This is a genomic window from Streptacidiphilus sp. EB103A (assembly GCF_041261405.1).
Lineage (GTDB): Bacteria > Actinomycetota > Actinomycetes > Streptomycetales > Streptomycetaceae > Streptacidiphilus.
In genome coordinates, this window is record NZ_JBGCAQ010000013.1 from 55,746 (window position 1) to 278,703 (window position 222,958).

Genomic DNA, 222,958 nt, shown 5'->3' on the forward strand with positions numbered 1-222,958 from the left:
ACCGCCACCGCCAGGCCCAGCACGATCAGCCAGAACGGCTTGGTCTGCTTGTCCACGGCCCGGTAGGCGTCCTCGCGCCGGAACGCGGCGTCGATGAAGACGAACACCTTGAACACGAGCAGGGCGAGCATCAGCCACCCCAGCACATTGCTGAACCAGTCCACCAGGATGCCGCCAGCCAGTTGCTCGCCCATCACATCTCCTTAGGCCCCGCACAGTCCTGCCGGATTCTGCGGCTCATCGTCCCACGGGGCTGCCCCCGCTGGATTGAACGAAAGGAACGCGCCGGGGGTGCCCGACGCGTCCCTTTCTTCCCTGCTGACCGCGTGTTCAGGCCTTGGGCGCGCTCTTCCGCGGCGTGGTCCGCTTGGCAGCCGGCTTGGCCGGCGCCTCCGGCTCGACCGCGGCGGCGACGTCCACGGCCTTCTCGGCCGCCGTCTCGGCGACCTGGTCGACCTCGGCCGCGAAGGCGTCGGCCTTGGACTCCGCCGTGCCGGCGATGCCGACCAGCTCGTCCGCCGTCTCCTTACGCTGGCGGTCCACGACGACCTTGCCGCGCTCGGCCAGCTCGTCGTACACCTCGCGCGCCTTGACGGCCAGCTCGGCGGCCCGGCCGACCGACTGCAGCGCCAGGTCCTGGGCCTTCTCCTGCAGCGACTTGAAGTCGCTGGGCAGGCTCGACACGGTCTCGCTGACCTTGGCCTGCGCCTCGGTCAACCGCGTCTGGGCCACCTTCAGCCGGGTCGCGGCCTGCTCCTGCACGACCTTGCGGTCGGTGGCGGCAAGGGTCGCCGCCTTCTCGGGCACCTCGCGCAGCTTCTCCACCGCGAGGTCGCCGGCGCCGGCGAGCGCGTACAGCGGCGTGGGGTCCGAAAGGGTCTTGCGCAGATCATCGGTGATGGGCATGGGAGTTCCTCCCCTGGTCGGGATCTTCCTGGGTCCTGCCGGCAGGTGTCCCCGGCTCCGCCTCGGTCTCGCCCTCGTTGGCGTTCTCCTTGAGGAAGGAGTCGTAGACGGCGAGCAGCACCTGCTTCTGCCGCTCGTTGATCAGTGAGTCCGCGAAGATCGCGGCCCGGAGCTCCAGGCCGGCCTCCTCGCGTTCGTCGAGGATCCCCGCCTGCACGTACAGCGTCTCCGCCGAGATCCGCAGCGCCTTCGCGATCTGCTGCAGGATCTCCGCACTCGGCTTCCGCAACCCGCGCTCGATCTGACTGAGATACGGATTGGACACCCCTGCGGCGTCGGCGAGCTGACGCAGTGAGTACTGCGCATGCCGCCGCTGCTCACGGATGTACTCGCCGAGCGAGCCGACGTTCAGTGAGGCCATGCCTCCACCATGCACCCCCGGTGCTAACTATTGCAAGCACATCGCTTGCAACTGTGACCCATGTCGCTGTCAGGCCATGTTGCTGTCAGACCGTGGCGAGTCGGTCCACCAGCAGTTCCACCCTCGACTCGGTGTACTCCGGCGGCAGCCGTCGCGCCCGGGTCAGGGTGGCCAGTCCGTGCAGGGACGCCCAGAACAGCTCGGTGAACAGCCCCGGGTGGACGCCGTCCCCGGCGACCTCGCCGAGGCTTTCCAGCAGCGCGGCGAAGGCGTCCTTCAGTGGTTCCGGGGTGTCCTCGGCCGCGAACGCCAGGCCGCCGTCGAGCTGGAACATGGCGTCGTAGACCGCCGGGTTGCGCTCGGCGAAGTCGAGGTAGGCGCGGGCGAGGGCGGCGACCCGCTCGCGCGGGCCCTGCGCGGTCCCGCGGGTCGCGGCCCGCAGCGCCGCGGCCATCTCGGCGGCGCCCTCCAGGGCGACGGCGCCGATGATCTCGCGCTTGCCGCGGAAGTGGCTGTAGAGGACGGGCTGGCTGTACTCGATGCGCTCGGCGAGCCGGCGGGTGGTGACCGCGTCCCAGCCCTGCTGCTCGGCGAGTTCGCGGGCCGTCGCCACGATGAGGCGCTCGCGGCCCGCCCGTTCGCGCTCCTTGCGTTCCTGTACCGACATGGTGCGATCCTAGCACCGCTAGACAATCAAGCAGTAGCAGTACTAGCGTTGCCTCATCAGCTAGCAGCACTAGATTCCGGGAGGGGTCATCATGCTCGACACACTCGAGGTGCTCACCACCGTGGTCACCGGCGTGATGGTGGGGGTGGAGTTCTCCGTCGCCTTCGTCATGAACCCGATCTTCAACGCGCTTCCCCAGGACAGCGGCCAGCTCGGCCGCGCCCACGGGGGCCGGATGCTCGGCGCCATGATGCCGTTCTGGTACATCGGCTCGCTCGTCCTCGTCGCGGTCTGGGCCGCCGCCGGACGGCACCACCACGGCGCCGGCCTGGTCGTCACCGCCGGCGCGCTGCTGATCCTCAGCGTGATCATGTCGATCCTGCTGCTCGTCCCGATCAACAACCAGAGCAAGACCTGGACCCCCGAGAACCGGCCCGAGGACTGGAAGGAGCAGACGAACCGCTGGGACCGCTACCACTACATCCGTGTCGCCGTCATCACCGCCGCCTTCGCCCTGCTGGCCGCCGCCCTCACCTGACCCCGCCGACCGAGCCCACGCAGGCGGCGCGCACTCCTCCACCCCGAGTCATCTGCGGCGGCGCTTGGTGGTCTCGGTCCTGACCGTCTCGTGCAACTCGTCCGAGGTGAAGCCGAGGTTGCGCAGGATCTGTGCGGCGGGACTCTTCTCGGCGCGGATCAGGCCCAGCAGCATGTGTTCCGTGCCGACCCAGTCGTGGCCGAGGTCGGCCGACGCGCGGCGTGCCTGCGCGATGACGTCCTTGCTCTCCGGCCGGAACGCGATGTGACCCCGCAGCGCCTTCTCCCCGGCCGGCGGCATCGCCTCCTCGATCGCGTCGCGGATGCGTTGCTCCGACCCTGCTTTCGCCACCAGCACCTCGTACGCCAGGCCCCTCGGTTCGCCGAGCAGGCCGAGCAGGATGTGCTCGGTGCCGATGGAGTCGTGCTTGTGCGTTCGGGCGGCCTCCTGCGCCAGCACGATGCTGTGCCGGTTCAGGTCGGTGAAGTGCTCGAACGCGGAGGGCGTGTGGCGTTGCTGGGCGGCCTGTTTGGACACCCCGATCGCGTCCCCGATCTCGCTCCACGACGCGCCGGCCTGCCTCGCTTTGCTGACGTAGTGGTCGACGAGCTGGTCGCCGAGGTCGGACAGGGTCTGGGCGCGCAGCCGCGCCTCGCTGATGCGGGTCAGCTCGTTGGAGTCGGGGAGTTCCTCGTTGAGACGGGTGATCAGGTCGGCGAGGTTGATGTCGAGTGGGCTCATGCGTCAAGTGTAAGTTGACGATTTCCGATCGTCAAGATGAGATTGACGCGGTGGAACCGCGTCGGCACCAGATCGGGTTCGTCGACCTGGGTGGCAGCGTGTGGCTGCGGATTCCGAGGCGGGCGGTGGTCAGCGGGTGGGAGCGGCGGTCGCCGAGGGTTTGCCGTTGCCGTCCTGCGGGACCTGTGCCGTTCGTTGGCGATGCCTGGTGCCTCGTCAGGGATGAAGCCCGAGGCGACGAAGCTGCGCGGCGCGGACGTGGACTATGACGCTGAGGTCCCAGGTGCCGTCCGTGTTGCGCCCACAGGGGGCGATCACCAGGACGTCGTCGGCGCCGAAGGGCATCTCGTCGATGCCTCGCTCGCGCAGCCAAGCCTGGAGTGCTTCCAGGGGCTTCGGGTGTCGTCCGTGGTCGGTGTCGTAGACGACCACAGGCACGAACTCGTCGGTCGGTGCGTCCATGTCCTCAGGATGCCCCAGCGCTCCTGGGCGCGTCTTGTGTCCGTCGCCCCGGGTCTGGCAGCGTTCGTCGCTTCGGCGGTGTGACGAGTGGAGGCGGACTGGTGGGCCAGGCATTGTTCGTGAGGTTCCAGGGGACGTCCGCGAATGCACGCGGCCACTTCCCCGGTGTCTTCGCTCTGGTCAACGGTCTTGGTAGAGCCGGCGAGCTCAGCGAGGAGGAACACCGGTTCTGGCGGTCGGGCAACGACTGGTACGAGGCCAACTTCACCAACCCGTCGACCGTCGACCCCACTGTCTTTGACCGGGACCTGCATCCCGGGGCGGCGTCCTGGTTCAGGACCACAGCTGGGGAGGTCCTTGACCGGGTGAACGGATATCTCGAAATCCTGGCCTCGCATGGAGTGTCATGTGAGCGAGTGGAGTCCTCAGCCCCGGGAAGGATCATCTATGAGGACAGCGAACAGGTCGTCGTAGTCCCCTGGGAGGCCGGCCTCAGCAGCTGAACCCATGGGGTGCCGCGCTGTTCAATCTCTTGTCATGAGCTGAACGCCGAATCAGACTCGGGCGGATGAGCAGCGTGGATGAGGCAGTTCTGACCGAGGACGGAGTCCGGCTCTGGGCGACCCGGGTCGGCGAGGGCAGTCCCGTGGTCTTCTGCCACGGCGGCCCCGGCCTGTGGGACTTCCTGGGCGACATGGCCGAGCTGTTGGCGGACCGGGCCGCCGTGCACCGCTGGGACCAGCGGGGATGTGGGCGGTCGCAGCGGTGCGGGCCGTACTCGGTCGCTCGGTCCGTGGCCGACCTGGACGCCGTCCGGCGCCACTTCGGGCTGGAGCGGATGGTGCTCCTGGGGCACTCGTACGGCAGCCAGTTGGCGTTGCAGTACACGCTGGACCATCCCGAGCGGGTGAGCGGGCTGGTCTACGTCTCCGGCACCGGTATGGACAGCCGCGACACCTGGCGGTCGACCTACCAGCAGAACCTGCGGGCCAACCTCGGGAAGCACCTGGAGCGTTGGGAAACGCTGGGCAGCGGAGAGCGCACCGCGGCGGAAGAGCGGGAGTGGTGTGTGTTGCAGTGGTCCGCGGACTACAGCGACCGGGAACGGGCGCTGGAAGAGGCCGAGGCTGCGGCCACGCCCTGGTTCGGTGTGAACTTCGAGTGCAACGCGACCGTCAACGCCGACGTCAAGCGAGTCTCGGGAACCCCGGAACTGCGGGCGGCCTGCGAGAGGTTGGACGTTCCCGTGCTGATCGTGCACGGGGCCGAGGACATCCGGCCGGACTGGGCGCTCGACTCACTGGAGCAGGCCCTGCCCCGGGTCTCGCGGACGCTGCTCACCGGCGCGGGGCATCTTCCCTGGGTGGAGCAGCCGAACGGCTTCCGCTCCGTGGTCGGCGACTTCCTGGCCGACCTCTGAGGCCGATCAGGACAACGCCTCGATGGGAGCGACCACCACCAGGCCCTTGACGGCGTCGGCGAGTTCCGCGTCGAGCGTGATCAGCGCATCAGCCTGGAGCTGGGTGAGTGCGACGTACTCGGCGTCGAGCGTGTCGGGGCGGCCGAGCTCGTCCGCGATCCTCCAGGCGGTGCTCTGCAGGACCCGGTCTCCGAGCAGTCGAATCCGTAGCGCACGCACGTAGTCGAGTCGGCGATCGGCTTCCTTCCTGGTCATCTCGCCCTGGCGCACTGCTCGGTAAAGAAGTGTCAGCAACTGCGAGCGCAGCAGGGTCGGGGCCAGGAGCTGATGTTCGTCGGGGATCACGGCCCGGTCGTGGGCCAGGCGCAGCGCCACGTCCGGAGTGATCACATACTTCGTCATGGTCGGTCGCCTCCTCTGGACCACGCGACGTCATCGTACGGTTCGTGCGGTTCCAGGGCGCTGAAACCAGAGTGAAACCGCACTGAATGCGCCCTGCCGCAACCTCTGCGTCATGACGAAAACGACAGCGCACCACGCACTCGCCATCGCGGCCAAGGGGCTGCGCAAGACCTACGCGGACAAGACGGTCCTCGACGGCATCGACCTGGCTGTGCCGACCGGCACCGTCTTCTCGCTGCTCGGCCCGAACGGCGCCGGAAAGACCACCGCCGTCAAGATCCTCTCCACTCTCATCGCCGCCGACGCCGGCGACCTGCACGTCGGCGGTCACGACCTCGCCACCGACGCCCAGGCGGTGCGCGCCATGATCGGCGTCACCGGCCAGTTCTCCGCCGTCGACGGCCTGATCACCGGCGAGGAGAACATGCTCCTGATGGCGGACCTGCACCACCTCTCCCGCGCCGAGGGCCGCCGCACCGCCGCCGAGCTGCTGGAGCGGTTCGACCTGGTGGAGGCGGCGAAGAAGCCCGTCTCCAGCTACTCCGGCGGCATGAAGCGCCGCCTGGACATCGCCATGACCCTGGTCGGCGACCCGCGCATCATCTTCCTCGACGAACCGACCACCGGCCTGGACCCGCGCAGCCGCCACACCATGTGGGGGATCATCCGCGAACTCGTCTCCGGCGGCGTCACCGTCTTCCTCACCACCCAGTACCTGGAGGAGGCCGACGAACTCGCCGACCGCATCGCCGTACTCAACCACGGCAGGATCGCCGCCGAAGGCAGCGCCGAGGAGCTGAAGCGCCTCGTCCCCGGCGGACACGTGCGGCTGCGGTTCACCGACCCGACGGCCTACCAGGGCGCCGCCGTCGCCCTGCGCGAAGTCACACGCGACGACGAGGCACTGGCGCTGCAGATCCCCAGCGGCGGCAGCCAGCGCGAGCTGCGTTCCATCCTCGACTGGCTGGACTCGGCCGGCATCGAGGCGGACGAGCTGACCGTGCACACCCCCGACCTCGACGACGTGTTCTTCGCCCTGACCTGCGGCACCAACCGCACCGACCTCACCGACCAGCCCAAGGAGACCCTCCGATGAGCACCTTCTCCCTCGCCGTCCGCGACTCCAGCACCATGCTGCGCCGCAACCTGCTGCACGCCCGGCGCTACCCCTCCATGACCCTGAACCTGCTGCTCACCCCGATCATGCTGCTGCTGCTCTTCGTCTACATCTTCGGCGACGTGATGAGCGCAGGCATCGGCGGCGGGCACGCGCACCGCTCCCAGTACATCGCCTACATCGTCCCCGGCATCCTGATGATGACCATCGGCAGCACGGTGATCGGGGCCGCGATCTCGGTCTCCACCGACATGGCGGAGGGCCTGATCGCCCGCTTCCGCACCATGGCGATCCGCCGCAGCTCGGTGATCATCGGACACGTCGTCGGCAGTGTGCTGCAGGTGCTCGCCAGCCTGGTCCTGGTCGGGGCCGTCGCCGTGGCCATCGGCTTCCGGTCCACCCACGCCACCGCCCTGGACTGGCTGGCCGCCTTCGGGCTGCTCGCCCTGTTCGCCCTGGCACTCACCTGGATCGCGGTCGGGATGGGCATGGCCAGCCCCAATGCCGAGGCGGCCGGCAACAGCGCCATGCCGTTGATCCTGCTCCCGCTCATCTCCAGCGCCTTCATCCCCGTCCACACGATGCCCGGCTGGTTCCAGCCCATCGCCGAGTACCAACCGTTCACCCCGACCATCGAAACCCTGCGCGGCCTGCTGCTCGGCACCCAGATCGGCAACAGCTGGTGGATCGCGATCCTGTGGTCACTCGCTCTGACCGCGCTCGGCTACCGCTGGTCGACCTCGCTGTTCAACCGCGACCCCAAGTAGGGCCCAGGGCGGCGTACTCCGACATCGCGTCGGCGTGCGCCGCCGCCTGCGTCACGCGTTACTCGGTCAGAGACCGCTCGGCGCGGGTACCAGGCCGTCGGCGACCAAGCCGGTGAGGACTGCCTCGCCCAGGGCCTGGACGGCGGACTGGGGGCGGACCATCACGGTGAACTCCTTGATCCGGTCCTCCTCGTCGAAGTGCAGCAGGTCGATGCCGTGGATCTGCTTGCCGTTGACGGTGGCGCGGAAGACCAGGACCGCCGACGCGGCCTCGATGCCGTCAGTGCTGGTCTCCGAGGCTCCGTCGAACCGGCCGACGTAGTGGAAGTCCTCGAAGGTGCGCAGCAGGACCCCGAACAGGCCCAGCACCATCGGCCGGCCCTCGAACGGGGTGAACTTCACCGGGCTGTAGAACCGGACGTCCTCGGTGAACAGGTCTTCCAGGGACGTGAGGTCGCGGCTGTCGACGGCGGCGCGGAAGCGGTCCACGGCGGTCATGGGTTCTCCTTGATGCCTTGCTACTCATGGATCTGACTATTCACTTTCATGACTATCATGGGGGCGGGATGGTGAACAGAGGCAGGAACCGAAGCGAGGGAAGGGCGGCCCGATGGCACTGCGCCACGCCGTGCTGGCGGCGCTGCTCGACGAGGAGTTGAGCGGCTACCAGCTGACCAAGGCGTTCGACCTGGGCGTGGCCAACTTCTGGCACGCGCTGCCGCAGCAGCTCTACGCCGAGCTGGCCAAGCTGGAGCAGGACGGGCTGATCGCGGGCCGTGAGGTGGTCCAGGACACCCGGCCCAACAAGCGCCTCTTCCAGGTCACCCCGGCCGGGCTGGCCGAGCTGGAGCGCTTCGCGGCGACCGCCACCAAACCCTCCTACATCCGCGACGACCTGCTGGTGAAGGTGCAGACCGCCGACCATGTCGACACCGGGGCGCTGATCGCACAGCTCACCGAGCGGGCCGCGTTCGCCAAGGGCAAGATCGCACTCTTCGACGAACTGCTGCGGAAGATGCGCGGCGACCGCAGCGAGGAGGAGTTCCTGCGCCACGGCGAACGGATCGGCCCCTACCTCACCTGCCTGCGCGGCCTGGCCTTCGAGCAGGGCAACCGGGACTGGTGCGAGCGCGCCGTGACCGTCCTGCGGGAGCGGCGCACCGGCTCACTCCGGGCTGTCAGCGTTGCTCAGCAGGTGGACGGCCTTGCGTAGCCGCGCCTGCCTGGTCTCTGGCGTGAGCGCTTGGAGCAGTGGCAGGATCAGCTGGTAGCGCCCGGTCCTGTCGAGCGCCTCGAACGCCTTCCTGGCTTCAGGATGCGCGTCGAGCAGCGCCGCGAGGTCGGACGGGACCGTCGCCGTCTTCTGCGATGCGTAGGCCGCCGCCCATCGCCCGTCCGCCTGCGCCCTACGGACTTCGGCCAGTCCGGGCTCCCGCATCCGCCCGGTGCTCACCAGCACCGCCACCTTGTCCACATTCACCTGCGACCACAGGCTTTTGGGTCGACGTGGCACGTACTTCTGCAGGTAGTACTGCTCGTTGAACGACCGCCGCTGCCCGGAGACCCAGCCGTAGCAGAGCCCGACGTCGACCAACTCGTCGTCGGTGACCGTCGGAATACCGGAACTCTTCTTGGCCACCTTGATCCAGGCACCCTCGTGGCGCAGGTAGTGCTCGGCCAGCCAGCTCTCGAACGCCTCGGCGTCCGGAAAAGCGATGATCTCCACCCCGTCGAGCTCATCCATGCGACCCAGCCTAGTGACCCCGGCCAGTGGATAGCAGCCAACGCCAACGCGGCCGCTCCGTAACCAGCGTGGCCGCGGCCATCAGGCTCACAAGGACCGCCGCCCAGACAGGCCAGGCCAGCCAGGAGGACACCACGGCCGCCACGAGCTGGAGCAGTACCAGCAGCACGGTACCCCAGCCCGGCACCGCGATGATCACCTTCTCCTTGTCCCCCGGCGTGGCGAAGACCGTCGGAAGGCCGATCAGCACCACCACGGACAGGGCGGCAAGCAGCCACGAACGCCCCGACAGCGCCCAGGGCGTGGCCACCCAGGCGACAAGCTCCGTCGCGAAGCGCAGCGCGGAAGCGGCCCGGTCGTCCGGCGGCCCCGAGGGCACATCTCCTGGCATGACGTCGGTCACCCGGGGACGATCTCACGCCGGTAGTCCGAGCCGCCAGGGGGTGTGACGGACCGGCAGCTGACGGACCGGCCCCGAGCACGCTCGTGCAACGGTTTTGGTCCTGGCCGATACGGATCGCACGCGAGCGATCTACCCTGGCGGCTGACAGGGGAGCAGAGGGGTACGTGGGATCGGGGGCGCTGTGGCACAGGACGTGGAGCAGAGAGGCCAGGCGGGGCAGAGGGGCGGTGCGCGGGAGCACTCGCCGTCCGTCGAGTTGAACATGGACATACCGCATCCTTCGCGGATGTACGACTACTACCTCGACGGCAAGGACAATTTCCCCGCCGACCGGGAGGCCGCCGAGCAGGTGCTGGCCATCGTGCCGGAGATGCGGATGGCCGCCAGGATGAACCGGGCCTTCCTGGGCCGGGCGGTCCGCCACGCCGCGGCTTCCGGTGTGGTCCAGTTCCTGGACGTCGGGACGGGGATTCCGACGGCCGGCAACACCCACGAGGTCGCCCAGCAGGTCAACCCGCGGGCCCGGGTCGCCTATGTCGACAACGACCCGATCGTGCTCAGCCACGCCCGCGCCCTGATGGCGGGGCCCGGCCACGGCGAGACCCATGTCGTGCAGGCGGACCTGCGCGAGCCGGGGCGGATCCTGGACGATCGGACGGTGCGGCGGATCATCGACTTCGGCGAACCCGTCGCCCTGGTCCTCGCCGCGATCCTGCACTTCATCCCGGACGAGGACGGCCCGCACGCCATCGTCGAGCAACTGCTGAAGCCGCTCCCGGCGGGCAGCATGCTGATCCTCAGCCATGGCTCCTGGGAGGCGGAGGGCGAGGACTTCACCGACCGCGCCGAGCTGATCAAGGCCCCCTACAGTCGGGCGAGCGCGCAGCTGCACCTGCGGTCCCGCGCCGAGGTCGACCAGTTCTTCACCGGGGTGGACGTGATCGAGCCCGGGGTGGTGCCGGTCTCCAACTGGCGCGCCCGGGCGACCCACGAGGAGTGGCTGGGGGCCCGCGGCTTCTTCGGCGGCGTCGGCGTCAAGCCCTGACCCCGAGCCGTTCCGCGTCCCGCGTGCCGTGCCTGAGGACGACCGCGTCGTCACAACTGCCGTGTTCCATCGGTCAGAGCAGTGACCGACGCGACGTAAGGAATGTGACCGATGGACGCGACCAACGACCAAGAGTTCCTGGCCAGGCGCTTCGAGGAGCACCGCGGCCATCTGCGCGCGGTGGCCTACCGCATGCTCGGCTCGCTCACCGAGGCCGACGACGCCGTCCAGGAGGCCTGGCTGCGGCTCAGCCGCGCCGAGGAACGCGAGGACGCGGAGGAGATCGAGAACCTCGGCGGCTGGCTGACCACCGTCGTCGCCCGGGTGTCGCTGTCCATGCTGCGTTCGCGCCGGACCCGCAGGGAGGAGTCGCTGGACGCCCGGGTCTTTGTCCCCGACCCGATCATCGACCGGATCGAGGGCCGTGGCCCGGGCGACAGCGCCGTCGACCCCGAGCAGCAGGCGCTGCTCGCCGACTCGGTCGGCCTGGCCCTGCTCGTGGTGCTGCAGACGCTGGCCCCGGCCGAACGGCTCGCCTTCGTGCTGCACGACATGTTCGCGGTGCCGTTCGAGGAGATCGCCCCCATTGTCGAGCGCACCCCGGCCGCCGCCCGCCAGCTCGCCAGCCGGGCCCGCCGCCGGGTGCAGGGCACAGCCCCGGTACCCGACCCCGACATCGCCCACCAGCGCAGAGCCGTCGACGCCTTCCTCGCCGCAGCCCGGGGCGGGGACTTCGAGGCGCTGCTCACCGTTCTGGATCCGGACGTGGTGCTGCGTGCCGACGCGGGCCTGCTGCCCGGGGCCACCTCCCGCCTGGTGCGCGGCGCCCAGGCGGTGGCCGAGCAGGTGTTCGCCTTCCGCGAGCTCGCCGAATTCGCCCGGCCGGCCCTGGTCAACGGGTCGTACGGCCTGGTCACCGCGCCCGGCGGGGTACCGGTCTCGGTGTCGGGCTTCACCGTCGTCCACGGCAGGATCGTGGAGATCAACCTGCTCGCCGATCCCGAGCGGCTCAGCCGGCTCGACCTCACTGTCCTCGGGGAGTTCCCGGCAGCACCGGAGGAGACGGCGGAGGAGACGGCGGAGAAGTCGGCCGAGTGACCACCCTCGGAGCCCGGCAGCGGTAAGACTGGGCGCATCAGAACATCGAGATCGGGGAACGGGGAAACGTTGAACGCCAGGGCTGCAGTGGTCGTGTACGGGGCGACAGGGCACACCGGTCGCTTCGTCGTCGCCGAACTGCGGAGGCGTGGCTTTGCCACGGTCGTCTCCGGTCGTGACGCGGCCCGGCTGGAGGCGCTGGCGGCCGAGTGGCCCGATGCGGTCGTACGGCCGGCCACCGTGGACGACGCTGGATCACTGGACCGGGCCCTCGCCGGCGCGGTGGCCGTCGTCAACTGCGCCGGACCTTTCGCGGTGACCGGCGGCCCGGTCGTCGAAGCGGCCCTGCGCGCGGGGATCCCGTACGTCGACGTCGCGGCGGAGATCGAGGCGAATGCCGCGATGTTCGCCGACCACGCCGAGGCGGCCCGGAAGTCGGACACCCCGGTGCTGCCGGCGATGGCCTTCTACGGCGGGCTGGGCGACCTGCTGGCGACCGCGGCGATGGGGGAGTGGACTGCTGCGGACGAGGTGCACGTCGCCTACGGGTTGAGCAACTGGCATCCCACGGCGGGCACCCGGGCGGCCGGTGAGGTGTCGCACCAGCGCCGCGCGGGCCGCCGGGTACGGTTCGCGGACGGCGCGCTGCAGTACCACGACGACAAGGCAGCAGTGCAGGACTGGCTCTTTCCGGAGCCGCTGGGCCGACGGGCGGTGATCGCGGAGTTCACCATGGCCGATGTCGTCACCGTCCCCAGCCACCTGGCCGTACCCGACGTCACCACCTACATGACCGTCGAAGCCGCGAGGGACCTGGCCGCGGCGGACACCCCGGAGCCGGAGCCGGTCGACGCCCTGGGGCGGTCGGACCAGACCTTCGTCGTCGACGTCCTGGTCCGGGCCGGTGGCGTCGAGCGCCGTGCCACGGCCCGTGGCCAGGACATCTACGCGGTCACCGCGCCCCTGGTGGTGGAGGCCGTCCAGCGGGTCCTGGACGGGCGCACCCGGTCGACGGGCCTGGCCTCGGCCGGAGCGATGTTCGACGCGGCGGACTTCCTCCGGGCGCTGAGTCCGTACCTGTCGGTGGAGCTGCCGCGCTGACCACGAGCGGACTGACGCTACGTCACTGGGCCGCAGCCGCAGCGGCGGCGGCCTCCTCGAACGCCGGGGTCCGGTAGGCGGCGGACACCGTCGCACGGTCGAACACCCGCCAGGTCGTGGCCGAGACCAGGACCGCGACCGCGAACCCCGCCCAGTACGGCGCGGTGATCCCGAACCGTGCCGCGACCACCCCGCCGAGCAGCGCGCCCACGCAGTTGCCGCCCGCCGCGATGAACAGGTTGGTGCTGCCGACCCGCCCCTGCATGTGCGGGGGCGTCAGCCGCTGCCGCAGCGAGCTCGCCACGATGGTCCAGAGCGAGCCGTGCACGCCGAAGGCGAACAGGGCGAAGCCGATCAGCCAGGAGCTGCGCGAGGCGGCCAGCGCCAGGTGCAGTCCGGCCTCGATCAGCAGCCCGATCCTGACCGTCCAGGTCGCGCCGACCCGGTCGACGAGGCGGTCGCCGACGACCGACCCGAGGATCCCGCCGACCGCCATGCAGGTGAACAGCGCGCCGTAGCCGACGGAGCCGAGGTGGAGCCGCTCCCGGGCCAGCAGCACCAGGACGGCGAGCGCGGCGGTCAGGGTCACGTTCAGCATCCCGATCAGCACCGCCATGGTGCGCAGCACACGCTGCCGCATCAGCCAGCGGAAGCCCTCGCCGATGTCGGCCCGGACCGACGAACGGGTCCCGCCCTCGGCCGCGGTCTCCCGCGGTTCGGCCCGGTACCTTCCGGCGACCGCCGCGATCAGGATCGCGCTGGCCGCGTAGGTCCCGGCGTTGACGAAGAAGGGGATGCTCGCCGCCAGCAGGAACAGGAAACCGCCCAGCGGTCCGGCGACCATCTGCTGCATCAGCGTCACCCCGCCGAGCAGCCAGCCGTTCGCCCGCTCCAGCCGCTCCCGCGGCACCACCGCGGGGATCATCGCCTGGCTCGCCGAGCGGAACACCACCTCACCGGTGTTGATCACGAACAGCACCGCGTAGAGCAGCGCGATGCTCGGGTGCCCGGTCGCGATCGCCGCCGCCAGCGCGGCCATCGCGGCCACCCGGACCCAGTCCACCACGACCATCAGCCGCCGTCGGTCGACCCGGTCCACCAGCACCCCGCCGGGCAGGGCGAACAGCAGCCACGGCAGCCAGGCGACCCCGGCCGCGGCGGACACGACCACCGGGTCGCTGGTACGGGACGCCACCAGCAGCGGCGCCGCGATCGTGGACAGCCCGCTGCCCAGCGCGGAGGCGGTGCTCGCCGCCCACAGCTTGGCGAAGCGCGGGCCGAGCGGAACGGGTGCGCCTGACGAGGTGGGTGTCGGCGTCCCGGGCGGCCGGTTCGGTGCCTGTTGATCTGTTCCCATGTCCGGCGAACCTACCAACGGGGTCCGACACCGCCCAACGCTTTGAATCCGCGCCACTTGAACATGTTCAAAAACACGTCTACAGTCCTGATCGACGCAGAAACTGAACGCGTTCAAAAACTCGGCACGGTCTCCCACACGAGGTGCACCATGGACCGCACGGTCATCACCTATGTCCTCTACCTGGCGCTCAGCATCGGGCTCACCATCTGGGTGGCCCGCACACTCAGCCACAGCGGCAGAGTTTTCCTCGCCGACGTCTTCCAGGGCAGCGAGAAGCTCGCCGACGCCGTGAACCACCTGCTGGTGGTCGGCTTCTACCTGGTCAACCTGGGATTCGTCGCGCTGTGGCTGCGCGGCGGCGACACCCACGTCCAGGACGTCGCGGGCATCTTCACCGCCCTGTCCTACAAGGTCGGGACGGTGCTGCTGGTCCTCGGCGTGCTGCACCTGCTGAACGTCTACGTCCTCAACCGGATCCGCCGCCGCGGCCTGATCGACAGCGAGCAGCGCCCGCCGGTCCCGCCGCAGGGCTGGACCCCGGCCGCGCCGCTGCCGCAGGGCTGACCCGGTGCCGCCGACGACGGCCGCAGCCCGGGACCGGGGCACCAGCGACGCCCCGGTCCGCCGGCTGACGGTCCTCTACGACCCCGGCTGCCTGCTCTGCCGACACGTCAAGGGCTGGCTGGAGAAGCAGCGCAAGCTCGTTCCGATGGAGTTCGTCCCGGCCGGATCCCGGAAGGCGAGGAGCCGCTTTCCGGCCCTGGACCACGGCCGCACCCTCCGCGAGATCACCGTGATCGGCGACTCCGGGCAGGTGTACGAGGGTTCGGCGGCCTGGGTGGTCTGCCTCTGGGCGCTGCACCGCTACCGGGTCATGTCGCACCGGTTCAGCACCCCGGCCGGGGCGCCGCTCGCCAAGGGCATGGTCCTCGCCGCCGCCAAGTGGCGCGCACGCTCCAGGCTCACGCCCCCGCCGCCGGCTCCGCCCGGGACCCCGCGTCGCCCTTCCGACCGACCGACTGCACAGGGGACAGCCGGTCGGTCGGAAGCGGCGCCGTTCCGGATCGGGGAATGGATCTGGAACGGCCGCCAGTGGGAGGCCACGACGGCCGCCGCCGCGTCCGACTGCGGCGACACCTGCACCCCACCGGACGGCTAGCCTCAGGAGCGTGAACGACGCCGTGCCGACCGAACCCCCCACCCCCGAGCCCGCTCCGGCTCCTGCTCCGTCCCCCACCGCCGTCTCGGCGAAGGGCGAGCAGACCCGGGCTCTGATCCTGGAGACCGCGATGCGGCTCTTCCAGGAGCGGGGATATGACAAGACGACGATGCGGGCCATCGCCGCCGAAGCCGGGGTCTCGGTCGGCAACGCGTACTACTACTACGCCGGCAAGGAATACCTGATTCAGGGCTTCTACGACCGGATGACCCATGAGCACGCCGCCGACGCCCGGGCCCGTCTCGCCGGTACCACGGACTTCGCGGAGCGGCTGCAGATCGCCCTGGAGTCCTGGGTCGACTGCGCCGCCCCGTACCACGAGTTCGCCGCCCAGTTCTTCCGCACCGCGGCCGACCCCAACAGCGCCCTGAGCCCCTTCTCCAACGAGTCGCACCCGGCCCGCACCACCGCCGTCGAGATCTTCCGCGAGGTCCTGGACGGCTCCCAGCTCGGCCCCAAGCTCGACCCGGAACTCGAGGAACTGCTGCCCGACCTGCTCTGGCTCCATCTCATGGTCATCGTCCTCTACTGGGTCTTCGACCGCACCGACGACACCGAACGCACCCGCGCCTTCGTGGCCCGCTGCGCCCCCTTCGTCGCCAAGATCGTCGCCCTCTCCCGCTACCGCGTCTTCCGCCCGCTGGTCCGCGACGCGGTCGACATGATCCAGGACTTCGTCCTCCCCACCATCGGCAAGGCCGCAACCCCCAGCACGTCGCCGGCCACCACGGCCGCGAAGCGCAAACGCCGTACCTGACATGGGCCCGGGGTCACGGGGTGGCAGCGGCGTCGAGGCGGACCCGGCGCTCATGGATACGTCCTCGTGTGCAGCTTGGGTCGCCGGGGCGTCTGCCCTCTCGACGGGCAATGGCATCATGCCAGGTCAGAAGCGGTGGCATGGACGAGGCGAGGGAGACGCTGATGTACGAGTCCGAAGGAGCCTGGCGCGAGGTGGACGCCTACTTCGTCGACACGCTCGTTCCCGAGGACCCGGCGCTGATCGGCGCCCGGGAGTCCGGGCAGCGGACCACGATGCCGCAGGCGGAGGTCGCGCCGAACCAGGGGAAGCTGTTGGCGATGCTGTGTCAGATAGCCGGTGCCACCAGGGTCCTGGAGTTCGGCACCCTCGCCGGCTACAGCACGGTGTGGCTCGCGCGGGCCGTCGGGGTCGAGGGCCGCGTCACCTCGTTGGAGCTGGAGGAGCACAACGCCGCGATCGCGCGGGTCAACCTCGACCGGGCCGGTGTCGCCGACCGTGTCGACGTCCTCGTCGGCCCTGCGGCTGAGACGGCACAGCGGCTCATCGAGGACGGCACGGAGCCGTACGACTTCGTGTTCATCGACGCGGACAAGCCGAGCAACCCCGCGTACCTGAAGGCATCCCTCGCGCTCACCCGCCCGGGAAGCGTGATCGTGATCGACAACGTGGTGCGCAACGGCGGCGTCACCGACCCCGGCAGTCCGGACGACCGGGTCCAGGGCGTGCGTGCGGTCCTGGCGGAGATCGCGCGGGACGCACGGCTGGACGCGACGGCGCTGCAGACCGTGGGCTCCAAGGGCTGGGACGGTTTCACCGTCGTCCGCCGTACCGGCTGACACCCGCCGACGCGCCGGCCGTTGAGGGTTCAGGATTTCCGCGACAGCAGAAATAACGTCGGCGGATGGGTGGCCGAGTATGAAATCCACACGTAACGGTCGGGGAATCGCTGGGCAATGTCCGTGCGTCACTCTCGGCTGAATCGCTCGACGTGCAGTCGTCGGCACCGAGTACGGATGGAGGCGCGATGAGCCTCGTCAGCGGGCGTTTCACGGACCTCCGGTACCGTGCCCACCAGTCGGCCTGGACGCGAGGACGCGTGGCCCACGGCTCGGACCGTGCGCCCGAGGGCGCTCACGCCTGACCGCGTACCGGCCTGCGGTCGGCGCCTCTGCCCGGCTCGCAGTTCCGCGGCGTCGCTCCCGCGTACTCCCTTCCCTGTTCCGCGTCCGTGCGGACGCCGGGGGCTGCGCTCTGCGTATCGCGACGCCGGTGAGGGCTGATCTCGCAGCCGAGCACGGCAATTGCCGTGCTGAATGAGTGGCTCATCAGAAACGTGCGGAATGCATCGGGACAACGCGAACTCGACGCGCTGTCCGGATGCCCGTCGCCCACGCGCCGAATGAATCCGGCACAGTGAAAGGGATCTGCGCAATGACCAGCAACACGAGTAGTGACGACAGTGTGTTCGCGTCTGCCGACAGACGACTCTTCCTCAAGCGGGGACTGCAACTCGGCGGCGCCGCGCTGCTCGGCGGTCCGCTGCTCGCAGCCTGTGGCAGTTCCGGCTCGTCGTCCGCTTCGACTCCCTCGTCGTCGTCCTCCGGTGCCAAGAGTTTCGGCGAGCTGACGCTGCGCCTGTCCTGGATCAAGAACGTCGAGTTCGCCGGCAGCTACATCGCCGACACCAAGGGCTACTACACGGCCGAGGGCTTCTCCAAGGCCACCCTCATCGGCGGCGGTCCGACCGCGACGCCGATGGAGACCGATGTCGTCACCAAGAAGGCGCTGGTCGCGATCAGCTCCCCGGACATCACCGGGGCGGCCGTCGCGAAGGGTGCGCCGCTGAAGATCATCGGTGCTCAGTACCAGAAGAACCCGTTCTGCATCATGTCGATGGCCAAGACCCCGATCACCAAGCCGGAGGACCTGTACGGCAAGAAGATCGGCGTCCAGGCGAGCAACGAGTCGGTGTGGGCGGCGTTCGTGAAGGCGGCCGGGCTCGACGCGTCGAACATCACCAAGGTGCCGGTGCAGTTCGACCCGCTGCCGCTGACCCAGGGCACCGTGGACGGCTGGTTCTCCTTCGTCACCAACGAGCCGAACTCGCTGCGCCTCAAGGGCTTCCAGGTCGCCACGATGCTGCTGGCCGACGCCGGTTACCCGCTGGTCTCCGAGACGTACTGCGTGCGCCAGGACACCATCGACAAGCAGCGCGACCTGCTCAAGGCGTTCCTGCGGGCCGAGATCAAGGGCTGGAAGGCCAGCATCGCCGACCCGACGCTCGGCGCGCAGCTCGCCGCCACGCAGTACGGCAAGGGGCTCGGTCTGACGACCAGTGAGCAGACCCTGGAGTCCAAGGGCCAGAACGCACTGATGGTGAGCGCCGACACCAAGAAGAACGGCCTGTTCACGGTCACGGACACGCTGATCGCGGAGAACATCAAGACCCTCAAGTTCGGCGGTCTCGACCTCACCGCAGCCCAGCTCTTCGACTTCTCGCTGCTGGAAGAGGTCTACAAGGAGGACCCCAGCCTCATCTGAGGCCCCCGCCGGTACCGGTGCGGCCCTCGTTCGTCCCGCCGGTACCGGCATTCCACACCCACCCGCACCCCTACACCCACCCGCACCGCTCGACAGAGGTCGCCAACTGATGAACACCGCAGCCGCAGTGCCAGACCTGCCCGACGGCTCACCCCCTCCGGATGCCGCCGGCACCGGGCTGTCCCTGCGTGGTCTGAGCAAGGAGTTCAAGCTCGGCCGACGCCGGGTGCCCGCGCTGGCCGGGGTCGACCTGGACACCCGGGAAGGACAGTTCCTGACCCTGCTGGGACCGTCCGGCTGCGGCAAGTCGACCGTCCTGCGGATCCTCGCCGGGCTCGACACGCCGACGTCCGGCACTGCCCTGGTCCACGGCGAGCACCCCGAGGCCGCCCGTAAGCGGCACCACCTGGGCATCGCGTTCCAGGACGCCGCATTGCTGCCCTGGCGCTCGGTCACCGCCAACATCCGGCTGCCGCTGGAGATCAGCGGCATCAAGTCCGACCGGGCCGCCGTCGCCGACCTGATCAAGCTGGTCGGGCTGGAGGGCTTCGAGAGGGCCCGCCCCGCCCAGCTGTCCGGCGGCATGCGGCAGCGCGTGGCCATCGCCCGGTCGCTGGTGGTCGACCCGAAGGTGCTGCTGCTGGACGAGCCGTTCGGCGCCCTGGACGACATGACCCGGCAGCGGCTCAACCTCGAACTCCAGCGCATCTGGCAGGCGCGGGCGGTCACCACGCTGCTGGTGACCCACTCCATCAACGAAGCGGTGCTGCTGAGCGACACCGTCGCGGTGATGTCCCCCCGGCCGGGCCGGATCGTGGAGAACGTCACCATCGACCTGCCCCGTCCCCGCACGCCGGAGATGATGCGCTCGCCGGAGTTCCACGCGTACGCCGACCACCTCTCGGAGCTGCTCTTCGGGACGGGGGCGTCATGAGCGCGCAGGCAGCGGTGCCTGGCGCACGTGGCCGGGGGCCGCGGCTGGCCGGGTCCTCGTGGGCCGGGGGAGCGGTGGGCGTCGTCGTGCTGCTCGCCGTGTGGTCGGTACTGTCCACCACCGTGGTCAGCACCGGCGACGGCGTCCCCACCCCCTGGGCCGTGGTGGCCGGGATCTTCGACGACGGCTGGGCCTTCTACGGCCCGAACATCAGCCAGACCGCCGGCGAGGCGCTGACCGGCTATCTGCTCGGCAACGCCCTCGCGCTGGCCCTGGCCGTGCTGGTGCTGGTCGTCCCGCTACTGGAACGGGTGGTCACCCAGATCGCCGTGGCCTCCTACTGCCTGCCGATCGTGGCGGTCGGCCCGATCCTCTCCCTCGTGCTCAACGGGGACCAGCCGATGGCGGCGATGGCCGGGCTCTCGGTCTTCTTCACCACCCTCGTCGGAGCGATGCTCGGCCTGCGCTCCGCCGACCCCGCCTCGCTCGACCTGGTCCGCGCCTACGGCGGCGGACGCTGGCAGCAGCTGATCCGGGTCCGGCTGATCGCGGCGCTCCCCAGCACGCTGGCCGCGCTCAAGATCGCCGCCCCAGCGGCCCTGCTCGGCGCCGTCATCGGGGAGTACCTCGGCCGGGTCGACAACGGCCTCGGCGTCTCCATGACCATCGCCCAGCAGCAGCTCGACGTGGCCCGGACCTGGGGCATCGCCCTGATGTCCGGCGCTGTCGCCGGCGTCGGCTACGGCGTCGTCGGGCTCGTCGCCCGCTTCGCCGCGCCGTGGGCACGCAGCACGACCGTGGAAGGCGGCGGCTCATGAGCACCACGACCCTGACCGCGACAACCGGTGGGACCGACGGCGTCACGGGGGCCTCGGAGGAGGCGCTGCGGTGGATCGGGATCCTCCTGCGCCCGCTGGTCAACGTCGTCACCACCATGGCCGCCGTGATCCTCCTCTGGCTGGCCTTCCTGCAGACCTTCCAGCTTGACCCGCTGGTCGCCAAGTCCCCGCTGGACGTGTGGCGTTATCTCTTCGAGGGCGGCCAGGCCGGCACCCACCGCGGGCTCGTCGCCTCCAGCCTGGGGCGCACCCTGCTCGACGCCGGCTTCGGATTCGTGGCCGGACTGGCCGCGGCCGTCGTGGTGGCGCTGCTCTTCGTTCTGGTACGCAGCGTGGAGCAGTCCCTGCTGCCCCTCGCCGTCGTCGTACGGTCGGTGCCGCTGGTCGCGATGACCCCGCTCATCAGCCTGGTGTTCGGCCGCGGCCTGATGGCCACCACCGTCATCAGCGGCCTGGTGGTCTTCTTCCCCGCGCTGGTCACCATGGTGTTCGGCCTGCGCTCCGCCTCCCGCCAGGCGGCCGACCTCTGCCGCGCCTACGGGGCCGGCGACTGGACGATCGCCCGCAAGGTGATGCTGCCCAGCTCCGTACCGGCGTTCTTCGCCAGCGCCCGGGTCGGCGTGCCGGGCGCGCTGATCGGGGCGATGCTGGCCGAATGGCTCGCCACCGGCAAGGGTCTCGGTTACGCCATGCTCCAGGACTCCTCCACCTTCGAGTACGACCACCTGTGGGCCTCGGTGGCCGTGCTCACCACCGTGTCCGCGCTCGCCTACAACATCATCGCGACCGTGGAGACCCTGGCGCTCGCCCGCTTCGCCCCCAACCGGCGTCCGAACAGCTGACGTCCCTCACGCCGCGGAGGACTCGTGACCGACCTGACCGATTTCATTTCCGGCCTGCCCAAGTGCGAGCTGCACCTGCACATCGAGGGCACGCTGGAACCGGAGCTCAAGTTCGCCCTCGCCGCCCGGAACAACGTCACCCTGCCCTACGCGGACGCGGACGAGATGCGGGCCGGCTATGTGTTCCACGACCTGCCGTCCTTCCTCGCCTGTTACTACGAGGGCATGTCGGTGCTGCTCACCGAGGCGGATTTCTACGACCTGGCGTGGGCGTACCTGGCCAAGGCGCAGGCGCAGAACGTGCGGTACGCGGAGATCTTCTTCGACCCGCAGGCGCACACCTCCCGGGGCGTGTCGTTCGACACGGTGATCCGGGGCCTGCGGCGGGCGGTGATGGACGCGCACCGGCTGCTGGACGTGCGGGCGCAGCTGATCATGTGCTTTATGCGGGACCTCTCGGCCGGGTTCGCGATGGCGACGCTGCTGGAGTCGCTGCCGTACCGGGAGTGGATCGTCGGGGTGGGGCTGGACTCGGATGAACGGGACAACCCGCCGGTCAAGTTCGCCGCCGTCTTCGCCCGGGCCCGGGCCGAGGGGTACCAGCTCACCATGCACTGCGACCTGGACCAGGAGAACTCCGTCGACCACATCCGGCAGTGCCTGGACGTGATCGGGGTGGACCGCATCGACCATGGCGTGAACTGCCTGGAGAGCGAGGAACTCCAGACCGAGATCAAGGCGCGCGGGCTGGGCCTGACCGTCTGCCCGGTCTCCAACGGCTATGTGCGCGGCTCCGCCTGGCAGGACGCCGTCCGCCAACTGCTCGACCGCGGGCTGCGGGTGACCGTCAGCTCCGACGACCCCGCCTACATGGACGGCTACGTCACCGAGAACCTGCTCGCCGTGCAGGCCACCACCCCGCTGTCCGCGGCGGAGCTGGTGCAGCTCCAGCGCAACGCCTTCGAGGCCGCCTGGCTGCCCGCGGCCGTCAAGGACGTCTGCCTCGCCGAGCTGGACGCCTACGCCGGCCGGTAGCGCCCCAACCGGTCGCTGTCCCTTGTCTTGTGTCTTCTGTCTTCCCGCGTGCCTGTAGAAGGATCTGCCCGATGACCACTGCTCCGTCCCGTGCCGCCCTGCCCCGGGAGTGCACCTTCGACGCCGACGACTGGGCGATCCTCGCCCAGCACTGGTACCCCGTCGCGCTGTCCCGCGAGATCGGCGACGCCCCCACCGCCGTACGCCTGCTGGACGAAACCCTGGTCGCCTACCGCGTCGGCGGCACCGTGGTCGTGGCCCACGACATCTGCCCGCACCGCGGCGTCCCGCTCAGCCTGGGCGGGGGCGACGGCAACGGCATCACCTGCGCCTACCACGGCCTGCGCTTCGGCGACGGCGGACGGTGCGTCCAGGTCCCGGCCCACCCCACCGCGAAGATCCCCGACCGGCTGAACCTGCGCACCTACCCGGTCGTCGAGCGCTACGGCCTGGTGTGGACCTGCCTGCGCCCTTCCGCGGACACCATCGAAGACCCGGCCGGCACGGCGCCGATCCCGGCCATGGCCCACTGGGACGACGACGGGTTCCAGCAGATCACTTGCCCCAGCATCGACATCGCCGCCTTCGCCGGCCGCCAGGTCGAGGGCTTCCTCGACGTCGCCCACTTCGGCTTCGTCCACCTGGACTCCTTCGGAGACCCCGACAACACCGTCGTCCCGGAGTACACCCCGGTCCGCCACGACCGGGGCTTCTCCGTCGACTACTGGAGCACCGTCAGCAACTACCCGCACGGCACCAAGCAGGCCCCGCCCGACTTCCAGTGGCTGCGCCACTTCGACGTCCACCTGCCCTTCACGGCGACGCTCGTCGTGCACTTCCCCGAGGGCGGACGGCTGAACATCATGAACGCCGCCTCACCGGTCTCGGCCCGCAGCACCCGTATGTTCGCCCCGATCGCCCGCAACTTCGACACCGACCAACCCGTCCAGGGCGTCTACGACTTCAACCGGACGGTCTTCGAGGAGGACCGGGCCATCGTCGAGGTCCAGAAACCCGAGAACCTGCCGCTGGACCCCAGGCTCGAAGTGAACATCCCCGCCGACCGCAGCTCGATCGCCTACCGCCGCGGCCTGCGCGATCTGGGCCTGAGCCACTTCTTCACCGCATAGCCGTCGGCCGTGCAGACCCCGCCCACGACACGACCGCCCACGACACGACCGGAGAACCGCCCATGGACGCATCCGCACTCGCCACCGCCTTCGGCGCCCGGCTTCCCGCCTGGGTGGTCGACGAGCTCGCCGACGTACCCGAGACCCTGCCCACCGACGAGGACCGCATGCGCCTCGTCAACCGCCTCGCCGAGCGCAACCACCGGGAGGACACCGGCGGCCCCTTCGCCGCACTGGTCGTGGAGAGCGGCACCGGACGGATCATCTCCGCCGGAGTGAATCTCGTCCTGTCCTCCGGCCTCTCCTCCACCCACGCCGAAGTCGTCGCGGTCTCCCTCGCCCAGACCCGCCTCGGCGCCTGGGACCTGGGCGCAGCCGGCGGCCCGGACCTGGAACTGGTCGTCAACTGGCGCCCCTGCGTCATGTGCTACGGCGCCGTGATGTGGTCCGGAGTCCGACGCCTGCTCATCGCCGGAGACGGCCCGGAGCTGGAGGAACTCACCGGCTTCGACGAAGGCCCCATGCGCGAGGACTGGGCCGCCCAGTTCCACCGCCGCGGCATCCGGACCACAGGCGACATCCTCCGCGAAGAAGCCGTCGAGGTCTTCAAGGACTACGGCGCACGCAGGGACGCCGTCGTCTACAACGCCCGGGGCACCGCGACGACCCGTTAGCACTGCCTGCCGTCCAGCGCGCGGGCGAAGACCTCGGCCGTACGGTCGGCCTGCTGTTCCCAGGACAGCTCCGCGGCCACGTGCGCGTGGCCGGCTGCTCCCAGGCGCCGGGCCAGTGCGTCGTCGTCCAGCAGCCGCGCCAGGGCGGAGCTGAGGGCGGTGACATCGCCGGGCGGCACCAGCAGGCCGTTGACGTGGTCGGAGACCAGGGAGGGGATCCCCCCGACCGGGGTGGCCACGACGGGGCGGCCGCAGGCCATCGCCTCCGCCAGCACGCTCCCGAAGCTCTCGAAGGAGCTGGGCAGTGCCAGCACCCGTGCGCCTTGGTAGGCCGCGGCCAGGGCCGGCGCCTCCAGCCGGCCGCGGAAGGTGACCCGGTCGGCGAGGCCGAGCCTCGCTGCGGTCGCGGCATAGGAACCCTGGGCTGCACCTGTGCCCACCACCTCCAGTTCCACCGCGGGCCGGCGGCGGCGCAGCAGGGCGACGGCGTTCAGCAGGTCGCCCAGGCCCTTGTAGGCCGTGGCGGGCTCCAGCGAGCCGACGAAGAGCAGCCGGGGCGTGGCCGGCACCGGCCGCTCGGTGAAGCAACTGAGGTCGACCCCGGGGCAGATGACGGTGGCGCTCGCGAAGAGCCTCGGCTGGTCGGCGACCACGTAGTCGGAGCAGCAGATCAGCTCCTGCGCCCGCCGCACGGTACCCGCGAGCACCGTGCGTTCGTAGCCGGCCAGCGGCAGGTCGATCAGCAGGTTTCCGCGGCGCATCCGCCCGGTGTGGTACGTGAGCACGAACGGCACGTCCGCGCGGGCCCGGGCAGCCGCGTCGGCGAAGAAGGGGGCCGGGGCGTGGCCGTTGACCAGGTCGACGCCCTGGCTGGTGATCAGGTGCCGCAGCCGGCGTGGCCAGCCGAGGGAGAGCGGGGTGTTCGAGGCCCGTGCCGGGGCGGGCAGCCGGTAGACACCGACGCCGTCCGGTCCTCGGCGGTAGCCGGGCGGGGTGTGCCGGTCCGCCGTGGTGGCGACCAGCACCCGGTAGCCGTGGCGGGCGCGCAGGTGCCGGGCGAGCTGGCAGACGTAGGTCTCCACACCCCCGGCGTGCGGCGGGAAGTACGGGCAGGCCAGCAGTACCGTGCGGGTCACGGCGGACCGTCCGCTCCGCCACCTGCGACCGTGCGCAGCAGCTCGGTCAGCTCCTCGGCCCGGGCGACGTAAGCGGGCAGGCGGTCGGTCAGGGTACGCAGGTAGTCCTGACGCTCCGTCCGCATTCGCTCCACCAGGGAACTCAGACGCTGGGCCGAGACCTCGGTGATCGGCAGCACCCACGGCTCCAGGCCCAGGTCCCGCATGATGCCGCGGGTCTTGTGCTCGTACTCGATCGCGATGCACGGCACCAGGCTGGTCAACGCGAAGATCACCGAGTGGAAGCGAGTGCCCAGCACGAAGCTGCACTGGGCGTAGAGGCCCTTCAGCTCGCCGAGGTCGACCTGCTCGTTCACCCGCAGCGGGGGTGCGGCGCAGTAGCCGGCGATCCGGTGCTCCACGATCCGGTCGTCGTCCCCCAGATAGCCACTGGTGACCTGGGGGACGAGCACCGCCGCGGAGCCGTCGGCGCGAAGGGCGTCGATCGTGCTCGCCAGCGCCCGCTCGTAGACCTCCTGCTCGCGCGGCGCCAGCCACTGACGGGCTGTCACCGCGACCAGCGGCACTCCGGGCGCCACGCCGAGCCGGGCGTGCCAGTCGGCCTTCGTGCGTGGCGCGAACGCGAAGCCGGAGTCCACCGAGCGGCGCACCGGCGCACCGCGCACTCCGCAGCCGGCCAGGATGTCGACGCTCAGGTCCTCCCTGGCCAGGGCCATCGAGGCGTGGCGCACCACGTAGCCGGCCAGGCGACGCTGGGCCGGTGCCGCGAACGGGCCGAAGGACTGCGGCGCCAGGACCAGAGGCACCCTCAGGCGCTGGGTCAGCAGTAGCGGCAGCGCCACATAGAAGAGGTTCTGGTAGCCGTCCGGCCCGGGCCCGGCGCTGAAGTAGCCGCCGCCCATCGAGACCACCAGGTCGGCCTCGGCCACGGCCGCCGCCTCACGGCGCACCTCGGCCGGCAGCAGCGGGAGCAGCAGCCGCGCCGCGGTCCGGGGCAGCAGCAGACAGAGCAGCCCCAGCGGGAAGCCCACCGCTTTGCGCAGGATTCGGCGCGGGGTGCCGATGGCGCCGTCGGCCACGTAGCGGCGGATCGACCCGAGGTTCGGGGCGCCGTCGAAACTCGGGCGCAGCGCCCGGTCCTCCATGCCGGCGATGCTGACCCGGGAACCGGGGAAGGCGGTGCGCACCTGCCGCAGGCAGACCGCCAGCAGCGCGGCGTCACCAGCGTTCTCGCGGACGTACGCGTTGACCACGAGCACGTTCTGCGGGGCCGATGGCGGGGCGGACGGTCCGGTCCCGCCCCGGCCCACGGCAGGCCGGACCCGGACCAGCGCCACCAGGGCCACCAGCCCCGAGGCGAGGTTGCCCAGGAACCAGGCCCAGCCGAACCAGACCAGGCCGCGCCCGGGCCAGCCGGCGGCCAGGCCGACCGTCACCAGGACGTAGACCACGTTGCTCCCGATCAGCGCCGCCATCCGGCCGGCCAGCTTGATCGCGAAGCTGGCCCAGGTGTTGAGCGCCACGGCGACGGCGCCCAGCGCCAGCACCTCCAGCAGGCCCTGGGCACGGTCGGCGTAGGCGCCACCGAACGGCTGCAGCAGCAGCCCGCTGCCGGCGGCCAGCAGCACCGCGGCCGGCAGCTGCACTAGGGCGATCAGGCGGGCCGAGTGGCGCAGCACGGGGCCGAAGCGCGACTGGTCGGCCGAGACCTCGGCGAACATCGACTCGCTGATCGCGAACGAGAGCGCGTTGGCCAGGTTGGCGATCTGGAAGGCGACGAAGTAGTACGCGGCGGCTGCGGCGCCCAGCCGCTGCAGCACGATCATCGGCAGCACCAGCAGCGGCGCCAGGTTCAGCAGGCTGGAGACGTAGGTGGCCGTCGAGAACCCCAGCTGTTCGCGCAGCCGGGTGTCGCCGGCGGTCAGCCGGAAGCGGAAGCCGGTGCGGCGGCGCAGGAACCAGAGCGAGGCCAGCACCGCGAGTGCGTAGCCGCCGCCGGTTGCCGTGACCAGGCCGAACGTGCCGAGCCCGGTGAGCAGGAACGGCAGGCCCAGCTTGGTGAGCCCTTGCAGTACCCCGTCGACCAGGGTGTTGTACTGCGGTATGCGCTCGCTGACGAAGAGCGCGTCGGTGAGCAGATTGACCGTGGCCAGGGCGCAGAAGAGCACGATCAGCGACGCCCGGACCGGGTCGTCACGTACCGTCAGCAGTCGCGCGCCGTAGTAGGGAAGGCCGAGCAGGTAACCGGTGCCGAGCAGGCAGCCGACGGCGAAGACCACCACCATGGCCCGGCTGATCTGCGCATGGCGTCCGTCGGGGGCGGCGGGGAACCGCACCAGCGTGCTGTTCAGTCCGCACAGGCTCAGGTAGGCGATCAGCGAGATCGCATTGGTCAGTGAGGCGGCCTGGCCGACCTGGGCGGGGGAGAACAGGTGCGCGGCGGCCACCCAGAACAGGAAGCTCAGCCCGGCGGTGCCAACGGTGGCGGCCATCAGGTAGGCGGAGTTGCGGGTCACCCGGTCGTCCTGGTCGGCCCGGCGCGGTTGTGCCACGCAGACGTCAGCCATCGTCAGCCTCCCTGCTGCCGGCGGCGACAGTGTTCCGGGGCGAGGCGGCGACCAGCTCCTGGTAGTGCCCGAGCAGCGTGCTCACGTGCTCGTCCCAGCTGAGGTTGCGCAGCGTGTACGCGCGGGCGGCCGCACCCAGCAGGCTGCGCTGCTCCTCGTCCCGGGCCAGCTCCCGCAGTGCGGCGGCCCACTGGTCGGTCCGGCGCGGCAGCAGCCGGATCCGGGCGCTGTCCAGTCGGTAGGCGGCGTAGCCGGGGTCGTCCGTGGTCAGCACGGCCAGGCCGGTGGCCATCGCCTCCTGCACGGCCAGCGGGAATCCCTCGGCGACCGAGGGCAGGGCGAACATGTCACAGGCCCGGTACACCTGCGGCAGCGCCTCGTGCGGGAGCCGGCCCAGCATGTGCAGGCCCTCGCGCGCAGGCAGCGTGGCGCAGTCGTCGCCGACGAGGACCAGGTCGTAGTCCGGTCGCGGCTGCGCCGCATGCGCCGCGAGCAGCAGGTCGTACCCCTTCTTCGGGACCAGCCGGCCCACGAAGAGCACCAGCGGCCGGTCCAGCGGCAGCCCGTGGGCGCGCCGGGCCCGCAGTTGCTCCTCCCGCGTCCGCACCGGGCGGAAGAGCTCGGTGTCCACGCCGTTGGGCAGGTGAACGGCCCGGCCGGGGCGGGCACCGCGGTGCGCGGTGAAGGCGGCCACCGAGGAGTTGAGCGTGAAGACTCGTTCCGCCCCGCGCCACAGGGCGCGCCCGGGGCCGGCGTACACCACTCGCTGGACGCCGCGGATCAGCGCCACCGGGTGCTGGACCACGCCGACGTGCTGGGTCATCAGGTACGGCGTTCCGGTCAGCCGGGCGGCTGCCAGCGCGGCCCAGGAGCTGAGGTAGAGCGCGTCGTGCACATGGATCAGGTCCGCCCAGCGGCCCCAGCGCACCGCCTCCGCCAGCAGCCGGGGCGAGAAGAGCGGGAACGGCACCCCGGCCCGGCGCTCCAGACCGTTCCAGGCCGCGACACGCACCACCCGGACCCCGTCCTGCACGGTCGCCCGGCTGCGTCGGCCGCTGCTCAGCACGGTCACCTCGGCGCCGCGCGCCCGCAGCCCGACGGCCTCCCGGCGGACCACGTTCTCGATGCCGCCGACGTGCGGTGGGTAGTAGTGGCAGACGAAGAGCACACGAGGCGCCGAGGTCGGGACGGTCATCGGTAGACCTCCACTCCCTCGCCGGCGTACACCTTGTCCTTGGTGCTGTCGAGCAGGGCCAGGGGATAGCCGTAGGTCAGCAGATCGCCTTGGAAGAAGACGGTCGCCCGGTCCTCCCGGACGGTACTGGTGCTGAGCAGCACATAGCTGTCCTGCTCCAGCAGGGTGGGGTAGATGTCCTGCAGGGCAGGTGCGTCGATGGCGGTCTGCAGCCGGTCGAAGGTGAACTGGTCGGTCTGCAGGTGCGCCCCGACGTTCCCGTCGCCCTGCCGGATCCGGGTCTGGGCCCATTGGACGGCACTGAACTCGGCGGGGTGCGGATAGTAGAGGTCGTAGTACTGGCCGGAGTTGTCGAGCAGGAGCTGGGGCGGGTAGCCGCCGAGGGCCTTGGGGACCACGCCGGTCAGGTCCAGGAAGAGCGCCAGGGCCAGCCCGCAGGCCAGCGGCGCCGCCCAGCGGCCCGCCCAGCGCAGCAGCCACAGCGAGGCGGCGGCGGTGAACGGCGCGAAGAAGAAGAGCTCCTGCTGGAAGGCCCGCAGGACGCCGTAGTCGGCCGACAGCGCCGACACCATGGTGAGGAGCGCCAGCATCCCCACTGCGGCCAGGGCCAGCGCCAGTTGGTCGCGGGTGGGACGGAAGGGGCGTGTGCGCCGCGCCCGGATCGAGACGGCCAGGCCCACCAGCAGCAGCACCTGCAGGAGCCGGGCGGCCCCGCTGCGGACGGCGTCGTTCAGGTGGGCGACGTCCACCCCTGTGCCGTGCAGGGTCCGGCCGAGGGCGGTGAGCGGCAGTCGCTGCTCGCCCACCGCGACGGTCGGGTAACGGTCGACGAGGCCCAGCGGCAGCAGCTTGCCGGCGGCACGCTGCTGGGCCGACTGCTCCAGGCTCGTGGCACGGTACTGCGCCAGTCGCTCGTTCGCGCTGACCGAGGTGAGGTGGAAGATGCTGTAGGAGGTGTCGGAGGAGCCCTGCGGGTTCCGTCCGGGATGGATGATCCGGGCCAGCGTGGAGCGGGCCTGGTTGGAGCTGTGGGTGATCGGCCCGGCCCAGAGCAGCGCCATGGCCAGGGCGGCGGCCACCAGCCACCAGGTGACGATCGAACGGGAGGCGTCGTCCGGCCCGTTCACCAGGCCGGACCTGCCGCCGTGCCGCTCGACCTGCCGCCACACCCGGTCGCCGGCCCAGGCCAGCGCGAGGGTGCCCACCAGGACGTAGGTGGTCGAGTAGTGCGAGAGCACGATCCCGGCGGTGAGCAGTACGAGCATCGTCCGACGGCGCGTCAGCGGCCGGCCGGAGTCGGTCACCACCACCAGCGCACAGCCCAGCAACAGGAACGCGACCTCCTGGCGTCCCAGGTAGGGCATGTCGGTGAAGAAGGTGGGGAAGGCCATGAAGTAGACCGCCGAGAGCAGCGCGACCAACACGGGTGCGACGTTGCGCACCGACCGGAAGACCAGCACCGGGGCGAGGGCGAACAGCAGCGGCAGCAGCACCTTGAAGACGTACAGACCGGGGATCCCGGTCAGCCGGACCGCGAGCACCGGCAGCACGGAGACGCTCAGGCAGGCGTTGTAGGAGCTGACGGAGGCGCCGGGCCGCCAGCGGCCGTCGTCCAGGGCCACGGTGAAGACCTTGAACTCGCTCTGGATGTCGTGGCCGGTGATGTACCAGCCGCGCAGCGAGACGGACAGCAGAAGGGCCGCCGCGGCCAGGAACAGTCCCAACTCCAGGACACCGACGGGGCTGCGCCGGGACCACGCCAGCAGCAGGAGCAGCAGGGCGGTCACCGCACACAGAGCGGCCAGGCTGGTACCCGCGCCGAACCCGTTGTTGAGCCGGATGGGCCCGGCCACCGAGAGCACCAGGGCCGCCGCGCCCAGCCCGGCCACCGGGACCAGGGGCCGGGGTGACCGCATGGCCGAGGATCCGGCCCGGTTCGGGGCGGGCGGTTGCGGAGGCTGCGGCCCCGGGGCCAGCAGGCCCAGCAGGAGCAGGGCCAGACCCCAGCTCAGGGCCAGTGGCAAGCGCTCCAACGGGTGCGCCACCCCCAGCAGCGGCAGCACTGTGTTCACCGCCAGGCCCAGCAGCAGGTCGCCGAGCACCGCCAGGCCCACCGCGAGCAGCGCGGCCCCGTCCTTGGTGGAGACCACCCGGGAGGCGAGGCCGAACAGCAACAGTGACGGCGCCGCGAACAGCAGCCACAGTCCGGCCGGGGCCCGCAGCAGGACCGGGACGGCGGGCAGCAGCACCACCAGGCAGGCAACGGCGGTGCCCAGTGCGGCGGCGGACCGGCCCGGCAGGCCCCAGTACGTCCTCATGGCCGACCGCCCGTACCGCCGGTCCGTCCCCCGTACACCTGGTCGTAGACCTCCTCCACCCGCCGGCTCACCGCCTCCCAGGAGTAGCCGCGCGCGGCCCTTTCACTGGCCCGCGCCAGGTCCAGGCGCAGTGCGGGATCGAGCGCCACCCGGTCGATCGCCGTCGCGAGCGCACCGGGCTCCGGGGCGGTCAGCAGGCCGGTGCCGCGCACCAGTTCGGTGGTTCCGGGCACGTCGGTGGCCAGCACCGGCAGGGCGGAGGCCATCGCCTCCAGCACCACGAGCGGCATCCCCTCCCGGTCCGACGGCAGTACGAACGCGTCGGCCTCGGCGTAGGCCCGGACCAGGTCCTCGCGCAGCAGGGGGCCGACGAACCGCACCCGGCGGGGACCTGCGGCCGGCAGGCCCAGCTGCTCCGCCTCCAGCAGCAGGCGCCCGTTCAACTCGCCGTCGCCGACGACGTCGAGCTGGACCGCCTCGCGCACCAGGCTCATCGCCCGCAGCAGTCGGGAGACGTTCTTCTGCGCGCTGAGCCGGCCCACGAAGAGCAGCCGCATGGTGCCGCGCGCCGACGGGGTGCGCGGCGCCGGTCGGAAGTACTCCGGGCCCACCCCGTTGGGCACCACGAACACCCGTTCCGGGGGCACCCGGTAGACCTCGCGGACGAAGGCGCCCTGGGAGTCGGTGAGGACCAGCACGCCGGCCGCCGCCCGCAGCACCCGCCCCAGGATCTGACGCTTGTACAGCGGCAGCAGTCGCCCGAGCGGACCGGAGGGATCCACGTCCAGGTGCAGGTGGACCAGGTAACGCTGCCCGCGCAGCCGGGCCGTCAGGGCGACCTGTTCGGGCATCAGCGCGTGCGCGCAGTGCAGGTGGAGCACGGCCGAGCGCGGGGCGCGGAGCAGGGAGAGCGGCAGGCCCGGTGCGATCGCGGTGTGCGCCACCTCCACCGCCCGGTGTCGGCGCACCCGGACACCGGTGTCGGTACCGGGTGGCTCCGGCGGGGCGGCGCCGAGCGTGGTGGTGACCACACGAACCTCGTTGGTATGCGCGAGCAGTTCGGCCAGATGCTCGACGACCCGCTCCATCCCGCCCAGGTGCGGAGGGTAGTAGGGCGTCAGCTGCAGTATCGTGCGCATCAGTTCGCCCGCCCGCCGATCAGCTGCCCGTTGGCCAGGTAGCGCACCCCGGGTCGGCCGCCGATGTGTGCCAGCACCCGCTCCAGCCGCTGCCAGTCCCCGCGCGCCGCCACCTCCCAGCTGTGGCCCCACAGGTGGTACACCCCGCCCTGGCCCAGGCAGCGTTCGAACCAGGAGATGGCCAGCTCGTCCCAGTCCAGGTAGAGCCGGCCGGCGACGCGCGGGCGCAGCCGGGCCATCCGCAACGACGCGAGCGCGTCCACCCGGTGGGCGTAGGCGTTGACCGTGGTGCGCAGCTCCAGCGGCGCCCCGGGGTCCAGGTATCCGCGCCGCACGGTCCGTGCCAGCGAGAAGCCGAGCTCCCGGGCCTGGCGCAGATGTACCGGGCGGTAGTCACCGCACGGATAGCAGAAGCTGGTCACCGCCGATCCGGTGATCTCCTCCAGTTCCTGCTTGCCGGCCCGCATCTCTTGTGCCGCCCGGGCGTCGGGCAGCCGGGACAGCCGCTGGTGGGAGAGGGTGTGTGCGCCGATCTCGAAGCATTGGGCGAGTTCGCGGATCCCCGCGGGCCCGAGCCGCTGGTGCGGGTCGATTTCGTGGTTGCGCGGTGCGATGTAGAAGGTGCCCGCGATGCCGTGCCGTTCCAGCAGGTCGGCGAGCTCAACGTCGAGGCGGTGGCCGTCGTCCCAGCTGGTCGTGACGGTACAGCGGGCGCTCCTGGAGCGGTCCTGCGAGACCGGGCCGACGTTCATGGGGAGCCTCCGGGAGCGGCGGGCGGCGGGCCGCCGACGCCGTAGTACAGGGTCTGCGAATGGTCCGTCAGGTCGACCTCGACCAGGGCCGGGTCGGCCCCGGCGGGCAGCCGCACCACGGCCCGGGCCGCCCTGCCCGGCTGGGCCGCGAGGCTGGTGGTCGTCTGCGCGGTCACCCCTCCGGTGCTGTCCTTGAGCAGGGAGCGCAGCTGGTACGTGGTCTGCCGATCGCCGTGGTCGACCAGGGCGACCGAGACGGTCACGAGCCCCGAGCCGATTCCGGGCGGGTCGGTGAAGTACAGCTCGATGTAGCCGCGGGGCTGCTCGGTGAAGGACTGCCGCAGCACCGTACGGCCGCCGGCCGACAGCCCCGCGCCGAGCAGGGCCAGTGCGCCGACGCCCAGCAGGGCGGTCGCCAGCAGGGTGCGCAGCGAAGGGACGCGGGCGTTCATGCACTTTTGGCGAGTTCGCGGGTCGTGCCGCCGGGCGTATGCCTTCCGGCCGACTGGTGGAAGCGGTGGACGATGAGCTGCTGGACATTGCCGGCGCCGTCTTTGAACGCATGCAGCTTCACCTCGCCTCCACGTTTCCGGTAATCGATGGGGACCTCGAGGCAGGTGTATCCGGCCAGCATCGCTGCATTCTTGATCTCCTGGGAGAACGCCATACCGGGGGAGCGTACGTCGACGCCGCTCCAAACGTAGCGGCGAAACACCCACATTCCCGACTGTGAATCGTGCAGCCGGGTGTGCAGGAGCCGCCGGCTGAGCGCGCTCAACGTCTGATTGGCCAGGCGGTGCGACCATTTCATGGCCTCGCGATTGTCCCGGTACAGCCGGTCGGTGGTCATGAATTCGACCTTCCGTTCGACCAGGGTCCGGAGCAGCTCGGGCAGCTCGTCGAAGGGGTAGCTGCAGTCGCAGTCGCCAGTGGCGATCACGTCGCCGCCTGCGGCCGCGAATCCCGCCTGATAGGCCCTGCCGTATCCGCGCCGCTGCTCCACTACCACCCGCGCCCCGAGTTCTCTGGCGATATCGCCGGTGCCGTCGGTGGAGGCATTGTCGACCACGATCACCTCGGTGCTCCAGCCGTTCTTCTCGAGGGCGGAGAACGGGATGGAGTCCATGACCAGCGGCAGATTGGGGGCTTCGTTGAGTGCGGGGATGACGACGGAAACGGACTTCATGGTGGGCTCCAGAAAACCGGAGTGCGCAGCCACTGCGATGACTGGGCGAAGGGGAGAGGGCACCTCGTGTCGTGCCTGCGGGAGTGGGCCTTCGAGGGCCGCCGCGCAGACGCACCGGGCTGCAGGGACTGCCCCTGTATATGGGGACAGTATCTTTATGTCTGCAGTTTCCAGTGTACACATACGGTTCTGGGCGGCAACACCTATCCTCTGGGATTCGCCTCCTTGACGGCGGCCTTGAACGCGTCGAGCGAGGGCTTCGGCGACCCGTCGTGGCGTCGCAGCCCGAAGAAGAGCTCGTTGTTCGCACGGTCCGCGTCCTGACCGGTATCGCGGTCGGTGTACCAGAAGACGGCCGCGACGTGGGGGTCGGCCGCGGCCGCCGGGACGGCGTCGGCGGCGATGGCGGCTTGCAGCGCCTCGGTCACATGGGTCGGGTTCGATGCGGCGTTCGGGCCGTCCGCCGCTTCGCCGGGCCCGTTGGTCGGCGCTCCGGTCTCGGTGAGCCAGATCGGCAGGTTGGGTGTGCCGCAGGCGGACAGTACCGACACCAGGCTGTCCTTGGTGCTGCTGATGCGCTCCCACGGGGTGCCGAAGTCTGTCCTGGCACTGGGCAGGTAGGGATAGGTATACGGGTGGTAGCTGATGGCGTTCACCATGGTGGTCGCGCCGAGCTTGCAGGCCGCGGCCAGGAAGTCGTTCTGGGACATCCAGCCCTTGGCCGGATCGGTGTGCACGGCCGCCAGGCCGCCCATCAGTACGACGGCCGACGGATCGGTGCCGCGCAGCGCCTTCGAGGCGGCGTCCAGCAGCCGGGTGTAGCCCGCCGGATCGGCCTTCGGCCCCCAGTAGATGGTGATGTTCGGTTCGTTCCAGACCTGCCAGGTGTGCACCCCCTGCGGCGCGTACCGCTGGGCGGCGGCCGCGGCGAACCGTGCGAAGAGCCCGGGGTCGGCGGGCGGGCAGGAGTCCTGGCTCGCGCAGGAATCCCGCCGGGCCCACTGCGGCACGTAGCCCAGCGTCGGCAGCACCTGCAACCCCCGTCTGCGCGCCGCGGCCACCACCCGGTCGAAGCCCTGCCAGGCGTAGCCGGTCGCGGAGTCCGGCTGGATGTCGCTCCAGGCCAGGTCCACCCGGATCCAGCCGGCCCCGGTATAGACGGCGTCGTCCAGGCCGGCGGCGAGGTCCCGGTCGTCCTTCCAGACCAGCGTGTCACCGTAGGCGATGCCGGTCTTCAACGGCTTCGCCGCCGTCCCCGGGCTGGTCGGCGTTCCCGCCGAGGCGGGGGAGCCCGGGGAGGAACAGCTCGCCGGGCCGATCGTCAGAATGACGCAGCTGAGCAGCGCCATCGCCAGGTGCTGCCACCTTCGCGGTTTCCGCGCCATGTGCCACCGCCTCACTACCCGACCCTGTCGTCACGGCCGCCACGGCTGCCCGGGTCGACCGGGGGCGTGGCGGGCAGCAGCCGGTCGAGCAGGGCGTCCAGGCCGACGGCGAGTCCCTCTGCACCGCCGCTCTCCCCGATCGCCGGAGCCGTGGCGCGAAGTCGCGGGAACTCCTGGGCAGGCATGTGGTGCAATCCCATCCGGAAGGCGGGGTCGGGCTCGTCCGGGTTGTCCACGACGGCCTGGAGATCGGTCAGGGTGTAGCCGAGCGTCCAGGCGGTGATCGCCCGGTACGCCTCTGCGGCCTGCCGGTCGTCCAGACCCGCTGCGGTCAACAGCCCGAGAATGGTCTCGTAGTTCTGCAGGATCACCGGTTGCCGACGGGCCAGCGGGAGCTCCAGCATCCGGGTGGCCAGTAGTGGCACGGCATGCGGGTGGGCGAGCGACACCTGGTAGGTCGCCAGGGCGATCCGGTGCAGCTCGGCGCGCGCGTCGGTACCCTGGTCGGCGGCGGCGAGCCGATCGCGCAACTCGGCATAGAGCATCTCGACCAGGCCGTCCAGCAGGGCGTCCTTGCCGTTGGCGTAGCGGTACAGGGCCATGCCCTCCACGCCCAGCTCGGCGCCGACCTTGCGCATGCTCAGGGCAGGCAGGCCGTCGCGGTCCACCAGCTCCAGCGCCGAGGTCAGCACTCGCTCGCGAGTCAGCCTGCCGTAGTGGCCCCTGTCCCCTGCCCGCCGGGCCGGCCCCGAGCCTGGTTGCAAGTCCAAGAGTGTGCTCCTCCCGGGGAGACGCGGGAAATCAAGGGCAATCGGGTATACGGCAGAAACTTACGTTGCTAGAATACCCGTAATGACCTGAATGTCCTGTAGCTCGGCGTGGATGGTTCAGTGTGGCAGGGGCAGGCCGAGCCGGGCCCGCATGCGCCGGTAGGCGCGCCGGCCCTGCGTTGTCAACGTCGTCGCCAGGTTCTCCGGGAAGGGCGCCCTCGGCGCCCCGAGGCCCTCCAGCCAGGACTGGAAAACGCTGGACGGAGTGTCGGCGCGGACGGTCAGCCGGGCGATGCGCAACGTGTCGTCCGAGGTCGAGCTGAGCGCGTCGGCCACGGCGCAGGCGGAGTCCCAGCCGGCCTGCTGCACCCTCCGCCGGACGACGGCGCTGTGGTAGCCGTGGGGGTAGGCGTAGGAAGTGACGCTGTGCCCGAGCGCGTCCTCCAGCTCGTGCTTGCAGAGCTCGACCTCTTCGCTCAGTCGCTTGCCCGGCAGGGTGTCGAGCTGGGCGTGGGTGCGCGAGTGGCCGCCGATCTCGACGCCCAGCGCGTCCAGGCCCGCGACCTGACGCCAGTTCAGCATCTCGGCCGGGGGCAGCAGGCTTCCGGTCGGCACGCCGCCGGGCGGGTGCACGGCCCCGGTGGTGACGAAGAGCGTCGCCGGCAGCTCGCGGGCGGACAGCAGAGGCGCGACGGTCCAGTAGAAGTCCGCGAAGCCGTCGTCGAAGGTCAGCACTGCGCACCGGACTGGCAACGGGGGGCCGCCGCGAATAGCCGCGACCAGCCGCCGCAGCGGCACCACGGAGACCCCCGCGTCGGCGAGCCGGTCCAACTGCTCGACGAAGGCACGGGGGTTCACCGCGAACGGTGCCGTCCACTCCGGCGGGTCGTCCGAGACGGAGTGGTAGAGCAGCACCGGGACAATGCTCATGGCCCGTTCCCCCGGTGGAGCCCGGCCGGATTGCCGGGCGCGCTCTCGGTGTTGACCAGCCCGACCGGGCCGAGCGGGTGTCCGTGCAGCCGCACCAGCGCCGACACGCGTCCGCCCGGGGCAACCGGGACGGGGGTGTAGCCCGTGTGGTGTGCGGCGAGCCAGGGGCAGGCTGCTGCGGTGCGTCGGGTGGTTGTGCCCATCGGAGCATGCCTCTCCGCAGGACGGGTTGGCACACGGCTGCTCTAAGGCGCGTGCGCTCCCGCGCGAAAATCGAATGATCGCCTCAGCGGTGTGCCCCAGCCCTGACTCCGAAGCCCACCCCTGAGCCTTGCCCCCGTACCGCCGGCTGATCTGGACGCCGAGGCGTCGACCACCACGGTGTTACCTGTCCATTATCCGAAGGCGGGCGTTCGCAAGTCAAGTTATTTGCACAACTATTCGGCTAATTATCCGTTTTGTCGCGACGGGCCTGTATCAACGCCTCCATCGCCTCCGGTGCGGCCGCCCGCCCGAAGTACCAGCCCTGCCCCCAGTCGCAGCCCAGGCCCCGCAGTCGCGCCGCGGCGTCCGCCGTCTCGACCCCCTCCGCCGTCAGCGTGAGCCCGAGGCTGTCCGCCAGCGAGACGAGACCGCTGACGATCCGCCAGCCGACGCCGTCCGCTGCGCCCTCTGCGGCCTCCGCGGCCTGGCTCGCGGCGTCGCCGACGAACGCGCTGGCCAGCTTGAGTCCGGCCAGCGGCAGGTCGCGCAGGTGGGCGAGGTTCGACCAGCCGGTGCCGAAGTCGTCGACGGCCAGGGTGACCCCGGTGTCGACCAGCCCCCGCAGCACCCGCAGCGACTCGTCGCGCGGATCGAGCGCGGCGCTCTCGGTGAGCTCCAGCTGCAGCAGCGAGGGCTCCAGGCCGGTGTCGGCGAGGATCCGGCCGACATCGGCCAGCAGTCCCTTGCTCCGGGCCTGACGCGCCGTGATGTTGACATTGAGCTGCGGCGCCAGCGGGCCGAAGCGGCGCTGCCAGTCGGCCGCCTGGGCACAGGCCTGTTCCAGGATCCAGCGGCCCAGCGGCAGGATGAGGCCGGTCTCCTCCGCCGCGGCCACGAACTCGTCCGGCCCGAGCACGCCGAGCAGCGGATGGCGCCAGCGCACCAGCGCTTCCACGGCGGCCAGTGAGCCGTCCGAGAGTGCGCACAGCGGCTGGTACTCCAGGAAGAACTCGCCCTGTTCCAGGGCGAGCGGCATCCGCACCGAGATCGTGTACCGGCTCACCGCCTCGGCGTTGGTCCGCGCGTCGTAGAGGGTCCAGCGGGCGCCGCCCGCCTCCTTGGCGCGGTAGAGGGTCAGGTCCGCGGCGCGGACCGCCGCGCCCGGGGTGATCGTGCCGACCGGGCGCTCCAGCACTCCGACGCTGGCCCCGACCGCCAGCTGGTGCCCGTCGATCCGGATCGGCTCCTCAAGGGCCGAGAGCACCGCGCGGGCGGCGGCGACGGCGTCGTGTGCGCCCCGGCAGTGCTCCAGCAGCACCACGAACTCGTCCCCGCCGAGCCGGGCGACCAGGTGCCCCAGCGGCACCAGCGCACCGGAGAGCCGGCCGGCCACCTCGACCAGCAGCTGGTCGCCGGTGGCGTGGCCGAGGCTGTCGTTGACGATCTTGAACCGGTCCAGGTCGACGTAGCACAGGCCGAAGCGGGAGCCCGGCGGCGCGGTGGCGAACAGCTCATCCAGCTGCTCGAAGAAGGCGGCCCGGTTGGGCAGTCCGGTCAGCGGGTCGTGGGTGGCCTGGTGGCGCAGCCGCTCCTGGAGGCGGTAGCGGTCGGTGATGTCCTCCATCATGGCGACCTGGTAGCGCGGCTGCCCGTCCTCGTCCCTGATCAGCGAGACGGTCAGGTGGGTCCAGACCACCTCGCCGTCCTGGCGGTAGTAGGGCTTGTCGCACTGGAAGCTCTCCCGCTCGCCGGCGATCAGCTCCTCGTAGGCCTGCCAGACCTCCGGGGTGTCCTCCGGGTGCACCAGGTCCGTCACCTGCCGGCCGCGCAGGTCGTCGAGCCGGGCGCCGAACATCTCCAGCAGTGAGCGGTTGGCCGTCAGGATCTCGCCGTCGACGCTGCCGACGCCGATGCCGACCGCCGCGTGCTCGAACAGCGCCCGGAACCGCGCCTCGGAGGCGTGCAGGGCCTGCTCGGCCTCGTGCCGGGCGGTGTCCGCGGCGGCACGGATCGCTTCCTGCTGCCTCAGCGTGCGCTCACGCAGCGAGGTGGCCCAGCCGGCGGCGAAGTCGCCGGCCGGGTCGGGCCCCCGCATGGCGGTGAAACGGAGCAGTTCCACCGCCTGGACGAGCAGCTCCGGGTCGGTGAAGTGCGCGTCGACCAGCGTCGCGGCAGCCTGGTCCGCCCGGCCCGAGAGCACCAGGTCCGCGGTCAGGGCGCCGAGCGCGTCGATCTTCCGCGGATGCAGCGCGCTCCCGTGGACGCGCAGCAGCTGGGTCCAGCGTTCCGGGAAGGAGGGCCGGGACGCAGCGGCGGGCGCCGGGCCGTTCACGGCAGGGCCTGTTCCGACCCCAGCCGTCCGACGCCGACGAGCCCCGCCAGCCGTTCCGGATCCGGCCCCACCGCGTCCGGGCTGTCCGGCCGCCACTGGGTCAGGTAGACGAGGCCCGGGTCCACCAGCTCGAAGCCGTCGAAGAACGCGGCGATCTCCTCGCGCCCGCGCATCGTGAGCGGCGTCCTGGTGCGGGCGTAGATGTCCTGGTGCGGGCCGACCTGGTCGGGGCGGCCCTCGCGGCAGGCGTGGCAGAGCACCAGCGCGCTGCCCGGCGGCAGCGCGTCCCGCAGCCGGGCCACCAGGCCGTGCGGCCCGGCCTCGTCGGGGACGAAGTGGAGCACGGCCACCAGCAGCAGGGCGACCGGGGCCCCGCCGTCCAGCAGGGCGGCGACGTCCGGCTGGGCCAGCAGCTCCTCCGGATCGGTCAGGTCGGCCTGGACGACGCGGCTGAGCGGGTCGTGGGACAGCATCGCCAGACTGTGTGCGACGGCCACCGGATCGCGGTCGACATAGACCACCCGGGCCTCGGGCTGGACCTCGCGGGCGATCTCGTGGACCGGGCCGACCGTGGGGATGCCGGAGCCGATGTCCAGGAAGCGGGTGAAGCCCTGGTCGGCCAGATAGTGGACCGAGCGGCGCAGGAAGGCACGGTTGGCCCGCATGATCTTCGGCAGTTCGGGCCAGAGCTCCACGGCGCGGCGGGCCATCGTGCGGTCGGCTTCGAAGTTGTGGCTGCCGCCGAGGTAGTAGTCGTACACCCGAGCGGCGTTCGGCGTCTCGAGATCGATCCAGCTCGGTGACCACTTCTGTCCGCGCACGGCGTGCGCTCCTTCCGTGCCGTTGGGCACCATACTATGACAAAAGCCTTGAACTCGGCTGGAGTCGGCACGATGGCGGGACCTATCGAGGACTACGCGCTGATCGGTGACCTGGGCACGGCCGCTCTGGTCGGCGCCGACGGATCGGTCGACTGGCTCTGCCTGCCGCGCTTCGACTCCCCCTCCTGCTTCGCCGCGCTGCTCGGCGAGGAGCGTCACGGCCACTGGCGGCTCGCACCCGCGGACCGGCAGGCCACGGTCGTCGAGCGGCGCTACGTCGGGGACACGCTGGTGCTGGAGACCCGGTGGCGCACGTCCGGCGGAGAGGCGCGGGTGCTGGACCTCATGCCGATCCGGGTGCGCGAACCGCGGCTGGTCCGGCTGGTGGAGGGGCTTGCGGGCAGCGTGGAGATGCGCGCGGAGCTGCGGCTGCGCTTCAACTACGGGCGGGTGGTGCCCTGGGTGCGCCGCACCGAGCACCACCGGGTGGCGGTGGCCGGCCCGGACGCGGGCTGGCTGAGCGTGCCGCCCGGCGTCCACACCTACGGCGACGGCGACGGCGCCGACGGCTGCACCCGCTCGGACTTCACCGTCGCCGCCGGACAGCGCGTCGCCTTCACCCTCACCTGGCAGCCCTCGCACCTGACCACGACCGGCCGTTTCGACCCCGGGCAGAGCCTGCGGCAGACCGTGGCCCACTGGCAGCGCTGGTCGGACGGCTGTCGCTACCGGGGCCCCTGGCGGGCGCCGGTGCTGCGCTCGCTGCTGACGCTGAAGGCGCTCAGCTACGAGCCGACCGGCGGCATCGTCGCCGCGCCCACCACCTCGCTGCCCGAGTGGATCGGCGGCGAGCGCAACTGGGACTACCGCTTCTGCTGGCTGCGCGACTCCAGCCTCACCCTGGCCGCGCTGCTGCGCGGCGGCTACCACGAGGAGGCCGCCTCCTGGCGGCGCTGGCTGCTGCGCGCCATCGCGGGGGAGCGGACCGGACTGCAGGCGCTGTACGGGGTGGCCGGTGAACGGGCGCTGGGGGAGACGGTCGCCGAGTGGCTGCCCGGTTACCGGGGTTCGCAGCCGGTGCGGGTGGGCAACGCGGCGGTGGGCCAGATGCAGCTGGACGTCTACGGCGAGGTGGCGGACATGCTCTACCGGGCGCTGTGCGCCGGGATTCCGATGGAGCGTCAGGTCTGGAGCCTGTTCCGGTCGTTGATGAAGGCGATGGCCGGCCGCTGGCGCGAGCCGGACGAGGGCCTGTGGGAGGTGCGCTCCGGGCGCCGGCAGTTCGTGCACTCCAAGGTGATGTGCTGGGTCGCCGCGGACCGCGCGGTGCGGATGGCCGAGCAGACCGGCCTGCCGGCGCCGCTCGCCGAGTGGCGCGCGTTGCGTGACACGGTCCATGCGGATGTCTGCACCCACGGCTACGATCCCGTACGCGGCGTCTTCGTGCAGTACTACGGCGGCCGCGGGCTGGACGCCTCCGCGCTGCTGCTGGCCCAGTCCGGCTTCCTGCCGGCCGACGATCCGCGGGTGACCGGGACCGTGGCCGCGGTCCGCGAGGAACTGGATCTGGACGGCTTCGTACGGCGCTACGACCCCGGCCGAGGGGGCGATGGCGTGAACGGCGCCGAAGGGGCCTTCCTCGCCTGCAACTTCTGGCTGGCGGAGGCCCTGGCCCTCGGCGGCAGCCCGGAGCAGGCGACCGAGGTCTTCGCGCGGACGGTGGCGGTCGGCGGCGAGCTCGGGCTGCTCAGCGAGCAGTGGGATCCGCGGACCGGACGCCAACTCGGCAACGCACCACAGGCGTTCACCCATGTCGCGCTGGTCAACGCGGCCTTCGCGCTGGCCGATGCCATGCCCCCGACCGGGTGACCCACCGTCAGAATTCGTCCGGGCACCACGGCCTGAAGTCCACCCGCAGCAGGGCGTCGGCCCGGGCCGCGCCGCCCGGGCGGAGTTCGTCGACCAGGCCGGCCGCATGCAGCCGGGCGGTGGAGTCGTTGCCCGTGTAGAGGGTGCCCAACTCGCGGACGTCCAGGGCGAGATCGGCCGGCTCGCCGGTGCCGGCGCGGGTGAACCGCCCGGTGCCGTCCTCCGCCGCCTCCAGGACCCAGCGGCCGTCGACGTAGCCGAGGCGGTCGGTGACCTGGAGCACGACGCGTCCCGGTGCGGCACAGGTACGGGCGGCGAAGGCGGTGGGGGCGTCCAGGATCCGCAGCCACATGAAGTCGGAGCTGCTGTCGCCGCCGTCCACACAGGCGCGGGGGTCGTCGAGGAGCAGCGGCAGCGGGTCGTCGGGGGCGATGTTGGGGATCTCGACCCGCTCGACCCAGTCGACCTGCAGCGCGTAGCGCCACAGCGCGGCGGCCGCGGCCCGGTCCACGGCGAAGTGGTCGGTCACCTTCAGTACCGAGCGGGTGATCATATTGGGCCACAGGTCTTTGACCGTGTACGCGAGCAGCCCGGCCGGACGGCCCGCCGGGTCGCGGTAGATCACGACCAGCGGTTCCTTCCACGACTTGTCCGGGTGCTGCAGATCGCCGCTGAGCAGCCGCCAGTTGACGGCCTTGCGGTCGATAGCCCCGGGCTGGGTGCGGCGGAAGCGCTCATGCAGTTCCGGGCCGTTCTTGCGGTACTCCTCCATCGTCTGCAGCTCGAAGCTGCCGCCCTCCGCCGCGGCCGGCACCCGGACGTCGCCGACCAGGCGGTTGTGGACCGTCCAGCCCTTGCGCCTGGTGGCGGGGCCGAAGCCGTAGCGGCCGTAGATGCGGTACTCGGCGGCGATGAGGATGGCGAGGCTGTCGCCGCGTTCGGCGGCGGTGGCCAGGTCCTGGGTCATCATCCGGGTCAGCAGACCGCGCCTGCGGTGGGTCTGCGAGACGGTGACATTGGTGATGGCGTCGGTGGTCAGCGAGGCCCCGCCGGGTACGGTCAGCTCCCGCACGGTGCTGCGGAAGGTTCCCACGCAGCGCGCCCCGTCGAAGGCGCCGAGCGTTCGTCCCGGAACGAACGTCTCCCGGCGGAAGTCCGGCGCCCCGTCCCCCTTCGCCGCCATGAACCCGCTGCTCAGAGCCCTGCCCCACTCGGCCAGGTCCCCTTCCTCCACCACCCGGACCCCGATGCCGCCGCCGTCCGCCTGCCCACGTGCCGTCAGTGTCGTCGCCATACCGGGCACCCTACGATCCCGCCTCCCGGACGGCATCCGGGTTTTCTCCCGCGAGATGCCATGGAATGCCATGTTCTGCCACCCCGCAGGAACGGTTCGGCACACCGAGGGCGCAACGATGCTGGTTGAGGGCCGGAGATTCCGCCTACGCTGGGAACAGTCGTGGACCCTTCCGGAGGAGACATGAGTACCGTGCTGACACCACCTGAGGAGTCCCTCACTCCGGAGCCTGTGCCGGACTGGCTGATGCCCCCGCCACAGGGCTTCACCGCAGAGGATCTCGACCGACTCACCGGCCTGCCCCCGCACACCGAGCTCATCGACGGGAGTCTGGTCCTGGTGAGTCCACAGGTCGATTACCACGCGCTTGCCATCTCGTTGTTGGAGACGGCCCTGCGCCGACAAGCCCCCGACACCCTGCGTGCCCGCCGCGAGATGACGGTCCGGCTCGGGAAACGCCAGCGCCCGGAGCCCGATCTGCTGCTGATCCGGGCCGACGCCGACCCGGGTCCCAAGCGGACCTTCTACCAGCCCTCGGACGTGCTCCTGGTCGCCGAGGTCGTCTCCGAGGAGTCCGCGGAGCGCGACCGCAAGCGCAAGCCGCAGCTGTACGCGAAGGCCGGCATCCCGCACTTCTGGCTGGTCGAGATCGTGAACGGGGCCCTTGAGGTGCACGTCTACCAGCTGGACGAGGTGACCGAGTCCTACGCACCGCTCGGCATGCAGCGCGACCGGCTGGAACTCCCCACACCCTTCCCGATGGACATCGACCTCACGGAGCTCCAGCGGATGTGACCGGTCCGGCCCCCGGTGCCCACCGGGCCGCCCGGGACGCCACCCGTTTACTGCTCGACGCTGCGGGCTCGACTAGGCTGCTGGCCATGGCTGAAGCTCCTTACCGTCTTGTCCTGCTCCGCCACGGCGAGAGCCAGTGGAACGAGAAGAACCTCTTCACCGGCTGGGTCGACGTCGACCTGAACGAGAAGGGCGAGAAGGAGGCCGTGCGCGGTGGCGAGCTCCTCGCCGCCGAGGGCCTCCTCCCCGACGTTCTGCACACCTCACTGCTGCGCCGCGCGATCCGCACCGCCCAGATCGCCCTCGACCGGGCCGACCGCCACTGGATCCCGGTGCGTCGCTCCTGGCGCCTGAACGAGCGCCACTACGGTGCGCTCCAGGGCAAGGACAAGGCCCAGACCCTGGCCGAGTTCGGCGAGGAGCAGTTCATGCTCTGGCGCCGCTCGTACGACACCCCGCCGCCCGTGCTCGCCGCCGACGCCGAGTACTCGCAGGCGGACGACCCCCGCTATGCGCAGATCCCCGCCGACGTCCGGCCGCAGACCGAGTGCCTCAAGGATGTCGTCGAGCGGATGCTGCCCTACTGGTACGACTCGATCGTCCCGGACCTCGCCGACGGCCGCACCGTCCTGGTCACCGCGCACGGCAACTCGCTGCGCGCGCTGGTGAAGCACCTCGACGGCATCTCCGACGAGGACATCGCCGGCCTCAACATCCCCACCGGCATCCCGCTCCTCTACGAGCTGGACGCCGACTACAAGCCGCTCACCAGGGGCGGCCGCTACCTCGACCCGGAGGCGGCCGCCATCGCGGCCCAGGCCGTGGCCAACCAGGGCAAGAAGAAGTAGGACGAGCGCGACGCAGGAGGACCCCGGTCGACGACAGCTCGCCGTCGGCCGGGGTCCTCGCGTATGCGTCCAGTGACTGTGCGGTCAGTGGCAGCAGCCGCCGCCGCACTGGCAGGTGCCGCCGGACTGGCAGCCGCAGCCGCACCCCGAGCCGCAGCCGCAGGCGGCGACCAGCGGCAGGGGGATGCGGAGCGTGTGCTCGGCACTGGGTTCGGTGGGATCAGCCCTGATCGGGGCAGGTGGGGTCGGAGACTGAGTCATCGTGGGTGGACCCTCCTTCAGGCGGTCATGCCTACGACTCAGTGAATCCCTCCGCCTACGCAGCGTCAACGGGCGTACGGGATCGCCCCGTACGCCCGCCCGCGCGCCCCCGCCGTCGCGCCGCTTCCCGGTCGGCTCGGTCGGCTACTTCTCGGCGTCCGGGACGAACTCGTCGGCGTGCTCGCCGGTCACCAGGAAGACCACGCGCTTGGCGACCGACACCGCGTGGTCCGCGAAGCGCTCGTAGTAGCGCCCGCACAGGGTGACGTCCACGGCCGTCTCGATGCCGTGCCGCCAGCGGTCGTCCAGCAGGTGCGAGAACAGCTGGCGGTGCAGCTCGTCCATCGCGTCGTCGTCCCGCTCCAGCTCCAGCGCGGCGTCCACGTCCTTGGACGCGATCACCTGGCCGGCCTTGGCGACCAGCCGCTGGGCCAGCTGGCCCATCTCCAGGACGATGGGGTGCAGGTCCGCGGGAACCGCCGACTCGGGGTAGCGCAGCCGGGCCAGTTTGGCGACGTGCCGGGCCAGGTCCCCGGACCGCTCCAGGTCCGCGCTCATCCGCAGCGAGGTGACCACGATGCGCAGGTCGGTGGCGACCGGCTGCTGCCGGGCCAGCAGATTGATGGCGCGGTCCTCCAGCTCGTGGTGGAGCGCGTCGACCTTCTCGTCCGCGGCGATGACGCTCTCGGCCAGTGCGAGGTCGGCGTCGAGCAGCGCCGTGGTCGCCCGCCCCATGGCGGACCCCACCAGCCGGGCCATCTCGACCAGGCCGTCGCCGATCGAATCGAGTTCCTCGTGGTAAGCGTCGCGCATCGGTCCTGTCCTCCTGGTTGTCCCAGCTGTCTGTTCTCAGGGGCGTTCGAGTCAACCATGCGCCGTTCGGACGTACCCCTTCCTCAGTGGGAGTGAACCACTTGCGACGCCAAGGTGAATTCTCAGCGACCTGGGGCTGATGCCCTTCTCCAGGGGTTACAGCAGGTCACCACCATGCGCTTACGCTGAACGCATGGACGTGACCGTGGCTGAAGCCGCAGCGAGCGCGCTTGCCGGGCTCGGAGTCGGCCTCACCGCCGCGCTGTCCTTCCGCTGGAGCGAGAAGGACAAGAAGAAAAGTGCCAAACGGGTCGAGCAGCATCCCGAGCCCGAGCTGCCGCCCGGCGTCGACACCGTGCTCTCGGTGCTGCGCTCCTGCGCCGTGGTGCTCGACGACAGCGATCAGGTGATCAAGGCCAGCTCGGCCGCGTACGCCCTGGGACTGGTCCGGGGCGGCGCGATCGCGGTGAACGAGATGCTGGTCATGGCCCGGCTGACCCGCCGCGACGGCGAGATACGGCAGGCGGACCTGGACATCCCCCGGGGCGGCGGCAAACAGAGCGGCGACGCCCTCGCCGTCTCGGTCCGGGTCGCCCCGCTCGGCTCCCGGCTCGTCCTGGTGCTGGTCGAGGACCTGACCGAGGCCCGCCGGATCGAGGCGGTCCGCCGCGACTTCGTCGCCAATGTGTCGCACGAGCTGAAGACCCCGGTGGGCGCCCTGTCCCTGCTCTCCGAGGCCGTCCAGGACGCCAGCGACGACCCCGAGGCGGTCCGCCGCTTCGCCGGCCGGATGCTGATCGAGGCCACCCGGCTCACCAGCCTGGTCCAGGAGATCATCGAACTCTCCCGGGTCCAGGACGACGACCGGCTGGTCGACGCCGAACCGGTCGCGGTGGACGAGCTGGTCGCCGAGGCGATGGACCGCTGCCGGCACCAGGCCGCGGCCAAGCAGATCACCATGGCGGCCGGCGGCATCGCCGGCCTCTACCTGCACGGCAACCGCGGCCAGCTCGCCGCGGCGCTCGGCAACCTGGTCGAGAACGCCGTCAACTACAGCCCGGTCAGGACCCGGGTGGCCATCGCGGCCCGCAAGGTCCCCGGATCCAGGACCGACACGGTCGAGATATCGGTGACCGACCAGGGCACCGGGATCTCCGAGAAGGACCGCGAGCGGATCTTCGAGCGCTTCTACCGCGTCGACCCGGCCCGCTCCCGGGCCACCGGCGGCACCGGCCTCGGCCTGTCCATCGTCAAGCACGTCGCCGCCTCCCACGGCGGCACGGTCTCGGTGTGGAGCGTCGAGGGCCAGGGCTCCACCTTCACCCTGCGCCTGCCCACCACCACCCCCACCGGCGCCGACGCCGCTCGCTCCAACGGCACCGACGCCGCTGCCGATCTCTACGCCGAAGCCGAGCCCGAGCCCGAGACCAGTACCCAACACCCCCTGTCTGCTCACCACCCTGCCCCGGAGGTCCAGTCGTGACCCGTGTGCTTGTCGTAGAGGACGAGGAGTCCTTCAGCGATGCCCTGTCCTACATGCTCCGCAAAGAGGGTTTCGAGGTGGCCATCGCCGCCACCGGCCCCGACGCACTGGACCAGTTCGAACGCAATGGCGCCGACCTGGTCCTGCTGGACCTGATGCTGCCCGGCCTGCCCGGTACCGAGGTCTGCCGCCAGCTGCGGGCCAAGTCCAGCGTCCCCGTGATCATGGTGACGGCCAAGGACAGCGAGATCGACAAGGTGGTCGGCCTGGAGATAGGGGCGGACGACTATGTCACCAAGCCCTACTCCACCCGCGAGCTGGTCGCCCGGATCCGCGCGGTGCTGCGCCGCCGCGGCGAGCCCGAGACCACCGTCGGCGGCCCCGGCGCGCTGGAGGCGGGACCGGTCCGGATGGACGTGGACCGGCATGTGGTGACCGTCGACGGCGCCAAGGTCGACCTCCCGCTCAAGGAGTTCGACCTGCTGGAGATGCTGCTGCGCAACGCCGGCCGGGTGCTCACCCGGATGCAGCTGATAGACCGCGTCTGGGGTGCGGACTACGTCGGCGACACCAAGACCCTCGACGTCCACGTCAAGCGACTGCGCGCCAAGATCGAGCCGGACCCGGGGGCCCCGCGCTACCTGGTGACGGTCCGTGGCCTCGGCTACAAGTTCGAGCCGTAGACCGCCCGCCCCGGCCGGGCCTCCCGCCCGCCCCGGCGAACCCCGGCCCACCGCGAGGCTGTGCCCCGGACGGATGAATCGTCCGGGGCACAGCCATGTCTTCGGTGCTTGTGCTGCGCCTGCGTGCGCCTGCGGCTCAGGGGGTCGAGGTCGCCGAGGCCGAGGCGCTGGTCGAGGCATTCGCGGTGCCCTTCGCCTTGGCGGTGGCCGTTGCCTTCGCAGTGGCGGGCGCGCTCACCGTCACCGTCGGGGTGGGCGCGACGGTCGGGGCGTACGAGGTGTACTCGCCGGTGCCGGCGTTCACCAGGGCCTGCACCGTGACCGAGCCGGCGTTGGCGAAGGTGAAGGTGATCGTCGCGTTCTGTCCGGGCTTCTCGTTGAGCGTCGGGACGGTCGCCGCCACCTGGCCCGGGCCGCTCAGCAGCAGCGAGCCGCCGGTTGGGACGGTCGCGGTCCCGCTCAGCGTCGCCTGGCTGCTGCCGTCCACGCTGACCCCGGTGAGGGTGTCGTCGGCGGACCCGTTGTTGGCGATGTTCACCACGACATTGGCCGGCGCGTTGCCGGTGGCGTCGGTGACCACGACGATGCCGTTGAGCTTCAGGGCCGAGTCGCCCTTGACGATCGAGGTTGCGGCGGTGTTGGGCTTCACCTGGAGGGTCGCCGCGTTGGACCCCGCGGAGCAGGCGGCGAGGATGGGAGCGGTCGCCAGGATGACGGCGGCGACTGCGCCGCGACGAAGACTGCGGCTCACGGCGGTGACTTCTCCTTGGACGTGCTGGGTCCGGGCAGGACGGCTGTCTGTGGGAGACCGCCGCGATCAGGTTACCGAGCCCGTTTGGTCGGTCCGCACGGGGTGGCCCCGTGTCGCGTCCCCGCCCCAAACGCCACACCCGCCCCCGGCGTCGGCAAAATCCGTTCGGTCGAAGATCAGATAACGTTTCGATTACGTCTTCCGCGTAAGATCAATAACGGCCCCGCGGAGTGCGACCGGTTCGTGCGCAAGCGCTCCGACCTGCGGGAAGCCCTCCTCGAACTGGGGTCGCAGCACGCGGCAGGGGTGGTTGTCAAGCCCTGAGACTGGCTCTGACCTGCGAAAACACCCTTCGGATATGGCTGCAACCGTGTTATTCTGGAAAGCCACGGAAGGGGTACCTGTCACATGACGTTCAAGGTTGGCGACACCGTGGTCTACCCCCATCACGGGGCCGCGCTGATCGAGGCTATCGAAATCCGCCAGATCAAGGGTGTGGACAAGACCTACCTGGTGCTGAAGGTGCAGCAGGGTGACCTGACGCTGCGCGTTCCTGCGGAGAACGCAGAGTTCGTAGGCGTCCGCGACGTGGTCGGCCAGGATGGGTTGGACCGGGTCTTCGAGGTGCTGCGCGCACCGTACACCGAGGAGCCCACCAACTGGTCCCGCCGCTACAAGGCGAACCTGGAGAAGCTTGCTTCGGGTGACGTTATCAAGGTCGCGGAGGTTGTGCGCGACCTTTGGCGACGTGAGCGCGAGCGCGGGCTGTCCGCTGGTGAGAAGCGGATGCTGGCCAAGGCCAGGCAGATCCTGGTCAGCGAGCTGGCACTCGCTGAGAACACCAACGAGGACAAGGCCGAAACGCTGCTCGACGAGGTTCTCGCCTCCTGAGCCTGCTCAAGCGTTTCGGCTGCTCAGCCTTTGCCGGCTGGACAGTCCCTCGTGCACAGCTGTAGTGGTGCATGCAGTGTGATCCAGCGCCCGTCGTTGCCACGGCGGGCGCTGAGTCATGTCTGCCCCGTACTGAGCGCTGAACGATGGAACCCCGCGCGCGGTCGGCCGGGCCGCGCCGGTACTGTGCCGTTCCGGGAGTGGTTGCCACCCCCGGTGCCAGGACGAGCAGGACGAGCTCCACGGAAGGCGCTCGGCCCAGCACGCCTTGGCCATACCCACTTCGCCGAAGGAACAAAACCTGAACGCCGCAGCAGTGGTCCCCGCCGCAGGTCGGGGCGAACGACTGGGCCCCGGTGCCCCCAAGGCCCTGCGAGAACTGGGGGGCGTGCCGCTTCTGGTGCACGCCGTCCGCGCGCTGGCGCGCTCCCGTGTGGTGACCCTGGTCGTGGTGGTCGCACCCGTGGACGGGGTGGCCCAGGTGCGCCAACTGCTTGACGACTACGGCGTGGACGGGCACGACAGCGCCCGGATCACCGTGGTCCCCGGCGGGGCCACCCGGCAGGAGTCGGTCCGGCTGGGCCTGGCCGTGATCCCCGAGGACGTCGACGTGGTGCTGGTGCACGACGCCGCCCGGCCGCTGGTGCCGGTGGACGTGGTGGACGCGGTCGCGCGTGCCGTCGCCGACGGCGCCGAGGCGGTCGTCCCGGCGGTGCCGCTGGCCGACACGGTCAAGCAGGTCGAGCCCGCCACCGTGCCCGGGCGTCCCGAGCCGGTGGTCGCCACGCCGGACCGGTCCACCCTGCGTGCGGTGCAGACCCCGCAGGGGTTCCGCCGCGAGGTGCTGCTGCGGGTGCACGAGAAGGCGTTCAACGACGGGGTCGAGGCCACCGACGACGCCGGCCTGGTGGAGCGCTACGCCGGCAGCGTGGTGGTGGTGCCCGGCCACGAGGAGGCGTTCAAGGTGACCAGGCCGCTGGACCTGGTGCTGGCCGAGGCGGTACTGGCGAGGCGGAGGGCGCTCGATGAGTTCTGAGTTGAGGCTTCCGCGCACAGGCATCGGCGCGGACATTCACGCGTTCGAGGCGGGGCGCGAGCTGTGGGTGGCCGGGCTGCTGTGGGAGGGCTCCGAGTACGGCCTGGCCGGACACTCGGACGGGGACGTCGTCGCCCACGCGGCCTGCAACGCGCTGTTCTCCGCTGCCGGGCTGGGTGACCTGGGCGCTCACTTCGGCGTCGACCGGCCCGAGTGGGCCGGGGCCTCCGGGGTACGGCTGCTGGCCGAGGCCGGACGGATCGTCCGCGAGGCCGGCCTCGAGATCGGCAATGTCGCGGTGCAGGTCATCGGTGTCCGTCCGAAGATCGGCAAGCGCCGCGAGGAGGCGCAGAAGGTGCTGTCCGAGTGCCTGGGCGCGTCGGTCTCGGTATCCGCCGCGACCTCGGACGCGCTCGGCTTCACCGGACGTTCGGAGGGACTGGTCGCCCTGGCCACGGCCCTGGTGTACCCGGCGTCCTGATGTGGCGTCCTGTCATACGGCGTCCTGTCATACGGCGTCACCCGTTGGGGGCGAGCCGGAAAGCCACGGGGATGTGAACGGATCCGAGTCCTGTGACCGGATGGGGACAGGGCACCCCGCTCTTCCCACTACGCTTGACGCTGTGAGTATTCGCCTGTACGACACCAGCGCCAGCCAGGTACGCGACTTCGTCCCGCTCGTGCCGGGCTGCGTCTCGATCTACCTGTGCGGCGCGACCGTGCAGGCCGCCCCGCACATCGGGCACATCCGCTCCGGGCTGAACTTCGACGTGATGCGTCGCTGGTTCGCCTACCGGGGCTATGACGTCACCTTCGTGCGGAACATCACCGACATTGACGACAAGATCATCGAGAAGTCGCGGCTCTCCGGCCTGCCCTGGTGGCAGATCGGCTACGCCAACGAGCGCGCCTTCAACGAGGGGTACGACGCGCTGGGCTGCCTGCCGCCGACCGGGGAGCCCCGGGCGACCGGGCACATCCCGGAGATGATCGAGATGATGCGGGTCCTGATCGACAACGGGCACGCCTACGAGGCCGACGGCAACGTCTACTTCAGCGTCACCTCCTACCCCGACTACCTCTCGCTGTCGCACCAGGAGCTGGACAACCTGCGCCAGCCCGAGGGCGAGGGCGAGACCGGCAAGCGGGACCAGCGCGACTTCGCGCTGTGGAAGTCGGTCAAGCCGGGGGAGCCGAGCTGGGAGACACCGTGGGGGCGCGGCCGTCCGGGCTGGCACCTGGAGTGCTCCGCGATGGCGCACAAGTACCTGGGTCCGGCCTTCGACATCCACGGCGGCGGGCGCGACCTGGTCTTCCCGCACCACGAGAACGAGATCGCGCAGTCCAAGGCGTTCGGCGACGACTTCGCCACGTACTGGCTGCACAATGCCTGGGTCACGCTCAGCGGCGAGAAGATGAGCAAGTCGCTGGGGAACTCGGTGCTGGTCTCCGAGATGGTGCAGAAGTGGCGGCCGATCGTGCTGCGCTACTACCTGGGCACCCCGCACTACCGCTCCACGATCGAGTACAGCGACGAGGCCCTGCGCGAGGCCGAGACCGCGTTCGCCCGGATCGAGAGCTTCGCGCAGCGGGTCACCGAGCAGCACGGCGAGGTGGTCGCGGCCGTGCATGTGCCCCCGGCGTTCGGCGAGGCGATGGACGACGACTTCGGCGTCCCGCAGGCGCTGGCCATCGTCCACACGGCGGTCCGGCAGGGGAACGCGGCGCTGGCGGCGGACGACAAGGAGAACGCGGTAGCGCGTCTGGCCGAGGTCCGTGCGATGCTCGGTGTGCTGGGTCTCGATCCGCTGGACGCCATGTGGGCCGGTCCGGCCCAGGGCGAGGACTTGCACGGTGTGGTGGACGCCCTGGTCAAGCTGGTGCTGGAGCAGCGGCAGGCGGCGCGCGAGCGCAAGGACTACGCGACCTCCGACGCCATCAGGGACCGGCTCACCCAGGCCGGGCTCGCCATCGAGGACCGTGCCGACGGCTCGCGCTGGACGCTCGGCTGATCGGCTGGTCAGAACGCATGCGCGCACGCATGCGGGTACGCACGCAGATGTTGAATTCCATGGAAGCAGGACTGAACTGATGGCCGGCAACAGCCAGCGCAGGAACCGCCGCAACCCCGGCTCGAAGAAGGGCCCGTCGGTCGGAACCGGTGGCCACAGCCGGAAGGCACTCGAGGGGAAGGGCCCGACGCCCAAGGCGTCGGAGCGCAAGGGGCACAAGAAGAACCGGATGGCCAACGCCGCCACCAAGCGCGCCGCCGCGGGCAACAAGTCCCGTGGTTCCGCGCGGCGCGGCGGCAAGGCGGGCTCCGAGCTCGTCTACGGCCGCAACTCGGTGGTCGAGGCGCTGCAGGGCGGGGTGCCGGCCTCGGCGCTGTACGTCCAGCAGTTCATCGACAACGACGAGCGGGTCCGCGAGGCGCTGACGCTGGCCAACGAGCGGGGCGTCCCGCTCATGGAGGCCCCGCGGATGCAGCTGGACAACCTCGCCGAGGGCCACAACCACCAGGGCCTCATCCTGCAGGTGCCGCCGTACGACTACGCGCACCCGGACGACCTGCTGGCTCGGGCCGCCGAGAACCACGAGGACCCGCTGATCGTGGCCCTGGACGGGATCACCGACTCGCGGAACCTGGGCGCCATCGTCCGCTCCGTGGCGGCCTTCGACGGGCACGGCGTGGTCATCCCCGAGCGGCGCGCCGCCGGGATGACGGCGGGCGCCTGGAAGACCTCCTCGGGCGCGGCCGCTCGGGTCCCGGTGGCCCGGATGACCAACATGACCCGGACGCTGGAGGCATACCAGAAGGCCGGCTGCTTCGTCGTGGGCCTGGCGGCCGACGGCGAGGCCGAGCTGAGCGACCTGGAGGCGCTGACCGGACCGGTGGTCATCGTGATCGGCTCGGAGGGCAAGGGCCTGTCCCGGCTGGTGTCGGAGACCTGCGACCTGACGGTGAGGATCCCGATGCCCGGCGCCGCGGAGTCGCTGAACGCGGGCGTCGCGGCCGGCATCGTGCTCTACGAGGCCGCCCGGCTGCGCAACAAGCGCTGACCGGTCTGCACCGACTGTTCCGACTGTTCCGAGGACCTGCCGACGCCCTCGCCGTGCGCCCGTTCGGGCGTATGAGCGAGGGTTTCGGCGTGTCGGGGGAGATCGCCGGATCGGGTGACACCCGGGGGTGTCCAAATGGCCTCTCGCTCGGTTAGTGAGGTGTGGACACCAGAACACCTAACCGCCCTCAGGGGGGACGCGCCGAGGGGAGCGACGGTGAGCCGGGGCTGTACGCGGTCAAGGTACCGACCGACCCGGCCCGGCTGAGCAGTACGACGGCGAGCTTCCGGGTGCGCCTCGGCGCGGCCGTGACCCCGCTGATCGACGCTCAGGTGGCCGCGCCGGCCTTCGCCGCGCCCTCCGTCGACTCCGCCTATCCCGTGCTGACCCCCGACCAGACGCAGCCGATGCTGGTGCTGACCCCGCTGATCGAGGCGGGCGCCCTGGCCGGGGCCGGAGCCGGAGGTTTCGGTGCTGGGGTCGGCTCCGGGGTCGGCGCCGGCTCCGGTGAGGCGCGCCCGCGGCGTCCGCGCAGGGTCACCCCGATCACCTGGACCGGCGGTGCGGCCCCGCTGCTCGATGCCGTACGGCAGGGCGGCGCCGGGCCGGACGCCGTCACCGGGGTGCTGCCGCTGCAGCAGTCCGCCTCGCCCGCCGAGACCCAGCTGATGCCGCAGTTCCCCCTCCCGCCCGACGCCCGCGACGGCTACGGCCAGGGCCTGGGCCACGGCCCGGGCGGCGGCCCCGGCAGCGGCTTCGACGACGAGGTGACGTACGTCGGCGGGCGGCAGCCCTGGGGCTCCGGGCCCGAGTACCAATTGGAGGCCCGGGAGTCCGGAGAACCGGTTCGCCATGCCTGGTACCCGGGCCGTCGCGTCGACCTGGGCCTGGTGCTGCTGCCGCTGCGGATCTTCCTGGGCGGCCTCTCCGTCTACGCCGGGTTCAGCAAGGTCTCCGACCCCGTCTACTTCGACGGCGGCGTCCGCGGCTCGATGATGCACTGGCTGCAGTCGCTGCACCCGTGGCCGATGGCCCAGCCGCTGATGCAGTTCGCCCTGGCGCACCCGGTGGGAGCCGGGCTCGGGGTCGCCTTCATCCAGATCGTGGTGGGCGTGCTGTCCATCCTGGGGCTGTGGCAGCGGCTGGCGGCCGGCACGGCCATGCTGCTGTCGGTGGCGCTGCTGGTGACGGTGAGCTGGCGGACCAGCCCCGCCTACGACGCGCCGGACATCATCCTGCTGGCCGCCTGGAGCCCGCTGCTGCTGGCCGGGGCGCCGCTGTTCTCGCTGGACGGACGGCTGGCCATCGAGGCCTGGCACCGGCTGGGCGAGCGCACGCCGGTCGCGGTGCTGCGGCGGCGGGTGCTGCGCCGCGGCTTCGTGGTGGCGACCGTGGTGATCGGCTGCACCCTGCTGCTGGGTTCGGCGCTCGGCGCGGCGGTCCGCGACCACCGCATCGGGACCACCGTCGTCCCGGCGGAGCCCGGGGTGCCCACCGACTACCCGAGCCCGGTCTACCCGAGCGGCGGCGCGCAGTCGCCGTCGTCCGCGCCGTCCGCCCCGGCTTCGCCCTCGGCGGCGCCGACGACGGCGGCACCGTCGCACAAGCCGACCTCGCGGCACAGCGGCAGCACCAAGAGCGGCAGCTCGTCCGCCACGAGTTCGGGCGGCAGCAGCACGTCGTCCGGCGGCTCCAGCAGCACGCCCTCGCACCGCCACAGCAGCTCTCCGACGCCGACGAGCAGCGGCGGTGGCAGCAACGGCGTGATCGGCGGTCTGCTGGGCACCAGCGCCCCCGCTCCGCTGCCGCTGCTGGGGATGCCGGGCACCGGCGCGGGCACGAGCGGCGCCCCGGTCACCTGAGCCGGACCAGCACGGACCGCCGGAACGAATGAGAGCGGCCCCGGAGCGACGACGATGTCGTTCCGGGGCCGCTCTGCAGTGCGGACGGGTTGGTCGGTGTTGTGTGTGGCTTACTGCGCCTCGCGGGCCGCGGCGAGCTCCTTGGCGGCCTCGGAGAGGTCCTTGGCGGTGTCGATGGCACGCCAGTAGACCCCCTGCGGCAGCTCCCAACCCGAGAGACGGTGCTCACGGGCCAGCCGCGGGAAGGTGCTGCGCTCGTGGTCCCCGAGGTCCGGCAGCATGCCGGTGAACTCGGCCGAGAAGACGTACACGCCGGCGTTGATCAGGTACGGCGACGGGGGAGACTCGATGAAGTCGAGGACGTTGCCGAACTGGTCGGTCTCCACAGTCCCCCAGGGAAGGCGGGGGCGGGCCAGGGCGAGGGTGGCGTGGGCGTCGCGCTCGGAGTGGAAGTCCGCCATGTCGCGGAGCGGGAAGCGGGTCCAGATGTCGCCGTTGGTGGCGTACCAGGGCTCGTCCTTGCGGGGGAGCGCTGCGGCGGCGAACTTCAGGCCGCCACCGCGGCCGAGCGGCTCGGTCTCCACGACGGTGGCGACGTTGAGCGGGAGCTCCGCGGTCTTGATCCAGTCCTGGAGCACCTCGGCCAGATGGCCGCAGGAGATGACGACATCGGTGACGCCCTCCTCGGCCAGCCACTGGAGCTGGTGGCCGACGATCGGAATCCCGGTGCCCGGGATCTCGATCATCGGCTTGGGACGGGTGTCGGTGTAGGGGCGAAGCCTGGACCCCTGTCCACCGGCCAGGATCACGGCCTGGGTCACCGGCGGGGAAGAGAGCGGGGAGCGCTCCGTGGAGGGGATGAGGTCAGCGGTCATGGGGAGAACCCTAGACGGAGCTGCGGTGCTCCCGTACCAGGGCCCTGGTTACGAACCGGTACGGGAGCAGCGGGTGTGCGAACGGTCAGCCCGCCGCGGAGAGGGCGCCGACGGCGTAGGAGCCGTCGCAGACCGGGCGCGCGAAGGACTGCGCGCGCTTCACATCGCCCTGGTACTTGCGCACGGCGGCCTGGCCCAGATCGCGGGCGAGATCGGTGCAGTAGCGGGTCAGCGACGGCTGCTGCTGCATGGCCTGGGCCAGTTCGTCCAGGGCGGTGCCCGGGTCCTGGGTGCGCAGGGTCTGCAGCAGGCGCGCCCGGAGGGCGTCCTGCGGAGTGGTCGCCTGGTGCCGCACCGCGTCGGCGCTGTTGCCGGAGGTGCTGCTGGAGGCGGCCAGGACCTGCTTGTCGCCGGAGCCCGAGGGAGCCCAGGGGACGCGGGTCACCGCAAGGGTGCCGGTCGTCACCAGGACGACGGGCAGGACGAAGGCGAGGGTCTTGCCGAGACGGTTCGCTAGCTGCTTCACGACCAAGATGCTAGCGATGAGTAATGATTTGGCGACATTCAGTCACTCCAATGAGTGACGGCATGTTTTGCAGCGAACGTCCCCGACAGCCTGAGGGCCGTCGGGGACGTTCGGAGATGTTGGGAGTCAGCAGCAGCGGTCAGTCGCTGAGGCGGGCGCCCGAGGAGGTGGAGAAGACGTGCGTCTCGCCGGCGCGCGGGACCACGTGCAGCACCTCGCCCTTCTGCGGGACGGCGCGGCCGCTCACGCGGACCACCAGGTCCTTGTCCTCGTCGCCGACCTTGGCGGTGCCGTAGACGTAGCCGTCGGCGCCCAGCTCCTCGACGACGTTGACGGTGACGGCCAGGCCGCTGCCGCCCTTGGCCAGCGAGTCGCCCTCGCCGACCAGGTCCAGATGCTCCGGGCGGACGCCGATGGTGACGGTGCGGTCGCCGGCGGCGGCGGCCTCGTCCACGGCGGCACGGGAGACCGGGATCACCGACTCGCCGAACTTGACGCCGCCGTCGGCCAACGGGACCTCGACCAGGTTCATCGCGGGGGAGCCGATGAAGCCGGCCACGAACAGGTTGTTCGGACGGTCGTACATGTTGCGGGGGGTGTCTACCTGCTGGAGCAGACCGTCCTTGAGCACCGCGACGCGGTCGCCCATGGTCATGGCCTCGACCTGGTCGTGGGTCACGTAGACGGTGGTGATGCCCAGGCGGCGCTGCAGCGAGGCGATCTGGGTGCGGGTCTGCACACGGAGCTTGGCGTCCAGGTTGGACAGCGGCTCGTCCATGAGGAAGACCTGCGGCTCGCGGACGATCGCGCGGCCCATCGCGACACGCTGGCGCTGACCGCCGGAGAGCGCCTTCGGCTTGCGGTCGAGGTACTCGGTCAGGTCGAGGATCTTGCCGGCCTCCTCGACCTTCTTGCGGATCTCGGCCTTGTTGACGCCGGCGATCTTCAGGGCGAAGCCCATGTTGTCGGCGACCGTCATGTGCGGGTACAGCGCGTAGTTCTGGAACACCATGGCGATGTTCCGGTCCTTGGGGGGGAGGTGGGTGACGTCGCGGTCGCCGATGCGGATGGCGCCGCCGTTCACGTCCTCCAGGCCCGCGAGCATCCGCAGGCTGGTCGACTTGCCACAGCCGGACGGGCCGACCAGCACGAGGAACTCGCCGTCGGCGATGTCCAGGTCCAGCGCGTCGACGGCCGGCTTGGTGCCGCCGGGGTAGATCCGGGTGGCCTTGTCGAAGGTCACTGTAGGCATGCTGCTGCTCTCCTTCACCGGCAGGAACGTGCCGGACGATCCGAGTAAAGGCGGATGGTGGTTCGCCCCTCCGCGTACCCGCCGTGCCGACCCGCCGGAGCGGCGCGGTGCGATGCGCTGGATGAGGTCTAGTCCACCCGCGAAAGGTGAACTGCAGGTGACGCTACCTGTCGGGATGCGCCCCTGTCAGTACCTTCTCCACACCCAAAATGACCACGCCCGTCCCTAATATCCTCCCAAATCCCCCTAATCCCGACCCCCAACCCCCGCAAATCCGCGGACACCCACCCCGTCCCGCCCGGTAGACTCCCCTCTGGTCCTGCCGTGGCACGCCGCGGACAGGCACCACGCCTCCTTAGCTCAGCTGGCCAGAGCAACGCACTTGTAATGCGTAGGTCGTCGGTTCGAATCCGACAGGGGGCTCAAAGTAGAGCATTTTTCAACGCATCCCGGACATCGCGGTCGGGTGTGAAGTATGCCCGCTTTATGTGTAGGTCAATGGTGCGCGGTGTGCCCTCGCCGACTGGGCGTCGCGTGGGATCGTGCCGGTCAGACGGTACTCAGGTCGACCGTGACCGAGAAGGGCACAGCGGCCTTGATCGCGCCGGTGAACATCTCGCCGTCCCGGTAGGCCCTGCTGGCGGGATCGAGAACGTAGGTGTAGACAAGCGGAACGCCGGTGGCAGCCTGCTCGATGCGCCAGTAGAAGGGGATTCCGGCCTTGGCGTACTGGTCCACCTTCACGATCCGGTCGGTGGTCTCCGAGCCCGGCGACACGACCTCGACCACCAGGAGCACATGCTCGGGGCGAGTGGGCGTGAGGTCGATGGTCTCTGCCCGGTACACGACGACGTCCGGACGCCGGTTGGTGAGCGGGACGTCCTGCAGGCGGACATCGAAGTCCGTGTCGGCGTTCCAGTCCGGACCTGCGGCGGCGTCCAAGGAATTGGCGAGGATGCGGGCCAGCCGGTTGGGTCGCTTGGACGCACTCGGGCTCACGACGACCATCCCGTCCACGATCTCAATGCCGGCGCACTACTCCTCGGACCAGGAGTCGTACTGCTCCGCGCTGATCTGCGCGTGCATCCATGCGGGCGCGACCATCTCAGCGGTCATGGCGTACCTCCTTCGAGGATGCTCGACAGTCCGGTGCTGCTCGGCTCGCGTACTGTCCTGTGCCGTCAGGGCACCTGATCCGGACGAGGGCGTCCGGCGCGGCAATTGGGATCGCCTGATAGTCACGGGAGTCTGGTGAGCGTCTCGATGTGATCGAGCGACGAGTCGAGCGCTACTTCGAGGGGCTTGACCCTGCGCTGCAACTGGGTGAGTAGCAGGCCGCCTTGGAGTGCGGCCAGGGTCGCCAGGGCGAGGTCCTCGGGGTCGGCGTCAAGTTCTCCGCGTGCGTGCATGGCCTGTAGCCCCTCGCGGATGGCGGCTTCCCAGCGCAGGAAGCCGGAGGCGACGGCGAGCCGTGCCTCGGGGTTGTTCTCGGCGACTTCGCTCCCCAGCGAGCCGATGGGGCAGCCGCCGCGGCACTGTAGCCGGCGCTGGTACTCGACCAGGGCGTCCCGCCACTGCCGCAGCCCGGCCATGGTGTCCAGCTTGTCGAAGTGGGGCTGCTGCAGTTCCAGGACGGCTTCGGTCTGGTACTCGATCACGGCCAGCAGCAGGGCCTGCTTGTCGTCGAAGTAGTGGTAGACCTGCGAGCCGCTGACTCCGGCGGCGGCGCGGACGTCCTCCAGCGTCGCCTCGGCGATGCCGCGTTCGTACATCAGCTGGGCCGCAGCAGCCACGATCCGCTGCCGGGTCTCCTGGCCCTTGCGGGTGAGCCGTCGCGTCCGGGGTGTCATGGATTCCAGGTTAGCAGTTTCTGGATTGGACAACCCATTTTTTGCTGACCATTCTGGGCCGTGCAACCCATTCCGGGCGCAGCGGGCGGCCGGATCATTGGAAGGACACGGATATGGAACTGACTGGCAAGACCGCCCTGGTGACCGGCTCGACGGCCGGTATCGGCGCCGAGGCGGCCCGTCTGCTGGCAGCGGCAGGTGCCGAGGTCGTGGTCTCGGGCCGCAACGCCGAGCGAGGTGCCGCCACCGTCCGGTCGATCACGGACGAGGGCGGTCGTGGTCGCTTTCTTGCTGCTGACCTCACGGACCTGGATTCGCTGCACCAGTTGGCAGCCGCAGCAGGCGAGGTCGACATCCTGGTCAACAACGCCGCTGTCTTCCCCGGTGCACCGACCGTGACCCAGGACGTCGAGTCCTTCGACGCGGTCCTGGCCGCGAACATCCGGGCCCCGTACTTCCTGACGGCGGCCCTCGCGCCGGGCATGATCGCCCGGGGTTCGGGCAGCATCGTCAACGTCAGCACCATGGCGGCGAAGGTCGGGATGCCAGGGCTGTCCGTCTACAGCGCCACCAAGGCCGCGCTGGAGTCCCTGACGCGTACCTGGGCGGCCGAGTTCAGCCCGGCTGGTGTGCGGGTGAACACTGTCGCACCCGGTCCGACCCGTACGGACATGGTGCTCGCGGCCATGGGCGAGGAAGGCGCCCAGCAGATCGGCAAGACCACTCTGCTCGGCCGGCTCGCGACGCCGCGCGAGATCGCGGAGGTGATCCTCTTTCTGGCCTCCGACCGTGCCGCATACCTCACGGGCGCGACCATCGCCGCCGACGCCGGCCGGACCGCGGCATAACCGGACCGCCGCATGGTCCGCAGCGCGCTGCTCCAGAAGTGGCCCGGTGGTCAGCTTCTGGAGCACGGCATGAGGTGCTCTGCCGCCGGTCGGCGGGTCGGCTGGTTCCATCCACGGGTGTCTGCCTGGGGCAGCCGGTTCGCGCTATCGGCCAGGCGGGGCGACGAAAGTCAGTGCTTCGCGGGCCAGGTGGTGCCAGTCCAGGTCGGACTGCTCGGCGAGCACCAGCCACTCCTTCATCAACCTGCCGCGTCCTGGGTCGAACCGTTCGCCCTGGCCTGCCTCCACCAGTGCGTCGACCCGTCCCCGGGGCAGCTTGAGGACCAGATGCCCGCGGACGAGCATTGCGAAGATCTTCCCCTCGACCTTCAGGCCGGCCGCCCCGAAGCGGCCTTCGGCTCCGGGGGCGTCCGTCGGCACCGCGACGCCGGGTTCGGCGGCGAGCGCGGAGACCACGGTCGCAAATCGGTCCTGCGGGGTTCCGGAGCCGTGTGCGCTGAGGTCCATCGTTCCTCCCTGGCCCTGGTGACGCTTTGTTCGTCATCCTGCCGTACGGGTCGGGAAGCGGCCGGAAGCCGCCCGCCGGCGAGGGCTATTGCGACGCCGGTGGCGATGGCGACAGCCGCCGGGTAATCCGGTCGAGCAGCTCCGTCAGTGGTTCGCCGAGGTCCCGACCGAACTGGGTCAGCCCGTAGGTGACCTGGGGCGGGGTCGTCGGCTCGACTTCCCGCCAGACCAGGCCGTCCTGGACCAGCGCGCGCAGGGTCTGGGCGAGCATCTTCTCGCTGATGCCCTGGATGCTGTCGCGCAGCTCGTAGAAGCGAAGGCTGTCGCTCTGCAAGGCGATCAACACCCAGACGCCCCACCTGCTGGTCACGTGGTCGACCACATTGCTCGCGGGGCAGTCGGTGTGAAACACCTCATACCGCTTCCCCGGCTCGGCCCGTGTGTGCTGCACGCTTCCCGCCATGTGATGAGCTTACCCCAGGGTATGTCCTTACCAAGAGTTAGCCCGGCTCCTAGCGTGAAGGCCACAGGAGACATGTGACAAGGAGCTGATCATGATCGTGGTGACCGGGGCTACCGGAAATGTCGGCCGGCCGTTGACGCGGGCGTTGGCCGAGGCGGGACAGCAGGTGACGGCGGTGTCACGGCACGCGGCGGCGGTGCCGGACGGCGTCCGTCACGTGACGGCCGACCTGGCCGAGCCCGCCAGTCTTGAGCCTGCGCTGGCCGGGGCGAAAGCGCTGTTTCTGCTGCTGTCCGGCGACATGCACGCCGCCGGGGCCAGCCCTGCCGACATCATCGGCGCAGCCGAGGCCGGCGGGGTCCGCCGGGTCGTCCTGCTCTCCACCCAGGGCGTGGCGACCAGGCCCTTCGGCGCGACGCGCATCGCGATGCGCGCGCTGGAGGACGTGCTGCGGGAGTCCGGACTGGAGTGGGCCATCCTGCGGCCGGGCGGCTTCGCCTCCAATGCCCTGTGGTGGGCCCAGTCCGTCCGCGCGCGACGGGTCGTCGCCGCGCCGTTCGGCGATGTCGGGGTGCCGATCATCGACCCGGCGGACATCGCCGAGGTCGCGGCGGCCTGCCTGCTGGAGGACCGGCACGCCGGCGACATCTACGAACTGACCGGCCCGGAGGTGATCACGCCGCGCCAGCAGGCGCAGGCGATCGCCACCGCGCTGGGCTCGCCGGTGAGGTTCCACGACCTCACGCGCGACGAGGCCAAGGCCGCCATGGCCCAGAGCATGCCGGCCGAACTCGCCGAGGACACGCTGACCATCCTCGGTTCCCCCAACCCCGCCGAACTGCGCGTCAGCCCGGACGTCCAGCGGATCCTCGGCCGCGCCCCGCGTCCCTTCGCGGACTGGGCCGCCCGCCATACCGCCGCATTCCGCTGAGACCGGTCAGCACAGACGGGCCGGTGACCGTCGTGTCACCGGCCCGTCTTGTGTCTTCCGTTCAGGCCGTCCACTTGATGCTGGGGTTCACGTGGCCGGTCCAGTCGAAGACGGCCATGTTGTCCCAGCCGTCGCCGCTGTTGTTGATGTCGGCCGGGTCCCAGCCGTTGCCGGGGACCGCGTACCAGGTCGGCTCCCAGTAGAAGACGCCGATCGCGCCGGCGCTGCGGGCGGTGTTCTGCACCGCGGTGAACTCGGCGGCCTGGCCGGCCCAGGTGAGCGGGTAGCCCGAACATCCCGATGTGACCGAGTTGCTGGTGCTGTCCGCGTTCGCCGCGGTGAACGGGTACGCCGTCTCGGCGATGATCACGTTCTTGCCGTACCGGGACTTCATGTCGGCCACGACGCTGCCCATGTTGGACAGCGAGCCGTGCCACATGCAGTAGTACGACAACCCGGTGATGTCCCAGCTGACGCCCTTGGCCTTGATGCCGTCGTAGAACCAGCGGGCGTTGGTGTCGCTGTCGGCGTCCGCGGTGTGGATCACCACCTGGGTACCGCTGTTGCAGGCTTTGGTCGCGTTGTAGCCCGACTTGAGCAGCAGGCTGAGGTTGGTGAAGTCGCTGTTGACCACCTTGCCGTCGTTCCACAGCATGCCGACGTTGATCTCGTTGCCGATCTGGACGCTGTCCGGTGTGGTGCCCTGGGACTTGAGGCTGTTGCAGACGTCGTAGGTGTAGTTGTAGACGTCGGTCTGCAGCTGGCTGATGCCGTGGCTCGACCAGGCCGCCGGCTTGTACTGCTTGCCGGGGTCGGCCCAGGTGTCCGAGTAGTGGAAGTCGATCAGCAGCTTGAGGCCCTTGGCCTTCACCGTCTTCGCATACGCCAGCACCTTGGCCTTGTTGTTGTAGCCGCTGGCCGGGTTGTTCCAGATCCGTAGGCGGACGTAGTTCACGCCGGCGCCCTTGAGGATGTCGAGCGGGTCCCTGGCGGTGCCGCTCGCGTCGTAGTACTTGGCGCCGAGGTCGAGGGCCCGCTGCGCGGTCGAGACGTCGGCGCCGAGCATGCTGAGCGAGTTCGCCGCCGAGGCGGGGGCGGACGTGGTGAGCATGCTCGCCGGCAGCATGGCAGCCGCCAGGAACAAGGCGGCCCTCGCCGTGCGCACGAAGCCGAACAGGGTCATCGCAACCTCCTGGATCGAGTCATGGGGAGGGATTCCAGCGCCTTCCCATGCCCTGGCATGGACACACCGGATGGCCGTGAGCGTTCACAGTAACGGTGTCGAAATCCGGAGTACATACATGTGTCACAAGCGATTTATACGCCCTGATGACGAGGTGCAGACCTGGGAACGTTCACGCGCAGGATGCTGACGGGTACAGCGGCCGGGTGACCAGATTCGGGCAGCACGGCCATTCGTCTGGCGGGGGCGGGCGGGGGCCAGTAGCGTGGCGGGCAGTAGCAGTCGTGGTTCCCGAGTTCGTCTCGCCCGTGATCGCGATCACGGGCGTTTTCGCTGTCCGGGATCGGTCACTGCCGGGGTGGGCCGGGGCGTGGCGCCGCACCATGCGGATGCTGGGGCGACTGTGCGCATCAAGGAGAACAGCATGGCCAGCGGCACCGTGAAGTGGTTCAACGCCGAAAAGGGCTTCGGTTTCATCGAGCAGGACGGCGGCGGCGCCGACGTCTTCGCCCACTACTCCAACATCAACGCCCAGGGCTTCCGTGAGCTCCAGGAAGGCCAGAAGGTGACCTTCGACGTCACCCAGGGCCAGAAGGGCCCGCAGGCGGAGAACATCGTCCCGGCCTGACCCAGAGACACCAGAGGCGCCCCGCACCCTTCCGGTGCGGGGCGCCTCGCTTGCTACCGGACGGGCGCCGGCTGCGGCAGGAAGTGGAAATTCGGCCGCGGGTGCATGAGGAACTCGTGGTGCGAGATGTTCCAGGCGTAGGCGCCTGCCATCGCGAAGACGACCCGGTCGCCGGCCCGGAGCTCCGTCACCGGCACCTGGCGGGCGAACACGTCCTTCGGCGTGCACAGCTGGCCGACCAGGGTGACCGGTGCGTCGCGGACGGTCGGGCGCTGCCAGGGGTGCGGCCAGGCATCGGCCGGGAGTAGCGAGAACGGCTGGTCGTGGCCCTTGGTGACGGGGGTGCGCAGGTGGTGGGTGCCGCCGCGGAGCACAGCGAAGTCCGTTCCGTGGCTGCGCTTCACGTCCAGGACCTCGGTGGCGTACCAGCCGCAGTACGCGGTCAGCGCCCGGCCGGGCTCGATGCGCAGGGCGAGTTCCGGGTGCCGGGCCAGCAGCCGGTCCAAGCCGGCGCCGAAGCGCGGCCAGTCGAAGCGGCTGCCCGGGGCGGCGTAGTCCACCGCCATGCCGCCGCCGATGTTGATCTCGGGCAGTGGGACCCGGTGGCGTCGCGCCAGCCGCGCCGACCAGTCGACGATTCGGCCCGCCACGTCCAGCTGGCTGTCGGCGTCCAGTCCGCTGGCCAGGTGGGCGTGGATGCCGCGCAGCCGCAGCCGGGCGGCTGCGGGGCTGTCGAGGAACGCCAGGCAGGCGTCGACCCGGTCCGGGGACAGGCCGAACGGACTCGGCCCGGCGCCCATGGCGAGCGGCACGCCGTCCAAGGTGCCCGGTCCGACCGGCAGGTTGACCCGCAGCAGCAGGTTCGCGGTGCGTTCCGGGGTGAACCGGCCGGCGAGTTCGGCCAGGAGGCGTAGTTCGTGCTCGCTCTCGACGTGGAACCGCTCGACGCCCAGGGCGAGTGCGGCGGCGAGTTCGTCGGGCGTCTTGCCGGGGCCGCCGAAGGCGACCGGCGCGTCCGGCACGACGGTGCGGACGTGGGCGAGTTCGCCGCCGGAGGCCACCTCGTACCCGGTGACGGTGTCGGCGAGCGCGGTGAGGATGCGCGGCTCGGGGTTGGCCTTGGCCGCGTAGTACAGCTCGACCCGTGTGGATAGCGCGGCCCGTACTGCGGAGGCGTGGGCCTGCAGTGCGGTCAGGTCGTAGACGTAGGCGGGGAGTTCACCGGATTCCAGGGCGGTGACGTGGTCGCGGACGGTCGGTGCGGGCATCAGGCGCTCCACGCCTCGAAGAGGGGACCGGGGCGCGGGCCCCGGGAGAGCACGCCCTGGGCGAGCGGCGAGGGGATCCGGATGTACTCCGCCTCGCGGTCGGCGCGGCGCTTCCAGCGGGTGAGCAGGTTGGCCTTGGCGGGCAGTGGCGCCCCGGCCAGCAGGGCGCGCAGGCGCGGCTGGCATCCGTGCCGGGCCGCGTGGTCCTGCAGCACGGACCGGACGCTCTGCCACAGTGCGGGCTCCAACTGCGGGTGCAGGTCGGCCAGGGCCGCGAGCGTGTCGGAGACGGTGTTGACCAGTAGGCAGTAGACGACGCGGTCCCAGCCGCGCCGCGGGTCATAGGTCATGGCGGCCGCGACCGCAGGCGGCAGGGCGGCGAGTCGGGCCGCGTGCGGCCCCGGCAGCAGCTTGGTGCCCTCAAGGTCGCGGAAGAGCACCTGGACGGGGCGGCCGGCGCCGTCCACGCAGAGCAGGACGTTCTGCAGGTGCGGTTCCAGGACGACGCCGTGGTCCAGGTAGGCGGCGAGGACGGGCGGCAGCAGCAGCCGCAGGTAGGCGTCCCACCAGTCGAGGGCGGCGTGCGGACCGGCGCCGTCCAGCAGCTGTGAGACGTGCGCCGAGCTGGTCGGGTACTCGTCGGCGACGGCTGCGGCGAGGAGCGGCGTGGCGCCCGGGCTCAGGTGCTGCTCCAGGCTGTCGCGGACGATCACGCCGAAGCCTTCCAGCAGAGCGGTGTCGCCGTTCAGGTCCACGCTGCGGAAGGCGGGTTCGCGCAGTACGGCGTGCCCGGGGAAGCGGGAGGCGAGTTCGTCGAGGACCGGGCCGAGCAGCCGGGTGAGCGCGACCGCGCCGGACAGCTCGTAGGAGGCGTTCTTGCGCAGGCAGTTGGTGATCCGGACGTTCAGGCTGAACTTCAGGAACGCGCCGCCGCCGTGCAGGGTGCGCACCGACGCGGTGGCGGTGAAGGGGTCGCTGCCGGTACCCAGATCGAGGATGTCGCCCCGGTCGAGGGCGGCGACCAGCTCGGGGTGGCCGGTGAGCAGTTCGTACTGCCAGGGGTGGGCGGGCAGCAGCGTGTACCCGTCCGGCGCCGGGCCGAGCCGGTCGAGGACGGCGGCAGCCCCGGGCCGGGCGCACTCTTGCGCGACCAGCTCGGTGCGGACCGCGAGATGCCGCAGCGGGAAGGCGGCGCGGGCCTCGGGGGCGTAGCCGGACCAGCCGGCCCGCCCGGCGCTGCGGGCCTTCGGGGTGGGGTGGAAACGGTGGCCGAACAGCAGGGCCTGCTCGGACTCCAGGTACCGGGAGGCCGGAGCCGGCGGGCGCGGTTCCAGCCCGGCGGCGACGCCTTCATGGCTGGAGGCCACCTGCTGCAGGAATTCGTCGTTGCGGACGCCGGTACGGATGGTGAGTTCGGCGTGCACCAGCGCGGCCAGCTCCTGCGGGCTCACCTCGGTCCAGGTACCGTCGCCGTCGGAGTTCCGCTGCCGGAGCACCGGGCCGGTGAAGCGGTGGGCCCCGAGCAGCGAGGTACGACGCAGCCGCACCCGGAGCACCCTCCTGCAGAGGGGCAGCCGCAGCAGCAGGTGCCCGTTCTCGACGGTCGCCTGCCGCTCGGGGCCGGACACTTCGCGCAGCAGGCAGTTGAGCAGGGTGTGCACGACGGCGTCGTCGGCGGAAGGCAGGGCGGAGGAATCGGCGGAAGGAAGAGTGATGGGAAGGGTTGCGGGCACGGTCCGGGACGGCGCAGGGGGGATCGGCATCGAGGACTCCGGTCAGTGGGAGGGTTCGGCTCACGCTTCTGCCTACGGACGGCGCAGGTAGTTGGGGCCGGTGGTGTAGTACTTGTTGATGTCGGCGGCGCCGGACCGCTGCTTGGTCAGCAGCGTGCCCGCGGTCACCATCGCCTTGACGGGCAGCCGTGCCCGGTCCAGCAGGTGCTCGCGCAGGCCGGGCCCGGCCATCGCCTCCAGCCGCTCCCGGACGAGCCGGAGCAGGTGCTCCTGGTGCGGCTCGCCCAGCGCGAAGGCATAGGCCCCGGCACAGAGGTGCACGGTGATGGTGGCGAACAGGTCGGCGAGCGGCCCGTCGTCATCGGTGAAGGTGCGGATGTCGTCGAAGCCGTCGTACGGCAGCTTGCACCGGGCGGTGTTGATCCGGGGTCCGTCGTTGTCCTTCAGGAGCAGCCGGATCCGGGGCTGCCCCCGGTGGTCGTCCAGGACGAGCGAGACGTTCTGCTGGTGGGACTCCAGCGCGATGCCGTAGCTGAAGAGGGTCGTCTGCCAGTCCAGCAGCAGCGACAGGTAGGCGTCGAAGAAGGCGTATCGGTCGCCGCCGTAGAACCGCCGGGCGACGTGGTCAAGGACGGCGGTGCCGTCCGGATCCGGTCCCGGGGCCAGCAGTCCGGCCAGCGGAACCACCAACGCCCGTTCCAGGCCCGCTGGGTAACGGCGTATCAGCACGGCCAGCATCTCGTGCCCGGCATGGGCGTAGAGGCTTTCGTCGGCCAGCAGCACGCTGTCCCGGAAGCGGGGCTCGTGCTCGATGACCGCCTGCAGCAGCCGCTGCCCGGCGGCTCCGTCGGCGAGGGTGCCGGGCTTGATGGTTCGTCGGTTGTGCAGGCCCAGTGTGGCGGTTTCGAGCGGCAGCTTCAGGTGCTGGGCCGGGTCGGCGGCCAGGGCGACGGTGCGCATGGACAGGGTGGGGACGACTTTGAGGTACGGCCGCCCGGCCGGCACCGCCGTCGGGGGCAGTCGGCCGGCGGAGGTGGACAACGGGTGGACCGGGAGGGCCAGATGACTGCCCGTCAGTCGTCCCAGGCCAAGTTCGGCGAGCGAGGGCCACCAGCGCGGCAGCGGGCCGCTGGCGGTGAGCGCCGCGCGGGGTACGGCGGCCCAGCGCAGTGTGAAGGTTGGGTGGAACTCGGGTGCGTGCCTGCGCAGTTGGGTTGGCGTGAGCCCGGCCCGCCCACGCGCGGCCGGGTAGACCGGATGGTCCTGGTAGGCGGCCAGCGTGTCGAGCGCCAGGTTTCCGCCGAGCCCGGTCCAGCCCGCCGGGTCGGGCCCGTACCGCGCCGCCAGCCGACTCCGTACGCCGCCGACCGCCTGCTGCTGCAGCCGCATGGTGGCCAGCGTCTGGCGGCACTCCGCGGCGAAGGCGTCGAACCCGGCCCGGTCGCCCGGCTCGGCCAGCTCCTGCAGGGCACGGATCACCGTGCCGACACCGGTCAGCCGCTCGCCGCCGGGCGCCCGTTCCAGCAGCGGTAATCGGGCGGCGTACTCGCACAGGAAACCGTCCTCGACCACCGGCAGGAGCAGGGCACGCTCCTCCGTCGGGGCGGCCATGGCCGGGACCGGCAGCCGGAGCCACAGCCCGTCGGGTCGATCGACCGGCGTCGTGCGGGTGCGCAGGCCCACCACGTCCTCCCGCAGCAGGGCGCTCAGCACGCGCAGCAGCAGCTGGTCCTGCGGCGGATCGGGCGTCACGGGACGATCTCCCAGCGCTGGGCGGCGCGAAAGTCCTCCACCGCGCCGTCCACCCCCGCCCGGTCGGCGCCGGTGGCGCGGATCACGCCCAGGTAGTCGCGGTTGGTGCGGTACAGCTCGTGCCGCTCGCCCAGCGCGCGCAGCGGCCGGTAGGCGAGCCGGACACCCCCGTCGGCGGTGAGGTCGATCGCAGCCGGGGCGGCGGCCAGCCTGCCCGCGCGGTCGGCGCAGGGCCAGTCGATGCGGGCGGCGCGGTGCCGTCCGGTGCTCAGGACGGCGGGCAGCGGCTCGCCCAGATGGGTCCGGAGGATGTACTCGAACAGGGGGATGTCCAGCAGTTCGGCGAGCATCAGGTCGCACTGGTCGCCGATGGCACGGTAGTTGACCTCGACCAGGCGCGGGCGGCCGTCCTGGAGCATGTACTCGGTGTGGCAGGCGCCGAAACCCACACCCAGGACGTCCAGTTGGGCCAGGATCCGGTCGACGACCGGGGGCGGTGTCTCGGGTATGAAGTCCAGCCGCTCCTCGACGAAGTACGGCGGCGCGGAGAGCCAGGTGCGGAAGCCGCCGAGGACGTGCGTGACGCGGCCGTCCCCGAGGGTCTCCAGGGTGTGCAACTCCCCGGGCAGGAACTCCTCGACGACCAGGTCGGCGCCGGGGCGCCGGGCCTGGATCTGCACGCACCGCCGTCGTAGTTCCGCTGCGTCGCCGGCCAGGACGACGTCCTCGCTGGCGACGCCCTCGCGCGGTTTGATCACGCACGGGTACGGGATGTCGGACCGGGCCGCCAGCGCGGCCGGGTCCGCGCCGGCCGGGAGTTCCGCCGACCAGACCGTGTCGACGCCGGAGGCGGCGAGGTGACGGCGCATCTCCGCCTTGTTCTTCGCCCGCAGCGCCGCGGTCCAGTCCTTGCCCGGCAGCCCGAAGTACCCGGCCGCCAGGGCGGCCTGGGTCTGCAGGTGGTCGCTGTTGCTGAAGACCGCGTCCGGAGCGCGGTGCCGGGAGACGCAGCCGACCACCTCGCGGAAGTCACGGACCTCGCAGGCCAGGATCTCGATCTCCGGGAGTCCGGCGCCGGCGTAGGCGCGCCGGTGCGCGTCGACGTGAGCCGCCTCGGTCAGCACGGTCACCTCCAGGCCGAGCCGGACGGCGGCCGGCAGGAAGCCTTCGGTGACCGAGTCGGTCGGATTGACAGCGAGCAGGTAGAGCCGCATGGGTGATCCCTCTTCCACGGAGGCGCAGCACGCTGCGCGGGCCGCTGGGACGGCGTGGGCTGTGACGGATGCGGCGAGAGTAACCCGCAGGGTCCGGAGAGATCGGCGAGTGCGGACGCAAGGGCTCCGATGCGATGCTAATTTAGGTTAGGCAGCCCTAACTATGTCACGCCGCTGCCAGATTCCTGTGCCGGACCAACTCGCCCCGACTCCACGCCCGATCCCGGACTAGGGTCAGCCTCGCCTTCTCCGCTTCACCACTGATCGGAGCCTTCCTGTGCTGCTCACCGACACTTTCCGTCGCCTCGCACACATCTGCGAGGATCTGCACGTCGAGGTACTGCAGGAGGGACACCCGGCGGACATCCTCGGCGGACCATGGCTGAGCTTCGCCGACGTCGCCACCGGTCCGGAGGCGCTGTCGACGGCCCTCGACGGGGAGTCGGCGCGGATCCTGGCCGCCCACGGGCGCACCGCCCGCCCGGACGTGGTCGCCTCACGGCTGCTGCACCGCTACCTCTGGGCGGCCGGCCTGCTGATCAGCGGACCCTGGTACCTGTCCGGCCAGGTCCCCCGACTCGCCCCGGACCGGCTGTGGACCAACCCCGTCACCGGCGTCCTCGCGCTCGCCCCGGGGGAGTTCACCGCGACGGACGAACCGCAGGCCGTACGGACCTCGGTCGAGCGGTTCGCCCGACCGCTGCTCGACGCCTTCCAGCCCCGACTGAAACGCGGACCGCACGCCCTGTGGGGAATGGTCGGCGACGATCTGGTCGCCGGCGTCTGGTACCTCGGCCGGAAGCTGGACGAGGAGCAGCGCGCCGTCGGGAAGGCGGAGGCCCTGCTGCCCGGCCCGGACGGCGCCCGGCCGTTCCCCAGCGGCGCGGACTTCCGCACCCTCCGCAGCGCCACGGGCCGTACCTATCTGACCCGGACCCGTACCGGATGCTGCCTGCACTACACGATCCAGCCGACGAAGACCTGCCGCACCTGCCCCCGGCTCTGCGACACCGAGCGGCTGCACCGCCTGGAGGCCGAGTCCCCGCGCCCGGCCGTAGCAAGGCCCGCCACGGCGTCAGGGCGCCGGATGCCGACCGGCCTTACCTGAGTTCGATTTCGACGAATCGGAACTCGTACTCGTTCGCGTTGACGAGGTTGTGCTCGACACCGGCCGGCCGCGCGTAGGAGACACCCGCCTGCATCTCCATCTCCCGCTCGCCCGACGCGTCCTGAACGCGCACCGTGCCGGTGGTCAGAGGCACCACGACGTAGTCGTACGCATGGAGGTGGTGGCCGGTCTCGTCACCGGGAGCGAAGCGCCACTGCGTGACGACGACGCGATCGGTCTCGACCTGAACGGTCGATGTCGCTTTCATGGGTGACGGCCTCCGAGCGTTTTCAATTCCGTTTCCTGGGAGCAGACTAGGCTTTCGACTCCCGCGGATTGCACGCCGGTACCCGCAGACAGAGGAAGGAGCGTGTCGCCATGACGTGGCATACCTAGCCGCCCGCCCGGAGGGTCCGGGGCCGGGCGGCGGGTTCCGGGAGGAACGAGATGTCACGTACCGACAGGACGAAGCCGTTGTGGGTGCGCTGTGCGGAGCACAGCCCGCGACCCGTTCACGATCACTGCTATGGCAGCTGTGACCTGCCGTCGACCCCGACGCGGGGGGACGCGGACACGCGTTGCCGGTGGGAGTACTCCTGGATCGGCGCAAGCTGCTGCTCGGGACCGAACGGGCGGGCCGCCAAGAAGGAGTCGGGCGAGATGAACAGGGCCCAGAACCGCAAGGAGCGCTACGCAGCTCAGCGCGAGGCTCGCCGTTCTGCCGCCGAAGAGGACACCGACTGACCCTGTTCCCCGTCGCTACGGGCTCAGCCGCGCCACCAGGTGTCGAGGGGGGTGGCCGGGACGGTTCGCTTGTGGCGGGTGGCGAGGTAGACCGACTCGACCTTCGCGGCCAGTTCGGGGGTGACGTCGACGCCTTCGAGGTAGTCGTCGAGCTGGGAGTAGGTCAGGCCCAGGGCGACCTCGTCGGGCAGCGCGGGGCGGTCGTCCTCCAGGTCGGCGGTGGGGATCTTCTCCCAGACGCTCGCCGGGGAGCCCAACTCCTGGAGCAGGGCCGCGCCCTGTCGCTTGGTCAGGCCGGTCAGCGGGGTGAGGTCGACGCCGCCGTCGCCGTACTTGGTGAAGAAGCCGGTCACCGCCTCGGCCGCGTGGTCGGTGCCGACGACGAGCAGGTTCAGCTGCCCGGCGATCGAGTATTGGATCACCATGCGCTCGCGGGCCTTGATGTTGCCGCGGACGAAGTCCCGCAGCTTCGGCGCGTCGCCCAGCAGCTCCTGCAGGCCGAGCGCCGACTCGGCGGAGACCGCGTCGGCGCTCGGCCTGACGTTCACCGTGATGGACCGGTCGGGCCGGATGAACTCCAACGCGATCTGCGCGTCGTGCTCGTCGGCCTGCACCCCGTAGGGCAGCCGCACCGCGACGAAGGTGGCCTCATGGCCCTCCTCGCGCAGCTCCTCACTGGCGAGCTGGCACAACCGGCCGGTCAGCGTGGAGTCCTGGCCGCCGCTGATCCCCAGCACATAGCCCTTGGCCGGGGTCGACCGCAGGTAGTCCTTGAGGAAGTCGACCCGTTGCCGGATTTCGACCTTGGGTTCGATGGTCGTCTTGACGCCGAGTTCGGCCAGAATGTGTGCCCGTAGGTTCGCCATCTGGCTCACTTTACTGCTCGGCGCAGCGCGGCCGGTTGGCCCCCCGGGCCAGGTCAGCGCTCTTCGCGGAAGTCGACGTGGCGGCCGACGCGCGGGTCGTACTTGCGCAGGACCGTGCGGTCGGGGTCGTTGCGGCGGCTCTTGCGGGTGACGTATGTGTAGCCGGTTCCGGCGGTGGAGCGGAGCTTGATGATCGGGCGCAGTTCGTTGCGGGCCATGGCCGTCCCTTCGTCCTTCTCGTCCTTGGTGAAATGGATGTCGTTTCCAAGACGCCTACGGACGTCACAACCAAGGACCGGGCCCCGGCATTCCCGGCCATGCATGGCCCCCGGCAGGCCGGGCACACGCCCGAGTGACCCCGGTTTGGGGTCATCAGGGCTCACATACGGGAGGCACTGTGCTCTGGCTCGTCCTGCTCATCATCGAAGGCCTGATCATCGGCGTGCTCGCCAAGATCGTGGTCCCGGGCCGCAACCCGGTCCCGATCTGGCTGACCGTCATCATCGGCATCGCCGGTGCGCTCATCGGCAACTGGATCTCCAACTACGCAGGGGTGCGGCACACCAGCGGCATCGACTGGATCCGGCACCTGCTGCAGATCGGCGTCGCCGCGGTGCTGGTGGCCCTGGCCACCCCGACCTACCGGGGTCGGGGCAGGGCCCGCCGCTGAGCGAGGGCAGCAGCAGGGGCTCCGGACCATCGGTTCGGAGCCCCGCCCTTTCAGCTGGAAAAACCGACGTGCACATGGTCGTGATGGGTGTTGTCCGAGAAGAACTGATTCCCGGTTCCGCCGCTCAGTTGCCACGGACCGCCCACGTTGTACGAGCCGACGGCCGCCGCCGCGCGCATGAAGCCCTCGATCAGCGAGCGGGAGGTCGCCGGGTCGACGACGGCATGGCCGTTGATGCGCCAGACGTCGAAAGCCCTGCCCTGCGGGTGGTCGCTGGGCCGAGTGGTGCCGAACACGTCCAGAGGGTGTCCGGACCGCACGACGCTCAGCTCGATGCGATAGCTGCGGGCCAGGGTGAGCAGCGCGTCCAGCACGCTGCTGTGGATCTGCCCGCTGCGGATGTCGGCCTCGGCGGCGGGCGGCAGGGTCACCGAGGACGACGAGAGCACCTGCTCGGCGGCGCTCGGCAGGGAGGCGGCGGCTGCGCCGGGTTGGGCCGGGTGCAGGGCGGTGACGGTCCATCGGGGGCTCGACCGGGACAGCCGTACGTCCACGGTGGTGCCGCCGGGGACCACCGCGCCGGAGGCGCCGCGGGTCCACTGGCGGCAGACCACCATGACGCTCGCCGTGTCCGTCAGGATGCCGCCGTACTGGGCCTCCAGGACCTGGAGCGCAGCCTGGGGCGCACTCCCGGTCAGTCCGCCGGCCTGCGCGGCGAGGGACGGATCCAGGCCCAGGGCGGAGACCTTGGCCCGGGCGGCGGCGGTGCCCTGCTGCCCTGCGGACCAGGCGCCCAGCGCCTCGATCAGCTGCACCGCCCGCAGCTTGACCTGTGGGTCGATGTCATTGCTGCTGGGCTGCCAGAGGGTGGTCGAGGGGAGGGGCGCGGCGCTCGGCGAAGCGGCCGCCGACGAGGAGGCCGGGGCCGAGGATGACGGGGCCGAGGATGACGGGGTGGAGGCGGTCGGCGGGGCGGAGGTCGAGCCGGCCGCGCTGGGCTGTCGGTTGCTGCTGCAGCCTGCCGCGCCCGCTGTCAGACCTGCCGTCAGACCTGCCGCGGTGCCTGCGACCAGTACGCGTCTGCTGATGCCGGAGGAGTCCATCGCTCCAGTCTGCTCTGATCCGATCCGGCTGGGCGCGGCACGGACGGCGGCACCCGGGGGATTCGTTCCGAAAATCCCCCGGATGGTCAAAAGTGCTGGTCAGAACGGCGTTTGTGGCCTCGACCAGATGGTTGCACAGGGTGTCCTTCCGGTTGCGACATGTGATCGCCCTTTGCAGGGTGAAGAAAGTCAGCTGTTCATCTTGAAGGAAGGCATTACCCATGCACGTTTCTCGCAGGGCCAGCCTCGCGGTCGCCTCTCTCACCTGCGGCGCCCTCGCGTTCGGTGCCGTAGGGACGACCATCGCGCTCGCGGACCAGCCCGCCAGTGGCGGCACGGTGCGTCCCGCGGTGGCGGCTCCCGACCCGGCTGCGGCGCTCGGGGTGCTGTCGAAGTTCAGCGTGGTCGGGGACGTCGTCAAGGCGCTCACTGCGGCGGCGCAGACGCCCCCCGATCTGGCCGCAGTGACCAACCTGGTTGCCACCGCCAAGACCGCTCTGGACGGCGTGGTCGGCACCCTGCCGGTCCCGAAGCCCGGGCAGCACCGCGCGGCGACGCCCGACCCGGGCGCCCTGGTCGCCCAGGCTGTGGCCCAGCTCAAGACGGTCCTGGACAACGTGGTCGCGGCCGTGACGTCCAAGGACCCGGCGAAGATCGTGGCCGCGCTGACCGCTGCCGTTCCGGCCGTGGTCAACCTGGTGGCCAGCCTGCTGCTGGGCGGCGGTCTGCCGCTGCCGAGCCTGCCCGGTCTGCCCGGACTGCCCAGCGTGCCCCCGCTCCCGCTTCCGTCGCTGCCCGTCCCGCTTCCCTCGCTGCCCATCGGCGGCCTCTGACGGCACATCGGGCTGACCGTGTCCCCCGGGCACGGTCAGCCCGCCTGCGTCCACGGCAGGGTCGACCTGCTGCAGGCGGCGAGCGCGGCGGTGCAGCCCGCGAGCAGCAGGCCCGCCAGCAGCAGCGGCAGGCCGATGGAGCCGTGCAGCGCCAGCAGTCCGCCGACCAGGGCGCCGACGAACATCGACGCGGTCGAGAGCAGGCGGCGGCCGACCTTGCTGTCCGTGCCCCCGGCCAGGCGGCCGTCGGCGGCGATGCCGGTGATGGTGAGGGTGAGCACCGTCGTGGTGAGGTCGGGCACGGCCAGCCGCCGGGCCGCCGCGTTCTGCGTCCCCATCGCCAGACCGAGCAGGGCCACCAGCAGGTGCCGGGCCCACCCCGAGGCCGGATCGGCGAACACTTCGGTACCCGCGTACGCGAACAGCACCAGCGCGGTCTCCCCGACCACGGCGGCCAGCAGCAGCCGTCCCCTGTGGTCGGGGAAGCGGTTGGCGAGCCGGCCGCCGAGCAGCGCGCCGGCCGCGAAACCCACGAGCGCGACCAGCGACGCGGTGAGTGAGAAGTCGCGCGAGCCGGCCAGCGAGAACGCCATGAAGATGACATTCCCGGTCATGTTGGCGACGAAGACCCGGCCGAGCACCAGATAGCTGAAGGCGTCGACCAGCCCGGTGACCACGGTCAGCGTGATGAGCAGCGGCGGCAGCGGGCCCTGGCGCCCCTGGAGGTCGGGGACCAGGGTGGCCCTGGCGTCGCTCAGGAATCCGGGCATCGCGCTGCTCCTCCAGGGGACGACGGGGTGGCGGGGTGGCGGGGTGGGTGGGGCGGGCCTTCCCAGTTGTACCGGTCAGGGGGGCGGACGGGGTGCCGCGGCCTCCGGCGTCAAGGGCGTGTCAAGGTTCCGCCGGCGGCCGCAAGCAACGCGTCAACGGCGCACGGATACCGGTCTGACATGCGCTTTCCTGTCAAAGCCGGAGCGGATCCGGTACCGGCCGGGAGCCCTCCTGGCGGGTTCGGAACCAGTTGATTCCAGGGGTGCATCCCTCATGCTCGACGTGCTGTTCGTCGGGGTGACGATCCTTGTGTTCGCCGTCCTCGCTCTGATCGCCAAGGCGGTGGAGAAGCTGTGAGCGCCGACAACATCGTGGGCCTGGTCGTCGCGGTGGCCCTGGTCGGCTATCTCATCGCGGCTCTGATCCTCCCGGAGAAGTTCTGATCATGAACGCTACTCTCGCGGGCTTTCTGCAGGCCCTGGCGCTGGTCGGCGCGCTGGCGCTGTCCTACCGGCCGCTGGGCGACCACCTGGCCCACATCCTCACCACCCGCAAGCACCTGAGGGTCGAGCGAGGCATCTTCAAACTGATCGGCGTCGACGGCGACGCGGAGCAGACCTGGGGCGCCTATCTGCGCAGTGTGCTGGCCTTCTCCTTCGTCTCGGTGCTGTTTCTGTACGCGTTCCAGCGGTTGCAGGAGCACCTGTGGCTGTCGCTGGGCTTCCCGGCGGTGTCGCCGGCGATGGCGTGGAACACCGCGGCGTCGTTCGTGACCAACACCAACTGGCAGTCGTACTCGGGTGAGTCGACGATGGGTCACCTGGTGCAGATGGGCGGTCTGGCGGTCCAGAACTTCCTCTCGGCGGCGGTGGGCATCGCGGTCGTCGCCGCGCTGATCCGTGGATTCACCCGCAACAGGACGGAGCACCTGGGCAACTTCTGGGTGGACCTGACCCGGATCGTGCTGCGCGTGCTGCTGCCGATCTCGATCGTGTTCGCGCTGGTGCTGGTGGCCGGCGGCGTGGTGCAGAACCTGCACGCCGCGCAGATCGTGCACACCCTCTCCGGCGCCACGCAGTCGATCCCCGGCGGTCCGGTGGCCTCGCAGGAGGTCATCAAGCAGCTGGGCACCAACGGCGGCGGCTTCTACAACGCCAACTCGGCGCACCCGTTCGAGAACCCGAACCCGTTCACCAACCTGCTGGCGATCTACCTGATGCTGGTGATCTCGTTCGCGCTGTGCCGCACCTTCGGGAAGATGGTGGGCAGCAACAAGCAGGGCTACACCATCCTCTCGGTGATGGGCCTGTACTGGGTCGCCTCGGCCTCGCTGATCACCTTCTTCGAGAACCAGCACTCCGGCGTCGCCGCGCAGATCGCCGGTGCGGCGATGGAGGGCAAGGAGGTCCGCTTCGGCATCCCCGCCTCCTCGCTGTTCACCGCCTCGACGACGCTGACGTCCACCGGCGCGGTGAACGCGATGCACGACTCGTACACCCCGCTGGGCGGCGGCACCGCGATCCTCAACATGATGTTCGGTGAGATCGCGCCGGGCGGTACCGGATCGGGCCTCTACGGGATCCTGATCCTGGCCGTCGTGACCGTGTTCGTGGCGGGCCTGATGGTCGGCCGCACCCCGGAGTACCTGGGCAAGAAGCTGGGTGCACGGGAGATGAAGTTCGCCTCCCTCTACATCCTGACGACCCCGGCGATCGTGCTGTGCGGGACGGGCCTGGCGATGTCGCTGAAGGCCGGTCACGGCGGGGGGATGAACAACACCGGGCCGCACGGCTTCTCCGAGGTGCTGTACGCGTTCACCTCGGCGGCCAACAACAACGGGTCGGCCTTCGCGGGCATCACCGTCACCTCGACGCACTGGCAGACGGCGCTGGGCCTGGCGATGCTGTTCGGCCGCTTCCTGCCGATGGTCTTCGTGCTGGCACTGGCCGGGTCGCTGGCCAGGCAGGCGCCGATCCCTGAAACCACCGGCACGCTGCGGACCAACAATCCGCTGTTCGTCGGCATGCTCTCCGGCGTGATCCTGATCGTCGTCGGCCTCACCTACTTCCCGGCTCTGGCACTCGGGCCGCTCGCGGAAGGGCTCCACTGATGTCCACCCCCACTCTCCTCAACCCGGCCAGTGAGCCGGAGACGCAGCAGCCGGCGGGTGAGACCGAACACCGGCTCTCGGCGGGCCTGCTCGATCCCAGGCAACTGCTCACCTCCTTCCCCGACGCGATCAGGAAGCTCGATCCGCGGGTGATGGTGAAGAGCCCGGTGATGTTCGTGGTCGAGGTCGGCTCGCTGCTGACCACGGTCTCCGCGATCGAGAAGCCCAGTGTGTTCGCCTGGGTGATCACGGTGTGGCTGTGGCTGACGGTGGTCTTCGCCAACCTGGCCGAGGCCGTGGCCGAGGGCCGCGGCAAGGCCCAGGCCGACACCCTGCGCCGGACCAAGACCGACACCGTGGCCCGGAGGGTCCAGGGCAGTTGGGCCCCCGGCGCGACGCAGGTCGCCGAGGCGCAGGTCGCGGCGACCGAGCTGAAGCTGGGCGACTTCGTCATCGTCGAGGCCGGGCAGATCATCCCCGGTGACGGCGATGTCGTCGAGGGCGTGGCCAGCGTGGACGAGTCGGCGATCACCGGCGAGTCCGCGCCGGTGATCCGCGAGTCCGGCGGCGACCGCTCGGCGGTGACCGGCGGCACCAAGGTGTTGTCGGACCGGATCGTGGTGAAGATCACCTCGGAGCCCGGCAAGACGTTCATCGACCGGATGATCGCGCTGGTCGAGGGTGCGGCACGGCAGAAGACGCCGAACGAGATCGCGTTGAACATCCTGCTGGCGTCGCTGACGATCGTGTTCCTGCTGGCGGTCGTGACGCTGCAGCCGATGGCCAAGTACGCCGGGGCCGAGCAGACCATCATCGTCCTGGTGGCACTGCTGGTGGCACTGATCCCGACCACCATCGGCGCGCTGCTGTCGGCGATCGGCATCGCCGGGATGGACCGGCTGGTGCAGCGCAATGTGCTGGCCATGTCCGGCCGCGCGGTCGAGGCCGCCGGCGACGTGTCCACGCTGCTGCTGGACAAGACCGGCACCATCACCTTCGGCAACCGCCAGGCCGCAGAGTTCCTGCCGATCGACGATGTGAGTGATCGTCGGATAGCCGACGCGGCCCAGCTCTCTTCTCTTGCGGACGAGACGCCGGAGGGCCGCTCCATCGTCGTGCTGGCGAAGGAGAAGTACGGTCTGCGGGAACGCGTCCAGGGCGAGCTGACGCACGCCACCTGGATCGAGTTCACCGCCCAGACCCGCATGTCGGGTGTGGACCTGGACGAGCCCTCCGGAGTGCACGCGGTCCGCAAAGGCGCGGCCGGATCGGTGGCCGCCTGGGTGCGGGACAACGGCGGCAGTACCGGCCAGGAGTTGGAGGTCGCCGTCGAGCGCATCTCCAACCGCGGCGGCACCCCGCTGGTGGTGGCCGAGAAGCGGGGCAGCGAGCCCGCCTGCGCCCTGGGCGAGATCTACCTCAAGGACGTGGTCAAGCCGGGGATCAAGCAGCGGTTCGAGGACCTGCGGGCGATGGGCATCCGCACCGTCATGATCACCGGCGACAACCCGCTGACGGCCGCCGCGATCGCGGAGGAGGCGGGCGTGGACGACTTCCTCGCCGAGGCCACCCCCGAGGACAAGATGGCCCTGATCAAGAAGGAGCAGGCCGGCGGCAAACTCGTCGCCATGACCGGGGACGGCACCAACGACGCCCCGGCCCTGGCCCAGGCCGACGTCGGCGTGGCCATGAACACCGGAACCTCGGCCGCCAAGGAGGCCGGGAACATGGTGGACCTGGACTCCAACCCCACCAAGCTGATCGAGATCGTCGAGATCGGCAAGCAGCTCCTGATCACCCGCGGCGCACTGACCACGTTCTCCATCGCCAACGACGTGGCCAAGTACTTCGCGATCATCCCGGCCATGTTCGCCAGCGTCTACCCGGGCCTGCGGCACCTCAACATCATGGCCCTGGACAGCCCCAAGTCCGCGATCACCTCGGCGATCATCTTCAACGCGCTGATCATCATCGGCCTGATCCCGCTCGCCCTGCGCGGCGTGCGCTACAAGCCCTCCTCCGCCCAGTCCCTGCTGCGCCGCAACCTGGGCATCTACGGCATCGGCGGACTGATCCTGCCCTTCGTCGGCATCAAGGCGATCGACCTGATCGTTCAGTTCATCCCCGGACTGCACTGAAAGAGTGTGACGAGACCATGGCCAAACCTCTTCCCACCGCGGTGCGGAACCACCTGACCGGGCTGCGACTGCTGCTGCTGTTCACCGTCCTGTGCGGCCTGCTGTACCCACTTGCCATCACCGGCATCTCCCAGGTCGCCTTCTCCAGCCAGGCCAACGGCTCGCTGGTGAAGGACAAGAACGGCAATGTCGTCGGATCCTCGCTGATCGGGCAGAACTTCACCACCACCTCGGCCGACGGCAAGACCGTCAGCCCCGACCCCAAGCTGTTCCAGTCCCGGCCCTCGGCCGCGGGCGCGAGCGGTTATGACCCCACCGCCTCGGGCGGCAGCAACAAAGGCACCAACGACGCCGACCTGGCCACCACCTACACCCAGCTCAAAGCGGCTATCGCCACGTTCAACGGCGTCAGCCAGAGCCAGGTCCCGGCCGACGCCGTCACCAAGTCCGGCTCCGGCCTGGACCCCGACATCAGCCCGGCCTACGCCGCCATCCAGGTCAACCGGGTCGCCCAGGCCCGCGGCCTGACCGACGCCCAGGTCCAGGCCCTGGTCAAGAAGTACACCCAGGACCGCACCCTCGGCTTCCTCGGCGAACCCCGCGTGGATGTGCTGAACCTCAACATCGCCCTCACCAAGGCGGGGTGATTCAATCGGTCATCGCCATCCGGTCGATGCCCTTGCCGTCCGGCGAGAGCGTGAAGGTGAGGGTGGACGGGCCGTTGTAGCCGCCGTCGGTGCCGATCGTGACGATCAGCACCGACGGCGGCTGCGCGCTCTGATGATGGACCGTCAGCCTGCCCTTCAGGCCGATGAATTCGCGATCGCTCAACCCACGGACCTGCTCACGGCCGACGAACACCCGGCCCCAGTCGTCCACCGCGCCGTCCGCGCCGAAGAGTTCGACGAAGGCGTCGGAGTCGCCGCGCTCGACCGCGTCCAGGAGACGGCGGACGGGGGCCGGGAGTGCCGGATCGGGCGGGCTGTCGTTCGTCATGTTCCCCAGCCTCGCCGATCGTGCCGCTGCCCGCCACGGTCGGGACCTGCTCAGAGCGCCGACTCCAGCACCTGGCACAGGGTGTCCAGCGCTCCGGTGAAGGCGTGCTCGGCCGGGGTCCCATAGCCGACGACCAGGCCGTCGGCCGCCTCGGGCCGGGGGACGGCGGGGTGGCGGAAGGAGTCCAGGCCCTGGACGGCCAGGCCCAGCCAGTCGGCGCTGCGCAGCACCTGCTGCTCCGTCCCCGCCGGCAGCCGCAGCACCGCGTGCAGCCCGGCGGCAATGCCGCTGACCTGGACCGAGGGGACGCGCTCGGCGAGCGCCGCGACCAGCCGGTCGCGGCGTCGGCGGTAGCGCAGCCGCATCGCCCGCAGATGGCGGTCGTAGCCGCCGGAGCTGATGAACTCGGCCAGCGTCAGCTGGTCCAGGACGCCGGGATGCTGCTCCCCGGCGTGCTTGACCGCCACCACCTGCTCCACCAGACGCTCGGGCAGCGCCATCCAACCCAGCCGGAGCGCGGGGGCCAGGCTCTTGCTCGCCGTCCCCAGGTAGACCACGCGCTCGGGGTCCAGGCCCTGGAGCGCGCCCACGGGTTGGCGGTCGTAACGGAACTCGCCGTCGTAGTCGTCCTCCAGCACCAGCCCGCCGGTGGTCCTGGCCCAGTCGACCACGGCCGCGCGCCGGTCCGGGTGCAGCGGGACCCCGGTGGGGAACTGGTGGGCGGGGGTGAGCAGCACCGCACCGATGTATCGATGAGTCGTCAATTGTGCTGTATCAGCGCCATAGTGATCGACCGTCAGCGGGACGGTGGACAGCCCGCTCGCGGCGGCCAGGTCGCGGTGGACGTGCAGCCCGTAGGACTCCACGGCGAGCGTGCGCACGCCGTCCCCGCGCAGGACGCGGCTCAGCAGCGACAGCCCCTGGGTGAATCCCGAGCAGACGACCAGCCGTTCCGGGGCGGTGCGCACGCCCCGGGCCCGGGCCAGGTAGTCCGCCAGCGCCTCGCGCAGTTGCTGGCAGCCGCGCGGATCCCCGTAGCCGAACAGCTCGTTGGGCGCCGCCGCCATCGCCCGGCGGGCGGCGGTCAGCCAGGCGGCGCGGGGGAACGCGGAGAGGTCGGGGGAGCCGGCGTAGAGGCTGGTGGAGGTGTGGAACGGGGTGAACGGCGCTGGATGGGCCGGGGGCCGGACGGCCTTCGCCGCCCGTTTTCCGCGCCGTCCGCCGTCCTGACCGGTCACCCGCTGGGCCACCCGCGTGCCCGACCCCTGACGTGCCGAGAGCCATCCCTCGGCCACCAGTTCCCCGTACGCGTCCGCGACGGTGTTGCGGGCCACTCCGAGATCGGTGGCCAGCGAGCGCGACGGCGGCAGTCGCGTCCCCGGTGTGAGCCGCCCGCTACGGACGGCCTCCCGCAGGGCGTCGGTGAGGGAGGCGCGGATGCCGCCGGGGCCGCCGAGGTCCAGGTCGAGATGGAGGTCGACGGTGCCGGGGGAAGCGGGGTCGGGCTGGGAATTGGCCCACTGATCTGTCATGGAAATGGACCATACCCCTGCGCTACTTGCCTCGTAGGTTGGTGTCCGTGACCACGATCGACACGTCCGACAGCCAGGGAGTCCACATGTCCGGCCAGCGCATGAACCTCGCCAAGCTCGCCCCCGAGGTCTACCAGGCGATGGTCGCCCTCGACCGCGCCGCGAGCAGGGGCGTCGACCCGGTCCTCGCCGAGCTCATCAAGATCCGATCCTCGCAGCTGAACCACTGCGCCTTCTGCCTCGATATGCACACCCGCGACGCCCGCAAGGGCGGCGAGACGGAGGAGCGGATCTACCTGCTCAGCGCATGGGAGGAGGCCGGCTCGGTCTTCACCGAGAAGGAGCAGGCCGCGATCGCCCTCACCGAGGCCGTCACTGTCCTGACCGACGGTTTCGTCCCGGACGAGGTCTACGCCCGTGCCGCCAAGCACTTCGAGGAGGCGGAACTGGCCCAGATCATCGCCCTGATCTTCACCATCAACTCCTGGAACCGCATTGCGGTGACAACGCGGATGCAGCCGACTCTGGGCGGCTGAGCCTCAGCGGCGGGCGGGGGCCGCGACGGTCGGCAGCGGCTCCACGCCGACCTCGGTGATCACCGTGGTCGCGGCGCCAGGCGTCGAGGACGTCTGGGCGATGCCCGCGCCCACCAGGACCAGCAGCCCGCCGACGATCTGCGGCAGCGCCAGGTGCTCCCCGAGCAGCACCCAGGCCAGCACGGTGCCCACCACGGCCTCCAGGCAGGCGACCACCCCGGCGACCTGCGCGGACAGATGGCTGACCGCCGCCACCCCGGTCACATACGCCACCGCGGTCGAGATCACGATCATCCAGCCGAGCAGCAGCAGCGCCGGGACCTGCCGTCCGCCCATGGCGACGTCGTGCCCGAAGACCGACCAGTCGATGGTCCACGGGCGGGCGGCGGCGGTGAAGACGATCGAGCCGACCAGCAGCCCGTAGGCGCTCAGCGCGATGGGGTCCACCGGCTTCTCGGCGTCCGCGCCGCCGGTAGCCCTCGCGCCGACGTCCTCCGCCAGCACGAAGTAGACGACCTGGCAGAACGCCGCGCCCAGACCCAGCGCCACGCCCCACGGGTTGAGCCCGCCGAGCCCGCTCCAGATCTGGACCACGCAGCACAGCCCGAGCACGGCCAGCAGTGCCCCCAGCGCGGCCCTGCGGCCGACCTTGCGGCGCTGGACGATCCGGATGTAGCCGAGCAACAGCGGCGGGCCCAGGTACTCGATGAGCAGCGCCACGCCGACCGGGATCAGCGCCAGCGAGGCGAAGGACAGCCCCTGGCAGCCGGCCACCGCGAACAGCCCGAAGCCGATGATCAGCCCGGGCCGCCGGCGCGGCAGGTCGCGGTGCCTGATCAGGACCGGAAGCAGGATCAGCGCGGCTCCGGTGGCCCGCAGCCAGACCACAGCCAGGGGGGTGAGCCCGGCCTCGATCAGCGGTTTGGCCGCGGTCCCCGAGCCGCCGAAGGCACAGGCGGAGATGACGATGAGGACCAGGCCGGTGAGCCGGTTGGGGGTGCGGGCAGAGCTGGGCATTGGGCCATTCTGGCAGGGGGCCGCTCGCCTTCGACAGGGGTTTAACGGCAGAACGGTGCTGTACACGTTGTACAGGTTGTCCGGGGATTGGAGCTGGTCTCAGGTCACCGCCCCCGCCGAGGCCGCGAACCGCTCCTCGCGCCAGACACCCGACTCCAGCACCTCCCGCAGCGCCGTCGCCGCGTCGTGGACGTCCGCGTGGCTGAGGTAGAGCGGGGTGAAGCCGAAGCGCAGCACGTCCGGGGCGCGGAAGTCGCCGATCACGCCGCGTTCGATCAGCGCCTGCATCACGGCGTAGGCGTGCGGGTGCCGCAGCGACACCTGGCTGCCGCGCCGCGACGGCTCGGCGGGGGTGAGCGAGGGGAGGCCGAGGGGTGCGGTGAGCTCCAGGAAGAGCGAGGTCAGGCCGAGGCTCTTGGCCCGCAGGGCGGTGAGGTCGACCTCGTCCCAGAGGTCCAGCGCCGCCTGCAGGCCGACCATGCTGAGCAGCGGCGGGGTGCCGGTGAGGAAGCGTCCGATCCCGGCGGCGGGGCGGTAGCCGGGTTCGAAGGCGAAGGGGTCGGCGTGGCCGAACCAGCCGGTGAGCGGCTGCTCGGCGGTGTCGTGATGGCGGGCGGCGGCGTAGAGGAAGGCGGGGGAACCGGGGCCGCCGTTGAGGTACTTGTAGGTGCAGCCGACGGCGAAGTCCGCCTCGGCGGCGTCCAGCTCGACCGGCAGCGCGCCGACCGAGTGGCACAGGTCCCAGACCGCCAGCGCGCCGTGCCGGTGCGCGAGCTCGGTGACGGCGGCCATGTCGCGCAGCTCTCCGGTGCGGTAGTCGACATGGGAGAGCAGCAGGACGGCGGTGTCGTCGGCGAGCAGGTCGGCCAGGGAGTCGAGGGACCAGCCGTCGCGGTCCAGCAGGCGGCGGTCGCGCGGGTCCACGCCGACGCCCTCGGTGAGGTAGAGGTCGGTGGGGAAGCTGCCCAGCTCGGCGACCAGGGCCGGTCGGCCGGGGCGCAGCCGCCGGGCCGCCGCCAGCACCTTGAACAGGTTCACCGAGGTCGAGTCGCAGACCACGGTCTGCCCGGGCGCGGCGCCGACCAGCGCCGCGATCCGGTCGCCCAGGCCGCGCGGCAGGTCGTACCAGCCGGCGTCGTTCCAGCTGCGGATCAGGCCCTCGCCCCACTCCTGCCGCACCAGTCGGGCGATCCGCTCGGGGGTGTGCGCGGGGAGCGCGCCGAGGGAGTTGCCGTCCAGGTAGAGCACGCCCTCGGGGAGGGTGAACCGGGAGCGGAAGCCGCGCAGCGGGTCGGCGGCGTCCAGGGCGGCGGGGTTCGATGCGGCGGCGTGCGGGGTGGCTGAGTGCGGGGTGGCTGAGTGCGTGTCAGAGGGCATTGCGGGCGCTCCACAGCTCGGGGAAGACATCCTGGTCGGCCGCCTTGCGCAGCCAGCTGAGCCCGCTGGAGCCGCCCGTCCCGGGCTTGGTGCCCATGGTCCGCTTCACCGAGGCGAGGTGGCGCTGCCGCCAGCGGGTGACGCGTTCGGCGACGTCCAGCAGCAGTTCGCCGAGCAGCGCGAGGTCGCGATGGTGCGCTTCGCCGCCGCGGTAGACCTCGGTCCATCCCTCGGCGTCGGCCGTCAGTCCGCGCCGCTCCAGCAGCGCGGCCACGTCGTCGTAGAGCGAGGGGCCGTGCAGGGTCTCCGCCAGCTCGGCGTGCACCCGGGGGTGGCCCGCGTAGAGCTCCAGCAGCCGCTCGTGCTTGTTGCCGAGCAGGAACTCCAGGTGCAGATAGGCGTACGACTGGAAACCGCTGGCCTCGCCCAGGTATGGACGGAAGGCGCTGAACTCGACCGGCGTCATCGTCGACAGCAGGTCCCAGGAGTTGACCAGGACGTCCTGCACGCCGAGCCCGCGCCGCAGCGCGGCAGTGGCCCCCGGAAGGTCGTCGGCGCGCAGGGCGTGCTGGGCCGTCGTCCACTCCTGGCGGAGCTGGGCGAACAGCAGCTCCATCACCTGGGTGGCGACGATGAAGGTGCGCTCGCTGGGCTCCTTGCTGCGCGGGTGCTGGAGCGAGTGCAGTTCGTCGATGCCCGCATAGGCGGTGTAGGGAGTGGTGGGCTCGCCGAAGTCGAGCCGGGGTGAGGTGGGGGATGCCATCGGTGTCTCCGTCGCTTGCTTCCGGCTGCTCTGGTGCTGTCTCGTGGCCCACGTGCCCTGCCACCGTCATTCTGCGCGGCGAAAGGCGGTGACTGAAGGGGCGACGGATGCCGGTTGGGCCGTTCCGCCTACTATGGGAAAGGTAGACACCCCCATCGGGTTGCCGATCGACAGACGGGCAGGAAGCGACCGCATGGACGGCGTGGACCGGCGGCTGCTGGCCGAGCTGCAGCAGGACGCGAGACTCTCCTTCAACGAGCTCTCGCGCCGCGTCAACCTCTCCTCGCCGGCCGTCGCCGAACGTGTGCGCAGGCTGGAGGCGGCAGGGGTGCTGACGGGGTATCACGCACAGGTCGACCTGGTCCGCGCCGGGCGGCCGGTCAGCGCGCTGGTCCAGGTGCAGTGCTACGGACCGCGCTGCGTACTGCGCGACCCGGCCGTCGCCGACTGGCCGGAAGTACTGCAATTGCACCGCGTGACCGGAGGAGCCTGCTGCGTGTTGATAGTGGCGGTAGCGTCGATGGCGGACTTCGAATCGCTCATCGACCGCCTGGCCGAGTACGGGCAGCCGTCCAGCACCATGATCCTCTCCAGCCCGGTGCAGTGGCGACCCGTCGAACCGGCCTGACCAGCAGGCCTGAAGGAGTTTCGGCATGAGTGAGGTGCTGAACCGCCCCGCCCCGCCGCCCGACCACACCGCCCGTTACGGCTCGCACCGGGAACAGGTCGTCGACCTGCGGATGCCCAAGGATGGCCCGGCCAACGGCACGATGGTGGTGCTCATCCACGGCGGCTTCTGGCGCGCCGCCTACGACCGGACCCACACCGGGCCGCTGGCCGACGCGCTGGCCGCCACCGGCTACACCGTCGTCGTCCCCGAGTACCGGCGGGTGGGCTCCTTCGGCGGGGGCTGGCCGGGGACCTTCGACGACCTCTCGGTGTTCTTCGAGACGCTTCCCGTGATCATCGCCGCGCACGGCATCAGGACCAAGCGCACGGTGCTGGTCGGCCACTCGGCCGGGGGCCATCTCGCGCTGTGGGCCGCGGCCCGGCACCGGCTGCCGGCGGGCTCCAACTGGCGTTCCGACTGGCGCCCGGACGCGGTGGTCTCGCTGGCCGGCTGCTCCTCGCTGGCGCTCACCAACGTCTGGGAGCTGAGCCGGGGCGCGGCGGCCGATCTGCTCGGCGGCGGCGTGAACGACGTCCCCGAGCGCTATGCGCTGGCCGACCCGGGCGCGCTGCTGCCGCTGGGCGTCCCGGTGGCCCTGCTGCACGGGACGATGGACGAGGACGTACCGGTCGACATGAGCCGCGAGTTCGCCGGGCTGGCCCAGCGGTCGGGCGATCCGGTGCGGCTGGTGGAGCTGCCCGGGATGGACCACTTCGCGCTCATCGACCCGCTGTCGGCGGCCTGGCCGCATGTGCTGGAGGCCATCGACGACGGGGCCTGACGGTCCGACATACCTACAACCGCATATGCGAACAGCGGCTGGGGCTACCCCGAATGGGTGTCGAACATGTGCACTCGATCAGGGAATAGCCCGCTCTGTCACCAACCGCCACCCTGGAAACGCAGGTCACACGTTCTCTGGGGAGGCAGCAGCAGATGACGGACGAGCAGACAGCTCTCGGCACAGCAGCAGCAAAGAACCTTGCGACCACCACCAAGACCGCCCCGCAGATGCAGGGCATCACCTCGCGGTGGCTGTTGAAGATGCTGCCGTGGGTGCAGGTCGCCGGCGGCACCTACCGGGTCAACCGGCGGCTCACCTACGCGACCGGACGGGGGCGGATCAGCTTCGCGCAGACCGGTGCGGCGGTACGGATCGTCCCGCCGACGCTGGCCGAACTGCCGGTCCTGCGCGGGTTCGGGGACCAGACGCTGCTCACCGAGCTGGCCGGCCGCTTCGAGCAGCGCGAGTTCGAGCCCGGCGAGGTGGTGGCCGAGCTCGGCGCACCCGTCGACCATGTCCTGGTCGTCGCCCACGGCAAGATCCGCAAGCTGGGGGACGGCAAGTTCGGCGACCACGACGCGGTCCTCGGCACCCTCGCCAACGGCGACCACTTCGGCGACGAGGCCCTCACCGGCGAGGTCGTCGCCTGGCCCTGGACCGCGAAGGCGGCCACCGCCGGGACCCTGCTGGTGCTTCCCCGGGAGGCCTTCGCCGACCTGGTCGCCCGCTCGGCGGCGTTGCAGGCCCAGGTAGACGGCTACATCGCCGAGTCCTCCTGGGCGCAGGACAAGCACGGCCAGGCCGCCATCGACCTGGCCGCGGGCCACGAGGGCGAGGAGGAACTCCCCGGCACCTATGTCGACTACGAACTCGCGCCGCGCGAGTACGAGTTGGGCGTCGCGCAGACCGTGCTGCAGGTGCACAGCCGGGTCGCCGACCTCTACAACCAGCCGATGAACCAGATCGAGCAGCAGCTCAAGCTCACGGTGGAGGCCCTGCGCGAGCGCCAGGAGCACGAGCTGATCAACAACCCGGACTTCGGCCTGCTCCACAACGCCGACCACGAGCAGCGCATCCACACCCACGGCGGCCCGCCCACCCCCGACGACATGGACGAGCTGCTCTCCCGCCGCCGCGGCTCGCAGTTCTTCCTCGCCCACCCGCGCGCCATCGCCGCGTTCGGACGCGAGTGCAGCAAGCGCGGGCTCTACCCGGACGCGGTGGACGTCGGCGGCCACCGGATCCCCTCCTGGCGCGGGGTGCCGATCTTCCCCTGCGGCAAGATCCCGGTGAACGGCGGCCACACCAGCTCGATCCTGGTGCTGCGCACCGGGGAGGACAACCAGGGCGTGGTCGGGCTGCACCAGACCGGCATCCCGGACGAGTACGAACCCGGCCTGTCGGTGCGCTTCATGGGGATCAACGAGAAGGCCATCATCCAGTACCTGGTCAGCACCTACTTCTCGGCCGCGGTGCTGGTCCCGGACGCGCTCGGGGTGCTGGAGAACGTCGAGGTCGCCCATCCGCGCGACTGACCCCTCCGAATCCGATGGGAGCGTGGCCATTTGAGCTGGTCGGATGTGGCGATCTTCGTCGGGTCGCTGGCGCTCGCCGCACTGCTGCTGTGGTTGCTGCAGCGCTTCGTCCCGCACCCCCGCCGGGAGTCGCACAACGATGTCGCCGGATTCATCTTCGCCGGCATCGGAGTGATCTACGCCGTACTGCTGGCCTTCGTCGTCATCTCCGTCTGGACGAACGTCGACGCTGCCCGGCAGACCACCTTCAAGGAGGCGAACGCACTGGCGGGCGTCTACTGGATCTCCCGTGAACTACCGCTGCCGGTCGGCGCCACGATCGAGCACGCCACCCTGGACTACGCCCACACGGTCCAGGACACCGAGTGGCCCCTGATGGGGTCGCACCGGAGCAGTCCCCAGGCCACCAAGGAGGTCTATGCCATCCGCAACGCGGTGAACTCCTTCCAGCCCACCACCCCGCAGCAGCAGGTCCTCTACGAACACGCGGTGACGCACGTCGAGGACCTGGCCACGGAGCGGAGGGCGAGGCTGACGGAAGTGGAGGACTCGGTCCCGCCCATCCTGTGGGGCGCGCTGATCCTGGGCGCGGTGGTGACCATCGGCTTCACCTACCTCTTCGGCCTGTCCAACACGCTGGTCCACTCGCTGATGGTGCTGTCGCTGACAGCGCTGGTGGTCGGATCACTGATCCTGGTGAAGGAGATGAACTACCCCTTCCTCGGCGTCACCAAGGTCGAGCCGACGGCCTTCCAGGTCTTCCTGGACCGGCTGCCGGCGCCCCGATGATCGACCTGAGCCGCGCCAAGTAGGACGGAAACTGACCTAGTCGATGCATAGCGTGGGGGCTACCAACTTCCCGGAAGTACGGGAAGTACCGGAAGTACCAGATGAGAAAGCGGTGGCCCCCATGCCTGTACTCGTATCCGCCGAGACCGATGAGCGTGCCGCGCTGCTCCAGTTCGTGGAGGCCCAGCGCGGTGCGCTCCGTCGCGCAGTCGGCGGTCTGACGGAGGAGCAGGCCTCCTCCCGCCCCACGGTGAGCGAACTGTCGGTGGCGGGTCTGCTCAAGCACTGCGCCGAGATGGAGAGCAACTGGGTCCGGGTGATCCTCGCGGGCCGGCCGTCCCTGCGCGAGCGGGACCAGTCCAACTGGGGCGACAGCTTCCGGCTGGTCGACGGCGAGACCATCGCGGACACGCTGGCCTTCTACGACGCCGTCGCGACGGAGACCACCGAGATCATCACCGCCCTGCCGAACCTGGACGTCGAGGTCCCGCTGCCGAAGGCCCCCTGGTTCCCCGAGGGTTCGCGGCGCTCGGCCCGCTGGATCCTGCTCCACCTGGTCGAGGAGGTCGCCCGCCACGCCGGCCACGCCGACATCCTCCGCGAGTCCGTCGACGGGGCCACGGCGTTCGCCCTGCTGGGGTGGTAGGGGGCGCGGCTGTGCCAAGCTGGCGGGATGCCGACGATCCGCCTGTACCGACCCGCCGACTTCGATGCGCTCTACGACGTCTGTGTCCGCACCGGGGACAACGGCGGCGACGCCACCGGGCTCTACCGGGATCCGCGGATCCTGCCGGACATCTTCACCGGGCCCTACCTGGTGCTCCGGCCCGACCTGGCCTTCGTGCTCGCGGACGACGCGGACCGTGCGGTCGGCTACATCATCGGCGCCGCCGACACCGCGGCCTTCGTCGCGGACTTCCGGCGTGACTGGCTGCCCACGGTGGCCGCGCGCTACCCGGAGGGCAGCGGGACCGGGTGGGACGCCGAGCGGATCGAGCAGTTGCACCACCCCGAGTGGATGTGGCACGAGGAACTGGCCGACTATCCGGCGCATCTGCATATAGACCTGCTGCCCGAGGCCCAGGGCAAGGGCGCGGGCCGGGCGCTGATGGGTACGTACCTGGCCGCGCTGCGGGCCCGGGGCGTACGCAGGGTGCACCTCGGGATGAGCGCGGCGAACACCAACGCCAAGGCGTTCTACGACCGGTTGGGCTTCCACGAGTTGTACCGCTCGCCCAACGGGACGGGGCTGACGCTGGGCCGCGACACCGACTGACGGCACGGGTGCCGGCCGTCAGTCGGTGTCGCTGCGATCGGCCGGGGCCGAGGCCCAAGTCGGGTCAGAGGTTGACGCCGAAGTCGCGGGCGATGCCGGACAGGCCGGAGGCGTAGCCCTGGCCGATGGCGCGGAACTTCCACTCGGCGCCGTTGCGGTAGATCTCGCCGAAGACCATGGCGGTCTCGGTCGCGGCGTCCTCGGAGAGGTCGTAGCGGGCGATCTCGGCCCCGCCGGCCTGGTTGACGACGCGGATGAACGCGTTGCGGACCTGGCCGAAGTTCTGGCTGCGGTTCTCGGCGTCGTAGATGGAGACCGGGAACACCAGCTTGTCGGCCTCGGGCGGGAGTCCGGCCAGGTTCACCTTGATCTGCTCGTCGTCGCCCTCGCCCTGACCGGTGAGGTTGTCACCGCCGTGGACCACGGTCTGGTCCGGGGTGGAGGTGTTGTTGAAGAACACGAAGTGCTTGTCCGAGAGGACCTTTCCGGAGGCGTCGAGAACGATGGCGCTGGCGTCCAGGTCGAAGTCGGTCCCGGTGGTGGTGCGAACATCCCAGCCCAGGCCCACGGTGATCGCCGCGAGACCGGGCGCCTCCTTGGTGAGGGAGACATTTCCGCCCTTGGACAGGCTAACCGGCATGGTGGGGCCCCTTCCTGTTCCTGCAATTCGGTGGAGTACCGGTGGTGCGGCGCTCTCTTGGGTAAGAACGCGGGGCGAGGTTCTTACGGTTCCCGCTCCGTGCGGGCTTATTGGACGCTTACGCGAGCGCCTGCGGCAGTCGGGGGAAGCGGGCCTGCAGGTCCCACACCGTCGCGTTGTCGGCCAGTCCCTCGTGCAGGTCGCACAGGTCGGCGACCAGGTCCTGCAGGAAGTCGTGGGCCTCCCGGCGGAGTTCGGGGTGGCGGACGGTGAGCGGCGGGCCCTCCACCCAGTCGGCCCGGATCTCCACCCAGTTGAAGCGGCGGCTGAAGCGCAGCAGGTCGGCCGACTCGGTGAAGTCCAGTTCGCTGCTCTGCAGGGCCGATCCGCGGCTGCCGGAGGGGTCGCGGTCGATCTCCTCGACGATGTCGCACAGCGCCCAGGCGAAGTCCAGCACCGGGACCCATCCCCAGGCTGTGGACAGGTCGGTGCGGCCCTCGCCCTGGATGTGGACGTCCCCGCAGAACAGGTCGTGCCGCAGGGTGCGGGCGCCGACGCTGCGGTAGTCGGTCTGCGGGGGGTCGGGGAAGCGGTTGGACAGCGAGTAGCCGAGGTCGATCACCGGACGATGGTCGCACGGGGAGATTTAAGTCCTGGCGGTCCGGGGCGGGATGCGGGGATCATGGGGGTCATGTCCCTTCCCGTCCGCGTCCGTGGCTCCGTCGTCGTCCCCGACGCCGAGCTCCAGTGGCGTTTCTCGCGCTCCTCGGGCCCGGGCGGCCAGCATGTGAACACCACGGACACCCAGGTGGAGCTCCGCTTCGACATCGCCGCGTCGGCGGCGCTGCCGCAGGTGTGGCGGGAGCGCGCGCTGGAGCGCCTGGCCGGCCGTCTCGTGGACGGGAGCGTGCTGGTGGTACGGGCCTCCGAGCACCGCTCGCAGTGGCGCAACCGGGAGGCGGCCGCGGTGCGGCTGGGGGCGCTGCTGAGCGAGGCGGTGGCGCCGCCGCCGAGGGCGCGGCGGGCGACCCGGCCGAGCCGCGGCGTGGTGGAGCGCAGGCTCACCGACAAGAAGCGGCGGGCGGATGTGAAGCGCGGGCGTTCGGGCCGGTTCGACTGACGCCGGGTCAGCCGGGTCGGCCCGCTCGGACCCCGCAGGCCGCTCAGTCGAGGTGGCGGTACTGGCCGTGGAAGTAGACCAGCGGGCCGCCGTCGTGGTGCGCGATCCGCGCGTCCAGCACCCGGCCGATCAGCAGCACGTGGTCGCCGGCGGATATCCGCTGCTCGGTGCGGCACTCCACGGTCGCCAGCGCCCCGTCCACCAGCGGCGCCCCGCTCGCCGGACCGCGGTGGTGCGGCAGGTCGGCGAAGAGCAGCCGGTCGCTGATCCGTCCCTTCATGGCGAAGCGCGCCGCGGTCTGCCGCTGGTCGGCGCCGAGGACGGAGACCGCCCAGTGGTCGACCCTGGTGAGCGCCTCCTCCATCCGGGAGTCCTCCCGCACGGAGACCAGGACCAGGGGCGGCTCCAGGGACACCGAGAGGAAGGCGGTGGCGGTCATCCCGATGTCCTCGCCGCGCGGCCCGTCCTCGGGGTCGTGAGCGGTCAGCAGGACCACGCCGGAGGCCAGCTGCCCCAGGGCGGCCCGGAAGGCCTCAGGGGTGGCCTCTGCGGCTTCTGCGGCCAGGGAGGCGGCGGAGCCGGAGGCGGCGGGACCGTGCGGTGAGGGCGTTGCGGCTTCGTACACGCTAGGCACGGTATCTTCGCGCGGCTACGGTGCGCATCGGACCATGGACCGAGGCTCTCCCCGTGCGGAGGTCCTAGGCGGGTCCCGGGCGGGCTGGGGGCGGGCCGGGGACGGGTCCTTGCCGTCGTGAAGTGACGGAAGCGACAGGGGTGTGTGGGGGAAACGCGCATTTTCACCCCTAGGAGTGAACACTTTGGCCTTGGCGGCGGGATGATTCCTTCAGTTCTTGGCACGGTCGTCCGAGGTAGGGGGAGCGGCCCGGATGCGTATTGGCAGGGTTTGCCCAGGATGAACTGGTTATCGGGACTGGCAAGTTGTGTGAGTTGGGTCACAAGTGACGTTCATTTGCTGACCCAGCGTGCCGATTGATGTGCTCCCTGTGATTCAGTTTGTTTGGCAATCGGACGATAGGCATGACAGGCACCACGTGGGCCCAGCAGTGCTCAATGTCACGGAGGGAGTGCGTGATGGACACCGAGTCCGAGCCGTACGTCCGACTCGCGACCCTGCGCACTCTGCACCGCGTCATCGCCGACCTGAATGCCGCACGCAGCCTGGCCGGGACCCTCCAGGCCGTCGTCGAGGGCGCCGTGAACGGCCTCGGCTTCGAAGCCGCCGTGGTCAACCTGGTCCGCCCGGACGGGGACCTGGTGGTCGCCGCAGTCTGGGACGGCGCCGCGGAGGACAACGTCGCTGGCGGCATCGACAGCCTGCTGGGCCAGGTCGGCTCCCGCGAGTCCTGGAACCGGCTGCTCAACGTGGGCGAGGTCTGGGGCTCCCTGGTCTTCGTCCCGCACGAGCGCAGCTGGGCCTGCAATCCGGACATCCCGGCCTGGGGCGGCACCTCCGCCGGCGAGCTCACCCCGGCCGCATCGCCCTCCTTCGACCCCTGGCACCCCGACGACCTGCTGCTGGCGCCGATGTACAGCCTCGGCGGCGAACTGCTCGGCGTGCTGTCCGTGGACCGCCCGCGCAACGGCCGCAGACCCGGGCAGTGGACCCGGGAGTCGCTGGAGATGTTCAGCCAGCAGGCCGGGATCGCCATCGGCAACGCCCGGCTGCGGGCCGAGATGCAGCGCGCCCTGATCCGGCTGGAACGCGAGCAGCACACGCTGCGCGCCAGCGAGGAGAGCTTCCGGCAGGCCTTCGAGTACGCGCCCAGCGGCATGGCCATCACCGAGCTGCACGGCGCCCAGCGCGGCAAGCTCACCCGGGTCAACGACGCCCTGTGCCGGCTGCTCGGACGCCCCAGGGCCTCGCTGCAGCGGCAGGGCTTCGAGGACCTGGTGCACCCCGAGGACGAGGGCCTGCTGCGCCGGGTCTCCGCCGAGAACGGCCGCGCCGAGGTGCGGCTGGCCCGGCGGGACGGCGGCTACCAGTGGGTCTTCCTGCGCAACTCGGTGGTCGCCGACACCGAGGAGGGGGCCCGCTTCCTGCTCACCCATGTCGAGGACATCGAGGACCGCAAGCGCCACGAGCTGCAGCTGGTCCACCGGGCCAGCCATGACGCGCTGACCGGCCTGCCGAACGCGGCCGAGCTCAAGGCCCGGCTGCGGCTGCGGCTGTGCGAGCACCCGAAGGAGCCGGACGTCCGCGCGGTCATGGGGGCCGGGAGCGGGGCCGAGGACCACAGCTACAACCTGGCCACCTACGGCGGCAGCGCCTACGACGGCGGTTTCGACCACGTCCACGCGGTGCTGCCGGAGGATCCCGCCGCCGAGGAGCGCGGGGGGCGCGGGCTCGCGGTGCTCTTCTGCGACCTGGACGGCTTCAAGTCGATCAACGACCGTTTCGGCCACGGCGCGGGCGACGCGGTGCTGATAGAGGTGGCCCGGCGGCTGCAGCACGTGGTCCGCGAGGGCGACACCGTGGCCAGGCTCGGCGGCGACGAGTTCGTGGTGCTGGCCGACGGCCTGGGCCGGGACGAGGCCAAGGATCTGGCCGGGCGGCTGCGCACCGCGATCATCCCGCCGATGCGGGTGGACGGGCGGGCGGTCCGGGTGGGTGTGAGTCTCGGCATCGGCTGGGCCGGCTGTGGCATGTCCATTGATGAAGTGCTGCACACCGCTGACGAGCGGATGTACCTGGAGAAGCGTGCCAGGGCGGGCGCCGCGAGCGGCGGAAACCGTTCGCACCGGCGCGCGGGCTGACGCGGGGGCGCACTCGCTCCCCACAGCTTCCTGCTGTCCGGCACTTACCTGCGTGTCAGCCGGGGCGGGTAGTGTGCTCGGGATAAGGCGTGTCCGCCGACCCCGGCGGTCGGGTGGGACGCCTGGTGTCGATCATGTAGCGTGACCCTTCCTCCGCTTGTGCGGGAGCGGACGGTCTTCCACTGCTGGGGAGTTGATATCTCGATGTCGCCCGAGAACCAAGGCGTGCCCGAGGACGACGACCCGTTCGCCTACCTGTACCGGGGCGAGGGGGCCGACGGGGGCGCCGCTCCGGAGACCGCGCCGCTTCCCGGCGTACCGCGCACCTCGTACCAGCACGCCACCCAGGTCGGCCGGACCCAGTACGGCCAGCCGCGGCCCCAACAGGGGCCCGGCCAGGGGCAGGTGCCCGGCCAGCCCGGCTACCAGGGCCAGTCGGTGTACGAGGACCAGCCGACCGCGCAGTACCGGGCGCCGGCTCCCGGCGGCTACCAGCCGCCGCAGCCCGGCTACCAGGCTGCGCAGCCCGGCTTCCAGCCTCCGCCGCCCGGCGGCCGGGCCGGGGCCCGGAGCGGCGGCGGACGCAGCGGCGGTCGCGGAGTGATGTACGGCACGGTGGCGGTGATCGCGGCCGTGGCGATCGGCATCGGTGTCGCGGTGTTCAGCAACAACGGCAAGCCGGTCGGGGCCAGCGTCGGCGCCGGCACCAGCGCGGCCGCCTCCACCGGCGCGTCGAGCCAGGGTTCGGACAGCGCCTCGCCGTCCGCCTCCGCCTCGGCCAGCGGGGCGCTCCCGGCCCCGGCGGACGCCGACAAGCTGACCCTGGGCGGCGGCGCCACGGCGATGAACAACCACAAGGGAGCGTCCTCCGCGGACGGCGGCTTCGTGCCGCTCACCGCGCAGGGCCAGAGCATCACCTGGACCGTCACCGCCCCCGCCGACGGCACCTACTACCTGTGGGTGCACTACGCCAACGCCGGTTCCGACAGCGCCGCCACGATCACGGTCAACGGCACGGCGAAGAGCTCGCCGATGAACCTGAGGAACTTCACCAGCGCCAACGACTGGGACAAGGCCTGGCAGTCCTCCTGGACCCAGGTGACCCTGAAGTCCGGCAGCAACACCATCGTCATCAGCGACAGCGGCGCCGGGCAGGGCAATGTGAACATCGATCAGCTCGGGGTGACCAAGGACAAGACCCGTCCCTGGGCGTAGCCCCGACCGGCTCCTGACGTCGAAGCCCCCGCGGTTGCTGCCGCGGGGGCTTCGGTGCATCCGGAAGCGGCGGACGACGGCGGGTCAGACCTGGGCCGGGGCCCGGAACCGCTCCGCGCCGACCACCCACTCGCCCCGGCGCATCACCGCCACCAACGTGTGGGCGTCGTCCAGGACCACCAGGTCGGCGTCCTTGCCGACCTCGATCGAGCCGACCCGGTCGGCCACCCCGAGCAGCCGCGCCGGGTTCAGCGACAGCACCTGGGCCGCGCGGACCAGCGAGATCCCGTTCACGGCCACCGCGCGGCGGAAGGCCACGTCCAGGGTGAGCGTGCTGCCCGCGATGGAACCGCCCTCGACCAGCCGGGCCACCCCGTCCTCGACCCGGACCTGGAGCGGACCGAGGGGGTAGAGCCCGTCGCCGAAGCCGGCCGCCGCCATGGCGTCGGTGATCAGCGCGACCCGGTCTAGGCCCGCGCCGGTCATCGCCAGGTCGATGACGGCGGGGTGCAGGTGCACGCCGTCGCCGATCAGCTCGACGGTGATCCGCTCGTCCTCCAGCAGCGCCACGATCGGCCCCGGGGCGCGGTGGCCGATCGCCGGCATCGCGTTGAACAGGTGCGTGGCCACGGTGGCGCCGGCCTCGATGCCCTGCTGCACCTTGTCGTAGTGGGCGTCGGTGTGGCCGATGGCCGCGATCACGCCCAGCTCCTTGAGCAGCCGGATCGACTCGATCCCGCCCTCCAGCTCGGGGGCCAGGGTGACCATCTTCGCGGTGCCGCGGGCGGCGTCCACCAGCTTGCGGACCAGCGCCGGGTCCGGGTCGCGCAACAGATCGGGCCGGTGCGCGCCGCAGCGGTTGATGCTGATGAAAGGGCCCTCGAAGTGGACCCCCGCCAGCAGCCCGTCCTCGACCAGCTCGCTGAGCACCGAGGCCTGCCGGCAGAGCTCGTCGATCTCCCCGGTCACGGTGCTGGCGACGGTGGTGGTGGTGCCGTGCTCCAGGTGGGTACGGGCCGCGACCAGCGCCTCCTCGGCGATGCCGGAGGCGTAGGAGGCGCCGCCGCCGCCGTGGACGTGCATGTCCACGAAGCCGGGGACCACGGTGTAGCCACGGAGGTCGAGCAGAGGTGCTGTTCCGGCCGGCGGAGTCGGGCTGCCGTCGGAGCTGCTGACGTCGGCGCCGCTGACATCCGAGATCCGACCGTTCTCGACGGTCAGCCGTCCGTTCTCGACGACGCCGGTGGGCAGGACGAGCCTGGCCCCGGTCAGCACAGTGCGGTCCGCGTTGCTCACGCGGTCACCTCCAGTGAGAGCAGATCCCAGGCGAGCAGCCCTGCGCCCAGGCATCCGGCGGTGTCTTTGAGCATCGCCGGTACGAGCGTGGGCGGCACCTGGAACGTGATCCGTTCCTGGAGCGCGGCACGCAGGGGTGTGAACAGCGTTTCTCCGGCCTCGGCGAGACCGCCGCCGAGGATCACGGTGCGGGGGTCCAGCAGGCTCTGCACCACGATCAGGCCGTCGGCGAGGGCCGCGATCGCGTCGGCCCAGACCTGTTGGGCGCGCTTGTCGCCGGCCTCGACGGCGCGGGCGCAGTCGGCGGCGTCGGCGTCCGGGTCGCCGCTCGCCTCGGCCCAGGCCCGGGTGACGGCGGCGGCGGAGGCCAGGGTCTCCAGGCAGCCGTGGGCCCCGCAACCGCAGGGGGGTCCGTCGGGGCGGATCACGATGTGGCCGATCTCCCCGGCGTTGCCGTGGGCGCCGGCGTCGATCCGTCCGCCGATGCCGTAACCGCCGGCTATCCCGGTGCCCAGGGCGACGAAGAAGAACCGGTCCGCGCCCTTGCCGGCGCCGATCCGTCCCTCGGCGAAGGCCCCGGTGCGGACGTCGTGCCCGAGCACCACCGGCAACGGCTCGCCGTGGCCCGCCCGTCGCCCACCACCACCCTTATTCGGATGCCCTTCGGGCCACTGATTCAGCCGTTCGCCGAGCAGCCTGCGCAAAGGCAGGTCGCGCCAGCCCAGGTTGGCGGAGAACAGGGCGATGCCCTGCTCCTCGTCGATGGTCCCGGGCACGGCGACGCCGGCGGCCGCCGCGGCGGTGCCGTAGCGGCGCAGGCCCTCGTCGCGCAGGTGCGCGGCGAAGTCCAGGATGCCGGCGACGACCGCGTCGGTGCCCTGCTCCCTGCCGGTCGGACGGCGCTCCACATGGAGGAGGGTGCCGTCCTGGGCGACGAGTGCGGCTTTCATGCCGGTCCCGCCGACATCGAGTGCGATGACGTGCTTCACGGGGGACAGTCTCCCTTTCCAGGGGAGTAGAGGTCTAGTCCAGTTTGCGGATTGGTCTGGTCCAACCCGGAACTGGGCCGGAATCGGGGGATTTGTTGCCGTGCCACTACCGAACGTCACCCGACAGTGTCACCGTCCTGAGCTGCGCGGATGCCGATTCGGCCCGCGCTGTGGTCTAGACCAAGTGGAACCGCAGGTCACGGGCCTGTCGATTCCGCAAGGCTGTTCCACAAAATTCATCAGGAGAACCTGCGCGATCGTCACTGTAGGACATCTGGATGCCGTCCAGGGCGCGATGGCTGAGGGATATTCAGACCCTTTGTCCGAATTGTCGTTGCAAGGGCTGCAACGAAGTCCAGCGATTCGGTAAATGGTGTAGACCTCTTGTGGGACGCGTGGCCAGACTGACCGACACAACAGGGACGGCAGATCTCGAGGCACCACTGCCGACCTTGGACTCACATTCGGACCCGGCCAGGACCGGGTTCGCATCTGCGAAGGCGGTAGTTCCAGTGAAGCGTCGTTTGCTTGCACTCTCTGCGCTCGGTGTCGCGGGCGTGATGGCCCTCTCGGCCTGTAGCAGCAGTTCCAAGTCGTCCGGGTCGAGCGCCAGCGGCAACGTCACCCTCAAGCTGCTCGCCCCCGACTACGGCACGGCCGGCGGCCCGGACAGCTCCCAGACGTACTGGCAGGGCATCGCCGACGACTTCCACAAGGCGAACCCGACCATCACCGTCCAGGTGACGACCGTCGCCTGGACCAACTGGGACCAGGTCGGCACCCAGCTGCAGAACAAGCAGTACCCGGACATCCTGCTCGGCGACGCGCCGCAGGAGCTGGCCGCGAGCAACCTGCTCTACCCGCTGACCGACGTGATGTCGGCGAGCACCATCAGCAACCTGATCCCGGTGTTCGCCAAGCAGGAGGACTCCAACGGCGTCGCCTACGGCGCCCCGTTCACCACCAGCTCCCGCGCGCTGTTCTACAACAAGAAGCTCTTCGCCGCGGCCAAGATCGCCTCCCCGCCGAAGACCTGGGCCGACATCCAGACCGACGCCGCCAAGATCAAGGCGCTGGGCAACGGCACCATCGGCTACGGCCTGCCGCTCGGCCCCGAGGAGGCCCAGGCCGAGTCCTTCCTGTGGATGCTGGGCAACGGCGGCGGCTACGTCGACGCCTCCGGCAAGTACGCCATCAACTCGGCGGCCAACATCGAGACCTTCAAGTTCCTGACCCAGCTGGTCAAGGCGGGCGACACCGAGCCCAGCCCGGCGACCGTGAACCGCACCAAGGACACCTGGGCGGCGTTCGCCGACGGCACCGTCGGCATGGCCGGCGGGTCCGGTGCGCTGATCCCGTCCATCACCAAGGCCGGCAAGCTGACCAGTGCCGACTACGGTGTGACCACCATGCCCGGCAAGACCGGCCCGCTGACCCAGGCCCTCGCGGTCCACGACGACGTCACCGCGTTCAAGGCCGGCGGCCACGCGGCCCAGATCAAGCAGTTCCTGGACTTCGCCTACGCCGACAAGTACCAGATCCAGTTCGACAAGGAGTACTCGCTGCTGCCCGCCACGACCAGCGCGTCCACGTCGCTCTCGGCCTCGGACCCCATCGCGGCCGGCTTCCTGGCCACCGTCCCCAACGCGGTGGTCTACCCGTCCAACTCCAACTGGAACACGGTGAAGACCAAGATCCAGCAGACCATCGGCACCGCGGCACAGGGCACCGACCCCGCCACGGTCCTCGGCGCCCTGCAGACCTTCGCCAGCAACAACTAGTCCGTCCGCACGAAGTCCGCACTGCCGGCGGCCGACGCAGCGAATCCTCTCGCTGCGCCGGCCTCCGGCGCGCACCGCATGGAGAAGACCATGACGCAAACGACTCAGGCCAGCGTGCGGGGGTCGGCTCCCGACCCGGGTGGGGCACCACGCCGGCAACCGCGCCGAACCGGTGCACTGGTACGGGCGCTGGCGCCGCTGCCCTGGATCGGACCGGCCATCGGCCTGATCCTCTTCGTGGTGATCTGGCCGGTCATCGCGATGTTCCAGACCTCCCGCGAGCACTACTCCTCACTGGGCGTGCTGATCGGCTCCGCGGGCTGGAACAACTTCACCAGACTCTTCGCCGAGGCCGACCTCGGCGGAGTCGTCGTGCGCACGGTCATCTGGGTCGTCGCAGTCGTCGGGATGACGGTGCTGATCTCGCTGGGCGTCGCCCAGCTGTTCAACAAGGAGTTCCCGGGCCGCCGGTTCGCCCGCTGGGCCCTGATCGCCCCCTGGGCCGCCTCCGTGGTGATGACCTCCATCATCTTCAAGTGGATGCTGGACCCCAACAACGGCGTCGTCTACGTCCTGCTGAAGCAGCTCGGCGTGGTCAAGAACTTCAACACCAACGACACCAACTGGCTCGGCGACCCGACCACGGCGTTCTGGTGCGCGGTCTTCGTCGCGGTCTTCGTCTCGATCCCGTTCACCACCTACGCCCTGCTGGCCGGCCTGCAGGCGGTCCCGTCCGACGTCTACGAGGCGGCCAAGCTCGACGGCGCCAACCCGCTGCGGACCTACTGGTCGATCACCCTGCCGCTGCTGCGCCCCGCGCTGCTGGTGGCGGCCCTGATCAATGTGATGAACGTCTTCAACTCCTTCCCGATCATCTGGGAGTTGAGCGGTGGCGGCCCCGGCAGCCAGTCGGCGACCACCACGATCTTCATGTACCAGCTCAAGCAGTCGAGCATCGGCGAGGCCGCGGCGATGTCGGTGGTCAACTTCGGCTTCATCATCGTGATCGTCCTGCTGTTCCTGCGGGCGTCCAAGTGGAATTCCGCGGAGGACTGACATGACCACCCAAACCATCGCCGCGCCCGCGCGGTCCGCCCGGGGGGCCGCTCCGCGTCGCAACCTGCCGCGGCTCAGGACGATCGTCCTCGCGGGCAGCGCCTATGTGATCGGCCTCATCTTCCTGCTGCCGTACCTGGAAATGGTCATCACGGCGCTGCGGCCGGCGGGGGAGATCAAGGACCGCAACTACCTGCCGCACCACTTCGACTTCTCCAACTTCACCAACATCTGGTCCACCGGGCTCGGCACCAACCTGTCGGTGAGCCTGGAGATCGCGGTCGGCTCCACCGCGCTGGTGCTGCTGGTGGCGATCCCGGCCGCGTACTACACCGCGCGGCGCGACTTCCGCGGCAAGAAGCTGTTCCTGCTGCTGGTGCTGATCACCCAGATGTTCCAGCCCACCGCGATGATCGTCGGCATCTACCGCGAGTTCCTCACCTTCAACATGATCGACTCGGTCTGGGCGCTGATCCTGGTGAACGCCGGGTTCAACATGGCCTTCGCGGTGTGGATCCTGAACGCCTACTTCGGCGCGATCCCCAAGGAGATCGAGGAGGCCGCGGTCGTCGACGGCTGCAGCCGGGTCGGCGCCATGTTCCGGGTGATCATCCCGCTGGCGATGCCCGGCATCGTCACCGCGCTCATCTTCACCTTCATCGCCGCGTGGAACGAGTTCATCGTCGCCCTGACCCTGATCTCGTCCCTGGACAAGCAGCCGCTGACGGTCAAGACGTCCGACTACATCGGCCAGTACTCCACCGACTGGCAGCACCTGTTCGCCGGCTCGGTGATCGCCACCATCCCGGTGATCATCCTGTTCGCGCTGATCGAGGGCAAGGTCGTCTCCGGGCTGACCTCCGGGTCCGTGAAGTAGCGGATCGCGGAACGGCGAAGCGCGGGCCCCGGCAGAGTCGCCGGGACCCGCGCTTCTGTGTCCGCTTGTCAGCCGAGGGTGATGTGGTAGGCCTTGCGCAGGGTCTCGTGGACCTTCCACACCGTCCTGTCGCCCTCGCGCAGCACGCAGGCGTCGCCGGGGCCGACGTCGAAGGTGTCGCCTCCCTCGACGGCGATCGTGGCCCGGCCGCTGACGACGACGAACAGCTCGTTGGCCTCGGTGTCGCTCACCGTGCCCGGGGTGATCTGCCAGATCCCGCGGATCTGCTGCCCGTCCTCCGACTCCCACAGGACCTTGCCGGAGACCTCGGGGCTGCCCGCGATGATCTGCGACGGGTCGAGCGGGTCGGGCTCCAGGTCGGCGTCCGGGACGTGTACGGCGAAGCTCGTGCTGGTCATAGCCTCGACGCTAGCCTCCGGGGGAGGCGGCCGGGCAGCAGCACTGTGTGTCGTACCCGGGCGGAAACTTCCACTATGTATACCCTCCCCGGGCTCTGAGCCCCCGAGCTAGGGGTGCTGCGAGGGGGCAGGGCTTCGGCTCGTGAGGCAGCTTATCCATGGTCGCCGCGTACTCTTTCGGGCATGGATTCGAGCGACGGGCAACTCATGCCCGAGGCCCTGCGTGCTCTGGCTGATGTACCTCTTGAGCTGGACGGTGCGGGGCTGCGCTTTCTGCCGGGCTTCCTGCCCGTCGAAATGACGGTGCTGTGGATCCGTGACATCGTCGCTCCTGGTCGAGCCACGCCGAACGACTTCCTCGTCTTCGGCGAAACCTGCGTCGATGAGATCGACTACACCGCGTTCTGGCTCGTCCGGCCGGGTGCGGCGATCGAGGACCAGCCCGTCGTGAGCATCGGTTACGGTGCTCCTCAACTCCTCGCCGCCAGCCTCGCCGACTTCTTGTGGTTCCTGGCCGACGCGTTCAACCCCAAGGGCATCGACGGTCGGCTAGAGGATTCCGCCAACTACGAACTGATACGCATCGCTGGGCGCTTCGCCCCGGACAACCGGCAGACCTGCACTAGCGCGGAAAGTCGAGCCGCCGAGGAGTTCCCCAATTTCGCGGATCTCTTCGTCCGGAACTGACACGGGGACAAGAATCTGTCGGGTCACTCACACGCTGCGCCGAATCCTTCTGCCGCGCACCTCAGTCTTCTCGGCGCTTCGCCAGCCGGTACGGACCGAGGTAGTAGGAGATTGCGGTCAGCGAGGGGCCATCGGCAACTTCCCCTTCGGTAACGAGCTTGATCACGTCATCGGTGGGGATCCACTCGACTCGGGATGACTCGCTGAGGTCGGTTGGTGCGCCGATGTGGGTGCATTCGGTGGCGTGGAAGCTGCTGAAGCGCATGGTGGAGAGGCCGCTCAACGCGTTGTAGCTGGTCATCGGGGCGATGTGGCCTGGGCGCCAGCCGGTTTCCTCCTCGATCTCGCGTCGGATTGCCTCGGCGGGTTCCTCGCCGGGATCGGTCCAGCCGGCCGGGACCTCCCAACCCCAGGTGTCGGGGATGAAGCGGTGCCGCCAAATGAGCAGCATGCGGTCTTGGTCGTCGGTGACGACGGCGGTGGTGGAGGCTCGGGGCATGGTGAGGACGTGGTGGTCGACTCGGCCGATGCCGGGGATGTCGACGTCGTCGAGCCAGACGTTGACCCAGTCGCTGGCGTAGACCAGGCGTCGCCCGTGGCTCTCCCACTGCACGTGGTTCTCCTCAGATGGTCGGTTGTGCCGAGGTGTCCGCTACCCGCTCCGTGAGCGCTGCAACTGCGGTGCTGGTCTGCCATGGGTCCAGTTGCGAGCGTAGCCCGTTGGCACGGTTGATGATCGGTTGCACCATGCTGTCTTGGGCCATGTCGAGGGCTGTTTGAGCAAGGCGGCAGGCTTCCTCGACTTCGTTCTGTCCGATCCGGCACTGCGCGAGATCGAACGTCAGCAGCGCGCGGCCCTTGGCATCGCCTGCGTCTCGCTTGTCGACGGCGGCGGACAACTGGCGGTCGGCCTCTATGAAGTCGCCGATGAGCAACATGCTGCTGCCTGCGATGCCGTCGAAGCGTGCGGCGTTGAAGAAGTCGATGCCGCCGGGGTCCTCGGCTTGGGTGAGGTCGACAGCGGACCTGTTCAGGGCTTCCAGGGTCTGTGTCTGGTTGCCGACGGCGGCGTGTGCGCGGGCGAGGTTGGCGTTGATCCAGGCTCGTCGGCGGGCGGGGGCTGAGGCGGACAGGGCCTGTGCCTGGGCGAGGAGGGCGACTGCCTCTTCGGGGCGTTTGGAGAAGTACGGGCCGATGCTCTGCATGGTCAGCAGCCACGCCATCAGTGCGGCGTCTTCAGCTTCCTGCGCTGCGATCTGGCCGACGTGGAACAAGGCGGCGGACTGGCTGATGTCGTTGACGTCGATGAAGGCGTTGCCCGCCAGCCCCGCCAGGGTGCCGAGCAATTGGACGACCTTGCGCCGGGTCTTGAGGGACTGCGGCCGGTCCAGGAGCAGCTGGATCTTTGACAGCTGCTGGACCATCTGCGGGAGGAGCTGCCCGGGTGGCGAGGAGGGATAGAGAGTCGCGTTGGTGAAGACAGCGGCCTCTAGGGCCGCCAGGGCCTCTGCGCTGACCTCGGAGCGGGTGAGCGTGTCGAGCAGCTCCCACGTCTCAACAGCGGGCACAGGCGGCGCTGAGAGGGCGGAGGCGTGGGTCTCCCAGGGGCGTGCTGGCAGTCCCAGGAGGTGACCGGGGATCCCGAGTCCGTCAGCGATGCGTTCGATCACCTGGGGTCCCCGGATCCTGCGGTCGCCCCGGATCACGTCGCCGATGCGGGCGCTGGTCATCTTGCCGACGGCAGCGGCAATGTCGGCCTGACTGGCCCCCGCGCGCCTGTTGACGAGGCGAAAGATTTCCTGGATATCCCGGTTCGCACACGCCTGCTGCATGGCCGGGCTGTTCAGTAACTCGTCGGAGATGGTCAAAGGGTAGTGCATTCCGCGCGTCGCGTGTTCGGTCATTGCTCGCCCCGTGCATCGGAAATGCCGGGTTTCAGGCTATGGCCGAACGGGGTTACGGGGTACCCCGTTTCGTCCGATGGGGTACCCCCGGCTGCGTTCCATCAGACCTGTCGGAGGGCGACTCTGGGGGAGCCGGGATGCAAGCGATCTCCGCCGACCTGCTGACCAGGGACGGATGGTTGCCCCGGACGTGCTGATCCGCTTGCGGCCGGATCACATGATCGCTTCTGGGAGAGAGGAGTGCGTCGTGACTGTTTCCGTGGATGCTGAGCTGGCGTCTCGGGTCACTCCGGTGTCGTTCTGCGCCGATTTCGATCACGCGGCAATGGTGTGGCGGGTCACGGTCGATGGCGAGGTGGCACAGGGCTCGGACGGCCTCCCATTGCGCTGGTTCAGCTTCAGCGCTGCCTACGCCTTCAAGGAGCAGTTGCGGCGAGAGGCCGGGTACGGCTCGGGGATGTGGGGGCGGGGACTGTGACGACCGATGAGGGCACGCCGGTATTTGGGATCGGCGCGGTGATCGTGGACACCTGTTCAGGGTTGACCGGCATCGTGACCGATGTTCGTGACGGCCGCCTGTACCTGCGCCCGCCCCGCTGGGGCGAGGAATGGGAGGCAATGCCCGCACAAGTGCGTGCGGCCACCGAGCGCGAGCAGCTGTCTGCTGGCGTTGCCGAGCAGAACTTGCGCAGCCGGATGAGGAGCTGGTCCTGAAGATGCGATTGCCGACAGCAGCCTGACGGATCGCCGGACGCGGCTCGATGTTCCGCTGTGGCTACTGCCGCTGCTGGGTGTGCGTTGCGGCCGGACGGCTGGCCACCGTCCACGGCCAGGCGCACCCGGTGCACGCATGGCACCCGATACGAGCTGGCGAAAGCCGCTCGCCACGGTGAGGCCACAAGACGACCTGCCTGAGAAACCCGCCACGACGGCACCTGTCGCACAGGCGGGTCCACGGGTGGGCGGTGGTCACCGCTCTTGAGGGAGAGAGTGGCCACCGACGGAGCAGACCCCATTGCGATGCCCGGCCTTCCGCCTGGTTGGCCTGCTCCGTGCAACTCCCGCGCGCGGTGGACGGCCTCTGCTGCGCACGGGACGGGACCCTGGTCCCGGTCCTCGTCTGGGGCCAGGGTCCGCCAGGTGATCAACAACCGAAGAGTTAGGGAACCGGACCACCCGCAAACCTTGGCGGGATAGGGGTGGTCCGGGTGCGAACCCTGGTGGTGATCCTACCGGGGCGTTCGTGCGTGCGTTCGGCCCTGCACAAGAGAGTTGAGTGTTTCTCAGGACTCGGGAGGGCTACACGGATGGCGTACGAAGAGGAGAACGAGGCGGCGGCGTTCATGGTCGACCTCGACCCGGACGAGTGGCTGCGGCTGCTGGGGGTGGACTATGTGGCGGGGCGCGAGGCGGACGGGGCGGCGGAGACACTCAACCTCGCCCAGTTCGCGGTCGGCCTGGATCGGGAACATGCGCGGGCGACGGCGAACACGCGGGCCGATGGACAGTGTGTGGTGCGTCTCAAGGCGACCGTATACGGTGCGTGCCGCCTGGCTCATCTTCTGGCGCGGGCGGTGGAGGGCGGCTAAGCCGATGCTGGCGAGTAGCGGCCCTGAGCTGGGCTCTGATGGCGCTGCGCGTCGGCCGGCGGGGGCGGTGGGTTCAGCTCCGCAGGAACCACGATGGTCCCCGCCGCCGTCCCGATACCCCTATGGATCGTCAACACCTCTGTTCTGGGTCCTCGGACGACCGAGTGAGTGCATCGACTCAGATGTCGAAGAGTGGGATGTCGTGCGAGGGCGGTGGCAGGGTGAGGATCAAACGTAGGCGGTTCATCATTGCGAGCCACTCGCGCCCATCGCCTGAATCGACCCATGCTTCGGTCAGCCCGGACTCGTCGCTGGCGATGCGTTCGAGGGCCTCCGTGGCGAGCGGACGAAGGTCGGCGGCGAAGCTTGGCATCGGCTCCTCTGGGCCGTGGCCAGAGGCGATCGGCTCACCGCCAGGGCATTGAGCTGCGATCAGCGCTGTGGCGGCTACTGCCTCTTCCCATTCGGTCACGTGCCCGGTGGTTCTGACAGTGCGGGTCAGCACGCCGCGAACCAGTGCTTCGCGGTCGTCCGCGTCGGCCTGGTCCAGTGAGATGGCGAAATCTGCGGCAGTGTCGTTGTCGAAGGGGCCGGTGTTCCAGGTGCCCAAAGTGGTCTCCTCGTTTCATCCTTCGAAAATTTTTGCACTCACCACCGACAGACGAGCTGTGGTGCCGCTGACAGGGAGGGACGGGGGAGCAGTCGGCGGTTGTCATCGTTGTGTCCGCTTGGCTAACGTTGCACGGCCCGGGGGCGGCCCATGACCTACGTGAACACTGCTTCATCGGCAGTTGGTGATACAGTCCACGCGTCGTCAGTTGAGGCTAGGGGCAGGAGCAGGGGGTTCGATTCCCCCAGCAACCTTCCTCGTGCTCGTTTCGGTCGCGGTGGTCATCAGGTTCGTGGTTTTTGCCCTAGGAAATTCGAAGCAAGAGAACCCAAACCATCACGTCGAGGAAACGAGGAACATCATGAGTGAAGAGCGGAAGTGCCAGGTCGTACTTAAGGTGGCCGGAACGGTCGTTGAAGGCTCTGCGGCAGGTCTGCTGCTCCCCGCCTGAGCTGACGAACTAGAGCCTCGAGCCCACTGTTGGGTTCGGGGCTCTTTTGCGCTGCAGCGAACGAGAGCTGTACAACGCAGTGAAGCTCCTGGTAGACGGGTTCACGACCAAGAACATCCGCACCGCCAGGAGCTTCGGTGCTTGTCTACCCGTCCGGGATCTCCCTGTCCAGTTCGACCCTGCAGTTCCTCACCCGTCACCTGCGTCGGCGCCGCCGGGAAATCGGCAGCCGGTGGCGGCGCCTGACACCCGGGCGTCAGGCCCTGCCCGCCCTCGCGCACCTGCGCTGCGGTGACACCTACAGCCAACTGGCCGCCGCGTTCGGCATCGGCATCGCCACCGTCTACCGCTACATCCGCGAAGCCGTCGATGTCCTGTCCGCCCTCGCCCCCAGCCTCGAACAGGCCGTCACAACCGCAGCCACCAAAGCCTTCGTGATCCTGGACGGCACCCTGCGGCCCATCGACCGTATCGCCGCCGGCCGGCCCTTCTACTCCGGCAAACACAAGAAGCACGGCATGAACGTGCAGGTCATCACCGACCCGTTCGGCCGCCTGCTCTGGGCCTCACCCGCGCTGCCCGGCGCCGTCCACGACATCAAGGCCGCCCGCACCCACAACATCCCCGCCGCCCTGGCCCAGGCGGGCATCCGCTGCTGGGCGGACAAGGCCTACCAAGGAGCCGGCGGCACCGTCCGCGTCCCCTACCGGGGCCGCTGGGACAAGCTCTCCGAAGGCCAGCGAGCCGTCAACGCCTCCCACGCCAAGATCCGCGCACGCGGCGAACAGGCCATGGCCACCCTCAAAGCCTGGCGGCTCCTACGCAAACTCCGCTGCGGTACCACCCGCATCACCAAAATCGTCCAGGCCGTCCTCACCCTCCACCCCGCGGCATCAGCCTGAAGTCGGAAAAGGCTCACTCCCTCGGTCCCACGGCCCCGGCAAGGGCTGAGCAGCCCAATCGAGACTCTGGGCTCAGGTGGGCGGGTCTGATGGTCATCGTGACCGACGGGATGCTTTGGCAGGCCGACTCGATGAGGGCGACAGATCTGTACGGTATTCAGGACATGGCTCGGACACTGAGAGAGAAAGATCAAGTACGCCAGGAGAGGAGGAAAGTGCAGGTCTCCACACTGATCGAGCTGGAGTTACCAATGATCAAAGGTACCTGGCGTGGCGAATAATGTTGTCGTGAGTGGCCTGAATCAGTTCATCTTCTTGCGCCACGGCCCTAGGATGTTGCCGTTCAACACAGCCTCAGGCATGCCTAAACGCGCGTGGAAACTCCGGTAGGCCTGGAGTGATATGTGAATACGGAGTCGAAGCACTAAGATCGCGTTTTGAAGGCTGCCTAGTCTTCCGTATTCCCCACTACCCGCGATTGGGCCCCCATGAACATGTCCGCAGGAACGATCAAGAAGTCGGCTGTCGACCGTGGCGCCGAAGCTGGGCGACGTCCTCTGGCTCGACTGGCCGATGACGCCATGCGTGAGGGTCAGTCGGCCACCACCATGCTCGGCCGGGTGCTTAAGGAGACCGGTCGCAAGAACATCGAGGTCGCTGCTTTTGCTTCCAGCGTCTGATCACCGCGGGCTCCCCATCGGTACCCACGCACACGGACGCTGTGGTTCCTTATCGTCAGTTCGTTGTGAAGCTCCACAGTCGTTGCGATCTTGCCTGTGACCATTGCTACATCTACGAACACGCCGACACGCAGTGGAAGGGACGACCAAAAGTCGCCTCGGGTGACGTGCTGCCCCAAAGCGCGAAACGAATCACCAAGCTCGCCAGGGTGTAACCAGTGTCTGCGTGCTTGACCTGTGTATTCATGCCAATGGAGTGGAGCTAGACCGGCGATTTCTTGATCTTTTCGCCGAGTGCAACATTGAGGCATCTGCCCTTCCGTCGCAGCGCCTCGCTCAAACTTCCGCATTCCCACTACCCGCGATTGGGCCCCCATGCCTCCAGCGCGTGATCCCGCCTTGCCAAAAACTCCAGCAAAACCCAATGATCGCAGGACCCGCCTGTTGGTCTTCCTCGCCAGTCTCGCCATCCTGCTTGCGAGCGCTCTGCTCTTGGTGCTCGTGGGCCATCAGAACATTGTCGAGGTCACAGGCTTCCTGGCCCCATTCTTGCCTCTCCTGGCGGTCTTGCCGGCGGTACGCGGGCGGAGCGACGACCGTTAGCACGATCGACGGAGTGCAACTGGGGCGCATCGAGGTCGCTGCCTTCGGTAGTACCACCGTTGTACGAGTAGAACGTCGCCACGCAGTCGGCCCGCTCATCACCTTCTACTCCTACAAGGGCGGCATTGCCGAGCGCTAGGCGCACACAGCTCCCCGGACGCAAACGCCTGTTCGACAATCCGTACGGCGGCGTCAGAGGAGTGCACACCGGCCCCGGACTCACCTCCGCGCCCTAATTGGGATCGTGTCGCTTGTCGTGCAACACCGGTGCCTTTAGCCGGGAGGTGGGGTGTCAAGGGTGCTGTCCGGCCGGGCAGGAGGTTGTCCAGCACGGCCCGCCCGATGGGCCCGACCAGGGATACCGCCGGGTCGACCGCGTTCTGGCTCTGAGCGGTGATGATCTGGTCGGCCGCGGCTTGGAACAGCACGGTGAAACTCATCCGCTGGGCGGACAGGCCCGGTGTGGCGAACGCGATGTCACCGGCCGTCCGGATCAACGCCTGGTACGTGGTCAGCAGCGCGAAGATTTCCTGTCCAGGCCCGGGACGCTGCGCGAGCGCAGGACCCTTCCGTCGAGGATCGTGGATTTCAATGAGAAGTAGCAGGTCTCCGCCTGCCACCTGCGGTGGTAGGGCTCGAGCAGGTCGACGGCGGGGTAGCGCTGGTCATCGAGCAGGTTGGTCAGCAGGCGCCACAGCTCGGTATGCCGGGTCCCATCGGCCAGGGTGACAGCGACCCGTGCCTCTATCACCCGGACCTCGAGCCGTCCGTATCCGCGTCCGGCCCGGTGCTCGCGGCTGCAGATGGTGGTCAGGTAGGAGCCGTCGGCAAGGGCGTGGCGCAGAGCCGATGCGGTCGGACCCGAACGCCGCGCCCAGAAAGGCGCGGGTCCCGCACTCGACGATGGCCACCAGGCGCACCAGCGGATGGCCGAAGGTGCGGAGCGTGCCGATGTGCTTGCGGTAGTACCAGGTCACGGCCTCCTCGTCGGGTGCCGACAGGGTCGTACGGTCGATTGCCACCAGGTGCAGCCCCCGGTAGAGCGCGCACGCCTGGCTCCGGTCGGCCACCGGGCCGGCCAGCACGTCGAACAGCCGGCGCAGCGGCTCACTGCGCAGTCGGCGCCGGGCCCGCGACAAAGAGGAGGAACACGGACAGGGCCCCCGGGAGCCGATCAGGCCCGCTGTGAGCTTGTCCCAGACCGCTCGGTAGGAGGAGCGCTCGAAGAACACGAGGGCCAGCACGAAATACACCACGACCCGTGCCGGAAGCAGCCGCAGCCTCCGCTCCCGTGTGCCCGTCTCCTCAAGGACCGCATCGACCAACTCGGAGTCGATGATCTGCGTCAACTCGCCCAGATGGCCCGGCGCGTACACATCCGGGGCTAAGGTGCTGGACCGACCACTGACAGACTTCTGCGACAACGGGACCTCCGGACCACTCATCCCCGCCCTAGACACCACGGGGACTACCAGAGGTCCCGCCCCCTTGGCAGGGACTACGCGCCCCTGAAGCAGCGGTGTTGCACGCCAAGGGACGCCGTCGGGGCTTGGGAGCGGTGGCCTTGGTCAGCGCGTCTCGGGTCGCGCGGTCCCACAGCGGTTCAGCCAACCGGACAGGGCGTCCATCCTTGCCGACCACCGGACGGCCACCACGCATGAGGTAGCGCAAGGCTGCCTCGCTTGTGAGGATGAAATGGACGGTCTTGGCGTTCCATTGGGAGCCAGCCAGCGGACGACCGTAAAGCTGCGCTCGTCGGTCGGTGGGGGAGGGCACTCCTTCCCGGGTGAGATGAGTGGCCTCCGTGGCGTAGGTGATCTTGCCGGTTTCGTCGGTGAGGATGCGCTCCGCCACCTCACGAATGATCTCGGCGGCAACCGGGTCGATTTCAACGTGGTCGACTTTGCCTGTGGGGACCAGACGCACGAACTTGTAGCCGTATGACGGCTTCTGTTTGGGTATGCCTGCTTCACGCGCACGCACAGCCTCGTCGCTGTTGCGCTTCTGAATCGCCCTCAGTTCCATCTGTGAGCCCCACGCCTTGATGGGCCACTCGTTCTCGTCGTTCGGGTTGCTGAAGTCCCATACTCCGGCGCGGTCCGCCGTGATGATCTTCCTGCCTTGGCCGGTCAGAAGGTCCTGCGTGTTGAGAGTGTCCCGAACGTTGCGGCCCACCCGGTCCACGCTCGCGGCTGCGATGCCGTTGTACGGTCCCATTTCCTCGCGCAGCCATGGACCGAAACCCGGACGCTTGAGGGGGTCGGTTGCCCCTGACACCTCCAGCTTCGGCCCACGCGATGGTGTGGCCACCAACCTCCGCAACCGCGGTGAAGATCTGTCCACCTTGCCGCTCCGGGGAGCTGGTCGCGTCAGTCTTGCGGGAGAGACGTATCCACTCCCACAAGGCACATCCCGCAGCCGTCATACTCGGTGGTGAGCACGGCATCCATCATGGTGTACCCCTGTCGCATCGGTGTGCGGATTGAGGAAGTACCCGGGCGGCAGAATGACAGGTCGTATCGTCATACGGAGCGGAAGGGCTAGGCGGGTGGACGAACTCACTGATCGGGATCGCGCCGTCCTGGCGTTGGAGGCTCGGGCCTGGCGGACGGCTGGGGCGAAGGAAGCGGCTATACGCGAGCAGCTTGGGCTTGCTCCGGTGCGGTACTACCAGGTGTTGAACGGGCTGCTGGACCGGCCTGCGGCTGTGTCGTACGACCCGGTGCTGGTCAATCGGCTGCGACGGTTGCGGGAGGCGCGGCGGGCTCGTCGTTAGCGGGATTGTGCAGGTCGTGCATGGCTTGTCGCGCAGTTCCCCGCGCCCCTGCTGTGCCTCGGGGGCGCGGGGAACGTTCAGGTCAGTGCACCGGGGTGGGGCAGGTTGCGGTCTGGGTGGTGAGGTCCCAGCACATCTTGGCGTCGTTGAAGCCGCCGGTGCCGTTGGCGGTGTAGTAGTCGACCTCGATGGCGGTGTAGTGGAGGGCGACCGATTCCTGGGGGATCGAGCCGGTGGCTCCGGAGAACTGGTCCGAGGTGACCGAGACTCCGCCCAGCGTGATCTTCGTCGTGGGCTGGGTGGCCCCGGCGGGTGTGAGGACCAGCGCCACACCCTTGCTCAGGGTCGCCTGGGTGACCACGCGCTGGTGCAGGAAGACGGTGACCGGGTCGACGCTTCGGCTGATCACGAGGTCGGCGAAGGTCGCCTTGCCCCGTGCCGTCGGGACGGCGGCGGCGCCGCTGTAGCTCAGCACGGCGCTGACGTGGCTGGGCGCGTCGGGCATGAGCAGCGTGGCGGCGAGCGGAGTGCCGGTCACTGCCGGCGAGATCGCGGACTTGGTGGTGGGAGTGGTCGTCCCGGCGGCGGCGGTTGCCCAGGTGGCGCCGGTGAGCACGGTGGCCAGGGCGAGCGCGAGCGCAGCCCGCTTCTTCACTCTGTTCATTTGTTCGGTGTTCCTTGTCTGTCCGCTGTCCCGTCGGGTCGGAGATCAGTGAACCAGGCTTTCGAACAACTGCCCTGATGATCCGCCAGATTGCTCCCATGCCGGATGGCTTGGTCACGAGCAGGCAGAATGTCCGGAACAGGCACGAAGCAGCGGAAATCGATGAACGGTCGGACACATGGCTCTCCCCGAACCCACGTCCCCCGCCGGCGAAGCCGGTCTCACTGCGATCAGGAAGAACCCGGCGCGCGCCGTCGCGGCCTTCGACTTCGACGGCACCCTCGCGCCGATCGTCGCCGACCCCGAGCAGGCCCGGGCCCACCCCGGTGTGGTCCCCGCGCTGGCGCGCCTCGCGCCGCGCCTCGCTGCGGTGGCCGTGGTGACCGGCCGGCCTGCGGCCACCGCCGTGGAGTACGGCGGGTTCGTCGGGGTCCCTCGTCTGGAGCACCTGACCGTGCTGGGCCAGTACGGCCTGGAGCGCTGGGACGCTGCCAGCGGCGAACTGCGGACCCCCGAGGAGCTGCCCGGCATCACCGCGCTGCGGCGGGAGCTGCCCGGCCTGCTGGCCGACGCGCCGGATGGGGTCTGGCTGGAGGACAAGGGCCACGCCCTCGCCGTCCACACCCGCCGCACCGCCGACCCCGACGCCGCCCTCGCCGCGTTGGACGCGCCGCTGCGGGCCGCCGCCGCCCGGCACGGGCTCGCGGTCGAGCCGGGGCGGATGGTGCTGGAGCTGCGGCCCCCGGGGATGGACAAGGGCGTCGCCCTCACTGCCTTCCTCCGCGAGCACGACGCCGCCTCGGTGCTCTACGCCGGTGACGACCTCGGCGACCTCGCCGCCTACGACGCGGTCGACGCTCTGCGCGCCGCGGGTACGGTCGACGGCCTACTCGTGTGCAGTGCGCCCACGACCGGCGAGCCTCCGGTCCGGGTCATCGCCGATCGCGCCGATCTGGTGGTGACCGGTCCCGAGGGCGTGGTAGCTCTGCTCGAAGCGCTGGCCGACGCCCTGGGCTGCTGACCGACAGGATTGGTTCGTGGAGTGACAATCCGTCAACGAAGGGCCGGACGCCGGATAACAGTGCCATTTCAAGCGCTCCGGAGCGACCCCTGAGGCACTACCTTCCCGTGTGACGCATGGGGGTAGCGACGATGGAATGGAACGTACCCGGGTATCGGGACACCCGGGAGCTGGGCGCAGGAGCGAGCGGGCGCGTCGTACTGGCGCTGCACGAGGAGACCGGCACGCCGGTCGCCATCAAGTACCTGGGGGAGGAACTGCGGCTCGACCCCGACTTCCTGGAGGAGTTCCGCGGCGAGGCGCGGCTGCTGGGCGACCTCGACACACCGCATGTGGTGCGGCTGTGGGAGTACGTGGAGGGCCCGCACGGCGCCGCCATCGTGATGGAGCTGGTCGACGGCATCGCCCTGCGGGCACTGCTGCGGCAGGCCGGGGCGACCGGTCCGGAGGCCGCGCTGGTGGTGCTCAAGGGCTCGCTGCTGGGCCTGGCCGCCGCCCATGCGATGGGGGTGGTGCACCGGGACTACAAGCCGGAGAACGTCCTGGTCGCCGCTGACGGCTCGTCCAAGCTGGTCGACTTCGGCATCGCCGTGCGCAACGGCGACGCCGGGAGCGTCGCCGGCACCCCGCCCTACATGGCGCCCGAACAGTGGGCCGGCGACCCGGCCTCCGCTGCCGCCGACGTCTATGCCGCCACGGCCACCTTCTTCGAGTGCCTCACCGGCCACCGCCCCTACCCGGGCACGGAGTTCGCCGAGCTGGTGGTGCAGCACACCACCGCGCCGATCCCGGACGAGGAGGCGCCGGAACCGGTCCGACCGCTGATCCGGCGCGGCCTGGCGAAAACGGCGGACGAGCGGCCGGACAGCGCGGCGGAGTTCGTCGCCGAGCTGGAGGCGGTCGCGGGTACGGCCTACGGCGAGGACTGGGAGGAGCGGGGCCAGCGGAAGCTCGCCGCGCTTGCGGCACTGCTGCCGCTGCTGTTCCCCTCGGCGGGGGGCCTGCCGGACGGCACGACGGCGCTGGCGAAGACCACGCTGGGCGAAGGGCCCGGAGCGGGAGCCGGGGCGGGGCTCGGCGGGGGCCTCGCGGGCCGCATCATCCGCAAGCGGGTGCTGGTCGCGGGTCTCGCGGGCGGCGTCATCCTGGGCCTCTTCGGCGGGGGCTACGCCTCCGGCGTCATAGGCGGCAGCTCCACCACCACGGTGGCCGACCCGGCCCCCATCGTCGTCACCAGCGTCTCGCCTTCCTCCCCACCGGTGACCGTCACCCTCACCCCCTCGGCCTCGGCCTCTGCCACACCCTCACCCACGGCTTCGGCCTCTGTAACCACCCCGACTACCGCTGCACCGACCACACCCGCCCCGACCTCGGCCCAACCCACCACGGCCGCCCCGACCACCACCAAGCCGACCACCGCCCCACCCACGACGGCCCCACCCACGACCGCCCCGCCGACCACCGCTCCGCCCACCACGGCCCCGCCGGTGGTCACCCATGTCACGGATCTGACCTTCGATGTCTTCCAGGTGAGTACGAGCTACCTCGGGGATGCCGTGGCCAATCTCTCGACCGACGGCCCCGGCCCGGTCACGGTGACGGTCAGCTGGTTCGTCAGCCCCGCAACAGGGGCGGGCAACACGGTCCTTCACAGCCAGACGCTGACGCTCTCCGGCAAGACCCGGTATGTGCGCGTCGCCTTCGCTCCGTACCAATTCAGTCGTGAGTACTGCAACTCCACCATGGGGGCGCAGCTCAGCAGCCCCACATCGCAACTGAGTCCGAGTACCAGCAGCTTTGAAGGGTGCCCGATCGGATGAACCCATACGACGAACCCCAGGACGCGCCCCCGCCCGACAGACGGACCATGCACCTCCGCGGCTTCGGGGAGGCGGCACCGCCGGACACCGGGACGGTGCATCTCGGTGGGTATACCGCTGCGGCGGGGTTCGAGGCGGCGCCGTCGGTGTTCGCGCCGGTGCCGCCTCCGGAGGAGGAGGCTTCGGCGGAGAGCCTGATCCGGTTCGGGCCCGGGGTGCCCGACCCCAGGACCGCGCGGACCATCGACGTGTGGCAGGGCAACGCCCCCGGCCCGGAGGCCGCGGTCCACCACGGTCGCACCGAGGAGAAGCGGCGCCGCCCCGGGCGCTACCTCCTGGCGGGGCTGGTGCTGCTCGCCGTCGTGGGGTTCCTGCTCTGGCAGCACTTCGCCACCCCGGTGTCGATCAGCTCGGTGACGGTGGCGGCGGAGAAGCCCAGTCTGACCTGTGGCCAGACCGAGCTGATCACCGCGACCCTGCACACCAACGGCGGGTCCGGCACGGTCGACTACCAGTGGGTCCGCAGCGACGGCACCGTCAGCGGCGCGCTGACGCAGTCCGTCGCGTCCGGTGTGCACCAGGTGCAGCTCCCGCTGCGGTGGACCGTGACCGGGCAGGGCGACTTCCAGGGGACGGCGACGCTGAAGATCACCTCGCCCGGTTCCGCCACCGGCACCGCCGTCTTCAACTACTCCTGCAGCTGATCGTCCTTCAGGGCCTGGTACTGCTCCAGGAACCAGGCCGACGGGGGCAGCGCCGTCCCCGCCGCCGCCAGCCGCTTGCAGCGGTCCGCGCGCTCTGCCGCGGGCATGGTGAGGGCTGTGTGCAGGGCCTCCGCCGTGGCGATGATGTCGTACGGGTTGACGGTGACGGCGTCGTCGCCGAGCTCCTCGAACGCGCCGGCCTCCCGGGACAGGACCAGCGCGCAGCCCTCGTCGGAGACCACCGGGACCTCCTTGGCGACCAGGTTCATCCCGTCCCTGATGGGGTTGACCAGGGCCACGTCGGCGAGACGGTACGCGGCGAGGGAGCGGGCGAAGTCGTCGTCGACCGCGAGCAGGACGGGCTGCCAGGTCGGGGTGCCGAATTCGTCGTTGATCTCCACGGCGGTGCGCAGCACCGAGGCGGTGTACTCGCGGTACTCCGGCAGGTCGTGCCGCGAGGGGTAGGCGAAGGCGATGTGGACGACCCGGTCCAGCCACTCGGGGCGGGTCCGCAGCAGGTGCCGGTAGGCGTGCAGGCCGCGGACGATGTTCTTGGACAGTTCGGTGCGGTCGACCCTGACGATGGTGCGGCGGTCGCCCACGGCCTCCCGCAGCGCGGCGAGCCGGGAGTCGACGTCGGGCCGGTGGGCCCGCTCACGCAGGAAGTCGCCGTCGGCGCCGAGCGGGTGCACCCCGAGCCGGGTGGTGCGGCCGTCGTGGGTGACCGTCATCGCGGCCCGGTCGACCTCCGCGCCGAGGACGGCCTCGCAGCAGTCGGCGAAGGCCGAGGCCCAGCGGCGGGTGAGGAACCCGGCCCGGTCCGCGCCGAGGATGCCGACCAGCACGTCCCTGGCGATGTCGTCGGGCAGCAGCCGGTAGTAGTCCGGCGGGGCCCAGGGAGTGTGCGAGAAGTGGCCGATCCGCAGGTCCGGACGCAGCTTGCGGAGCAGCCGGGGTGTCAGTGACAGGTGGTAGTCCTGGACCAGCACGGTCGCCCCGGGCGCCGCGGCCTCGGCCAGGGCTTCGGCGAAGGCCGTGTTGTAGGCCTCGTAGGAGGCCCACTCGCGACGGAAGGAGGCGCCGAAGACGGGCGTGGTCGGGGTGTTGTAGATCAGGTGGTGGACGAACCACAGGGTGGAGTTGGCGATGCCGTTGTAGGCGCGGGCGAAGGTGCCGGCGTCGATGTCCAGCATGCGTACGGACGGGTCGCCCAGCTTGCCCTGCCGGGTCGCGGCGCGGTCGCCCTCGGTGAGTGCGGCGCAGACCCACACCGACTCGATGTCGTCGCCGATGGCGCTGAGGCCGGAGACCAGCCCGCCGCCGCCCCGGCGGGGCGTCAGCGTGCCGTCGTCCTCCACCGTGAAGGAGATGGGTCCGCGGTTGGAGGCGAGCAGAATCCGTGCCTGGTGCGATGGGGACGGGCGTGCGTTGACCATGATGCAGAGCCTTGCCTGTGCGGAGTGGGGTCAAACGTCCCGGCCGGTCAGCGTGGCGATCGGCGGGCGGTCGAGGGTCGAGAGGTCGACCGTGGCGGGGGTGAATCCGGACGCGGTCCGGGTGAACTGGGTGAGGGTGGGGCTGGCCAGGTCCTCGGCCGCCTTCAGCCGGTTGCTGCGGGTGAGCCGGTCCAGGGCGGTGAGCTGGATGGTGGCCGCCATCCGGCCCAGGGCCTGGGAGTCCTGGTGCCGGTGGTGCCGCACGCCCACGTCCACCTGGGCCAGCGCGTCCAGGCCGGCCAGTTCCAGGGCGTCCACCAGCAGGCCCAGCTCCACGCCGTAGCCGATGGGGAAGGGCAGCTGTTCGAGCAGGGTGCGCCGGGCCGCGTACTCGCCGCCGAGCGGCTGGACGAAGCCGGCCAGCAGCGGCCAGTAGAGGTTCAGCAGCGGGCGGGCGACCAGCTCGGTGACCCGGCCGCCGCCGGCCGGGATGCTGCCGGTGTCGGTCTCCAGCGGCCGGTCGTACATCGCCTTGACGAAGGCCACGTCGGGGTCGGTGAGCAGCGGTCCGATGATCCCGGAGACGAAGGCGGGGTCGAACTCGCGCAGGTCGGCGTCGATGAAGCAGACCAGGTCGCCGCTGGTCACCAGCAGTGAGCGCCAGAGCACCTCGCCCTTTCCGGGCAGGGCGGGCAGCTCGGGGAGTATCGAGTCCCGGTGCACCACTCTGGCCCCGGCGGCGGCCGCCGCCTGTCCGGTGCGGTCGGCGGAGCCGGAGTCGACCACGACCAGCTCGTCCACCAGCGGCACGGCCTCCATCAGCTCGCGCCGGATGGTGGCGACGATCCCGCCGACGGTCGCCTCCTCGTCCAGCGCGGGCAGCACCACGCTGACGGTGGCGCCGCTCGCCCGTTTGGCGGCGAGCAGCTCCGGCAGTGGTCGGTCGGCGGCCGCCCAGGAGCGGCGGCGCAGCCAGTCGGCGACCTCGTCAAGCACGGGACTCCTCGGATGTTGATACCGGAGCTTCGGCGGTACCGGGTGTCTCGCCTCGCGGACAACCAGTGATCGGTGGGCGGGGCTTCGGTTACAGTCTTGGGGACGACCAGTAGCCGCCGCACGGCGGGTACAACGGTTGGCACTACAAATGCCTTCCGGGCAGTAGCCGCAGCGAGCTGCGGCGCCCGGATCGCCAGAGAGCTCATCCAGAGGGACTGAGGGAACGGCCCGTTGAAGTCCCGGCAACCCTCCTGCCAGATAAAGCCGCAGCTCAAGCTGTTGAGGCCCTGGTGGGGAAGGTGCCAATTCCGTCCTGCGGCGAGACGCGCCGCGGGGAAGATGAGGAGAGAGGGCCTCGCCATCATGGCTGCTGTAACCACCGAGTCCGTTGTCACCGCCGAATCCTTCGGACCCGCCGTCGCGCTGTCCTGCCGCGAGTGCGGCGCGCGCACCCCGCTCGCCCCGGACTTCGCCTGTATCGAATGCTTCGGACCCCTTGAGGTGGCCTACGAGCTGCCCACCGGCGACCCCGAGGCACTGCGCGCCCGGATCGAGGCGGGCCCCACCAACATCTGGCGCTATGCGCCGCTGCTGCCGGTCTCCGCCGACGTGGCCTCCCGGCCCAGTCTCAACCCCGGCTGGACCAAGCTGGTCAAGGCCGACAACCTGGCCCGCGAGCTGGGCGTCACCGGCGGTCTGTACGTCAAGGACGACTCCGGCAACCCCACCCACTCCTTCAAGGACCGCGTGGTCGCGATCGCCGTCGAGGCGGCCCGCACCTTCGGCTTCACCACCCTCTCCTGCTCCTCCACCGGCAACCTGGCCGGCGCGGTCGGCGCGGCCGCGGCCAGGACCGGGCTGCGCTCCTGCGTGTTCATCCCGCACGACCTGGAGCAGGGCAAGATCGTGATGGCTGCCGTGTACGGCGGCGAGCTGGTCGGCATCCAGGGCAACTACGACGACGTGAACCGCTTCTGCTCGGAGCTGATCGGCGACCCGGCCGGCGAGGGCTGGGGCTTCGTCAACGTCAACCTCCGCCCCTACTACGGCGAGGGCTCCAAGACCCTGGCGTACGAGATCTGCGAGCAGCTCGGCTGGCGGCTGCCGGACCAGATCGTGATCCCGATCGCCTCGGGCTCCCAGCTGACGAAGATCGACAAGGGGCTCAAGGAGCTGATCGCCCTCGGCCTGGTCGAGGACAAGCCCTACAAGATCTTCGGCGCCCAGGCCGAGGGCTGCTCCCCGGTCTCGGTGGCCTTCAAGTCCGGACGCGACGTGATCCGGCCGCAGAAGCCCGACACCATCGCCAAGTCGCTGGCCATCGGCAACCCGGCCGACGGCCCCTACGTCCTGGACATCTGCCGGCGCACCGGCGGCGCGGTCGAGGATGTGAACGACGAGCAGGTGGTGGACGCGATCAAGCTGCTCGCCCGCACCGAGGGCATCTTCGCGGAGACCGCCGGCGGGGTGACGGTCGGCGTGCTGCAGAAGCTGATCAAGAACGGCCTGCTCGACCCGGCCGCCGAGACCGTGGTCCTCAACACCGGCGACGGTCTGAAGACCCTGGACGCGGTGGAGCCCACCACCGGCCTGTCCGCCACCATCCGCCCCACCCTTGACTCGTTCCGAGAGGCTGGCCTCGCATGAGTGTCTCCGTCCGCATCCCGACCATCCTCCGCACCTACACCGGCGGCGCCGCCGAGGTCGCGGCCGAGGGCGCCACCCTCGCCGCGGTCATCGACGACCTGGAGGCCAACCACACCGGCATCCGCGGCCGGATCCTGGACGACAGCGGCAAGCTGCGCCGCTTTGTGAACGTGTATGTGAACGAGGACGACGTGCGCTTTGCGGACGGCCTGGAAACGGCCACTCCGGACGGCGCGGGCGTCTCGATCATTCCCGCCGTCGCGGGTGGCTGAAATTCACCCCTCATAATCGCGGGCAGGCCGGGACGTCCCTTCGGGGCCGTCCCGGCTTCGCTTTATCTCTGCTGTGCGTCAGCTGTGGCCGTGTGCGGCGCCGCGCTCCGGGAGAGGTAGAGTGGCTTCCGGTTACCCCTGTTGCTGCATGGCCAATCCCCACCTGTCCCGTTGTCTGAGACGGCGGTGGGCGCAGAGCTGTCACTGGGGCGTCAGAAATTCTTAAGCGATATGACGCATAGGTCCGCTATGTCCGGGTCATTTTGCCGACCTTTGTTGCGATAACCATCGCTCCGCCCCATAAGGCCTCCCAAGAATTCCCTCACTTATGCCCTGTTGCGGAGGGCACCCGAGTGGATACATTCAGCGTCGGTTGAAGCGTTGCGTGCGGCGTGGCGCTTCGGTCCGGTCCGCGGAGTGCGGACCGTGAAAGGGCCAGTAATAGGGGAGTTTGGAATGGCTCAGGGCACCGTCAAGTGGTTCAACGCGGAGAAGGGGTACGGCTTCATCGCGGTCGACGGTGGTGCGGACGTGTTCGTCCACTACAGCGCGATCCAGATGGACGGGTACCGGTCGCTCGAAGAGGGCCAGCGGGTCGAGTTCGAGATCTCGCAGGGTCAGAAGGGTCCGCAGGCGGACATGGTCCGCGTGGTGTGACCGCTCGGTGAGCGATCGCTGACTAGTGACAGGACCGGCCGAGCCTCGTTCCGAACGAAGCACAACGCAGGTCTTCCGGTAGGCCCGCACCCCTCGGGGTGCGGGCCTACCGGCGTCCGGGAACCCCTCGGGAGCGCTCCTGACCACCCGCCCACCCGTCGCCCGACCACCACCCCTATTCGATGCCCTTCGGGCCGCGCCTTGCACTCAAGGGGGCAGAGTGCTAATCATTGGCGTTAGCACTCTGAGGTAGAGAGTGACAACGGGCCGGGTAGGTGAGGCCCCGGACGCGGCGGGAAGTGACCGCCGCAGGCCGGGTCCGTCCGTCGCGGGCGCCAGCGCGGTCCACACGCAGCCACCCTGTCCGGGAGGACCACTTCCATGGCCAAGATCATTGCGTTCGACGAGGAAGCTCGTCGCGGCCTTGAGCGCGGGATGAACCAGCTCGCCGACGCTGTCAAGGTCACGCTCGGCCCCAAGGGCCGCAACGTCGTCCTGGAGAAGAAGTGGGGCGCCCCCACGATCACCAACGACGGTGTCTCCATCGCCAAGGAGATCGAGCTCGAGGACCCGTACGAGAAGATCGGCGCCGAGCTCGTCAAGGAGGTCGCCAAGAAGACGGACGACGTCGCCGGCGACGGCACCACCACCGCCACCGTGCTCGCCCAGGCCCTCGTGCGCGAGGGTCTGCGCAACGTCGCCGCCGGCGCCAACCCGATGGCCTTGAAGCGCGGCATCGAGAAGGCCGTCGAGGCCGTCTCCGCGCAGCTCCTGGAGCTGGCGCAGGACGTGGAGACCAAGGAGCAGATCGCCTCCACCGCCTCCATCTCCGCCGCCGACCCGCAGATCGGCGAGCTCATCGCCGAGGCGATGGACAAGGTCGGCAAGGAAGGCGTCATCACCGTCGAGGAGTCGCAGACCTTCGGCCTGGAGCTTGAGCTCACCGAGGGCATGCGCTTCGACAAGGGCTTCATCTCCGCCTACTTCGCCACCGACCTGGAGCGTATGGAGACCTCGTTCGAGGACCCGTACATCCTGATCGCCAACTCCAAGATCGGCGGGGTCAAGGACCTGCTTCCGATCCTGGAGAAGGTCATGCAGTCCGGCAAGCCGCTGCTGATCATCGCCGAGGACGTCGAGGGCGAGGCCCTGTCGACCCTGGTCGTCAACAAGATCCGCGGCACCTTCAAGTCCGTCGCCGTCAAGGCCCCGGGCTTCGGCGACCGCCGCAAGGCCATGCTCGGCGACATCGCCATCCTCACCGGTGGCACGGTCATCTCCGAGGAGGTCGGCCTCAAGCTGGAGAACGCCGGTCTGGAGCTGCTCGGCCGCGCCCGCAAGGTCGTCATCACCAAGGACGAGACCACCATCGTCGACGGTGGCGGCGAGAGCGACCAGGTCGCCGGCCGGGTCAACCAGATCCGCGCCGAGATCGAGAACAGCGACTCGGACTACGACCGCGAGAAGCTCCAGGAGCGCCTGGCGAAGCTCGCGGGCGGCGTGGCCGTCATCAAGGCCGGCGCCGCGACCGAGGTCGAGCTCAAGGAGCGCAAGCACCGCATCGAGGACGCCGTCCGCAACGCGAAGGCCGCCGTCGAGGAGGGCATCGTCGCCGGTGGTGGCGTTGCGCTGCTGCAGGCCGGGATCATCTTCGACAAGCTGGAGCTTGAGGGCGACGAGGCCACTGGCGCCAACATCGTCAAGGTCGCCCTTGAGGCCCCGATCAAGCAGATCGCCTTCAACGCCGGCCTTGAGGGCGGCGTCGTGGTGGAGAAGGTGCGCAACCTTCCGGCCGGTCACGGCCTGAACGCTGCCACCGGCGAGTACGTGGACCTGATCGCGGCCGGCATCATCGACCCGGCCAAGGTCACCCGCTCCGCCCTGCAGAACGCGGCCTCCATCGCCGCGCTCTTCCTCACCACCGAGGCCGTCATCGCCGACAAGCCCGAGAAGGCCGGTGCCCCCGCGGGCGGCGGCATGCCGGGTGGCGACATGGACTTCTGATCCTCCGGATCAGTTGTCTGAGCCTGTCTTACATGTTCCAGCTCGTTCCACTGCGAGGCGGTCCTCCCCGGTCAAGGGGAGGGCCGCCTCGCGGCATCATGGAGTGTATGGATGCAGAGACCGTTGAAGCCGCACTGCACGGCGCCCGGGCCGGGGTGCTGCGCGACCTGACCACCCGCGACATCGCCGACGCCGGGGTCGTCTCCCTGCTGGAGGACGCGGTGGCCCAGCGGCGCTGGTGGGTGGAGCAGTGGCCGGACGGCGCCGGGTTCCTGCTGGGGCTGGTCGCCCAGGACATCCAGGACGCCCTGCTGGACTCCTACGGTCGCTGGCCGCTGTGCGGGTCCTGTGCGGTCGAGGGCGAGCTGCAGGCGCTCAGCGTGGATCCTGAGCTGGGGGACGACCCGCACTGGGTCTGTGAGAAGGAGGGCATCGTGATCGCCCCTGTCGGCAGCCTCGGCCCGGCATGATCCTCATCGACCCGCCGGGGGTTCCGGCGCACGGGCGGATGTGGTCGCATCTGGTCAGTGACAGCTCGCTGGAGGAGTTGCACACGTTTGCGCGGGCGCTGGGGGTTCCCGAGCGGGGGTTCGAGCGGGACCACTACGACGTGCCTGATCGGTTGTATGCAGCGGCGGTGGCTGCTGGCGCAGTGCCTGTCAGCAGTCGGGAACTCGTCGTCCGGTTGACGGAGGCGGGGTTGCGGAGACGTAAGCGGGCGAGGTGACCGTGGTGCGTGGTTGCTGTTCGCGCAGTTCCCCGCGCCCCTATAGGAGCGCGGGGAACTGCGCTGCCAACCAGCTACGGACGTAGAGCGCTCAGCTCCGACAAGAGGTTGCTCCTGGCTGCGACGGCGTAAGCGGACTGCGCAGCAGGGGTGCGGTAGAGGCGGGGCAGCTCCAGGAGCTGCTGCAGGACCGCCGCGCGACCCTCGCGGAACGCGTCGTCGGGGACGAAGGCGTACTCCTCGCGGACGGCCGCCGCGTACGCGGCGTAGGCCGCGGGGGGCCCGCCCAGGACCGCCAGGTCCGCATCGCAGAGGACGGCGCCGTTGCGGTCGCCCTCGGCCGCCTCGTGGGTGGTGGTGAGCCGGACCAGTCGGGCCGTCTCCGCGGTGACGGTAGCCGGAACTCCTGCCTCCGGCAGCACCCGCTCGGCGAGCCTCGCGCTGCGCTCCTCGTTCTCGGACCGCTCCGGCGCGTAGACGGCGTCGTGGAACCAGGCGGCGAGCCGCACCGCGTCGGGGTCCTCCGCCTCGTCCGCTAGCCGGTCCGCGACGTCCAGGACGGCGGCCAGATGGCTCAGCGTGTGGTATCTCCGCTGGGGTTCTGACCAGCGGCGGAGAAGTTCGTCGCCGAAGGGCGCGGGGTCCGCCGACCCGGCGGCGGCGACCCGTCCGAGCAGGGCGGTCCAGCGGTCCAGCAGTGCCGCGGCGAGCGCGGTGTCGGGGTGCGGGTGCGTCGGCATGACGCCATTGTGAACGAGAGCGGTCGCGGACTTTGTGCGATCAAGGGACGATCAGGGCTCGCCGTGCGGCGGCTGGATATGGCAGGCTTAGCGATATGTCTAGACCAATCTTCGAGGTTATCGCCACGTCCGCGCAGGATGCGGTGGCAGCGGCTGCCGGTGGTGCCGACCGCCTGGAGTTGGCCGGCGACATGGCCGCCGACGGACTCACCCCCTCCGTCGAGGAGTTCGCCCGGATTCGTGCCGCGGTGCACATCCCGCTCCGCGTCATGCTGCGGGACGGCGACGGCTTTCTGCCGCGCGATCTGGACGCCCTGACGGCGAAGGCGGAGGCGCTGCGCGCCGAGGGCGCGGAGGAGTTCGTGCTGGGCTTCCTGACCCCTGACGGCATGGTCGACCTGGAGGCCGTGCGTACGGTCCTCGACGTGATCGCCGGCTGCAGCTGGACCTTCCACCGGGCGCTGGACAACGCGGCGGACCGGGAGGCCGTCCGGGCCGCGATCGACGGGCTGCCGGGGTTGGACACCGTGCTGACGGCGGGGGCGGCGACGGGCGTCGCCAACGGGCTCGGGGTGCTGGCGGCGGAGGTCGCCAGGGCGGGGGAGCCGGGGTACGGGCCGCGGATTCTGGTGGGGGGCGGGCTCAGGACCGAGCATGTGCCGGGGCTGCTGGCGCGGGGGATCGACGGGTTTCATGTGGGGGGGATGGTGCGCAGCGGGGGGTGGGACACGCCGGTGGACACGGGGCTGGTGCAGGAGTGGCGGCGTCTTGTGGATTCTGAGGCGCGGGCTGTGGCGTAGCCGCTCGGGGTGCGGGGAACTGTTCGGCGGAGGGTGCACGTGGGTGCATGGTTTGTCGCGCAGTTCCCCGCGCCCCTGGTGGTGGCTGCGCGTCAGTTCACAAGTGCGGCCGGGAGTGGGCGGGTGTGGAGCACCGTCAGGCCGGAGACCGGGCGGGTGAGGCAGACGTAGAGGCGGCGGAGGCCGGTGCGGGGGTCGGGTTCGGCGTCGACGATGGCGGCGGGCTCGTCGAGGACGACGTAGTCGTACTCCAGGCCCTTGGCAAGGGAGGCCGGGACCAGGGTGAGCCGGGACTCGGCGGAGGTCTCGGTGCCCGGGTCGAGGTAGGGCATCCCCGCGGCGCCCAGCGCGGCTGCCAGCAGGGGCACCCGGTGGTCGGCGGCGATCAGGCCGATCGAGCCCTCCTGGCGGAGCGTCTCGTGGCAGGCGGCGACCACGGCGTCGGTCAGCGCGGCCGGGGTGGCGGAAACTGTGGCGTCCAGTGCGGAGCTGTCGTCGGTCGGCGGGGGCGCCGGGACGTGGCGGATCGTCAGCGCGCCGTGCGACTCACGCACCGAGTCGGCCGGCTCCAGGTCGGGGGCGATGCCGGGCAGCAGTCGTGAGGCATAGCGGATCACCTCGCTGGGGACGCGGAAGGTCTTGGTCAGGGCCTCGATCCTGGAACCCGGCTTGCCCAGGTGCTCCAGCGCCTCGGCCCAGGTCCCGGTGGCCCACGGGGTGGTGCCCTGGGCGATGTCGCCGAGGACGGTCGCCGACCCGGTGGTGCAGCGGCGGCCGACGGCGCGGTACTGCATCGGGGAGAGGTCCTGGGCCTCGTCCAACACCACATGGCCGAGCGAGTGGGTCCGCTCGACCAGGTCGCGGGCCTCGTCGATCAGTACGGCGTCGGCGAGGGACCAGGGCGCGGATCTCACACTGCGCGGCGGTTTGGCCCACAGCACGGTCTGCTGCTCCTCGGGGGAGAGGATGCCGTCGGCGCACTCGGCCAGGAACCCGGCGTCGGAGAGCAGCCGGAAGACGAGCTTGGCCGGGTCGACGACGGGCCAGACGGCTTTGACCGCGGCCTTCACCGCGGGGTTGCGGGCCACCGCGTCCTGCACCCGGTCATCGGGCGCCTCGCCGCCGTTCTCCATCTTCACCAGGACGGCGTGCGCGATCCGCTGTGGCAGGGCGGCGAGCGCCGCGCCGTAGCGGATGTCACGGTCCATCAGCTCCTGTACCAGTTCCTCCAGTTCGTACGCCGGGATGCGCCAGCGGCGCGAGCCGCGGACGACCACGCAGGGCTCGGTGGGCATCCGGACGCCGGAGCGCACGGCGCGCCGGAGCACCCGCGCCATCCGGGCGTCGCCCTTGACGATGGCGGCCTCGGCCGGGTCGGTGCCGCTCACCGTGACCAGCGAAACCAGTTCCTCGACGGTGGCCTGGGCCACGTCCAGCTCGCCCAGTGCGGGCAGCACCTGCTCGATGTAGTGCAGGAAGGAGCGGTTGGGACCGATCACCAGGGTGCCGGTGCGGGCCAGTCGGTCCCGGTGCGCGTAGAGCAGGTAGGCGACGCGGTGCAGGCCGACGGCGGTCTTGCCGGTGCCGGGCGCCCCCTGGACGCAGACGGTGCCGTGCACGTCGGCACGGACGATCTCGTCCTGCTCGGGCTGGATGGTGGCGACGATGTCGCGCATCGGGCCGACGCGGGGGCGTTCGATCTCGGCGGTGAGCAGCGCGCTGGTCTGGGACCCCCCGGCGGAGCCGGAAAATGTCACAGCGTCGGCGTCGGTGAGGTGCTCGTCCTCGTACGCGGTGAGCTCGCCGCCGGTGTAGCCGAAGCGGCGGCGCAGCCCCACGTCCATGGGGTCCCTGCGGCTGGCGCGGTAGAACGGCTGGGAGACCGGCGCGCGCCAGTCGATGACCATGGGGTCGCCGTCGGCGTCGTGGACGTGGCGGCGGCCGATGTAGAACTGCTCCCTTTCGGCTCCTTCGGCCTGGTCCATGCCCGGCGTGTGCTGGTAGTCCAGGCGGCCGAAGAACAGCGGGGTGTGGGCGAGGTCGGCGAGGGCCTTGACCCGGTCGGACATCTCGCCCTGGAGGACCGCCGCGTTCACCCAGTTCCCGGTGACGTCGGTGAGGTCCAGCGACTCCACGTCGGCGCGCATGGCGCGGAGCGCTGCGCGGGAGGCGGCGAGGTGGCCGCGTTCGCGCTGCAGGGGGTCGGCGGGCTTGTGATCGGCGGGTTTGTGATCGGCGGGTTTGTGATCGGCGGGCTTGTGATCGCTGTCAAGCGAGGGCACGGTGAAGCCTTCCCGGCTGCGGAACACCGGGGGGTGCCCGGCGCGCAGCGGTCTCAAGGATCGGTGATATTGAGTTCGGAAGCCGCCCGGTACCGGCCGGGCAGCGCACTCCCTAGGCACTCCAGGGTTGGAGGGGGAGGCGGCAGAGCGGACATGGTAGACCCGCGGCCGGGGTGAAGGCCAACGGATTTAATGAGGCCGCTCAGGGAGAACCCTGCCCTGAGGGGGAGGCCGGGTAGCCCGTTCGGACGATATGTCCCGCCCCCGTGGATCGCCCTGTGGGCCGACGCCCGCGCGCGTCGAAAAACCTACGGTTGAACCATGGCTACCGCACAGATCTCCCCGAAGGCCGTGGCCGGCCCGAGCGCCCGCCACGGCAGTACCCCGATCACCGTCGACCGTGACGACAACCACCGACGCCGCCCGCTGCGTACCGCGCTGCGCGGCACCGGGATCTTCCTCGACACCGCCTGGCGGGTCGTACTGCTCGGCCGCGAAGGTCTGTGACCGGTCGTCAGACGTCGTCGCCGGCCAGCACGTCATCCGCGTCGATGATCCGGTAGGCGTACCCCTGCTCGGCCAGGAAGCGCTGGCGGTGAGCCGCGAAGTCCTGGTCGATGGTGTCGCGGGCGACGACGGAGTAGAAGTGCGCGGTGTGGCCGTCCGCCTTGGGACGGAGCACCCGGCCCAGCCGCTGGGCCTCCTCCTGGCGGGAGCCGAAGGTCCCGGAGACCTGGATGGCGACGGTGGCCTCGGGCAGGTCGATGGAGAAGTTGGCGACCTTGGAGACCACCAGCACGGTGATCTCGCCGTTGCGGAAGGCGTCGAAGAGCTTCTCCCGCTGCGGGTTGCTGGTCTCGCCCTTGATCACCGGGGCGTCCAGGGCCTCGCCGAGCTCGTCCAGCTGGTCGATGTACTGCCCGATGACGAGGGTGGGGATGCCGCGGTGCTTCTCCACCAGCGCCTGGGTGACCCTGCGCTTGGATGCCGTGGTCGCGCAGAAGCGGTAACGCTCCTCGGGTTCGGCGGTGGCGTAGGCGAGCCGCTCGCTGTCGGTGAGGGTGACCCTGACCTCGACGCAGTCGGCCGGGGCGATGTAGCCCTGGGCCTCGATCTCCTTCCACGGCGCGTCGAAGCGCTTGGGGCCGATGAGGGAGAACACGTCGCCCTCGCGGCCGTCCTCGCGGACCAGCGTCGCGGTGAGGCCCAGGCGGCGGCGGGCCTGGAGGTCGGCGGTGAACTTGAAGACCGGCGCCGGCAGCAGGTGCACCTCGTCGTAGACGATCAGGCCCCAGTCGCGGGAGTCGAACACCTCCAGGTGCGAGTAGACGCCCTTCCGCTTGGTCGTCATCACCTGGTAGGTGGCGATGGTGACCGGGCGGATCTCCTTCCTGGTCCCGCTGTACTCGCCGATCTCGTCCTCGGTCAGCGAGGTGCGCTTGACCAGCTCGTGCTTCCACTGGCGGGCCGAGACGGTGTTGGTGACCAGGATCAGGGTGGTGGCCTTGGCGGTGGCCATCGCGGCCGCGCCGACCAGGGTCTTGCCCGCCCCGCAGGGGAGCACGACCACGCCGGAGCCGCCGTGCCAGAAGCCCTCGACCGCCTGCTGCTGGTAGGGGCGCAGCGACCAGCCGTTCTGGTCCAGCTCGATCGGGTGAGCCTCGCCGTCCACATAGCCGGCCAAGTCCTCGGCCGGCCAGCCGAGCTTCAGCAGCACCTGCTTGATCTGCCCGCGCTCGGACGGGTGCACGGCGACGGTGTCCGCGTCCAGCCGCGAGCCGACCAGCGGGATGATCTTCTTGGAGCGCAGCACCTCCTCCAGCACCGGACGGTCGTTGCTGGTCAGCACCAGTCCGTGGACCGGGTGTTTGGACAGGGTGAGCCGTCCGTAGCGGGCCATGGTGTCGGCGATGTCCACCAGCAGCGCGTGCGGGACCGGGTAGCGCGAGTACCTCACCAGCGCGTCCACGACCTGCTCGGCGTCATGCCCCGCGGCCCGTGCGTTCCACAGCCCCAGCGGGGTGACCCGGTAGGTGTGGACGTGCTCGGGCGCCCGCTCCAGCTCGGCGAAAGGTGCGATGACCCGGCGGCACTCGTCGGCCAGCGGATGGCCGGTCTCCAGCAGCAAGGTCTTGTCGGATTGGACGATGAGCGGGCCATCGGACACGGGTGGGCCTCCGGAGTACCGGGCAATGGGGCAGACCCTCCAGTGTGCCAGGCCCGCGCGCTTGCCCGGGACGGGTCAGCCCGCGGTGGGCGGCAGCAGGTGCTGGGTGAAGAACTCCAGGGTCATCGGGATCACCCTCTTGAAGTCCGAGGTGAGGTGGTCTCCGTGGGGGAGCTCGTAGTAGCTGAGGTGCAGCGGCTTGTTCTTTCGGGCGACGTTCATGAAGGCGGCCACGACCTGCTTGCCGTAGGCCTCCTTGCTGCCGATGGTCACCAGCATGTCGAGGTCGGCGGTGTTCCCGGCCACCATCAGCTGGGGGTTGTTCGCCTGCTGCTCCTTGCTGTGGCCGCGCCAGTAGTACGAGTCGGGGATGAAGTAGCCGTCGACCGGGACCGCGGCCCTGAAGGTCTGCGGGAACTGCAGGGCCAGCTTGGCGCTGCAGAAGCCGCCGGTCGAGGCGCCGGTGACGCCCCAGCCGTCGCGGCTCCTCAGGGTGCGGAAGTTGGCGCGGACGAAGTCGGGGATGTCCACGCCCATCCAGGTCGCCATCTTCGGCTGGCCCGGGATGTCGCTGCAGTCCTGGAGGTACCAGTCGCTGTCCCGGAAGTTCTGGATCGGCATGATCATGATGAAGGGGCTGGCCTTGCCCTGCTTCGCCAGCTCCACGTCGGCGGCCTGGATGCCCAGCTGCCGCTGGTCGGTGTAGGTGTTGTAGCCGGCGCTGGAACCGCCCGAGTAGAGGGTGATCACCGGGAAGCCGTAGTCCTTGTACGCCAGGTCGTTGTACTGCGGCGGCAGCCACACCCAGACCTTGCCGCTCACTCCGGACTTCGCGCCGTTCAGGGTGGTGACGTAGATCGGGCCGACCGAGGTCTGCTGGGAGACCGTCAGCTTGGTGGCGGGGCCGGTCGGCAGTGAGACGACCGTGCTGCTGGGGCTGGGGGCCGGGGTCGGCGACGTGGGAGCGGTCGCAGCCGGGGAGCCGGTGCTGACGTCCTGCGAGCCGGACGCGTTCTGGTGTGCGGAGGCACCGCAGCCGGTCAGTGCGGTGAGGGCCGTCGCCGCCAGAACGGTGAGTGTGAGCAGGCGGCGGGTGGTGCGTGGGCGCATGGCGGGGCTTCTCCGGCGTCAGGGGGGCGCGAGTCCGTCGCCTCGCACCCCTGATGACATGAGAAAACCATGAAAAGGTTGCAGGAGTGACGGGGCAGCTACGAGCCGGTTGCCGCCTCGCCGCTGAGTTCCGCCACGCCGGTGATCCGGTGCAGGCTGAACGTCCGCACCTCCTCGCGCAGATGGTCGTAGGCGGTCACGAAGCCGCCGCCCACCTGTTTGGGCTCCACCACGCGCTGGCTCGCGGCGCCGTCCGCGTTGACGTAGCCGATCCAGACCCGGTCGCCGATCAGGGTGGCCGCCTGGAGCGCGGCCAGGGTCTCGGCGGCGGTGGTCCGCGGGAGCGCGGCGGGAGCGGGCGGAGCGTCGGTCAGGGCGTCGGCGCGGCCGGAGGCCGGCTGCACGGCCGTGGCCGCGCGGTCGCCGGCCCTGACCGCCTTCACCGCCGCTGTCAGCAGCCCCTCGGGCACCGGCGGCGGCCCGTCGGTGACCGGGACGGGGGCGCTGCGCGGGGGCGTGCGCAGCGCGTCCGCACGGGCGATCAGCACATCGCCCTCGGCGGACTCGGCCGCCGGCGCGAACCCCATCGCCCGCAGCTGGGTCAGCAGCGTGGTGGGGTCGACCTGCGCGGCCAACACGGTCGGGGCGAGCCGGCGCAGCCGCAGCTGGACCGCTCTGCGGTCCGCCAGCAGCTCGTTCAGCAGGGAATCGTCGTCGCAGCGCAGATAGGACGAGGCGGCGCCGACCCGCAGCACGCCGTGCCGCCGGGCCACGTCGTCCACCAGGTAGCTGAGCGGCTGCGGGACCGGGGTGCGCGAGTGCTGGGCCAGGAAGGCGTGCAGTTCGTCGGCGCTGCGGCCGGCGTCCAGGGCGCGGCGCACCGACGCCGGGGTGAAGCGGTAGACGGTCGCGCCGCCCTTGGACTCGATGTCGGCGGCGACGGCGAGGGTCTGCGCCAGCGCGGTGTGCAGCGGGCCCGGCGCGATGGCGGTCAGGTCGGGCTGCAGGATGACGTGGTCCAGCGGCTCCGGCAGCAGCGGCGCCAGCACCGGCAGCGGGTCGTGGCCGTCCAGCAGTCGGCGGGCGTGGCCGGCCAGCGCGCCCCGGCCGGTGAGGCCGAGCTGCTCGGCCTCGGGCAGGGTCCAGTCGACCAGCCGGTCCCGCAGCGAGGCCCCACGCAGCGGGGAGCGCCAGCGCAGGTGCTGGCGCAGCGAGCCGGGAGCGGCGGCGGACCCGGGCGGCAGCCCGGCGAGCAGCTCCAGGACGGCGAGGCGCAGCTCCGGGGCGACCGGGCGGTCCAGGTCGTTGCCGAGGGCGGCCAGCACCTTGTCCTTGGCGTCGCGGCTGCCGACCAGGGCGGCGATCCGGGTGGACGCCAGCCAGGAACGGGTCAGCAGCAGCCAGCGCTCCGGGACGGGCTGTCGCAGCCACTCGTCGAACAGCGGGGTAGGCGCCCAGCGCTCGACAGTCTCGCCGTCGGCGGCGAGCAGGCCCGCGCCATAGGCGAGTTCCAGCCAGAAGGCGGTCTCCTGCTCGGTGCGCTCCAGGGCGGTCGCGGTGCGGCGCAGCTCGCGCACGCCCAGGCCGCCGGTGCGGAGCACGGCCGGGGCCTCGGCGCTCCACAGGTCGAGGACCTCTTCGACGGTGCGGACGGCGGTGAAGGCCTGGGCCGCGGCGGTGCGGTCGGTCTGCTTCGGGTCGTGGGCGGCGGCGGCGGTGACCGGCGGCGGCAGGGGCTCGACGGTGCGGTGTACGCGCCCCCCGCGCAGATACAGCGACACCTCGCGCGGCAGCACCACATTTTCACGCCCTGCCGGCAGCAGGATTCCGCGCGCCTGCAGCCACTCCACCGGGGTACGGGCGTCGGCGGCCCGGACCGGGCGCGGCGGTGACGCACCGTAGGGCGGGCCCCACATCAGCCGGCGCAGCACGTCCTTGACCCCGGGCGGGGCCTCGGCCAGCAGAGCGGCGGCCCGGGGACGGTCCTGGAACAGGTCGGCCAGCGCCGCGACGGCGCTGACCGGGTCATGGGTGGCCGGCAGTCCGGCGTCGGCCAGGATCTCCTGCAGCCGTCCGGGTGACAGCGGCGCCCCGCCGGAACCCTGCGCCCCTGAGCCCGACGAGGCGGCGGTGGCCTCGGCGTAGGTCGGGCCGAGGCCGGTCGGGCCGGGCGCGCCGTTGGTCGGCGAGAGCACGTCGCGGGCGGTGCGGACCAGCCGCAGCTGGTCGGCACCGCCCCAGACCAGCGCCTGGGCGCGCAGCGTGGCGAGCGCCCCGGGCAGTGCGGCGGTGACGGCCTTCGCCGGGGTGTCATCGTCCGGGACGGTGCCGGTGAGCAGGCCGAGCAGGGTCGCGTAGGAGCAGCCGTCCGGGGCCACCGCCAGGGCCTCGGCGGTCTGCAGGGTGAACTGGTCCAGCCGCTCCAGGGCCCGCACCACCGAGGCCCGGGTCGACAGCCGGGTCGACAGCTGGATGAGGTCGCTGGGCACCGGGTGCAGCAGATCGGGCCGCGCCCGCAGCAGCTCGGCCAGGCCCTCGTCGGGCCGTGCCCGCAGTTCCTCGGCCAGGGTGCGCGGCACCGGTGCGGTTGCTCTGGCCCCGCCGTTCCTTCGACTGCTCATCCGACCCAGGCTAGTCGCTCCTGATGACAGCGGTCACTGCCCGGAGCGCGGTAGCGGACTCCCGGGCTCCGGCGGCCGGGGTCGGAAGGGCGTGCCGGAGCGGTTCTCCGGGTACGGGAGTGGCAAGTATCTGGCCACCCCTAAGCTCGTGATCGCGCAGTGGGTGTTCGACCGGGGAGGGCGACCGCAGACATGGGCATCGAGAGCGAGCAGCTCGTCTACGACTATCTCAGCCGGGTCGGCGACCTGGCCCAGGCGACCGCGCTCACCGCCGCTGAGCGGGCACGACTGGTCTCCGGGCTGCGCGAGACGATCGACAGCAGACGCCCCGGCGCGGGCACGGCGGCGACCCGGACCGGCAGCCGTGAGACGGCGGCGATGAAGAAGGTGCTCGACGGGATCGGCCGTCCGGACGAGGTGGTGCGCAGGGCCGTGCACACCGGAGTGCCGGAGGCGCCGGGCAGCGCACGGAGGCGTGCCGGGGCGGGCGACAGTCCGTCTGCGCCCTCGGGGCCCTCGGGGCCCTCGGGGCCCGCTGGGCCGTCCGTGCCGGTGCAGGGCGGGGCCCCGGCCGCGGAGCGGGACTGGTGGCGGCTCGGGCGCGGCCGGGGCGACAGCGTCTACACGGACGCTGCCCGCGGCGGTTACGGCGACGACTTCGGCGGTCTTGGCGGCGGGGGTCTCAGCGGCGGGGGTCTGGGCGGCGGGGGTCTGGGCGGGGGCTTCGGCGGGGCGGTGCCCGGTTCGGAGTTCGGGGACGCGGGCGAGCTGTCGGGGTGGCGGGCCAGTTACGAGCCGGACTTCCTGGATCCCGACTACGTCGACCCCCGCACGGTCAAGGTGCCGCCGCAGCGCCGGCCGGAGCAGGTCGAGCCCGAGCCGGCCCCGCCCGCTCCGCCGCCCCGTCGGGGCCTGCTGCGCCGCACCTTCGGGCGGCCCGTCCCGGCCCGTCCGGCCGTCGAGCCCGCCGGCACCGAGCCGGCGGCCCCGGCCCCGCTCGCGCCGCTGCCGCTGGTGGAGTCGCTGGCGGTGCTGGTGCTGGCGAGCGGCGCCGTGCTGGCGCTCTGGTACGTGGCCGTGCTCGGCTGGTTCCTCGCCTACTCGGCGCGTCGGCTGGGGCGCGGAGCGGCCCAGTTCGCCGGGCTGTGGGTGCCGGTGCTGGTGGCCGCGGTCCTCGGTTTCTGGTTCTACGGGCACACCCACGGCAGGCCGCCCGGACAGCACCTGACGGACGCTCAGTTCAAGGCCGTGCTCCGGTCCACCGTCGCGGTGTGGCTGCGCGCGGCCGCGGCCTGCTCGGCGCTGTTCCTGGCCTGGCGGATCACCAGCTGGCGGCGCCGCTGACCCCCGCTCAGGTCCTGGTCGCGGTGGTGTAGCGGATCATCGAGCGGCGGGTCAGGCAGCCGTCGGCGGCGGCGAGGGAATCGAGCTCGACGAAGGCGGCCTTCTTCGCGTCCTCGCGCCGCTCGGCCGGGATCAGCTCCAGCAGGGTCGCCCGGCGTCCGCTGTTCCAGACCGAGGCCCACCAGTGCTCCGGGTTCCGGTAGTCGGCGACGTCCTCCTCGTCCTCGGTCTCGATGTCGCCGAAGCCGGCCTGCCGGAGCAGGTCGGTGATCTGGCCTGGGGTGTCCAGCAGGCCGTTGCCGCCCTTGTTGGTGGACCACTCCTCCACCGACTGCTGCGGCTCGGCGAAGGCGAGGGCGGCGCTCACCGGGCGCTCCCAGGCCGGGTCGGCCGGGCCGAAGCTGGTCATGGCGAACCGGCCGCCGGGTGCCAGCAGCCGGTGTGCCGAGGCCAGCACGGCGGCCGGGTCCGGGGTGATGAACAGCATCAGGCCGGCCAGCACCGCCTCGAAGGAGCCGGTGGGGAAGCCGGGGTCCTCGGCGTCGTCGACCCGGACCACCAGGTTCCGCAGCCGCCGGGCGCCGATCTCGGCGGCGGTGGCGTGCACCATCCCGGGGGAGAGGTCGATCCCGACCGCGTAGCCGTCCGGCCCGACCGCCTCGGCCGCGGCGAACAGCACCGTGCCGCGGCCGCAGCCGAGGTCGAGCACCCGGTCCCCGGGACGCAGCCGGGCCCGGCGCACCAGCCCCGTCCCCAGCCTCTGGACGAACGCGCCGGAGTCCGGGGCGCCGTACGCGTCGGCGACCAGGTCGAATCCATGGGCGATGGCTGCCTTGCGCTGTGCTGACTGCTTGGCCTGCTCTGCTGTCGTCGGCATCCTGCCATGGTGGAACGGGGTGACCTGGGTCACAAGAGGCGTAACGCAATCAGGTTCTGAGGAAGCGTTGGAGTTGGGAGAGCACCAAGTTGGCGCCGGTGTAGCCGATGCCCTGGAACCAGAGCTGGTCGTCCACCGAGAAGGCCCGGTGCGCGGCGACGGCTCCCAGGGCCGGCCAGGCCTTGCTCCCCACCACGGTGGCGGTGCCGGCCTTGGCGGCGTCCCCGTAGGTGGCGTAGAAGATCGCGGTGCCGTCCAGGCCGCTGAGCTGCGCCGGATCGGTGAGGGTGGTGTCGAACACCGCGCCGGACTGCGAGGCCGGCCGGCCGAGGCCGAGGTCGGCGAGGACGGTGCCGAGGAAATTCTGGGTCGCGTACAGCCGCGGCTCCTCGTCCTGCACGAAGCGCACCAGGCTGATCTGCTGCTTCCGGGCGGCGGCGGCGCCGCCCAGGGACTGGACCACCTGGGAGACGTGCTGCGCGTAGCCGCTGGTGACCAGGGAGACCGAGGCCTGCTGGTTGAGGGCGTCGGCGTGGGTGCGGAAGTTCTGCTTCCAGGGGTAGCCGGTGGTCTCGGTGAGCACCGTCGGGGCGATCGCGGACAGGCTCTCGTAGTTGGAGCCGTCCCTGGTCCGGTTGGAGAGGATCAGGTCGGGGGCGAGCTTGGTGATGGCGTCCAGGTCGGGGGCGCCGATGGTGCCGGTGGAGGCGATCTCGTCGAGCCGGGCGCTGCCCCAGTAGCCGGGGAGCGCGGCGTCGGCGGCGGCCCGGGAGGCGCCGACCGGGGTGACCCCCAGGGTGAGTGCCGAGTCCAGCTCGGCGGTGTCCAGGACCACGACGCGTTGCGGGGCGGCGGGGACCTCGACGGTTCCGGTGGCGGTCTGCACCGAGCGGGTCGCGGTGCCGGACGTGCTGCCCGAGCCGCCGCTGCCGCTGCACCCGGTGAGGGGGCCGGCGCCCATCAGCCCCAGCCCCAGGCCGACGAGCAGGCTGCGGCGCGGAATCTGACGGGGCATGACGTCCTCCGGCGAGGTCATTTGTCACTTTTGAGAAGTATGTCCCTGTGGTCGGCCCATTAGGGTGATCAACATGACTGGACGTACGGCTCTCACCGTCGGCTTCGACCTCGACATGACCCTGATCGACTCCCGGCCGGGCATCAAGGCGGTCTACGACCTGCTGGCCGCCGAGACCGGCACCGCGATCGACAGCGATCTCGTGGTCACCCGGCTCGGCCCGCCGGTCGAGCAGGAGCTCGTCAACTGGTTCCCGGCCGAGGAGGTCCCCGCCGTGGCCGACCGGTACCGCGCGCTCTACGCGGAGCACGGGGTCGACGACTGCCTGGCCCTGCCGGGGGCGTACCAGGCGCTGGCGGCGGTCCGTGCCCACGGCGGCCGGTCCCTGGTGGTCACCGGCAAGCACGGGCCGAACGCCAAGCTGAACCTGGACGCGCTCGGCCTGGCCGCGGACGGGCTGTACGGCTCGGTCTTCGGAGCGGGCAAGGGCACGGTGCTGCGGGAGGAGGGCGCCTCGGTGTACGTCGGCGACCATCTGGCCGACGTCGTCGGCGCGCGGGCCGCGGACGCCCTCGCGGTCGCCGTCGCCACCGGCCCCTACAGCGAACGGGAACTGGCCGAGGCGGGCGCGGACGTCGTCCTCGCGGACCTCACCGGCTTCCCGGCGTGGCTGGATTCCTACCTACGCGCCTAGCCTCGGCCCGGGTTGCTACGCCGCGCTGCGCCGCTGGGCGCGGGCCGCTCGCAACAGCCCCACCAGGGCGACTCCGAAGCCGACCGGCATCACCATGCTCACGAAGTACGCGGCCGAGGGCAGCGGCGTCAGGCCCAGGAACAGCGGGGCCACCGTGACGATCGTGGCCACCGCGCCGATGACGAACAGGATCGCGCCGACCCGGACCAGGGCGTCGCCGGGGTGCTGAGTTTCAGTAGTCACCCCTCAAGGGTATGCACGTCACGCACGGGGATTGCGCCGAGAGCGCCGGAGGCAGCCCCGCCGACCGATCGGGGGTGTGTCATGGCAGCGGCGAAACCGTGGGAGAAACAGCCGGCGAGGCGGCGCCGCCAGACCTCGGAACCCGGCGGCCGTCCTTCGGGAATCGACTCGATCTGCACACGGCCGACCTGGAACAATGGCGCGGCACTGATGTGATCCGCTGAAGTGTCGGCACGGCCGCTTGACGCAGCGCCGGCGGTACCCCTGTCACCACCCCCGCCACACCTTCTCTGCCGCAGGCGTCGTCCTGCTCCCTGCTTCTGCCTGTTCTTCCCTCAACCCATCTCTCACCAGCGACGAGGTCTCCGATGCCCACGGGCAAGGTCAAGTGGTTCAACACCGAGAAAGGCTTCGGCTTTCTCTCCAGCGACGACGGCGGCGACGTCTTTGTGCACTCCAAGGCGCTGCCCAGTGGGGTCGAGGCGCTCAAGCCGGGGCAGCGGGTCGAGTTCGAGATCATCGCGGGCCACCGTGGTGATCAGGCGCAGAAGGTGACGGTGCTGGACGACCTGCCCTCCCTCGCGGCCGCCAACCGGCGCAAGCCCGACGACCTCGCGCCCATCGTGCAGGACCTCACCACCCTGCTCGAACGCATCCTCCCGGGTCTGCAGCGCGGGCGTTACCCGGAGAAGCAGGCCGGGCACCAGGTGGCGACCCTGCTGCGCGCGGTCGCCGACCAGTTGGACGTCTGAGACGTCTCACGCAACTGAGCAGTCGTCACCGATGCCGCGTCGCGCCGGGGAAGGCAAGAGCCTCCGGCGCGACCGCCGGGACCAGGCCGGCCGCGGCGGCCCGGTCCAGCAGACCGTGCACTGCGGCATAGCCGGCCTCGCCGAGGTCGGCGGTGAACTCGTTGACATAGAGGGCGATGTGCTGGTCGGCCACGGCCGGATCCATCTCCTGGGAGTGCGCCAGCACATACTCCCGGCTGGCCTCGGGCCGCGCCCAGGCGTACTCCACGCTGGCCCGGATCGCCGCGGCGAGCTCGGCGAGCCTCTCGGCGCCGAGCGAGCGGCGGGCGATGATCGCGCCCAGTGGGATCGGCAGGCCGGTCGCGGCCTCCCATGCCTCGCCCATGTCGGCCAGTGAGCGCAGCCCGTACTGCTGGTAGGTGAACCGGGCCTCGTGGATCACCAGGCCCGCGTCCACCTTGCCGTCGCGCACCGCGGGCATGATCTCGTGGAACGGCAGGACGACGATCTCGCCCAGACCGCCGGGGACCGCCTCGGCGGCCCACAGCCGGAACAGCAGGTACGCGGTGGAGCGCTCGCTGGGGACGGCGACGGTCTTCCCGGCGAGGTCGGCGGGATCGGCCGACGCCTCCGGGCCGGTCAGCACCAGCGGTCCGCAGCCGCGCCCCAGCGCGCCGCCGCAGGGCAGCAGGGCGTACTCGTCCAGCACCCAGGGCAGCGCGGCGAAGGAGATCTTCAGCAGGTCCAGTTCGCCGCGCTCCGCCAGGCCGTTGGTGATGTCGATGTCGGCGAAGGTCACCTCGGGCGCGAACGGCGCCGGGACCAGGCCGTGGGCCAGGGCGTGGAACACGAAGGTGTCATTGGGGCAGGGCGAGTACGCGGTGGAGAGGGTCGCGGCGGTCATGCCTTCGACCTTAACCCTCGCGCCGGAGTCGGCTGTAGGGCAGCAGGGCGAAGGCCCGCTCCAGGGCGGCGAATGCCTCGCCGATCCGCCAGGCGGCGCGGTCGCGGGGGCCGACGGCGTTGGAGACGGTGCGCAGCTCCAGCACCGGGACGCCGTGTGCGGCGGCGGCCTCGGCGACGCCGAAGCCCTCCATGGCCTCGGCCACGGCCCCGGGGTGGCGGCCCGTCAGCTCGGCGGCGCGGGCGGCGCTGCCGGTGACCGTGGAGACGGTCAGCACCGGGCCGACGGCAGTCAACAGTCCCGCGGCCCGCAGCGCGGCGGCGACCGGCGCCGCGTGCGCGGTCTCGTGCCGTACCCGGCCGAAGCCCAGCTCGGTGACGGTGGCGAAGCCGTCGGGGGTCTGCGCACCCAGGTCGGCGGCGACGATCGCTTCGGCGACCACGGCGCAGCCCAGCGGCGCGAGCGGGGCGAAGCCGCCGGCGATCCCGGCCGAGACGACGAGGTCGTAATGGGTGGGGTCGTAACCGGCCTGGGTGAGTGCGGTGGCCGTCCCCGCGGCGGCTGCGGCGGGCCCGACCCCGGCGGCGAGGACGTCCACCGGGCCGCAGCGCTCCATGGCGTAGCCGCCGGGGAGCGGGTGCGGGACGGGGCCGCTGTGCGGAATCGCCGTCTGCACGCCGCGCAGCACCGCCGCCGCCTCGGGGGCGACGGCGGTGACGACGAGCAGGCGGGGGAGGGGGAGACTCACCGGAACCGGTCGGGTCAGCTCTTGATCGCGACCTCGAACAGCCATTCCCCGTAGATCGGGGCGTTGGTCGCACCCGTTCCCGCGACCACGAGCACGGGGGCGCTGGTGGGCGTGGTCCCGGTGGTCGTGTCGGTGACCATCAGCGTGGAGACCGCCAGCGGGCCGGCGTACTCCCGCTTGATCGGCGACACCGGGGCGCTGCCGCTGCTGCGCGCGAACCAGGTCTTGCCGGCGACGTCCTTGCCGACGTCGATGGAGTAGGTGCCGCTGGCGTTCACCTGAAGGGTGGGAATGTTCCCCTTGGTCAGCTGCGCGGTGATCGCGGCGGCGCAGGTGGTCTGCTGTGCCTTGGTCAGCGCCTTGCCACCGGCGTAGCAGGAGGCGGACGCGGGGGCGATCTGCTTCCAGGTCGAGCCCGACACCACCTGGATGCTGGGCACGGGCTTGCCCTGGCTGGAGGCGTGCTGGATGGAGAAGCCGACCGTGCCGACGCCCACGACGGCGACGGCTCCGAGGGCGAGGACAGCGCGGTTGATGCTCATGGTGCATGAGGCTACCGCCCGTCTGCTCGCACGGTGCGTCGGGGGCGGCCGAGGCGATTGCAACTGAGCCGGTTGCAGCCCCTCAGGGGCGCGGGGAACTGCGCGACAAACCATGCAGGAGCCGCAGGCGAGATCCCTCGGAGCCGCTACGCCAGGTGGGGGCGGCCCACACGGGCGGGGAGGCGGATCAGGCCGCGGAGGGTGAAGGCCAGGGACAGCAGCAGGATTCCGGCGGCGGTGCCCATGCCGACCGGGCCCACCAGCGGCAGGACGATGCCGAGGCCGCCGCCGGCCACCCAGGTGAGCTGCATCAATGTCTCGGAGCGGGCGAAGGCGGAGGTCCTGACCCGTTCCGGGACGTCCCGCTGGATCAGCGCGTCCAGGGCGACCTTGCCCAGCGACTGGGCGATCCCGGCGGTGCCGGCCAGCACGGTCACCGTCAGCATGCTGTACGCCAGCGCCGCGGCCAGCGCGGCGCCGGCGGCGGCGGTAAGCATCAGCGTGACGAGGATCTCAGGCGCGCGGGAGCGCAGCCAGGAGCCGAGCGCCGTCCCCAGCGCGTTTCCGATGCCCAGCGCGCCTGCGGCGATGCCCAGGGCCGCCGTGGGGTGCAGGCCCGCCAGGGGGTGCTCGCGGAGCAGGAAGGCGAGGAAGAAGGTGAGGAAGCCGGAGAGCCCGCGCAGGGTGCCCTCGGCGCTCAGGGCGAGGACCACGGCAGGGCCGACGGTGCGCAGCCCGACCCGGGCGGCCGGCGCGGTGGAGGCCCCGTGCGGCGGCCTCTCGGGTCCCGGTCCGGTTTCCGCCCCGGTCGGTCCGGTGGTCGTGGTGACGTCCGCCGGTTCGTCCTTGCGCAGCGACACCCGCTCCGGCGCGGGACCGTGCAGCAGCGCCCGCGCCTCGCCCTTGGCCAGGTCCACCTGGTGCGGCAGCGAGAACGCCAGGAAGGCCCCGCCCAGGTAGACCAGGAAGGCCCCGCGCAGCGGCCAGGTGGGGCCGATCAGGTGCAGCCCGCCGCCGATCGCGCCGGCCACACCGGTGGCCAGCAGCCCGGCGAGGGTGACCCGCGAGTTGGCCTTCACCAGCGTCACCCGCTCCGGCACCAGCCTCGGCACCACCACGCTGCGGACCACCCCGTACGCCTTGGACGCGACCAGCACGCCCAAGGCCTCCGGGTAGACGGTGAGGCCGCCGCCCGCGATGGAGCTGGTCATCATCCAGGCGATGGCGGCCCGGGCCAGCATCGACAGCGCCATCGCGCTGCGCCGACCGCTGGGGAGCCGGTCCAGCAGCGGACCGATCACCGGGGCCAGCAGCACGAAGGGCGCCATGGTGATCAGCAGGTAGAGCGCGACCCGGCCGCGGGCCTCGCCGGTCGGCACGGAGAAGAAGATGGTGGAGGCCAGCGCGACGGTGATCATCATGTCGCCGGCCGAGTTGACCGCGTGCAGCTCGATCAGCTTGGCCAGTCCGGACTCGCCCGCGCCCTCGGCGGAGGTGGCCCGGCGGATGCGACGACCGGTTCCGTGGACGGCGTGGCCGACTCCACGGGCGGTGGCGGAGGCCCCGCGGTGCAGGGTGTCCGCGACGCGGCGGGCCCGGCCGGTGCGATCAGCCGGGTGCGACCCCGTCGCCGTCGTCTGCCGTGCGCTCGGCCCGGACGGGGAGGGGCTGTCGGTGCCTCGGGGGGTGGAAGACCCCGTAGGCGCGTCGTCGGCCACGTCGCCATCCTGCCTGATCGATCGGCTGTCATGCTGGTTTTCTGCCGGGGGTCTGCCAAAGATCTGGTCCGGAACAGCTCGCGGCGTCTGGTGCGGTCGATCGCAAGGCGGCAGAGCGCCCTCGTAGCGGAGCTACTTGGGCGTTCTGCCAACGCGGCGAGCGGCCGCCACGCGGCGGAGCCGCAATGTGTCACTGTGGCGTCGCGAGCCCGGGCCAGATCTTTGGCAGACCCCCGAAGCCGATCAGCGTGGCGGGGTCACAAGCAGGGGCCACAAGTGGCAAGGGGCTGTCCCCTCCGGCCGCGCGACCGGTACCGTGCACTCAGTGGCACTCCGCTGTTTCCGGCGGAGACGCCGCGCCAATACCTTTTCGTACCGCCCAGCAGTGCCGCGTGGCCGTCCTGCGGCGGTCCGGCTGTCGTCTGGTTCCCAGCGCAGTCGTACCGGTCCGCGGAGTCGCGCAGAATGCAGAGTAGGGACGTCCGTCGACGCCCGCGGCAGGCGTACCACGCCATGCCGCCGGAGACGGTGGCGTACCGGAGACAGTCTTTGGGAGAGAATCGATCCTGTGATGAGTGCTGCGACGACGCGAAGCCGTACCCCCGACCGGCTCTGTGCGGAAGCCGTTGACTTCGCCCGGGCCGCCGCCGTGGAGGCGGCCGGCGAGGCCGCCGTCGGCGAGCACCTGGGCGTGGAGGTCGACGGCGAGCGCGTCGTTACGCACTACTTCGCGACCAACGAGTGGGCCTACCGGGGCTGGCGCTGGGCCGTCACGGTGACCCGCGCGTCCCGCAGCAAGCAGGTCACGCTTGACGAAACGGTGCTGCTGCCCGGCGCCGAGGCGCTGATCGCGCCGCAGTGGGTGCCCTGGAGCGAGCGGCTGCGCCCGGGCGACATGGGCCCCGGCGACCTGCTGCCGACCGACGAGGACGACCTGCGGCTGGAGCCCGGCTGGTCCGGCGAGGACGAGCCCGCGCCCAACTCGGCCCTGGCCGACGCGGCCGCCGCGGAGGCGGCAGTCGCCGCCGACATGGAGCTGGCGACGCCCACCGAGCGCGGCTCCATCGCCTCGGTGGCCCTGGAGCTGGGCCTCGGCCGGGCCCGGGTGCTGTCCCGGCTCGGACTGCACCTGGCCGCGGACCGCTGGGAGAAGCAGTACGGCGCCCACACGCCGATGGCCCAGGCCGCCCCGGCGAACTGCAACTCCTGCGGCTTCCTGATCCCGGTCGCCGGGACGCTCAGCCAGACCTTCGGCATCTGTGCCAATGAGTTCGGCCCGGCCGACGGCCATGTGGTGGCGCTGGACTTCGGCTGCGGCGGCCACTCCGAGGCGGCCGTGATGCCCGCCCCGCCGCAGCCCCCGCCGCCGGTGCTGGACGAGTTCAGCGTCGAGTCCTTCCCGCTGCACCCGGACCCGCACGGCGGGTCGGTCGTCGCCGACGACCCGGGCGAGGAGCTCGGACACAGCTGACCCGCTGTCAGCTGACAGCGGGTCAGTGGACGGTGATTCAGCCGACGCTGATGGCCTCCAGCTTGGCCTTGAGGTAGGCGGAGGAGTCCACCGGCTCGTACGCCACCGGGCCTCCGACCGGTGCGACCGTGGTGTGCGGGTCGCACTCGTAGAAGTAGACCAGCGACATCAGGTCCTCCTCCGGGGCCTCCGGCGACGGCGGCAGCACCTGGTGGCGGCCGGACTTCCAGCGGTCGCCGGTCCAGCGCGCCATCAGGTCGCCGATGTTCACCGTCAGCGCGTCCGGGTCGTACGGGGCGTCCTCCCAGCCGATGCCGCCGTCGGCCGGGTCGATGTAGACCTGCAGGCCTCCCTTGCCCTGCTGCCGGTCCAGCAGCGTCACCGTGCCGAAGTCGGTGTGCGGGCCGATCCGGAACTGGCCGGGCTGCGGCTCGCCGACCACGCCGGTGCCCGGGTACCAGTTGATGTTCAGGGTGTAGGTCGGGTGCGCGGTGTGGTCGGTGAAGAACGTGGTCTGCTGCCCCAGGGCCGCCCCGAGCAGCCGCAGCACCTCGTCGGCGACCGAGCGCATGGTCGTCATGTACTCCTCGACGGTCTTCTGCAGCGCCGGGGCCTCGGCCTCCGGCCAGCGGTTCGGCTGGAACCAGAAGTCGTCGATGGCGGCGTCGCCGGACGGCTGGTCGGCGCCGACCGTCCAGGACTCCTTGAGGTCCGGCGGGGTCTCGGTGCCCTCCGAGTAGCCGTTGGCCTCGGCGCCCTTGGCCAGCCAGCCCCGGCCGCCGACGTTCACCCCGTACCGCTCCTTGACCTCCGTCGGCAGCGCGAAGAACGCCCGCGCGGCCTCGCGCACGCCCTCGCGCTGCTCGCGGCTCACGCCGTGGCCGGTGATCAGCAGAAAGCCGGCCTGGCTCAGCGCCGCGTCCACGGCGGCCGCGGTGCGGGCGCGCGCGTCGGGGTCGCCGGACAGCCAGGGGGCGAGGTCGATCACGGGGATACGGGGGGACATGCTGTACCTGCCTTCAAGATTCGTCATTCGCCCGCGGGCCTTCCACCAATGTCCTCGAACCACAGCTCGGGCCTGGCCGCGATGAAGTCGCGCATCAGTTTCGTGCACTCAGGGTCGTCCAGCAGTACGACCTCCACACCGTGCTCGGCCAGCCAGTCGTGGCCGCCATGGAAGGTCTCGGCCTCGCCGACGACGACCCGGCCGATGCCGAACTGCCGGACCAGGCCCGAGCAGTACCAGCACGGCGACAGCGTGGTCACCATCGTGGTCCGGCCGTAGCCGCGCAGCCGTCCCGCGTTGCGGAACGCCGCGGTCTCCGCGTGCATCGACGGGTCGTCGTCCTGCACCCGGCGGTTGTGCCCGCGGCCCAGCAGCTCGCCGTCCGGGCCGAACAGCGCGGCGCCGATCGGGATGCCACCCTCGGCGAGGCCCGCCCTGGCCTCCTCGACGGCGACCGCCAGCAGATGTGAGGTGTCTGTCATACGTCCACTTTCCCGTTCCCGAAACACCGGGGCAACGTGCGGAAAGTACGCTCCAGCCCACCTCGCCGCTGACGCCGTGTCGTCCCCGAACTCTGGAGTCAACTTGGCCGCACTCACGCTTCGCGAGATCCTCTCCTTCGACATCCTCGGCGAGGCCGCGCCCGAGATCCTGTGCGGCGGCAAGGGCCTGGACCGGCCGGTGCGCTGGGTGCACTCCAGCGAGATCTACGAGATCGGCCCGCTGCTCTCGGGCGGCGAGCTGCTGCTCACCACCGGCCTCGGTCTGGCCGGGGCGGACGCCGGCGCGCGCCGCCACTACGTCCGCGAGCTCGCGGAGCGCGGGGTCGCTGGGATCGCCGTCGAGCTGGGCCGCACGCTCATGGAGATGCCGTACGAGCTGGTGGACGAGAGCCGCAGGCGCGGCCTGCCGCTGGTCGCGCTGCGGGCCGTGGTGCCCTTCATCCGCATCGCGGAGGCCGCCAACACCGCCATCGTCACCCAGTCACTGACGGACCGTCCGCACCCGGCGCACGACCGGGACGGGCGGGTGGCCGCCCTGCTGGTGGAACTCGCCGAGGGCACAGTACTGAGCCAGCGCGATGTGCTGGCCCGGGCCAGAGCCCTGGACTTCGCCGTGGACCGGACCCACCGGCTCGTCGGCGTCGCGGCGACCGGACCGGCCGCGAGCGCGGTGCTGGACCGGGCCGCCGACCTGTTGGGCGGACGACTGCTGCGGGCGGCGGTGCCGGACGGAAGCGTTGCCGCGCTGCTGAGCATCCCGCCGCGGGTGAACGGCGCCGTCGACGCCGTCCGCGCGGCGCAGGGCGCGGTCGTCGCCGCGGCGGGCGAGGCCGCCGCAGGGGCGGCGCTCACGGTCGCGCTGGGGCCCGCGGCCCCGGGGGAGGCGGCGTGGAGCCGCTGGGGCGAGTCGCTGCGCGAAGCGCGCACCACGCTGACGCTGGCGCTGAGCGTGCCGGTCGCCGAGCCGCACTGCTGCGAGGGCGCGCTGGTCACCTCGTCCCGGGCGCTGGCCCTGGAACGCCAGCTGGTCGGCGACGGACTCACCCCGGCCTCGCGCGACCGCATGGCCCACCTGGTCACCCGCGCCCTGGGCCCGCTCCTGGAATGGGAGGCCGCCCACCCCAGCGACCTGGTCCGCACCCTGGAGGTGCACCTCCGCAACGGCTGCAGCCCGACCCGCACGGCTGCTCTGCTGCACGTCGGGCGACAGTCGCTCTACCAGCGGCTTGAGCGGATCGAGTCCCTGCTGGGGCTTCCCGTGGGGGAGGCCGAGGCCCACGCGGAGCTGCTGCTGGCGTGCTGTGCGCACAGGCTGCTGCGGGCGGGGGACTGAGCGGACAGTGCGGCACGTGCATGGTTGGCAGCGCAGTTCCCCGCGCCCCCAGGGGGCTGCAACCGGCTCCGTTGCACCACCTCAGGGGCGCGGGGAACTGCGCGAACAGAAACCACCGCTGACGGTCAGGTTCCCGCGGGCTCCGGGGTCGACGCCGGGACGTCGGTGACCGAGCCGGTGACCGGGCCGAGTCCGGGTACCAGCCGGAGAAGCAGGTACAGCACGCCCGCGATGACGAACCCTCCGGCGAAGGCGATATCGCCGAGCGCGGGGAAGTGCTTGGGGAAGACCCCGGTGTAGTCGGTCTGGTTGGAGAAGAGCCAGACGCCGAGCCCGGTGCCGGCCGCCATCGCGATGGGCGCAGCCCAGTTGCTGAAGGTCTTGTTGGCCAGGATCGAGGCGATCTCCTCGTCCGACTGCCCGCGCCGCAGCACCCGGTCGGTGAAGACGATGGCCAGCCAGGGGCCGATCCAGTAGGTGATCACCAGCAGGAAGTTCTCGTACTTCGTGCCCGAGTCGTGCAGGCCCGACCAGGCGACCAGGGTGCCCGCCACGCCGAAGACCAGCGCGACCGTCGCCCGCCGTACCGCCGCCGGGAGCTTGATGCCCATGGCGACGAAGGACAGCGAGCCCGAGTAGATGTTGAGGGCGTTGGCGGCGATGCCGCCGACCGCGATGGCCAGCAGGGTGAGGTCCGCGAGCCAGGTCGGCAGGGCGTGGGTGAAGGCGGCGGTGGGGGAGAGGGTGGACGGGGCGGCGATCGTCGCCGACGCCGCGCCGACGACCTCCAGCAGCACGCAGGAGACGAAGACGCCCAGGGCCGGCCACAGCCCGACCGCCCACTTGGGCGCGGACTTGGGCAGGTAGCGGGTGTAGTCGGAGCCGTACGGCGTCCAGCCGGCCGCGTAGCCGAAGGTCGCGCCGGCGGTCAGCAGGAACGCGCCGGGGAAGGCGTGCGCGCCGGTCGCCGCGGAGACGTCCGACTTGCTGAGGATGACCCCGGCGGCGATCAGGAAGACCACGGTCAGCAGCGGGAAGGTGTACTTCTCGGCGCTCTGGATGAAGTTGTGGCCGAAGTAGGCGATGCCGACCTGCAGCACCACCACGATGAACAGGCACAGCAGCGCGGGCCAGCCGAGCAGCGTGTTCAGCGCGTACGCCGCGCTGACGCTGTTGACGGCGAACCAGCCGATGCCCGCGGTGAGGGCGTTCAGCCCGGCGGGCAGGGCGTTGCCCCAGTAGCCGAAGGCACTGCGACCCGCGACCATCTGCGGCACGCCGTGGCGGGGGCCGCTGAGGCCCAGGAAGCCGTGGGCGACGGCGCCGAGGCCGGTGCCGAGCACGATGGCCAGCACGGCCTGCCAGAAGCCGAGACCGAAGACGCCGACGGCGAGGACGCCGACGAAGACGGTGGCGAACTCCATGTTGGGGGAGGTCCAGGTCCAGAGAAGTCCGAGGGGTCGACCGTGTCTGGCGGTCTCGGGTACTGGTTCTGCACCGGTGGGTTCGACGGCGAGTACGTGGTCGCCGTACTCGGATATCTCTGTAGGGGCGGCGGTCATAGGGTCAGTGTCGGGGTGTGTCAGTGACCCGTAAACGGTCGGAACGACGGGTCTACGCGGGGTTACTGCGTACGTTCTGTACGTCGCGCTGTGCGTCGGCCGTATGTCGATGGCGGTGTCCGTGCGGGGCAGCCTAACCCGTACCGGATACTGACATGTATGGCATACGACGATCTTCGGTCCTTTCTTCGGGCGCTGGAACGGGAGGGCGACCTCCGGCGGATCAAGGTGGAGGTGGACCCGTACCTCGAGATCGGGGAGATCGTCGACCGGGTGCAGAAGGCCAAGGGCCCCGCGCTGCTCTTCGAGAACGTCAAGGGCGCCTCGATGCCGCTGGCGATGAACGTCTTCGGGACGGAGCGGCGACTGGCCAAGGCGCTGGGCCTGAAGTCGGCCGAGTCCATCTCGGAGAAGATCGCCGGCCTGCTGAAGCCGGAGCTGCCGCACGGCTTCACCGGGGTGCGGGACGCCTTCGGCAAGCTGGCCGGGATGACCCACGTCCCGCCGAAGAAGGTGAAGCCGGGCGACGCGCCGGTGCAGCAGGTGGTGCTGACCGGCGACCAGGTGGACCTGGACGCGCTGCCCGCGCTGTTCACCTGGCCGGGCGACGGCGGCTCCTTCTTCAACCTGGGCCTCACCCACACCAAGGACCCGGACAGCGGCATCCGCAATCTGGGCCTCTACCGGCTGCAGCGCCACGACCGGCGCACGATCGGGATGCACTGGCAGATCCACAAGGACAGCCGCAACCACGCCGCCGTCGCGGCGAAGCGGGGCGAGCGGCTGCCGGTCGCGATCGCCTTCGGCTGCCCGCCGGCGGTGACCTACGCGGCGACCGCGCCGCTGCCCGGTGACATCGACGAGTACCTGTTCGCCGGCTTCGTCGCCGGTGAGCGGGTGCGGATGGTGGACTGCAGGACGGTCCCGCTGCAGGTCCCGGCCGACGCCGAGGTGGTGCTCGAAGGCTGGCTGGAGCCGGGGGTGACGCTGCCCGAGGGCCCGTTCGGCGACCACACCGGCTTCTACACCCCGCAGGAGCCCTTCCCGGCCCTCACCATCGACTGCGTGACGATGCGCTCCCGGCCACTGCTGCAGTCGATCGTGGTCGGCCGCCCGCCGACGGAGGACGGCCCGCTGGGGAAGTTCACCGAGCGCTTCTTCCTGCCGCTGCTGAAGATCATCGTCCCGGACATCGTGGACTACGACCTGCCCGAGGCCGGCGGCTTCCACAACTGCGTGATCGTCTCGATCGACAAGAAGTACCCCAAGCACGCCCAGAAGGTGATGCACGCCATCTGGGGGGCGCACATGATGTCGCTCACCAAGCTGATCGTGGTGGTGGACGCCGACTGCGACGTCCACGACTACCAGGAGGTGGCCTGGCGGGCTCTCGGCAACGTCGACTACAGCCGCGACCTGAGCGTGGTCGAGGGCCCGGTGGACCATCTGGACCATGCCTCCTACCAGCAGTTCTGGGGCGGCAAGGCCGGGATCGACGCCACCCGTAAGCTCCCCGAGGAGGGGTACACCAGGGACGGGGGCTGGCCGGAGATGGTCGGCTCCGACCCTGAAACGGCCGCGACGGTCTCACGTCGCTGGAAGGAGTACGGGCTGTGAGCGCGACTGCCGCTGCCCCCGCTGTACAGGTACCGGGGAGAACCAAGGCGTTCCTGCGGCTGGTGATGATCGAGCACTCGGTCTTCGCCCTGCCCTTCGCCTACACCGCCGCGCTGACGGCGATGTTCCTTGACAACGGACACGTCCACTGGCTCCAGCTGACGCTGGTGACCCTCGCCATGGTCGGCCTGCGGACCTTCGCCATGGCCGCGAACCGGATCATCGACCGCGAGATCGACGCCCGCAACCCACGCACCGCCGGGCGCGAACTCGTCACCGGAGCCGTGTCGCTGCGCACCGCCTACGCGGGCTCCGCGGTGGCGCTGGTCGTCTTCCTCAGCGCCGCCGCGCTGCTCAACCCGCTCTGCCTGGCGCTGGCCCCGATCGCCGTCATCCCGATGGTGGTCTATCCCTACGGCAAGCGGTTCACCGACTTCCCGCACGCCATCCTGGGCCTCGCCCAGGCCATGGGCCCGATCGGGGCCTGGCTGGCCGTCACCGGGACCTGGTCCTGGGACGCCCTGGTCCTCGGCCTCGCCGTGGGCGTCTGGATCGGCGGCTTCGACCTGATCTTCGGCTGCCAGGACGTCGCCGCCGACCGCGCCGACGGCGTGCGCTCGGTCCCGGCCCGCTTCGGCGTGGACACCGCGCTCCGGGGTGCGCGCGGAGCGCATGTGGTGACGGTGCTGCTGCTGGGCTGGTACGCGGTGCTCACCGACGCCGGGTGGGCCTTCTGGATGGGCCTGGTGGTGGTGTGCTGCGCCTTCGTCTACGAGCACTCCATCGTCAAGCCCGGCGACCTGTCCCGGCTCAACCGGGCGTTCTTCCAGGTCAACGGCTTCGTCGGAATCTCACTCTTCGCCTTCGCGCTGCTGGACCTGGTGCTGCGGGGGCTGGGGGTCTGAGGCGCCGCCATGCCGGGGGCGGCGGCCTCGCCCCCGGGTAGGGTCGGACGGGTGGAGCGAGAAGGACAGCAGCAGCGCGAGCCGTGGGTGGTCGGGGTTTCCGGGGCGTCCGGGACGGCGTATGCGGCGGCGGTGGTGCGGGGGTTGCTGGCGGCCGGGGAGGACGTGGACCTGGTGGTGAGCCGGGCGGCGCGGCTGACGGTACTGGACGAGACCGGGATCTCCTTCCGGGACGGGCACTGGGAGGAGGACCTCCGGGAGTGGCTGGAGCAGTCGCTCGACTCGGGGAAGCCGCAGGTGGAGAGCCTGGACGGGGTGCGCTACTGGGCCGCCGGCGACCTGGCGGCCGGGCCGTCGAGCGGCTCCTATCCGACCAGGGGGATGCTGGTGGTGCCGTGCAGCACGGCCTCGGTGGCCGGGATCGCGCTCGGGCTGTCGAAGGACCTGCTGCAGCGCGCCGCGAGTGTCACGCTCAAGGAGCGGCGGCGGCTGGTGGTGTGCGTGCGGGAGACGCCGCTGAGCGGCCAGACGCTGCGTCAACTGGTCGCGCTGGACGAGGCGGGGGCCGTGGTGCTGCCCGCATCGCCCGGGTTCTACGCCGGGACGCGCAGCGCCCAGCAGTTGGTGGACTTCGTCGCGGGGCGGGTGCTGGACGCGGCTGGAGTGCCGCATGACCTCTATCGGCGCTGGGTCGGCGGGCTGGGTACGGGCAGGCGGGCCGATGCCTGAGTGAGGCAGCTCACGTTCCCGGGGTATTGTCGTTGGGATGTCAGGGTCGACAGCTCAGGAGTCTTCGATTCCGGATAATGTCGCCTGGTTGCCCAACGATCGGAAGGCGCGGTATTCCAGCATGGACGCGGTGGACAGACAGCTCATCCAGGCGCTGCGCGAGAACGGCCGGGCGTCGTACGCCGAGCTGGGGCGGCTGGTGGGCCTCTCGGGCCCCAGCGTCACCGATCGCATCAACCGCCTGGAGCAGGCGGGCATCATCACCGGCTACCGCGCGACGGTGAACCCGGCCTCGCTGGGGTTGGGCGTGACCGCGCTGATCGGCCTTCAGCTGTCGGACGCCGCCGACCACGAGGACGTGGCGCACCGGCTGCGCGACCTCGCCGAGGTCGAGGACTGCTGGTTCATCGCCGGCGACGACTCCTACATGCTCAAGGTGCGGATGCCCGACGTGGACGGACTCGAGTCCATCGTGAAGCGGCTCTCCGGGACCAGGGGCGTCGCCCGGACCCGGACCACGGTGGTGCTGTCCACCAAGTGGGAGAACCGGGCGACCGAACTGCCCGACACGGATGCGTTGACCGACCGGAAGGCGTGACCCGCAGATGGCCCTGGTGACTCTGGACGACCTGCGCGACGCGCAGAAGCGGATCGCCGGCGTGGCGGTGCGGACGCCGCTGATGCCCTGCCCGTGGGCGGAGACGGACGCGCACACGCTGCACCTCAAGCCGGAGAGCCTCCAGCCGACCGGCGCTTTCAAGATCCGGGGCGCCTACAACCGGCTGGCCGTGCTGACCGAGGAGGAGCGGGCGCGCGGCGTGGTCGCGCAGTCCAGCGGCAACCACGCGCAGGCGGTGGCGTATGCGGCGCGGGCGATGGGGATCAAGGCCGTCATCGTGATGCCGGACACCTCCCCGGCGGTGAAGGTCGAGAACACCCGCTCCTTCGGCGCCGAGGTGATCCTCGTCCATATGAGCGAGCGGGACACCACCCCGGCCGATCTGGTCGCCGAGCACGGGTATGTGTGGGTGCCGCCGTACGACGACCCGTACATCATCGCCGGTCAGGGAACGGTCGGCCTGGAGCTCGCGGAGGACGCGACCGCGCTGGACCTGGACCTGCGCACGGTGCTGGTGCCGGTCAGCGGCGGCGGGCTGATCAGCGGGACCGCGGCCGCGCTGAAGCTGACCATGCCGGGCGTGCGGATCGTCGGTGTCGAGCCCGAACTGGCGGGGGACGCGAGCGAGAGCTTCCGTACCGGCGAGCAGAAGGTGTGGCCGTTCGAGCGGACCCACCGCACCATCGCCGACGGGCTGCGGACCAACTCGCTGGGCCTGCTGCCCTGGGAGCACGTCCAGGCCTACGTGGACGACATCATCACCGTCACCGAGGACGAGATCCGCTCGACCGTGGCCGTGCTGGCCCGGCGCGGGCGGCTGGTCGCCGAACCCTCGGGCGCGGTCAGCACGGCGGCGTACCTGCACCACGCGGATCAGCTGCCGCAGGGGCGCAGTGTCGCGGCGGTGGTCAGCGGGGGGAATGTGGACCCGTCCCTGCTGGCGGAATTGCTGGCGTAGGCTCGTGCAGGATGTACGTGGCGCAGGTAGTGCCGGTACTGCAGGTTGCGAAAGGGCTGAGGGCCGGATGGACGCAGGACTGAAGCGGGAGCTCGAGGCGAAGGTCTACGCCGGGGAGCGGCTGTCCCGCGAGGACGGCATCGCCCTGTACGAGACCGACGACCTGGCCTGGCTGGGCGGCCTCGCCCACCACGTGCGGACGCAGAAGAACGGCGACGTCGTCCACTTCAACGTCAACCGCCACCTCAACATGACCAACGTCTGCAGCGCCTCCTGCGCGTACTGCTCGTTCCAGCGCAAGCCGGGCGAGAAGGACGCGTACACCATGCGCATCGAGGAGGCCGTGCGGCTGGCGAAGGCCATGGAGAACGACCAGCTCACCGAGCTGCACATCGTCAACGGCCTGCACCCGACGCTGCCCTGGCGCTACTACCCGCGGTCGCTGCGCGAGTTGAAGGCGGCGCTGCCGAACGTGGCGCTGAAGTGCTTCACCGCCACCGAGATCCACTGGTTCGAGAAGATCTCCGGGCTGTCCGCGAGCGAGATCCTGGACGAGCTGATCGACGCCGGCCTGGAGTCGCTGACCGGCGGCGGCGCCGAGATCTTCGACTGGGAGGTGCGCCAGCACATCGTCGACCACGACACCCACTGGGAGGACTGGTCGCGGATCCACCGCCTGGCGCACTCCAAGGGCCTGAAGACCCCGTGCACCATGCTCTACGGGCACATCGAGGAGCCCAGGCACCGGGTGGACCACGTGCTGCGGCTGCGTGAGCTGCAGGACGAGACCGGCGGCTTCCAGGTCTTCATCCCGCTGCGTTACCAGCACGACTTCCACGACTCCAAGGACGGCGTCGTCCGCAACCGGCTGCAGGCCCGTACCACCATGGCCACCGGCGCGGACATGATCAAGACCTTCGCGGTGTCGCGGCTGCTGTTCGACAACGTCCAGCACGTCAAGGTGTTCTGGGTGATGCACGGCCTGGACGGCGCGCAGCTGATGCTCAACCACGGTGCGGACGACATGGACGGCTCGGTGGTCGAGTACAAGATCACCCACGACGCGGACGGCTTCGGCACGCCGAACAAGCTCAGCCGCGAGAACCTGCTCGACCTGATCCGTGACGCCGGCTTCCGTCCGGTGGAGCGCAACACCCGCTACGAGATCATCCGCGAGTACGACGGCCCGGTCGCCGACCGCCGCGAGACCCCGCAGCCGATGCGCTTCTAGTCAACAGGAACCCAGGAACCCTCCCGCACCATGGCACTCGACTTCACCCTGGACCCGGAGCTCACCCCGCAGCTCCGGGCCGGGATCATCGACCTCTGGACGGATGTCAGCAATGCCGGCGGAGCCGTCGGCTTCGTCGCGCCGGTCACCGTCGAGCGGGTCCGCCCCACGGCGGAGAAGCAGTTCGCGGGTGTCGCTGACGGTCCGGACCGGTTGCTGATCGCCCGTGAGGCGAGCACCGGTGAGCTCGCCGCCCTGCTGTTCTTCGAGAACCAGCGCTTCGAGCTGATGACGCACTGGCAGCTGCTGAAGCGGGTCATGGTGCACCCCCGCTTCCAGGGCGCCGGGTACGGCGCCGAGCTGCTGGCCGAGGCCGAGCGGATCGCCCGGGGCTGGGGCCTGTCCGGGCTGAAGCTGACCCTGCGCGGGGGCCGTGGCCTGGAGTCCTTCTACGGCCGCAGCGGCTACAAGGAGGTCGGCCGGATACCCGGCGGCATCCGGGTCGCGCCGGGCGAGGAGTACGACGACGTCCTCATGTGGCTCGACCTGCGGTGAAGGGCTCCGGCGGGGAACCCCTTCAGGGGGCCGTTGAAGATCTGCCCCGACCGCGTGCTGTACTGGACAGGTCGTCCGGAATCGCTCGGAAGAGATCGGAAGAGAGACCCAGCGCCGTGAGCAGCAAGTCACACGCCACCCTCCGCTACACCTCCATGCGGTTCAGCATCTTCGGCGCCGTCTTCGTGGTCGTCCTGGTGCTCGCCCACTTCAAGCTGATGCCGGTGATGGCCGGAGCCCCCGGCGTCCTGCTTCTGCTGATCATCGCCCTGGTCGTGTCCGGGCTGCTCAGCTATGTGCTGTTGAGCCGTCAGCGGGACGAGATGTCCGCGCAGATCACCGAGGGCATCGAGGGGCGCCGCAACCGCGGCGCCGGGATGAAGCAGCGCATCGCCGCGCAGACCGCCGCCGAGGACGCCCTCGACGACGCCGTCCGCGCGGACGCCCAGTAGCAGCAGCTCCTGTGGGATCGAGGGACCGAGAGCTGCCGCTCCACCGCCCGACCGGGCGCGATGTCGCACGCCTCGCGGGGGTCTCCCAGGCGACGGTCTCCCTGGTGTTCTCGACCGGCGAGACCGCCCGCGCCCGGGTCTCCGCCGCCACCCGGGACCGGGTCAGGGCGGCCGCTGCCCAGCTCGGCTACCAGCCCCAGGCCACCGGACGGCAGCTGCGCCTGGGCCGTACCGGGCTGGTCCACCTCGCGGTGCCCAATATGCTCGGGCCGTTCTTCGCCCGGGTCCTCGACGGCGCCCAGGGCGCGGCGACCACGCACGGCCTCGCCGTGGTGGTCAGCTCCGGCTGGGACGGCGACACCCTCGCCCGCGCCTGCGGCACCGGGCAGTTCGACGGCCTGCTGCTGTGCTCCCCGGACGACAGCCAGCTCGGCGAGCTGCCGGCCTCCCTCCCGGTGGTCTTCCTGGACGCCGACCCGGCCGGCGTCGCCGACTCGCCGCTGCGTCGGGCGCTGGAGCTGGACGTGGCCGGCGGTATGGCCGCCGCTGTGCGGCATCTGCGTGAGCTCGGACACAGCCGCATCGGGCATCTGCGCTCGACGGACTCCGCTTACACCTTCCGCTCCCGGCAGGCCGGTTTCGAGCGGGCGGCGCTGGGCGTCGAGGTGGTGGAGGCCGGGGTGTCCATCAACGGCGGACTGGAGGCGGGTCGGGCCGCCGCCCGCACCCTGCTCGGCCGGGCCGACCGTCCGCACGCCCTGGTCTGCGACGACGACGTGGTCGCGGCCGCCGCCTACCATGCGGCCGCCGAGCTGGGGCTGCGGATCCCGGACGACCTGTCGGTGGTCGGCATCGACAACATCCTCGCCGCCCAGCTGCTGTCGCCCGGGCTCACCACGGTGGACCTGCCGGGGGAGCGGCTGGGCAGCGCCGGCCTGGACCTGCTGGCCGAACTGATCAGCGGCGGCCGCCCGCCGGGGCCGGCGCCGCTGGAGACCACGCTGCTGCTGCGGGGCTCCACGACGGGGGTCCGGAGGCGGCAGGTAGGCTCTGAGCGTGGACCCGAAGACTCGTAGCAGGATCGTGAGCGGCGCGCTGGTGCTGCTGCTGTTGGCCGTCGTGATCGGCGCCATCGCGCGCTGAAGCGGACGCGACACGACGGAGGGGCTGTCCCGCTTGAGCGGAACAGCCCCTCCGTCGTCGTCTGTGCCGCTCAGGTCAGAGCTGCTCGATGACGTAGTCGATGCACGCGGTCAGCGCCTCCACGTCGGCCGGGTCGACGGCCGGGAACATCGCCACCCGCAGCTGGTTGCGGCCCAGCTTGCGGTACGGCTCGGTGTCCACGATGCCGTTGGCCCGCAGCGCCTTGGCGATGGCGGCGGCGTCGATCGAGTCGTCGAAGTCGATGGTGCCGATGACCTGCGAGCGCTCGGCCGGCTCGGCGACGAACGGGTTCGCGTAGGAGGACTTCTCGGCCCAGGTGTAGAGCCGGGAGGAGGAGTCCGCGGTGCGGGCGACCGACCAGTCCAGGCCGCCGTTGCCGTTCAGCCACTCCAACTGCTCGTTGAGCAGGAAGAGGGTGGACAGCGCGGGGGTGTTGTACGTCTGGTCCTTCGACGAGTTGTCGATGGCCGTCGGCAGGTCGAAGAAGGGCGGGATGTAGCGTCCGGAGGCCGCGATCTCGGCCGCGCGGGCCAGCGCGGCGGGGGAGAACAGGGCGATCCACAGGCCGCCGTCGGAGGCGAAGCACTTCTGCGGGGCGAAGTAGTAGACGTCCGTCTCGGAGACGTCGACGGGCAGGCCGCCGGCGCCGGAAGTGGCGTCCACCAGGACCAGCGAGCCCTCGTCGGCGCCGGCCACCCGTTTGATCGGCATGGCGACACCGGTGGAGGTCTCGTTGTGGGTCAGCGCGTAGACGTCCACGCCGGCCTCGGCGACCGGGAGCGGGTGGGTGCCCGGGTCGGACTTCACTACGGACGGGTCGGCGAGCCAGGGCGCGGCCTTGGTGGAGGCGGCGAACTTGGACGAGAACTCGCCGAAGCTCAGGTGCTGGGACTTCTCCCGCACCAGACCGAAGGCGGCGATGTCCCAGAAGGCGGTGGAGCCGCCGTTGCCGAGCACCACCTGGTAGCCCTCGGGGAGCTGGAAGAGGCTGCTCACGCCCTCACGCACGCGCCGGACCAGGTTCTTCACCGGGGCCTGGCGGTGGGAGGTGCCGAGCAGCGAACTACCGGTCGCGGCGAGGGCGCTCAACGCCTCGGGGCGAACCTTGGACGGACCTGCGCCGAAACGGCCGTCAGCGGGCCTGATGTCAGCGGGGATCTGGATCTCAGCCACAGCCGCATGTTACCGGCTGTTTTCCAGGTGCAACGGCGGGGTCCGAGAGCTGAGACCGGTACTCGGCAGAACCCAAGGGGGCGCGGGGAACTGCGCGCGCAACCATGCACCTCCGTAGAGGGTTGCGCGCGCAGTTCCCCGCGCCCCTGTCGGTGCGCTCTAGCGGGCGATGTCGTCGAACCCTTCGACCTCGTGCGGGCTGCGCGTCGCCGGGCCGATGTACCGCGCGGCGGGCCGCACCAGGCGGCCGGTGCGCTTCTGCTCCAGGATGTGGGCGCTCCAGCCCGCCGTACGGGCGCAGGTGAACATGGAGGTGAACATGTGCGCGGGGACCTCGGCGAAGTCGAGGATGATCGCGGCCCAGAACTCCACGTTGGTGGCCAGGACCCGGTCGGGGCGGCGGGCGTGCAGCTCATCCAGCGCGGCCTTCTCCAGTGCCGCGGCGACCTCGTAGCGGGGAGCGGCCAGCTCCATCGCGGTGCGGCGCAGCACGCGGGCGCGCGGGTCCTCGGCGCGGTAGACGCGGTGTCCGAAGCCCATCAGCCGCTCACCCTTGTCCAGGGCGTTCCTGACCCACGCGCCGGCGTCGCCAGTGCGCTCGATCTCCTCGATCATGCCGAGGACGCGTGAGGGCGCCCCGCCGTGCAGCGGTCCGGACATCGCGCCGACCGCGCCGGACAGCGCCGCGGCGACGTCCGCGCCGGTGGAGGCGATGACCCGGGCGGTGAAGGTGGAGGCGTTCATGCCGTGCTCGGCGGCGGAGGTCCAGTAGGCGTCGATGGCCTTGACGTGCCTGGGGTCGGGCTCGCCGCGCCAGCGGATCATGAAGCGCTCGACGATGGTCTCGGCCTTGTCGATCTCGCTCTGCGGGACCATCGGCAGGCCCTGGCCGCGCGCGGACTGCGCCACGTAGGAGAGGGCCATCACGGCGGCGCGGGCGAGGTCGTCGCGGGCCTGCTCGGGGCTGATGTCCAGCAGCGGTTTGAGGCCCCAGGCCGGGGCGAGCATGGCGAGCGCGGACTGGACGTCGACGCGGATGTCGCCGGAGTGGATCGGCAGCGGGAACGGCTCGGCGGCGGGCAGGCCGGGGTTGAACTTGCCGTCGACGAGCAGGCCCCAGGTGTTCCCGAAGGACACGTGGCCGACCAGCTCCTCGATGTCGACCCCGCGGTAGCGGAGCGAGCCGCCCTCCTTGTCGGGTTCGGCGATCTCCGTCTCGAACGCAATGACTCCCTCGAGTCCGGGTACGAAATCGGACATCAGGCGGCTCCTCTGGATCGACGTCGGTGACTGTGGTGTGGCCAAGTCGTCGGTTGTGGTGGCGGTGCTTCCGCGCGGTTGCGCGGCAGTACGGCTGCGGGCATGTGGCACGCAGTGTCAGGGTGCCAGGCACTGGGTGCATTGCGCCAGAGCCCACGACGGTGATGCCCCCGCAGGGGGTGTGCGACGCCCGAACACCCTATCTCTTGACGTCGAGATTTCGTACGGGTGAAAGGAGTGCGGGATGATGGCGACGTGCAGTCTCACGATGTCGCGGCGATGCGCCGCCAGTACCTCGCCGCGGGCCTCGACGAGTCCGAACTGGCCGGGGAGCCCATGGACCAGTTCGACCGCTGGTTCGCGGACGCGGCGAAGTCGGGCCTGGACGAGCCCAACGCCATGGTCGTCACCACGGTCGGCCGGGACGGTCAGCCGAGCGCGCGGACCGTCCTGCTCAAGGGGTACGACCGGCGCGGCTTTGTGTTCTACACCAACTACGGCTCGCGCAAGGGCGTCGAACTGGACGCTGACCCCAGGGCCGCCCTGCTCTTCCCCTGGCACGAGCTGGGCCGCCAGGTGATCGTCACCGGCCTGGCCGAGCGGGTCGGCCGGGACGAGACCGCCGCCTACTTCCGCAGCCGCCCGCACGGCTCCCAGCTCGGCGCCTGGGCCAGCGAGCAGTCCCGCCCGGTGGCCTCCCGCGCGGAGCTGGAACAGCGCTACGCCGACCTGGCCGCCCGCTACCCGGAGGGCGAGGGCGTCCCGGTCCCCCCGTTCTGGGGCGGCTACCGGATCACCCCGCTCACCGTCGAGTTCTGGCAGGGCCGCGAGAACCGCCTGCACGACCGGCTCGGCTACCACCGCGCGGTGGGCGACGAGAGCTGGAGCGTACAGCGGCTCCAGCCCTGAGCGGCGCATCTCAGCCAGAACACCGCCGCATACCGGACCATCGATTGATGCGGTCTTGCCCCGACGGCGGGTATGGGTGACGCTAATTCAGAATCTATGCGCCCTGGAGAGCTTCGTGCTGGAACGGCCACGGAGGGGAGTCGCTGACAAGGGGCACGACGGGGGCGTTTCAGGAGTCGTGATTCAACAACTCGAAGGCTGGTCGAATGTGACTACTCCCACCACCTCCCGCGCCATCCTGCGCCCTGTGCCTGAGTACGGCCGGTTCAGGTCACGTCGCTCTCTCGTGCACCTCGCAGCAGACGCCCGTGAGGCCCCTGCCTCTGCCCTGCTTCGTCACCTCCTCGGCGAAGGTCGCTCCAAGCAGGTCGAGGTCGCGGCATTCGGGTCCTCGATCTGATGCCCGCGTCCTGAGGTCTCCGTCCGCGGAATTCCTGATTCCGGGCGAGCGATGATCGCTCGCCCGGTCATGTGTGCCCTTATTCGCCAAGCTCTTTCCGTCGAGTGAGCGCTTACTGTCTCCTTCGCGCGATACCGTTGTCCTGAAACGCTCCTGATGGGGCGTCGGACAGTGGCGTGCCCGGGAGGACAGTGGTGACCGAACGCACGACGGGCGGGGCGTCGGAGCCGCGGAGCGACGGGCCGTCCTTCTTCGTCAGCTACGCCCGGCCCCCGGGCTACCCCTCGCGGGACGACCCTTCGCCGATCGGCGAGCTGGTCCAGGACCTGAACTTCGAGATCGGCCAGCATGTCCGCCAGGGCACCCGCCAGGTCCCGCCGGGAGTCTCCGACCGTGAGATACCCATCGGTGACGACTGGGGCCGCTTCATCTCCCACATGCTCGCCGAGACCCATGTCCTGATCACCCTGGTGTCCACGCCCTACCTGGACAGCGACTGGTGCGGCAAGGAGTGGGCGGTCTTCAGCCGGCGCACGGTCCATGCCCGACCGCCGCTGTCCCCGGAGACGTCGGCGATACTCCCGGTGGTCTGGGTGCCGGTGCCGCAGGACCGGAGGAACACCGTGATCCAGCGCCTCCAGTACACCAACGAGAAGATGCCCGGGGCCTACGCGAGGGACGGCCTGCTGGCGCTCAGCAGGCAAGCAGGGAAGCGGGATTCCTACCACCAGGTGGTGAACCAGCTCGCCCGGCGTGTCAGTGACCTTCTGATGTACACCACGGTGGAACCCGGCAGAATGGTGAATGTGGCGACCGCCCCCAGCGCCTTCCACCAGTCCAAGCCCAACTGGGACGGTGTCATCTTCTTGGGAAAACAGTCCAAAGCGGCGGGCTAGCTCTGACGGAGGGAAGGTCGGTGGGATGAGCGGGTCTGCGGGGGAGCGGGGGTATCCGAAGTACTTCCTTAGTTATGCGCACCCGCGGGGCTCCTCCCAGGGGGACCCCTGGGTGACCGAGTTCCACGCCGACCTCAACCGGGCCCTGGCCGAACGTCCTTCCCGGTCGGCCGGGTTGGTCACGGGTTACCTGGACGGCCCCGGGGAGAGCGACCAGGTACGGCGTGCACGGCGCAGCGAGGCGCTGGCCCGGAGCAAGGCCCTGGTCGTCCTCTGCTCCCCGGAGTACTTCCAGGACGCCGAGTGCCACAACGAGTGGCTCGCCTTCCGCAAACGCCTTTCCCCGGACGGAAGTTCGGATTCAGCCGTGATCACCGTCCTGTGGGAACGGCTCTGGAGCAGTGCACCTGACGGGGTCGCCCTCGACGAGCAGGACCTGCGCTTACAGTTCGGCGAGAACGGCCTGAGGCACCAGTTGGCCCAGCGTCTGGCCCAGTACCGCGTCGGAGTACGGAGCGTGGCCGAGGCGATAGTGCACGCGGTGGAGAAGATCGATCTCGCCCCTGGCGCGGAGACCGGTCTGTCGCGCGAACCTCAGCCCTGGCCGGACCATCCGGCGGTGCGCAGCCTGCGCATCCTGGTGCTGGCCAGGACCACCGGGGAGAGCCTCCCGCTCGGCTGCGACCCCGCGGACTACAGCGAGCTCCCCGAGCTGTGGCAGCCCTACCGTGAGGAGGGCGCGCGACCGTTGGCCGAACTCGCCGCCGCGGTGGCCAGGGACAGCAATGTGCACGTGCGCTCCGTCGAGGACTTCGAGCGGGCCGGCACGAGGGCCGCCGGCACGGTCGAGGACGCCGAACTCGTCCCGCAGCTGCTGCTGCTCGACCGCTGGGCACTGCAGAACGACACCATGCTGCGGCATCTGCTGGGGTACAACCCGCAGCGCCGGCGCCCGATGGCGGTCATGGTCCCCTGGGTGCCCAGGGCCGAGAGCATCCCCCGCCGGTCCAAACAGGAGATCGAGCAGCTGCGGTTGCTGACCTGGGACACCCTCAACGTCGCACTGGGACAGCCCACACCGGGCTACGAGCACCTGCGCGGCGGCATCCCCGACGCCGCCACGTTCGCCGCGCTGGTGCCGGTCGCCCTGCGCCAGGCACGCAATGCCTTCATCCAGCTCCGAGCCCTCCGTCCGTCCACACCCCATTCGAAAGGTCCGCGATGAGCGTCAGTGCAGGGAGTGCGCCGGAGGACCGCCAGGGCCGGGTGGTCACCTTCTACTCCTACAAGGGCGGCACCGGTCGGACCATGACCATGGCCAATGTCGCCTGGATCCTCGCCGCCAACGGCAAGAAGGTGCTCACGGTCGACTGGGACCTGGAGGCCCCGGGGCTGTTCCGGTTCTTCCACCCCTTCCTCAACGAGGATGTTCTGACGACTACGGGCGGTGTCGTCAACATGGTGAACGACTACCTTGAGCGGTCTCTGGACAACCCCTCGGACGCCGTCGCCCGGTTGAGCGGGCACGCTGCGGTGCAACAGCAGGCGATCAAGCTGAACTGGAACTTCCCCGACGGGGGCAGGATCGACTTCATCTCCGCGGGCAAGCAGAACAACGACTACGGGTCCATTCTCGGCGGCCTCAACTGGGACCAGTTCTACGAGCGTTACTACGGCGGGGTTTTCCTTGACGCCCTGCGCGAGGAGATGGTCAGGAGCTACGACTACGCCTTCATCGACAGCCGTACCGGGCTCAGCGACACCTCCAGCATCTGCACCCAGCAGCTCCCCGACGATTTGGTGGTCTGCTTCACCCTCAGCGATCAGAGCATCAGGGGGGCCGCTGACGTGGCCCGGCACATCCAGACCCGGGGCGCCGTCGGCCACAGCACGGAACCCATCAGAATCCTGCCGGTGCCCATGCGCATCGACGAGGGCGAGAAGGAGCGTGCCGAGCGCGGACGGGCGGAGGCGCGCAGCAAGTTCGAGGGTCTGCCCAAGGCGCTCTACACCGTCAAGGACGACCAGTACTGGGGTTCCATCGAAATCCCCTACAAGCCCTACTACGCCTACGAGGAGATCCTGGCCGTCTTCGGTGACCAGACCGGCATCCCCAACACCGTGCTGGGAGCATGCGAGCGGCTGACCCGTGAACTGACCAGAGGCGAGGTCTCCACCCTGCCGTCGATGGCGGAACCCCTGAGGCTGGCCACGGTCGCCAAGTTCGATCGCAAGCCGATCGGTGGCGGGGGAGACACCCGGTTCCACCTCTGGTACGCCGTGGAGGACCAGATGTGGCTCGAGTGGACGAGCTACCTGCTCAAGGCCGTCGGCTACCGCTTCGCCGCTTCCCGCATCGACTCCGACACGCCCGACGAGGCCAAGGGGGTGACCAACGGCGGGTCGACGGCCCCCCTGGTGACCGTGCCACTGCTGACGGTGCGCTTTCTCCAGGCGGCCAGGTCCACTGAGTTCTGGGGTCCGGTCTCCAGCAGCAACCTGGCCCTGACCCGGCCGCGCACGCTCGGCCTGCGCCTGGGCTCCGTCCCGCCGGGTGCGCCGAGCGGCCACAGTTTTCCGCTCGACCTGACCTCCCCGGCGCTGGGTGCCGCCTCGGCGGCGGAGCAGCTGATCAAGTACTTCGGGGGTGACAACGAAGCCGTCCAGGCGGCCAAGACCGCTTTGGACGCGCCGGACGCCCCGCGCTATCCGGGCATCCGCCCCGAGTTCGTCGCCCTCCAGAGCCGCAACAGCGACTTCACCGGCCGCGCCAAGGAGCTGGCCGAGCTGCGGCAGACCCTCATCGGACGTTCCGCCCAGGACCCGACCAGCGGGACCCAGGCGTTGCACGGCCTCGGCGGGGTGGGCAAGTCCCAGCTCGCCCGGGAGTACGCCTACCGCTTCATGTCGGACTACGACCTGGTCTGGTGGGTGCCGTCCGAGCAGACCTCCTCGATCACCACCGAGCTGGCGGCGATCGCCGACCGTCTCGGCATCCGCGGGACCCTGGGTGAGGCTGACGCCGCGATCCTGGCCAAGGACACCCTGGCGGCCGGAACGCTTGTCGCCCGGTGGCTGCTGATCTTCGACAACGCCGAGGATCCGGAGACCCTCACCGAGTTCCTGCCCGGCGGAGACGGCCACGTCATCATCACCTCCCGGAACCAGGTGTGGAGCCAGGAGGCGTCCGAACTGGAGGTGGACGTCTTCACCCGACAGGAGAGCGTCTCCCACCTGGAGCGCCGCGTCCGGGGCATGACCGACGCCGAGGCGGGCCAGTTGGCCGAGGAACTGGGGGACCTGCCGCTCGCGGTCGAGCAGGCGGCGGCCTTCCTGGGGTTGAGCGGCATGCCCGTGGAGACCTATATGGACCTGCTCAAGCAGCACCCGGCGGACATCTTCGACCAGGCTCCGCTCGCGGCGGACTACCCCACCCCGATCAGGACCACCTTCGCGGTGTCCCTGAACACCCTGGAGAAGGAGTGGCCGTCCGCCCGCCGACTGATGCAGATGTCCGTCTTCCTGGGACCCGAGCCGTTCTCGCAGAAGCTGCTGCACCGCAATCCGGCGATGCTGACCGCGCTCGCGCAGCAGGACCCGCGGGTGCGCAAGGGCGGGGCGTCCGTGCTCGGCGGGATCAGTCGGGCCATCCGAAGCCTGTCCCTGGCCAAGGTGGACGGCAGACGCGGCACCATCCAGGTCCACCGGGTGCTCCAGGCGCTGCTGCGGGCGCAGATGACCGAGGACGAGCGCGAGCAGATCCAGCGGGAGGTGCAGCTGGTGCTCGCGGAGTGCCGGCCGCTGGACGGCGAGGTGGAGGACCCGGAGAACCGGCCGGACTTCGAACTCATCCGACCCCACCTGGTGGCCTGCGGCGCCGAGGAGTCGGAGATCCCCGAGGTGCGGCAGCTGATGATCGACCTGGTCCGGCTGCACTGGCGCAACGGCGACTACACGCTCGCCAAGAGCGAGGGGGAGCGGCTGGACGCGTTGTGGTGCGGGACCCTGGGGCCGGAGCATCCGCAGACCCTCGCTCTGCGCACCATCAGGGCCAACGTCCTGCGCGACCAGGGCCGTTACCAGGAGTCCCTGGAACTGGACCGGCGCACATGGGAGCTGCAGTCCGCAATCCTGGGGGAGGACGACGTGAGCACCCTGGCCACCGCCCGTGGTCTGGCCGGTGACCTGCGGGCCCTCGGCCGCTACCAGGAGGCGCTGGACCGTGACCTGCGCACCCATGCCAGTCTGGTCGAACAGTTCCTGGAGGAGGACCGCCAGGTTCTGAACCTCACCCACAACCTGGCCATCGACTACCGGCTCCTCGGCGACGCCAAGAGCGCCCAGCAGTACGACGAGCGCACCGAGCGCCTGCGCCGTCAGGGGCTGGGACCTGACCACGCCCGCACCCTGGCCTCCCAGCTCTACCTGGCCCGGGACAAGCGGGACGGAGGCGAGCTGCGGGACGCGGCAGCGGACCTGGAACGGCTCCACGAGGCGTTCCGGCGGCTCCAGGGAGACGACTCACCCGACACCCTGCGCGCCGCCAAGAGCCTCGCCGTCTCCCTGCGTGTGCTGGGCCAGTACGAGCGGGCCGCGGCTCTCACCAACGACACCCTGGCCCGGTTCGAGGAGCGCTACGGCGAGGACGGCCCCGACACCCTGCAGTGCGCCCTGAACAAGGCGGCCGACGACTGGAGCCTCGACCGGCCGGGGGACGCACTGCGCAGGGCGCAGGACGTCTGGCAGCGCTACCGCCGCCTGCTCGGCGACGACCACCCCAACTCGCTGGCCTGCAGCGACAATGTGTCCGTCTATCTGCGGACCCCGGGGGCCAGCCGGCCGGACCGCCGTCGGGCCGCCAACCTGGGGGAGACCGCCACCACTCGGCTGACGGAGCTGCTGGGCCCGAGCCATCCCTTCACCCTGTGCGCCGAGGTGAACTGGGCCAATGCCCGGGCCGAGCTGGAGGAACTGGAGGCGGCGGAGTCCAGCGAACGCTCCTGCCTCGCCCGGCTCACCGCCCACCTCGGTGAGGACCACCCGGACACCCTCGCCTGCCGGTCCAACCTGGCGGTGACCCTCAAGGCCCGGGGCCACACCGTGGAGGCACAGCGCCTGCACGACGAAGCGGTCGCGGCTTTCGCCCACGACCGCAACTTCGGTGAGTCCCACCCCGACACAATCAGCGCCGAGGGGTGGGAACGGATCAGTCACATCCTGGAACTCCAGGCTTGGTGAGCCAGCTCAGCACATCGGGCAGGCGCGCGATGGCGTCGAAGTGGGCCGCCCCCGGCTCCATTCTCAGTTTGGAGTCGGGGAGGTGCCCGTCCAGCCACGCGGAATGGCTGACCGGCGAGAAGACGTCGTCGGTGCCGTGCCACAGCAGGACCTTGGAGGTGATCTCGGAGAGCCGGAAGCCCCAGTCGTTGACGAAGGCGAGCGCGTCGTCGATCCATCCCGTGCCGTCCTGGCGCAGGGCCTCCCGGTAGCTGTCCTTGAGTATCCGGCGGATGCCGGCATCGGCGATCACCTGGAGATCGGCTGCCTGCACCTCGGCCAGCAGTTGCTTGATCAGTTCCCCGGGAGCCTCATGAATGGCCTTGGCGCGGTCCTGGAGGCTTTCGGTGAGCGCATCCAGACCTTCCACCGCGCGGCCGTACTCCTCCCGGTTCCCGGCGCCCATGCCGTCGTACCAGGCGTCCCCCATGCCGTCGTCGCCGACCCGGGGGGCCAGACTGACCAGAGCTGCGGTCCTGGTCACCCGGTCGCCGAGCCTGGCGGCGCAGGCGAGGGCGTGAGGGCCGCCGCCGGAGCGCCCGACCACGGCGAAGCGATCCACGTCCAAGTGGTTGGCGATGGCCTCCACATCATCGGCGGCATCGACGACGCGGCGTCCCAGGTGTCGGTCGGACCAGCCGTATCCCGGGCGGTCGTAGGCGATCAGCCTGATTCCCTGTCGGTACAGCACGCCGTGGCGGGGGGCCACGCCGATTCTGCTGCCGGGGGTGCCATGGAGCACGAAGACGGCGGTGCCGTCCTTCTTTCCCCACTCCTCCACGCGCAGCCGTCGGCCGTTCTTGGCACTCACCATGCGTGCGTCAGGAGGAGGGTCGAGCGGGGTGGATTCTGCTGTCGGCATCTCCGCGAGATCCTGCGGCATCAGTCGCGGACCCCCTGGCCGAGCTCGCCCCTCGAGCTGTGCCTATGGCGCATGAAGTCACCCGTCATGCCGTCAGCCTTCAGCACTAACCCACGAAACACGAGCTCACCCCTCCGTTTTCACACGATTGGATCAAGGAGGGCACTCGCGTGCGATGCGACAGTGTGTCATGCCGGCCCCCAGCCCCCTGGGTCGCACTAGCGACGTGCACGTGATAATACGTCACATGGGCCCCAGAGAAAGGGATCTGGCACATAATTAACTACCCGAACCCTCCCTGGCGACGGTGGGACCTTCAGTATGGTCACGGTTGACGGGGCCGCGAAACCTACTTGAGTGAGTTTCGTCATTGTTTGGCTGAAGTCGCGCCCTCTTCATGTACACCCCCTGGCGGGTTCGGACCGGATCGCCAATCATGGGTGTGCAGACCCGATCGATCAGGTCACCGCGGACCTGACGGGTGCTCCATCTCCGCCACACCAGGGATGTCGAGTTGGTGCCCTTCCGGCAGTTCGTCGTCAAGCTCCACAGTCGTTGCGATCTTGCCTGTGACCATTGCTACATCTACGAGCACGCCGACACCCAGTGGAAGGGACGGCCAAGAGCCGCCTCGGGTGACGTGCTGCCCCGAACCGCGAAGCGAATCGCCGAGCATGCCAGGGCACACAGCCTTGATACCGTTCATGTCGTGCTGCACGGTGGGGAGCCGCTGCTGGCGGGGGTGCACCTGATTCGGCTGGCGGCCGAGGAGCTGAGGCGTGAACTATCCGGCGTCAGTGCGCTTGACCTGCGCATTCATACCAACGGCGTATTGCTGGACCGGCGATTTCTTGATCTTTTCGCCGAGTACGACATCAAGGTCGGCATCTCCCTCGACGGGGACAGGGCCGCGAACGACCTGCACCGTCGCTACGCCGACGGACGCAGCAGCTACGCCAAGGTCCTGAAGGCGATTGATCTGCTGCAGCAGCCCGAGTACCGACGGCTGTTCGCCGGACTCCTCTGCACGATCGACGTACGGAACGACCCGATCGCCGTCTATGACGCGCTGCTGGCACTGAAGCCGCCGCGACTGGACTTCCTGCTCCCGCACTCGACCTGGGACGAGCCGCCGCTGCGCCCCGACGGGCCGGAGAGCACTCCCTACGCGGACTGGCTCGGCGCCGTCTACCGGCGCTGGGAGGACCAGGGCCGCCCGGTCCCGGTGCGGACCTTCGATTCGGTGCTGCGGACCCTGCACGGGCTCAGCAGCCTCACCGAGAACCTGGGCCTCGAACCGGCCGATCTGGTGGTCGTCGAGACCGACGGGACGCTGGAGCAGGCCGACTCGCTGAAGACGGCTTATGACGGCGCGTCGGCCACCGGTTTCAATGTCTTCGACCACGACTTCGACACCGCGGCCAGGCACCCGGGCATGATCGACCGTCAGCACGGCCTGGAGGGCCTGTGCCAGGAGTGCCGGAACTGCCCGGTGGTGCGCAGCTGCGGCGGCGGCCTGTACGCCCACCGGTACGAGTCCGGGAGTGCCGGTACCGGCTTCGACAACCCCTCGGTCTTCTGCCGGGACCTGTTGACCTTCATCGGCGATGTGGCGGAGCACGAGCGTATGACCGGCGAACCCCGGGTTGAGGCCGAGCTGCTGTCCGAGGACCAGCTCGACCAGTTGGCGTCCGGCTACGGGGACGCCGACGTCGTCGCCCTGCTGGGCGCGGAGCAGTTGGAGATCGGCCGCGAGCTGCTGGCCACGGTGTGGGACCGGGCTGCCGACCGGTTCGAGTCCAAGCCGGTCTGGGATCTGCTGACGACGCTCGACGCCGAGGCGCCGGAGGCGCTGGACGCCACCCTGGCCCATCCGTACACCAGGGCCTGGGCGATGCGCTGCCTCGATGGGGACGCAGGGGCCGACCTCGGTGGGATGGCGGAGATTGCCGCTGTCGCGGTGCTTCGGGTCGGTGTCGAGAAGGAGGTTCCGGTGCCGGTCCGGCGGGGCGGCGTGCTGCGCCTGCCCGGGCTGGGGCTGCTGCTGCTCGACGGCCCCGGCACGGCGATCGTCAGCGGCACCGCGGACGGTTTCACCGCCGCGCTGGACGGCGTGGTCACCCGGGTCCGCTGGACCGGCGCCGACCGGCGCTGGCAGCCGGTGCGCCGGATCGCCGCAGGACCCGACTGGACGGTGGCCCTGGAGGACACCGACCCGCAGCGGGACATCCACCAGTGGCCGGTCGCCGACCGATTGGACGACGCAGAGCTGGCGGCCTGGGAGGCCGGGCTCACCGAGGCCTGGCGCTTCGTCCATCGGGCGATGCCGCGCTATGCCGGTGGCGTGGCCGCCGGTCTCTCGAACATCACCCCGCTGCAGTCGGCACCACCCGGCAAGGACGTGAGCGCGGCGGCGCGCGATGCCTTCGGCACGGTCGGCATCGCCCGGCCGACGGCCGCCGACACGCTGGCGCTGCTGATCGTCCATGAGTTCCAGCATGTGAAGCTCGGGGCGGTGCTGGATGTCCACGACCTCTTCGACCGGGACGACGCCCGGCTGTTCCGCGTGCCCTGGCGGGACGACCCCCGTCCACTGGAGGGCGTCTTCCAGGGGACGTACGCGCATGTCGCGGTGACCGAGTACTGGCGCGCCCGCTGGCACGACCTGAGCGGGCAAGTCGGCGTCGGCGCGACGGCCGACCACGCCCTGGCTGAGTTCGCCCGGTGGCTGGGCCACACCGCCGAGGCGCTGGGGATCCTGTCCGAATCCGGGTCGCTGACCCGGCTCGGCGGGCGCTTCGTTGCCGGTATGGAAGCCACGCTGACGCCATGGCTGGACGAACTCCGCAGCGATCACGGTGACACCGCTCGGCCGGTTGTCACCCGCACACGGTGATAGGACGACAGCAACTTGTCGACGACCTGGGCCGTATCGGCGTCCGTCCGGGCGGAGTGCTCTTCGTGCAGGCCTCGCTCCGCAGCATCGGCCAGGTCCGGGGCGGCGTCCGTACAGTCGTGGACGCGCTGCTGGAGGCCCTCGGTCCGGTGGGAACGCTGGTGGTCTACACGGCCACCCCGGAGAACTCGCTGAGCTCACCGGCGTACCTGGCGGACAGCGCGAACATGGACCTGCGGTCCCAGCGGATTGCCCACAGGCGCGCCATGGAACCCTTCGACATCGACCGCACTCCCAGCTCGCGGAGGACGGTCGGCATCATCTCGGAGGCCGTCAGGACCACCCCGGGCGCACTGCGCAGCGCGCATCCGCAGACCTCCTTCGCAGCGATAGGGCCCCGGGCCGCGGAGATCGTGGCCGACCACCGGCTGGAGTGCCACCTCGGCGAGGACTCACCGGTGGGCAGACTCTACGAGATGCAGGCGCAGGGCCTGTTGATCGGCGTGGCCGACCGGAGATTCACGCCCTACCACCTCGCCGAGTACTACCCGCCGAACCCTCCGGTGCGGGTCCACGCCGCACTGGTCTCCACCGAGAACCGCCTGCGCTGCTGGAAGCTCTTCAACGCCGTGGACCTGGACGACGGACACTTTCCGGAAATGGGAGAACGGATACGCCGCGAGGTCCGGTTCGGAGAAGGGCGGGTCGGTGCAGCTGTCAGCCATCTGATCCCGGTGGCTCCCGCTGTCGACGCAGCCCGTCGCTGGGTGATGGAACGCTACCTCGCCGACCGCATGACGGCCCCCACCTACGGCATCATCCGAAGACTCCACACCTGCTGCATGCCGCCCGAGTTCTGGTCGGATTCCTGCACTTTCACCACCGTGGAACGTGACAGCGGACAGTTGCGTACCCTTTCCCTGAAGGAGTTCATGACGGCTCGTCAGGCCCTGTGGAGTGGAGCGGACACCTGACCGGCAGCCGGACGGACAACGGCGAGGAACACAGTGTGCGGCTCCTGACCGCCGGAGGGGGTGCCCGTTGAGTGTTCGCGGCGGGCGGGGCGAGGATGCGCCCCGCCCCTTCTTCTTTCTGAGCTATGCGAGGCCCTGGCGCACTGCCGGGTGTTCGTCCCGCTCTACTCGGACCACTGCACTGACAGCACCGCGCTACTGACAGCAGCGAACCGGATCCGGCGGAGGGAACCCATGACCAGCGAGTACCAGGTGGAGGATCGGAACGGCCGCATCATCACCTTCTACTCCTACAAGGGCGGGACCGGGCGCACCATGGCGCTGGCCAACACCGCCTGGATCCTGGCTGCCAACGGGCATCGGGTGCTGACCGTGGACTGGGACCTGGAGGCGCCCGGCCTGGCGCACTTCTTCCGGCCCTTCCTGGATCAGGACGATCTCGCGGCCACCACGGGAGTGATCGACCTGGTCATGGACTACCGGGACGAGGCGCTCCGGGAGCAGCCCCACGAGGAGGGCTGGCACCGGGAGTTCGCCAAGGTCCGGCGGCACGCGATCTCGTTGAACTGGTCCATGTTCCAGGAGGGCGGCCGACTCGACCTGCTGTCGGCCGGTCAGGTGCGCAGCGACTACGCAGCCACCGTCGCCGCCATCAACTGGGGCCACTTCTACGCAGAGTTGGACGGCAGCCAGTTCTTCGAGGCGATGCGTGCCGACATGCGTGCCCATTACGACTACATCCTGATCGACAGCCGGACCGGTCTGTCCGACATCGCCGACATATGTACCGTGGAGATGCCCGACGACCTGGTGGTCTGCTTCACCCTCAGCGACCAGAGCATCGAGGGCGCCTCGACCATCGCCCGCACCATCAACGACCGCTACCGCTCCAAGGGCATCAGGATCCTGCCCGTCCCGATGCGGGTGGACGACTTCGAGAAGGTCAAGGCGGACGCCGGCCGGGCCCTGGCCCGGCAGCGGTTCGGCGGCCTGCCCGAGGAGATGAACGAGGCCCAGCTCGCCCAGTACTGGGGCGCGGTGGAGATCCCCTACCGGCCCTTCTACGCCTACGAGGAGATCCTGGCCGGCTTCGGTGACCAGCCCGGCTCGCCCACCTCGATGCTGTCCGCCTGCGAGCGGTTGACGGCGTGGCTGACCTGGGACCAGGTGGTGGGCCTGCCGCCGATGCCGGAGGACGTGCGGCTGCGCTATGCCGACTCCTTCACCAGGCGCCGCCCGGCGATGAGGGAGGACATCTTCCTCTCCTACGCGCCCGAGGACCGGATGTGGGCGGACTGGATCGAGGCGCTGCTGACCCGTGCCGGGCTGCGGGTTCTGCCCAGGGAGGTGGGCGCCGACCCGGGGGCCGAGGCCGAGCGCGGAATGGACGCGGCGGCCCGCACCCTGGTGGTGCTGTCCTCGGCGTATGTGCGCTCCCCGCAGGCCCACGCGGTGTGGAACTCGGTGACCGACTCCGACCCGGCCGGCGTCAGGCGCGAGCTGATCCCGGTGCGGGTCGGCGACGTCCGCCTGACCGCGCCCTTCAACAACCGCAACCAGGTGGACGTGCTGCGCCTGGACGAGGCCCAGGCGGCGTCGGTGCTGCTCCGGGCGCTGCGCCGGGGCGAGCTGGACACGCACAAGCTGCTGGTCACCGAGGGGCCACGGTTCCCCGGCACCCGTCCGGCGATCTGGAACGTCAAGCCGCGCAACCCGGCCTTCACCGGCCGGTCCGCGATCCTGGAGAGCCTGCGGGACCAGCTGCGCGGCGGAAACCCGGCCGTGGTGCTGCCGACGCCGACCACGCTCTACGGCCTCGGCGGCGTCGGCAAGACCCAGGTCGCGCTGGAGTACGCGCACCGCTTCATGGCCGACTACGACCTGGTCTGGTGGGTCGACGCGGAACAGTCCGACCAGGTGATGCTGTCGCTGGCGGAACTGGCGACCAAGCTGGACCTGCGTCCCGGCGACAACGTCGCGGAGGCGGCCGAGGCGGCGAGGGAGGCACTGCGGCAGGGCAGCAGGGTGGAACGCTGGCTGCTGATCTTCGACAACGCCGACCGGCCTTCGGAGATCGCCAGATTTCTGCCGGGCGGCCCCGGGCACGTCCTGATCACCTCCCGTAACCAGGCCTGGACCGGTCAGGCCGAACCACTGCCGGTGGACGTCTTCACCCGCCAGGAGAGTGTCGAGCACCTGCGCCGCCGCAACACCGGGCTGTCCCGGGCCGACGCGGACCGGGTGGCCGAGGCCGTCGGAGACCTTCCGCTGGCCGTGGAGATCGCCGCGGCCTGGCTGGAGACCACCGGAACGCCGGTCAGCTCCTACATCGCCGAGCTCCAGGACGAGGCGGTCAAGGCGCTGACCACCACTCAGCAGGAGATCCCGGACTACCCCAGGCGGTTCAGTGCCACCTGGAACGTCTCCATCGCGAGACTGCGCGACCAGTCCCCGGCCGCCAACCGGCTGCTCCAGCTGTGCGCGTACTTCTCCGCCGACCCCATCGCGATCAGCCTGATCTACAACGACCAGATGATGCGCGCGCTGGTGTCGCTGGACCCGGAGCTGCAGGAGAGCGTGATGCTCGGCAAGGTGGTCCAGGCGATCACCCGGTACGGGCTCGCCAAGGTCGACTCCAACAGCCGGACCTTCCAGGTGCACCGCATTGTGCAGGCGGTGATCCGCTCCGAGCTGACCGCGGAGCAGCAGGTGGAGGCCATGCACCAGGTGCACCAGATCCTGGCCGGGGCCCGCCCCGGCGCCCTGGACGTCGACGACTGGGCGAGCTGGCCGGACTTCGAGCGGATCTGGCCGCACCTCGGCCCCTCTCTGGCCCAGGACTGCGACGAGTCCGAGGTCCGCCAGTTGCTCATCGACCGCGTCCGTTACCTGTGGAAGCGCGGCGAGCTGGAAGCGGCCCAGGAGCTGGGCCACCGCCTGGAGGACGCCTGGACCGCCAAGCTGGGGCCGGACGACCGGCAGACCCTGTTGCTGCGGTTCCAGCTGGCCAACGTGGTCCGCTCGCAGGGCCGTTTCGACGAGGCGCTGGAGCTGGACCAGAGCACCTGGGACCGGCAGCGCCTCCTGCTCGGCCCGGACCACCTGCACTCGCTGATGACGGCCGGCAGCCTGGCGGGTGACCTGCGCGCGCTGGGCCGCTTCAAGGAGGCCATGGAGCTGGACCTGGAGACCTACGGCAAGCTCAGGGACACCTATGGCGAACTGAGCATCCGGACCCTGCTGACGGCCAACAACCTCGCCCTGGACTACCGCTTCAACGGCGACTACGAGGCCGCCCGGCAGCTCGACCAGGAGACCTTCGACAAGCGCGACGCGGTACTCGGCTCCACCCACCAGGACACCCTGGCCAGCAAGGCGGCGCTGGCCGAGGACCTGCGGGCGCTGGGCGACTACGAGGGCTCGGTGCAGCTGCTGGAGGAGTTCCAGGAGGCATACCGGGAGGTGCCCGTCACCGACCTGCCCAAGCTGCGCTACGCCAAGAGCTATGCGGTGGCGCTGCGCAGGGTCGGCCGCCAGAGCGAGGCCAGGCGGCTCACCAAGGACACCTACGACCGGTACCTGGAGCGCTACGGCGCCGACGCCCCCGACACCCTGGCCTGCGCGCTCAACCTGGCCGCGGACTACTCGGCGGCCGGGGACAAGGACGCGGCCAGGGACTTCGCCGCCGAGGTGCACCAGGGCTACCGTCAGTCGCTGGGCAACGAGCACCCGTACACTCTGGCCTGCGCCAACAACGTGGGCATATACCTGAGGGACAGCGGCCAGCTCACCGAGGCGACGGCGCTGGGCGAGTCCACCCTCACCTCGATGCAGCGGATCCTCGGCCCCGAGCACCCCTTCACCCTCTCGGTGATGGTGAACCTCGCCAACTGCTACGGCGACAGCGGGGAGCTGGAGAAGGCCGAGGACCTGGGCCGGACTGCCCTGCGCGGGCTGATCGACCGGTACGGGCCGCAGCACCCCGACGTGGTGGTGTGCGAGGGCAACCTGGCCGTCACCCTGCGGGACTCGGGCCGCCGGACCGAGGCCGTGGAGCTGCGCGGCAGGGTGGTCGAGGAGCTGATTCGGCAGGTGGGGGAGGAGCACCCGGCGACCCGCAATGTCAGGGGCTGGAAGCGCAACGGACGCGACCTGGAGCTCCAGCCGGCCTGACCTCGCTCGCGACTCTCCGGGCGGTGGATCAGACCCGGTGCTGGCTGCGGGCGCGCCAGACGATGTGCTCGCGCGAGATGGCGTCCTCGGCCTCCTTGGCCCGGTGTGACCAGTCCGTCTCGGCTTGGGGGCCGGTGAGTGGGACCCGGGTCAGTTCGGCGTCTATCCGGTCCAACTCTCGTGCGGCGAGACGGTACGAGGCTGCCAACGGGCGGTACTGCTTCAACTGGCTCCAGGCCATGGAGGCAGCGGCACAAGCGGAAATTAGGCCGAGTGCGTGCATGGAACTCCACACGGTGGCCTCCAACGCGGCGATCACCATGCCGGCTGAGAACAGCAGGGCTACGAGCAGCCCGGCAACCTGGACCTTCTGGTCGCAGTCATTGGCCCGGGATTCGTACCAGACTCGCTGTGACCTGACTCGTTCGGCGAGGTAGAGCTCGCGGCGCTCGCTCAGCGTCCCTGCGCGCCGCCGCCGCATCTCGTCATTGATCTGCGATTCGGGACCGAGCGGCAAGCGCGGGTCGTCCTTGAAGGTGAATGGAACTTCCCTGACCAGGGCATCGTAGAGCTTGGCGGCGTCCTCGTCGTCCGGCTCGCCCTCGAACGGCTGAGCCCGGACCACGTACTTCCAGGTGAGCGCCTTCACTGATTCGGCTGCCGACCGCCCCTCGTACCACTGCTCCTGAGGGGCCCGGCGATGCAACCGCCAAGCGGTGACCCCGGCGGCGCCGAAGCAGGTGAGGGACAGCAGCGGGATGATGTTGATGCTGTTGACCCGGTGTGCGGGAAAGGTCCCGAACAGCGCTGCCAGGACGGTCAGTCCCAACTGCCAGCGGTACCAGTGCAGGGCGAAGTCCTGGCCGCGGAGCGAGGCCAGGTCGGCGGCCCAGAACGGGTCCGGAAGCAGTTCCGCCTCACGGTTGCGCGGTGGGTCCTGATTCGGCATCCATGTCCCCCTAGGCTTTCCAACAGTCTGCCCAGTGGACCCGCTGCCGTACAGAACGCGAACGTGTGCGTCAGACTCTTCGGTCGCGCCTGGCCCGCCAGATGGTGTGCTCCCGGGAGACCGCGTCCTCGGCGTCGCTGGAGAGCCGGGCCCAGACCGCCTCCGCGTCCCGCGCGGTGAGGTCGAGGCGGCTCAACTGGGCTTCGATCAGGTCGAGTTCGCTGGCGGCGAGGCGGTAGGCGGCGGCCAGCGGGCGGAACTGCTTGAGCTGGATCCAGGCGGTGACCGCGGCGGCGATGGTGGTGCAGACCCCGAGCAGGTGCAGGTCGATGATGCCCAGGAACTGGGTCAGGGCGACCACCACGGCCAGGATGATGGTGCCGGTGGAGACCAGCTGCCAGGTCGTGGTCGCGTTCTCGCAGCGGTCGGCCCGGGAGAGGTACCAGGTGCGCTGGGCCCTGATCCGCTCCTGGAGGTAGAGGTCGCGGCGCACGCTCAGCGGGGTCTGCCGCAGCCGGTGCATCTCGTCGGTGATCATCGGCTTGGCGCCGGGCGGGATCACCGGGCTCTTCTGGAACGCGGCGAAGACCTCGCTCATCTGCTCCAGGTAGGCGTTGTCGGAGTCCAGCGACTCGCCCTCGCCGGCGAACGGCCAGGCCCGCACCACGTACTTCCAGACCAGGGTCTTCACCGACTCGGCGGCGGCGCGGCCCTCGTACCAGAGCGACTGCGGCTTCTCACGGCCCAGCCGCCACCAGAAGTAGCCGGCCCCGGCGAAGAAGGCGGCGGAGACGGCCTGGAACCAGTTGAGGTGGTTGTGCCGGACGTCGGTGATGCCGGCCAGGGCGGCCAGCACCAGCATGAGTATCTGTCCCCGGTACCAGCGGATGGAGCGCTCCTGGCCCTGCAACGACGCCTGGTCGGCGGTCCAGAAGGGCTCCGGGAGCAGCTGCCGCTCCCGGTGGCCAGGTGGATCCTTGTGGACCATCGACATCCCCCTTGTCTCGACCGTCCTCGCCAGTGTGACGGTGCCCAGGGGTGGGGCACAGCACACGTATACGCCGAAGTTTGACGTCATACGGCGGGAGTTGATCGGTGGTCAGGCCCGGATGACCTCCACGCCGGCCTTCTGGAACGGCTCGATCTGTTCGTCGCTCGCGCCGGAGTCGGTGACCAGCACGTCCACGGCGGCGATCGGACAGATCCGGGCGAAGGCGCGGCGGCCGACCTTGCTGCTGTCGGCGACCACCACCACCCGCCGGGCCCGCTCCACCAGCAGCTTGTTGACGCCGGCCTCGGCCTCGTTCCGGGCGCTGGCGCCGTCCTCGGCGTCGATGCCGTTGACGCCCAGGATGGTCAGGTCCAGCGTCAGCCCGGACAGCACCGGGGTGGCCAGCGGCCCGACCAGCTCGTACGAGCGGGCCCTGGCGACGCCGCCGGTGAGGACGACCTTCACCTCGGGGCGGATGGTCAGCTCGTGCGCGATGTTCAGGGCGTTGGTCACCAGGGTCACCGCCTCGGCGTCGGCCGGGAGCGCCAGCGGGACCAGCCGCAGCGCGATGGCCCGGGCGGTCTCGGTGGTGGTGGTGCCGCCGTTGACGCCCACCATGGTGCCGAGCTCCACCAGCGCGGCCGCGGCCGCCGCGATCCGCAGCTTCTCCTCGGCGTGGCTGGCCGCCTTGTAGCGCAGCGGCAGCTCGTAGGTGATCCCGCTGACCCTGGCCCCGCCCCGGGTGCGGACCAGCAACTGCTGCTGGTCCAGCTCGTCGAAGTCACGGCGGATGGTCGCCGGGGAGACGTCGAGGTGCTGGGCGGCCTCCTCCACCGAGAGCCGCTCGGCCCGGCCGAGGAGCTCCAGCAGGGCGGTGCGTCGGGCGTGCTTGTCCATAGCGGCTATTCAAGCCCATGGGAGCCTGTTCGGGGCCATGGGAACGGCCCCTGGGCTGCTCCTGCACCCTTACGGGAGGCAGGCGCCGGAGGACGGCCGGCGGGCCCAGGGGCCGGGTGACTGCTCTGAATTGCCCCGCCGCCCTTACGCGCACAGCGGGTAAGGGCTGCTAGGAAGCAGCCACCTCACGAGTCCCGGAAGTACTCATACTTTCGGATCACCTCCTTTCAGTGTGCCGACACTGTAGGCACGCTCCCGCGGCGGGGGCAACGTCTTTTCGAGCGCCGCCCCCGGAGCTTCCCAATAGCGCGAATCCTCCCGGTCGGGGGACATTTGGCGGAAACCTGTGTACACAGCGGGACAGGCGAGTTGAATGGCTTCGCCCAACGGATCGATCCAAGCCCGGTGGGGGAGGCGCCTTTCATCATGAACATTCCCGCACAAGGTCCGGCGGCCCCGCCGCTGGACGCCGATGCCAGGCTGCTGTCGGCCCTGCTGGACGGCATGGAGGTCGGCCTCGCCGCGATGGACCGCGACGGCGTGCTGACGCACTGGAACCGGGAGGCCGCCCGGCTGCTCGGCTGGACCGCCGACGAGGCCGTCGGCCGGGTGGGCCTGGAGGGCTGGGCGCTGCGCCCCGGGGACGCCGACGCCGTGCGCGGCCAGCTGCTCGGCGCCGCCGCCACGCCCCGGGTGCACGAGTTCGCGCTGCTGACCAGCGATGGCCGCCGGGTCCTGGTCCGCGCCCAGGCCCACCGGGTCAACGCCCCGGACGGCCGCTCGCTCGGCCTGTACTTCGCCTTCTCCGAGGCCGGCACCCAGGTCGAGCTGGAACGCTCGCTGGCCCTCGCCGAGGCGATGATGGACGAGGCGCCGACCGGGGTGGTCCTGGTCGACGCCGATCTGCGTCCGGCCGCGGTGGGCGAGTCCGCGGCCCGCTGGCTGGATTGCGACCGCACCGCGCTGCTGGGCCACCCGCTCGGGGAGGTGCTGGGCGACGGCGTCCAGGAGCTGGAGGCGGCCCTGCAGCATGTGCTCGCCACCGGGAAGCCGCTCAGCGGCGTCAAGCTCTGGGCCGCGCTGCGCACCGACCCGTCCAGGCGCCGCTGCTGGCGCAGCGAGTTCGTCCGGCTGGGCTCCCCGCTCGGGGAGGAGCCGGTGCCGCTGGGCGTGGCCTGGTTCTTCGAGGACGTCACCCTGCACGAGCAGTCCGAGCAGGAGGGGACGGTACTGCGGTTCCGCGCCACCCAGCTGCGCCGGGCCGGGCAGGCGGCGGCGGAGTGCGAGGACCCGATGGAGGGCGCCGTCGGCTATCTGGACTTCGTCCTGGCCGGGTTCGCCGACTACGCGCTGCTGGACGTACTCGCCCCGCCGGACGCCCCACCGGAGACCGGGTCCGCTCCCGCCGGTCCTGGCGCCGCTGCCGAGGCCGCCCCCGGCGGCGGCCTGGTGCGCGCCGCGGTCTCCCCGGTCGGCGCCCCGGCCCAGTCCGTGGCCCTGGAGCCGACCGGCATCCCGGCCCGCTACGGCGAGGTGCACCCGGCCGTGCGGGCGCTGGAGCGCGCCGGAACCGTGATCGTCTCCGACTCGGGCGCACCCACCGTGCCCACCACCCCGTCCCAGGGGCCGGGCCCGGTGCTGGACTGGGCCCTGCTGCGGCGCTGGCCGGCCGGAACCGTGCACGGCCTGTGCACGGCGCTGCGCAGTCGCGGCCGCACCGTCGGCGTGCTCACCTTTCTGCGCGGCTCCGGGCGGCAGCGCTTCGACCGCGCCGACACCGCCTACGCCGAGGACATCGCGGCCCGGGTCGCCGCGGCGGTGGACCTGGCCGGGGCTCGGCAGCAGGTCTGACGGGTTCAGAAGGTGTAGAAGACCCGGTCCCGGTGCTCGGCCATCAACTTGGCGTTCCAGTCCATCCCGCCGTCGACGTTGCCGGAGCGGAACAGCGGCGGGGTGAGGCCCTGGGCGGCCAGCTTGCCCACCGCGACGGCCACCACGGCCTGCATCAGCGCGACGGTGGTGATGGTGGAGACTGGCCCGAAGGTGGTGTCGGCCCCCTCGGCGGTGAGCTCGCCGTCACCCACCGCGATCTTGTTGTCCAGGACGATGTCGCACTCGTCCTTGAGGTAGTGACCCGAGGGGTGCCGTGAGGAGACAGCCTGCGGATAGGCCAGGGATGTGAGTCCGATCACAGTCAGCCCCCGCTCGCGGGCGTGCGCGGCCAGCTCCACCGGCATCACCTGCCGCCCGGAGAGCGAGATCACGAACAGCAGGTCGCCGCGCCGGGCCGGACCCGCGTCCAGGGTGGCCGTGGCCAGCCCGGCCACCCGCTCCAGCGAGCTGCCCAGATGCGCCGGGACCACGTTCACCCCGGTGACCCCGGGCACGTCCAGCAGGTTCATCAGGACCAGCCCGCCGGCCCGGTAGACCACGTCCTGCGCTGCCAGCGAGGAGTGTCCGGCGCCGAAGGTGAAGATCCGCCCGCCGTCCCGCACCGTGTCGGCCAGCACCTGCGCCGCGCTCTCGATGCCCGCCGCCTCCTCGTCCCTGACCCGCTGCAGCAGGGTGACGGCGGCGTCGAAGTACTGCCCGGCCAGATCGCTCATCGGGTCTGTGCTCGCTTTCGCTGGAAGGCATCCGCTGGCACGTTGACGCCTCCGCCGGTGCCCTGTCAACAGTCTCCAAACGGACGCACAACGGGATTGTCGGCGGGATGCGTCAGAATTGGGTCTGCGACGACGCTGGACGACGAGGAACGGAGCCCGCGGCGATGAGCGGTCACCTGATCGATACGACTGAGATGTACCTGCGCACCATCTTCGAACTCGAGGAGGAGGGCGTCGTCCCCATGCGCGCCCGGATCGCGGAGCGGCTGGAGCAGAGCGGCCCCACCGTGAGCCAGACGGTGGCGCGGATGGAGCGCGACGGCCTGCTGGAGGTCGCGGACGACCGCCATCTGGAGCTGACCGAGGGCGGTCGGCAGCTGGCGACACGGGTGATGCGCAAGCACCGCATCGCCGAATGCCTGCTGGTGGACGTCATCGGCCTGGAGTGGGAGCAGGTCCATGCCGAGGCCTGCCGCTGGGAGCATGTGATGAGCGAGGCGGTGGAGCGCCGGGTGCTGGAACTGCTGCGGCACCCCACCCAGTCGCCGTACGGCAACCCGATCCCCGGGCTGGAGGAGCTGGGGGAGATCCCGGCGGACGAGTCCGCCGCGGAGACGCTGGTCACCCTGGACGAGCTGGCGCCGGGTTCGGAGGGCAAGAGCGTGGTCATTCGGCGGATCGGCGAGCCGATCCAGACCGACGCGCAGCTGATGTACACGCTGCGACGGGCCGGGGTGCAGCCCGGGGCGGTGGTGAGCGTGACCGACGCTCCCGGCGGGGTGCTGGTCAGCAGCGGCGGCGAGGCCGCCGAGCTGGACAAGGAGATCGCCGCGCATGTGTTCGTCGTGCGCGCCTGATCGTCCCGACCGGACACGCTTGCCGAACAGGACGGAAGGACCCGGCTCTTTCCCCGAGCGCCGGGTCCTCCCGTTCCCCCCGTCTCCCCCGTCGTTCCCCCCGCCCGGCTTCCCCTCCGGGCTCCCCCTCGTGCCCCCGCACTCGCTGCGACTCCTGCGGCGGCTCCTTCCGACGGTTGATCCTTACGACCCCATTCCTCCCCTCGGCAGCAATCCGCAATCCTTGAGCACTGTCACTCGAAAGTGGGGCTTTTTCACCCGGCTGCGTGGGTAGTGATGACATTCCGTCAGAAATCGCAAGGAATCCGGATGGAAGCCGCACAGAGCTGTGCCCCCGAGTCCGGTGTGGAACGGGGGCACAGGGGGACGCCGGGCTGCGGCTGACGGTCGCTCAGGAGACGGGCGACGACAGCGGCGCCTCTCGCCCGCACGCATAGGCGATCGGGTTGATCAGCTCGGTGGCCTCCGGGAGCCAGCGGTTCAGGGTGGTGGGCTCCCTGGCCCACTGGGCGAAGCCGAAGGTGCTCACCCGGGTCGGCGGGGCCACGATCCAGTCGCCCTCGCCGTGGCCCATCAGGTCCAGCCGTCCCGGCCCCCAGCCGAGCCTGCGCAGCAGGTCCGGGAGCTTGGGCAGCGATCCCGGCAGCACCAGGAAGATCAGCCGCCGACCGCGGCCCGCGGTCCCCGCGCCGCCGCCGGGGACGGCCAGCACCGGGCCGAGCTGCAGGCCCATCCGCTCCATCCGGGCCAGTGCCAGGCAGCCCGCGATCTCGGGCACGTCGATGGCGTCGAAGGCGCGACCGGTCGGCAGTAGCACCGAGGCCAGCGGGTTGTCCGTCCACCAGCGCCGGACCACGCCGGGGCCCGCGCTGGCCTTGCGCGCCCAGTCGCGGGTGGTCGGGTGCGCACCGGGGGCGGGGCAGCCGAGATCACCGCAGGAGCAGCGCAGCGGCCCCTCGTCCTCGATCAGCCAGCTCCCGGCGGCGACCTCCCAGTGACGCTCCTCCGCGTAGCGGACGGCGGCCTCGATCAACAGGTCGCGGGCGGCGTCCTGATCGGCGGCTTGACGGACAGCGGTCGGCCGGGTAGCTCCCAGGGTGTCTTCCACGTTGTGCACAACTTGCGAGGACTGGGAGGGTTACGGGCGTTGCCACGAAAGTGGATCGAGGCTTTCCGGCGAACGGGGGCGCGTCGGTGCACGGACGGGGCGCACAGGGGGCCCCGGGGCAGGTAGCGGGTATCCCCCCGGGGAGACCTCTGGCTACCCTGGACGGAATGTCTCAATTGCCATGCTGTGGCGACCTCCTGAGGGCGTCCTGTCGTCGATGGCAAGGGATTGACGCCCGATCAGGCTTCACGTGCTCCTTTTCTGGGAATGCTGATGACCTGTCGGGGTGACCACCACGCCCGAGGGGGAGGCACGTCCATGGCCGCCAGACCACTGGTCGCACGACAGCCCAACGAACGACTCCAGGCGTTGATCCAGGAGGCGGGCTGCTCGAACGCCGGGCTGGCCCGGAGGGTGAACCTCTGCGGTGCCGAACACGCGCTCGACCTCCGCTACGACAAGACCTCGGTGGCCCGTTGGCTGCGCGGCCAGCAGCCGCGCGGGCAGGCGCCGGCCGTGATCGCCGAAGCCATCGGCCGCAAACTCGGACGGTCCGTCACCGTCGAGGAGATCGGCATGGCGGACGGCCGCAACCTCTCCTCCAGCATCGGACTGCACTTCTCGGCCACCCTCTCCGGCGCCGTCGAACAGGTCTGCGAGCTGTGGCGCAGCGACGTGGGCCGGCGCGACTTCCTGATCGGGACCTCGGTCGCCGCCTCGGCCCTGGTGGAGCCCAGCCGCGACTGGCTGATCACCCGGCCCGACGAGCAGGTGGCCCGCAACGGCGGTCCCCGGGTGGGGCTCGCGGACGTCGAGGCGGTGCGGGCGACCACCGAGATGCTGGTGGAGCTGGACCACCGGTTCGGCAGCGGGCACGTCCGCCCGGTCGTGGTGCACTACCTCAACAGCGTGGTCTCCGGCCTGCTCTCCGGCTCGTACCGGGAGGAGACCGGACGGGCGCTGTTCGCCGCCGTGGCCCGACTCACCGAGCTGGCCGGCTACATGGCCATCGACACCGGCCAGCCGGGCCTGGCCCAGCGGTACTACATCCAGGCGCTGCGGCTGGCCCAGGCGGCGGGGGACCGGGCCTACGGGGGGTACGTCCTGGCGGCCTCGATGAGTCATCTCGCGGCCACCCTGGGCAACCCCCGGGAGATCTCCCAGCTCGCCCGCGCCGCCCAGGAGGGCGCGCGGGGCGCGGCCACGCCCACCGCGATGGCGATGTTCTACGTCGCCGAGGCACGCGGCCATGCCCTGCTCGGCGACGCCCGATCCTGCGACGCGGTGGCCGCGCGCGCGACCGACGCGATGGAGCACAGCCGCCCCGACGAGGACCCGGCCTGGATCGGCCACTTCGACGGCGCCTACCTCGCCGACGAACTCGCGCACTGCCACCGGGATCTGGAGCAGCCCCGACAGTCCGCCCGGCAGGCCGAGGAGGCGCTGCGCGGCCATCCGGAGACCCGGGTGCGCCGCCGTGCGGTGGACCTGGTGCTGCTGGCCACGGCGCAGCTGCAGCTGAAGGACGTGGAGCAGGCGTGCGAAACCGGCGCGCGCGCCGTGGACTTGCTCTCCGGCCTGCGGTCGGCACGCGGCGCGGAGTACCTCGACGACTTCCGGCGCAGGCTGGAGCCTTTCCGCGAGCAGCGCGTGGTGCGGGAGTTCCAGGCGAGGTCGCTGGCGGAGGCTGCGGCCTGAGGCATGCCGCGGCGCTGGTGTGCCGTCAATACCGGAGGGTTCATAGCAACACTTCCGGGTGAACCGGTAGCGTGGGCTGTTGTCCATGGGATCGTCACAGCACGGCGCCATGGAACCGGCCAGTGGTCCCGCCCCGGTGCGGGGGCAGAGCAGCCCGCCCACCGGGCGAAGTGAGGATGCGCGTTGAATCTCCGTCGCCCCAGCAACGACGAGCTGACCCCTGAGGACCTGTTCAGACCGGAACCGGCCGGTGGCCCCGCGGGTGGGCGGCAGCCCGGGGAGACCATGCCGGGCGAGATCATCCGTTCCTCGCCGGACGGGCTTCCGTGGAACGCCCCGACGCAGGCGCAGCCCGAGGGACACCCGGAGTACTACGGGGAGCCGGCGTACGGCGAGCCGGGCTACGGCGAGGTCGGCTACGGGGACCAGGGCTACGGCCCCCAGGCGCAGTCGGCCGCTCCGGTGCAGGAGGCCTCGACGCAGTTCATGCCGCCGTTCCCGGCCACGCCGCAGCCGCAGCAGCCGACCTACGGCAACGGGTACCAGCCCGCTCAGCAGGGCTACCCGCAGGCCCAGGGCCAGACGCAGGGCTACGGCCAGAACGGCTACGGCGCCCCGACCCAGGCGTACCAGCAGAACGGCTACGACCAGGGCGGTTACAACGAGGGCGGTTACCACCAGGGTCACGACGACCGCCCGGCCCGCCGTTTCAGCAACCGCAGCATCGGCATCGCCGTGGTGGCCGGCTGCGCGGTCGTGGGCATCGTGGTCGCCGCCGCAGTCGGCAGCAGCGGCTCGTCCCAGGGCGCGACAGCCGCCGGCACCAGCAGCTCCGCGGCCGCCGGCTCCGGAGCGAGCAGCGGCGCCTCGGTCTCGGCCGGCCAGGCGCAGGCCAAGGCCATGTCCGACCTACTGGCCACGGCCTCGCACAGTCGTTCGGCCGTGATCGGCGCGGTGAACGACATCACCCACTGCCAGAACCTGGACCAGGCCCAGCAGAACCTCACCGCCGCGGCGGGGCTGCGCAAGCAGCTGGTCACCCAGCTGGGCAGCATGCAGACGGACCAGTTGAAGAACGGATCCGAGCTGGTCACGGCGCTGCGGCAGGGCTGGAAGGCCTCGGAGAGCGCCGACAGCCACTATGCCTCCTGGGCCGCCGAGTCCAAGGGCAGCTGCGCGAAGAACAACAAGCCCAAGAACGGCGGACGCAACGCCGCCGACGAGGCCAGCGGCACCGCGAGCACCGCCAAGGCGAAGGCGTCCCGGCTCTGGAACGCCATCGCCGCGGAGACCGGGCTGCCGAAGCTGTCGGCGACCGAGCTCTGACACTCCGCCCAGGAGCGTGCGCTACTGCTTCAGCAGCAGCGCACGCACATCCTGCAGTCCCGACGTGCTCTCGCTGAGCTGCCCGTTCCGCACGCCCAGGAAGGTCACCCGGGTGTTCACCAGCCGGGGCGCGGTGGCCAGCGGCAGCTGGTCGTTGATGCCCCAGGACAGCGGCGGGGTCTGCCCGCCGGTGTCGATCGGCCCGCTGGAGTCCAGCGCGATCCGCACCGACTTGGCCGTGATCGGCCCGGTCATCCCGGAGACGACCTTGCGCAGCACCTCGTAGGCGATCCAGGTGGTCTCCTCGCCCGGGTCGGCGGTGTTGATCCGGTTGTCGGTGAAGGCGTAGGTCTTGACCAGGGTGTGCAGGGTGTTCCACGCCGGGCTGCTGTCCGGCGGGTACCAGCCGGTGGCGAGCAGCGACTGCAGTGGGCCGCCCGCGCCGCCGGTGGAGTCCACCAGCGACTGCTGGACGCTGCCGATGACCGAGGACAGCTGGGTGTGCTGGGTGCCCTGCCGCCGGAAGTCGTCGAAGAAGGTGGCCGTGGAGGCCGGGTCGAGGGCGGTGGTGACGCAGTTGCCGGGCTGGTCGCCGCCGATGGCCCGGACCGCCGCGTCGGTGTAGCCGGTGAGCCCGGAGTTGACCGGGACGTCCACGGTGGTCACCTGGCCGGTGGAGAGCCCGGCCTTGAGCGAGCCCAGCATGGTGTCGCCGATGAGGCTCTGCGGACGGACCACGGCGACCCGCCGGCAGCCGGCCCGGACCAGCTGTTCTCCGTTCCCGGCCAGCAGGGTCCGGTAGCCGCCGTTGACGGGATAGGAGTAGATCGAGCTGAACTCCTCGGCGGACAGCCCGAACCCGCCGAGGTAGGGGATGTCGGCCGACTCCAGCAGCGGCATGAAGTCGCTGCCGAACTGGCTGTAGGAGCCGACCACCGCCACCGCCTTCCTGGCGACCGCCTCGTTCGCGCAGTCGACGGCTCCGGCGCTGGTGTTGTGCTCGTCACAGGTCAGCACCTGGACCTGGTGCCCGCCGATCCCGCCGGTGGCGTTGAAGTCCTTCGCGATCGCGGTGGCCAGCGCCGGTATCCCGGCCTGGCTGCCCACGGTGCCCTCCTCCGGCGCCCAGGTCATCACCGTGACCGCGCCGGTGTCGTGCTCGGAGGCGTCCGCGGCGCCTCCGCAGCCCGCCAGGCCACCCAGGAGCAGGGCCGTGCCCGCAGCTACGGCTGCCGTGCGGCTCGATCGTCCGGTGGACCTCATGGCACGGTATCCCTCCCTGGGGGCGGGCTCCGGTCGGCCCGCCACGTAGCTCGGGGGAAAGCTTCGGGGCAGCGGTGTACGGCGGCACGGCGCTCCCGGGAACGCCCGACCAACGGCTTGGGAACAGCAGGCGTCATGGGAACGTAGGATCGATTCTCATGCAGGGTTCGCAGCACAGTTCCGAAAAGTCTTCTCGAACGGCACCCCGCTCCGGGACTATGGGCGGCATGCCGCTCACTGACATCCCCTGGTGGCGCTGGCGGGCCCGGGTCCGCTCAGCCCTGCACATGCTCGGCGACCCCGCCTTCCAGCAGGAGTGCTGGGTCAACGGCCGGGAGGGCTACGGCGACGTCACCGACGCCGTCTACCGCCTGGTCGAGGACACCTGGCTGGACCGCTGGTCCGCCGAGAAGTACGTCGGGACGATCGTCCGCGACTCGGCCGAGGCCGCCCTCGTCGACACCGCGGTGCTGCGGGTGCTGCGGATCATGCACCAGGTCGGCCCGGACGCCCCCTCCGCCGCGTACCTGGCGCACCACGGCTGGCCGGAGGCGGTCCGCGCCTGCCACGACGCCCACGTCCGGCTGACCCTGAACGACGGCGAGGACCCGGACGTCCCGCCGCGCTCGCTGGAGGTGCTGTCCATCCTGACCCGCGTCGTCGCGTGAGACGGGTCGTCGGGCGGCCGACGGTCTGTGGCACGCTGTCCGGTCAGTAGTCCCACGTCAGCAGCCAACACGTCAGCAGTCCGCACGAGAGGCAGCCTCCGGTGTCACAGCAGCAGCCCGGCACGGGCCAGTACGTACTGACCCTGTCCTGCCCGGACAAGCAGGGCATCGTGCACGCGGTGTCCAGCTACCTCTTCCTGACCGGCTGCAACATTCTGGACAGCCAGCAGTTCGGGGACGGCGCCAGCGGGCTGTTCTTCATGCGGGTGCACTTCTCCGCCGATTCACCGGTGACTCTGGAGAAGCTGCGGGCCAGCTTCGCCGCGACCGGCGACGCCTTCCGGATGGACTGGCAGATCCACCCCTCCGCCGAGCGGACCCGGGTCCTGCTGCTGGTCAGCAAGTTCGGCCACTGCCTCAACGACCTGCTGTTCCGGGCGAGCACCGGGGCGCTGCCGGTGGACGTGGTCGGGGTGGTGTCCAACCACACCGACTTCCAGGACCTGGCCGCCTCCTACGGCATCCCGTTCCACCACATCCCGGTGACCGCCGCGACCAAGGCCGAGGCCGAGGCGGCGCTGCTGGAGCTGGTCGACGCCGAGCAGGTGGACCTGGTCGTGCTGGCCCGCTACATGCAGGTGCTCTCGGACGACCTGTGCAAGGCCCTGGCCGGGCGGGCGATCAACATCCACCACTCGTTCCTGCCGAGCTTCAAGGGCGCCAAGCCCTACCACCAGGCGCACGCCCGGGGCGTGAAGCTGATCGGCGCCACCGCGCACTATGTGACGGCCGAGCTGGACGAGGGCCCGATCATCGAGCAGGAGGTGGTCCGGGTCAGCCATGACGTCACCCCCGAGCAACTGGTCGCGCTGGGCCGCGACGCCGAGTGCCAGGCGCTCGCCCGCGCGGTGAAGTGGCACGCCGAGCACCGCGTCCTGCTCAACGGCACCCGCACCGTCGTCTTCGCCTAGCGGCGCCGGCGGCCGGCCTCAGGGCCGCGAGAGCAGCCGGGCGGCGTGCAGCAGGTCGCGGGCGGCGCCGCGGTCGCCGGTGATGCCGTGGGGGGTCCGGTCCGGATCGCGGTGCGCCGCGCACAGGAAGCAGAACTCCACGCCGTCGATGGCGACGGTGGCCACCGGTTCGGTGTCGGCCGGCAGCGGCGCGGCGCCCGGGGCGGGGACCTCCAGCGGCACCAGCCACTCGCTCTCGCCTCGGCCCTCGATGATCAGCTTCACCGCTCTGATGCCCTGCGGATCGCCGTAGGACGCGTCCTGCCGTCCGCTCGGCGCGGCCGCACCGGCGTCACGCAGGGCGCTCAGGGCGTAGGGGAGCAGCCTGGTCGCCAGCCCCACCATGGTCCGGATGTGCACTCCGCGCGGCGGCCCGTAGGGCCAGCCCACCGCTTCGGCGATGTCCTCGGCGTGGATCCAGCACTCGAAGGCGCGGTCCACGAAGGCGTCCCGCAGCGGCAGCCGGAACGCGCCGTAGTCCACCAGCAGATCCCCGGCCGGCGGGGTCCGGCCGGCCGCCTCGGCCAGCGCTGCCGTCTCGACCAGGGCTCGGGTCTGCTCGCGCCAGAAGGCCCGTACGGTCTCCGGGCCGCGGCGGCGCTGCAGTGCCGTCAGCCGGGTGCTGCGCTCCACCAGGTCGATGCCGCCGTCGGGCGAGGGCACCGGATCGGGCAGTCCCAGCGCCCGGGAGACCACGCCGTCGACCGCCGCGAGATGGCAGAGCACCTCGGCCGGCCGCATCCGCTCCGAGCCGCCGTGCCAGGGCAGGTCCGCGTGCTCCAGCCAGTCCAGCTCGCCGAGGTCCCGCAGCAGCGCGTCCAGCCGGGCCGTCTCGGCGACGAAGGCGTCCGCGTAGTCGGGGACGCCGACCTCCGGCGCGCGCCGGGCGAGGGCGCGGGCCAGCACCTGGGTGCGCAGGGTGGGAGCCGGGTCCAGCGGTTCGTCGGCGGAGAGCCAGCCCGCTGCGTCCCGCAGCCGTCCGGCCTCCTCGGCGCAGCCGGGGCAGCCGGCCAGGTGCTGCTGGACCTGCGCGGCCTCCTCGGCGGGGCAGGCGTCCAGGGCCCAGGCGCCGAGCAGCCCGCGCAGCGTGTCGTGGTCGGGCGGCCCGTCCGGCCGGCTCTCCCGTATCGGGGCGCTCATGAGGTGTGCTCCGATGAGAGGGCGGTGGCGAGGAGTTGGAGGCCGAGCCGCATCCGGTGCTTGGCGGTGGCCGTGCTGATGCCGAGCTCGCGCGCGGCCTGCTGGTAGGTGCGGCCGCCGAAGTAGGTGAGCACCAGGGTCTCCCTGAGCGCTTGCGGGAGCGAGGTCACCACGTGCTGGACCCGGGCCGCCGTCGCTTCGGCGAGGACCTGCTCCTCCACGCTGGAGGACTCCGGCGGGGCGGCCGGGTCCTCCTTGCCGTTCCCGGCGTCCGCGTCCAGCGCCTGGTCCCGGCGCAGTCCCTCGACGGCGCGGCGGTGGGTGAGGGTGCCGATCCAGGAGCGCATCGAGCCCTGGGCCGGGTCGAAGTCGGCCGGATGCTCCCAGACCTGGGCGAAGACGTCCCGGACCACCTGCTCGGCGGCCTCGGAGTCGTCCAGCACGCGGCTCGCCAACCCGAGTACCAGCGGCGCGAACTGGTCGTACAGCTCGCCCAGCGCGGACTCCTCGCCCCGGGCGAGGCGGCGCTGGATCTGGCGGTCCCATCGGATCGGGGCCGACGTCGCCATGGGCACCGCCCTTCCTCAGGCTTCGGAAAGTGTGGAGTGTCCCTGTTCGAACCTAGCGCGGCCCGGTGCGGTGGCAGGCCGCTTCACCAAAACTGCCGCTGTCGTCCGTCGCCGCCTCCGGATAGCCTGATGACTCGTCAAGGACACCCGGTGACCGTTTTTCCCGGACTTCTGTCCCCTGTCGCCACCTCCGCCCCATCCACCGTCCCAACGACCCGAGAATTGCGGCACAGCGTGAGCACACTGACAGTGACGGCCGAGACCCTCGACAGCTGGACCTTGCTGCGCGTGGCCGGAGAGATCGACCTGGTCTCCGGCACGGTGGTGCGCGACCAGGTGCACCACGCCGTGGCGTCCGGTCGGCGCCGCATCCTGCTGGACCTCAGCGAGGTCCGCTTCTGCGACTCCAGCGGCGTCGGCGTGCTGATCGCCGCCCGGCGGCTGCTGCGCTCCTGCTCGGGGGAGCTGCGGCTGATCCTCCCGGCCGCCCGCGACAACCAGGGCAGCAGGGAGGTGCACCGGGTGTTCAACGCCCTGGGCATCCGACGCCTGTTCGACATCCACCCCGACGTGACCTCGGCCAGCGGTCCGGTCGGCGATCTGCCCCGGGGCAGGCGGTCCGAGGCCGTGCGGGGCGCCCAGTAGGCTCGGGGGGCTCGACCGGACCGGACCTGGAGTGAGAAGCCAACTCGTGAACGCGCCCGCCACCGCCGTCTCCCTCTCCGTCGTCCTGCCGGTGTACGGGGTCGCCGACTACCTGCCGCGCTGCCTGGACTCCGTCCTCGCCGACGACCTCCCCGGGCTGCAGGTGGTCGCCGTCGACGACTGCTCGCCGGACCGCAGCGGCGCGATCCTGGACGAGTACGCGGCCCGCGACCCCCGGCTCACCGTGCTGCACCTGGACGTCAACCGCGGCCTGGGCGGCGCCCGCGAGGCCGGGCTGGAGCGGGCGACCGGCGACTACGTCTGGTTCGTCGACAGCGACGACTGGCTGGCCGACGGCGCGGTGCGGGCCGTCGCCGAGCGGCTGGCCGCAAGCCGCCCCGACGTGCTGGTCACCGGCTTCGCCCGGGTCTACCCCGACGGCAGCGTGGAACCCGACACCTGGCGCGGCGCCATGGCGGACGCTCCGGAGACGCTCACCCTCGCGGAGCGCCCGGCACTGCTGAACATGATCCTCTCGGCCTGGAACAAGGTGGTCCGCCGCGACTTCCTGCTCGGCCTGGACGTCCGCTTCGGCGACGGCTTCTACGAGGACATCTCCGTCACCTACCCGCTGCTGCTGGCCGCCGATCGGATCAGCCTGCTGCCGCAGGAGCTCTACTTCTACCGGCGCGAGCGCGAGGGCGCGATCACCAACACCGCCTCGCCCCGGCACGCCGACGCCTTCGCCCAGTACGACGCGATCTTCGCCTTCCTGGACCGCCGCCCGGAGATCCCCGCCGCGCTGCGCCGCATGGTCTTCGACCGCACCGTGAAGCAGGCGGTGACCGTGCTGGACACCCCGGGCCTGGTCCCGGCCGAACTGCGGGCGGAGTTCTTCCACCGCGCCTCGGCGCACTTCCGACGGCACCGCCCCGGGGGCTACAGCTACCCGGGCGGGCTGCGCGGGGTCCAGTACCGGCTGGTCGACCGCGACGCCTGGGGCGCGTACCAGCGGCTGCGCCCGCTCCAGGCGCTTCCGCGCACCGTGCGCCGCAGTGCCCGCCGGGGCGTGCCGCTGGCCAGGCGCGCCGTGCGCAGCACCGCCAGGCACGGCCTCTCCGCCGCCTACCGCAGGCTCCCGCTGGACGAGAACCTCGCCGTCTACGCCGCCTACTGGTACCGCGGCTACGCCTGCAACCCGGCGGCGATCTACCAGAAGGCCCTCGAACTCGCCCCCGCCGTACGCGGGGTGTGGGTGGTGCAGACCAGGGCCCAGGGCGCGGCGATGCCGCCCGGCGTGCCGTGGGTGCTGGAGAACACCCCCGCCTATCTGAAGCTGATGTGCACCGCGAAGTACCTGTTCAACAATGTCAACTTCCCGCACACCTGGGTCAAGCGGCCCGGATCGGTGCACATCCAGACCCAGCACGGGACCCCGCTGAAGTACCTCGGCCTGGACCTGCGGGACCGCCCCGAGGCCGCCGCCGGCATGGACTTCGACCTGCTGCTGGAGCATGTGGCCCGCTGGGACTACCTGGTCTCGCCCAACCCGCACTCCACCGAGGCCTTCGGCCGGGCCTATCCGGGCGACTACCGGGTGCTGGAGACGGGCTACCCCCGCAACGACCGGCTGGCCGTCGCCACCCCCGAGGAGACCGCCGCGATCCGGGAGCGCCTCGGCGTCCCGGCAGGCAGCACCGCGGTGCTCTACGCACCCACCCACCGGGAGCAGCACCAGGAGTACGTCTCCGTCCTCGACATCGAGGCGCTGGCGACGGCGCTCGGCCCCGGCTACACGCTCCTGGTGCGCACCCACTACTTCTACGCCCGACCCGACGCCGCCGGTGCGGGCGCGGGTGCCGACGGGAGCGAGGGCGCACGGATCCTGGACGTGTCCGGGCACCCCTCGGTGGAGGAGCTCTGCCTCGCCGCCGACGTCCTGGTCACCGACTACTCCTCGGTGATGTTCGACTACGCGGTGCTGGACCGGCCGATGGTGGTCTTCGCCCCGGACTGGGACGACTACCAGCGCATCCGCGGGGTGTACTTCGACCTGACGGAACAGCCGCCCGGGCCGGTCGCCACCACCCAGGAAGCCCTGACCGCCGTCCTGGCCGACCGCTCGGCGGCCGGCTTCGCCGGCACCGACGCGGCCAAGCTGCGCGCGGCGTTCCGGGAGCGCTTCTGCCCCTGGGACGACGGCGGCGCCGCCGAACGCGTGGTCCGTGCGGTGCTGCCGGTCGACCCGGGGGCAGCGGGGCGGGAGTGACGGGAATCACAGGACCGACGGGCCGAGGGGACTGACGGGAGGTCAGCTCCCCGGTCAGTGCCCGGTGATCTGCTTCGACATCCAGGTCAGCATCGGAGTCATCTCCTTGGCGAAGGTCGTGGTGTCGTGGCTGCCGCTGGAAAGTGTCAGCAGCTGGCTGGTCCCCGGCGTGTGCAGCGCCTTGATCAGCGCCCTCGCGTCCGCGACCGTGCGCCCGTCGGTCTGCACGCCTTGGGCCATCAGCACGATGTCCGGCTGCTTCTTCATGTTCTGCAGCAGCAGCAGCGGGTTGTTGGCGGCCGCCAGGGCGGGGTCCTTGAGCACCACGGCGGCGTCCGGTGCGTTGTAGCCGGACATGGTCACCCCGGCGTGGAAGACCTCCGGGTACTGGACGGTGAGGTTGGCGGCGCAGTAGCCGCCGGCCGAGTAGCCCGCGAGACCCCAGTTCTTCGGGTCCCTGGACACCCGGAAGTTGTGCTGAATCAGCGTCGGGACGTCCTTGGCCAGCCAGGTCGCGGTCTGGTAGCCGCCGGGCAGGTTGACGCAGCCCGAGTCCCTGCTCCCGCCGAACATGTTCAGCTTCGCCGAGACCAGGATCATGGGCTTGGCCTTGCCCTGGCTCATCAGTGTCTTCATCACTGTGTCCGCGTGCATGCTGCCGAACCAGGCCTTGGGCGTGCCGGGCGTGCCCGGAAGCAGCTCCAGCACCGGGAAGTCGGTGTGCGCGTATGCCGGTTCGTTGTACTGCGGGGGCAGCCACACATAGATGTCGCCCTTGATCCGTGAGGCGGGGCCGACCGCGGTCGCCGAGAGCACGTCGTTGTTGTACTTGCTGAAGGTGAGCTTCTCCGCCGAGACCTCGCTCGCCCCGGTGCCGCCCCTGCCGCCGGTGCTGTCCCCTCCGGACGCGGTCATCTGCACGCTCGCGTTCTGGCCGAACAACGAGCCCCAGGTGTCGTAGAACGGCCCCATCTTGTTGTTCACGAACACCAGGACCATGAGTACCGCTGCGAACTGGCTGAAGACGATCAGGCCGACCCTCGCGGTGATCTTCGCCGGGGCCGGCCCCGGTATCCGGTTCCAGACCGTCACCAGACCTACCACGGTTGCCACGACCAGGAGGATGGTGAGGACGAAGAACGGCGTACCTGTGAGACTCATCGCTGACCTTTCCGGATTCTCCCGCCGTCGTCGGCAAGGGCCCCGGTAGGCCCCCGCTGGACGGAATCCGCAGGTGAAGACGCACCGCAAGGCCATCAGGTTGCTTGCTGGGGTCTTCTTCGCAGCCGCATGGCGATTCCGGGACGCGCGCTTGAGACGAGCCTACCTGGATGCCCGCTGGGAGCCTCATACGATCGGATGACCTTCATCCCGGACATCCGGCGGGGTAGCACGTGACCCTGCGTACTGCCTCAGCGCTGCGGATCCTGCCAGGGCAGCGCCGCGAACAGGTCGCGCAACTGGTGCTTCAGCACCTTCCGCAGCGTCTCGTTGAGCGGAAGCGCGTCCACCACCTCCAGCTGCTCCGGGATCTTCTGCGCCATCAGCCCCGCCGAACGCAGCCGTTCGGCGATCTCCTCCAGCGTCGGCGGCCGCACCCCGGGGCGGCGCTCGACCACCGCGCAGACCCGTTCACCACGGACCGGGTCGGGCAGTCCGATCACCGCTACGGCGCCGACCCGAGGGTCCTGGTAGATCAGGTCCTCGATCTCCTTGGCCGAAATGTTTTCACCCTTGCGGATGATGATGTCCTTGAGCCGTCCGGTGAGCACCACATGCTCGTCGGCCCGGACGTACCCCAGATCGCCGGTGCGCAGCCAGGGTCCGGCGGAGTCGACGACGGCGAAGCCCTCCTCGGTGAGCGCCGGATCGGTGTAGCCGCGGCAGACCATCGGCCCGCGCAGCCACACCTCACCCTCCTCTCCGATCGCGGCCTCGTCGCCGTCCCTGCGGACCACCCTGACCTCGCAGCCGGTGACCGGATGCCCCTCGGTGCAGGCGAGCTGTTCCGGGGTGTCGGTGGGGGAGCCCATGCAGATCGCCGGGACCTCGGTCATCCCGTAGCCGTGGGCCAGAACGCAGCCCAGCTCCTCGGCCACCTCCCGGTACATCTCCGGCGGGCGCGGGGCGCCACCGCCGGAGATGATCCGCAGATCGGCCAGCAGCCGCTCGCCGGGCGGCAGTTTGCGCTGCTCGGCGAGGAAGGCGGCGTAGAAGGCGGTGGAGCCGCCGGCCATGGTGACGCGGTTGCGCCGGTACGCGGGGAGCGCCCCCGGCAGCGCGAAGACCTCGACCAGCAGTGCCGGGAATCCGTACACCAGCATGGTGACCAGATAGTCCGGGCCGCCTATGTGTGCGTAGGGGAAGGCGATCGAGCCGACGTCGGAGGGGCTCATGCCGAGGGCGTCGGCGAGCCCGGTGCCGCCCGCGATCAGGGTGCGGTCGGTGTGCTTGGCGCCCTTGGGGGCGGAGGTGATGCCGGAGGTGTAGTAGATCCAGCGGATCGGAGCCCGCTCGTCGGAGAGGTCGGTCCGGGGCGGGGCCGGCAGGGTGGCCGGGTCGCCGAGCGGGAGGTCGGACTCGGCGTAGGCGGTGACCACGCGCGGCGGGTGCGGCAGCGCGCTGCCGGTCTTCTCGGCGAAGCCGGTGTAGTCGAAGCCGCGCCAGTTGCCCGGGGTCAGATACAGCGCGGGCCGGGCCTCCTGGAGGATCTGTGCCACCTCGGCGCCCCGGTAGATGGCGATGATCGGCGTCTGGACGGCGCCGAGCCGGGCCAGGGCCAGCGAGAGCAGCACCGTCTCGATCCGGGTGGGCAGCTGCCAGGCGACGGGTGTGCCCTCGCCGACGCCGTACTCGGCCTGCAGCCCGGCGGCGATCCGCAGCGCCCGGTCGCGGACCTCACGGAAGGTGAGCACCCGGTCGGTCCCGGCCTGCGCGTCGACCTCCTGGATCAGCATCGGGGCGTCGGGTGTCTCGGTGACCCGCCGCTCCAGCAGGTCCCAGAACGTCCGGGCGTCGGCGACGGTACTGGGCATGCTGGGCATGGGACCTCCCGTTGGAGACCTGACTGATCGTCAGATGTGTGACGAGGCTAACTGTGGCGGGACGGGCCCTCAACCCCTGGGCGGCGTCCGGGGTTCGGGCGACCATCGGCCGACGACGGCGGCGCTGTCCGTCACGCTCGCGACCAGCGCCAGGGTGTGCGTCAGCACCGCCTCGGCGTACTCGGGCGGCGTGCCCGCCACCGCGTCGCGGGGCAGGACGACCTGGAAACCCGCGTCCACCGCGCCGAAGGCCAGCTCCAGCAGCGCGACGTTGACCGACACCCCCACGCAGACCAGCGTGCTCGCGCCGAGGTTGCGCAGGACCGAGGCCAGTCCGGTGTCCTGGAACGGGCCGAGGCCGTGCAGCCGGGGAACGACCAGGTCGCGTGCCGGGTCCGCGCCGATGCCGGGGTGCAGCTCGGCCGCCGCGCTCCCGGGCGTGAGCGCTGCGCCCGGGTGCGCCGCCGCGATCCGTGCCGCGGCCGCGAACAGCCGCGCATTGGCGTTGGCGCCGAGCCCGTCCGGCCGTCGCACCGCCGTGCAGTGCACCACCGGGACGCCTGCGGCGCGGGCGGCCGCGACCAGCGAGCGGACCTGGCCGACCAGCTCGGCCTTCTCGGCGGCCGCGGCGAGATCGGGAAAGACGGCCTGCTCGCCCAGAACCCCGTTCTGACACTCGCAGGTCACCAGCGCGCTGCGGGCGGGGTCGAGCAGGCGTTCCAACCGCTCCCTGGCATCCGCCATGCCGTCCCCGCCTCCCACTCGGTCGGGCGCTTGCCGCCCGAACCTCGGCTCACTAGTCTGAATCTGACGGAGCGTCAGGTAAAGGGTTCGGGCAGCCGGACCTCGGAGGGAGACCAATGGACCACCCCGAGCCGCAGCCGGGACTTGACGTGGTGACGACCGTGGACGACCTGCCGAAGGTGGTCAGCGTCGACGACCATGTGATCGAACCCGCGAACCTCTTCGAGACCTGGCTGCCCGCCAAGTACCGCGACCGGGGCCCCAAGCCGCTGCGGGCGGGCATCGGCGAGCTGGCCTACGTGGGCGGCAAGTACCGGATCACCATGGACCCGGACGGCCCGCCCACCGACTGGTGGATCTACGAGGACCTGAAGTTCCCGTACAAGCGGAACATCGCCGCCGTCGGCTTCGACCGCGACGAGATGACCCTGGAGGGCATCACCCGCGAGGAGATGCGCCGGGGCTGCTGGGACCCCAAGGCCCGCGTCGACGACATGGAGAACAACCATGTCGAGGCCTCACTCTGCTTCCCGACCTTCCCCCGCTTCTGCGGCCAGACCTTCGCCGAAGCCCACGACAAGGAGGTGGCCCTGGCCTGCGTCCGCGCCTACAACGACTGGATGGTGGACGAGTGGTGCGGCGACAGCGGCGGCCGGCTGATCCCGCTCTGCCTGATCCCGCTCTGGGACGTCGACCTGGCCGTCGCCGAGATCCGCCGCAACGCCGCGCGCGGTGTACGGGCCGTCTGCTTCAGCGAGATCCCCACCTACCTGGGTCTGCCCTCCATCCACTCCGGCTACTGGAACCCCTTCTTCGCCGCGTGCGAGGAGACCGGGACGGTCGTCTGCATGCACATCGGCTCCTCCTCGCAGATGCCCGCCGCCTCCCCGGACGCCCCACCGGCCGTCCAGGCCACGCTGAGCTTCAACAACGCCATGGCCTCGATGACGGACTTCCTCTTCTCGGGCGTGCTGGTCCGCTTCCCGGCGCTGAAGCTCGCCTACAGCGAGGGCCAGATGGGCTGGATCCCCTACGCCCTGGAGCGCGCCGACGACGTCTGGCGCGAACACCGCGCCTGGGGCGGCGTGCGGGACCTGATCCCGGAGCCGCCGTCGACGTACTACTACCGCCAGATCTACGCCTGCTTCTTCCGCGACAAGCACGGGATCGCCTCCCTGGACACGGTCGGCGTCGACAACGTGACCTTCGAGACGGACTACCCCCACGTCGACTCGACCTGGCCAGACACGGCCGCGGTCGCCCTGGACCACGTACGTGGGCTGCCGAAGGACGTGGTCTACAAGATCATGCGGGGGAACGCGATTCGGATGCTGGGGCTGGGGTTGGACGGGGGTGGGGGTGGCGTCGGGCACGGGCTCGGGGGAGGCAGGGCGGCGTAGTCGGCTGTTTGCGGCAGCTGTAGGTGGCTTACACGGCGCCACCGTTGCCGCCCACCCCCGTCCGTGGCTTGTTGCTGCTGCTCGCTCCGCTCGCGGGCCAACTGCAGCGGGGGAGCCGGGTCGGGGCCGGGCGCCGTTCCCGGGCTGGGGGTCGCGGGTGGGGCGTGCAGAAACGGTTCTGCGGCAGGGCTTCGGGCGAACCGGGGTCACTTTCGGGACGCTGGGGCACTTTTGGTACGCCAGGACCGGGGCAAATCGGGCATTACGGCATGATCAAGTGACACCTTGTCCCGAAAGTGACCCCAGTTCGCCATTGAGCCGGGCTTTTGGGGTCACTCTCCATACGTTCGGGTCACTCCCTCGACGCCCAATTCGGACATTGCGGGCAGGAGGCGTCGGATGAGTGACCCGAACGTATGGGGAGTGACCCCAAACCGGCCAGCCCCACAGCAGAAGCGTTTCTGCACGCCCCACCACCGACCGCCCCGCCGCCCGGCAACGGCGGGCCGCCCGCACCCCTCCCCGGCCTTGTCGCCGCGAGCGAAGCGAGCAGCAGCAACAAGCCACGGACGGCGGAGGGCGGCAACGGTGGCGCCATGTAAGCCACCTACAGCTGCCGCAAACAGCCGACTACGCCGCCCCGCCTCCCCCGACGTCACCCCCACCCCCGCGCCAGAAAGGACCCCCCATGGACCTCCAGGACACCCCCGCCGAGGCGGCGTTCCGCCGTGGCCTCCGCGACTGGCTCGGGAAGGTGCTGCCCGACCTGCCCCCACCCCCCGACCCGCTCGACTGGCCGGGGCGGCGGGCCTATGACACGGCGTGGCAGCGGCGGTTGTACGACGCGGGGTACGCGGGGGTGCACTGGCCGCGTGAGGTGGGAGGGCAGGGGGCCACCCCGGCCGAGTACCTGATCTTCCTGGAGGAGACCGAGCGGGCCGGGGCGCCGTATGTGGGGGCGAACTTCGTCGGGCTGCTGCACGCCGGGCCGACCATCGCCGCCGAAGGGACGCCCGAGCAGCGGCGCCGCTGGCTTCCCGGGATCCTGAGCGGTGCGGAGGTGTGGTGCCAGGGCTTCAGCGAGCCCGGCGCCGGCTCCGACCTGGCGGCGCTGCGGACCCGTGCCGTCCGCGACGGTGACGACTACGTCGTCAGCGGCAGCAAGTTGTGGACCTCGCACGCCGAAGTGGCGGACTGGTGCGAGTTGCTGGTCCGCACGGATCCCGCCGCGCCCAAGCACCGGGGCATCAGCTGGCTGGTGCTGCCCATGGACGCCCCGGGGGTGACCGTCCGTCCGCTGCGGACGCTGATGGGGACGGCGGAGTTCGCCGAGCTGTTCCTCGACGGGGTGCGGGTGCCGGTGGCGAACCGGGTCGGTGCGGAGAACGACGGCTGGCGGGTGACCATGGTGACCCTGTCGTTCGAACGCGGCACCGCCTTCGCCGGGGAGGTGGTGGCCTGCCGCCGGGCGCTGGTGGAACTGGCCGGACTGGCCCGGCGCAACGGCGCCTGGGAGGACGACCCGGGCCTGCGGCGCTCGCTCGGGCTGCTGGCGGCGCGGTTCGGCGCGCTGTGGCGGCTGGTGCAGTGGAACGTGTCCGAGGCGCAGGGCGGTGGGGTGCCCGGGCCGGGGGCGTCCGTCTTCAAGCTGTGCTTCTCCGAGGCCCGGCAGGAGTTGTACGACCTCGCGGCGGCGGTCCTCGGCTCGGGTGCGCTGGTGCTGGCGGACGGGCAGGGCGACGACTGGACGGCGCAGCGGCTGCAGGGCCTCTCCTACACCATCGCCGCAGGCACGTCGCAGATCCAGCGGAACATCGTGGCCCAGCGGGTGCTGGGGCTGCCCAAGCCGGGGAGGGCTTGATGGACTTTCGCCTGACGGACGACCAGATCGCGCTGCAACTCGGCCTGCGTGAGCTGCTGACGGGACGGTTCGGGCCCGAGCAGCTGCGAACCGCGATGACGGACAGTGAGGAGGGGAGGCTCCCGCTGTGGTCCGAACTCGCCGACGCCGGGCTGTTCTCACTTCGGAAGCCGGAACACCAGGAGGGCGGCCTCGGGCTCGGCCTGGCCGAGGCTGTGCTGGCGTTCGAGGAGGTCGGACGGGCGCTGGTGCCCGGGCCGTTGGTGGCGACCGAACTCGCCACCGTGCATGCCGCGCTCCCGTCGCACCAGGCCGCCGGACTCTGCCGCACCCGGCCCGCCGGACGGGGCCCGCTGCTGGTGGAGCGGCTGCCCGCGCTGGACACGCTGTTGCTGGCGGACACCGTCACCGGGGAGGTGCGGTCGGTGAGTCCGGCTCGGATCCGAGCCCGGAGCAGGCGCGGTGTGGATCCGTTGACGCCGATGTGGGAGCTCGAAGAACCCCTGCCGGCCGCGGAACCGCTGCCGGGCCTGGACGCTCGACGGCTCTGGGCCGAGGGGTCGCTGCTGACGGCCGCGCTGCAGCTGGGTGTGGCGAACCGGACGGTGGCCACCGCCGTCGCCTATGCCGGGCAGCGCGAGCAGTTCGGCCAACCGATCGGTGCGTTCCAGGCGGTGCAGCATCTCTGCGCGGACATGCTGGCGCGGACCGAGCCGGCCCGGGCGGCGGTCAGGGCGGCTGCGGTGTGCGCGGATGCGGGTGTTCGGACGGCGGAGCTGGCCGTGGCGACAGCCGGGGCGAAGCTGCTCGCGGACCAGGCGGCGGTGCGCGGCGCCCGTGACTGTCTGCAGGTGCACGGGGGCATGGGCTTCACCTGGGAGGCCGACGTCCATCTGCTGCTGAAGCGGGCCTGGGTGTACGAGGGGTCCTTCGCCAGCGCGCCGGAGAGCACAGAACTGCTGGCAGAGGATCTGTCCACCGCAGCCGTCGGACACTTGTAGGAAGGGTGGTATCTCTGCGGACGCCCGCCGGTCTCCCAGAATTGCGGCGCTCTTCGGTTACGCTCCGGAGTGTGCGGACGGATCGATGTGCTGGGCCTGCTGAGTGGCCTCGCCGCGTCCGGAACGCCTGGAACATCCAGGGCCGGGGACCAGCAGGGGCAGTATGCACTGCAGTACCGTCCCCATGTTGGAATATGCCCGAAGCGCTTGCTGGAAACAGTGCAGGCAAATCATCCTGGATCAGAAGCGCATCCATGTGCCGTCCGGGGAGCCGGACGGTTCCAGGGGCGCGACTGATCCCGCTAGTACGGGTGGTGTGAGCGGTGCAGGTGCTTCAGGTGCAGATCGCCGTCGAGGCGGATCCGGCCGAGGTCGGACGGGCTCGCAGGTGGACCAGGTCGCGGCTGACCGGATGCGGGTTCGATCCGGACGCGGCAATGGCGGAGGCGTTGGTGCTGGTGGTGTCCGAGCTGGTCACCAACGCCGTGGTGCACACCGGGAATCCGGCTGTGCTGCGCCTGCAGTTCCCGGTCGGCGGGGACGACGCCGACCGCCGCCCGGTCCGGGTCGAGGTCGCGGACGCGAGTGAGCGGCCGCCCCGGCCGAGGCATGCACCGGGTGAGGCGACCAACGGGCGCGGTCTGGAACTGGTGGAGAACCTCTGCGACCGTTGGGGTTGGTACCCGGACGGCGGGGGCAAGCGGGTCTGGTGCGAGATCGAGCGGGAGCCCCGGGAGTGCGGCCCGCCGATGCTCGACGCCGAGGCACTGCTGACGCTGCAACAGCTGCTCGTCGGATGAGTCGGACGAGAGATCTCTGACGGTTCGACGACCGAACGACCGACCGACCGAACGGGGGACGACCGGCGGTGGCAATCGGCACAGAACGAGCGCTCTCCTCCTGGTCGGCGGCCCAGGTGGCCGCCGCCCTGGAGGGCGTCGTCGATCTGGAGCACGGCGGACACGGAGCCCAGGGATCGTGGTTCATGCCGTGGCGGCTGCCGGTAGCGGATCTGGAACTGCACCACCCCTCCCTGGTGCTGCCCGCGATGAGCGCCTGCGGCAGCCGGATCAGGGTGTGGACGGCGGCCCGCGCACTCCTGCTGGACGCCGAGCCGGTGCGACTGGACGGCGGCCCGGAGCTGCCCGGCGTCTGCGACCTGCTCATTGACGACGCGTCGAACCCTGACGATGACGATGACCTCTGGCGGCGGGCCGACCTTGGCTCGGTCGGCGCGGTGTTCGATGACCTGCCGCCCGGGGAGAAGCTGCTGGAGCTGTGGCTGCCGAGTACGGCCCCGGTCCGGGTCCGCGGGCTGCGTGCTCTCGACGGCGCCTCGCTGCTCCCGGCTCCGCCGGACCGCCGCCCCCGGTGGACCGTCTACGGCAGCAGCATCACCCACGGCTTCGCCGTTCCGCCCGCCTCGCCGGCGAGCACCTGGCCGGCCGTCGCGGCCCGGCTGCTCGGACGGAATGTCACCAACCTGGGCTTCGGTGGAGCCTGCCTGCTCGATCCGCTGGTGGCCCGGATGATCGGTGAGCGCACAACTGACCACATCACCCTGGAAATCGGGATAAACGTCCACAATACCGCCGCTCTGCGCGAGCGCACCCTCGCTCCTTCCCTCCATGGATTCCTGGCCACAATCCGGTCACTCCAGCCCCAGGTTCCGATCACCGTTCTCGGCCCGGTGTACGGCGGGGAGCGCGAGGACTCGGCGGTCGCCTGTCGTCTCAACGCGGACGGGAGCGGAGTGGAGGTGGAGGGAGATCTGACGCTGCGCCAGATACGGCGTATTTTCAAAGACACCGTGGATGTTCTGAAAAGGCGCGGTGACAGGGCTCTGACCTGGATGAATGGCTGTGAACTGTTCGGTCGGGAGGATGCGGCGGCGGGCGGCCTGTCGGACGGACTCCATCCGGATGTGCGCTCCCAGTGGCTGATGGGGGAGCGTTTCGCGGGGATCGAGAGCGCTCGCTGAGGGCGCGCGAGCGGGGGTGCGCGGGCCCTGAGCCGGGGGCGTGCAGGGGGAGTGAAGTGCTGAAACAGCCAGTCGATCACTCGTCCGAAAGCGTACGCAACCAATCCGAATTGCGGACAACCCATTGACGTGACGTATCCGTCTGATCACTCTTGGGTTGAGCAATTCGTTGCGAGGGGACGTCGAGGGCGCCGGCGGCAGTAGCCGCATCCGGCTGTCCTTGGCGAGTGCGAATTGTGTCGGCGCTGGTCAGGGCCAATGCGTCGAGGCTGGGTGGCGGGACTCCGTATCGCGCTCGAGGCGAGCACGGCGTCTCGCCACCCATTCGTTGTCCAGCGGGGCCTGCGGCGGCGTTCGTCCCCCCAGCGGTCTGGACCGCGGGGGACCGCCGGGGATCACCGGGGACTGCCCGTCCCCCGGATCCGCTTGTTCTGTTTGTCGGTTGAACCGATGAGCTAGCGAATGGCCACCGGTGCCACCGGCGCTCCGACCGCGCCTGTGAACGGCTCGGGCGGCGCCGTCAGCAGGAATTCGTACACCCCGTCGTCGGCGCACTCCGCCGCCAGCTGCTCCAGATTCCAGTTCTGACCCTGCATCATCCCCATCTCCACCAGGTCCAGCGCATGGACCGGCAGGTACAGACCGTCGACCTCGGGCGGGAAGATCTCAAAGGTGAGGGTGTCATTGGCGACCGCGGCGACGTCCCTGGTGTGGAACCACTCGGGGGTGTGCAGCGACAGCCCGGGGGAGGGGAAGGCGTAGGAGTCGCGGTCGCCGCCCAGGTAGAGCTGGATCTGGCCGGTGCGCACCAGGACCACGTCCCCCGCCCGTACCGTCGTCCGCGCCAACTCCTCGCCGGCGGCCAGGTCCTCGGGGGTGACCGCGTGGTCGCCGGGCAGCCGGTCGACGCCCCGGGCGCGGGCGACGTCCAGCAGTACGCCGCGGCTGACGACCGGCGGGGCCTTCTCCATGCCGCTGTACTCGGCCCCCTCCTGCGCCGTGATCGTGGCCGCCGGGCGGTTGTTGTAGATCCGTCCGCCGTGGCTGACATGGCCCAGGCCGTCCCAGTGGGTGCCGGCCTGCAGGCCCATGGTCACCACGTCGTCGCTGGTGGCGATGGAACCGGGCTCGAACATCTCCCAGTTGAGCGCCACCATGGTGTGCAGCGGGTTGACCCGGCCCTGGATCATCCCGGTCTGCACGCCGTACTGCTGCAGTGGCAGGGCGAGCGGGATGCGGCGGCCGGTGCGCACTGTCGCCGCGGCGGCCCTGACCACCTCCGGGGTGATCAGGTTGAGGGTGCCGATCTCGTCGTCGGCGCCCCAGCGGCCCCAGTTGTTGACGCGCTTGGCGATGTCGCGGAACTCGTCGAAGTCGGTGAGTGCGGGCATGTGCGGCCTCCCCTGCTCTGTTTCTGACAATGCGTCAGGACTGTTGCGCGGCGCGATCCCGTACCTAGAATCTAACGGTCCGTCAGATTCCTGAGGAGGGCTGCGACGTGGGCGAGTTCCTGCACGGCAAGGTGGTGGCGGTGACCGGCGCCGGACGCGGCATCGGACGTGCGGTCGCGCTGGCCTGCGCGGCGGAGGGCGCCAGGGTCGTGGTGAACGACTACGGGGTCGGCATCGAGGGCGGCGACCCGACCAGCGAGGTAGCCGACGGCGTGGTGAAGGAGATCCAGTCGGCCGGGGGAGAAGCCGTCGCCGTCGCCGACGACGTCTCCACCATGGCCGGCGGGGAACGCGTGGTCAGGGTCGCCGTGGACACCTGGGGCAGGCTGGACGGGGCGGTCTGCGTCGCCGGAATCCTGCGCGAGCGGATGCTCTTCAACATGTCCGAGGAGGAGTGGGACCCGGTGCTGGCCACCCACCTCAAGGGCACCTTCACCGTCTTCCGGGCCGCCTCGGCGCTGATGCGCCGTCAGGGCAGCGGCAGACTCATCGGGTTCACCAGCGGCAACCACACCGGGAGCGTCAGCCAGGCCAATTACAGCGCGGCCAAGGGCGGCATCATCTCCCTGGTCCGCAGCGCCGCGCTCGGCCTGCACAAGTACGGGGTCACCGCCAACTGCGTGGCCCCGGTGGCCAGGACCCGGATGTCCGCCAACGTCCCGATGGAACTGAAGGAGATCGGGGAGCCCGAGGACGTCGCCGCGCTGGTCGTCTATCTGCTGTCCGACCGGGCCGCCGACATCACCGGGCAGGTCTACACCGTCGCCGGGCCCAGGATCGCCGTCTGGGCGCAGCCCCGTGAACTCCGCTCCGTGCACGCGGAAGGGGCCGGGGCCGACGGGATCTCCTGGACGCCGCAGCGCATCGCCGACGTGCTCCCCGGTGCGGTCGGCACCGACCCGATGCCGATGCTGGCCCAGCTGGAGGCCATGGCCAAGGCCGCGGCCGCGCAGCAGCGCCCCAACGCCTGAGAGGCCCGCGACCACCCATGGACTTCTCCTTCAGCGCCGCCGACGAGGCGTTCCGCGTCCGCGCCCGCGACTGGCTCGCCGAGCGCCTCGGCGACGGCCGCCCCTTCGCCGATCTGCGCACCGCTCAGCGCTTTGACCCCGACCGCCGCCGCGCCTGGGAGCGCGAACTCGGCAGCGGCGGCTGGATCGGCCTGGGCTGGCCCGAGCCGGCCGGAACCCGGCCCGGTACGGGCGAACCCGCGACTCCCCTCTCCCGCCAGGTCGTCTGGGCCGAGGAGTACGCCCGCGCCGCCGGCCCGGCCCCGCTGGGCATCGTCGGCGAGCAGCTGCTCGCCCCCACCCTGCTTCGGCACGGCAGCGACGACCAGCGCAAACGCTTTCTGCCGCCGATCGCGAGCGGCGAAGAGCTCTGGTGCCAGGGCTACAGCGAACCTGGCGCCGGCTCCGACCTGGCCGCCGTCCGCACCACCGGAACCCTTGCCCCAGACGGGAGTTGGCGGGTCACCGGCCAGAAGACCTGGACCTCGCTGTCCCAGTGGGCCGACTGGTGCTTCGTGCTGGCCCGTACCGAGCCGGGGTCGCAGCGCCACCACGGGCTCAGCCTGCTGCTGCTCCCGATGGACCAGCCGGGACGGATCGAGGTGCGCCCGATCCGGCAGTTGGACGGCGACTCCGAGTTCAGCGAGGTCTTCTTCGACGGGGCCGAGGCCGCCGCGGACCACGTCCTGGGCGAGGCGGGCGACGGCTGGCGGGTCGCCATGGACCTGCTGTCGTTCGAGCGCGGCGTCGGCATGCTGGCCCGACAGATCGGCTACGCCCGGGAGTTGGACGGCGTGCTCGCGCTGGCCCGAGCCTCCGGCGCCGTCGACGACCCGGTGCTGCGCGAGCGGCTCACCCGGCAGTGGGCCGAACTGCACGTCATGCGCTGCAATGCGCTGCGCACCCTGGGGACGGCCGAGCCGGGCACCGCCGCCGTGGCCAAGCTGGTCTGGGGCGGCTGGCACCAGCGGCTCGGCGAACTGTCCCTGCAGGTACAGGGAGCGTCAGCGGCCCTCGGCCGCGGACCGCACCAGGCCGACGCCTATCGGCTGACGCAGAGTCAGCACCGGATGCTCTTCTCCCGCGCCGACACCCTCTACGGCGGCAGCGACCAGATCCAGCGCAACCTCATCGCCGAGCGCGTCCTCGGCCTGCCCCGAGAAAGCAGGACCCGTTCATGAGCGCCACTTCCGGCACACCCACAGCCCCTGACGCCCCACCGACCCGACTGTTCGTCAACGGGGCCTGGCGCGAGGGCGGGGACGGCAGCTACCCGGTCGTCGACCCGTCCACCGAGCGGATCGTCGGCCGGGCCCCGGAGGCCTCGGCCGCCGATGTGGAGGCGGCCGTGGCGGCCGCCAGGGCGGCGTTCGACGGGTGGTCCCGGACCAGCCCGGCCGAGCGCGCCGCCGTCCTGGACCGGATCGCGGACGTCCTGCTCGCCCGCAACGACGACTTCGTCCCGCTGCTGCAGGCCGAGACCGGGGCCACCATCAGGGTGGCCTCGGCGATGCAGGTCCCGGTCGCGGCCGAGCGCTTCCGCCGCTACGCCCGCGGCGCCCTCGAACCGGGCGTCAGCGCCCTGGTCCCGCAGCCGGTGGCCGCAACGCCGCTGGCCGCAGGGGGGTTGACCAGCGCGGTCGCGGCCCGCCGGCCGGTGGGCGTGGTCGGCTGCATCACCTCCTACAACTTCCCCATCGTCAACCTGGCCGGGAAGCTCGCCCCGGCGCTGGCGGCCGGCAACACCGTCGTGGCCAAGCCCGCACCGCAGGACCCGCTGGGCTGCCTCAAGCTGGGCGAGGTCTTCGAGGAGGCCGGGGCGCCGCCCGGGATCTTCAACGTGGTCACCGGCTCCGGCGCGACCACCGGCGCCGCACTGGTCGCCTCCCCGGACGTCGACATGATCAGCTTCACCGGCTCGACCGCGGTCGGCCGCAGGATCGCCGCCGACGGCGGGCACACCATGAAGCGGATGCTGCTGGAGCTCGGCGGCAAGGGCGCGGGCATCGTCCTGGAGGACGCCGACCTGCGGGCCGCGGTCGCCGCCATCGGCTCGGCCTGGTCCTTCCACTCCGGGCAGATCTGCACCGCACCCACCCGGGTGCTGGTCCACGAGTCCCGCCATGACGAGGTGGTGGCCGCCCTGGCCGCCTACGCCGCCGCGCTGACCGTCGGCGACCCGCTGTCGCCCGACACCGTCGTCGGCCCGGTCATCAGCGCGCTGCACCGCGACCGGGTCGAGGGCTATATCGCCGGGGCACTGGCCGAGGGCGCCCGGCTGGTCTGCGGCGGCACCCGCAAGGAGCACGCCGACGGCTTCCCGGTCTTCCCCGACACCGGCTTCTATGTCGCGCCGACCCTGCTCGCCGACGTCACCCCGGCCATGACCATCGCCCGCGAGGAGGTCTTCGGCCCGGTCGTGGTGGTGATCCCGTTCCGGGACGAGGAGGAGGCCATAGCCATCGCCAACTCCACCGAGTTCGGCCTGTACGACTACGTCTTCTCCGCCGACACAGCCCGCGCCTACGCCCTCGCGGCCCGGCTGCGGACCGGCCATGTCGGCATCAACACCGCCCAGCGCAACATGGAGGCCCCCTTCGGCGGCTTCAAGCAGAGCGGTGTCGGCCGCGACGGCGGCTCCTACGGGCTGCAGGCCTACAGCGAGGTCCAGGCCGTCATCTGGGCTTGCTGAGACTGCGCTTCCCGAAAAGAAGGATTGGCAGTCCTAGCAATAGAACTGAGGGGTAGTCACATGAAAGGCGTCATCTTCGACGGCAAGGCGGCCCAGGTCGTGGACGACCTGGAGGTCCGCGACCCCGGTATCGGCGAGGTGCTGGTACGGATCGCCGCCGCCGGGCTCTGTCACAGCGACCTGTCCGTGATCGACGGCACCATCCCCTTCCCGGTCCCGGTCGTGCTCGGCCACGAGGGCGCCGGCACGGTCGAGGCCGTCGGCCCCGGCGTCACCCACGTCCAGCCCGGCGACCATGTGGCGCTGTCCACCCTCGCCAACTGCGGCACCTGCGTCGAGTGCGGGCGGGGGCGGCCCACCATGTGCCGCAAGGCCATCGGCTCCCCCGGCAAGCCCTTCACCCGCCGGTCCGAACCCGGCACCCCCCTCTACAACTTCGCCTCCACCTCGGTCTTCGCCGAACGCACCGTGGTGAAGGCGGTCCAGGCGGTGCGGATCGACCCGGCCATCCCGTTCACCTCCGCCGCGCTGATCGGCTGCGGGGTACTGACCGGGGTGGGCGCGGTGCTCAACCGGGCCCGGGTCGGCATCGGCGACACCGTCGCGGTCATCGGCTGCGGCGGGATCGGCCTCAACGTCATCCAGGGCGCGAGGCTGGCCGGCGCCTCCCGGATCGTCGCGGTGGACGCGGTCGCCGAGAAGGAGGCGGCGGCGCGCGTCTTCGGGGCGACGGACTTCGTGGACGCGCGGGCCGTCACCGACACGGTCGAGGCGGTCAAGGCGCTGCTGCCGGAAGGGGTGGACCACGCCTTCGAGTGCGTCGGGGCAGTGGCTCTGGTCCGCCAGGCCGTGGACCTGCTCAACCGGCACGGGCAGGCGGTGCTGCTGGGGATGACCCGGCCGGAGGCGGAGGCGTCGTTCCGCCCGGCGGAGATGTTCCTGGACAAGTCCATCCTGGGCTGCCGCTACGGGTCGTCCCGACCCCAGGTGGACATCGCGCTCTACGCTTCGCTGTACGGCGAGGGGCGGTTGCTCTTGGACGAACTCGTCACGGAGGTCTTCCCGGTGGACGAGTTCGAGGTCGCGGCGGAGGCTACGCACGGCGGGAAGGTGGCTCGGGCGGTACTCGCGTTCTGACCGTCGGTGGTGGTTCCTGTTCGCGCAGTTCCCCGCGCCCCTGGGGGTAGGGGCGCGGGGAACTGCGCGAACAACCATGCACCACCCGCACCGTCCAACGCCCCCGGTGGCAGAATATTGGCGGACACTGTCATTCCAGCCACTCGAAACCGCTTGCGACGCCCACGAGAATCATGGCTGTGACCGATCAGCAGACAGCCCCCGCCGCCACCACGACCGCCGCCACACCCCGTACCCCACGCCTGCACTATGCGTGGATCATCGCCGCGGTCTGCCTGCTCGTCCTGCTCGGCGCAGCCGGTTTCCGGTCCACGCCGGCGCTGCTCATGGAGCCGCTGAACACGGAGTTCGGCTGGTCGCACGGCGTCATCTCGGCCGCCGTCTCGGTCAACATGGTGCTCAACGGCCTGACCGCGCCCTTCGCCGCCGCGCTGATGGACCGCTTCGGCATCCGCAGGGTCGCCGCCGTCGCGCTGACCATGATGGCGGTCGGCGCCGGAGCGACCGTGTACATGGACGCGCCCTGGCAGATGATGCTGTGCTGGGGCGTCCTGGTCGGCATCGGCAGCGGGTCCATGGCGCTGGCCTTCACCGCGACCATCACCGGCCGCTGGTTCCTGGCCCGGCGCGGGCTGGTCACCGGCGTGCTGACGGCCGCCAGCGCCGCCGGGAACCTGGTCTTCCTGCCCATCCTGGCCTGGCTGATCAGCGCCTACGGCTGGCGCAGCGCCTCCCTCACCGTCGGCTGCTGCTCGCTCGCGGTCGTCCCGATCGTGCTGATGCTGCTCCGCGAGCGCCCGTCCGACCTTGGCCTGCTGCCCTACGGGCAGACCGCGCCCGACCCGGACCAACCCGTCGCCGCTGCCGCGGAACCCAAGGGGCTGCGGGCGCTGCGGCTGCTCCGCCAGGCCGCCCGGACCAGGCCGTTCTGGTTGCTGGCCGGGTCCTTCGCGATCTGCGGGGCGACCACCAACGGCCTGGTCGGGACGCACTTCATCCCGGCAGCCGGTGACCACGGCATGGTGGAGACCACGGCCGCGAGCCTGCTCGCCCTGGTCGGGGTGTTCGACGTGGTCGGCACGGTCTTCTCGGGCTGGCTGACCGACCGTCTGGACTCCCGCAAGCTGCTGGGCGCGTACTACCTGCTGCGCGGCGCCTCGCTGCTGTTCCTGCCGGCGCTGTTCGCCCGTACCGTGCACCCCAGCATGGTGGTCTTCATCGTGTTCTACGGCCTGGACTGGGTCGCCACGGTGCCGCCGACCATCGCCCTGTGCCGGGAGTGGTTCGGCGAGGACGCGCCGATCGTCTTCGGCTGGGTGTTCTGCGGCCATCAGGTCGGCGCGGCCCTGGTCGCCTTCGGCGCCGGGATGGTCCGGGACCAGCTGGGCAGCTACGACGCGGCCTGGTACGGCGCGGGCGCGCTGTGCGTGATCGCGGCGAGCTGCGCCCTGCTGCTCCGCAGCAAGCCGTCGCTCCCGCCGGCAACTGTCCCGCTCACGGCGTGAGTTCGCCGAAGCCGCCGCGGTAGAAGAGCAGCGGCCCGACGTCGGCCCGCCCCACCGACAGCTCGCAGACCCGTCCGAGGACGATCAGATGGTCGCCGCCGACGTGCACGGCGTGGATGGTGCAGTCGATCCAGGCCAGCGCGTCGGCTATGCGCGGCGCCCCGGTGCCGGGAGAGGGGCTCCACTCCACGCCGGCGAACTTGTCGGCGCCGGAGGCGCTGCTCACCGCGAAGGTGCGGCAGAGCCCGCCCTGGTCGGCGGCGAGGACGCTCACGCAGAAGCTGCCCGCGTGGGCGATCCTGGGCCAGGAGGCCGAGGTCCGGGCGACGTTGAAGCTCACCAGCGGTGGGTCCAGCGACAGCGAGGAGAAGGACTGGCAGGCGAAGCCGGCCGGCGTGTCGTCCGCGGCCAGGGCGCTGATCACGGTGACGCCGGTGCAGAAGTGGCCCAGTACGGAGCGCATCAGCAGCGGGTCGGCGACCGCGTCGGGCAGGCGCTCGTCCGGCCCCACGGCGCGCAGCGGCGGTACGGCGGGCACCACGGGATCCGCCTCGGCCGGCAGTGCGGCTGACGCGCGGAGGTACCGGATGGCGGCGACCGCCATGCCCTCGTGGCCCATTGCTGCCTCGCAGAGGTCTCGTCCCAGAACGGGGGTTCCGGTCTCCATTGAACCTGACGGATCGTCAGATGAGAAGGGTGACTTTACCCCTTGACGGCGATGATCAGGCGCTGCGTAGTGTGGGCGTGCGGTTCTGGGGAGAACCGGGCGAGGGGTACAGGAATGAACCAGCAGGTCAAGCGATGGATACAGGCGCTGGGCGCGGTGTTCGGGGTGCTGTTGCTCCTCGGCGCCGACGACCTGTACGCCAGCGGGGTCCTCTCGCAGACCAACGGGGGCCCGGGCGGATCACAGCCGGTGCTCTGGGATCTGGCGCTGGGACGGTTGCCCCGCATCGCCGTCGAGACGGTCGTCGTGCTGGCCCTGCTCGCGTTGGCGCGGCTGGTGAGCCGTCGGCTGCTGCACGGGCGCTTCGCGATCGCAGTGGCGGTCCTGCTGCTCCTGCTCGCCTCGTACCTCGACGTCTGGTACCAGTTCGGGGGTAACGGCTCCCTCGGCGGGCCGGGACTGGCCTGGGGCCTGACCAACGATCTGGACAGCGCCGCCGTCCCCATGATCGCCGGGGCCTGGCTGCTCTGGGGCCGACGCGCGAAGCCGAAGACCGACCTGATCGCCACCGCCGTGCCTGGGGTCTGGGACGGCGGCGGCAGCGTGCTCCGGTTCGAACCGGACGGGGTGTTCACCCTCACCCGGGGCAGCCTGGTCTCCGTCGCCGGGCTGTGGGAGCCGGGCCCGGACGCGCAGCCGCAGATCGTGCTGAAGGTCGACTCGTCCACCGATCTGGGCCACGGCTGGCAGGCGACCCTGCTCGACCTGGAGCTGCGCGGGCACACGGCGCGGCTGCACTCCGGGATGGGGGTGTCCTACCTGCGCCGTGAGCCCGAGCTGGTGCTTGCCGACAACGCCGGCTACCTCGGCGCCGTCGAGGTGCTGGAGGCCTGACGGGTTCACCCCCCCGCGGATCACCTCCCCTGGAACCGCGGCGGTCGCCGCTCGACGAAGGCCCGTACCCCCTCCGGTGCGTCCAGCGTGGTCATATTGATCTCCTGTGCGGTCGCCTCAGCCGCGAAGGCCGTCGCCCGGTCCGACTCCAGCGATGCGTTGACCAGCCGTTTGGTCATCGCCAGGGCCCGGGTGGGCCCGGCCGCCAGCCGCTCGGCCCAGTCCCGCGCGGTCTTCTCCAACTCCTCGGCCGGGACGACCAGGTTGACCAGCCCCATCCGCTCCGCGTCCGCGGCCGACAGCTTGTCACCGAAGAACAGCAGCTCCTTGGCCCGCTGCGGGCCGACCAGCCGCGGCAGCAGATAGGCCCCGCCGCCGTCCGGGACCAGACCGCGCCGTACGAAAGCCTCGACAAAGCTCGCCTGATCGCTCGCCAGGACCAGGTCGCAGGCCAGCGCCAGGTGTACGCCGACACCCGCCGCGGTGCCGTTCACCGCCGCCAGGACCGGCTTCTCGCAGTCCAGCACCGCCGCGACCATGCGCTGCACCCCGTTCCGCAGCATCCGCTCGACATCGCCGGGCACCGGCGGCCCCGCAGCGGGGGCACCGGACCGCAGGTCCGCGCCGGAGCAGAAGCCCCGCCCCGCGCCGGTCAGCACCACCGCCCGGACGGACGGGTCGGCGGAGGCGCCGGCCAGCTCGGTGATCAGCAGTTCGCGCAGCTCGGCGGTGATCGCGTTCAGCGTCTCGGGCCGGTTCAGGGTCAGCCACAGCACCCCGCCCTCACGGGTGACCAGCAGCGGGCCGCTCACCGGCACACCGCCAGCGCGTCCAGGGCGACCACGCCCTTGCCGCGCTCCAGCACCATCAGCGGGTTGATGTCCAGCTCGGCCAGCTCGCCGTCCAGCTCGACGGCCATCCGCTGCACCCGCAGCACCGCCTCCACCAGGGCGTCCACATCCATCGGCGGGCCGCCGCGCACCCCGTCCAGCAGCGGTCGGCAGCGCAGCCGGTCCAGTGCGGCCCTGACGTCGAGACAGTCGAACGGCGGCACCATCACGGCTGTGTCCGCCAGCACCTCCACCAGCACGCCGCCCATGCCGACGGTCACGGTCGGGCCGAAGGTGGGGTCCTGGGTGACGCCAATGACCATCTCCACCCCGGCCTCGACCATCTGGCACACCAGCACGCCCTCCAGCCGGGGGATCCCGGCCGCCCGGGCATTGTCGACGAGCTCGCGGAACGCCTCCCGGACCTGGCTGGCCGAGGTCAACCCGATGTGCACCAGCCCGAGTTCGGTCTTGTGGGCGACCTCGGGAGCCGAGCCCTTCAGCACCACCGGATAGCCCACCACCCCGGCCGCCCGCACCGCCCCGGCCGCGCTGGTGACCAGCTGCTCGCGCGGCACCCGCAGGCCGTAGGAGCGGAGCAGCTGCTTCGCCGCCACCTCGCTCAGCTGCTGCCCGGGCCGCAGCACCCGCTGCGCCTTGACCTTGCCCGCACAGGGTGTCCGCGGCGCGTGCTCGAACGGGCTGCGGTAGCCGGCCACGAAACGGTGGTGCTCCAGATAGGTGGCGACCGCCCGCACGCAGTTGCCGAAGGTGCGGAAGGTGGCGACCCGGGAGGAGCCGAGCAGGGTCTGCCGGTACGCGGCCTCGGTGCCGTCCGGGGAGCCCCAGACCACGCAGACCAGCTTGTCGGTGGTCTCGGCGACCTCGACCAGGTCCTGTGCCAGCTTGTCGCTCATCGGCGGGAACGGCCCGGTGATCGGGCAGATCAGCACGCCCACCGACGGGTCGGCCAGGATCGCGTCCAGGATCCTCCGGCCGCGCCAGTCGCCGACCGGATGGCCGCCGTTGTCGATCGGGTTGGCGACGCTGAGGTACTCCGGTATCCACTGGTGCAGCTCGTCCTGCTTCTGCTGCGAGAGCTGGGGCATCGTCAGGCCGGCCATCGAGGCCAGGTCGGCGAGGTGCGCGCCGGTCCCGCCGGAGATGGAGTAGACGGCGACCCCGTCGGCCTGAGGCGGCCTGGCCCGGGCCAGCAGCGCGGCGGTGTCCTGGAGCTCGTCCAGGCCGTCCACCCGGATCACCCCGAACTGCCGGAAGGCCGCGTCCACCACGTCGTCCGCGCCGGTGAGCTTGCCGGTGTGGGAGGCCGCCATCCGGGCGCCCTCCTGGGTCCGGCCGACCTTCACGGCCACCACCGGGACGCCGCGCCGCGCGGCGTGGTCGGCGGCGAGCAGGAAGGCGCGGCCGTCCTTGAGACCCTCGATGTAGGCGGCGATGGCGCCGACCTCGGGCTGGTCGGCGAACCAGCGGACGAAGTCGGCGACCTCCAGGTCGGCCTCGTTGCCGGTGGGGGCCCAGTGGCTGAGCCGGATGCCGAGGGACTGCAGCGAGAACAGCGGGCGGCCCTGGTGGCCGCTCTGGGTGATCAGCGCGATGGCCGGCCCGGTCAGGTCGTCACGGAAGCGCTCGAAGGCGTTGAGGTTGGTGTTGGGGCCGAGCAGCCGCAGCCCGGTGGGCGCCTCGGCGATCAGCCGGGCCAGCCGCTGCTGCGCCTCGGCGCCCTCGGCGCCGGTCTCGGCGAAGCCGGAGGCGAAGGCCACGGCGAACTTCACCTTGGCCTCGATCAGCTGGGGCACCACCGGCACGGGGTCGGCGAGCAGGATCACCGCCAGGTCGACCGGCTCCCCGCCGGCGACCGGCACCGAGGCCAGGTCCGGATAGCAGGGCTGCCCGTCCACCTCGGCCCGGCCCGGGTTGACCGGGTACATCCGCGCCCCGACCCGCTCGGCCCAGGCCGCCAGTTGCCGGGTGATGCCGGTGTTGGGCCGCCCCGGGGTGTCCGAGGCGCCGATCACCGCCACGCTCGACGGGCGGAAGAAGGCGTCGAGGTCGACCGGGCGCGAGCGCACCGGGCGGCCGCCGACGTCGGTCTCGTCGTCCGGGTCCAGCATGGCGGTGCCTCCGTTCCCTATATCTGACGTGCCATCAGATTACTGGCAGGAAACGCTTGCTGGAAGAGGTCGGCAGGGACCGCGGCTCTTGCGCCCAGCTCATCGCATGCGCTGAACTGACGGGATGTCAGAAACTGAGGAGAGGCTGTGACCCCGACCGACCGCCCGGAGCCCGACGCCTTCACCCGCCCCTACTGGGAGGCGGCCGCGCAGGGGCGGCTGCTGCTGCGCCGCTGCGCCTCCTGCGGCCGGGCGCACCACTACCCCCGCGAGTTCTGCCCCTACTGCTGGAGCGAGGACGTCTCCTGGGAGCAGGCATCCGGCGACGCCGTCCTCTACACCTGGTCCGTGGTGCACGCCAACGACCTGCCGCCGTTCCGCGACCGGCTGCCCTATGTCGCCGCCGTCGTGGACCTCGCCGAGGGGCCCCGGATGATGACGACGGTGGTCGGCTGCGATCCCGCGACGCTGAGCGTGGGCATGGCGTTGCATGTGAGCTCGCCCACAGGCGAGCCCGGGGACACGCCGGATCCGGCGCCGCTCGCCGCGCCCGTTTTTGTCCCGCTCCGGGATCGATGACGCAACGTCAGCGGGACGTAATACGGGGGGTGGGACTGCCGGTGAACGTGTGAGGGCCTCGTGACGACGACGCTGTGGCTCCTGTGTCCCATCACTCGATGGGGGTACCGTGACGCTGGAGACGGCTGCGCAAACAGGTGCGGCCGACAGCGTCACAAGGAGTGACCAGGAGCTACCCGCCGCCCCCAGGGCCCCACCCGTACGCGCCCCCGATCCCGCGAGGAACAAACGTCCATGTCGAGTTACGCCCGCCCCGGCTCCGACCCGTACCAGCGAGGCTCCGCCGGAGCTGCGCCAGGCACGGACAGTGACGGCGGATACGGCGTCAGCTACGACGGCTCCTACGGACAGCAGGGCGGCTACGGGCAGCAGCGCTACTACGGGGACGCCGGCTACGCCGACACCCGCTACGCCGACACCGGCTATGCGGACACTGCCTACGCGGACACGGCCTACCGGGATGTCAGCTACGCCGAACGTGCGTTCCCCGGCCCCGCGTACACCGACCCTGGCCCCGGCTCCGCCGACACACGCTTCGCCGACGCCGCGTTCCCGAGCTCCGGGTTCGCCGACTCCGGGTTCTCCGACTCGGGCTTCATCGATTCCGCCTACGGCGACTACACAGCCCCGGCCGCCCCCCGCCCCCGTACCGAGCCCCCCCGCACCGGCGGCCGGGTCGCGGCCCGTGCCGCCGCCAGGGCCCGGGCCCGCCGCAGGCGCCGGGTCCGCAACGGCTTCCTCGGGGTCGGCTCGGTGGCCGCCGTCGCGGTCATCGCCATGGCCGGCCTGGTGCACCCCAACACCGCGAAGACGGCCACCGCCGCCATCGCCCAGACCAGCGCGCCGGTGACCACCAGCCAGCGCAGCAACCCGGCCGACACCTCCCGTTCCACCAACCGGGCGACCCCCGCGGCCGCGCTCGCCCAGCTCCCCGGCCTCGGCGCGAGCTTCCGCAAGCAGATCCCCGCCAACGCCCAGCAGGTCCTGCTGGTGTCCGGCACCGGCAAGAACGCCAGCACCGGCACCGCCACCCTCTACACCCGCACCGCCGACGGCAGCTGGCTGGCGGGTACGGCCTGGCCCTCCCACAACGCCCTGGACGGCTGGACCACCCACCACATGGAGGGTGACCTGCACAGCCCGATCGGCGTCTACTCGCTCACCGACGCCGGCGGCCTGGACGCCAACCCGGGCACCAAGCTCCCCTACATCCACTCCTCGGCCTTCAAGGCCCTGGGCACCGGCTTCGAGGGCGAGTCGCTGGCCGACGCCTTCGACTACGTGGTCGCCATCAACTACAACCACGTAGCCGGGACCAGTCCGCTCTCCGCCGAGCGCCCGCTCGGTGCGAACCGCGGCGGCGGCATCTGGGTCCACGTCGACCACGGCGGCCCGACCCACGGCTGCGTCAGCCTGGCCAAGGCGGACATGGCCATACTGCTCAAGGACCTGGACCCGTCCAAGCACCCCGTCATCGTGATGGGCGACGCGGCCTCGCTCGCCGCCTGACCCTGCCGGGGAGGCGCCTGACTCTGCCGGGGAGGCCAGTCGCCGTACGGAACTTGTCCGGCCCCTACAGCATCCCCCCTCGGATACTGTCCCAGGCAGTGCCCGGTGACCGGTCGGTAACCGGCTTGAGTGGAGACATGACTGGTTCCCGCATCGTCGCGCTCGGCCACTACCAGCCGCCGAAGGTCCTCACCAACGACGACCTCGCCAAACTGGTGGACACCGACGACGAGTGGATCCGCAGCCGCGTCGGCATCCGCACCCGCCACATCGCCGAGGGCGAGAGCGTCACCGACCTGGCCTTTCGGGCTGCCGAGAAGGCCCTGGCCACCAGCGGCTTCGACGCGTCCACGATCGACCTGGTCGTCGTCGCCACCTGTACCGCCATCGACCGCAGCCCGAACACGGCCGCGCAGGTGGCCGCCCGCCTGGGCATCGCCGCCCCGGCGGCCTACGACATCAACACCGTCTGCTCGGGCTTCTCCTACGCCCTGGCCACCGCGGACCACGCGATCCGCGCCGGCGCGGCGACCCGCGCGCTGGTCATCGGAGCGGAGAAGATGACCGACGTGCTCGACTGGACCGACCGCAGCACCTGCGTGATCTTCGGCGACGGCGCCGGCGCCGCAGTGGTGGAGGCATCCGAGGAGGCCGGAATCGGCCCGGTCGTCTGGGGCTCCGACCCGTCCAAGAGCGACGCGGTCCGCATCGACGGCTGGGACCCCACGATCACCCAGCAGGGGCAGGCGGTGTTCCGCTGGGCCACCACCCAGATCGCCCCGCTGGCCGCCCAGGCCTGCGAGAAGGCCGGCATCGCCCCCGCCGACCTGGAGGGCTTCGTCCCGCACCAGGCCAACCTGCGCATCATCGACGCCATCGCCGCGAAGATCGGCGCGCCCAACGCGGTCGTCGCCCGCGACGTCGTCGACTCCGGCAACACCTCCGCCGCCTCCATCCCGCTGGCCCTCTCCAAACTGGTCGAACGCGGCGAGCTGCGCTCCGGCGCGCCCGTGCTGCTGCTCGGCTTCGGCGGCGGCCTCGCCTACGCAGGCCAGGTCGTCCGCTGCCCCTGACGGGGTCGCACGGATGCACGGACCGCGCTGGTAGCGCCGCACGCCTGCAACGGCAACGCCCGTGCCGCGACCTCGCCCACCGTCTCCCGGGCTCCGCCCGGAAAGAAGGCGCTTCGCGCCGGCAACTGGGGCGGGGGTGGGCTGCTCCGGCGCGGAGCGTGCGGCGGTGGGCGGGGGTGGCGCTCCACGCGTGCAACGGCAGCGTGCGGTGGGGCGAGTTGCCCGCCGTCTCCCGGGCTCGCGCCCGGACAGAAGCGGCTTCGCCGCGCGACAAGGGCCGGGGGCGGCCCGGGTCCGGCGCGGAGCGTGCGGGGGGGCGCGGGGCTGGCCGAGTTCACCGTTTTGGGGTCACTCGACCTACTTTGGGGATGCTCCTATAGATGTCAAGTGGGTTGGGTGGGTTCGGGTTGGGGTGTGTTGTGGCTGGTCAGGGCGTGGTAGACCTCGCGGGCGATGA

214 protein-coding genes, 1 tRNA gene, 1 pseudogene and 1 riboswitch (1 of these 217 running past the window's edge) are annotated in these 222,958 nt (G+C 70.8%); of the genes and pseudogenes, 117 read left to right on the forward strand and 99 right to left on the reverse strand.

The genetic code is table 11. The features are described from left to right. From ABH941_RS21800 to ABH941_RS21815, 4 genes are all read right to left on the reverse strand, one after another. Positions 1-194, reverse strand: partial view of a DUF2516 family protein gene (locus ABH941_RS21800; protein ID WP_347879432.1) — the 5' portion only. The gene continues 187 nt to the left of window position 1, outside the view; the window shows 194 of its 381 coding nt (coding positions 1-194); it begins with the start codon at positions 192-194; the stop codon falls past the left edge of the window. A gap of 136 nt (positions 195-330) precedes the next feature. Further along, positions 331-906: a hypothetical protein gene (locus ABH941_RS21805; protein WP_370131082.1), complete on the reverse strand. Its 576-nt coding sequence runs from the start codon at positions 904-906 to the stop codon at positions 331-333. After that, positions 890-1,327, reverse strand: coding sequence for a helix-turn-helix domain-containing protein (locus tag ABH941_RS21810; protein ID WP_370131083.1), 438 nt, complete (start codon positions 1,325-1,327; stop codon positions 890-892). Before ABH941_RS21810 ends, ABH941_RS21805 begins: the two co-directional genes overlap by 17 nt. A gap of 85 nt (positions 1,328-1,412) precedes the next feature. Further along, positions 1,413-1,994: a TetR/AcrR family transcriptional regulator gene (locus ABH941_RS21815; RefSeq protein WP_370131084.1), complete on the reverse strand. Its 582-nt coding sequence runs from the start codon at positions 1,992-1,994 to the stop codon at positions 1,413-1,415. Positions 1,995-2,085: 91 nt separating this feature from the next. On the opposite strand from ABH941_RS21815, the gene ABH941_RS21820 reads away from it, so the two are divergent. Next, a complete protein-coding gene (locus ABH941_RS21820) occupies positions 2,086-2,532 on the forward strand; it encodes a DUF1772 domain-containing protein (protein ID WP_370131085.1) in 447 nt (148 codons plus the stop codon). A 48-nt stretch (positions 2,533-2,580) separates the two neighbouring features. On the opposite strand, the gene ABH941_RS21825 is transcribed toward ABH941_RS21820, so the two are convergent. Both ABH941_RS21825 and ABH941_RS21830 read right to left on the reverse strand, forming a co-directional pair. Next, on the reverse strand, positions 2,581-3,273 hold the full coding sequence (locus ABH941_RS21825; RefSeq protein WP_370131086.1) for a Clp protease N-terminal domain-containing protein: 693 nt from the start codon (positions 3,271-3,273) through the stop codon (positions 2,581-2,583). A 216-nt stretch (positions 3,274-3,489) separates the two neighbouring features. Next, positions 3,490-3,735: a hypothetical protein gene (locus ABH941_RS21830; protein WP_370131087.1), complete on the reverse strand. Its 246-nt coding sequence runs from the start codon at positions 3,733-3,735 to the stop codon at positions 3,490-3,492. 101 nt (positions 3,736-3,836) lie between these two features. Here ABH941_RS21830 and ABH941_RS21835 point away from each other — a divergent pair, with 101 nt between their 5' ends. Then, positions 3,837-4,238 (forward strand): hypothetical protein, encoded by a 402-nt coding sequence (locus tag ABH941_RS21835; protein WP_370131088.1) that lies wholly within the window; start codon positions 3,837-3,839, stop codon positions 4,236-4,238. Positions 4,239-4,303: 65 nt separating this feature from the next. Continuing rightward, entirely contained in the window at positions 4,304-5,155 is an 852-nt protein-coding gene (locus ABH941_RS21840) for an alpha/beta fold hydrolase (RefSeq protein WP_370131089.1), read from the forward strand. Positions 5,156-5,161: 6 nt separating this feature from the next. Here ABH941_RS21840 and ABH941_RS21845 read toward each other — a convergent pair whose 3' ends face one another. Beyond that, positions 5,162-5,557, reverse strand: a complete 396-nt coding sequence (locus ABH941_RS21845; protein WP_370131090.1) for a type II toxin-antitoxin system VapC family toxin — start codon at positions 5,555-5,557, stop codon at positions 5,162-5,164. 112 nt (positions 5,558-5,669) lie between these two features. Here ABH941_RS21845 and ABH941_RS21850 point away from each other — a divergent pair, with 112 nt between their 5' ends. After that, on the forward strand, positions 5,670-6,653 hold the full coding sequence (locus tag ABH941_RS21850; protein ID WP_370131091.1) for an ATP-binding cassette domain-containing protein: 984 nt from the start codon (positions 5,670-5,672) through the stop codon (positions 6,651-6,653). Next, positions 6,650-7,441, forward strand: coding sequence for an ABC transporter permease (locus ABH941_RS21855; RefSeq protein ID WP_370131092.1), 792 nt, complete (start codon positions 6,650-6,652; stop codon positions 7,439-7,441). The genes ABH941_RS21850 and ABH941_RS21855 overlap by 4 nt, the downstream gene beginning before the upstream one ends. A gap of 66 nt (positions 7,442-7,507) precedes the next feature. Here ABH941_RS21855 and ABH941_RS21860 read toward each other — a convergent pair whose 3' ends face one another. Further along, positions 7,508-7,939, reverse strand: coding sequence for a nuclear transport factor 2 family protein (locus tag ABH941_RS21860; RefSeq protein ID WP_370131093.1), 432 nt, complete (start codon positions 7,937-7,939; stop codon positions 7,508-7,510). A gap of 112 nt (positions 7,940-8,051) precedes the next feature. Here ABH941_RS21860 and ABH941_RS21865 point away from each other — a divergent pair, with 112 nt between their 5' ends. After that, positions 8,052-8,654: a PadR family transcriptional regulator gene (locus ABH941_RS21865; RefSeq protein ID WP_370131094.1), complete on the forward strand. Its 603-nt coding sequence runs from the start codon at positions 8,052-8,054 to the stop codon at positions 8,652-8,654. Here ABH941_RS21865 and ABH941_RS21870 read toward each other — a convergent pair. Together ABH941_RS21870 and ABH941_RS21875 are read right to left on the reverse strand one after the other, a co-directional pair. After that, a complete protein-coding gene (locus ABH941_RS21870) occupies positions 8,607-9,185 on the reverse strand; it encodes a YdeI family protein (RefSeq protein WP_370131095.1) in 579 nt (192 codons plus the stop codon). The two genes, ABH941_RS21865 and ABH941_RS21870, sit on opposite strands and share 48 nt — an antisense overlap. Positions 9,186-9,195: 10 nt before the next feature. After that, positions 9,196-9,576 (reverse strand): hypothetical protein, encoded by a 381-nt coding sequence (locus ABH941_RS21875; protein WP_370131283.1) that lies wholly within the window; start codon positions 9,574-9,576, stop codon positions 9,196-9,198. Between the two features lie 205 nt (positions 9,577-9,781). On the opposite strand from ABH941_RS21875, the gene ABH941_RS21880 reads away from it, so the two are divergent. The 3 genes from ABH941_RS21880 to ABH941_RS21890 all read left to right on the forward strand — a co-directional run bounded on the left by ABH941_RS21880 (position 9,782) and on the right by ABH941_RS21890 (position 12,832). Further along, positions 9,782-10,633, forward strand: coding sequence for an SAM-dependent methyltransferase (locus tag ABH941_RS21880; RefSeq protein ID WP_370131284.1), 852 nt, complete (start codon positions 9,782-9,784; stop codon positions 10,631-10,633). 111 nt (positions 10,634-10,744) lie between these two features. Next, the gene (locus tag ABH941_RS21885; RefSeq protein ID WP_370131096.1) at positions 10,745-11,731 is read left to right on the forward strand and encodes a sigma-70 family RNA polymerase sigma factor; all 987 of its coding nucleotides are present in this window, start codon (positions 10,745-10,747) and stop codon (positions 11,729-11,731) included. A gap of 69 nt (positions 11,732-11,800) precedes the next feature. Then, positions 11,801-12,832, forward strand: a complete 1,032-nt coding sequence (locus ABH941_RS21890) for a saccharopine dehydrogenase NADP-binding domain-containing protein (RefSeq protein ID WP_370131097.1) — start codon at positions 11,801-11,803, stop codon at positions 12,830-12,832. 22 nt (positions 12,833-12,854) lie between these two features. On the opposite strand, the gene ABH941_RS21895 is transcribed toward ABH941_RS21890, so the two are convergent. Continuing rightward, on the reverse strand, positions 12,855-14,189 hold the full coding sequence (locus ABH941_RS21895) for an MFS transporter (protein WP_370131098.1): 1,335 nt from the start codon (positions 14,187-14,189) through the stop codon (positions 12,855-12,857). Between the two features lie 150 nt (positions 14,190-14,339). Here ABH941_RS21895 and ABH941_RS21900 point away from each other — a divergent pair, with 150 nt between their 5' ends. The 11 genes from ABH941_RS21900 (at position 14,340) to ABH941_RS21950 (ending at position 24,166) form a co-directional block, all read left to right on the forward strand. Next, on the forward strand, positions 14,340-14,756 hold the full coding sequence (locus ABH941_RS21900; RefSeq protein ID WP_370131099.1) for a hypothetical protein: 417 nt from the start codon (positions 14,340-14,342) through the stop codon (positions 14,754-14,756). 4 nt (positions 14,757-14,760) lie between these two features. Further along, positions 14,761-15,351: a thiol-disulfide oxidoreductase DCC family protein gene (locus ABH941_RS21905; protein WP_370131100.1), complete on the forward strand. Its 591-nt coding sequence runs from the start codon at positions 14,761-14,763 to the stop codon at positions 15,349-15,351. A gap of 10 nt (positions 15,352-15,361) precedes the next feature. Further along, positions 15,362-16,168, forward strand: coding sequence for a TetR family transcriptional regulator (locus tag ABH941_RS21910; protein ID WP_370131101.1), 807 nt, complete (start codon positions 15,362-15,364; stop codon positions 16,166-16,168). A gap of 140 nt (positions 16,169-16,308) precedes the next feature. Beyond that, positions 16,309-17,007 (forward strand): O-methyltransferase, encoded by a 699-nt coding sequence (locus ABH941_RS21915; RefSeq protein ID WP_370131102.1) that lies wholly within the window; start codon positions 16,309-16,311, stop codon positions 17,005-17,007. Positions 17,008-17,602: 595 nt separating this feature from the next. Next, positions 17,603-18,712, forward strand: a complete 1,110-nt coding sequence (locus tag ABH941_RS21920) for an ABC transporter substrate-binding protein (RefSeq protein WP_370131104.1) — start codon at positions 17,603-17,605, stop codon at positions 18,710-18,712. A gap of 109 nt (positions 18,713-18,821) precedes the next feature. Further along, positions 18,822-19,646 carry an ABC transporter ATP-binding protein gene (locus tag ABH941_RS21925; RefSeq protein WP_370131105.1) on the forward strand — a complete coding sequence of 275 codons (825 nt, stop codon included), beginning with the start codon at positions 18,822-18,824 and terminating at the stop codon, positions 19,644-19,646. Further along, on the forward strand, positions 19,643-20,464 hold the full coding sequence (locus ABH941_RS21930) for an ABC transporter permease (RefSeq protein ID WP_370131106.1): 822 nt from the start codon (positions 19,643-19,645) through the stop codon (positions 20,462-20,464). The genes ABH941_RS21925 and ABH941_RS21930 overlap by 4 nt, the downstream gene beginning before the upstream one ends. After that, complete coding sequence (locus ABH941_RS21935) at positions 20,461-21,327, forward strand: ABC transporter permease (RefSeq protein ID WP_370131107.1); 867 nt, start codon at positions 20,461-20,463, stop codon at positions 21,325-21,327. The genes ABH941_RS21930 and ABH941_RS21935 overlap by 4 nt, the downstream gene beginning before the upstream one ends. 24 nt (positions 21,328-21,351) lie before the next feature. Further along, on the forward strand, positions 21,352-22,362 hold the full coding sequence (gene add / locus ABH941_RS21940; RefSeq protein ID WP_370131108.1) for an adenosine deaminase: 1,011 nt from the start codon (positions 21,352-21,354) through the stop codon (positions 22,360-22,362). Positions 22,363-22,433: 71 nt separating this feature from the next. Then, positions 22,434-23,492: a Rieske 2Fe-2S domain-containing protein gene (locus ABH941_RS21945; protein ID WP_370131110.1), complete on the forward strand. Its 1,059-nt coding sequence runs from the start codon at positions 22,434-22,436 to the stop codon at positions 23,490-23,492. Positions 23,493-23,554: 62 nt separating this feature from the next. Next, the gene (locus tag ABH941_RS21950; RefSeq protein WP_370131111.1) at positions 23,555-24,166 is read left to right on the forward strand and encodes a nucleoside deaminase; all 612 of its coding nucleotides are present in this window, start codon (positions 23,555-23,557) and stop codon (positions 24,164-24,166) included. On the opposite strand, the gene ABH941_RS21955 is transcribed toward ABH941_RS21950, so the two are convergent. The 14 genes from ABH941_RS21955 to ABH941_RS22020 form a co-directional block, all read right to left on the reverse strand. Further along, positions 24,163-25,302, reverse strand: a complete 1,140-nt coding sequence (locus ABH941_RS21955; protein ID WP_370131112.1) for a glycosyltransferase family 4 protein — start codon at positions 25,300-25,302, stop codon at positions 24,163-24,165. The genes ABH941_RS21950 and ABH941_RS21955 overlap by 4 nt on opposite strands. After that, a complete protein-coding gene (locus tag ABH941_RS21960) occupies positions 25,299-27,869 on the reverse strand; it encodes a polysaccharide pyruvyl transferase family protein (RefSeq protein WP_370131113.1) in 2,571 nt (856 codons plus the stop codon). The genes ABH941_RS21955 and ABH941_RS21960 overlap by 4 nt, the downstream gene beginning before the upstream one ends. Beyond that, the gene (locus ABH941_RS21965) at positions 27,862-29,064 is read right to left on the reverse strand and encodes a glycosyltransferase family 4 protein (protein ID WP_370131114.1); all 1,203 of its coding nucleotides are present in this window, start codon (positions 29,062-29,064) and stop codon (positions 27,862-27,864) included. The genes ABH941_RS21960 and ABH941_RS21965 overlap by 8 nt, the downstream gene beginning before the upstream one ends. Next, entirely contained in the window at positions 29,061-31,382 is a 2,322-nt protein-coding gene (locus ABH941_RS21970; protein WP_370131115.1) for a hypothetical protein, read from the reverse strand. Before ABH941_RS21970 ends, ABH941_RS21965 begins: the two co-directional genes overlap by 4 nt. Then, positions 31,379-32,521 (reverse strand): glycosyltransferase family 4 protein, encoded by a 1,143-nt coding sequence (locus ABH941_RS21975; protein ID WP_370131116.1) that lies wholly within the window; start codon positions 32,519-32,521, stop codon positions 31,379-31,381. Before ABH941_RS21975 ends, ABH941_RS21970 begins: the two co-directional genes overlap by 4 nt. Beyond that, positions 32,521-33,273, reverse strand: coding sequence for a polysaccharide deacetylase family protein (locus ABH941_RS21980; protein ID WP_370131117.1), 753 nt, complete (start codon positions 33,271-33,273; stop codon positions 32,521-32,523). Before ABH941_RS21980 ends, ABH941_RS21975 begins: the two co-directional genes overlap by 1 nt. Then, positions 33,270-33,725, reverse strand: coding sequence for a hypothetical protein (locus ABH941_RS21985; RefSeq protein WP_370131118.1), 456 nt, complete (start codon positions 33,723-33,725; stop codon positions 33,270-33,272). The genes ABH941_RS21980 and ABH941_RS21985 overlap by 4 nt, the downstream gene beginning before the upstream one ends. Further along, positions 33,722-34,459, reverse strand: a complete 738-nt coding sequence (locus tag ABH941_RS21990) for a glycosyltransferase family 2 protein (RefSeq protein ID WP_370131119.1) — start codon at positions 34,457-34,459, stop codon at positions 33,722-33,724. Before ABH941_RS21990 ends, ABH941_RS21985 begins: the two co-directional genes overlap by 4 nt. Before the next feature lie 203 nt (positions 34,460-34,662). Continuing rightward, entirely contained in the window at positions 34,663-35,844 is a 1,182-nt protein-coding gene (locus tag ABH941_RS21995) for a cellulase family glycosylhydrolase (protein ID WP_370131120.1), read from the reverse strand. 14 nt (positions 35,845-35,858) lie between these two features. Then, entirely contained in the window at positions 35,859-36,614 is a 756-nt protein-coding gene (locus ABH941_RS22000) for a TetR/AcrR family transcriptional regulator (RefSeq protein WP_370131121.1), read from the reverse strand. Between the two features lie 117 nt (positions 36,615-36,731). Further along, positions 36,732-37,544, reverse strand: coding sequence for a polysaccharide deacetylase family protein (locus tag ABH941_RS22005; protein ID WP_370131122.1), 813 nt, complete (start codon positions 37,542-37,544; stop codon positions 36,732-36,734). Next, positions 37,541-37,747, reverse strand: coding sequence for a hypothetical protein (locus tag ABH941_RS22010; protein WP_370131123.1), 207 nt, complete (start codon positions 37,745-37,747; stop codon positions 37,541-37,543). The genes ABH941_RS22005 and ABH941_RS22010 overlap by 4 nt, the downstream gene beginning before the upstream one ends. A 242-nt stretch (positions 37,748-37,989) precedes the next feature. Further along, positions 37,990-40,080 (reverse strand): putative bifunctional diguanylate cyclase/phosphodiesterase, encoded by a 2,091-nt coding sequence (locus ABH941_RS22015; protein WP_370131124.1) that lies wholly within the window; start codon positions 40,078-40,080, stop codon positions 37,990-37,992. After that, a complete protein-coding gene (locus ABH941_RS22020; protein ID WP_370131125.1) occupies positions 40,077-40,901 on the reverse strand; it encodes an SAM-dependent methyltransferase in 825 nt (274 codons plus the stop codon). The genes ABH941_RS22015 and ABH941_RS22020 overlap by 4 nt, the downstream gene beginning before the upstream one ends. Before the next feature lie 72 nt (positions 40,902-40,973). On the opposite strand from ABH941_RS22020, the gene ABH941_RS22025 reads away from it, so the two are divergent. Next, positions 40,974-42,770: a glycoside hydrolase family 15 protein gene (locus ABH941_RS22025; RefSeq protein ID WP_370131126.1), complete on the forward strand. Its 1,797-nt coding sequence runs from the start codon at positions 40,974-40,976 to the stop codon at positions 42,768-42,770. A gap of 7 nt (positions 42,771-42,777) precedes the next feature. On the opposite strand, the gene ABH941_RS22030 is transcribed toward ABH941_RS22025, so the two are convergent. Then, positions 42,778-44,064, reverse strand: coding sequence for a GNAT family N-acetyltransferase (locus ABH941_RS22030; RefSeq protein ID WP_370131127.1), 1,287 nt, complete (start codon positions 44,062-44,064; stop codon positions 42,778-42,780). A 183-nt stretch (positions 44,065-44,247) separates the two neighbouring features. Between ABH941_RS22030 and ABH941_RS22035 the strand changes: the two genes are divergently transcribed. Beyond that, on the forward strand, positions 44,248-44,859 hold the full coding sequence (locus ABH941_RS22035) for a Uma2 family endonuclease (RefSeq protein WP_370131128.1): 612 nt from the start codon (positions 44,248-44,250) through the stop codon (positions 44,857-44,859). An 86-nt stretch (positions 44,860-44,945) separates the two neighbouring features. After that, positions 44,946-45,707, forward strand: coding sequence for a phosphoglyceromutase (locus ABH941_RS22040; protein ID WP_370131129.1), 762 nt, complete (start codon positions 44,946-44,948; stop codon positions 45,705-45,707). Between the two features lie 84 nt (positions 45,708-45,791). Here ABH941_RS22040 and ABH941_RS22045 read toward each other — a convergent pair whose 3' ends face one another. Both ABH941_RS22045 and phoU read right to left on the reverse strand, forming a co-directional pair. Continuing rightward, positions 45,792-45,968 carry a hypothetical protein gene (locus ABH941_RS22045; protein WP_370131130.1) on the reverse strand — a complete coding sequence of 59 codons (177 nt, stop codon included), beginning with the start codon at positions 45,966-45,968 and terminating at the stop codon, positions 45,792-45,794. 144 nt (positions 45,969-46,112) lie between these two features. Beyond that, positions 46,113-46,781 carry a phosphate signaling complex protein PhoU gene (gene phoU / locus ABH941_RS22050; protein ID WP_370131131.1) on the reverse strand — a complete coding sequence of 223 codons (669 nt, stop codon included), beginning with the start codon at positions 46,779-46,781 and terminating at the stop codon, positions 46,113-46,115. Between the two features lie 193 nt (positions 46,782-46,974). Here phoU and ABH941_RS22055 point away from each other — a divergent pair, with 193 nt between their 5' ends. Both ABH941_RS22055 and ABH941_RS22060 read left to right on the forward strand, forming a co-directional pair. After that, on the forward strand, positions 46,975-48,264 hold the full coding sequence (locus tag ABH941_RS22055) for a sensor histidine kinase (RefSeq protein ID WP_370131132.1): 1,290 nt from the start codon (positions 46,975-46,977) through the stop codon (positions 48,262-48,264). After that, positions 48,261-48,947, forward strand: a complete 687-nt coding sequence (locus tag ABH941_RS22060) for a response regulator transcription factor (RefSeq protein ID WP_030255711.1) — start codon at positions 48,261-48,263, stop codon at positions 48,945-48,947. The genes ABH941_RS22055 and ABH941_RS22060 overlap by 4 nt, the downstream gene beginning before the upstream one ends. Positions 48,948-49,083: 136 nt before the next feature. Here the strand turns inward: ABH941_RS22060 and ABH941_RS22065 are convergent, their stop codons facing one another. Continuing rightward, positions 49,084-49,698, reverse strand: a complete 615-nt coding sequence (locus tag ABH941_RS22065) for a hypothetical protein (RefSeq protein ID WP_370131133.1) — start codon at positions 49,696-49,698, stop codon at positions 49,084-49,086. A 408-nt stretch (positions 49,699-50,106) separates the two neighbouring features. Between ABH941_RS22065 and ABH941_RS22070 the strand changes: the two genes are divergently transcribed. The 6 genes from ABH941_RS22070 (at position 50,107) to ABH941_RS22095 (ending at position 56,547) form a co-directional block, all read left to right on the forward strand. Next, the gene (locus ABH941_RS22070; RefSeq protein WP_030255707.1) at positions 50,107-50,589 is read left to right on the forward strand and encodes a CarD family transcriptional regulator; all 483 of its coding nucleotides are present in this window, start codon (positions 50,107-50,109) and stop codon (positions 50,587-50,589) included. 268 nt (positions 50,590-50,857) lie between these two features. Next, on the forward strand, positions 50,858-51,625 hold the full coding sequence (ispD, locus tag ABH941_RS22075; protein WP_370131134.1) for a 2-C-methyl-D-erythritol 4-phosphate cytidylyltransferase: 768 nt from the start codon (positions 50,858-50,860) through the stop codon (positions 51,623-51,625). Continuing rightward, positions 51,615-52,106 (forward strand): 2-C-methyl-D-erythritol 2,4-cyclodiphosphate synthase, encoded by a 492-nt coding sequence (ispF, locus tag ABH941_RS22080; RefSeq protein WP_370131135.1) that lies wholly within the window; start codon positions 51,615-51,617, stop codon positions 52,104-52,106. Before ispD ends, ispF begins: the two co-directional genes overlap by 11 nt. A 142-nt stretch (positions 52,107-52,248) precedes the next feature. Next, positions 52,249-53,637 (forward strand): cysteine--tRNA ligase, encoded by a 1,389-nt coding sequence (cysS, locus tag ABH941_RS22085; RefSeq protein WP_370131136.1) that lies wholly within the window; start codon positions 52,249-52,251, stop codon positions 53,635-53,637. 79 nt (positions 53,638-53,716) lie between these two features. Further along, positions 53,717-54,685 carry a 23S rRNA (guanosine(2251)-2'-O)-methyltransferase RlmB gene (gene rlmB / locus ABH941_RS22090; RefSeq protein WP_134001958.1) on the forward strand — a complete coding sequence of 323 codons (969 nt, stop codon included), beginning with the start codon at positions 53,717-53,719 and terminating at the stop codon, positions 54,683-54,685. A gap of 161 nt (positions 54,686-54,846) precedes the next feature. After that, on the forward strand, positions 54,847-56,547 hold the full coding sequence (locus ABH941_RS22095; RefSeq protein WP_370131137.1) for a DoxX family protein: 1,701 nt from the start codon (positions 54,847-54,849) through the stop codon (positions 56,545-56,547). A gap of 110 nt (positions 56,548-56,657) precedes the next feature. Here the strand turns inward: ABH941_RS22095 and ABH941_RS22100 are convergent, their stop codons facing one another. From ABH941_RS22100 to ABH941_RS22110, 3 genes are all read right to left on the reverse strand, one after another. Beyond that, positions 56,658-57,422, reverse strand: a complete 765-nt coding sequence (locus ABH941_RS22100) for a nucleotidyltransferase family protein (protein ID WP_134001956.1) — start codon at positions 57,420-57,422, stop codon at positions 56,658-56,660. Positions 57,423-57,507: 85 nt separating this feature from the next. Further along, complete coding sequence (locus ABH941_RS22105; protein ID WP_370131138.1) at positions 57,508-57,948, reverse strand: hypothetical protein; 441 nt, start codon at positions 57,946-57,948, stop codon at positions 57,508-57,510. A gap of 139 nt (positions 57,949-58,087) precedes the next feature. Continuing rightward, positions 58,088-59,200, reverse strand: coding sequence for an ABC transporter ATP-binding protein (locus tag ABH941_RS22110; RefSeq protein ID WP_370131139.1), 1,113 nt, complete (start codon positions 59,198-59,200; stop codon positions 58,088-58,090). A 349-nt stretch (positions 59,201-59,549) separates the two neighbouring features. On the opposite strand from ABH941_RS22110, the gene ABH941_RS22115 reads away from it, so the two are divergent. Next, positions 59,550-59,623: transfer RNA gene (locus ABH941_RS22115), tRNA-Thr, on the forward strand. A 126-nt stretch (positions 59,624-59,749) separates the two neighbouring features. Here the strand turns inward: ABH941_RS22115 and ABH941_RS22120 are convergent. Beyond that, positions 59,750-60,316: pseudogene (locus ABH941_RS22120) on the reverse strand (Uma2 family endonuclease). A gap of 122 nt (positions 60,317-60,438) precedes the next feature. After that, on the reverse strand, positions 60,439-61,050 hold the full coding sequence (locus ABH941_RS22125) for a TetR/AcrR family transcriptional regulator (RefSeq protein ID WP_370131140.1): 612 nt from the start codon (positions 61,048-61,050) through the stop codon (positions 60,439-60,441). Positions 61,051-61,163: 113 nt separating this feature from the next. Here ABH941_RS22125 and ABH941_RS22130 point away from each other — a divergent pair, with 113 nt between their 5' ends. Further along, complete coding sequence (locus ABH941_RS22130; protein WP_370131141.1) at positions 61,164-61,898, forward strand: SDR family NAD(P)-dependent oxidoreductase; 735 nt, start codon at positions 61,164-61,166, stop codon at positions 61,896-61,898. A 144-nt stretch (positions 61,899-62,042) separates the two neighbouring features. Here ABH941_RS22130 and ABH941_RS22135 read toward each other — a convergent pair whose 3' ends face one another. Next, entirely contained in the window at positions 62,043-62,405 is a 363-nt protein-coding gene (locus tag ABH941_RS22135) for a hypothetical protein (RefSeq protein ID WP_370131142.1), read from the reverse strand. Between the two features lie 85 nt (positions 62,406-62,490). Further along, positions 62,491-62,868 (reverse strand): winged helix-turn-helix transcriptional regulator, encoded by a 378-nt coding sequence (locus ABH941_RS22140; RefSeq protein WP_370131143.1) that lies wholly within the window; start codon positions 62,866-62,868, stop codon positions 62,491-62,493. 91 nt (positions 62,869-62,959) lie between these two features. On the opposite strand from ABH941_RS22140, the gene ABH941_RS22145 reads away from it, so the two are divergent. Beyond that, a complete protein-coding gene (locus ABH941_RS22145; RefSeq protein WP_370131144.1) occupies positions 62,960-63,799 on the forward strand; it encodes an SDR family oxidoreductase in 840 nt (279 codons plus the stop codon). A 61-nt stretch (positions 63,800-63,860) separates the two neighbouring features. Here the strand turns inward: ABH941_RS22145 and ABH941_RS22150 are convergent, their stop codons facing one another. After that, positions 63,861-64,982, reverse strand: a complete 1,122-nt coding sequence (locus ABH941_RS22150) for an arabinogalactan endo-beta-1,4-galactanase (protein ID WP_370131145.1) — start codon at positions 64,980-64,982, stop codon at positions 63,861-63,863. A gap of 424 nt (positions 64,983-65,406) precedes the next feature. Here ABH941_RS22150 and ABH941_RS22155 point away from each other — a divergent pair, with 424 nt between their 5' ends. Further along, entirely contained in the window at positions 65,407-65,610 is a 204-nt protein-coding gene (locus ABH941_RS22155) for a cold-shock protein (RefSeq protein ID WP_134001919.1), read from the forward strand. A 53-nt stretch (positions 65,611-65,663) separates the two neighbouring features. Here the strand turns inward: ABH941_RS22155 and ABH941_RS22160 are convergent, their stop codons facing one another. From ABH941_RS22160 to ABH941_RS22175, 4 genes are read right to left on the reverse strand one after another with little or no spacing between them, the layout of a single operon-like run. After that, positions 65,664-66,878: a type III PLP-dependent enzyme gene (locus ABH941_RS22160; RefSeq protein ID WP_370131146.1), complete on the reverse strand. Its 1,215-nt coding sequence runs from the start codon at positions 66,876-66,878 to the stop codon at positions 65,664-65,666. Beyond that, on the reverse strand, positions 66,878-68,641 hold the full coding sequence (locus ABH941_RS22165) for an IucA/IucC family siderophore biosynthesis protein (protein ID WP_370131147.1): 1,764 nt from the start codon (positions 68,639-68,641) through the stop codon (positions 66,878-66,880). Before ABH941_RS22165 ends, ABH941_RS22160 begins: the two co-directional genes overlap by 1 nt. Positions 68,642-68,683: 42 nt before the next feature. Further along, on the reverse strand, positions 68,684-70,363 hold the full coding sequence (locus ABH941_RS22170; protein WP_370131148.1) for an IucA/IucC family protein: 1,680 nt from the start codon (positions 70,361-70,363) through the stop codon (positions 68,684-68,686). Continuing rightward, a complete protein-coding gene (locus tag ABH941_RS22175) occupies positions 70,360-71,577 on the reverse strand; it encodes an acetyl-CoA carboxylase biotin carboxylase subunit family protein (RefSeq protein ID WP_370131149.1) in 1,218 nt (405 codons plus the stop codon). The genes ABH941_RS22170 and ABH941_RS22175 overlap by 4 nt, the downstream gene beginning before the upstream one ends. Before the next feature lie 277 nt (positions 71,578-71,854). Between ABH941_RS22175 and ABH941_RS22180 the strand changes: the two genes are divergently transcribed. Further along, entirely contained in the window at positions 71,855-72,685 is an 831-nt protein-coding gene (locus ABH941_RS22180; RefSeq protein ID WP_370131150.1) for a (2Fe-2S)-binding protein, read from the forward strand. On the opposite strand, the gene ABH941_RS22185 is transcribed toward ABH941_RS22180, so the two are convergent. The 3 genes from ABH941_RS22185 to rpmG form a co-directional block, all read right to left on the reverse strand. After that, the gene (locus ABH941_RS22185; protein ID WP_370131151.1) at positions 72,678-72,953 is read right to left on the reverse strand and encodes a cupin domain-containing protein; all 276 of its coding nucleotides are present in this window, start codon (positions 72,951-72,953) and stop codon (positions 72,678-72,680) included. The genes ABH941_RS22180 and ABH941_RS22185 overlap by 8 nt on opposite strands. 499 nt (positions 72,954-73,452) lie before the next feature. Beyond that, positions 73,453-74,295 (reverse strand): ammonia-dependent NAD(+) synthetase, encoded by an 843-nt coding sequence (gene nadE / locus ABH941_RS22190; protein WP_370131152.1) that lies wholly within the window; start codon positions 74,293-74,295, stop codon positions 73,453-73,455. 53 nt (positions 74,296-74,348) lie between these two features. After that, positions 74,349-74,513: a 50S ribosomal protein L33 gene (rpmG, locus tag ABH941_RS22195; protein ID WP_134005902.1), complete on the reverse strand. Its 165-nt coding sequence runs from the start codon at positions 74,511-74,513 to the stop codon at positions 74,349-74,351. Positions 74,514-74,692: 179 nt separating this feature from the next. Between rpmG and ABH941_RS22200 the strand changes: the two genes are divergently transcribed. Then, entirely contained in the window at positions 74,693-74,965 is a 273-nt protein-coding gene (locus tag ABH941_RS22200) for a GlsB/YeaQ/YmgE family stress response membrane protein (RefSeq protein ID WP_370131153.1), read from the forward strand. 50 nt (positions 74,966-75,015) lie between these two features. Here the strand turns inward: ABH941_RS22200 and ABH941_RS22205 are convergent, their stop codons facing one another. Further along, positions 75,016-76,068, reverse strand: a complete 1,053-nt coding sequence (locus tag ABH941_RS22205; protein ID WP_370131154.1) for a hypothetical protein — start codon at positions 76,066-76,068, stop codon at positions 75,016-75,018. Between the two features lie 221 nt (positions 76,069-76,289). Here ABH941_RS22205 and ABH941_RS22210 point away from each other — a divergent pair, with 221 nt between their 5' ends. Next, positions 76,290-76,901 carry a hypothetical protein gene (locus ABH941_RS22210; protein WP_370131155.1) on the forward strand — a complete coding sequence of 204 codons (612 nt, stop codon included), beginning with the start codon at positions 76,290-76,292 and terminating at the stop codon, positions 76,899-76,901. 35 nt (positions 76,902-76,936) lie between these two features. Here ABH941_RS22210 and ABH941_RS22215 read toward each other — a convergent pair whose 3' ends face one another. Next, positions 76,937-77,671: a YoaK family protein gene (locus tag ABH941_RS22215; RefSeq protein ID WP_370131156.1), complete on the reverse strand. Its 735-nt coding sequence runs from the start codon at positions 77,669-77,671 to the stop codon at positions 76,937-76,939. A 354-nt stretch (positions 77,672-78,025) separates the two neighbouring features. On the opposite strand from ABH941_RS22215, the gene kdpF reads away from it, so the two are divergent. Genes kdpF through kdpC form a run of 4 tightly spaced genes read left to right on the forward strand, consistent with a single transcriptional unit; the run spans position 78,026 to position 82,567 of the window. Further along, entirely contained in the window at positions 78,026-78,115 is a 90-nt protein-coding gene (kdpF, locus tag ABH941_RS22220; protein ID WP_037595652.1) for a K(+)-transporting ATPase subunit F, read from the forward strand. Between the two features lie 2 nt (positions 78,116-78,117). Next, on the forward strand, positions 78,118-79,782 hold the full coding sequence (kdpA, locus tag ABH941_RS22225; RefSeq protein WP_370131157.1) for a potassium-transporting ATPase subunit KdpA: 1,665 nt from the start codon (positions 78,118-78,120) through the stop codon (positions 79,780-79,782). Then, positions 79,782-81,920 (forward strand): potassium-transporting ATPase subunit KdpB, encoded by a 2,139-nt coding sequence (gene kdpB, locus ABH941_RS22230; RefSeq protein ID WP_370131158.1) that lies wholly within the window; start codon positions 79,782-79,784, stop codon positions 81,918-81,920. The genes kdpA and kdpB overlap by 1 nt, the downstream gene beginning before the upstream one ends. Before the next feature lie 17 nt (positions 81,921-81,937). Next, entirely contained in the window at positions 81,938-82,567 is a 630-nt protein-coding gene (gene kdpC / locus ABH941_RS22235; RefSeq protein ID WP_370131159.1) for a potassium-transporting ATPase subunit KdpC, read from the forward strand. Position 82,568: 1 nt separating this feature from the next. Here kdpC and ABH941_RS22240 read toward each other — a convergent pair whose 3' ends face one another. After that, positions 82,569-82,916, reverse strand: coding sequence for a nuclear transport factor 2 family protein (locus tag ABH941_RS22240; protein WP_370131160.1), 348 nt, complete (start codon positions 82,914-82,916; stop codon positions 82,569-82,571). A 50-nt stretch (positions 82,917-82,966) separates the two neighbouring features. Next, positions 82,967-84,448, reverse strand: coding sequence for a PLP-dependent aminotransferase family protein (locus ABH941_RS22245; RefSeq protein ID WP_370131162.1), 1,482 nt, complete (start codon positions 84,446-84,448; stop codon positions 82,967-82,969). Positions 84,449-84,534: 86 nt separating this feature from the next. Here ABH941_RS22245 and ABH941_RS22250 point away from each other — a divergent pair, with 86 nt between their 5' ends. Continuing rightward, positions 84,535-84,984, forward strand: coding sequence for a carboxymuconolactone decarboxylase family protein (locus ABH941_RS22250; protein WP_370131285.1), 450 nt, complete (start codon positions 84,535-84,537; stop codon positions 84,982-84,984). Between the two features lie 3 nt (positions 84,985-84,987). On the opposite strand, the gene ABH941_RS22255 is transcribed toward ABH941_RS22250, so the two are convergent. From ABH941_RS22255 to ABH941_RS22265, 3 genes are all read right to left on the reverse strand, one after another. After that, the gene (locus ABH941_RS22255) at positions 84,988-86,001 is read right to left on the reverse strand and encodes a DMT family transporter (protein ID WP_370131163.1); all 1,014 of its coding nucleotides are present in this window, start codon (positions 85,999-86,001) and stop codon (positions 84,988-84,990) included. Between the two features lie 99 nt (positions 86,002-86,100). Beyond that, positions 86,101-87,378, reverse strand: a complete 1,278-nt coding sequence (gene kynU / locus ABH941_RS22260; protein ID WP_370131164.1) for a kynureninase — start codon at positions 87,376-87,378, stop codon at positions 86,101-86,103. After that, a complete protein-coding gene (locus tag ABH941_RS22265; protein WP_370131165.1) occupies positions 87,368-88,141 on the reverse strand; it encodes a tryptophan 2,3-dioxygenase in 774 nt (257 codons plus the stop codon). Before ABH941_RS22265 ends, kynU begins: the two co-directional genes overlap by 11 nt. 193 nt (positions 88,142-88,334) lie before the next feature. On the opposite strand from ABH941_RS22265, the gene ABH941_RS22270 reads away from it, so the two are divergent. The 6 genes from ABH941_RS22270 to ABH941_RS22295 all read left to right on the forward strand — a co-directional run bounded on the left by ABH941_RS22270 (position 88,335) and on the right by ABH941_RS22295 (position 93,195). Next, entirely contained in the window at positions 88,335-88,769 is a 435-nt protein-coding gene (locus tag ABH941_RS22270) for an Lrp/AsnC family transcriptional regulator (RefSeq protein ID WP_370131166.1), read from the forward strand. 25 nt (positions 88,770-88,794) lie between these two features. Further along, positions 88,795-89,592, forward strand: a complete 798-nt coding sequence (locus tag ABH941_RS22275) for an alpha/beta hydrolase (protein ID WP_370131167.1) — start codon at positions 88,795-88,797, stop codon at positions 89,590-89,592. Positions 89,593-89,747: 155 nt separating this feature from the next. Continuing rightward, positions 89,748-91,130, forward strand: coding sequence for a family 2B encapsulin nanocompartment shell protein (locus ABH941_RS22280; RefSeq protein WP_370131168.1), 1,383 nt, complete (start codon positions 89,748-89,750; stop codon positions 91,128-91,130). Between the two features lie 30 nt (positions 91,131-91,160). Beyond that, a complete protein-coding gene (locus ABH941_RS22285; protein WP_370131169.1) occupies positions 91,161-91,919 on the forward strand; it encodes a DUF4239 domain-containing protein in 759 nt (252 codons plus the stop codon). Positions 91,920-92,040: 121 nt separating this feature from the next. Next, positions 92,041-92,565, forward strand: coding sequence for a DinB family protein (locus ABH941_RS22290; RefSeq protein WP_370131170.1), 525 nt, complete (start codon positions 92,041-92,043; stop codon positions 92,563-92,565). Positions 92,566-92,592: 27 nt separating this feature from the next. Further along, positions 92,593-93,195 (forward strand): GNAT family N-acetyltransferase, encoded by a 603-nt coding sequence (locus ABH941_RS22295; RefSeq protein WP_370131172.1) that lies wholly within the window; start codon positions 92,593-92,595, stop codon positions 93,193-93,195. 64 nt (positions 93,196-93,259) lie between these two features. Here ABH941_RS22295 and ABH941_RS22300 read toward each other — a convergent pair whose 3' ends face one another. Both ABH941_RS22300 and ABH941_RS22305 read right to left on the reverse strand, forming a co-directional pair. After that, positions 93,260-93,835: a TerD family protein gene (locus tag ABH941_RS22300; RefSeq protein WP_370131173.1), complete on the reverse strand. Its 576-nt coding sequence runs from the start codon at positions 93,833-93,835 to the stop codon at positions 93,260-93,262. A gap of 118 nt (positions 93,836-93,953) precedes the next feature. Next, on the reverse strand, positions 93,954-94,457 hold the full coding sequence (locus tag ABH941_RS22305; RefSeq protein ID WP_370131174.1) for a hypothetical protein: 504 nt from the start codon (positions 94,455-94,457) through the stop codon (positions 93,954-93,956). A gap of 69 nt (positions 94,458-94,526) precedes the next feature. Here ABH941_RS22305 and arfB point away from each other — a divergent pair, with 69 nt between their 5' ends. After that, positions 94,527-94,955 (forward strand): alternative ribosome rescue aminoacyl-tRNA hydrolase ArfB, encoded by a 429-nt coding sequence (gene arfB, locus ABH941_RS22310; protein WP_370131175.1) that lies wholly within the window; start codon positions 94,527-94,529, stop codon positions 94,953-94,955. 43 nt (positions 94,956-94,998) lie between these two features. On the opposite strand, the gene ABH941_RS22315 is transcribed toward arfB, so the two are convergent. Continuing rightward, a complete protein-coding gene (locus ABH941_RS22315) occupies positions 94,999-95,580 on the reverse strand; it encodes a flavin reductase family protein (RefSeq protein ID WP_370131177.1) in 582 nt (193 codons plus the stop codon). A 467-nt stretch (positions 95,581-96,047) separates the two neighbouring features. Here ABH941_RS22315 and ABH941_RS22320 point away from each other — a divergent pair, with 467 nt between their 5' ends. Together ABH941_RS22320 and ABH941_RS22325 are read left to right on the forward strand one after the other, a co-directional pair. Continuing rightward, the gene (locus ABH941_RS22320) at positions 96,048-97,730 is read left to right on the forward strand and encodes a diguanylate cyclase domain-containing protein (RefSeq protein WP_370131178.1); all 1,683 of its coding nucleotides are present in this window, start codon (positions 96,048-96,050) and stop codon (positions 97,728-97,730) included. A 204-nt stretch (positions 97,731-97,934) separates the two neighbouring features. Beyond that, positions 97,935-98,945 carry a CBM35 domain-containing protein gene (locus tag ABH941_RS22325; protein WP_370131179.1) on the forward strand — a complete coding sequence of 337 codons (1,011 nt, stop codon included), beginning with the start codon at positions 97,935-97,937 and terminating at the stop codon, positions 98,943-98,945. A gap of 84 nt (positions 98,946-99,029) precedes the next feature. Here the strand turns inward: ABH941_RS22325 and nagA are convergent, their stop codons facing one another. Further along, positions 99,030-100,295: an N-acetylglucosamine-6-phosphate deacetylase gene (gene nagA / locus ABH941_RS22330; RefSeq protein ID WP_370131180.1), complete on the reverse strand. Its 1,266-nt coding sequence runs from the start codon at positions 100,293-100,295 to the stop codon at positions 99,030-99,032. Then, positions 100,238-101,230, reverse strand: coding sequence for an ROK family protein (locus ABH941_RS22335; protein WP_370131181.1), 993 nt, complete (start codon positions 101,228-101,230; stop codon positions 100,238-100,240). The genes nagA and ABH941_RS22335 overlap by 58 nt, the downstream gene beginning before the upstream one ends. Positions 101,231-101,754: 524 nt before the next feature. Here ABH941_RS22335 and ABH941_RS22340 point away from each other — a divergent pair. From ABH941_RS22340 to ABH941_RS22350, 3 genes are all read left to right on the forward strand, one after another. Continuing rightward, positions 101,755-103,011 (forward strand): extracellular solute-binding protein, encoded by a 1,257-nt coding sequence (locus tag ABH941_RS22340; RefSeq protein ID WP_370131182.1) that lies wholly within the window; start codon positions 101,755-101,757, stop codon positions 103,009-103,011. Positions 103,012-103,101: 90 nt separating this feature from the next. After that, positions 103,102-104,067 (forward strand): carbohydrate ABC transporter permease, encoded by a 966-nt coding sequence (locus ABH941_RS22345; protein ID WP_370131183.1) that lies wholly within the window; start codon positions 103,102-103,104, stop codon positions 104,065-104,067. Between the two features lies 1 nt (position 104,068). Beyond that, on the forward strand, positions 104,069-104,944 hold the full coding sequence (locus ABH941_RS22350) for a carbohydrate ABC transporter permease (RefSeq protein WP_370131184.1): 876 nt from the start codon (positions 104,069-104,071) through the stop codon (positions 104,942-104,944). A gap of 68 nt (positions 104,945-105,012) precedes the next feature. On the opposite strand, the gene ABH941_RS22355 is transcribed toward ABH941_RS22350, so the two are convergent. Continuing rightward, positions 105,013-105,363, reverse strand: coding sequence for a cupin domain-containing protein (locus ABH941_RS22355; protein ID WP_370131185.1), 351 nt, complete (start codon positions 105,361-105,363; stop codon positions 105,013-105,015). Positions 105,364-105,546: 183 nt separating this feature from the next. Between ABH941_RS22355 and ABH941_RS22360 the strand changes: the two genes are divergently transcribed. After that, positions 105,547-106,050, forward strand: a complete 504-nt coding sequence (locus tag ABH941_RS22360; protein ID WP_370131186.1) for a hypothetical protein — start codon at positions 105,547-105,549, stop codon at positions 106,048-106,050. A gap of 61 nt (positions 106,051-106,111) precedes the next feature. Here the strand turns inward: ABH941_RS22360 and ABH941_RS22365 are convergent, their stop codons facing one another. After that, on the reverse strand, positions 106,112-106,663 hold the full coding sequence (locus ABH941_RS22365) for an NUDIX domain-containing protein (protein ID WP_370131187.1): 552 nt from the start codon (positions 106,661-106,663) through the stop codon (positions 106,112-106,114). A 10-nt stretch (positions 106,664-106,673) separates the two neighbouring features. Further along, a complete protein-coding gene (locus tag ABH941_RS22370; RefSeq protein WP_370131188.1) occupies positions 106,674-107,954 on the reverse strand; it encodes a helix-turn-helix domain-containing protein in 1,281 nt (426 codons plus the stop codon). Between the two features lie 247 nt (positions 107,955-108,201). On the opposite strand from ABH941_RS22370, the gene ABH941_RS22375 reads away from it, so the two are divergent. From ABH941_RS22375 to ABH941_RS22385, 3 genes are all read left to right on the forward strand, one after another. Continuing rightward, the gene (locus ABH941_RS22375) at positions 108,202-108,432 is read left to right on the forward strand and encodes a hypothetical protein (protein WP_370131189.1); all 231 of its coding nucleotides are present in this window, start codon (positions 108,202-108,204) and stop codon (positions 108,430-108,432) included. Continuing rightward, entirely contained in the window at positions 108,429-108,668 is a 240-nt protein-coding gene (locus ABH941_RS22380) for a hypothetical protein (RefSeq protein WP_370131190.1), read from the forward strand. The genes ABH941_RS22375 and ABH941_RS22380 overlap by 4 nt, the downstream gene beginning before the upstream one ends. A 593-nt stretch (positions 108,669-109,261) precedes the next feature. Continuing rightward, positions 109,262-109,543, forward strand: coding sequence for a hypothetical protein (locus tag ABH941_RS22385; RefSeq protein ID WP_370131191.1), 282 nt, complete (start codon positions 109,262-109,264; stop codon positions 109,541-109,543). 178 nt (positions 109,544-109,721) lie between these two features. Here ABH941_RS22385 and ABH941_RS22390 read toward each other — a convergent pair whose 3' ends face one another. Next, a complete protein-coding gene (locus ABH941_RS22390) occupies positions 109,722-110,153 on the reverse strand; it encodes a DUF4259 domain-containing protein (protein ID WP_370131192.1) in 432 nt (143 codons plus the stop codon). Positions 110,154-110,741: 588 nt separating this feature from the next. On the opposite strand from ABH941_RS22390, the gene ABH941_RS22395 reads away from it, so the two are divergent. From ABH941_RS22395 to ABH941_RS22405, 3 genes are all read left to right on the forward strand, one after another. Continuing rightward, positions 110,742-111,506, forward strand: coding sequence for a transposase family protein (locus ABH941_RS22395; protein WP_370131193.1), 765 nt, complete (start codon positions 110,742-110,744; stop codon positions 111,504-111,506). Positions 111,507-111,595: 89 nt separating this feature from the next. After that, a complete protein-coding gene (locus ABH941_RS22400; protein ID WP_370131194.1) occupies positions 111,596-111,787 on the forward strand; it encodes a hypothetical protein in 192 nt (63 codons plus the stop codon). Between the two features lie 207 nt (positions 111,788-111,994). Continuing rightward, a complete protein-coding gene (locus ABH941_RS22405; protein ID WP_370131195.1) occupies positions 111,995-112,186 on the forward strand; it encodes a hypothetical protein in 192 nt (63 codons plus the stop codon). A 1,114-nt stretch (positions 112,187-113,300) separates the two neighbouring features. On the opposite strand, the gene ABH941_RS22410 is transcribed toward ABH941_RS22405, so the two are convergent. From ABH941_RS22410 to ABH941_RS22420, 3 genes are read right to left on the reverse strand one after another with little or no spacing between them, the layout of a single operon-like run. Continuing rightward, the gene (locus tag ABH941_RS22410; RefSeq protein ID WP_370131292.1) at positions 113,301-113,540 is read right to left on the reverse strand and encodes a hypothetical protein; all 240 of its coding nucleotides are present in this window, start codon (positions 113,538-113,540) and stop codon (positions 113,301-113,303) included. Then, positions 113,455-114,234 (reverse strand): transposase domain-containing protein, encoded by a 780-nt coding sequence (locus tag ABH941_RS22415; protein ID WP_370131196.1) that lies wholly within the window; start codon positions 114,232-114,234, stop codon positions 113,455-113,457. Before ABH941_RS22415 ends, ABH941_RS22410 begins: the two co-directional genes overlap by 86 nt. A 7-nt stretch (positions 114,235-114,241) precedes the next feature. Then, positions 114,242-115,099, reverse strand: a complete 858-nt coding sequence (locus ABH941_RS22420) for a recombinase family protein (RefSeq protein ID WP_370131197.1) — start codon at positions 115,097-115,099, stop codon at positions 114,242-114,244. Between the two features lie 196 nt (positions 115,100-115,295). On the opposite strand from ABH941_RS22420, the gene ABH941_RS22425 reads away from it, so the two are divergent. Further along, positions 115,296-115,565 (forward strand): DUF3263 domain-containing protein, encoded by a 270-nt coding sequence (locus ABH941_RS22425; RefSeq protein ID WP_370131198.1) that lies wholly within the window; start codon positions 115,296-115,298, stop codon positions 115,563-115,565. A gap of 82 nt (positions 115,566-115,647) precedes the next feature. Here the strand turns inward: ABH941_RS22425 and ABH941_RS22430 are convergent, their stop codons facing one another. After that, positions 115,648-116,229 (reverse strand): type VI secretion system tube protein Hcp, encoded by a 582-nt coding sequence (locus ABH941_RS22430; protein WP_370131199.1) that lies wholly within the window; start codon positions 116,227-116,229, stop codon positions 115,648-115,650. 178 nt (positions 116,230-116,407) lie between these two features. Between ABH941_RS22430 and otsB the strand changes: the two genes are divergently transcribed. From otsB to ABH941_RS22445, 3 genes are all read left to right on the forward strand, one after another. Continuing rightward, the gene (otsB, locus tag ABH941_RS22435; RefSeq protein WP_370131200.1) at positions 116,408-117,250 is read left to right on the forward strand and encodes a trehalose-phosphatase; all 843 of its coding nucleotides are present in this window, start codon (positions 116,408-116,410) and stop codon (positions 117,248-117,250) included. Between the two features lie 131 nt (positions 117,251-117,381). After that, positions 117,382-119,070, forward strand: coding sequence for a serine/threonine-protein kinase (locus tag ABH941_RS22440; RefSeq protein ID WP_370131201.1), 1,689 nt, complete (start codon positions 117,382-117,384; stop codon positions 119,068-119,070). Further along, on the forward strand, positions 119,067-119,774 hold the full coding sequence (locus tag ABH941_RS22445) for a hypothetical protein (protein WP_370131202.1): 708 nt from the start codon (positions 119,067-119,069) through the stop codon (positions 119,772-119,774). Before ABH941_RS22440 ends, ABH941_RS22445 begins: the two co-directional genes overlap by 4 nt. Here ABH941_RS22445 and ABH941_RS22450 read toward each other — a convergent pair. Both ABH941_RS22450 and ABH941_RS22455 read right to left on the reverse strand, forming a co-directional pair. After that, entirely contained in the window at positions 119,759-121,210 is a 1,452-nt protein-coding gene (locus ABH941_RS22450; RefSeq protein ID WP_370131203.1) for a trehalose-6-phosphate synthase, read from the reverse strand. The two genes, ABH941_RS22445 and ABH941_RS22450, sit on opposite strands and share 16 nt — an antisense overlap. A 30-nt stretch (positions 121,211-121,240) precedes the next feature. Continuing rightward, a complete protein-coding gene (locus ABH941_RS22455) occupies positions 121,241-122,206 on the reverse strand; it encodes a glucosyl-3-phosphoglycerate synthase (RefSeq protein WP_370131204.1) in 966 nt (321 codons plus the stop codon). 199 nt (positions 122,207-122,405) lie between these two features. Continuing rightward, positions 122,406-122,552, forward strand: a riboswitch (SAM riboswitch). 17 nt (positions 122,553-122,569) lie between these two features. Between ABH941_RS22455 and thrC the strand changes: the two genes are divergently transcribed. The 6 genes from thrC to ABH941_RS22485 all read left to right on the forward strand — a co-directional run bounded on the left by thrC (position 122,570) and on the right by ABH941_RS22485 (position 127,513). Beyond that, the gene (gene thrC, locus ABH941_RS22460; RefSeq protein WP_370131205.1) at positions 122,570-123,853 is read left to right on the forward strand and encodes a threonine synthase; all 1,284 of its coding nucleotides are present in this window, start codon (positions 122,570-122,572) and stop codon (positions 123,851-123,853) included. After that, on the forward strand, positions 123,850-124,125 hold the full coding sequence (locus tag ABH941_RS22465; protein WP_030255566.1) for a MoaD/ThiS family protein: 276 nt from the start codon (positions 123,850-123,852) through the stop codon (positions 124,123-124,125). Before thrC ends, ABH941_RS22465 begins: the two co-directional genes overlap by 4 nt. A 456-nt stretch (positions 124,126-124,581) precedes the next feature. Further along, entirely contained in the window at positions 124,582-124,782 is a 201-nt protein-coding gene (locus ABH941_RS22470) for a cold-shock protein (RefSeq protein ID WP_030255564.1), read from the forward strand. A 381-nt stretch (positions 124,783-125,163) separates the two neighbouring features. Next, on the forward strand, positions 125,164-126,786 hold the full coding sequence (gene groL, locus ABH941_RS22475) for a chaperonin GroEL (RefSeq protein ID WP_370131206.1): 1,623 nt from the start codon (positions 125,164-125,166) through the stop codon (positions 126,784-126,786). Positions 126,787-126,893: 107 nt separating this feature from the next. Beyond that, complete coding sequence (locus ABH941_RS22480; RefSeq protein WP_370131207.1) at positions 126,894-127,256, forward strand: hypothetical protein; 363 nt, start codon at positions 126,894-126,896, stop codon at positions 127,254-127,256. After that, a complete protein-coding gene (locus ABH941_RS22485; RefSeq protein ID WP_370131208.1) occupies positions 127,253-127,513 on the forward strand; it encodes a DUF4031 domain-containing protein in 261 nt (86 codons plus the stop codon). The genes ABH941_RS22480 and ABH941_RS22485 overlap by 4 nt, the downstream gene beginning before the upstream one ends. Before the next feature lie 74 nt (positions 127,514-127,587). Here ABH941_RS22485 and ABH941_RS22490 read toward each other — a convergent pair whose 3' ends face one another. Beyond that, positions 127,588-128,253, reverse strand: a complete 666-nt coding sequence (locus ABH941_RS22490; protein WP_370131209.1) for an HD domain-containing protein — start codon at positions 128,251-128,253, stop codon at positions 127,588-127,590. A 95-nt stretch (positions 128,254-128,348) separates the two neighbouring features. On the opposite strand from ABH941_RS22490, the gene ABH941_RS22495 reads away from it, so the two are divergent. Next, complete coding sequence (locus ABH941_RS22495; protein ID WP_370131210.1) at positions 128,349-129,053, forward strand: copper homeostasis protein CutC; 705 nt, start codon at positions 128,349-128,351, stop codon at positions 129,051-129,053. Between the two features lie 92 nt (positions 129,054-129,145). Here the strand turns inward: ABH941_RS22495 and ABH941_RS22500 are convergent, their stop codons facing one another. Beyond that, on the reverse strand, positions 129,146-131,335 hold the full coding sequence (locus tag ABH941_RS22500) for an AAA family ATPase (RefSeq protein ID WP_370131286.1): 2,190 nt from the start codon (positions 131,333-131,335) through the stop codon (positions 129,146-129,148). 321 nt (positions 131,336-131,656) lie between these two features. Between ABH941_RS22500 and ABH941_RS22505 the strand changes: the two genes are divergently transcribed. Further along, a complete protein-coding gene (locus ABH941_RS22505) occupies positions 131,657-131,842 on the forward strand; it encodes a hypothetical protein (RefSeq protein ID WP_370131211.1) in 186 nt (61 codons plus the stop codon). A gap of 7 nt (positions 131,843-131,849) precedes the next feature. On the opposite strand, the gene ABH941_RS22510 is transcribed toward ABH941_RS22505, so the two are convergent. From ABH941_RS22510 to ABH941_RS22520, 3 genes are all read right to left on the reverse strand, one after another. Then, on the reverse strand, positions 131,850-133,502 hold the full coding sequence (locus tag ABH941_RS22510; RefSeq protein ID WP_370131212.1) for a DNA repair helicase XPB: 1,653 nt from the start codon (positions 133,500-133,502) through the stop codon (positions 131,850-131,852). 75 nt (positions 133,503-133,577) lie between these two features. Then, complete coding sequence (locus ABH941_RS22515) at positions 133,578-134,612, reverse strand: alpha/beta hydrolase (protein WP_370131213.1); 1,035 nt, start codon at positions 134,610-134,612, stop codon at positions 133,578-133,580. Between the two features lie 98 nt (positions 134,613-134,710). Continuing rightward, positions 134,711-137,233 (reverse strand): helicase-associated domain-containing protein, encoded by a 2,523-nt coding sequence (locus ABH941_RS22520; protein WP_370131214.1) that lies wholly within the window; start codon positions 137,231-137,233, stop codon positions 134,711-134,713. 192 nt (positions 137,234-137,425) lie between these two features. Here ABH941_RS22520 and ABH941_RS22525 point away from each other — a divergent pair, with 192 nt between their 5' ends. Beyond that, positions 137,426-138,577 (forward strand): hypothetical protein, encoded by a 1,152-nt coding sequence (locus ABH941_RS22525; protein WP_370131215.1) that lies wholly within the window; start codon positions 137,426-137,428, stop codon positions 138,575-138,577. Positions 138,578-138,584: 7 nt separating this feature from the next. Here the strand turns inward: ABH941_RS22525 and ABH941_RS22530 are convergent, their stop codons facing one another. Both ABH941_RS22530 and ABH941_RS22535 read right to left on the reverse strand, forming a co-directional pair. Further along, a complete protein-coding gene (locus tag ABH941_RS22530; RefSeq protein ID WP_370131216.1) occupies positions 138,585-139,454 on the reverse strand; it encodes a class I SAM-dependent methyltransferase in 870 nt (289 codons plus the stop codon). A gap of 49 nt (positions 139,455-139,503) precedes the next feature. Then, on the reverse strand, positions 139,504-140,469 hold the full coding sequence (locus tag ABH941_RS22535; protein WP_370131217.1) for an ABC transporter substrate-binding protein: 966 nt from the start codon (positions 140,467-140,469) through the stop codon (positions 139,504-139,506). A 73-nt stretch (positions 140,470-140,542) separates the two neighbouring features. Between ABH941_RS22535 and ABH941_RS22540 the strand changes: the two genes are divergently transcribed. Next, positions 140,543-141,163, forward strand: coding sequence for an HAD family hydrolase (locus ABH941_RS22540; RefSeq protein ID WP_370131218.1), 621 nt, complete (start codon positions 140,543-140,545; stop codon positions 141,161-141,163). Positions 141,164-141,178: 15 nt separating this feature from the next. Here the strand turns inward: ABH941_RS22540 and ABH941_RS22545 are convergent, their stop codons facing one another. Next, positions 141,179-141,406 (reverse strand): hypothetical protein, encoded by a 228-nt coding sequence (locus ABH941_RS22545; protein ID WP_134001782.1) that lies wholly within the window; start codon positions 141,404-141,406, stop codon positions 141,179-141,181. Positions 141,407-141,774: 368 nt separating this feature from the next. Between ABH941_RS22545 and ABH941_RS22550 the strand changes: the two genes are divergently transcribed. Beyond that, positions 141,775-142,158, forward strand: a complete 384-nt coding sequence (locus tag ABH941_RS22550) for a cold-shock protein (protein WP_030255525.1) — start codon at positions 141,775-141,777, stop codon at positions 142,156-142,158. Between the two features lie 25 nt (positions 142,159-142,183). On the opposite strand, the gene ABH941_RS22555 is transcribed toward ABH941_RS22550, so the two are convergent. From ABH941_RS22555 to ABH941_RS22570, 4 genes are all read right to left on the reverse strand, one after another. Next, positions 142,184-143,062, reverse strand: a complete 879-nt coding sequence (locus ABH941_RS22555) for a 1,4-dihydroxy-6-naphthoate synthase (protein WP_370131219.1) — start codon at positions 143,060-143,062, stop codon at positions 142,184-142,186. Positions 143,063-143,072: 10 nt separating this feature from the next. Continuing rightward, entirely contained in the window at positions 143,073-143,855 is a 783-nt protein-coding gene (locus tag ABH941_RS22560) for a futalosine hydrolase (protein WP_370131220.1), read from the reverse strand. After that, positions 143,825-144,352, reverse strand: coding sequence for a hypothetical protein (locus ABH941_RS22565; protein ID WP_370131221.1), 528 nt, complete (start codon positions 144,350-144,352; stop codon positions 143,825-143,827). Before ABH941_RS22565 ends, ABH941_RS22560 begins: the two co-directional genes overlap by 31 nt. A gap of 146 nt (positions 144,353-144,498) precedes the next feature. Next, positions 144,499-145,926 carry an MFS transporter gene (locus ABH941_RS22570; protein WP_370131287.1) on the reverse strand — a complete coding sequence of 476 codons (1,428 nt, stop codon included), beginning with the start codon at positions 145,924-145,926 and terminating at the stop codon, positions 144,499-144,501. Between the two features lie 715 nt (positions 145,927-146,641). Here ABH941_RS22570 and ABH941_RS22575 point away from each other — a divergent pair. Beyond that, a complete protein-coding gene (locus ABH941_RS22575) occupies positions 146,642-147,541 on the forward strand; it encodes a DUF3027 domain-containing protein (protein ID WP_134001772.1) in 900 nt (299 codons plus the stop codon). Positions 147,542-147,578: 37 nt separating this feature from the next. Here the strand turns inward: ABH941_RS22575 and ABH941_RS22580 are convergent, their stop codons facing one another. Together ABH941_RS22580 and ABH941_RS22585 are read right to left on the reverse strand one after the other, a co-directional pair. Beyond that, on the reverse strand, positions 147,579-148,547 hold the full coding sequence (locus tag ABH941_RS22580; RefSeq protein WP_370131222.1) for an isopenicillin N synthase family dioxygenase: 969 nt from the start codon (positions 148,545-148,547) through the stop codon (positions 147,579-147,581). Positions 148,548-148,570: 23 nt separating this feature from the next. Further along, positions 148,571-149,029: a nucleoside deaminase gene (locus tag ABH941_RS22585; protein ID WP_370131223.1), complete on the reverse strand. Its 459-nt coding sequence runs from the start codon at positions 149,027-149,029 to the stop codon at positions 148,571-148,573. Between the two features lie 103 nt (positions 149,030-149,132). Between ABH941_RS22585 and ABH941_RS22590 the strand changes: the two genes are divergently transcribed. Further along, the gene (locus ABH941_RS22590) at positions 149,133-150,383 is read left to right on the forward strand and encodes a PucR family transcriptional regulator (RefSeq protein WP_370131224.1); all 1,251 of its coding nucleotides are present in this window, start codon (positions 149,133-149,135) and stop codon (positions 150,381-150,383) included. 125 nt (positions 150,384-150,508) lie between these two features. Here ABH941_RS22590 and ABH941_RS22595 read toward each other — a convergent pair whose 3' ends face one another. After that, the gene (locus ABH941_RS22595) at positions 150,509-151,945 is read right to left on the reverse strand and encodes a cytosine permease (protein WP_370131225.1); all 1,437 of its coding nucleotides are present in this window, start codon (positions 151,943-151,945) and stop codon (positions 150,509-150,511) included. A gap of 159 nt (positions 151,946-152,104) precedes the next feature. Here ABH941_RS22595 and ABH941_RS22600 point away from each other — a divergent pair, with 159 nt between their 5' ends. The 9 genes from ABH941_RS22600 to ABH941_RS22640 all read left to right on the forward strand — a co-directional run bounded on the left by ABH941_RS22600 (position 152,105) and on the right by ABH941_RS22640 (position 160,087). Next, positions 152,105-153,562 (forward strand): menaquinone biosynthesis decarboxylase, encoded by a 1,458-nt coding sequence (locus tag ABH941_RS22600; protein WP_370131226.1) that lies wholly within the window; start codon positions 152,105-152,107, stop codon positions 153,560-153,562. Continuing rightward, a complete protein-coding gene (mqnP, locus tag ABH941_RS22605) occupies positions 153,559-154,467 on the forward strand; it encodes a menaquinone biosynthesis prenyltransferase MqnP (RefSeq protein WP_370131227.1) in 909 nt (302 codons plus the stop codon). Before ABH941_RS22600 ends, mqnP begins: the two co-directional genes overlap by 4 nt. Positions 154,468-154,518: 51 nt before the next feature. Beyond that, complete coding sequence (locus tag ABH941_RS22610) at positions 154,519-155,196, forward strand: UbiX family flavin prenyltransferase (RefSeq protein ID WP_370131228.1); 678 nt, start codon at positions 154,519-154,521, stop codon at positions 155,194-155,196. Between the two features lie 121 nt (positions 155,197-155,317). Then, complete coding sequence (locus ABH941_RS22615) at positions 155,318-155,794, forward strand: Lrp/AsnC family transcriptional regulator (RefSeq protein ID WP_370131288.1); 477 nt, start codon at positions 155,318-155,320, stop codon at positions 155,792-155,794. A gap of 7 nt (positions 155,795-155,801) precedes the next feature. After that, positions 155,802-156,773, forward strand: coding sequence for a threonine/serine dehydratase (locus tag ABH941_RS22620; protein ID WP_370131229.1), 972 nt, complete (start codon positions 155,802-155,804; stop codon positions 156,771-156,773). Between the two features lie 67 nt (positions 156,774-156,840). Further along, a complete protein-coding gene (mqnE, locus tag ABH941_RS22625; RefSeq protein WP_370131231.1) occupies positions 156,841-158,004 on the forward strand; it encodes an aminofutalosine synthase MqnE in 1,164 nt (387 codons plus the stop codon). 30 nt (positions 158,005-158,034) lie between these two features. Next, complete coding sequence (locus ABH941_RS22630; protein WP_370131232.1) at positions 158,035-158,559, forward strand: N-acetyltransferase family protein; 525 nt, start codon at positions 158,035-158,037, stop codon at positions 158,557-158,559. A 116-nt stretch (positions 158,560-158,675) separates the two neighbouring features. Beyond that, complete coding sequence (locus ABH941_RS22635; protein ID WP_370131233.1) at positions 158,676-159,011, forward strand: DUF4229 domain-containing protein; 336 nt, start codon at positions 158,676-158,678, stop codon at positions 159,009-159,011. An 11-nt stretch (positions 159,012-159,022) separates the two neighbouring features. After that, on the forward strand, positions 159,023-160,087 hold the full coding sequence (locus ABH941_RS22640) for a LacI family DNA-binding transcriptional regulator (RefSeq protein ID WP_370131234.1): 1,065 nt from the start codon (positions 159,023-159,025) through the stop codon (positions 160,085-160,087). A gap of 142 nt (positions 160,088-160,229) precedes the next feature. Here ABH941_RS22640 and serC read toward each other — a convergent pair whose 3' ends face one another. Next, on the reverse strand, positions 160,230-161,348 hold the full coding sequence (gene serC, locus ABH941_RS22645) for a phosphoserine transaminase (protein ID WP_370131235.1): 1,119 nt from the start codon (positions 161,346-161,348) through the stop codon (positions 160,230-160,232). 159 nt (positions 161,349-161,507) lie between these two features. Further along, positions 161,508-162,608: a citrate synthase 2 gene (locus tag ABH941_RS22650; protein ID WP_370131236.1), complete on the reverse strand. Its 1,101-nt coding sequence runs from the start codon at positions 162,606-162,608 to the stop codon at positions 161,508-161,510. Positions 162,609-162,863: 255 nt separating this feature from the next. Between ABH941_RS22650 and pdxH the strand changes: the two genes are divergently transcribed. The 4 genes from pdxH to fxsT (ABH941_RS22670) all read left to right on the forward strand — a co-directional run bounded on the left by pdxH (position 162,864) and on the right by fxsT (ABH941_RS22670) (position 170,051). Continuing rightward, entirely contained in the window at positions 162,864-163,517 is a 654-nt protein-coding gene (gene pdxH, locus ABH941_RS22655; RefSeq protein ID WP_370131237.1) for a pyridoxamine 5'-phosphate oxidase, read from the forward strand. A gap of 594 nt (positions 163,518-164,111) precedes the next feature. Further along, the gene (locus ABH941_RS22660) at positions 164,112-164,813 is read left to right on the forward strand and encodes a TIR-like protein FxsC (protein WP_370131238.1); all 702 of its coding nucleotides are present in this window, start codon (positions 164,112-164,114) and stop codon (positions 164,811-164,813) included. A 112-nt stretch (positions 164,814-164,925) separates the two neighbouring features. Then, positions 164,926-166,038 (forward strand): FxsC protein, encoded by a 1,113-nt coding sequence (fsxC, locus tag ABH941_RS22665; RefSeq protein WP_370131239.1) that lies wholly within the window; start codon positions 164,926-164,928, stop codon positions 166,036-166,038. Continuing rightward, positions 166,035-170,051: an FxSxx-COOH system tetratricopeptide repeat protein gene (gene fxsT / locus ABH941_RS22670; RefSeq protein ID WP_370131240.1), complete on the forward strand. Its 4,017-nt coding sequence runs from the start codon at positions 166,035-166,037 to the stop codon at positions 170,049-170,051. The genes fsxC and fxsT (ABH941_RS22670) overlap by 4 nt, the downstream gene beginning before the upstream one ends. Here fxsT (ABH941_RS22670) and ABH941_RS22675 read toward each other — a convergent pair. Further along, on the reverse strand, positions 170,020-170,952 hold the full coding sequence (locus ABH941_RS22675; protein WP_370131241.1) for an alpha/beta fold hydrolase: 933 nt from the start codon (positions 170,950-170,952) through the stop codon (positions 170,020-170,022). The genes fxsT (ABH941_RS22670) and ABH941_RS22675 overlap by 32 nt on opposite strands. A gap of 517 nt (positions 170,953-171,469) precedes the next feature. Here ABH941_RS22675 and ABH941_RS22680 point away from each other — a divergent pair. The 3 genes from ABH941_RS22680 (at position 171,470) to fxsT (ABH941_RS22690) (ending at position 178,995) form a co-directional block, all read left to right on the forward strand. Next, a complete protein-coding gene (locus tag ABH941_RS22680) occupies positions 171,470-173,848 on the forward strand; it encodes an FxsB family cyclophane-forming radical SAM/SPASM peptide maturase (RefSeq protein ID WP_370131289.1) in 2,379 nt (792 codons plus the stop codon). After that, positions 173,845-174,822: an aminoglycoside N(3)-acetyltransferase gene (locus tag ABH941_RS22685; protein WP_370131242.1), complete on the forward strand. Its 978-nt coding sequence runs from the start codon at positions 173,845-173,847 to the stop codon at positions 174,820-174,822. Before ABH941_RS22680 ends, ABH941_RS22685 begins: the two co-directional genes overlap by 4 nt. A 234-nt stretch (positions 174,823-175,056) precedes the next feature. Beyond that, entirely contained in the window at positions 175,057-178,995 is a 3,939-nt protein-coding gene (gene fxsT, locus ABH941_RS22690) for an FxSxx-COOH system tetratricopeptide repeat protein (protein WP_370131243.1), read from the forward strand. Between the two features lie 28 nt (positions 178,996-179,023). Here the strand turns inward: fxsT (ABH941_RS22690) and ABH941_RS22695 are convergent, their stop codons facing one another. The 3 genes from ABH941_RS22695 to ABH941_RS22705 all read right to left on the reverse strand — a co-directional run bounded on the left by ABH941_RS22695 (position 179,024) and on the right by ABH941_RS22705 (position 181,832). After that, positions 179,024-179,944, reverse strand: a complete 921-nt coding sequence (locus ABH941_RS22695; RefSeq protein WP_370131244.1) for a DUF4231 domain-containing protein — start codon at positions 179,942-179,944, stop codon at positions 179,024-179,026. A gap of 70 nt (positions 179,945-180,014) precedes the next feature. After that, a complete protein-coding gene (locus ABH941_RS22700) occupies positions 180,015-180,932 on the reverse strand; it encodes a DUF4231 domain-containing protein (protein WP_370131245.1) in 918 nt (305 codons plus the stop codon). 111 nt (positions 180,933-181,043) lie between these two features. After that, the gene (locus ABH941_RS22705; RefSeq protein ID WP_370131246.1) at positions 181,044-181,832 is read right to left on the reverse strand and encodes a DeoR/GlpR family DNA-binding transcription regulator; all 789 of its coding nucleotides are present in this window, start codon (positions 181,830-181,832) and stop codon (positions 181,044-181,046) included. A gap of 426 nt (positions 181,833-182,258) precedes the next feature. Between ABH941_RS22705 and ABH941_RS22710 the strand changes: the two genes are divergently transcribed. Continuing rightward, positions 182,259-183,683: a PAS domain-containing protein gene (locus tag ABH941_RS22710; RefSeq protein ID WP_370131247.1), complete on the forward strand. Its 1,425-nt coding sequence runs from the start codon at positions 182,259-182,261 to the stop codon at positions 183,681-183,683. 5 nt (positions 183,684-183,688) lie between these two features. On the opposite strand, the gene ABH941_RS22715 is transcribed toward ABH941_RS22710, so the two are convergent. Further along, complete coding sequence (locus tag ABH941_RS22715) at positions 183,689-184,438, reverse strand: sugar isomerase domain-containing protein (RefSeq protein WP_370131248.1); 750 nt, start codon at positions 184,436-184,438, stop codon at positions 183,689-183,691. A 164-nt stretch (positions 184,439-184,602) separates the two neighbouring features. Between ABH941_RS22715 and ABH941_RS22720 the strand changes: the two genes are divergently transcribed. After that, entirely contained in the window at positions 184,603-185,295 is a 693-nt protein-coding gene (locus ABH941_RS22720; protein ID WP_134001711.1) for a metal-dependent transcriptional regulator, read from the forward strand. Positions 185,296-185,686: 391 nt separating this feature from the next. On the opposite strand, the gene ABH941_RS22725 is transcribed toward ABH941_RS22720, so the two are convergent. Next, the gene (locus tag ABH941_RS22725) at positions 185,687-186,403 is read right to left on the reverse strand and encodes a bifunctional DNA primase/polymerase (RefSeq protein WP_370131249.1); all 717 of its coding nucleotides are present in this window, start codon (positions 186,401-186,403) and stop codon (positions 185,687-185,689) included. Positions 186,404-186,721: 318 nt separating this feature from the next. Between ABH941_RS22725 and ABH941_RS22730 the strand changes: the two genes are divergently transcribed. Continuing rightward, complete coding sequence (locus tag ABH941_RS22730; RefSeq protein ID WP_370131250.1) at positions 186,722-188,101, forward strand: transcriptional regulator; 1,380 nt, start codon at positions 186,722-186,724, stop codon at positions 188,099-188,101. A 183-nt stretch (positions 188,102-188,284) separates the two neighbouring features. After that, positions 188,285-189,427 carry a hypothetical protein gene (locus tag ABH941_RS22735; RefSeq protein ID WP_370131251.1) on the forward strand — a complete coding sequence of 381 codons (1,143 nt, stop codon included), beginning with the start codon at positions 188,285-188,287 and terminating at the stop codon, positions 189,425-189,427. Between the two features lie 21 nt (positions 189,428-189,448). Here the strand turns inward: ABH941_RS22735 and ABH941_RS22740 are convergent, their stop codons facing one another. Next, on the reverse strand, positions 189,449-190,690 hold the full coding sequence (locus tag ABH941_RS22740; protein WP_370131252.1) for an ABC transporter substrate-binding protein: 1,242 nt from the start codon (positions 190,688-190,690) through the stop codon (positions 189,449-189,451). 158 nt (positions 190,691-190,848) lie between these two features. Between ABH941_RS22740 and ABH941_RS22745 the strand changes: the two genes are divergently transcribed. Then, complete coding sequence (locus tag ABH941_RS22745; RefSeq protein ID WP_370131253.1) at positions 190,849-191,358, forward strand: hypothetical protein; 510 nt, start codon at positions 190,849-190,851, stop codon at positions 191,356-191,358. A 101-nt stretch (positions 191,359-191,459) separates the two neighbouring features. After that, positions 191,460-192,329 (forward strand): formyltetrahydrofolate deformylase, encoded by an 870-nt coding sequence (gene purU, locus ABH941_RS22750; protein ID WP_370131255.1) that lies wholly within the window; start codon positions 191,460-191,462, stop codon positions 192,327-192,329. Positions 192,330-192,347: 18 nt separating this feature from the next. Here purU and ABH941_RS22755 read toward each other — a convergent pair whose 3' ends face one another. Further along, positions 192,348-193,508, reverse strand: a complete 1,161-nt coding sequence (locus tag ABH941_RS22755) for a zf-HC2 domain-containing protein (RefSeq protein ID WP_370131256.1) — start codon at positions 193,506-193,508, stop codon at positions 192,348-192,350. After that, the gene (locus ABH941_RS22760) at positions 193,505-194,077 is read right to left on the reverse strand and encodes a sigma-70 family RNA polymerase sigma factor (protein WP_370131257.1); all 573 of its coding nucleotides are present in this window, start codon (positions 194,075-194,077) and stop codon (positions 193,505-193,507) included. Before ABH941_RS22760 ends, ABH941_RS22755 begins: the two co-directional genes overlap by 4 nt. Before the next feature lie 234 nt (positions 194,078-194,311). Here ABH941_RS22760 and ABH941_RS22765 point away from each other — a divergent pair, with 234 nt between their 5' ends. Together ABH941_RS22765 and ABH941_RS22770 are read left to right on the forward strand one after the other, a co-directional pair. Beyond that, positions 194,312-194,722: an STAS domain-containing protein gene (locus ABH941_RS22765; protein ID WP_370131258.1), complete on the forward strand. Its 411-nt coding sequence runs from the start codon at positions 194,312-194,314 to the stop codon at positions 194,720-194,722. Between the two features lie 46 nt (positions 194,723-194,768). Continuing rightward, a complete protein-coding gene (locus ABH941_RS22770) occupies positions 194,769-196,991 on the forward strand; it encodes a CDP-glycerol glycerophosphotransferase family protein (RefSeq protein WP_370131259.1) in 2,223 nt (740 codons plus the stop codon). 54 nt (positions 196,992-197,045) lie between these two features. Here ABH941_RS22770 and ABH941_RS22775 read toward each other — a convergent pair whose 3' ends face one another. The 3 genes from ABH941_RS22775 to ABH941_RS22785 all read right to left on the reverse strand — a co-directional run bounded on the left by ABH941_RS22775 (position 197,046) and on the right by ABH941_RS22785 (position 200,779). Continuing rightward, positions 197,046-198,152, reverse strand: a complete 1,107-nt coding sequence (locus ABH941_RS22775) for an alpha/beta hydrolase (protein WP_370131260.1) — start codon at positions 198,150-198,152, stop codon at positions 197,046-197,048. 251 nt (positions 198,153-198,403) lie between these two features. Further along, positions 198,404-200,035: a class I adenylate-forming enzyme family protein gene (locus ABH941_RS22780; protein WP_370131261.1), complete on the reverse strand. Its 1,632-nt coding sequence runs from the start codon at positions 200,033-200,035 to the stop codon at positions 198,404-198,406. Positions 200,036-200,104: 69 nt separating this feature from the next. Next, a complete protein-coding gene (locus tag ABH941_RS22785) occupies positions 200,105-200,779 on the reverse strand; it encodes a cysteine hydrolase (RefSeq protein ID WP_370131262.1) in 675 nt (224 codons plus the stop codon). A 116-nt stretch (positions 200,780-200,895) separates the two neighbouring features. On the opposite strand from ABH941_RS22785, the gene ABH941_RS22790 reads away from it, so the two are divergent. The 5 genes from ABH941_RS22790 to ABH941_RS22810 all read left to right on the forward strand — a co-directional run bounded on the left by ABH941_RS22790 (position 200,896) and on the right by ABH941_RS22810 (position 207,022). Then, entirely contained in the window at positions 200,896-202,179 is a 1,284-nt protein-coding gene (locus ABH941_RS22790; RefSeq protein WP_370131263.1) for an amidohydrolase family protein, read from the forward strand. Between the two features lie 688 nt (positions 202,180-202,867). Next, a complete protein-coding gene (locus tag ABH941_RS22795) occupies positions 202,868-204,040 on the forward strand; it encodes an acyl-CoA dehydrogenase family protein (RefSeq protein WP_370131264.1) in 1,173 nt (390 codons plus the stop codon). Beyond that, the gene (locus tag ABH941_RS22800; RefSeq protein WP_370131265.1) at positions 204,040-205,041 is read left to right on the forward strand and encodes an acyl-CoA dehydrogenase family protein; all 1,002 of its coding nucleotides are present in this window, start codon (positions 204,040-204,042) and stop codon (positions 205,039-205,041) included. The genes ABH941_RS22795 and ABH941_RS22800 overlap by 1 nt, the downstream gene beginning before the upstream one ends. A 323-nt stretch (positions 205,042-205,364) precedes the next feature. Further along, on the forward strand, positions 205,365-205,841 hold the full coding sequence (locus ABH941_RS22805) for an ATP-binding protein (protein ID WP_370131266.1): 477 nt from the start codon (positions 205,365-205,367) through the stop codon (positions 205,839-205,841). Between the two features lie 68 nt (positions 205,842-205,909). Then, a complete protein-coding gene (locus ABH941_RS22810) occupies positions 205,910-207,022 on the forward strand; it encodes an SGNH/GDSL hydrolase family protein (RefSeq protein ID WP_370131267.1) in 1,113 nt (370 codons plus the stop codon). A 455-nt stretch (positions 207,023-207,477) separates the two neighbouring features. Here the strand turns inward: ABH941_RS22810 and ABH941_RS22815 are convergent, their stop codons facing one another. Then, positions 207,478-208,413, reverse strand: a complete 936-nt coding sequence (locus tag ABH941_RS22815; protein ID WP_370131268.1) for a cyclase family protein — start codon at positions 208,411-208,413, stop codon at positions 207,478-207,480. Positions 208,414-208,520: 107 nt separating this feature from the next. Between ABH941_RS22815 and ABH941_RS22820 the strand changes: the two genes are divergently transcribed. From ABH941_RS22820 to ABH941_RS22840, 5 genes are all read left to right on the forward strand, one after another. Next, the gene (locus ABH941_RS22820; RefSeq protein ID WP_370131269.1) at positions 208,521-209,444 is read left to right on the forward strand and encodes an SDR family oxidoreductase; all 924 of its coding nucleotides are present in this window, start codon (positions 208,521-208,523) and stop codon (positions 209,442-209,444) included. Positions 209,445-209,461: 17 nt separating this feature from the next. After that, positions 209,462-210,664: an acyl-CoA dehydrogenase family protein gene (locus ABH941_RS22825; RefSeq protein WP_370131270.1), complete on the forward strand. Its 1,203-nt coding sequence runs from the start codon at positions 209,462-209,464 to the stop codon at positions 210,662-210,664. Next, positions 210,661-212,175: an aldehyde dehydrogenase family protein gene (locus ABH941_RS22830; protein ID WP_370131271.1), complete on the forward strand. Its 1,515-nt coding sequence runs from the start codon at positions 210,661-210,663 to the stop codon at positions 212,173-212,175. The genes ABH941_RS22825 and ABH941_RS22830 overlap by 4 nt, the downstream gene beginning before the upstream one ends. A gap of 60 nt (positions 212,176-212,235) precedes the next feature. Next, positions 212,236-213,312: a Zn-dependent alcohol dehydrogenase gene (locus ABH941_RS22835; RefSeq protein ID WP_370131272.1), complete on the forward strand. Its 1,077-nt coding sequence runs from the start codon at positions 212,236-212,238 to the stop codon at positions 213,310-213,312. Positions 213,313-213,485: 173 nt separating this feature from the next. Beyond that, entirely contained in the window at positions 213,486-214,817 is a 1,332-nt protein-coding gene (locus tag ABH941_RS22840) for an MFS transporter (RefSeq protein WP_370131273.1), read from the forward strand. On the opposite strand, the gene ABH941_RS22845 is transcribed toward ABH941_RS22840, so the two are convergent. Next, entirely contained in the window at positions 214,807-215,436 is a 630-nt protein-coding gene (locus ABH941_RS22845) for a flavin reductase family protein (RefSeq protein WP_370131290.1), read from the reverse strand. The two genes, ABH941_RS22840 and ABH941_RS22845, sit on opposite strands and share 11 nt — an antisense overlap. Before the next feature lie 162 nt (positions 215,437-215,598). Here ABH941_RS22845 and ABH941_RS22850 point away from each other — a divergent pair, with 162 nt between their 5' ends. Continuing rightward, positions 215,599-216,378 (forward strand): hypothetical protein, encoded by a 780-nt coding sequence (locus tag ABH941_RS22850; RefSeq protein WP_370131274.1) that lies wholly within the window; start codon positions 215,599-215,601, stop codon positions 216,376-216,378. Positions 216,379-216,398: 20 nt separating this feature from the next. On the opposite strand, the gene ABH941_RS22855 is transcribed toward ABH941_RS22850, so the two are convergent. Beyond that, positions 216,399-217,190 (reverse strand): enoyl-CoA hydratase/isomerase family protein, encoded by a 792-nt coding sequence (locus ABH941_RS22855; RefSeq protein ID WP_370131275.1) that lies wholly within the window; start codon positions 217,188-217,190, stop codon positions 216,399-216,401. Continuing rightward, positions 217,187-219,340, reverse strand: coding sequence for an acetate--CoA ligase family protein (locus ABH941_RS22860; RefSeq protein ID WP_370131276.1), 2,154 nt, complete (start codon positions 219,338-219,340; stop codon positions 217,187-217,189). Before ABH941_RS22860 ends, ABH941_RS22855 begins: the two co-directional genes overlap by 4 nt. Positions 219,341-219,487: 147 nt before the next feature. Here ABH941_RS22860 and ABH941_RS22865 point away from each other — a divergent pair, with 147 nt between their 5' ends. The 3 genes from ABH941_RS22865 to ABH941_RS22875 all read left to right on the forward strand — a co-directional run bounded on the left by ABH941_RS22865 (position 219,488) and on the right by ABH941_RS22875 (position 222,501). Next, entirely contained in the window at positions 219,488-219,919 is a 432-nt protein-coding gene (locus ABH941_RS22865; RefSeq protein ID WP_370131277.1) for a Zn-ribbon domain-containing OB-fold protein, read from the forward strand. Between the two features lie 234 nt (positions 219,920-220,153). Further along, on the forward strand, positions 220,154-221,428 hold the full coding sequence (locus ABH941_RS22870) for a hypothetical protein (protein WP_370131278.1): 1,275 nt from the start codon (positions 220,154-220,156) through the stop codon (positions 221,426-221,428). 137 nt (positions 221,429-221,565) lie between these two features. After that, positions 221,566-222,501 (forward strand): beta-ketoacyl-ACP synthase III, encoded by a 936-nt coding sequence (locus ABH941_RS22875; protein ID WP_370131279.1) that lies wholly within the window; start codon positions 221,566-221,568, stop codon positions 222,499-222,501. Positions 222,502-222,958 lie beyond the last annotated feature (457 nt).

What these genes read in the sequence shown, in the direction of transcription:
- ABH941_RS21805 (WP_370131082.1), bottom strand. Translation starts at nt 906, where the DNA reads ATGCCCATCACCGATGATCTGCGCAAGACCCTTTCGGACCCCACGCCG.
- ABH941_RS21810 (WP_370131083.1), bottom strand. Translation starts at nt 1,327, where the DNA reads ATGGCCTCACTGAACGTCGGCTCGCTCGGCGAGTACATCCGTGAGCAG.
- ABH941_RS21815 (WP_370131084.1), bottom strand. Translation starts at nt 1,994, where the DNA reads ATGTCGGTACAGGAACGCAAGGAGCGCGAACGGGCGGGCCGCGAGCGC.
- ABH941_RS21820 (WP_370131085.1), top strand. Translation starts at nt 2,086, where the DNA reads ATGCTCGACACACTCGAGGTGCTCACCACCGTGGTCACCGGCGTGATG.
- ABH941_RS21825 (WP_370131086.1), bottom strand. Translation starts at nt 3,273, where the DNA reads ATGAGCCCACTCGACATCAACCTCGCCGACCTGATCACCCGTCTCAAC.
- ABH941_RS21830 (WP_370131087.1), bottom strand. Translation starts at nt 3,735, where the DNA reads ATGGACGCACCGACCGACGAGTTCGTGCCTGTGGTCGTCTACGACACC.
- ABH941_RS21840 (WP_370131089.1), top strand. Translation starts at nt 4,304, where the DNA reads ATGAGCAGCGTGGATGAGGCAGTTCTGACCGAGGACGGAGTCCGGCTC.
- ABH941_RS21845 (WP_370131090.1), bottom strand. Translation starts at nt 5,557, where the DNA reads ATGACGAAGTATGTGATCACTCCGGACGTGGCGCTGCGCCTGGCCCAC.
- ABH941_RS21850 (WP_370131091.1), top strand. Translation starts at nt 5,670, where the DNA reads ATGACGAAAACGACAGCGCACCACGCACTCGCCATCGCGGCCAAGGGG.
- ABH941_RS21855 (WP_370131092.1), top strand. Translation starts at nt 6,650, where the DNA reads ATGAGCACCTTCTCCCTCGCCGTCCGCGACTCCAGCACCATGCTGCGC.
- ABH941_RS21860 (WP_370131093.1), bottom strand. Translation starts at nt 7,939, where the DNA reads ATGACCGCCGTGGACCGCTTCCGCGCCGCCGTCGACAGCCGCGACCTC.
- ABH941_RS21865 (WP_370131094.1), top strand. Translation starts at nt 8,052, where the DNA reads ATGGCACTGCGCCACGCCGTGCTGGCGGCGCTGCTCGACGAGGAGTTG.
- ABH941_RS21870 (WP_370131095.1), bottom strand. Translation starts at nt 9,185, where the DNA reads ATGGATGAGCTCGACGGGGTGGAGATCATCGCTTTTCCGGACGCCGAG.
- ABH941_RS21875 (WP_370131283.1), bottom strand. Translation starts at nt 9,576, where the DNA reads ATGCCAGGAGATGTGCCCTCGGGGCCGCCGGACGACCGGGCCGCTTCC.
- ABH941_RS21885 (WP_370131096.1), top strand. Translation starts at nt 10,745, where the DNA reads ATGGACGCGACCAACGACCAAGAGTTCCTGGCCAGGCGCTTCGAGGAG.
- ABH941_RS21895 (WP_370131098.1), bottom strand. Translation starts at nt 14,189, where the DNA reads ATGGGAACAGATCAACAGGCACCGAACCGGCCGCCCGGGACGCCGACA.
- ABH941_RS21900 (WP_370131099.1), top strand. Translation starts at nt 14,340, where the DNA reads ATGGACCGCACGGTCATCACCTATGTCCTCTACCTGGCGCTCAGCATC.
- ABH941_RS21915 (WP_370131102.1), top strand. Translation starts at nt 16,309, where the DNA reads ATGGACGAGGCGAGGGAGACGCTGATGTACGAGTCCGAAGGAGCCTGG.
- ABH941_RS21920 (WP_370131104.1), top strand. Translation starts at nt 17,603, where the DNA reads ATGACCAGCAACACGAGTAGTGACGACAGTGTGTTCGCGTCTGCCGAC.
- ABH941_RS21925 (WP_370131105.1), top strand. Translation starts at nt 18,822, where the DNA reads ATGAACACCGCAGCCGCAGTGCCAGACCTGCCCGACGGCTCACCCCCT.
- ABH941_RS21930 (WP_370131106.1), top strand. Translation starts at nt 19,643, where the DNA reads ATGAGCGCGCAGGCAGCGGTGCCTGGCGCACGTGGCCGGGGGCCGCGG.
- ABH941_RS21935 (WP_370131107.1), top strand. Translation starts at nt 20,461, where the DNA reads ATGAGCACCACGACCCTGACCGCGACAACCGGTGGGACCGACGGCGTC.
- ABH941_RS21945 (WP_370131110.1), top strand. Translation starts at nt 22,434, where the DNA reads ATGACCACTGCTCCGTCCCGTGCCGCCCTGCCCCGGGAGTGCACCTTC.
- ABH941_RS21950 (WP_370131111.1), top strand. Translation starts at nt 23,555, where the DNA reads ATGGACGCATCCGCACTCGCCACCGCCTTCGGCGCCCGGCTTCCCGCC.
- ABH941_RS21960 (WP_370131113.1), bottom strand. Translation starts at nt 27,869, where the DNA reads ATGGCTGACGTCTGCGTGGCACAACCGCGCCGGGCCGACCAGGACGAC.
- ABH941_RS21965 (WP_370131114.1), bottom strand. Translation starts at nt 29,064, where the DNA reads ATGACCGTCCCGACCTCGGCGCCTCGTGTGCTCTTCGTCTGCCACTAC.
- ABH941_RS21970 (WP_370131115.1), bottom strand. Translation starts at nt 31,382, where the DNA reads ATGAGGACGTACTGGGGCCTGCCGGGCCGGTCCGCCGCCGCACTGGGC.
- ABH941_RS21975 (WP_370131116.1), bottom strand. Translation starts at nt 32,521, where the DNA reads ATGCGCACGATACTGCAGCTGACGCCCTACTACCCTCCGCACCTGGGC.
- ABH941_RS21980 (WP_370131117.1), bottom strand. Translation starts at nt 33,273, where the DNA reads ATGAACGTCGGCCCGGTCTCGCAGGACCGCTCCAGGAGCGCCCGCTGT.
- ABH941_RS21985 (WP_370131118.1), bottom strand. Translation starts at nt 33,725, where the DNA reads ATGAACGCCCGCGTCCCTTCGCTGCGCACCCTGCTGGCGACCGCCCTG.
- ABH941_RS21990 (WP_370131119.1), bottom strand. Translation starts at nt 34,459, where the DNA reads ATGAAGTCCGTTTCCGTCGTCATCCCCGCACTCAACGAAGCCCCCAAT.
- ABH941_RS21995 (WP_370131120.1), bottom strand. Translation starts at nt 35,844, where the DNA reads ATGGCGCGGAAACCGCGAAGGTGGCAGCACCTGGCGATGGCGCTGCTC.
- ABH941_RS22005 (WP_370131122.1), bottom strand. Translation starts at nt 37,544, where the DNA reads ATGAGCATTGTCCCGGTGCTGCTCTACCACTCCGTCTCGGACGACCCG.
- ABH941_RS22010 (WP_370131123.1), bottom strand. Translation starts at nt 37,747, where the DNA reads ATGGGCACAACCACCCGACGCACCGCAGCAGCCTGCCCCTGGCTCGCC.
- ABH941_RS22025 (WP_370131126.1), top strand. Translation starts at nt 40,974, where the DNA reads ATGGCGGGACCTATCGAGGACTACGCGCTGATCGGTGACCTGGGCACG.
- ABH941_RS22030 (WP_370131127.1), bottom strand. Translation starts at nt 44,064, where the DNA reads ATGGCGACGACACTGACGGCACGTGGGCAGGCGGACGGCGGCGGCATC.
- ABH941_RS22035 (WP_370131128.1), top strand. Translation starts at nt 44,248, where the DNA reads ATGAGTACCGTGCTGACACCACCTGAGGAGTCCCTCACTCCGGAGCCT.
- ABH941_RS22040 (WP_370131129.1), top strand. Translation starts at nt 44,946, where the DNA reads ATGGCTGAAGCTCCTTACCGTCTTGTCCTGCTCCGCCACGGCGAGAGC.
- ABH941_RS22045 (WP_370131130.1), bottom strand. Translation starts at nt 45,968, where the DNA reads ATGACTCAGTCTCCGACCCCACCTGCCCCGATCAGGGCTGATCCCACC.
- phoU (WP_370131131.1), bottom strand. Translation starts at nt 46,781, where the DNA reads ATGCGCGACGCTTACCACGAGGAACTCGATTCGATCGGCGACGGCCTG.
- ABH941_RS22055 (WP_370131132.1), top strand. Translation starts at nt 46,975, where the DNA reads ATGGACGTGACCGTGGCTGAAGCCGCAGCGAGCGCGCTTGCCGGGCTC.
- ABH941_RS22070 (WP_030255707.1), top strand. Translation starts at nt 50,107, where the DNA reads ATGACGTTCAAGGTTGGCGACACCGTGGTCTACCCCCATCACGGGGCC.
- ispF (WP_370131135.1), top strand. Translation starts at nt 51,615, where the DNA reads ATGAGTTCTGAGTTGAGGCTTCCGCGCACAGGCATCGGCGCGGACATT.
- rlmB (WP_134001958.1), top strand. Translation starts at nt 53,717, where the DNA reads ATGGCCGGCAACAGCCAGCGCAGGAACCGCCGCAACCCCGGCTCGAAG.
- ABH941_RS22100 (WP_134001956.1), bottom strand. Translation starts at nt 57,422, where the DNA reads ATGACCGCTGACCTCATCCCCTCCACGGAGCGCTCCCCGCTCTCTTCC.
- ABH941_RS22110 (WP_370131139.1), bottom strand. Translation starts at nt 59,200, where the DNA reads ATGCCTACAGTGACCTTCGACAAGGCCACCCGGATCTACCCCGGCGGC.
- ABH941_RS22125 (WP_370131140.1), bottom strand. Translation starts at nt 61,050, where the DNA reads ATGACACCCCGGACGCGACGGCTCACCCGCAAGGGCCAGGAGACCCGG.
- ABH941_RS22130 (WP_370131141.1), top strand. Translation starts at nt 61,164, where the DNA reads ATGGAACTGACTGGCAAGACCGCCCTGGTGACCGGCTCGACGGCCGGT.
- ABH941_RS22135 (WP_370131142.1), bottom strand. Translation starts at nt 62,405, where the DNA reads ATGGACCTCAGCGCACACGGCTCCGGAACCCCGCAGGACCGATTTGCG.
- ABH941_RS22140 (WP_370131143.1), bottom strand. Translation starts at nt 62,868, where the DNA reads ATGGCGGGAAGCGTGCAGCACACACGGGCCGAGCCGGGGAAGCGGTAT.
- ABH941_RS22145 (WP_370131144.1), top strand. Translation starts at nt 62,960, where the DNA reads ATGATCGTGGTGACCGGGGCTACCGGAAATGTCGGCCGGCCGTTGACG.
- ABH941_RS22150 (WP_370131145.1), bottom strand. Translation starts at nt 64,982, where the DNA reads ATGACCCTGTTCGGCTTCGTGCGCACGGCGAGGGCCGCCTTGTTCCTG.
- ABH941_RS22155 (WP_134001919.1), top strand. Translation starts at nt 65,407, where the DNA reads ATGGCCAGCGGCACCGTGAAGTGGTTCAACGCCGAAAAGGGCTTCGGT.
- ABH941_RS22160 (WP_370131146.1), bottom strand. Translation starts at nt 66,878, where the DNA reads ATGCCCGCACCGACCGTCCGCGACCACGTCACCGCCCTGGAATCCGGT.
- ABH941_RS22165 (WP_370131147.1), bottom strand. Translation starts at nt 68,641, where the DNA reads ATGCCGATCCCCCCTGCGCCGTCCCGGACCGTGCCCGCAACCCTTCCC.
- ABH941_RS22175 (WP_370131149.1), bottom strand. Translation starts at nt 71,577, where the DNA reads ATGCGGCTCTACCTGCTCGCTGTCAATCCGACCGACTCGGTCACCGAA.
- ABH941_RS22185 (WP_370131151.1), bottom strand. Translation starts at nt 72,953, where the DNA reads ATGAAAGCGACATCGACCGTTCAGGTCGAGACCGATCGCGTCGTCGTC.
- nadE (WP_370131152.1), bottom strand. Translation starts at nt 74,295, where the DNA reads ATGGCGAACCTACGGGCACACATTCTGGCCGAACTCGGCGTCAAGACG.
- rpmG (WP_134005902.1), bottom strand. Translation starts at nt 74,513, where the DNA reads ATGGCCCGCAACGAACTGCGCCCGATCATCAAGCTCCGCTCCACCGCC.
- ABH941_RS22205 (WP_370131154.1), bottom strand. Translation starts at nt 76,068, where the DNA reads ATGGACTCCTCCGGCATCAGCAGACGCGTACTGGTCGCAGGCACCGCG.
- ABH941_RS22210 (WP_370131155.1), top strand. Translation starts at nt 76,290, where the DNA reads ATGCACGTTTCTCGCAGGGCCAGCCTCGCGGTCGCCTCTCTCACCTGC.
- ABH941_RS22215 (WP_370131156.1), bottom strand. Translation starts at nt 77,671, where the DNA reads ATGCCCGGATTCCTGAGCGACGCCAGGGCCACCCTGGTCCCCGACCTC.
- kdpA (WP_370131157.1), top strand. Translation starts at nt 78,118, where the DNA reads ATGAACGCTACTCTCGCGGGCTTTCTGCAGGCCCTGGCGCTGGTCGGC.
- kdpB (WP_370131158.1), top strand. Translation starts at nt 79,782, where the DNA reads ATGTCCACCCCCACTCTCCTCAACCCGGCCAGTGAGCCGGAGACGCAG.
- kdpC (WP_370131159.1), top strand. Translation starts at nt 81,938, where the DNA reads ATGGCCAAACCTCTTCCCACCGCGGTGCGGAACCACCTGACCGGGCTG.
- ABH941_RS22240 (WP_370131160.1), bottom strand. Translation starts at nt 82,916, where the DNA reads ATGACGAACGACAGCCCGCCCGATCCGGCACTCCCGGCCCCCGTCCGC.
- ABH941_RS22245 (WP_370131162.1), bottom strand. Translation starts at nt 84,448, where the DNA reads ATGACAGATCAGTGGGCCAATTCCCAGCCCGACCCCGCTTCCCCCGGC.
- ABH941_RS22250 (WP_370131285.1), top strand. Translation starts at nt 84,535, where the DNA reads ATGTCCGGCCAGCGCATGAACCTCGCCAAGCTCGCCCCCGAGGTCTAC.
- ABH941_RS22255 (WP_370131163.1), bottom strand. Translation starts at nt 86,001, where the DNA reads ATGCCCAGCTCTGCCCGCACCCCCAACCGGCTCACCGGCCTGGTCCTC.
- kynU (WP_370131164.1), bottom strand. Translation starts at nt 87,378, where the DNA reads ATGCCCTCTGACACGCACTCAGCCACCCCGCACTCAGCCACCCCGCAC.
- ABH941_RS22265 (WP_370131165.1), bottom strand. Translation starts at nt 88,141, where the DNA reads ATGGCATCCCCCACCTCACCCCGGCTCGACTTCGGCGAGCCCACCACT.
- ABH941_RS22270 (WP_370131166.1), top strand. Translation starts at nt 88,335, where the DNA reads ATGGACGGCGTGGACCGGCGGCTGCTGGCCGAGCTGCAGCAGGACGCG.
- ABH941_RS22275 (WP_370131167.1), top strand. Translation starts at nt 88,795, where the DNA reads ATGAGTGAGGTGCTGAACCGCCCCGCCCCGCCGCCCGACCACACCGCC.
- ABH941_RS22280 (WP_370131168.1), top strand. Translation starts at nt 89,748, where the DNA reads ATGACGGACGAGCAGACAGCTCTCGGCACAGCAGCAGCAAAGAACCTT.
- ABH941_RS22290 (WP_370131170.1), top strand. Translation starts at nt 92,041, where the DNA reads ATGCCTGTACTCGTATCCGCCGAGACCGATGAGCGTGCCGCGCTGCTC.
- ABH941_RS22295 (WP_370131172.1), top strand. Translation starts at nt 92,593, where the DNA reads ATGCCGACGATCCGCCTGTACCGACCCGCCGACTTCGATGCGCTCTAC.
- ABH941_RS22300 (WP_370131173.1), bottom strand. Translation starts at nt 93,835, where the DNA reads ATGCCGGTTAGCCTGTCCAAGGGCGGAAATGTCTCCCTCACCAAGGAG.
- arfB (WP_370131175.1), top strand. Translation starts at nt 94,527, where the DNA reads ATGTCCCTTCCCGTCCGCGTCCGTGGCTCCGTCGTCGTCCCCGACGCC.
- ABH941_RS22320 (WP_370131178.1), top strand. Translation starts at nt 96,048, where the DNA reads ATGGACACCGAGTCCGAGCCGTACGTCCGACTCGCGACCCTGCGCACT.
- ABH941_RS22325 (WP_370131179.1), top strand. Translation starts at nt 97,935, where the DNA reads ATGTCGCCCGAGAACCAAGGCGTGCCCGAGGACGACGACCCGTTCGCC.
- nagA (WP_370131180.1), bottom strand. Translation starts at nt 100,295, where the DNA reads ATGCCTGGGCGCAGGGCTGCTCGCCTGGGATCTGCTCTCACTGGAGGT.
- ABH941_RS22345 (WP_370131183.1), top strand. Translation starts at nt 103,102, where the DNA reads ATGACGCAAACGACTCAGGCCAGCGTGCGGGGGTCGGCTCCCGACCCG.
- ABH941_RS22350 (WP_370131184.1), top strand. Translation starts at nt 104,069, where the DNA reads ATGACCACCCAAACCATCGCCGCGCCCGCGCGGTCCGCCCGGGGGGCC.
- ABH941_RS22355 (WP_370131185.1), bottom strand. Translation starts at nt 105,363, where the DNA reads ATGACCAGCACGAGCTTCGCCGTACACGTCCCGGACGCCGACCTGGAG.
- ABH941_RS22360 (WP_370131186.1), top strand. Translation starts at nt 105,547, where the DNA reads ATGGATTCGAGCGACGGGCAACTCATGCCCGAGGCCCTGCGTGCTCTG.
- ABH941_RS22370 (WP_370131188.1), bottom strand. Translation starts at nt 107,954, where the DNA reads ATGACCGAACACGCGACGCGCGGAATGCACTACCCTTTGACCATCTCC.
- ABH941_RS22385 (WP_370131191.1), top strand. Translation starts at nt 109,262, where the DNA reads ATGGCGTACGAAGAGGAGAACGAGGCGGCGGCGTTCATGGTCGACCTC.
- ABH941_RS22400 (WP_370131194.1), top strand. Translation starts at nt 111,596, where the DNA reads ATGGTCATCGTGACCGACGGGATGCTTTGGCAGGCCGACTCGATGAGG.
- ABH941_RS22405 (WP_370131195.1), top strand. Translation starts at nt 111,995, where the DNA reads ATGAACATGTCCGCAGGAACGATCAAGAAGTCGGCTGTCGACCGTGGC.
- ABH941_RS22415 (WP_370131196.1), bottom strand. Translation starts at nt 114,234, where the DNA reads ATGAGTGGTCCGGAGGTCCCGTTGTCGCAGAAGTCTGTCAGTGGTCGG.
- ABH941_RS22425 (WP_370131198.1), top strand. Translation starts at nt 115,296, where the DNA reads ATGACAGGTCGTATCGTCATACGGAGCGGAAGGGCTAGGCGGGTGGAC.
- ABH941_RS22430 (WP_370131199.1), bottom strand. Translation starts at nt 116,229, where the DNA reads ATGAACAGAGTGAAGAAGCGGGCTGCGCTCGCGCTCGCCCTGGCCACC.
- otsB (WP_370131200.1), top strand. Translation starts at nt 116,408, where the DNA reads ATGGCTCTCCCCGAACCCACGTCCCCCGCCGGCGAAGCCGGTCTCACT.
- ABH941_RS22440 (WP_370131201.1), top strand. Translation starts at nt 117,382, where the DNA reads ATGGAATGGAACGTACCCGGGTATCGGGACACCCGGGAGCTGGGCGCA.
- ABH941_RS22445 (WP_370131202.1), top strand. Translation starts at nt 119,067, where the DNA reads ATGAACCCATACGACGAACCCCAGGACGCGCCCCCGCCCGACAGACGG.
- ABH941_RS22450 (WP_370131203.1), bottom strand. Translation starts at nt 121,210, where the DNA reads ATGGTCAACGCACGCCCGTCCCCATCGCACCAGGCACGGATTCTGCTC.
- thrC (WP_370131205.1), top strand. Translation starts at nt 122,570, where the DNA reads ATGGCTGCTGTAACCACCGAGTCCGTTGTCACCGCCGAATCCTTCGGA.
- ABH941_RS22465 (WP_030255566.1), top strand. Translation starts at nt 123,850, where the DNA reads ATGAGTGTCTCCGTCCGCATCCCGACCATCCTCCGCACCTACACCGGC.
- ABH941_RS22470 (WP_030255564.1), top strand. Translation starts at nt 124,582, where the DNA reads ATGGCTCAGGGCACCGTCAAGTGGTTCAACGCGGAGAAGGGGTACGGC.
- groL (WP_370131206.1), top strand. Translation starts at nt 125,164, where the DNA reads ATGGCCAAGATCATTGCGTTCGACGAGGAAGCTCGTCGCGGCCTTGAG.
- ABH941_RS22480 (WP_370131207.1), top strand. Translation starts at nt 126,894, where the DNA reads ATGGATGCAGAGACCGTTGAAGCCGCACTGCACGGCGCCCGGGCCGGG.
- ABH941_RS22485 (WP_370131208.1), top strand. Translation starts at nt 127,253, where the DNA reads ATGATCCTCATCGACCCGCCGGGGGTTCCGGCGCACGGGCGGATGTGG.
- ABH941_RS22490 (WP_370131209.1), bottom strand. Translation starts at nt 128,253, where the DNA reads ATGCCGACGCACCCGCACCCCGACACCGCGCTCGCCGCGGCACTGCTG.
- ABH941_RS22495 (WP_370131210.1), top strand. Translation starts at nt 128,349, where the DNA reads ATGTCTAGACCAATCTTCGAGGTTATCGCCACGTCCGCGCAGGATGCG.
- ABH941_RS22505 (WP_370131211.1), top strand. Translation starts at nt 131,657, where the DNA reads ATGGCTACCGCACAGATCTCCCCGAAGGCCGTGGCCGGCCCGAGCGCC.
- ABH941_RS22515 (WP_370131213.1), bottom strand. Translation starts at nt 134,612, where the DNA reads ATGCGCCCACGCACCACCCGCCGCCTGCTCACACTCACCGTTCTGGCG.
- ABH941_RS22520 (WP_370131214.1), bottom strand. Translation starts at nt 137,233, where the DNA reads ATGAGCAGTCGAAGGAACGGCGGGGCCAGAGCAACCGCACCGGTGCCG.
- ABH941_RS22525 (WP_370131215.1), top strand. Translation starts at nt 137,426, where the DNA reads ATGGGCATCGAGAGCGAGCAGCTCGTCTACGACTATCTCAGCCGGGTC.
- ABH941_RS22530 (WP_370131216.1), bottom strand. Translation starts at nt 139,454, where the DNA reads ATGCCGACGACAGCAGAGCAGGCCAAGCAGTCAGCACAGCGCAAGGCA.
- ABH941_RS22535 (WP_370131217.1), bottom strand. Translation starts at nt 140,469, where the DNA reads ATGCCCCGTCAGATTCCGCGCCGCAGCCTGCTCGTCGGCCTGGGGCTG.
- ABH941_RS22540 (WP_370131218.1), top strand. Translation starts at nt 140,543, where the DNA reads ATGACTGGACGTACGGCTCTCACCGTCGGCTTCGACCTCGACATGACC.
- ABH941_RS22550 (WP_030255525.1), top strand. Translation starts at nt 141,775, where the DNA reads ATGCCCACGGGCAAGGTCAAGTGGTTCAACACCGAGAAAGGCTTCGGC.
- ABH941_RS22555 (WP_370131219.1), bottom strand. Translation starts at nt 143,062, where the DNA reads ATGACCGCCGCGACCCTCTCCACCGCGTACTCGCCCTGCCCCAATGAC.
- ABH941_RS22560 (WP_370131220.1), bottom strand. Translation starts at nt 143,855, where the DNA reads ATGGCTGTTCGAGGTCGCGATCAAGAGCTGACCCGACCGGTTCCGGTG.
- ABH941_RS22565 (WP_370131221.1), bottom strand. Translation starts at nt 144,352, where the DNA reads ATGAGCATCAACCGCGCTGTCCTCGCCCTCGGAGCCGTCGCCGTCGTG.
- ABH941_RS22575 (WP_134001772.1), top strand. Translation starts at nt 146,642, where the DNA reads ATGAGTGCTGCGACGACGCGAAGCCGTACCCCCGACCGGCTCTGTGCG.
- ABH941_RS22580 (WP_370131222.1), bottom strand. Translation starts at nt 148,547, where the DNA reads ATGTCCCCCCGTATCCCCGTGATCGACCTCGCCCCCTGGCTGTCCGGC.
- ABH941_RS22585 (WP_370131223.1), bottom strand. Translation starts at nt 149,029, where the DNA reads ATGACAGACACCTCACATCTGCTGGCGGTCGCCGTCGAGGAGGCCAGG.
- ABH941_RS22595 (WP_370131225.1), bottom strand. Translation starts at nt 151,945, where the DNA reads ATGACCGCCGCCCCTACAGAGATATCCGAGTACGGCGACCACGTACTC.
- ABH941_RS22600 (WP_370131226.1), top strand. Translation starts at nt 152,105, where the DNA reads ATGGCATACGACGATCTTCGGTCCTTTCTTCGGGCGCTGGAACGGGAG.
- ABH941_RS22615 (WP_370131288.1), top strand. Translation starts at nt 155,318, where the DNA reads ATGGACGCGGTGGACAGACAGCTCATCCAGGCGCTGCGCGAGAACGGC.
- ABH941_RS22620 (WP_370131229.1), top strand. Translation starts at nt 155,802, where the DNA reads ATGGCCCTGGTGACTCTGGACGACCTGCGCGACGCGCAGAAGCGGATC.
- mqnE (WP_370131231.1), top strand. Translation starts at nt 156,841, where the DNA reads ATGGACGCAGGACTGAAGCGGGAGCTCGAGGCGAAGGTCTACGCCGGG.
- ABH941_RS22630 (WP_370131232.1), top strand. Translation starts at nt 158,035, where the DNA reads ATGGCACTCGACTTCACCCTGGACCCGGAGCTCACCCCGCAGCTCCGG.
- ABH941_RS22650 (WP_370131236.1), bottom strand. Translation starts at nt 162,608, where the DNA reads ATGTCCGATTTCGTACCCGGACTCGAGGGAGTCATTGCGTTCGAGACG.
- fxsT (WP_370131240.1), top strand. Translation starts at nt 166,035, where the DNA reads ATGAGCGTCAGTGCAGGGAGTGCGCCGGAGGACCGCCAGGGCCGGGTG.
- ABH941_RS22675 (WP_370131241.1), bottom strand. Translation starts at nt 170,952, where the DNA reads ATGCCGACAGCAGAATCCACCCCGCTCGACCCTCCTCCTGACGCACGC.
- fxsT (WP_370131243.1), top strand. Translation starts at nt 175,057, where the DNA reads ATGACCAGCGAGTACCAGGTGGAGGATCGGAACGGCCGCATCATCACC.
- ABH941_RS22695 (WP_370131244.1), bottom strand. Translation starts at nt 179,944, where the DNA reads ATGCCGAATCAGGACCCACCGCGCAACCGTGAGGCGGAACTGCTTCCG.
- ABH941_RS22700 (WP_370131245.1), bottom strand. Translation starts at nt 180,932, where the DNA reads ATGGTCCACAAGGATCCACCTGGCCACCGGGAGCGGCAGCTGCTCCCG.
- ABH941_RS22705 (WP_370131246.1), bottom strand. Translation starts at nt 181,832, where the DNA reads ATGGACAAGCACGCCCGACGCACCGCCCTGCTGGAGCTCCTCGGCCGG.
- ABH941_RS22710 (WP_370131247.1), top strand. Translation starts at nt 182,259, where the DNA reads ATGAACATTCCCGCACAAGGTCCGGCGGCCCCGCCGCTGGACGCCGAT.
- ABH941_RS22715 (WP_370131248.1), bottom strand. Translation starts at nt 184,438, where the DNA reads ATGAGCGATCTGGCCGGGCAGTACTTCGACGCCGCCGTCACCCTGCTG.
- ABH941_RS22720 (WP_134001711.1), top strand. Translation starts at nt 184,603, where the DNA reads ATGAGCGGTCACCTGATCGATACGACTGAGATGTACCTGCGCACCATC.
- ABH941_RS22730 (WP_370131250.1), top strand. Translation starts at nt 186,722, where the DNA reads ATGGCCGCCAGACCACTGGTCGCACGACAGCCCAACGAACGACTCCAG.
- ABH941_RS22740 (WP_370131252.1), bottom strand. Translation starts at nt 190,690, where the DNA reads ATGAGGTCCACCGGACGATCGAGCCGCACGGCAGCCGTAGCTGCGGGC.
- ABH941_RS22745 (WP_370131253.1), top strand. Translation starts at nt 190,849, where the DNA reads ATGCAGGGTTCGCAGCACAGTTCCGAAAAGTCTTCTCGAACGGCACCC.
- ABH941_RS22755 (WP_370131256.1), bottom strand. Translation starts at nt 193,508, where the DNA reads ATGAGCGCCCCGATACGGGAGAGCCGGCCGGACGGGCCGCCCGACCAC.
- ABH941_RS22760 (WP_370131257.1), bottom strand. Translation starts at nt 194,077, where the DNA reads ATGGCGACGTCGGCCCCGATCCGATGGGACCGCCAGATCCAGCGCCGC.
- ABH941_RS22775 (WP_370131260.1), bottom strand. Translation starts at nt 198,152, where the DNA reads ATGAGTCTCACAGGTACGCCGTTCTTCGTCCTCACCATCCTCCTGGTC.
- ABH941_RS22780 (WP_370131261.1), bottom strand. Translation starts at nt 200,035, where the DNA reads ATGCCCAGCATGCCCAGTACCGTCGCCGACGCCCGGACGTTCTGGGAC.
- ABH941_RS22785 (WP_370131262.1), bottom strand. Translation starts at nt 200,779, where the DNA reads ATGGCGGATGCCAGGGAGCGGTTGGAACGCCTGCTCGACCCCGCCCGC.
- ABH941_RS22790 (WP_370131263.1), top strand. Translation starts at nt 200,896, where the DNA reads ATGGACCACCCCGAGCCGCAGCCGGGACTTGACGTGGTGACGACCGTG.
- ABH941_RS22795 (WP_370131264.1), top strand. Translation starts at nt 202,868, where the DNA reads ATGGACCTCCAGGACACCCCCGCCGAGGCGGCGTTCCGCCGTGGCCTC.
- ABH941_RS22800 (WP_370131265.1), top strand. Translation starts at nt 204,040, where the DNA reads ATGGACTTTCGCCTGACGGACGACCAGATCGCGCTGCAACTCGGCCTG.
- ABH941_RS22815 (WP_370131268.1), bottom strand. Translation starts at nt 208,413, where the DNA reads ATGCCCGCACTCACCGACTTCGACGAGTTCCGCGACATCGCCAAGCGC.
- ABH941_RS22825 (WP_370131270.1), top strand. Translation starts at nt 209,462, where the DNA reads ATGGACTTCTCCTTCAGCGCCGCCGACGAGGCGTTCCGCGTCCGCGCC.
- ABH941_RS22830 (WP_370131271.1), top strand. Translation starts at nt 210,661, where the DNA reads ATGAGCGCCACTTCCGGCACACCCACAGCCCCTGACGCCCCACCGACC.
- ABH941_RS22835 (WP_370131272.1), top strand. Translation starts at nt 212,236, where the DNA reads ATGAAAGGCGTCATCTTCGACGGCAAGGCGGCCCAGGTCGTGGACGAC.
- ABH941_RS22840 (WP_370131273.1), top strand. Translation starts at nt 213,486, where the DNA reads ATGGCTGTGACCGATCAGCAGACAGCCCCCGCCGCCACCACGACCGCC.
- ABH941_RS22845 (WP_370131290.1), bottom strand. Translation starts at nt 215,436, where the DNA reads ATGGGCCACGAGGGCATGGCGGTCGCCGCCATCCGGTACCTCCGCGCG.
- ABH941_RS22850 (WP_370131274.1), top strand. Translation starts at nt 215,599, where the DNA reads ATGAACCAGCAGGTCAAGCGATGGATACAGGCGCTGGGCGCGGTGTTC.
- ABH941_RS22860 (WP_370131276.1), bottom strand. Translation starts at nt 219,340, where the DNA reads ATGCTGGACCCGGACGACGAGACCGACGTCGGCGGCCGCCCGGTGCGC.
- ABH941_RS22870 (WP_370131278.1), top strand. Translation starts at nt 220,154, where the DNA reads ATGTCGAGTTACGCCCGCCCCGGCTCCGACCCGTACCAGCGAGGCTCC.
- ABH941_RS22875 (WP_370131279.1), top strand. Translation starts at nt 221,566, where the DNA reads ATGACTGGTTCCCGCATCGTCGCGCTCGGCCACTACCAGCCGCCGAAG.